This is a genomic window from Treponema sp. OMZ 838, from assembly GCF_000775995.1.
GTDB lineage: Bacteria > Spirochaetota > Spirochaetia > Treponematales > Treponemataceae > Treponema.
In genome coordinates this window covers 634388-865073 of record NZ_CP009227.1, presented here as the reverse complement: position 1 = coordinate 865073, position 230686 = coordinate 634388, and the positions used below count along the sequence as shown (strand labels likewise).

Below are 230686 nucleotides of genomic sequence, written 5' to 3'. Positions count from 1 at the left end.
CTTTGTTTCTTTTTTCACGCGCGGTTCCTCCGCCGGAGGATGTATAGCGCGGCGCCTGCACCGATAATCAGCATGGGTACCAGCACAAGGTTAAAGATACGGGCGGCGGCGATAATGCGGTTAAACGCCGCATCGCTTTCAAAGTAGCGGAAAGGCAAAACCGCAGGCTGTTTATTTTTCAGCTGCAAAAGCGCATCCTGCCGCGCAATCCAGTACACGGTATTCACCATAAAGTCCAAATTCGCATCGGAATTTGTGTATTCTACGGCGGAACTCACGCAATACTCATCCGCAACCACCAAGAGCCGCGCATTGTCTGCGCCGCTGATACCGCTCACCTCATTGACGCCCCGTTCGCTGAAGGCTGCCAGCGGATAGGCTGTGTGTTCGCCGTTCGCGGCTGCGGCAAGCTGAGTTCCGTGCGGGTCGGTGTTATACGGCGGCAATTGCAGCGCCGACCTGTTGCTTGAAACAAGCACCGGAAGCGGCGTCTTTCCCTGCGCGGCGGTACAAATAACCTCCGACGGCCAGAAAAACTGCACGGGCTTTGCTGCAGATAGCAGCGGAGGCATCGCTTCCGCCTCCTGCCGGAATACCTGAACCCAAAACGGATAGTTGATATGCTCGTACCGAGTACCGTCGGCGGCCGGTAATGTCATGCGGAAGTTTACGGGATCCATCACAAGATTAGCCTGCACCGCAAAACCTGAGCGGGCGAGCAGTTCAAGCAGCCCGTCATCCTTTTTGGGTGTTGCCTCCCAGCTGCCGCCGATATCCACGGTGTTTGCGGACACAAAAAAGACAGCGGAACCGTGCCTGTTAATGAAGGTATCAACAGCCGTCAGCATATCGGCATCAAAATAGGAAGAGCCGATTACCAATAGCGGAATTTCAGGGTGCAGCTCAGGGTAGGGTTTGGTCAACGTAATCGGTACAAAACCCGCATACTCAAGCCACGGCAACACATATTTATAATTACCCGTTACGCCGTTTTCTGCGCTGCCTTCAGGAAGCGCAACATAAACGGAGCGGTCGAGTTTTCTCCCCTGCGCATCCTGATTCATCTCGGAAATAAAACGCGCAATATCAGCTTCAAGGGTGTAGATATCGGAGAGGAACGGAATAACGCGGCTCTCCCCGCGGTATTCGCACAGTAATCCCGAATAGAGGTTTTGCAGTACCTGCATATTATTGCTGTTCCGCTCAATTTGCCGAGCGACAATACCGAGCTGATTCAGCTGTTGCGGGGAAAACTTCTCCGTATCCTTGTATAGCACGAGGCAGCGTCCGTCCGCAGTACGTTGATATTCTGCGAGGATATCTTCAACATATTGCAGCGACGGCAGGAACCCGTCAATATTATACGAGCGGAACCACGTGATTGTTACCGTCCCTTCAAGGCTGTTCAGTATCGATCGGGTATAGGCTGAAAGTGAATAGGTGTGCTGTTGCGTCATATCAAGCCGAGCATAGAGCCGCTGTGAGAGCAGCGCTGCCGTTACTACAATGGCACCCAACAGCAGGGCTTGAATACGGTACTCTTTTACGCTGCGCATTTTTATGTTTATCGGTTTTGTTTTCATCGGCTTTCCTCCTGAACGTACAGTAAAAAGACCGAAAGCCCCTGCGCCGCAACGATGAGCAATATATAGAAGAAGAAATCACGAGTGTCGAAAATCCCGCGCGCAGCCGATTCAAAATGAAGCGTAAAAGAGCAATAGCGCAGTATTTTTACAATGGCTGACGGGAGCGGGATTACTTGAGCAAGGACATGGCTTGCGGTAAAAAAGATACCGGTAAAAAAGCTGAGTAAAAAGCTGACGGCGGTGTGCGCAGAGATGTTTGAAAGTGCGAGCGACCATGCGGTAAAGGCTGCGCCGAAAAAGAGGACAGCGCAATACGAAAGAAAAAACGGAAAAAAGTCAAAATAGACAAGCGGAATAACCGAAAGCGGAATAACCATCGTAAGCGTGGCGGCTCCTGCAAAACAGACGAGCAGGGCTGCATATTTTGCCGCGGCAAGCAGGCGCTTATCCACCGGATAGGCGGCAAGGAGGCGGTCGGTGCCGTGCTTTTTTTCATCAGCCCAGCTGTTCATCGCAAGCAGAGGAATGACAATACAGAACAGGAACGGCAGATTGAGGAAAAAGGCGCGGAAGTCCGACAGCCCCGCCGAAAACCAGTAGCCTGAACCCACGAACGGGAGTGCCGCTCCGAGGTAAAGCACGAGCGCCGCCGCATAGAGCGCGGGGCTGTATATGAGGGTATGTAGTTCCTTGTTAAAAAGCGCCTTAAACGCCGGGAATCGATTCATCGCCGCCCCCGCTTACCGGATTCGGAAACGGCGGATTCACGGAACTCGCGGGTGGTAACTCCGGCGTACTGTTCAAAGGTCTTGAATAAAAGCGTATCGGAAGCAGCATCTTCTTCAATGCCGAAGTCCTCGTATAAACGATCGGCGAGTTCCGCCCGTGTTCCTCCGGCAATCTGCCGTCCCTTGTGGAGCAGAATATGCTGCGAGCATATCCGTCCGGCAAGTTCAAGCTGATGGGTGCACAGGATGACCGCGGCATACGTGGATAGCGCGAGTATCTTTTTTTCAAAGTCTTTCAGCTGGAACGGATCAAGGCCGGATGCGGGTTCGTCCAAGAGGACGAGGCGGGGATGATGGATAATCGCTTGCGCAAGCCCTACCCGCTGCCGGTACCCCTTCGACAGCTCTTTAATCCGTTTGGTGTATACCTCTTGCAGATCGGTAAACTCAACCGCCTCGTCAAGCAGGTCTTGCTGTACGCCGTTACCGAAACCGCGCATTTGCAGCGTAAAAAGCAAGAACTCCCGCACCGTCATCGAATCATAGAGCGGGTTTTGCTCATACAAAATCCCAATATTCCGTTTAGCCTCGATCGGTTCGTTCAAAATGGAGTATCCGCAAATCGATACGTCTCCGGAAGAGGGCAGGCGGTACCCGCTGATGCTGTTCAATACCGTACTTTTTCCCGCTCCGTTTAATCCGAGCAAGGAGTAGATACCTCCAGCCTCAGCGATAAAACTGATGTGTTCGCAGCCGGTTTGCCGCTTCTTTCCTGCGCCGTAATATTTACAGATGTCCTGTACTTCAAGGATAATCACTGTCACCTCTGCCATTAAGAACTGCTTGTAGCTTTAATACTTTTAGTGCCTTATTGGAAACCTCTAAAAATCTAACCGAGTTTTTAGAGATGCCCTATTCTTTGAAAACCGTAATATCGTCCACGGTTTTCCGTTTCGGCATCGGCGGCTCTTCGGCAGCATAACCTACGGCAATAACTGCAACGATGATTTGATTTTCATCAATATTAAAAAACTTTCTGATTGCCGCCTCATCGTAAATTCCCATAATAAGTGTTGCAAGCCCCAACTCATGCGCTTTAAGGCAGAGGTTCATCGCCTGCATTCCATGGTCGTAATATTGAAAGCCGTCTTTAAGGTGCGTTTCATATTCACCGTCCCGTGTAAAGCCCGAACGCTTATTGACCACTGTAGACACAAGCAAGACCGGCGCGTTTTTCACACTCTGCCGATTAAAATCCGCAAGACATTTTGCAAGCTCTTTTTCGGCATTACCTTCCGCTACATAATAGCGCGAAACTTGAGAATTTTTCCACGAAGGAGCCAGAATCGCCGCCTGAATAATTTCCCGTACCAGTTCACGCGGTACAGGCTGATTTGTATATTTGCGCACGCTCCGGCGCTGTTCCATACATGTTTGTAAATTCATACGAATACCTCCTGATGAAGATGTACTATATCACTTTTCGGATAATCAACAAACCCCGTCACAGAGCGAAAACGGCAGGTATTAAAGCCTTTGTATGAATAAATCACATAGCTTTTTTATCGAAATCGGATTATAGTATTCGCGTGAGTAAAAGACATAAACTTATTCTAACGATATTAATACATCTGCTAACCTTTATCGCAGGGTTTCTGAACGGCGTATTTTTTATTATAGCCGGTACGGCAGTCAGCCATCATACCGGTACTATTACTCGTGTAGCGCTGACCCTTTCCAAAGGAGCGATTGCGGAGGCAGCAGCATTTTTATTGCTTATTCTTTCTTTTTATATCGGCGCATGCATCTCCGGTATGCTTTTTCACAAGAGTGATTGTACATTTTCAAAACGCTACGGCATTCTTTTATTGGTTTTTTCAACAGTCTTTTTTGCAATAGCCGTTATAGGACCTCCACTACGTATTGTCCTTTCCATAACTTGTGTGATACTCGGTATACAAAACGGTATGTTCATTCCTTATGACGGAATTTTAATACGAACTTCGCATTTTAGCGGCTATTTAACGGATGCGGGACTCGCGATGGGGAAAGTTATCCGTGGAAAAAGGCAAGAACTGCGACGCAGTGTACACTATCTGTCCGGCATTATATGTTTCGCAGCCGGTGCTGCCGCCTCCGCATTTATGCCTTCTTCTTTATTTTTTTATATTATTGCAGTTTTCTATTTCTTTACTGCGATATTTTATTTTGCTTTTATTCGTGCGGTTTAATACCTGCCGTTTTTCGGTAACGCTCTGCGTCGGGGTTGTTGATTCTCATGATATGATATTCTTACATAAAGATATTCCGTCTTAATACGGCAACTGCACCGGAAATATCCGATACAGTTGCCATACATGACGTTAAATACCTACACCGCTTCGGATTTATAAATTTCCGGCTTATAGAGTTTAATTATTTTTGTAAACAAAATATGCAGCAGCAAAGCACAGCCGAACGGTACAACTAAGTATGCAATCAGCAATGCACCAATCCGCACAGCAGGTGATCCGCTTAATAGCTCGTATGCCTTAATCGGACCGACAAGCCCTGCAATACCAAAGCCGGCACTCACCTTATCGCCCATAATACCTAGGAAACGCCCTGCGATCCCTGATGCAGCGGCCGTTAATACAACCGGCAATGCCATAATAGGGTAACGCACAAGGTTTGGAATCATCAGCTTCATACCGCCGAGGGCAATAGCTGCGGTAATTCCAGCCTTATTTACACGCCACGATCCTACAATAAGTACGGCAGTACAAGCAGCAACCCCCAAGTTTGCAGCCCCGGATGCCAACCCTGCAAGTCCAATCGCAATACCGATTGCCACCGTCGAAATAGGTGAGATAATGACAATAGAGAAAGATGCGGCAATAAGAATACACATCAGTACCGGCTGCAGCACGGTAAACGAGTTAATACCGCGGCCGATTGCAGCGCTTACTTCTGCTACATACGGCAAGATAAAGAGTCCCAATGCCCCCAACCCGCCTGCGACAATAATCGGCTGCACAATAATCGTAAGCGAGCCGAGCTTGTTACCCAACCACAGCGTAACAAGGGCTGCCAGTGCAACAATAATCATCACATTGATTAAGTCGCCGATACCGGCAAGTTTAACAATACCGTCTACATGGCGTACTGCTCCAGACGCGATAAAACCGGCAAGCCCGATCATAGAAGCCTTAATCGGCACAAAACCGAGCTGTATACCGACAATAAAGCCGATCACCGCAGACACCAAATATTGCACATCTGCAACAGACTGGTACAGTATACCGAATATGGTACCGTATGGCGCCAGCGCCTTAAATATCTGTCCTAAAACAGCGTTAGCAATAAGGGCAACAACAATTCCTGCAGCCATGCCATTTAAAAGCGTATTAATAAAAAATTTAACCGTAATTTTCTTTGTTTGTTCAGCCATAATGTTCTCGATCTTATATCCTTATACTATCAAATACGGGAGTACCCCAAAATGATACTCCCATTGCCCTTTTATAACCCGAATAATTTCTCTTTGCCGTGTACAAAGGTGGTAATAAGATCACAATACGGTGTAGGGATATGCAGTTCTTTACCTTTACGGGAAATATAACCATTTAAGAAATCAATTTCGGTTAAACGGTGATTTTTGATCAGATCCTGGTGCATCGAAGGATAGTGCTTTGCCCCGACAAAGTCCGGCTGCGTAAACCCGTAAACGTAGTCAGTTACGGAGTCGATATCCAATGTAACCCCTTGTGTTTTTGCTATTGCGGCAAATTCAGAGATGATACAGCGCATCATATCTTTACAACCTACGATACTGCCAAGCTCCAGCATATTGCATTCCATAATTGTGCAGGTGCTGTTCATTGCTCCATTGAGTGCTGCCTTCCGCCAAATAGACCATAAAATATTATCGGAATAAACTGCAGGCATTGTTGCTTTATTGAGCGCTTCTACAATGACCTTCGCACCGGCTTTACCTTCCGGTACAATATTCTGAATTTCTGTTTTTCCATGACTTGACAACACTGCACTTCCCGGCCCCTTCATACCGGCAGTTACTACCGTAACACCCATAAAAATATTTTTAGGAGCGATAAACTTTTTCAGTGTTTCAGTATGACCGAGTCCATTCAAAAGACAGAGGATTTTTGTATCATCTCGCAGAACATGTTTAATACTACTCAGCATATGTTCCAACTGCATCGATTTTGTAAACACGATAACAAAATCGGCAGTGCCCTTAAACTCTTCCGGTTTATAAACATCGATCTTTGTCGATAGTTCCGCAGTACCGTCTTGCAAGTGCAAACCGTTTTTTCTAATTGCATCGATATTATCCTGCCAACCGTCCAGCAGTGTTACATCATTACCGCTTTTTTGCAGCATAAAACCGAAACTGCAGCCCATAGCACCTGAGCCGGCAATAACAACCTTCATAAAAACTCCTCTATTAGGATAGACCGGCATAATAGATAGTATATTATCTATAAAAATAGGATTATAAAACCCGTATATAACACCGCTATCCTAATAGCCGGTATTTTATCGCTTTTCATATACAATGTCTATAAATCAGACGCCGGTATCACGGAACTCACAGTGTTGGGCAAAACTGAGCTCCCTGATAATATTTATAAATTATTGCAGGCTTTCAGCTTATTTTCTTCCGTTTAAGAATAGAGACGGTTCATATAAAAAAGAAACAGTTTATATTTGCAAAGACGATAAACATCTTGAAATAGATAAAAAGGAGGGGAAGCTCATTTCGGTAACCCCAACAATCGATTTTCAAAATAGATTGAAAATCGATTGCCGGAGGCGTTCATCCTGCGGGGATAACTTCTATGGCTAATATGCCATCCCTTCTACCGCTAAAGAATCCATCCACAGCATCTTAACCACTGTAACAGTCAGTGTGCCATTTTCGGTTTGGGTACCCTTGCGTACATAGACGGTAATACCATCGGTGTTAAAGGTATCGTAGTTATCGAGCGAATCAGGCGAACCGGCAAACACGGCCGGTTGAGGTACGACGCCTCCTCACGTGCGGCATCCGCCTAAGTAGGTATACACGCTGGTTTCATTGTGTTTTGCAAGAAAGGCTCTTGCTTTTTCATCAACAGTAACTGTCATAGTTCCTCCTTTTTCTTTAATACATTAAAGAAATGCTTTATAGTTATAGGATTTATTCCTATTTTCTAGAGGTAATATAAAAAAATTTTGACTTTTCGTCAAATCTATTAAAAAAATGTCAGGGTAAACTTATTGGATGTTGTTTGATGTATTTACCAGTAATATGCGATGTGCAGATCACTTGACAAAGTCAAGAAATAGCACAACCATACATATTATGTTATATAATAAACATTCATTATGCTTTGCTCTTCTGTTCGTTTATATTGCAGTGGTATTTCTTCCTCTCTATAGTGCTGAATCAAAAATGTCTAGCAATTCAACAGAGGAAGCAGCAGAACATCAGAAAAAAAATTTATTTGGAGATGTTTCTCGAAGCTCGCCTTTTTCTGAGCAAGAATATGACCGACTTATTTTAAAAATGTATGTTAGTTCCGCCAATATCCCGTTGTATTGGTTTGAAAAAGGCGAATGGCAATTAAAAGAAGATAATTGTTGGGTGTCAGGGAGTGAGGATGAGGTTGTTTCTCCCTACCAATTTAATATGATAAAGCATGTTCGCTATTATAGATACAAAAATATGCATCCGCTTGACTCTGCATACTATGCGCAAGATGAAGGTACCGTAAATTTCCTAAAGAGGTTTTGTTTTTATCGTTTTACGGGGAAAACCTTGTTACCATGGCTTGATGTGTATCTTTTCGCGCTGGATATGCATACAGGTCTTCTCTTTTACTATGCACTTCCAAGTAGATTTGATAAAATTTTGGGAAACAGCGTCCCTCGGGATTGGGTTGCGCTTGAAAAGCACCCTTATGTAAAGGAAAAATTTCCTAATAAAAAATTTTATGAATTTGATCCGATTGGTATTATGCAAACAAATGGAAAGATTTTCTTATATGAGTGGTTTACTGAACAAAATAAACGAAAAGATTCCGATATCGGTGTTTATATTCCGCATTTTGACGACTACAAAGACATTGCTTCACAAGCATCTTCAGGCTATTCTCCATATCGGATAAAATGAGTTTTTAACGAATTGCCTTTTCGTATACGGAGGCAGCTTCTTTTGCGTGCCGGAATTTTTCCCAATCCGGTGTATGCGGTATAGAGAAGTTGTCGGCAGCAATGGGCTTGCTTGTATCGATGAGTTTCACTTTTTGCTTGGCAGTTAAAACGTGAAGCACTGCTTCGTCAAGCCGCTTTGCAAACGCAGTATCGGTGCGGGCTTTTTCGGCAATGGCTGTAATCAACGGATAGATTTTCGACAGCGAACACATAACCATATCACAGCCGGCAGCGATTGCACGTACAGCATTTTCTTCAGGCGATGCGCCGTTCCGGTTTAATGCCTGCATTGCAATGTCGTCTGTGATGATAAGGCCGGAAAAGCTCAATTTATTACGGAGCAGTGCAATTCCTTTTGCGGAAAAGCAGAACGGCACTGCTTCAATTGCCGGTACCATAATATGAGAAATGAGCACCGCTGCCGTACCGTCTGTAATTGAAGGCCGGAATACTGAGCAATAGCGGCTGAGGAAGGTGTCATAGTCAACGGTTAATTCAGCAGCGCCTTTGTGTAAATCTGCGGCGCCGTTGCCGGGAAAGTGTTTGACCGCCGCAAGAATGCCGGTGCCCTGCATACCCCGCACTGCGGCGGCGGCGTATTGCCCCGCTTGTTCGGGTTCCGGGCTGAATGTCCGCGTACCGAGCGCCGTTGCAACATCTTCCGTTCCTGCTTCCGCAACCGGCGCCAGATTAAGATGGAGACCTAGTTCCCGCATTTGTTGACCCAATAACCGATAGAGCTCCTCCGTTTCCTCGACGGAAAAACGCTTGCCGATTTCCTCTGCAGCGGGCAGCGGGGCGGTGATGCGGCGGGTTCGGTACACGGTACCGCCTTCGTTATCGAGCGCGAAAAGCGGCGGGATAAAAGTATGACCTGAACGGCGCGCTGTGTCTTGAAAGCCTTGTACGGCCGATTCCAAAAAGTCTGTAACCGCTTGGGGGGTGTCCGCGATATTATATCCGAACAAAAGCACGGCGCCCGGAACGGTTCCTTTAAACGATGTGATGCTTTTTGCATCCGCTGTTTTGCGCCCTGCGATATTGACCATCAGTACTTGCGCTGCTTTTTCTTCAAGCGAAAGCTGAGAAACAACGGCACGTAGGGCTTCCTCATTTTGAGATGATGCCGTATGTTCGGAAGCTACTGTTGATATGGCAAGATTGCAGAGCTGTGCGGCTCTCTTGCCGATATGTTCGGGAGAGCTGCCGTTCTGCGCTGATGTTGACGCTGCTTGTGCCAAGGCGGCAAAAGGCTGCACAAATAAAGCGGAGATGATAAAAAAGAAAACAGCTGCAGCCGTCAAACAACATCTGCAGCATATTTTTTTTAGTACTAGCATAGATACGCGATACCGGCGGAGCGGCTGTTAACGGATTTCTGCGAGTGAGTCGCCTTCTGCAATCTGTGCACCGGCTGTAGCCGTAAAGTGAATAACGCCCGCCTTATGCGCATTGATTTCCAACTCCATCTTCATCGATTCGAGCATGATAACCGTTTGCCCTTCGCTCACCTGTGCACCTTCCGCAACAGTGTAGCGGAGCAGGGTACCGGTTACCGGAGCGAGCAGCTTTGCACCACTGTCGCTTGCTGTTGATGAAGATGCCGCAGCAGGTTTAGAAGCAGTCTGAGCAGCGGAATGTTGTGCTGTCGACTTGGAGGCCGGTGCTGCTTGCGCTGCGGCAGGAGCTGCTGATGTGGTTGATGCCGAAGCTGCGGCAGCCGTTTTTTGCGTAGATGCGGCGGATGCATTCTCTTTTACACTCACCGCGTATGCAGTACCGTTTACGGTGAATGTGCCGTTAGATGAAGAAACCGCATAATCGGTTCCGTTTACCGTTACCGTATATGAGCCGCTGCCGTTTGCAGTACCCGCAGCTTTTTTCTCCGCCGCCGGCGCCGTAAACACAACAGGGCCTTTACTGCGCTCTTTAAAGAATTTGGGCGCAACCTTGGGGAACATCGCGTAAGTCAAAACATCTTCGATGGAATTGCCTGCTCCGTTTTCTTTTGCTTCGGCTTTTATTTTATCCAGCTCATTGGGAATGAGGTCGGCAGGACGCGCTGTTACAGGGGCTTCTACTTTTGCTTCTGCCAAAGCAATTTTTACCAGTTCTTCATTGCACGGAGCAGGGGTTTTACCATACCGGCCGATGAGCAGATCGCGGGTCTCTGCGGTCAGTTTTTTATACCGGCCGAACAAGACATTGAATACCGACTGAGTACCGACAATCTGGCTGGTCGGAGTAACAAGCGGAATATAGCCGCAGTCCTTTTGAACAATCGGGATCTCTTTTAATACCGCATCCATTTTGTCGGAAGCTTTAAGGTCGCGCAGCTGGTTTTCGAGGTTGGAAAGCATACCGCCCGGTACCTGCGACACGAGGATACGGGTATCTGCGCCGAGGAAGCTCGATTCAAACTGAGCGTAATGCTTGCGCACTTCACGGAAGTAAGCGGCAATTTCAAGGAGTAGGTTAATATCCAAACCGGTATCCATTTCGGTACCGCGGAAAATTTCTACCATAGTTTCGGTCGGACTGTGGGATGTCCCCATCGACATCGACGAAATCGCAGTGTCCAAAATATCAGCTCCCGCTTCTGCCGCTTTAAGCAGTGTCGCTACGGAGAGTCCTGTCGTTGAATGGGTATGAATATTAATCGGGATACTCGTCTTTTTTTTGATAGCCGTTACTAAATCGAATGCTTCCATCGGCTTTAAAAGCCCTGCCATATCTTTAATACAGATGGAATCGGCACCGAATTCCGTATACGTTTTTGCCAGTTCTGCATATTTTTCGATAGTATGATACGGAGTCGTCGCAAAGGAGATCGCCATTTGGACATGCTTGCCGGTTTTCTTTGCTGCATCCGCCGCACGTTTAAGATTGCGCGGGTCATTAAGCGCATCAAAGATACGGAATACACCGACGCCGTTATCGGCAGCAGCTTTTACAAACGCATCGACGACATCATCGGCATAGTGCCGGTAACCCAATAAGTTTTGTCCGCGCAGCAACATCATAATGGGAGTATTCGGCAAAGCCTTATGCAAAGAGCGCAGCCGCTCCCACGGATCTTCATTTAAAAAACGGATACATGAATCGAACGTCGCTCCGCCCCATGCTTCCAGGCTCCAATACCCGACGCTGTCAAGCTTGCTGCAAATAGGCAGCATATCTGCCGTTGTCATGCGCGTTGCGTGTAAAGACTGATGCGCATCTCTTAATACCAGATCGGAAATCCGAACTTTATGTGCCATACATTACTCCTATGCGGTTCATACATTGAACATTAAAGTATAATGATATTGCTTATTGCTGGTTTTTGCAAGGTATACACCTTTTGAAAATATACAGTGCATCTACTTCGTTGCTGCGCACAAATTAATCCTCAACGTATCAAAGATACGCCTGCGGTTAATTTGTGCTCGCGCCTCGTATCTACACTGTCTATTTTCAAAAGGCTTACGGAAAGACTGGTTTTAACAGATGGCATCTTCTAAAAGTCTAACTGAGTTTTTAGAGATGTCCAGTTACTACTTTCTGATATAATTATTGACGTCATACGGCTTACCCGCATTGTAATCGCGCAGGACAGCTGCGACGGTACCGCTTAGTAACAACAAGCTGATAAGATTCGGGATAACCATAATGCCGTTAAAGAAGTCTACCAGTTCCCATACCAAATCGATTTTCAGCAAGCTGCCTAAGAAGATAAATATTACAACCAGCAGCTTATAAGGCATTAATCCTTTTGAACCGAATAGATACCGGATATTGGTTTCACCGAAATAGTACCACCCGATAATCGTGGAGAATGCGAAAAAGAACAAACAGATTGCAATGAAGAGGTAGCCGAAGGTATGTCCGAAGAGATGCTGTGAGAAAGCCTCCTGAACCAACTGAATACCTTTCATTACCGGCTGTCCGTTTTCAAATTTGATAATTCCGGAGCTGAGCACCGTAAAAACAGTAATATTCAAAACAACAAAGGTATCGATAAATACCGCGATAATTCCCAATACACCTTGCTCAACCGGGTTATCGACATTAGCAACCGCGTGAGCATGCGGCGTCGAACCCATACCGGCTTCATTGGAAAAAAGACCGCGGGCAATACCGTAACGAGCGGCACGCCCTATACCGAATCCCAAAGCTCCTCCCCAAACTGAGCGCGGGTTAAAGGCGCCTTTAAAGATCATCGCGAACATTGCCGGAATATTGGGCGCATTCATTATAATAACGATAATCCCGACAATAATATAAACAATCGCCATTAACGGCACAACTTTTTCGGTAACGGAAGCAATACGCTTTACACCGCCCATGAAGATAATACCGGCAATAATCGCAAGGCCGATACCGGTTACCCACGTCGGCAGAGAAAAGGCGTTTAAGAACGCATCGGAAATTGAGTTCGCTTGAACCATATTTCCCATAAAACCGAGTGCAAGGATAATTGCAACGGAAAAGAACGCTGCAAGGAATTTTGAAAAGCCCGTATTCCCCAAACCGCGAGAAATATAATACGCAGGGCCGCCGACGGTTTGCCCCGAATTATCTTTTGTCTTGTATACTTGCGCGATACAGGCTTCGGCAAAGTTCGTCGCCATCCCCGCTAATGCGGCGAGCCACATCCAAAAGATTGCGCCCGGTCCGCCCATAATCAAAGCAGTCATTGCACCGACAAGATTTCCGGTACCGACTTGTGCTGCAATGGCCGTTGCTACGGCTTGGAAAGAACTCATACCGTGCTTTCCCGCTTTTTCTCCCTTTAAAGAGAAATTACTGAACAACCTGCTCCATCCGGCGCCGAACTTTGAAAATTGCACCCCTTTGAGTCGGAGTGTAAAAAACATCCCTGTTCCGCAGAGCAAGGGAATAAGGAAGTAGGGACCCCATACAAAACCGTTAATACTTCCAAACACATGAGTAAGATTTTGTAAAAATGCTTCCATACAACAAGCACCTCCAATTAACAATCTTAATATATCGTATCATATATTATCGGCGCCCGCAAGAATATAATTATTTTTTATCTATTTATAAATATTTTTAATAGAACTGAAAAACGGATAATAAGTAAGACGGAAGCGTAACGAGTTTGTCATAAAATTCCGGCTCTGTTGCCCACTCTGTGAACTTAGCGGTTAATTAACATAAAATGGCTGATACATAAAGAACGCAGGGAAGCATCGAGTAAGATTTACCCATTTCCGATGCTTTCCTGCGTAAACTATTGGGTTGTATTTCTTACCGCATGTTTTCCAGAAGTTTAACGATAAACTTCCACATCCGCTCGGCTGAGGAAATACTCAAATGCTCATTCGGGGTATGCACATCGTATAAATTCGGGCCGAAGCTGAGGGCATCGATATCGGGGATGGTCTTTTTGATGAGACCGCATTCGAGTCCTGCGTGAACGGCGGAAACAACCGGCTCTTTCCCGGTAAGGTCTTTGTATGTTTTTACGGCAACGTCCCGGGCATGAGACTGCGGCGAATACTCCCACGCGGGGTACTCCGATACCTTGTTAAAGATACCGCCGGTACGCTCGGCGCAGAGCCGCAGCACTTGTACAATTTCATCCAGTTCGCTCTTCACCGAGCTGCGCACCGAAATCGTAAACTTCAGAGTTTCTCCGTCAAGGGCAAGAATGCCGTTATTCAAGCTGGTTTGCACCAATCCGGGGATATCCATACTCATGTATTGTACCCCGTCAGGCACCACCGTCATAAAGTCTATGATACCGGAGCTGACGGTACCGTTATACATCATCTTAGGCAGCGCCGTCGCTGCTTCGGCTACAATGCGGATATCTTTGTCGGCAACACGGTATTCCGCTTTGATTGCTTCAGCAAGTTTTGCAATCGCTGTCTGTACGCGGGCTGCATCCTCGACGGTGATAATCGCCTGCGCTTCTTTTGCAATGGCGTTATGCTTCGAGCCGCCCGAAATCGACACGATATGCACGGACTGCTCCGCCTTTACTGCGGACAAAATCCGTCCCAGTAGTTTGATGGCGTTTGCACGTTGTTTAATAATCTCCATACCGGAATGCCCGCCGAGCAGTCCGTCAACTTTGATTGAGAGCGCCTGTCCCTTCAATGGTTCCGTTTCGATCTTAAAATCGACATGGGTATTCGCGCCGCCTGCGCAGCTGACTAAAAAGACCCCTTCCTCCTCGGAATCGATATTGAAAAGAATTCTCCCCTGTAAATGATCGGCTTTTAACGCTCGTGCCCCATCCATACCGACTTCTTCGGTTGTGGTAATTAAGACCTCAAGCGGCGGGTGTGCAATCGACTTGGAATCGAGAATTGCCAATGCATAAGCGATCGCGATGCCATCGTCGCCGCCGAGTGTTGTGCGGTCGGCATGGAGATTGTCACCGTCCACAATCAGCTTGATCGGATCTTTAAGAAAATCGTGATTTGAATCGGCTGTTTTTTCGCAGACCATATCCATGTGTCCCTGCAATATAACCGTAGGGGATTTTTCGTATCCGGCCGTCCCGGGCTTTTTGATAATGACGTTGAGCGCCTCATCTTGATACACTTCAAGAGAACGTTCTTTTGCAAAGCGTACTAAAAAATCGCTGATGGCTTTTTCATTGTGTGAACCGCGCGGTACAGCCGAAATCTCGGCAAACCAACGGAATACTTCTTTGGGTTGAATGTTTTCTATAGTCATAATTGTTCCTCCTGAGTGGAAAGAGTGGATTCCTCTAAACCATCGAAACATCGCTTAGAGTTCCTTTCAGTGTATCATAATTTTACGAATGTTACAGGGTGTCCGTCCGTATTGTCACATCGCATTTTAGATGATATTATCAGTCTCCGCATATTGTTAACTGTAATGTAGAAAGGAAATAGTATGAATACGATGCCGACAGTCAGGACACGGGAAGAAATTCTGTTTGATATAATGCAGACCACTTCCCGATTGTACAGTATTCGCGATAAAGATATTTTACTGGAAATGATATTAACTGAAGCGCGACAGGCGCTGAATGCCGATGCAGGTTCCATTTATCTGGTTGAGGGAAAGCAGCTGGTTATTCACTATGCGCAAAACGCAACGCTGCAAAAACGATTAAAACCCGGAGGGAAACTTCCGTTTCACATTTTTTCGTTCCCAATCAATGACACGACTATTGCGGGCTCCGCTGCGATTACCAAACAGCTGATCAATGAACCTGATGTTTATGCCATTTCTCCCGATAAGCATTATAAATTCGGTACTGTCAGTGATATAGCGACAGGCTATAAAACAGTATCGACGCTGACGATACCGTTAATTGCCGTTTCCGGCGATGTATTGGGTGTGTTACAGATGATTAATGCGCTTGATATACACGGCCGTATCCGCGCATTTACTTCCGATGATGAAATGTTCCTTTCTCATTTTGCGGCAAATGCTGCGGCAACGCTCATGCATGCATCGTTAACTCGTGAGATGATTCTCCGAATGGTGCAGATGGCAGAGCTGCATGATCCGCGGGAAACAGGACTCCATGTACATCGCGTTGCAAACTACGCAGTAGAAATTTATGACCGCTGGGCGTTTAACCATAATGTCCACCGGCATGAACGTGAAAAATTCCGCGATGCACTCAAAATTGCCGCTATGCTGCACGATGTCGGAAAGATCGGGATTTCGGATTCGATACTCAAAAAACCCGGCAAACTTACACCCGAAGAATACCAAATTATGCAGAGTCATACATGGCGCGGTTCAAAGCTGTTTTTGTCAGGCAATTCGGCGGTTGATACCATGTCGAGGGATATTGCATTGCGGCACCACGAAAACTGGGACGGAACCGGCTATCCCGGCCATATCTCGGAGGAGACAGGCGCGATAGTAAAATATAATCGCACGAATACCGCTGCACAGGGGCTTATCGGTGAAGAAATACCGCTTGGTGCACGCATTACCGCGCTTGCAGATGTCTACGATGCGCTTTCCTGTAAACGAGTGTATAAAGAAGAATGGACTGAAGATAAAGTTTTGGAAGAAATACGGCGGCTGCGCGGCGTAAAATTCGATCCCGAAATTACCGATGCTTTCTTAGAAATTGTACCGAGGATTAAGGCTATCAAGGAACGTTTTTCAGAAGACGCTGCGTCTCCCGGTCGAGCGATTGGGCAAATTCCATAATTTCTTTCTTACCGAATGCTTTTGTCCGTTCCGGAGCAAGCCCGTTTACCGATAATTCATACATAAAATTCCGGATAGATAAGCGTTCGCCGATATTTTCGATAGTATATACAATACCGCGGTCGTTAATAACTTTGATGTGTGCATCGACCAGCTGTTTCGCAAGCGGAATATCACGGGTAATAACCATGTCGCCCTGCACAGCATGAGCAAGAATATATATGTCTGCTGCTTGATCTTCGGCTTCGGTTATAACCGAGGTACAATAAGAATTTTTCGGAATAGGGATGGGACGATTAGCGGCAAACACTGCCGGAACTTGCAGCCGCTTTGCCGTTTTACAAATAATTTCGCGGATACGCACCGGACAGGAGTCCGCATCGACAAAGAGGGTCATGCTTGCACATCATTTGACGGAGTGAGCGAATAAATAATCGAATCGATATCTTCAATCATTTTTTTTGCTGACTGCTCGATTAATACCTCTGTTTCGTTTTGCGGAATCGTTCCCTGCTGATTGAGCCGTTCTTTGCTCAATTCATCCGAAAGCAAGATACCGGCGATAATTGCAACACGCAGTGAATCGTTAACGCCAGAGGTTTGCTGAACCTCCGACACGACTTTTTTGTAATGATTATAAATGGCTTGCAAATATTCAGCGGGCTGGTCTGCTGCAAGTGCAAATGACGTACCTAACAGATCGATTTGCAGCCGCCCTTTGCGTTCGGCCATTGTCAAAAAATATCCAGTTGATTGGAATGATTTACCGGTTCTTGCGGAGCCAGCTGTGGTGCCGTTTCGGCAGCAGCGGCCGGATATTGAGCTTCTGAAGCTTCTTGATGTACGGCGGACGGTTGTTCAGGGGCAGCGGTTTCAATAGAACTTGATGCTGTTGACTGCACGTCCTGATATTCGTTTGCTGCCGGAGCTGTTTCGTGTACGGCAGATGCAGCAGCGGAATTTGCCGCCTGATATACGGTGTCTTCAAATGCGCTCAAGTGATTGAGCGCATTGATGATGCCTTCCTCGATCTTTGCTTGGTCGTTTCTAAAGACAAGAACTATATTCTCCAACTCTTCGATTCGCTGTTGGCGGTCGTGCAGTTCAAGCTTTAATAAATCGTTCTCATCTTTAAGAGTCTGCATAAGCTCAATTGCTTTAGAGACTCTTGCTTCAAGCTGTTTAATTTGATCGAGGTTTAGCATACGTTAGGCTCCTAATGCTTTTTTTGACTGTTCGACAACGCTTTTAAAAGCGGCCGGATCTTCGATAGCCATATTGGATAAGGCTTTGCGGTTTAACGTGATGCCCGCTTTTGCCATTCCGTTGATAAAGCGTGAATAGCTCATTCCTTCCGCACGGACGGCGGCATTGATTCTGCTGATCCACAAGCGGCGCATATCGCCTTTGCGGTCGCGGCGTGCTTCAAAGCTATGAGTAAGCGCTTTTACAACAGCGTCTTTTGCCGCTTTATAGTTTGTACCTCTGCGTCCGCGGAATCCCTTTGCTAACTTTAAAATCTTCTTGCGTCTGTGGATGCGTTTATTTGAACATAACGATCTCGGCATTGTATTCTCCTAAATAATCAAAAATTAATTGGTGCCGTAAGGAAGCAGCTGCTTTCTTACTTTTTTACTGTCGGCTTCGGCTAAAATTCCGGCTTTGCGCAAATCGCGTTTGCGTTGCGGGGATTTCTTGGTCAAAATATGACGCAAATTCATTTGCTTGTACTTCACTTTACCACTGCCGGTAAACTTAAAACGTTTTGCTGCGGCACTCTTACTCTTCATCTTAGGCATAGTACACCTCGTAAATTATTTCTTTGATTTGGGCGCCAATGTCATCGACATGGTGCGTCCTTCCATTGCCGGAGGTTTTTCTACCGTTAAATCTCCGCCGAGTTTTGCCAGTACGTTATTTAATACGTCCAGCCCCAACTCGGTATGGGCTAACTCCCGCCCCCGAAAGCGGATTGTTACTTTTACTTTATCGCCGTCATCAAGAAAATCTTGTATATGCCGTGCTTTAAAGGATAAATCATGGTCATTTATCTTAGGCTGCATACGAATTTCTTTGAGAACTTGCAGCTTCTGTTTTTTCTTGGAATCACGGAGCTTTTTTTCCAATTCAAAACGATACTTTCCATAATCTAAGATCTTGCAAACGGGAGGATCCGCTTGCGGAGCCACTTCAACGAGGTCAAGATTAACGTCTTGAGCCATCCTAAGAGCTTCAAGGGTGGAAACAATGCCCTTTTGCTCCCCTGCATCATCAATTAAACGAACCTCGCGGACACGGATTTGTTCATTAATCCGCAAACCTTTATTCTCCGCCAACTATTCTCCTCCAGTACACTTTTCTCAATGCACATAAAATAAAGCTATAGATCGTAAGTATATCGAATTTTCTTTGAATATGTCAAGGTTATCATTCCACAGGGTAAACGCATCAGGTCGCTTTTTTAATATCCCCGCGGAAAAATTGAAACTATTCGACCAGAGTTGAACCTCTTCGCGGTTCAAATGGTCTCACAGTCTCAATTTTTCCGCGGTTTTTATCTACTCTACCTGATGCGTTTACCCATTTACTGGAAAAATGTGCGAAATTTTAAGCAAAATTTCGCACAGAAGGAAGGCAACCGCTAAAAATATTTTTAATGCGGTTGCCCTGTCATTATCTAATTGTTTCCAAATAAGCAAGCGTCTCTTCGGCTGTCTTTTTCCAGCTGTATTGCTTTACCCATTCTATTCCGGCATCGATTAGTTTTTGTCGCCGTTCTTTATTTGCACCAGCGGTATCGTTGATGAGGCTGCCGATGACAGAGGCAATCTCTTCCGGCTTATCGGGTTCAAAATAACGAGTGCAGTCGCCTGCAATTTCCGGCAATGCCCCTGCACGGACACAGGCTGTCGGAATACCGCATGCCATCGCTTCGATTACCGGCAAGCCGACGCCTTCGACGGGAGACGGAAACACACATAGGTCGGCAGCAGAATAGAGCAACGGAAGATTCTCATGCGGGAAATATCCGGTGAGTAAGATATCCGATGCAAAGGGAGAGCGAAGGACAGCCTGATGCACCTGTTCCGCTTGTTCGCCGTCCGCACCCGCAATCACCAGCCGATGCGGCGCCTTTGTTTTTTGCTTAAAGATGGAAAAAGCATTAATCAGCTCGATATGCCGTTTTTCCGGATGAATAATCCGTGACGCATAAATGATATACGGACGCCGAATGGCAAAGGGCTTAATCATCAGAGCTTCCTGTGCTTGCAGATTATGCGGGTGAAATAGATCGGTATCGATTCCGTTATGGATAACGCGTATTTTATCTTCCGCAATGCCGTTTTTAAGCAGATTGTTCTTGATATAGTTACTGGGGCTGATGATTCCCTTGACGGATTTAAGCGTTAATTTGGAAACAAAAGACGATAAGTTTTTTAAATATCCTTGAGCATTATCTGTAAGGATATTCTGCATAACAAGCACTGCCGGTACTTCAAAACGCATGGGGAGGAGTTTTGTTCCCGACGGAAATAAAACAATGTCGTATTTTTGCTTACGGGCAAAAGCATTAAAAGAAAGGCTGTGCCATGTCTGTTCCGCAAAAGCAGAATCTCCGACGGAAACGCAGGTGTACTTAACCCCTTCAACACCCGACGTATAGGTATATTTATCCAATTCGTGGCCGAAAAGCTGAATGCTGTGTTCGGTTTTGGGCAAATTATGGACTAATGAAAGAATGTAGGCTCCGATTCCCGATCTGCCGTGATCGCATCCGAGCGTATCAATTCCTATTTTCAAAGGAAACCTCTTTTTTAAGTATCTTAGAGCAGTCTCACCAGATAAATAAATCAAAATCGCAGAATAATCGAGGCTGTGAGACTATCTGAACCTCGAAGAGGTTCAGTTCTGGTTGAACAGCCTCGATTATTCTGCGGGGTTATATAAAATATCTTGTGAGACTGCTCTGCTGGATATTTTCACGATTATAGCATTTACCGTAACAATATGCTATCCTTGCCACATGACTGACTTTTTGGATTTGCCGCTGTACAAACCTTTTGTTGAAACGCTTGCCGCCGGCGGGATTATACAACCGACTCCTATTCAAGAAAAAGTGATACCGCTCGCCTTAGAAGGTAAAAGCGTCTTTTTTGAATCCGAAACCGGCACGGGTAAAACCTTTGCTTTTTTGCTGCCGCTTCTAACTCGGCTGATGCAGGATGAGAAAAAGACAACCGCTCCGCGTATTCTTATTTTAAGCCCTACGGTGGAGCTTGCCTCTCAAATTAAAGAAGCGGCAACTCAACTGCAAGGAACTGATACGAAATGTTTTAAGACACTGCTCTGTGTCGGCGGCAGTTCGCTAAAACGGCAAATAGACGGCTTAAAAGAAAAACCTGCCGTCATCATCGGAACACCGACGCGCATTTCCGATTTAATCGGACTAAAGAAACTCAAGCTGCAGGAAATAGAAGCTGTAGTAATTGATGAAGCAGATCGGCAGCTTGCGCGGGAAAGCAGAGATGCACTGCAGGTCGTTCTTAGTGCGCTGCCGCAGGATGTGCAGGCGCTTGCGTGTTCGGCAACATTTAATGGAAAAAATATTGAGCTACTTAACAGCTTTTTGCGGCGTTCGAAAACTGCTGCATTACCGGAACATATTTCGATTGCTCATACGGGAGTGCTGCAAAACTCCATCGAACATTGGGCGCTTTTGAGCGATCGTCGGAGCAAAGCCGATGCCTTGCGTGCGCTGATCCATGCGTTGGACAGTACAGTATTGGACGGCAGAAAAAAAATCCTTATTTTTACTGCGCCTGCACAGGAAGTTGAAACCCTCGCGCAAAAGCTGCGATATAAAAAAATCGATGCCGTGCCATTATATGGTAAACTTGAAGGTTCCGAACGAAAACAAATTATCGCACGGTTCAGGTCGGGTAAAACGCGGATATTGATTACCAGCGATTTGTCCGCCCGCGGACTCGATATTGCCGATATTGACTACATCGTGCAGATGCAGCTTTCAAAGGATGCCGATGTCTTTATACACCGCGCCGGACGTACCGGAAGGGCAGGAAGAAAAGGCATTAATATCATTATCGGAGATGAGTACGAGCTGCGTATTTTACAAGGCATCGAAAAAAAACTGGGAATAACGGTATATCCCAAAATCCTCACTAACGGAAAAATCGAGTCTGCTGCAGAAAATGCATAGGATAGCATACCGCCTCATCTGAGTCAGTCAAATGAGCGAAGTGGCTATGACTGTTAAGAATAACCTTTCCGCTGGCCTTTTGGCAATGCAGATGTGCCGTATATTTGCAAAAGGGGAAGGTTGACAGCGTGGAATTAAAAAATATACTAAGTATAGTATTATAGGTTGTATCGAACGGAACCGCCATTTCATACAATCCTAAATTCTCTTAGATTTATTACTGGAGATAAAATATGGCTATTGTTATTCAGGGATTGGGTAAAGCCCTTCCCTTAAAAGAGATGAAAAATACCGATTTTCCGCCGGAGCTCGACACATCGGATGAATGGATCAAGAGTCACACCGGAATCAGCTCACGCCGGATTGCCGGAGCAGATGAAACGAGCGCATCGCTGGCATATCGGGCATGTACGGAAGCGCTTAAAAAAAGTAAGACTTCCGAGCCTATAACGGCAGACAAAATCGACCTTATTATTTGCGGCACGGCAACACCCGATTTTCCGGGTTCCCCGTCAAATGCCTGCCTTATTCAAAATAAATTGCAAGCAGTACATTCGGTTTGCTTTGACCTAACGGCAGGGTGTTCCGGCTTTATCTACGCGCTGGACACGGCGGCAAGTATGATGGAACGGCACCATTGGCGGTTTGCACTTGTGTGCGGGGCGGAGGTGCTTAGCCGTATTATGGACTGGACAGATCGTTCTACGTGCGTCTTATTCGGTGACGGTGCAGGCGCAGCATTGCTTGAAAACACGTTTGAACCTTCCGGTCTGGGTATCGGCGCTACCATACTCGGCACTGACGGAACAGGAGCAGATAAGCTCTACATTTCGCCCGACCGCCGTGTACACATGAATGGTAGAGCCGTATACGATTTCGCTGTCAGCCATATTACTGAAACGGTGAAAACGCTCCTCACGAAAGAACACATGACGGCTGACGATCTTGATTTAATCGTATGCCATCAGGCGAACGAGCGGATACTGGAAGCCGCATCAAAACGGCTTAAAATCGACTTCGGTAAATTTGTCCGTAATCTTGAAAACTACGGAAATACCTCGGCAGCGTCCATCCCCATCACCCTTACCGAGCTGATGGAACAAGGAAAACTGCATGAAGGTATGACCATACTGATTACCGGTTTCGGCGCGGGTCTGACATGGGGCGGCGCTATTATCCGGTTCTAATGTCTAATATAATTTTAAGATTACTATAACCATAGTCATAGAAGGAAAATAATGGAATACATTTTTTTGTTTTCGGGACAGGGTTCTCAGTTTAAGGGAATGGCTGAAGATATCTGTAAGAAATACCCGTCAGCCCGCACCGTCATCGATGAGATGAGCACGGCTTCGGGAGAGGATATCGCTTCTTTCTTATGGAATACGGAACCGGAAGAACTTGCACGCAGCGATCGAAGTCAGATTGCAATCACCGCGATGCAGGCTGCAATTATTACAGTCTTGCAGGAACACGGTATTACGCCGGCCGCCGCCGCAGGGTTCAGCCTAGGTGAATTTTCAGCGTTGTATGCCGCAAAGGTCTTGGACCTTGTAACGATGACAAAACTGGTAACTTTGCGCGGAAAAATCATGCAGAAATACTGCGAAAAACTCGATGAGCAGAGTAAAGCGTCCGGCAGCGGGTGCGGTATGGCCGCGGTACTCAAACTTGATCCTGGGCGGATTGTCGAAATTTTGAAACCGTATTCCGATCCTGCGACGGGGATTGTCTTTGCGGCAAATTTGAATAGTCCGATGCAGACCGTTGTATCGGGAACAGCCGAAGGGCTTGATGTTGCAGAAAAACTCTGCAAGGAAGCGGGAGCAAAACGCTTTATCCGGCTTGCGGTTGCAGGGCCGTTCCATTCGCCGCTGATGCGCGGTGCAGCCGAAGAATTTTCCGCAGTGCTGCAGGATGTTGCGTTCAATGATCCCGTTATTCCGATTTTTTCAAATGTTACCGGAAAGCGGCTTTTAACCGGCGAAGAAGCGAAAAAAAACGCCGTACTGCACCTAACGCATCCTGTGCGCTGGCTTGAGGAAGAGCGGGAAATCGCTGCGCTGGCAAATGCGGCTACGCTGTTGGAAATAGGGCCGGGCATGACGCTCTGCAATCTGTGGCGGGACAGCGGCTGTGCAGGAAACTACCGCCCCACCGGTACCGCTGAACAATTATCGGCTGTGATAGAAACCAGCCGCTCATAAGAGGTTTTATATGTTATTACAAGGGAAAAAAGCATTGGTAACCGGTTCTTCACGCGGAATCGGGAAAGAAATAGTCCGTAGGTTTCTGGAAGAAGGAGCTGAGGTGTGGGGGCTCTGCACAAAGCCCTCTCAAGGAAAGGTGGAAATGGAAGCATTCGCCGCACAGCACAACAGCGTATTTCACGAGATATACGCCGACTGCGGAAATGCCGAAGAACTGACCGCTACGGTAAAAGAGGCTCTCAAGCAATCCGGTGGATTCCATATTTTAGTCAACAACGCGGGGATTACCCGGGACGGACTGTCGTTCCGTATGCCGCAGGAGGACTGGGACGCTGTATTGCGCGTCAATTTGACCGGGGCTTTTTTAACATCGCAAATCGTCTCTTCCGATATGTTGCGGAAGCGGGAAGGTTCCATTATCAATATGGCAAGTATCGTCGGTCTACACGGACAAGGCGGACAGGTTAACTATGCGGCAAGTAAGGCAGGCTTAATCGGTATGACCAAAAGCCTTGCAAAAGAGATCGGCAGCAGAGGGGTGCGTGTCAATGCGATTGCGCCCGGCTATATCGAAACGGATATGACTTCGTCATTACCGGAAGATATGCGGAAGAATTGGATAGAAACCGCTATTCCCTTAAAGCGCGGAGGAACGCCGCTTGATGTTGCAAATGCGGCTGTCTTTTTAGCATCCGATTTATCCGTGTATATTACCGCGCAGGTACTCGGCGTAGACGGCGGTATGGGCGCCTAATCATAAGGAGAAAAGAATGAGAAGAGTTGTAATTACCGGTCTTGGTGCCGTTTCCGCTTTGGGAAATACGGTTGCGGAAACATGGGAAGGAATAAAAGCAGGCCGCTGCGGAATCGAGAAGATTACCGTCAACTATGACCCAGGAGATGATAGGGTAAGAATTGCGGCTGAATGTAAAGCGTTTGATCCTACCGTATTTATGGATAAAAAGGATGCCCGTAAAATGGCGCGATTTTCGCAGCTTGCAGTGGCGGCAGCGGTACAGGCAGTAGCGGATGCAGGACTTTCAAAAGAAACGATAGAGGGCGACCGTACCGGCGTGATGATTGGAAACGGTATCGGCGGTTTTGAAATCCATGAAAGTTCGTTCAAAAAATACTTTGAAGCGGGGCACTCGCGGATACCGCCTCTCGCTATTCCGCTGCTCATTCCGAACGAGGCGGCAGGCAACGTTAGTATGCATTTCGGACTACACGGCGTTTCGTGGACAATTACGACCGCTTGTGCTTCCAGTACCGACGCTTTGGGCAATGCCCTCGATTTAATCCGCTCGGGTAGAATGGATATGTGCCTTGCAGGAGGAACCGAGGCCGCAATTACAGGGTTCGGTATCAATGCATTCAGCGTACTGCAAACGCTTGCGTCGGATTATAACGATGAACCGCACAAAGCCTGCTGTCCCTTTGATAAAAAGCGAACGGGGTTTGTGATGGGGGAAGGCGCAGGTATCCTCATTCTTGAAGAATACGAACACGCAAAGAAGCGCGGTGCAAAGATATATGCAGAACTTGCAGGCTACGGCGGCTCCTCCGACGCATATCACCTGACCAGCCCCGACCCTTCCGGTGTCAACGGAGCTTTGGCGATGACGAAGGCCTTGGAAGACGCAGGGGTAAAACCGGAAGATGTGCAGTACTATAACGCGCACGGAACATCAACCCCGATTAACGACCCCTCCGAAACCGCGATGATTAAAAAAGCGTTCGGGCAACATGCATATAACCTGAAAATCTCTTCAACAAAGTCGATGATTGGACACTGTTTGGGAGCTGCCGGCGCGTTGGAAGCAATTATCTGCGTAAAAGCAATTGAAGAAGGCTTCTGTCCCCCCACCGTGAACTTAACGGAACCTGATTTGGAAGCAGGGTGCGATCTGAATTACCTGCCGCAAAAAGGCGTTTCCTGCACGATCGATTGCGCCGCATCCGGTTCGCTCGGTTTCGGCGGCCACAACGGCGTGTTAGTGTTCAAAAAAGTAAAATAGGAAAAAATGGGCAACCGCATTAGGAATATTTCAAGCGGTTGCCTTCCTTTTGAGATGCGCGAAATTTTAGATAAAATTTCGCGCTATTTATTTAAAAGAAGGGTAAACGCATCAGACAAATAGGTAAGAATCGCAGAATAATGGAGATTGTGAGACCATTTGAACCGCGAAGTGGTTCAACTCTGGTTGAACAATCTCCGATTATTCTGCGGGATATCCATAAAAATGTCTGATGCGTTTACCCTAAAGGAGAAAACGATGACAAAAGATATTGAAGCCTTGCTTCCGCACCGGAAGCCATTTTTGTTTGTTGATGAAATTATCCGTGCCGACGATGAAGGCAGCGAAAGCCGGTATACCTTTAAGCCGGAGGAGTTCTTTTTTAAAGGACATTTCCCCGAATATCCGGTAGTGCCCGGTGTCGTGTTGGTAGAAACAATGGCTCAAGCGGGCGGCGCAGCACTGAGTTCTATGGGCAAGTTTGAAACAGGTGCGCTGTTCTTTTTGGCGACTATCGATAAGGTAAAGCTCCGTGCACAGGTACGCCCGGGAGATACGGTACGCATCGAGGTAAAAAACTTGCGCGTTTCTTCCCAAATGATTAAGCAATCCGGTAAAATCTATAACGGTGATGCTGTCGCTGCGGAAGCGGAGTGGATGTGTTTGGTGGGAAAGGCCTAGTTTCCTTTTGAAAATATACGGCACACCTACTCTGACAGGATGTCCGCGGGTATAAGCAGTAGCAGGAACTGTCCAAAAGCTGAAGTTTTTGGACAGTCCTATTCAATAAGCTATTTACAAACAGCTCACGGAAATAAGCAAAATACATTATCAGTTATCTGTTCAAAAAGTCGATAATACGCTGCGCTACCAGTTCACGCTCGACATCGTCGGTAACAATATGACTGCTTTCTTCCAAGATAACATACTCATTCGGTACCCTGAGCAGCCAGTCGATAAGTTCTTTTTCCTTAAACGGTACCGACTGATCCGATTTTGATAAAACCGTTATTACCTTTGACCGGATATTCGGAAGCTGCTGAATAGCCATCTTCTGCAGTTTGTACAAGTCCGCGGCCTTGCCGACGTAATCATAATTGCAATAGTCTTTGACGCAATCATAATATTCGGGTTCTTTATAAAATGTTTTCCCTTCCGTTGGAATGGTCTGTATAAAATATTTTAAGTACGGTGTCAGTTTGATCCGCGAATCGGCAGCCATAAATGCGGGCGCACAAAGGAAGATTTTTTCAGGCTGAAATTTTGCCGCAAGGAGCGCAGTCAGCACGCCGCCCATCGAAAGACCGCCGACATATACCGTCTGATATGCTTCTGATAAATCGAGGTATTCATCATACACGCGGCGCAGCCAATCCTTCCACGAACTCGCGATAAAGTCCTCTTTGTTTGTTCCATGCCCCGGCAGGCGCGGAATTGATACGGTGTATCCCGCCTTATGCAGCTGCGTGCCGAGCCACAGCATTTCCCGCGGAGAGCCTGTATACCCGTGTATCAACAAAATGGCTTTATCCCCGCCCTGAAAGAAATGAGGTTTGGTGAACCGATTTATTTTTGCCGGATTATTATCATAAAACATCTGAAGCTCCTATTATTTTGCATATAAACAATACCCCCTTATCTGCCTTTTGTAAATAGAAAATTGATGCGGTTATTGCCGTTTTATGCTATACTAGACCTGTTCCGAAACGGAAGTTTCCGAACAGGCTTACTGTACCGGAAGGAGTTTTTTATGAAAGTGAATATACACCGGCTTTTGAAGGAAGCGAAGGACGCTGTCCCGCAGGCCGAGTGGATCGGATTACGGCGGGTTACCAACTATTTGACAGGTTTTTCCGCTATCGACGGTAAATTTGACGAGGCGGCCGGCGGCTCCGACGAAGGAGTTATGCTGGAGGTGCTGTACAAGGGAACGTTTAGCTATGCGGCGACTGCCGATTTGAGCAGCCGCGGTATTAAACGTGCAGCGGAGCAGGCTTTTGCGGCGGCACAGGCAGCGCGGCCCTACGGCATCCACCGTTTTGACCAAACGATGCGCCCCGCCGCACAGGTACGCTATGCCACAAAGCGTGAAAAATTAAGCGGGATTCCCGCCGCCGAAACGGTTGAGCTTTTGTGCAGTATCTGCGATGCTGCAAAGGTTTCTTCAAAGATTATTCAGACCGCCGCTTCCTGCGAAACGGGTATCTGTGAAACCGAAATGGTTTCTACCAACGGCGCCGACATACGGCAAACCGTTCGGTTCGGCGGCATCAGCCTGAATGCCGTTGCACGGGAAGGAGATATTATCCAGCAGCGGAGCGCGCACGGACGTTCTGCGCTCACTTATCAGGGCGGACGGGAGCTGTTCAATCCTGTGACGCTGCTTGAAAAGGCTCGTAAGGCAGGCACGGAAGCAGTCGAGCTGTTGACTGCCGAGCCGTGCCCCAACGGCAAGCGGACGCTCGTACTAATGCCCGATCAGATGATGCTGCAAATCCATGAAAGCGTCGGGCACGCGCTGGAAATAGACCGCATCCTCGGCGACGAGCGCAACTATGCGGGCGGCAGTTTTATCACGCCGGAAGATATCGGCAGTTTCCGCTACGGTTCCCCGTTGATGAACGTCGCCTACGATCCGACCATCGCGCAGGAACTGGCAAGCTACGGAGCGGACGATATCGGCAACGCCGCGGTAAAAGAATACCTCATTAAAGACGGCATCTTGATACGGGCGCTCGGCAGCTTGGAAAGTCAAAAACGGTCGGGACTCCGGGGCGTTGCAAACCAACGTGCCTGTTCGTGGAACCGTCCGCCCATCGACCGGATGGCAAACCTCAATCTCGAAGCGGGGACGAGCAGCTTCGATTCCATCATCGCCTCAATCGAAAACGGCATTCTGATGTTCTCCAACCGTTCATGGTCGATCGACGACTATCGCAATAAATTCCAATTCGGCTGCGAGTACGCCAAGCTGATCGAAAACGGCAAACTGACAAAAACCGTGCGCGACCCGAACTACCGCGGCATTTCGCGGTACTTTTGGAACAGCCTCTGCGCAGTCGGCGATGAAAGCACCTTCGAGGTGTTCGGCACACCGAATTGCGGCAAGGGCGAACCGAATCAGGTGATACGGGTAGGACACGCAAGTCCCGTATGCGCATTCAGCGATGTTGAAGTATTTGGAGGCGGAAAATGAGTTGTGATCAAGAAATGATGTGTGAAATGGATTCCGATTTTAAATGGCATTTTGAGTCTCTTGCAGACTTTTTCTTTGATGAGCTGTTGCCCACGGAACAAGCGTCTCTAAGCTACGATGCGGAAGACACTTACTTCCTACGGATGAATCACGCCAAGGTGCGGCAAAACGGTTTTGTGAAGCAGGCGGCAATTTCGGTTACCCTCTATAAAAACAAGAAAACCTATCGCTTTGCTCAGGGGTTGAGCGGCCGGCTTGAACAAGATAAGGAAACACTTGCCGCAGCGTTGGAGAATGCACGCAGTATTATCGCGCAGCTTCCCGAAGATCCCTATCAGTCTATTCCTACTGCAAGCGACGATTCCGAAACAATCTATGACGGTGCGCTGCTTCCGCAAGAGATAATAGAAAAGACGCTGCTTGAGCCTGTGTCGGATTTGGATTTTGCCGGGCTTTTTTCGCAAGGGATGATATGCCGCGGAGCTGCCAATACGGCCGGCGCACGGCACTGGTTCCAAACAAAGACCTTTACGCTCGACTATTCGATTTGGCTGAAAAACGGACGCGCGGTAAAAGGCTTATACGCAGGGCGCGACTGGCAGCAGGCAGAATACGAAAAACGCATCGCCGATGCGCGGCAGAGTTTGCAGGTGCTTGCGCTTGAACCGAAAAAAATCGAGCCGGGTAAATACCGCGTTTTTATCGCTGCGGATGCGTTGGTGGATGTCGTAGAGTTTTTCTCGTGGAACGGCTTTGGAGAGCGGGGAATGCAGCAAGGCGAAAGCGCCTATCTTGCATTAAAAGAAGGGCGGGAACATTTTGCCGATTCCTTCAATTTGACGCAAGATTTTTCCATCGGTGTAGAACCGTCGTTTAATAGCGAAGGAGAATCCGCTCCCGAAAAATTGACCGTTATCGAAAAAGGAAAGCTCATTCATACCATTGTGAGTTCCCGCTCGGAAAAACAGTACGGTACAAAGGCAAACGGCGCCGATTCAAGTGAAGGATTCCGTTCCGCAGCTATCGGAGCAGGGACACTTGCCGAAGCGGATGCCCTCAAAGAACTGGGAACCGGTATCTATATTTCGAACTTCCACTACCTTAACTGGAGCGATCCGGCAACTGCCCGCGTAACGGGAATGACCCGCTTTGCCTGCCTCTGGGTGGAAAATGGAAAAGTTACAGCCCCCATTGCAGATATGCGCTGGGATGAATCGCTGTACAATATGTTCGGCGCGAATCTCCTTGCGCTCACCAAAGAACGGAAACTCTTTGTAGAAACAAGCACCTACGAAGAGCGCGCAGTAGGCGGCTGTCTCTTGCCCGGTATCTTGGTCAAGGATTTTAACTGCACGCTGTAGAAGTTGCCGTTTTTGTGAGCATTTTTTCGTGCATAAAGATCATCACAATTAAAATCACCGCCAAATAGAGCGGCATCAATGCGACACCGATATGATTTGCAACCAACCCGAAGATCGGCGGCATCAGACAGGTTCCGGCATACGCGGACGCCATCTGGACCCCGATCATCGCTTGAGACTTATCTTTTCCGAATTGTGCAGGTGTCGCATGGATAATCGAAGGATAAATCGGTGCACACCCCAAGCCGATAAGCCCTAAACCGAGCAGGGGCAGTACCGTTGTTTTTCCGAACGAAAGGAACAGCAGCACAACACCTGCCCCGATGCCGCTTTGTCCAAGCCGAATCATCTGCATATCGGTTAATTTGAAGGTTAAAAATCCACTCAAAAATCTCCCCGCAGTAATACCGATAAAAAAGAGGCTGGCGAGTCCTGCGGCTTCTTTTTCCGGAAGCCCTCGGTGTAAAACCAGATAGCTGCTTGTCCATAAATTTGCGGTTTGCTCTACAGCACAATAACAGAAAAAGGTAAGCATAATTTCTTTTGCACCGGAAATGGCAATCACCTGTTTGAGGGGGAGCGGCGGCGCTTTTACATCCTCATCCGTAGTACCGTCTGTTTTCGGTTGCTTATTCCAAAGCGGCAGACTCACCAGTAGTACGGCGGTTAAGCAGGTTTGCAGCACCGCAATATATCGATAGCCCATATTCCACGGCTGACCGCCGGTCAGAACACCGCCCATAATGTACGGACCTATTGAGGCGCCTATCCCCCACATACAGTGCAGCCAGCTCATGTGCCTGCTGGCATAATGCACTGCTACATAATTGTTGAGGGATGCATCAACACTTCCGGCACCGAGTCCGTATGGTATCGCCCACAGGCACAGTGCACTATAGGAATGGCTGACCGAAAAACCGAAGAGTGCCGCTGCTGTTATCAAAACACTGAATGCCGTTACTTTTCCGGCACCGAAAATCTTTGTCAACCGGTCGCTTTGGAGGCTGGAAACAATAGTTCCGCCTGCAATAATCATAAAAATAGCACCGGAATAGGACACAGGGACAGAAAGCTCCCGATACATCGCCGGCCATGCGGAACCTAACAGAGCATCCGGCAGTCCAAGACTGATAAACGCTGCGTAAATGATTGCGAGCAATATATGTATCATAATTTTTTCAGTATACTGCCTTGATTACTTCTTCCGCAATATCAGTATCGAACACGGAGGCATTTGCAGCCCTTTTAACGTATCGGAATGATAGACTCTTCCATCCGTCAGGCTCTCATACTCACCCGTCGGGATGGTATGCAGCGAAACAAAGCCCTGAGCAAAATCGGAATTGGCGATAATCAATAGTTGTTCTTCGTTGCACTCACGCCAAAAGCCGAATTGCCGGTTTGCAACAAACTCCTGCCGGTACGAACCGCGCTGTAAGGCGGGATGCTGTCCGCGTATCTTTGCAAATGTTGTAATCGAGGTGCGGACAAACCCTGCATCAAAACCGGGCGCAGTAAAATCAGGAAGCTCACCGAACGGCGGGAGCGGCGGACGCAGTTCATAATCGCAATTATGGCTCCGAACCCCTCTGATGCCGTATTCACTGCCGTAGTAAATGGATGGAATACCGGGAATGGTAAAAAGCAGTCCGTACAAAAGATGAATATGCTGCTCCGGCTTGTTGAGCGCACTGACCGCGCGGTTTACATCGTGGTTGTCCACAAAATTATACAATGCACTATTCCTATACATCCCTCGTTCGCTATTGTATTCCCTGTCCAAATTATACGAAAGCTCATACATATTCTGATCATTCAAACACGACCAGAGCGCTTTATACATTTGATAATTTGTTACCGAATCAAGCCTGCCGTTCCGCGTCCATTCGGCATAGTCGCCATGCACCACCTCACCCATCAGCCAAAAATCCGGCTTAATACTTTGGCAAAAATCCCCCAGTGCATCAAGAAAGTTTTTACTTAACACATCCGCTGCATCAAGCCTGAGTCCGTCGATACCGAATTCCTCAATCCACATTTTTACCGCACCGAAAAGATGCTCCCGCACTGCGCCGCTATCGCCATTCAGCTTGACCAAATCCTTACAGCCAGCCCAGCCTTCATACTCAAAGCAATCCCCCTGCGCACTCCGCCGAGAAAAATCAAGATTGACATACCAATCCTTATAAGCGCTGCCGTATCCATACCGCTGAATATCCTTAAACGCAAAAAAATCCCGCCCCGTATGATTAAACACCGCATCCAGTACCACCGCAAAGCCCTTCTCATGGCACAGCCGGCAAAACTCCTTAAACCGCTCATTATTCCCCAACCGGCGCTCCACATGATAATAATTCACCGTATCATACCCATGCGCCGTTGACTCAAACACCGGTCCAATCAGCAGCGCATTACACCCCAACGCCCGAATCTCATCCAACCGCCCCGCCAGTTTCTCAAAAAAATCCCCCGCCGGACACGCAAAGTCATTCCGCTTAGCACAATTCCCCATCCCCAGCGCATAAATATGATAAAAAACCTTATCTGAAAAAACTTGAGACATATACACCTCCGTCATTTGTTTTGTTTTTTTAGTTTTGGGCGGCTTTTTGCTTCCAGCAAAAACCAGGCTTTTCGGGGTTCCGCCTCTCGGCTCCATTCCTCCGGAACGGCTTCGCCGCCCCTACAATCCTTTCCGTAAGCCTTTTGAAAAGAGACGGTACAGATGCTAGGAGCCTAGCCGAAATAAAGCGGAGACGTACTTGTTGTACGTTGAGCATTTATTTCGGCGTAGCGACAACGCAGATGTGCCGTATATTTTCAAAAGGTTAAGCGACGCCGTAGGCAAAGGTATGCACAATCCGATAAATCGTTTGATCATCTCTAGGCAGTTTGTTCTGTACACACAGCAGAGCTACCGAAATGACATTATTGTGGAACAAGATTGAGTACAGCTCCTCTTTCCCGCGCATATTGCCGAACTCGTTTGCGGATTTTATAAAAAATTCTGCAAACACCGAATCAAAACGCTTTTTTAACGGCGCGTAGACAGCCTCGGTTTCCGCATTGCCGGGTGCATTTAAGAGTACGCTGTGCAGATTAAAAAAGTCCGGATTTTCAACTGCAAAATCGATTACTGCGGTCAGAATGCGTGTCAGACTTTTAAGAAAATCGTGCTCGTACACCGCCGCATCATTCAAACGCTGCAATAGCTCCGCGCCCTTGGAATCCGCTATTGCCTGCAAGAGCCCCTGTTTGCTTTTGAAAAAGTAGTACAGGGTCGGTTTTGTAATACCGGCGTTATCACAAATTTCCTGTACTCCAACTCCCTCATATCCTTTTTGCGAAAAAAGACGAATGGCTGTGTTGAGAATTTCATCTCTGCTGTTATCGTTTGTTGTACTATTCATATTATATACCGACTGGTACATAATATACCAAACGGTATATGGATTGTCAATACCTAACGGAAAGTCTATCCCCTATTCTGCAGGATTGTTAAAAAATGGTCTGATGCGTTTACCCTGTTGCGTTAACACGGTTTTTGTCTTAAAGTATTCTGCAGACAAGAAATTTATCATAATAGGATTTTTTTATGAATAAAATAAAAATCAGTATTGTATGCATTGCCCTTACCGCATTGCTTCTGTTTACCGCCAGCAGCTGCTTTATCGTAGTTAATGGTCGTGTCCGTGGAAATGGAACGTTGAAAACGGAAAGCTTTTCTCGAAGTAATTTTGATTCCGTTTCCATCAGTGGCGATTGGACGGTCGATATACGACAGAGTGAAACTTTTTCCGTTACCATTGATGCTGATGAAAATCTCTTCAACTATTTATATGTAGATGTTTCTAATAATATCTTGCATATCGGCTTTCAGCACGGATATGTTATCGGGTGCTCGAACTGCAAAGCTATTATTACCATGCCGGTCTTAATACAATTAACAGCCTCCGGTTCGCTTACCGGTACCGTTTCATCATTCAATATGCCTGGACGTACGATGTCGGTAGTTGTTTCCGGATCCGGTGATGTTGTTGCACGCGATATTACCGTAAAAAAATTAAAGCTGAACATATCCGGTTCGGGTTCTTTTGGAGCAACAGGGAAAGCTCAAAGTTTAGAGGGCAGTATTTCCGGTTCCGGCAATATAAAAACTACTCGTCTGGAAACCGAAGATGCCGATATTTCCATTTCCGGCTCCGGTTCTGCAAAAGTATGGGTTACGATGTTTTTACGAGCCGATATCAGCGGTTCAGGTTCGGTCGGTTATAAAGGCAATCCTCTTATGATTGACCGCCGAATATCCGGTTCGGGCAGCATATATCCTCTATAGGGTTCGCAGCAAAAGGGCGAAAAAGAGACTGAAATGAAAACAACTGAGACTCACACACGTTCTTTTTTATGAATGGACAGGGTGTAATCGGTACGGTATAATAAAAAAATGATTGTAAGCAAAATCCCCGGCATTGACGCTATTGCATTCGATATAGACGGCACGCTCTATCCCGCATGGAAGCTGACGTTACGTGCCGTTCCGTTTTTTATCCGTCATATCCGTTTTATGAAAGCTTTTGGAAAAGTCCGCCATATTTTACACGGATACAGTTCATCTGATCCGGATAAAGTGCTGCTGGATTTTTTCAATGTGCAAAATGAACTGTTGGCAACTCATCTTAATATCTCCCCGCAAGAAGTAGGCGATTTTTTAGACAGAGAAATATATAAGGGGTGGAAAAAGAAATTTGTGCGTATTCGTCCGTATCCTTTTGTAAAAGAAGCGATCATACGATTAAAAGAGGCGGGGTTTAAAATCGGTATTCTATCGGATTTTCCGCCCGAACAGAAAGGTTCCGTATGGGACATTCTTCCGCTCTGCGATGTTGCACTGGATTCCGAAGCGCTCGGCGCTCTTAAACCTTCCCGTATTCCTTTTCTTAAACTTGCCGAAGCCTTGAATACGCCGTGCGAACGGATACTGTATGTCGGGAACAGTAAAGCGTATGATGTCGCAGGCGCTTCTTCAGTCGGTATGAAGACCGCTTATATCCAAAATCCGCTTATTTCATTTTTGAGAAAAAAACCGCCGTATGCGGATATTTCCTTTTCAAACTATCGTCAATTCTTAAACTATATGCTATAATATAATAGGTAGGATAATTTTAAAAACCGCTGTTTTTAGATGTGTCCGATCTATTCATTAAAACAGAATTTATTTTAAGTAAGGGTGGAACTTAGAATGTCAATGCAACTTTTGGCCTCCGCGATAACGCTTATGCTTTCTCTGATGCTGATTCTTTTTTTTCGGCAAATGGATAAAAACAGCCGTTCGATAGAAAAAGCAAAAAAATACGGCGACCGTGTTAAAGATGAAATAGAAGGGTTTGTTAAGGAACGGACGCAGAATTTGCGTGATGCGGCGATCGAGCTTGACGCAAAACTTTCACAGGCGATTGCGGCTGTTAACCGGCTCGATTCCATATATAACGATTTTATGAAAAAATCCGATGTGTTGACTGCCCGTTCATCATCCATCGATGCAATAGAAAAAAATGTTGCGGGAGCAGAAGAGACTATTAAAACCGTTATGGATATGGCTGCCCTTGCAGAAAAAAATCTTGCGCGGGTTAGTCAGGAATCAGACTTTGTCGATTCACTTGCAAAAAAAATTACGGATGCACGGAGCGAATTGAGCCATATTTCAAAACTGATGCCCGAAATGCAGGACAGTTTTTATAAGCAGAATCGTGAACATCTACAGATGCTTGAAGAACAGCTTACTGCGGGTTTTAATAATACCATTAGCGCTTTTGAAAACAGGGTTTCTAGCGCAGAGAAAAAAAGTGCGGAATTGCTCGAGGTAACCTCAATCCAATTGAATGACCTGTATAAAAAGGCGTTTACGGAGGCGAGCAAAAAAGCGCAGAACCTGGGTGATGAATCTTTTGCTAAACTACAGAACCAGATGGAACTACAGATGCAGCAGTATAAGGCAGCGCTTGATGATCGTTCTGCAGCGCTTGAAGCGGAGATCACTGCCGGTATGACCGAAAATAAAGCGCTTGCCCAAAAGTTTAAACAGGATTGGCAAGAGGAAGCTGATAAGCTTGAAAGCGCATTGCACTCAAAGTTCAGCGCTACGGAAATTGCATTTACGCAACGTATCACAAATCTTGAAAAAGGATTGGAAAAAACCGAGGCGGATATGCAGAATACGAACCGGCAGCTTGATTCGCGCCTTACCGAGTTTGAAACGGGATTAAATGCCCGCCTCGAAAAGACCGCTGCAAAGGCTGCTCAAAGTATTACCGCGCTTTCTCAGTCGGCAGATACAAAGTTTGCCGAATATAAAAAACAAGCAACCTACTATTACGAAAAATTTGATAAGTCCATTGCCGGTATCGATAAGCTTTCTGCCGAAATGGAAAAGGCACAAGAATCGGTAAAAGACCGGCTTTTGCAGGACTTCGGAAAACATACCTATACCATGCAGGAAAAATACAACGGCTTCGAAAAACATTTTTCCGAACGGGCGAATGCGCTTGCCGGTAGACTTCAGGAGATAACCGAACAGCTGAACGTGCTGCGTGAAGAATCTCAAGCCGCGCTTTCTGAAAAACTGCGTCTCTTTGAAACCGATTTTTCAAGCGAATTGACCCGCCGCAGCGATGCGCTCAGCGGAGATATCCAAAAACTACGGAACGATGTTACCGAACGGCTTGCGCTGATGGGGTCGGAAAGCGAGTCCGCGCGTAAAGATTTGGAAGATGCGTATAAACAGGATTTAAAAGCACGGCTTGCGCAGACGGCAGAGGAATACAAGGGACACTTTGCCAAATTCAAAGAAGATATTGCCGCAATCGAAGAGGGAATTGCCAAGCGTATTACGGCAAGCGATGAAGCGCTGCTCGCCTATAACACTCAGTTTAAAAATATGATGGATCAGACAAAGGAAAAAGCTCAAACATATATGCGCAATGAGCTTTCCGGTCTCAAGCTTGAACTGCAGGAATCGATGCGGCAGCAGAGTGTTGAAGTTGAAAATGCTACAAAAGAGGTAAAGAATTGGCTTGATACGGTTAAGCAAGAATCAGGCGGACAGCTTGATGCGGCTAAAACCGATTTTGAAACATGGAAGGCTCGCATCGACCAACAGTTGGCAGAGATGCGGGCTACGGTAGACGAAAAGGTTGCGAATTTTACCGCATCGACGGAACGGGCTATCGAAGGCATCGGCTCAAAATACACCTCGTACTATAAAGATTTCAGCGTGAAAAGCGATGAAGCGCTTAAACTGATGCAGCAGAGAATCAATGATCTTAATGCAAAGGTGCAGAGTGCCGAAGAAGAATTTTCTGCACAGGTGCGCAGCGTTACCGAAGCCTTTACGCGTGATGCCGAACAGGTTACGAACGAGCTGGATAAACGGATCAACAACGCGACGGGGGAAGCAAATCATTCGCTTGACAACATACGGGAGCTGGTACACGGTCTTCGCAGCGAAGTGGAAGAAACGCAGCATGATTTATTCGAAAAGATACGGCGCGATTCCGATCAGCTGACCGAAACCGTTGAAGAAATCGATAAGCGGCAAAATGCCTTTATTACGCAGACACGCGTGTTTGACCGTGCGGACGAATTGAAGGCCGACTTGGAACAGAATATCGAAAAGCTGAAAGCGGAAGTTACCCGTTTTGAAATCTACCGCAATACAATGGATGACCTGAATTTGAAATACGAAAAGGTAACCCATCTCGAAGAGGAAGCGACACAAAAAATCGCCCGATTTATGGGTGAACGTAAAAACATTGAAATTTTGGAAAATGACTTTGCAAAACTGACGGTGCTTTCCGAATCGATGGATAAAAAACTTGTTGAGCTCGCTTCGGCTGATGATGAATTACAGCGCTATCAGGTGCAAATTCGGCGTATCGAAGAAAGCATTGCCGATGTGAATACCCGCTATGACCGGTTGGAGAAAAAAGGTACTGTGCTCGACCAAACAGTGCAGAGTATTGATGCCGCCTTTGAAGATTTAAAGACGGTTGAAAAAGATATTAAGTCGGTACAGAGTAAGCTCTACACCATTCCGCCGGAATTGCAAGATATTCAAGAAAAGATGGAATATCTTATTTCCAATCAGGAAAAAGCGGAGAAGGCGCGGGAGCAGCTTGATACCATCGATGAATTGCTTGGAGAGCTTGAGGGGCGTATTGAAAAACTGCACAATGCCCGCGAATGGCTTGCCGGCACCGAGACTCGCTTACAAGATATATCGAAAAATTCGGAAAACCAGCTGAAGCTGCTTGCGGATTTGGTTAAAACTGAAAAGCCGGTCAACAAGACGGAAGGCTCAACAGCAGTGGGTACTCGTGAGAATGTGTTGAAGCTCTTTAGAAGCGGATGGACGCAGGACGCTATTGCCAATGCCCTCAATCTATCGCAAGGAGAGGTACAGCTCATCCTAGAGCTTGCTGAGAAATAAGCTGACGCCTAAACGTGATGGTGCGAGAGCGTGTTTACCGCGAAAGAAGACAAGTGCACCACACGGCGGCGGCTGTACCGCTGCCGATAACGCCGACCCCCTCACCGGTTTTTGCTTTGACAAAGATCTGATCGATTTCTACCGATAGAATTTCCGCAATAGACCGGCGGATTGCCTCGCGGTACGGCAGAATTTTCGGCTTTTGGATCGCAATAACGCAATCGGCGTTTTCAAGCTGCCAGCCTGCTGCCCGTACCCGTTCCCACACTGTTTTTAGGAGCATCCGGGAGTCGGCATTCTTCCACTGCGGATCATTCGGCGGGAAAAGCTCGCCGATGTCGCCAAGACAAGCGGCTCCGAGTAGGGAATCCGCAAGAGCATGGAGTAGCACATCTCCGTCTGAATGCCCCGCTTCTCCTTTTTCAAAAGGAATATGAACCCCGCCTAAGATTAATGGCCTGCCTTCTACAAGGGTGTGGAGATCATAACCTAAGCCAATTCGTATCATAGTGTCTTCCTTAAAGGTCTTCTCGATAAGTGATTTTTTTGTTTTCCCGCGATCCGGGGCAGATGTAAACAGTTCCGCAATATCGTGCGTAGATTTCGCTGTCGTCCGTGTAGATGTTGCCGTCATTGCAGGCTTGGCGGTGGGCGTAGAGCAACGGTTCAAAGCGGAAACCTTGCGGTGTTTGTACGGCGGCAAGCCGGTCTCTTTTAAGGTGCCGGATAATCTTTCCTGTTTCGTCTACTTCTTTTTGCGTATCCGTTACGGATATGGCAGGAACTGCCGCTCCGTATTGTTCGGTTGCCGTTAATACCGAAGTAATCACTTCGCTGGAAACCCACGGCCGCGCTCCATCGTGTACCAGTATAAAGGTTATGTTTTTATCTGCAAGCGCTAACAGCCCCTTGTACACCGACTCCTGCCGGCTTGCTCCCCCTTCAACGATATGGAGACTATCTCGATGTGCATCAACAAAAGAGGAAAGCCGTGTATCGGCACTCAACAGCGAATAGGCTGCTTCAACTTTGCCCTGCGGCACGGTTATGACATAACGCCTAAAGCAGCCTGCCGATACAAAAGCGTAAAGACAGGCGGACAGTACCGATGTATGCGTATCGTGATGGAGAGGGAGAAACTCTTTTTTCTCTCCAAAGCGTTGGGAACTTCCGGCAGCTGTAATTAGAACGGCATTATTCGTCGTCATCGAAATCGTCTTCGTCGTCTATATCATTCATACCGTCGTCAAATATATCAGTATCAACTTGATCCTGTTTTTCGACTGGAGCGTTTTTACTTAAAACCTCCAGATATGAATGAATCATCGCTTCAATTTCCGATTTCGGTTTTTGCAGTGCATAGGAAAGTTCATCGTAAAAAATGCGATATGCAGAATCGTATAATTTACGCTCTTGGATAGGAAGTTCTTTTATTTTACTGCGGTGGTAAAGTGAGCGGACGATGGACGCATTGTCTAAAATGCTCCCCGTTTTGAATAAATCGAGGTTCATTTGATACCGCATCTTCCAATCACTGGGAATGGGGTCAAACTTTTCGGATAAAAATGCCAGTGCAGCCTGTGCTTCATCGGCAGAAACGATCGTTCTAATACCTAACTCAGTCGCTTTGAGCGCAGGCACAAGAACCGTCATGTCGGATTCATCAAAGTAAATGACGTAATACGTCAGCATTTCATCTTTGAATTTTTTTTCGCTGATTTCGACGATTTCTCCGACACCTTGACCGGGATATACAACCCGTTCTTTCACTGTAAATGAACATTCAGTCATATGCTGGTGTTATAGCACAAAAAAAGGCTTTGGTCAAAGGACTCTGTAGGGTAAACGCATCAGGCCAGTTTTTCATATCCGCCACGGACGGCGGCGGTGCTAATCAGCAACAAGTTTTTCGTTAGAAAAACTTGACACGAACAGTGTACAAGGAAGTACAATGTTCGTGTTACCCGCAGAAGAATAGAGGCTGTCCGCCCAGAGTTGAACCTCTTCGCGGTTCAAATGGTCGTCCAACCTCTATTCTTCTGCGATTCTTATTTATTTGTCTGATGCGTTTGCCCTTCTTCGCAAAGAAATTGTGCAAAATTTTATTTAAAATTTTGCACAGCAAGGAAGGTAAACGCATCAGATTGTATTTTAATCTATCGGTGATTATTGTCCGATACTTATACTGAGGCTTACTGCTATGAACATAAAACTGAAAATCGGGATATTATCGGGCATACTGGTGTTGCTATTGCTTATCGCAGCCGGAATTTTCCTGCAAATTTCAAAACCGGCTGATACGCTTGAACGTCAGATTGTACAACTGGCAGGTTACGAACGTAATATGCTTTATGTACGCGGTACTGTTTACCGTTACGGTGTTGCCGGTGTACATATCCCTTCTTCTGTCATTGGTGCTTTAAGTAAGTACGAGTCGACGTTAGTTGCCGTGGAGTATACCGCAGAGAAATACACGGAAAAGGATGCTGCATTGCGGAGCAGCCTTTCGAGGTATTTTACTTCTGCTTGCTCAATAAATGCGGAATTTACCACGCTGATTAATGATTATAACCAACTGGGTGCGGCAAAGCCGAAACCGTTTGATGAAAAGAAGTTAGAAACAATTGAAAAACTGATCAGTACTCATGTTAATGAATTTGATGCGGTATCCGGTGCATTAGAGAGCGCCGCCGGCCGGTATCGGAAACAGGCAGCAATTCTTTCGGGGATATTGATTTCGGTAACATGGCTGTTAGGTCTTTTTGTTACATGGGCATTGGTACAAACTATTTATACCATCCTGCTTGCCCGTAATGCAAAAAAGCGGATTGTGCTGAAAGCGGGGCCGAAAACCGGTATTTCCGAGCAAAGATTGCCGACCGATTCGACTGGGATACAAAATAAGGCGGATAGTAAGAGCTTATATACCCGTGAAACGGATGTGGAAATAATCGATGAGGGAGGTGCTTTGAAAACCTACGGATCGCCTGATACTGCATCGCAGCGGCGGCTTGCTTCCGGTGCAGCGTCTTTCCGCTCGCCTCAATCGGAAGGGGCAATGCAACCGGCACGTTTCACGTTCGGCAACCGCGAAGCAGGAGCTTTTGCAGAATCGGAGGGTGCGGCAGCATCGTGGGGAACAAAAAATCGCACTGATATGGAAAGCCGCTTTACTGGCAGTACGCAGTCCGATATAAAGAATAGCGCTTTTGCTGAAAAACAAGCAGCTCTTCTTGAGCGCAATACTCAGCTGGAACAAAATCTTACCGATCTTCAACGCAGCTATGATTCACTGGAAAAGAAGCATACCGATCTGCAAGCAACATATAAAACGATGCAAGTGACAGCAGAGAAAGCGCGCGATGGATATCATCATTCGGCAGCTCAGATGAAAGAAATTCTTTCTTCGGTACAGCAAACCGCTGAAAATCACCGTACTGATTCCGAAACGGCAAAAAAGTTGGTGGAAACATTTAAAACCGGCCATCAGCTGTTCAAAACAACCCATGAGCATCTGCAGTTTATCATCCAAAACGTTTCAAAAATTCAAGAAATGTCTGAAATTATCGAAAGTATTGCAGAACAAACAAAGATGCTCAGTATGAATGCAGCGATTGAAGCTGCGCATGCCGGTGATGCCGGTAAAGGCTTTGCCGTTGTTGCGGAAGAACTGAGCCGGCTTGCGGCTGCCGCATTGGAAAGCTCTCACGATATCGGCGGAACCATAAAACAAGTAGTAACCGTCATTACGGGCATTGGAGCCACCAGTGATGAACTTGACCAATCTTTTGAAAAAATCCACTTGCAAACGGACGCTATTTATACCTCGCTGGTTGACTTTTCATCAATGATTGAAAAAACCGGCGACGATGCAAAAACGGCTTTAATGCACTTTTCTACCTTAGAATAGATGTTTTTGAGATTGTTGAGTCGGGAGAACCTCTGAAAGCTCCGCTCGCTTTTGAGGTTCTTTATAGGGAAGATGTTACAGCTGCATACCGTTCAATAGCGTTTTAAGCACGGTCAGTTCTTCCGTAGTGAGCGTAACCCCTTTTCCCATTTTTTCGTGGTCGGGAGACCAACTGCGGAGGTCGTATTTGGGGCTGCGCCCGTTCCATGCCACCGAGTTTAATTCCATCGTCCATCCGCTTTTTGAAGTAGAAAGAATTCCATGTTTTTGTGTAATTTCATAGCTGAATTCATCTGCCATAATTCCCTCCATATATGTGTTATAGCATAATCTCATCGATAGGGCTAGCGAATTGAAATCGTTTTTGGAAAACTGAAATTATTTTACTTTTTTGTTATAACTGCTTGACATAAATGTAATCTTTTGCTAACATATAATCATACAAGAAGTTCCTTGTAAGGAGGTCGTTATAAGTCAAAGGCGTTCGTAAAAAGTATTGATAAGTGTGAATGATTTATACTCTATTTTTAAACCGCTCCATCTTGCATACTCCTGGAGCGGTTTTTTTATGCAATCAATAGTTTCGGTACAGGCGAGAGGCCGCACCCGGTTCAAACAAACCGTTGTTCAAATTACAGATAATACAGTATGTTTTCAGAAAGACAAATCTCAATTATAATAGTTACCAAAGGAACCTATTAGATGATACTTTATCACGGAAGTCGGGAAATTGTAAAAAGCCCGGAAATTCGCATTCTTCGGTATAGTAAAGACTTTTACTTTGGTTTTTATTGTATGCTTATAAGCGAGCAGGCGAAAAGATGGGCAGTGAGATTCTCCGGAAAAGGAATAGTGAACGAATATGAATATGTTCAGAATTTCTCTCTCAAAATGTTGAACTTTCCGGAGATGACAGAGGCATGGCTTGATTTTATCATTGATTGCCGGAGTGGGAAATCTCATGATTATGACATAGTGGAAGGCCCTATGGCGAACGATACTATCTTCAATTATATTCAGGATTTCATTGATGGTAAAATCTCCCGATCTGCATTTTGGGAACTTGCAAAGTTCAAAAAGCCTACCCATCAGATAAGTTTTCATACAGCGCGAGCATTGGAGACATTGACTTTCAAGACGGCTTACGAGGTGTATGATGAAAAATAATAGTTCGTTATTTTATGTGTGCAGTCTGTTGGAATATATCGGCCGCCTTTGCAAAATTGAGCGGTCAAAACTGGTAAATCAACTTGGGAAAAACAATATAAAAAGACTTTATAAAGATGCAGACACACTTCATTGCGAACCGATTGAAAAAATTGCCGATGAAGTTATATCCATTTATAATATAACATCCGGAGATTTTGATAATATTTTACGGTGCCGTTATGAAGTTCCGGATTATTGGACAATCGGCGCAGTATACGAACGCCTTATTGAAGATATTTGTGCAGAGAACGAATCTATTGATCTTATTGTGGATACATTGGTCTCTGTTTATTCGTCATGGATTGACGGGGCAATTTCAAATTATAACACGGATTTTTTCTATCAATCCCGTGAGTATATTTTTGAATCATGGAAAGAGGGTGCGCCGATGGAATAAGAAAGTTGATATTTTTAAAGTGTGATGATTCTGAATTTTTTTGCTTGACACCGCTTATTTCCCGTGTTACCCTATTAATTACCATGGTAAGGAATTCTGCTATCGTATCAGATATATTTTCTTCACAGCCGTACTTTAATAATTACTGGCTCAATATGTTTGCAGCAGGTGTGTTATCCGTAAAACCAAAGACGGCTCTAATGGGTAGAGTTTCTTCCATAACTACCCCCCCCCCCCCCTACGTCGTAATGGCACAAGTAATAAGCTAAGTCGAAATCTTTTATATTTTTATTCTATTCTCATTGATGATAAGCGCATAAGACAGCTGTTTTGTATTGTCTTGTGCGTTTTTTATATACTTACCCTTTTAACGGTAAATAGGATAAACCCTAAGGAGGTATGAAAAATGGGTGATCAATACTGTATTGTCATAACAAAAGTTTTATCCAATGGAGAATTGGGCATACATGGAGCAGGAGAATATCATTTTAAGGCAAATGTTCACTCCCGAACCCATAACTTTGGAGAACAGGATGTCTATATGATAAGAGATTTACCAACCATAAACAAAATGCATAAGTTTGGCTATAACTTTGAAAATCGAACCATGGATGTGCGTATGGAAAAATCTGATAACAGCGCTTTTACTATCACAGAGATTTTAAGTGTAGAGAAGAATCCCTCTGATAGGTAAAAGCAGCGTTCTTGTCGGTCGTAGGGTATCGACAAGAACCGTATAAAGAAAATCGGTGTTTCTATTTTAGTGGAGGCACCGTATATCAATGAAATAAGCGGTGATACAGGATGCCTGTATGGGTGAATTACTATGAGGAAACTGAATTTAATAGAATATCCAAAGGCAGAAAATAGGGTTACACTTCAAAAGCTCACGGGAAATTTGAATGATAGGGGCTCTATAAATTCTGAGTATTAAATTGAATATTGAAATAAACCTTAGTTTATAAATTATGAAGTCATCGAATCAAGGTTTAACTTCATTTTTTGACTTTTATGTTAGGAGACAAGCCCCTAGGCAGATATTCTGATTAGTATATATGAATTTTTGCTAAAGGTTATAAAACAATAGTATACAGGAGATGTTTAACTATGTCATATATAGAATCCTTAAAGGAAATTTATGAGTCAATCGCACCGGAAATGGAGTATTGCATATTTGCACCGGATTTAGATGAGGATAAATGGGAATCAGATTTAAACAATCTCGCGCCGCAAGAAGAGCCTATATCTGTCCTCTGTATAGGAAAGGCTACAGCAAAGGGTTTGCTTTCAATATTGTTAGCAAGCCGTTTTTTATTAACACATGAAAAGTTATATATGGAAAAAGTAAAAGAAGGAATAAAATTTTCAGAAATCTTATCCATCTCATATCATGAAGAAGATAAAAAATCTTTGTTTGGAAAGAACAAGGTTGAAGGTTTTATTATCATAAAAAGAGCGGGAGGAAAACAAGAAAATTTGAAAGGCAATTACGCTACAAAAAAAATTGCAACATTCCTAAATAAAGCTGTTTCCGAATCTAAAAAAAATATGCCTTCTTCAATCACTTGTAAAAACTATCAGAATGTAAGTAAAATTACGGATATAATCAAAACAAACACTAGTGATAATAAAGAATCTTGGAAGTTAGTGCCGGATAGAACCGATGAAGAAATTAATTCTTTTATTATTCATTTTGCAAAAGATGAGATGAAACCTAGTTTTGCTGCAATTTATAAGGACTATTCCGGTGAAAAACTTTATTTTACAAATGATGTTCTATATTGCAAAAAATCAGATACAGTAAATAAAGTTAAGTATGAAGATCTTTCAAATGCTTTATATTTTGAAAAGGAAAAAAAAGATGAGGAGGGGAAAAGAATTTTTTCTCGAAATATAATACTATATAATAAAAATAAAGAGGTCGTTTTTGAAACTTCAAATGCAGAGAAAAATCTCGCTGATATATTTAATAATATAATTTCTTTAGTAACCGGCAAAAATATAAAAACAGAAGTTTCTAAAGAAAAAGATATTCTCTTTAGCCTTTTAGAAAAATGGGATAAACTTTTTAAAACCGAAAATCTGATTATTGATCCGGAGAAATTTAAGAATAGCATAGATTATGTTTCAGAAGAATTAAGGCTTAATCGATACAAAACAGAGAATGTAAGACTGCAAAAAAAACTTCTTGCAAAAACAATGGAAATAATACAGTATACAACAGATAAAGTAGTGCTTGAAGTTGGAACAAAAGTAAATGAGATAAAATATACATACTATGACCAAGATTTCGATGCACGCTTATGTACAAGTGAGATGACAGATTATTTTGTTCGATATTATTCGGATAAAAATAATAAAGACGCATATTTACTTTTCTGTTTTGACGTAGAAGATTGGGATAGATTAAGTACACCTTGTGGCTTTTTAAGATTGGAATTTAAAAATGGTGAAATGGAATTAAAATGTGAAGAAGTACTGGCTCCTTCTGATGCAGGAAATGCAAATCTTTTGACATTTACGCTAGGTATAGCAGGAAGCACATCTTACAGCGAAAGAAATACTGGCCTTGAAAAATTATTATCACGACTTGGTAAAAAAGAAATTGCTAAGCATTTATTTTCTTTTATTGAGCGTCCTTATACACTTTCACCAGAGGAACAAAAAAAACAAGAAATAATTGAAGCAAAAAGATTAGAAAAAGAGGCTGAACAGGAACGGCTTCTGGAAGAGCATCGAAAAGCAGAAAAGGAAGCCCGCCAGAAAGAAGATGAGGCTCGCCGGAGAGAAGAAGAACTTAGGCGTGCGAAAGAAGAAACTGAAAAACGAAAAAAACAAGAAGAAATAAAAGCAAAGCAAAATGCTGCATTAAATGCTCTTAACGATTTTTAGTCCTAGATTGTATATAGGTATGACAGAATCGTATTTTGAGTACGATTCATAAAATTTGATTTTAATATTTGGGAAATATTTAGAACACAGACATGACTTAGAAATTAAAATACTGTTTTATAAAAGGAGCCCCGTATGCCCGAGGAAGAAAAAAGAGTAAGTGAAGAAGAGTTGGTAGACACGTATCAAAAGCACTTTGATAAGAACCTGGCGTTAAAATTACTGAAAAAACTACGTAAATCAACCCGCGATAAACCGAAAGTAATCGCAGGGACAGCCGGTGCTATTGTGAGTTCACTTGGTAAATTACTTTCGACACTGGATAATCCTGCAATGCCGATACATTTAAAAGCACTTGTATTCGGTGCAATCGGTTATATTCTTTTACCGCTCGATTTAATCCCTGATATAATGCCGGTAGTCGGTTACGGTGACGATCTTGCAAGTGTGGCAGGCGTAGTTACAGCTGTGGCAGCGTATAGTGATTTTTCGCTTGATGAGTTAGACAAAGAAATAGATGCGGAGAAAGCATTAAAAGTAATAGGAGAATAAATATATGGTATGCCGTTTTTGTGGACAAGAATGTACTGCAAACTCAAGTTTAAAACTTTGGACAAAGTACGGACCTGCATGTAAGAGCAGTCCATCGCAAAAGCATGTGCTTGTTTCTGACGGAGTACACTGCGTTTATTGCGGACATGAATGTAAGCCGGTTAGTACCGGAATACAGACTAAATTCGGTAAACAATGTACTCACTCGCCAACCGGTAAACACTCTTTGCAATAAAGGTTAGTAGAAGGCTACTAGGGACAGGGAAGCAACGATAATAATGTTTTGCGCTGACGCAAAACTTGCAAGTTCACGAGCACCATGGACGGTGCTCGTGAATGAGGGGGGGAGCGGAAAAACAAATGGCGTACGTAAAAAAGAAGTAGTTGCGGTTGAGGGAACCGAAAACGCAACTGGTAATAATTCAGAAGTACGCCGTTTTTTTGAAGTGCAGGGGGAGACTTCCCCCTCCAAATAACCACCTAAACAAGAACTAAAAGACCCACTTCTTCCATATCTTTTCCCCACGTTTTATGCTATACTCCCCAGTCTTATGAATACGGAAAATTTGAATCCTGAGCAGGCGAAGGCGGTCAACACGATTAACGGGCCGGTGCTGATTATTGCGGGGGCGGGGTCGGGGAAGACGCGCGTGATTACGTTTAGGATTGCGCACATGCTGGAAAGCGGGATTCCTCAGTCGCAGATTTTGGCGTTGACCTTTACAAACAAGGCGGCGCGGGAGATGGAGCAGCGGATTAAAGAGCTGACGGGTAAGAAGTTACAGAATTTAACGATTAGTACTTTTCACGCACTGGGGGTGAAAACCCTGCGGGAATATATTGACCGGCTGGGATGGCGGCAGAATTTTAGCATTTACGACGAGGTAGACCGCAATCAGCTGATTAAGGAGTCGGCAAAGGAACTGAAAATTGCAACGGAAACGCTCGATGTGTACGGAGTGGGGACGTTGTTTTCTCAGATAAAGACGGGGCAGAAAAACTTTACGGCACAGACGGCGGTGTATCGTCCGTTGTATAACGAATATCAGGCGGGACTCAAGCTATTCAATGCAGTGGATTTTGACGATTTGATTATGCTGCCGATTAAGCTTTTTACCGAACATCCCGATGTGCTTGCGGTGTACAAGAACCGCTACCGGTATGTGATGGTGGATGAGTTTCAGGACACGAGTATTCAGCAGTATCAGATGATGCATTTAATTGCGGATGATAATGTCTGCGTGGTAGGCGATGATGATCAGTCTATTTATTCGTGGCGGGGGGCGAATTATGAAAATATCCGCCTGTTTGAAAAGGATTTCCCGCATCTGGTGGAGATTAAGCTTGAGCAGAATTACCGTTCCACCGGTACGATTTTAGCGGCTGCGAACGGGGTGATTTCGCACAATACCAACCGGAAGGAAAAAGCGCTGTGGTCGGGGAACGGCTCCGGCAAGCCCATCGAAATTTTTATCCCGGAGAATGAGGCGGCAGAGGCTGATTTTATTGCGGACACTATCCTTACGGAGAAGATGCGCGAGAACCGGAGCTATGCGGACTTCGGCGTTTTGATCCGCACCAACGGCTTAGGGCGCGCGATTGAAGAAGCTTTCCTCGATGCCAATATTCCGTACCGGATGTCCGGCGGCACGAGCTTTTTTCAGCGCAAAGAAATTAAAGACATTATCAGCTATTTGCGGGTGATTGCGAATCCCGACGACGACATCAATCTCCTGCGGATTATCAACACACCGCGGCGCGGCATCGGAAAAAAAACACTGGAAGTGCTCTCCGCAATCGCAACGGAAAAGGACTGCTCCATCCGCATGGCGATTCATGCGCTGCTTGAGCGTCCGCCGGATGACTTCCGCGAAAAGAGCCTTGCCGATTTGGAGGAGTTTGTCGAGCTGATAAGTTCCGAGCGGAAACAGTTGCTGTCCGGCAAGGGCTTGGCAAATAAGGTGCGGAAACTCGTGGAGCGGATTCAGTATTTTGATTATTTGACGCAGGAATTTCAGAAAAACGAAAAAGCGGCACGTTTTAAGTTTTTGAATATCGAAAGCCTCTTGCAGTCTATCGACACGTGGGAGACAAACCCCGACAACTTTGACCCTTCGCTGTATACGTACCTCAATCGCATCACGCTGCTGAGCCGCGATGACCAAAATGAGGAAGATACCGGCGAGGTGAATATCATGACCATCCACGCCGCGAAGGGATTGGAGTTCCCGGTGGTGTTTATCGCTGGCGCTGAGGAAGGCATTATCCCCCATGCCCGTAGTATGGAAGAGAATGCAGGGGATGTGGAAGAAGAGCGCCGCCTGTTCTATGTCGCCATTACCCGCGCCCGCGACAAGCTCATTATTACAAGCTGCCGGACTCGGCGCAGGCAGGCAGGCTTGTTGGAGTGCAGCCCTTCGCCGTTCTTGGAAGAAATTCCTGCGGAGCTGGTGCAATACCACGAGCCGGAAACGGAACCGGAGGAAGAAGACATCGCCAAGATGTTTGCCCAGATGAAGAAGAAGTTCTCCATGTAAGATGTTTATACTTGTAAAAACCTGTGAACTGATATATAGTAAAGCCCATGTTAGTGGATGATAGAATTATCGCTGAAATAATCGTAAGAATTGGGCGGCATTACAATGAAAATATCGCAACGCGTTTCTTACGTCCTTTGTTTGCACAAATTCTTTCTAATATTGATTTATCGCGGCACATCGTTGATTTGACCGAGCATTCCGAGGATTTTGTCTTACAGGGGTTCCATCTTGATGACCTTTATTATGACATTATCGCGCTTGCTCGTTTTATTTATTTAGTCCGGCGCGATGTTCTTCCCAATATTAATTCGATTGCCGAGGCAAACACCAAAATGGCGACTGCAGATAAAGTGTACCGTAATATGGCATTCAGCAATCTGGCGCCGAACCTTAACCTATTGGCTTCGATGGTGCTTGAACTTTATCGTGCAACGCTCCAATACGATACAAAAATGGCAGGGAAAGGCAAAACCGTTGCAAGCCGTATTGCAGATTTAGCCGACATGGAACGCCTGTTGACAAATGTCGATGCAGATGTTTAAAGGAAATTATATGACTGCTGAAGAAAAATTGATACAATGTTTTAAAAATACCAAAGATCATATCCCGTACACCCCTAAAATCGCATTAGTGCTTGGCTCCGGACTGGGTGATCTGGCGAACGAATTGGAGGTTGATGCGACTATTCCGTATGCTTCCATTCGTAATTTTCCGCTTTCTACCGCACCGGGACACCGCGGCGCATTCGTATTTGCGAAAATAGAAGGGATTCCTGCCGTTATTATGCAGGGGAGAATCCACTATTACGAAGGATATCCGATGACCGATGTGGTGCTTCCTATCAGGATGATGAAAATGATGGGGGCGGAAATCCTCTTTTTAACCAATGCGGCAGGCGGGGCGAACAAAAACTTCAGCGCAGGCAATTTTATGCTGATTACCGATCACATTACCTGTCTTGTGCCTTCTCCGCTCATTGGGAAAAACTTTGAAACCCTCGGTGTGCGCTTCCCCGATATGACGCAAGTGTATGATAAAGATCTTCGGATGCATATCAAGGCAGCGGCAGAGTCCTTGCATATCCCGCTTCAAGAGGGAGTGTATTGTCAATTCACCGGCCCCGCTTATGAAACGCCGCAAGAGGTACGTCTGGCAGGGATACTCGGCGCCGATGCTGTCGGTATGAGTACTGCTGTAGAAGCGGTCGCTGCCCGCCATGCCGGTATGCATGTTTGCGGCATCTCGTTCATTTCGAATCTCGCCGCAGGTATGAGCAGCTCATTATTGAGCGAACAAGAAGTGCTGGATGCAGGGAAAAAAGCGGCTCCGCTGTTTAAACAACTGGTGTTAAACAGCATTGGCCGTATGGGAAAAGCGTAAAACGGAATTTATTCTTTCGGAAAACGATGCCGGCAGGCGGCTTGACCGTGTAATCAGAAAATTTCTGGCGGAGACTCCGCTTTCGGCGCTGTATGCTGCAATCCGTAAGGGCTTAATCCGTATCAATGGTAAGCGGATAGCGCTTAATTACCGGACGGCAGTAGGCGATATCTTATCAATTTCTGAAATACTCCTCTCTGCTGAAAAACAGCCGATACGGAAGCAATCTGTGTCCGGTGAACAAAACCAAAGCCATACCTCCGGTAAACGGAACTATACCTCCGGTAGGCAAGCTCGCATTCCTACCGATATCCCGATTTTGTTACAAACAACCGATTTGCTTATCATCAATAAGCCTGTGGGAATTCCCGTACATGGGGAGCACAGTATCGACGCGCTACTTTTCGGTGCTGCGCATCTTTGCGGTAATACCCTACAGTGCGACACTATGGTACAGTTATCCCCCGATATACCGCCTCCTGCCCGCTTCGCTCGTAATTCTCTGCAAAGCCTTTCTTTTAAACCGGGACCGTTGCACCGGCTGGATAAAGATACTACCGGTGTGCTCTGTTTTTCGCAGACACTTGCCGGAGCTCAATGGTTTTCTCAATGCTTGCGGGAAAAAACGGTCGGTAAATACTATTTAGGCATTGTGCGCGGCGTCATGCCGTCACAGCGTATTACCACCGAAGACGAAAGCGGTAAAACCATCACACAATGTTATTCGCTGAGTTACAATAGAGGGATTGATGCGTCGCTGATACTGTTTAAGCTGATCACCGGTAAAAAACATCAGATACGGAAGCATACTGCAAGCACAGGCCATCCGTTAGCCGGGGATCGTAAGTACTGCGGTGGAAATCCGCTGCCTGCCTGCAAGCACTACTTGCTCCATGCGTGGCGGTTGTATTTTCCCGCCTCAAGACCGGCTGATATGCCCCCTTTTATTGAAGCGCCGTTTTTTCCCGAGATGGAAACCTGTCTGAAGCAATATTTTTCCGGTTGGGAAAAAACAGCCTCCGGTCTTCTTATAAATCAAACTCAAGCAGCTGGCAATTCTTAATTTCCAACCGCAGCAGCTCTTCTGCCGAAAAAGGTTTAAAATACGTATAGATAGCCGCTGTCAGCACACCGTGGCAGACAAAGAGGATATTGCCGTCTCCCGTATGCTTATGCTTTACATCTTCTATAATACTGTATGCACGGTGTGCTACTTTCGCAAAGGATTCACCTGCAGGAAATGTTAAAAAAGGATTTTTATGAATATATAGAAATTCCGGATTGTTCCACGGTTTCCCTTCAAAATCACCGAAATCTATCTCTTGCAGGCGGACATCCGGAATAGCCGTAAGCTGTAATGCCTGTTCAATATATGCAGCCGTATCTCTCGCCCGTTTGAGCGGAGATACGTAAATCGTTGTGATATTGTTTCTTTCTTTATCTTCTTTTAATCGGCTTGCTAAGTTTTGGGCTTGCATCCGCCCTTTTTCCGTTAACTTTGCCTCCGAAACCCCGCAGGCGAGCTCGCTTACATTCAAATCCGTTTCACCGTGACGCACAACAAAAAGCTTCATGGCAAAAAGTATAAGCAAATAAAGTTTGCACTGCAAGAGGCCGCATTGCTTAAAGACTATAATTGAATGTTTCGGCGATTACTGTTTCCCCCAAATCGGTACGGGCGAGTGAAATTGCTTGAGCTTTTGTTTTAGCTTTTGCTGTATGGGTAAAGGTAAATCGGTTTATCTTCCGTGCTTGTTTAAAATCCCAAATCGAGATTTCAGCGCGTATAGTACAGATGAAGGTATTATCTTCCGCTGGTTTTACCGTAATATATGTTTTCCCAAAAATAAAACGGTCAACAGCTGCACCGATTTTCGCTTGTGCGGCACGGATAACGGAATTCTCGTCCGTATGAGCAAGTTCTCGATATTCATCAAGACCTATTCTCGTAAAGCCGCGTTTCATCAGCCCCATAAGCAGCCGTGTTGAAGTTATATTACTGGAGAAAATCGGAGTATTATTTTCATCATAATCAAGAATAGCAATAATGGAAGATATTCGTTTTTCCGTTGTTGCGACTTTATAGGGGAAAGAAACGGAGAGATTGTCGGTTGCATCATCAGTTAAAGCGGCATCCTTTTTTACCGGATAAAGACAAAAGAAAAGGGTACCGTCGCATGCTCGGTTGGGAGTTGGAGGGGTAAAGTATAAAAAACCATCTGAATCCGTCCGTACAAGCTCTCTTTTTAAGCTACTGCCGGTACCGGCGGACGGGTAGAGAACGGTAATAGGATAATTGTCGAGCGGGAACTGTTTTTCGGGTGCGGTAATGACGACACGAGCGGTAAACGGCTGTGTGAACGGGGAACCGGCATTCACGGGTGCGGGTTTGTTGACTGCCTCTATGGAAATCGCTTCTAATAACGGTTCTATCCGCTTGCGGGCATCGATGAGAACCGGATTATCTTCCTGTCCGCTGCACGATTCATAAATAGCATTGAACAATGCAAGTACCTTATGTATATCGTAGTTTTCAACAGCTCGTGTAAGTTCCGGAAGCAGCCGTGCAAGCGTTTGTTCCTCCGATGATATTTCGGTAATCTTATTACTTGATCCTGCTGCCTGAGGGGAGTGTTCCGAGTATTCTTGTTCTGTAACATCGCTCAGTTTTGAGACCGGTGATGCGGTAACACCTTGTGCTGTGCCGGATGCACAAGAAATAGATAACAATAAAAAAAAGCAGCAACAAAGTGCAGATCCTATACGGTACATACGCTAACGCCTCAACTTCGTAGAAAAAATCAACTCTTATATCGGATATTTTATAGAATACTTTAGGAATACTATAGATAACCGATATTCACAGTAATACGGTATACGGCATGTTACGTCGATAAGAAATTTTTTGGAGGAGGAAAGGTATGCTCGATACGTTAGAAGTCAGGTTCTTGCTTATTATTTTAGCAGTTACAGTGATTTTATTCATTATTGTGGCTTTCTTCCTTGGAACGAAGATCGGTAAGCTTATTGCGAGTAGGCACCTCGCTGCGGAAATAAAAATGGCACGTGAAGATGCCGTTAAACGGTCGCGAGCCGTACTGAACGGACAGCTCTCCGAACAATTCGCAGCGTTTTTTCCCGGTTTCCCTGCCGATCCGACGGAAATTCGGTTTGTAGGAAAACCGGTAGACTTTGTTGCGTTTCCGGGACTTTCTACAGGAACAGTTGATGAAGTGCTGTTTGTCGAAGTAAAAACCGGAAACGCTGCACTTTCGAAAGTTGAACGTTCGCTGCGCGATGCCGTCGAAAAGAAGAATGTCCGCTACACCGAATACCGTATACCCAGTGTAGCAGAATAACCTTCAAACTTTTGCGGTCTTATGCGACGAAGCTTTCAAGTTCGTGCTGATGACCTATCGACTGCAACCGTTCAAGCGCTTTCTTTTCGATTTGGCGGATGCGCTCTTTGGTTAAATTGAACCGCATTCCCACTTCCTTTAACGAAAGCTGCTCATATCCATTTAAACCGAAGCGGTAACGGAGAATTTCTGCTTCCCGGTCAGTCAAGGAAGCAAGCAGCGTATCGATATTTTCGCGTAAGTCAATATCGAGCGCATAGCTTTCAGGCTGCATATAGCGGGTATCTTCGACAAAATCACCGGTACTGGCAGCGCTATTATCATTAAATATCGGCGCATCCAGAGAAACGGGGTCGCGGGCAGCATTCATAATTGTCCTCACCATTTCAGGTTCAATACGGAGTTCTTGCGCGATAGTTGTAAGTTCTTTATCTTCCGGTTCGCTGCCGCTCTTACCCATAAGTTTACGAGCTTTTTCAATCTGTACCAGTTCGTTCGCTCTGTTCAACGGAAGCCGAATCATGCGGGATTTTTCGCAGATGGCTTTTAAAATTGCTTGGCGGATCCACCATACCGCATAAGAAATAAACTTGTATCCCTTGTCAGGGTCAAAGCGGTCGGCAGCATTCATCAATCCGATATTGCCTTCGCTGATTAAATCCATAATCGGGATATTCTTATTCTGATATTTTTTTGCGACATTTACTACAAAGCGCAAGTTCGATTCAATCAGTATCTTTTTTGCCTTTTCATCACCGGCGGCAGCGGCTTTTGCATATTTTACTTCGTCTTCTACGGACAGCAGCGGTATCCTGTTTATTTCTCTTAAATAGGTTGCAAAGACATTATTATCTGCACGTGTATTCTGTATTCTTTCCATAAGTCATCTCCTTGCACAAATGGTGTGTACGATATTCCGGTGCAATGCAGCAAGAACTCGCCGGTCAATGGGGCGTTCTGATGATCGTCTTGGTTGAACCGTATATACTAATTATTAAAGCAAACGTCATGCCAACTTCTTAGACATAAGATTCGGCATGATTTTGACAGAATGAAGAAGAAAGATGAGACAAAAACGCTGTATTACCGGTGTTTTTAGCGTAGAATCATAAAAAGAGGAAAAAAACTTGCCTTTTTATATCTTTATTTGTATATTTAACATAACCTTGTATGGTTGAAATGACACACTCAGTATAAATAAAATTAAAACTGGGTTAAATTGACACAGCTATATCCGGTTAAAATGCCCTTGATGTCATCGGGGCATATTTTTTTTACTACCGAGAAGTACACTATGATAGGAGGTTCTTACATGAAAGTACGGCCATTAGCAGACCGTGTTTTAGTAAAGGTCGATAAGGTAGAAACTAAAACCGCAAGCGGAATTATTATTCCCGATACCGCACAGGAAAAAACACAGACGGCAGTTGTCGTTGCCATCGGCGATGATAAAGAGAAGATTAAGGTGTCGGTCGGTCAAAAAGTGATGCACGATAAATATGCAGGAACGCAAATTAAGATCGACGGCGAAGAGTACTTAATTTTAAAGGCAGGCGATATCGTCGCGGTAATTGAATAACAGTTACGCTGATACTCATCTGATGAACCGGTATAGCCAATAGGCATACCGGTTATTTTTTATATGGTAAAACTTAACGGCCTTGTTCCAAATAGCGCGGAGTAAAAATCTTATCAGGAATATTCATATTATATTGCATCTTGATAATATTGATAGTTGTTGCCGTATTCGTTGAAAGGGTTGTCATTTTGGTAATTCGAGGAGTGTCCACACCTTGGGTTGCCTCGTAATTGCTCAGTTCCATGATTTTTACCAATACATTTTTCCGGTCATAAAAGGCAATCTTTACCAAATGCTTGGAATTTTTTTCTACCCACACATTGGTTTTGGAATACTCGGATTTGGCATCCTTAGGAACGCCCTCGATGACATAGCACAAAGCTCCGCCGTATTCTTCTTCGCGCAATATCTTGTATGTGTCCAAACTGCTGTCCCGCTGCAGATACGACATATCATTATACGAAAAATCAGTACCGAGAAAGCTTTCGGTGCCTTCCGATTCACCGGTAATACGGCGGACTTTGCCGAGTGACGGCAGATAAATCCGCTGATCGGTAACACCGTCTTTTGCAATCATCAAAAAACGCGTTCCTTTTACATTTGCAGGCGCTTTGATTTCCAAAAAGGTACGGTGATCGTTTTCTTTTTGCACGGAATATTGATCGACCAGCAGTTCCGCCATCGTCGTTCCATTTCGTTGGATTTCCATCTTTGCCCGCGTCCCGATTGTTTCAATTGTTATTTTTGACGGAGCGCCCTTCATAATGGATTCGGCGGTTTCTTCGGCAAAAAGCACTGCGATGCTGCAGAGCAATAAAAAACAAAGCATTAGTAATTTTTTCATTGTTACCTCCATAAAAATCTTTTAGAAAAATATCAAAGCCTACGGCTCTGTACTATCCCCCGGTAAGGCTTTAGTAATAAACCGCGGCTTTACAATCGAAAGGATGGTTGGTAATACCGTTAAGCTGGCAAAAGAGCTGGTACCCATCACCAACGCAATCAATAGACCGAGTTCGGATAGCATATTAAACTTTGAAAGTATTAAAACGGCAAAGCCCGCACCAACCGACACCGCATTAAACAGAATTGCCTTACCGGAACCGTAGAACGTGTGGATAAGGAAATTCCGGTCGTCGCGCCGTTTGGTATACTCATGGTGATAGGCCGCCAAATAGTGGATGGTATAATCGATACCGATACCGATTGCAAAACTTGCCACCATTGCCGTACCGATATTGAGCTTTATACCGACGATTCCCATAAAACCAAAATTCAGTGCAACGGAAATCATCAGCGGGATAATGCCGATAATACCTGCAATAATGGAGCGGTAATAGACTGCTAAAATTAAAAATACAATGCCGAACGACACCGCCACGGAAATCAGCTGGGACTGTACTACAAGGGTATTCAACGACTGCTCGATAAACATTGAACCGTTCGGTTCTACCGATATATCTTTGGGAAAATTATCCTTGACATACGCCATAATTGCTTGCAATGCCCGTTCGCTGTCTTGTTGACCGAGCGTCCTTAGCTGAATATTTACTTTAAGCGTGGTCGGAGTATATGTGTCGTCGATAAAGTCCTGCACATTCCCCGCCATCAGAAGAAGATAATTTTGAATAAGTGCAGTAAGTTCTTCCTGCGTCTCTTTTCCGTATTTTTGCGGCTCCGTAGGAATTTCGTAGTAGGCAGCGCCTTTATAATTGACATCTTTCTTTAACGCATCAATCACCTCGGTCGCAGAAACATATCTGCCGCGGCGGGCTGTTTGAGCAGCTGCAAGTTTTTCGATGAGTTCGGAAAAAGTATACACCGGTTCTTTTTGTGTTTTCACAGCGGTGTTCCCTGTTTTACCGGATGCTGCTGCCGATGGCTCCGAATTACTCCATGAGTCAGTATCATCAAAGCCCCATGAGCTGTCCGTATCTCCGAAGTCCCCGAAATCACCAAATGAATCTTCTTCTCCTTTTCCCGTGGAGTTTTTACCGGTAGGTACGAGTCCCGTTGCCGGAGCATCCGCGTTATACACTTGATTGAACCGTTTAATAACATCCGCCAGCGATGTTATTTTTCCTACTTCGGGGATATTTTCTTCCGCATACTCGGCAAGTGAATCGATTGCCTGCAATACGTCCGGCCGGATAACATCACCCTGTTTCGTACCCGTGATAATTAGGTTCAGTAACTTTGAACCGCCGAAGTTTTCGCGGATAAAGGTATCGGATCGGACAACCTGCACATCCGGTTCAAAATATTCCATTAATACGTTATCGATAACGAGTTTTGAAATTCCTAAACCCGCAAAAATGATACAGCCAACGCTGACCAAAAGTACACTGCGCTTGTGTGCATGAATAATCATCAGCGTATCTGCAATAATCCGATCGATAATGCCGCTATGGCTCGATTTTGCCCCAAAGCGCCCGCCGATAGTCGGATTCCGCGGTCCGCGCAAAATAAGAATTGCAGGGATAAGTGTTACCGCAACAATAAAGGCTGAAAGGACGCCGAAGCTCGAAAAGATACCGAACTCAAAAATCGGGACAACGCTCGTAAAACAGAATGATACAAAACCGGCAAAGGTTGTAAGCGCCGCTAAAAAAACCGGCGGAATAACCCGCGCCATAGCTTCGACAATCTGTGCCGAATGAGTTTCGGTAGAGATTTCCTTACTCTGCGTTACTTCATCAAAATAGTGATTGATAACATGAATACCGTATGCACTGCCGACGGCAATCAGGATGACGGGAAGCACCGTCGAAAGAATGGTCAATGGAATGTGCAGCAACGCCATTGCACCGATCGCCCAGATGCATGAAATAATTACGGTGAGCAGCGGTAAAAATACGCCGGTAAATCTTCTAAATGAAAAGAATAAAACCCCAGCAACTACGATGACGACGATAGGCACAAGGAACATTAAATCATGCCCGGTTGCTTCGTTGACAATTTCGCTGAATACCGGTGCGCCGGTTACGTAGGTAACGGAGTCGGGGAAGTCCCATTCCTCCGCGATGCGCATCACCTCACGGCATACGGCAACCGTTTCCGGCGAACCGCTTTCTTCCTGTTTGACGTTAAGGAAGATAATAGTTTGTGTCGCTTTTAAATCGTCGGAAACCAAGCTTCGGTTATAGGTTTCCATCGAACGGAGTCTTTCGGTAATTGTGTTCAATTCTTCCTGTGAACCGGTTAAATGTTCCGGCACAAGCTTTTCGTTCACAATTGAATCACCGACCGCTTCGATATGGGTTGTTCTCGTCAATGATACAACGTTTTTCACTAACGGTAATGCAAGCAATTGCTTATCCAGCTCCTGCATTTTTTCTAGAAATTCCCGATTAACGACTGTCGAATAATGCCGTTGGATTCCTATCAAGAGCGGCACCGAATCTCCGAATATCTTTGCCATTTCGGCGTCGGCTATCCGTGATGGATCGCTTTCCGGTATAAAGCGGAAATTATTATTATCAAATCGGACACGCGGAAGCTGTAGTGCAAAGAAGAGCGTGATGCCGAGGATAGTACCCAAAATAATACGCGGATGTTTGTATAGCCTTTTAACCAGTGCGTTTTTCAAATTCATAAGCACCTACTTTGACAAGCGGGATACTCTAAAGCTAGGGTATTTAAAGAATCCCGAAAATTAATTAAGAGTCCCTATACTATACTCCCATCCGAGTAAAGTCAAGGTTGCGCCTTGCCTTGCCGGATGGAGGAACCTGTTCCGGTTTTTATTACTTCAATTTTTTGTGGGATGCGGCTTTGCAGTTCGCCGACATGAGAGATGATGCCGACCATCCGGTTCCCACGTATTTCATCTAAGATGCTGACGGCGTTTTCCAGGGCTTTTTCGTCGAGCGACCCGAAGCCTTCGTCGATGAACATCGAATCTATTCTGATGCCGCCTGCCCGTGCCTGGATGGAATCGGCAAGGCCGAGTGCAAGGCTGATGGAGGCCATAAACGTTTCCCCGCCGGAGAGGGTTGCGGAGGGGCGGCACTTACCGGTGTAGGCGTCGGCGATTTCCAAGTCGAGGCCTCGGTATGCGTTCCCTGCGCCGTGCTCTTCGCTGACGGCAAGCCGGTACCGTCCTTCACTCATCCGCTCAAGTCGCTTATTTGCAAACACGGTTACTTCATGCAAAAAGGCGGAAAGGATCCACGTGTCGAACTGGAGCTTCCGCGGATTGCTGCCGCAGAGGTCTTTCGCAAGGGCTACCCAGTTTTGCGCCTCCGCTGTTTTAACTGCGAGGGCTTTTGTCAGTTCCGTGTGCTGGGCGTGCAGCTCCTCCAGCTTTGCTTTCTCCGTATTGAGAACTTCGAGCCGAGCCTGTATTTCATCATACCGTTGGCGCAGGGCTTCGACGGCGGCTTCCATCTCATCGAGATCGCGCGGCTCAGTCGCGGTAACGTCTTTTTCCAATCCGGCAGCCGCCTGTTTATACGCCGCGTACTGCTCATAAAAGGTGTCGATTTCGGTTTTCCACTGCGCAACTTCCGGTTCACTGCACACGGCTTGCTGTAAATCCTGCAAATCGGCAAAACCTTCCTTTATATACGCGGCTTCGAGTAATGCCGTTTTTTCGCTGCGCTGCTGCGAGCGTTCCTGTCCGTGCGTTTCCGCCGCGGAAAGTTCACCGCGGATTCGTTCAAGGTTTTGCGTTGCTTCTGAAACATCGGTATGATAAGCGTTGATAGTCAGTTTGAGTTCCTGCAGCAGCGCTTCGCATTGTTCCAACGCAGTTTCCGCATCGGGTACTTCGTATTGCTCCGGTGCAGTCTTGCCGGCAGGGGCATTGAGGGCTTTGGCTTTGCCTCCGGTTCCCTGTTTGTCAAAAATTTCCGTATCCGAACTCAACTGAACGCTGCGCCGGTTTTTGGGTAGCTGGGAAAAAGCTTGGTCAAACTGGCGGCGTTTTTCTTGCAGCGCGGCGGAAACTCCGCTTAAGCGTTGTTCCGCGCTATGGTGCTGCTGCGTACATTCCTGCCGCTCCCGCTGCAAACGACGGGCTTCTTCTTCCAGCGTTTTGTGTTCGGCAAAGGCTTTGCGGGATGCGTTGTACGCTTGCACCGCTTCGTTTATCTGCTGAGCGGTTTCCTTAATGCGGCTCTCCGCCGCATCCTTTCCTTCAGGAAAGGGCACCGCGCTGCATTCTTTATACCGCAGCTGTAAATCTTCCGCAGCGGCAGCCCGTTCATCTATTTGCTTTTGATAATTTGTATACGAAGCCTCCGCACCGGCGAGCGCCGTCTGGGCTTTTTCTTTTTCGTGCTGTAGTTTTGCTGCGCTCCGTTTTGCCGCTTCTATCCGCTCGTCAAAGCTGAACGCACTTTCTGACATACCTTGAGCCGGTGCGGGGTGATGTACCGAACCGCAGACGGGGCAGGGGCTTCCTTCTTCGAGGTGTTCCGCGAGTGCCGCCGCCGCACGCTGCCGTTCCGCTGCCTTTTTTTCTTCTTCTATTCTATTGATCTGTTCCGTTTGAATATCGTAATCACGGGCGATCTCCGCAAGCTGTGTCCGCGCATTATCCGCAGCCTGTGCATAGCTGTGCAAAAAGGTAGCAAGCTGCTCCTGCTTGCATAAGATCTCGTGCAGCTGTTTCTCCATGTCGAGCCGGGTTTGCAGGCTGCGGTAGGCGTGTTCCCGCTCGTCAAGCGCATCGACGGCGGGAGCAATGGCTGCGGTTTTTTCCGTAACGGCGGCGAGCTGCGCTTCGATGCGTTGCAGTTGCGCTTGGGCGGCAGCAGCGGTGCGTTTCAGCTTGCCTTCTTCGGCTTGCTCCGTTTCGATTTCCTGTTCCAACACGGCGGCTTTCCGCAGCGAGTCGATGACGGCATAGAGGCTGTCCCGCTGCTGCTCTTTTGCGGTGATCTCGTTGTGCCGTTCCTGCAAAGCGTTCATACGAGCGGTCAGTTCTTCCATGCGTTCCCGTTTTTCCCGTATCTGCCGCTCGTCCGCCGCACATGCCGCTTCCAACTCAAGGAGCTGATTTACGTGGACTGCGAGCGGAGCCGCCCGCTGCGCTTTTTCGATCTTCGCTTTTAAATTGCGGATATCCTCTTCGCGGATGCGGCATGCTTCCAGCTCTTCGGTAACCCGCTCCAGCTCTTTCCGCTTCTCTGCAAGTATTTTTTCCTGCTCAAGCTCGGTGTTCTTTGTCTGTAAGGTGGTCAAGACGCCGCCGTGTTCATCCCTGATACGGTCAATTTCGTTCAGCAGCTCTGCGCGGTCGCTTTCGTAACGGTGGTACACAAAGCGGGTATGCAGGGTTTCGAGGTTTGCTTCTATTGTATGCGCTTCCTGCTGCAGCGTGTCTGCGCGGAGCTTCGCTTCCTGCATCAAATCCGAATATCGCTTGATAGGAAACAGGTGCATCAGCGTCTCTTTTTTATCGCTCGACTGTGCCCGCAAAAACTGCGCAAATTCTCCCTGCGGCAAAAGGACGATGCGGCTGAACTCTTTGTCGGAAAGCTTAATCAGATTTTGGATTGAAGCATCGGTTTCCCGCTTGTTAGTCGATGAGCGGTTTTCCCAGCTGCCGTTTTCGTAGCATTCAAGGGAGACTTCTTCCGGTGTTTCCAGTTTCCGGCCTTCTTTGGTATACGGCAGCTGCCGTTTTATTCGGTACAGCTGCGCTCCGATAAAAAAGGTGAGTATAACATCGGAGACTGCATAGTCGTCCGCAAAGTGGCTCCGCAAGTTGCGCATAACGCCTGATCTACCGCCGAGCGGTTTTCCGTAGAAGGCGTAGGAAATGGCGTCGAAGAGCGTGGTCTTTCCGGCGCCGGTTTGTCCGTAAATTAAAAAGAGGGAGCCGAGGCTGTCAAAGTTGACGGTATGCTCGCCGGTAAAAGGGCCGATGTTGTGCAATATCAGTTCTTTAGGTCTCATCTATAGCCTCTTTGCAAAGCTGTTCAAAAAGCTCTTGCTTCATTTGGTTCGGCTCGCCGTTAATGACGATTTCAAACCGGCTAAAATTTTCGGCTAGCGTGAGCGGGTCTTCAGCCGTCCGTTCCCGGAGGGTCAGCTGTTCTTCTCCGTCCTGCTGTTCCCGATTCATAAAGCTCTTTTGCCGGATACTCAGCAAAAACGGAAATTTTTGCCGCAGCAACTGCATCGGGTGCGCAATAACCTCGGCATCGTTCAGGGTGATTTCCAGATAGCAGCCGCTCCATTCGTCGTAGCGGTTTCCGGTAAAGAACTCTTCAAAATTGCCTTCCAGCCGTTTAAGCGGACGTTCGGAAATAATGGGTATCCGCTCAATGTTGAGCGGAGCCTTTGCATTGTTCATATCGGACTGCTGATTTGCCGTATTAAACAGTTCCGTGCGGGATTTCGTTATTTCCGCATCGAAAAGCTCCGCATGAGCTTTAGTTGTCTCAGTATCGAAGAGTTCCGCACTAACTTTCTTCTTGTTGTTCTTTCCGGCGGTATTTTGTTTCGGCGTGCAGTCGATATCTATCGAAAGGACGCACTTGGCATCCTCCGATTCATCAAAGGAGTAGGGGAGGGGCGAACCGGAATAATACATTCTGTCGGTTATCCGTTGGCAGCGGTGCAGGTGCCCGAGCGCAACATAATCGAAAAAAGAAAAAAGGTCGGGATTGACATATTCAGCGGTACCGATAAAGGTGCGCTCGCTGGAGGAGCTCTGCCCGCCGACGGTAAAGAGGTGCGCCGCTAACAGCGCGGGTATGCCCGGCCGTACCGCTTGTTTCAGTATGTGCGACGCAACCGCCGCCATTTCCGCCTGTGAATCCCCTGCCGTATGATACGCTTCTTTTGTTTCTTCCGAAAAAGCGCCGAAGTTTAAAAAGGGGAGCAGGTATACCGCAAGTTTTTCCGCGCCCTTGGTAAGAATCACCGGATCGGTAAGCCTGCTTGTATCCTGCGCAATATAAATGCGCTGGTTTTGCAGTATTTCGCGGGCAAAGGCGAGCCGCTGCGCGGAGTCATGATTACCGGGAATGATAAGCACTGCCGTATCGGGACAATCCTCCCGTATCCGTGCAAGGAATCGGCTGAAAAGCGAAACCGCCTCCGCCGAAGGAATAGCGCGGTCATACACATCGCCTGCGATAATCAGTGCTGCATAGTCGTCTCGTGTAAGGATATCATGAATATCGTTCAGCATTTTTTCTTGTATGCCGAGCAGCGGCGTTTCATGCAGCGTCTTTCCCAAATGCAGGTCAGCGGTATGGAGCAGTTTCATCCTTGCTACTGTATGACTAATATCCGGTTCTGTAAAGGGGCGGAAAAGCACCTCAAGTAGAGAAAAGTGTGATATATAATTAATTTTTATTCTTATTTGCTACTTGCAAACTTTTTGCATTTGTGTATACTTGCAACCGATTTGCAACTAGCATTGCAAGAGGAGTTTTTTAATGAAGAAATTGTTTTTTACAGCAGTTTGTATGATGTTTTTCGGCATCGCTGCGGTAAATCTGTTTGCCGGCGGAAAAACCGAGAAAAACATGGAAGGAAAAGTTGCCGTTGCAGCAACCTTTGATGCGATGAAGGAACTCACGGAAATCGTGGGTAAAGATAAGGTGTATGTCCATACGATTATCCCGCCGGGAGTTGAAGCTCATGATTTTGAACCAAAGGCTGGGGATCTGAAGTTCTTAATGCAGGCAAAAGCCGTTGTTTACAACGGCTTGGGTATGGAACCGTGGCTTATGGATGCGCTCCATGCGGTGAAGCAGGATACGATAAAGACTATCTGCGCAAGTAACGGTATTAAACCGATCGAACTCGCAGAAGGACACCACCATCATCATCACCACCACCACGAAGATGAGCACGATCATGATCACGACGAACATGACCATGATCATGATGACGACCACGATGCAGTTGATCCTCATGCGTGGTTGAGCCTTGAATCCGCTAAAGTGATGGTTAAGAATATCGCCGACGGTTTAAGCGAGGTAGATCCTGCAAATGCCGCTTTCTATAAGGCGAATGCCGCAGTTTTTATTGCGAATGCTGATGCGCTTTTAGCAAAATACCGCGATAATTTTGCTAAAGTATCCCATCGCCGTTTTGTTACCGGACACGCAGCGTTCGGCTATCTTTGCCGTGACTTCGGGCTTGAACAGAATAGTGTCGAAGATGTATTTTCTGCCGGAGAACCGAGTGCACAACAATTAGCAAAATTAGCAGATTATTGTAACCAATATGGAATTAAAGTTGTTTTCTCCGAAAATGCGGCCAGCCCGCAAGTTTCGGCTACCTTAGCAAAAGAAGTTGGGGCTTCGGTGCAAACAATTTATACGATCGAGTCGGCTGAGGACGGTTTATCCTATATGGAACGGATGACCTCCAATATAGAAAAAATTTACAAAAGCCTGGCACGGTAAGCTTAAATCTTACGTGTCGGCTTAATACAAACAATAGCTAATCCCGGTGATAGTCATTGTACGGCCTTTACATCTCTCCTTTAGCCGTACCGTGATTATCACCTTTTTTTTGCCTCGATGCGGTTTTGCCGTCCTTTTGTGCAAAATTTTGGATAAAATTTTGCACATTTTATTTTTGAGAAAAAGGACAATTGCATCAGACAAATACATCAAAATTGCAGAATAATGGAGATTGGGTAAGCATTTGAACCGCGAAGAGGTTCAACTCTGCTTGGACGATCTCCATTATTCTGCGGGGTTGCCAAGAACCACCTGATGCAATTGCCTTGCGCCTTCCTCATTGACAGATAGGTAACTCTGCATAATAATGATGGAAAGGAACGTAGAGGGCTTATGCTTGAATTATGTATTCTGTTGCTGTTTTCCGTCAGTTTAATTATCTGCGTTATTCTTGACTATTCAATTCTATATGCGTTGATATTCGGCTATGCGCTTTTCTTCACGTTCGGCCTTATTAAAGGCAAAACGTGGAAAGATATGCTCTGCTATTCCTTCCGCGGTATTCTTACCGTAAAAAATATTCTGATAATTTTTATATTGATAGGCAGCATCACTGCAATATGGCGTGCGTGCGGAACCATTGCTTTTATCGTCTACTATGCATCCATGTTCGCGGTGCCGCAAGCAATGGTGCTGATCTGTTTTCTGCTATGCTGTTTTGTATCGTTTTTGATGGGTACTGCCTTCGGAAGCGCCGCTACCATCGGTGTTATCTGTATGACGCTGGCAAACAGTATGAACATTCCCGTTATATATGCAGGGGGCGCCGTTATTTCGGGGATATTTTTCGGAGACCGCTGCTCACCGATGTCGTCGGGAGCGCATCTCATCAGCGGATTAACGCATACTGATGTCTTCAATAATATCAAAACGATGGTGAAAACCGCATTTATCCCCTTTATTGTCACGGCGGTTCTGTATGGTAGTATCGGGCTTATTATCAATCCCGGTACGGGGAACGGTATGACCTTTCATATCTTTGCCGACTCCTACAACCTTTCGCTTTTTACGATTATTCCTGCCGGCATCATTATTCTTTTTTCCTTGCTGAAAATCGATGTAAAAATAACAATGACTGTCAGCTGTCTTGCGGGATTGTTCTGCGGCGGACTTTTTCAGCATATACATGCAGAAGAGCTGATAAAAATAGTCTTTTTCGGTTTTCACCCTCAGGATGCGGAACTGGCAAAACTTATGACCGGCGGCGGGATTGTTTCTATGATACGGGTATCGATAATTATCTGTATTTCATCCTGTTATTCGGGAATGTTTAAGGGAACTCATTTTTTTGCAGGGATACAGCGGTTCATGGAGCGGCTCAGCAAACGGATTACTGCATTCGGTAGTGTTCTTACTGCATCCGTATTTGCTTCGGCGATTGCCTGCAATCAAACATTGGCGATTATACTTACTCATCAAGTATGCGACGATCTTATAGAAGATAAAAACACCCTTGCATCTTACTTGGAGAATACCGCCGTTGTTGTTGCGCCTCTGATGCCGTGGTCGATAGCGGTAAGCGTTCCGTTGACTTCAATCGGTGCGCCGTCGGTAGTGCTTGTAGCAGCCTTTTTTCTGTACTTAATCCCGCTGTGGAATTTTTTTGTGAATATCGTACGACACCGCACTCGTAAATAAGCAATATTTCGGAAACGGGGCTTATCTTGACAGTTATCCAAATAGATAAGATAATACATACAGTATGTCTGTTGTAATTATCTCTATTTTCATCATTATCGCAGTTGTTGCCGTCGTAACAGTTGTTATGACGGGGCTTAAAGGCCGCGGAACATTATCGATCGGCAAAAAAAATAAGGCCGCAGTAATACGCGAAGCAACAAAGCGGCTTGCGCAAAATCCGAACGACAGCGCCGCACTTTTAATGGTCGGAGATATATACTTTCAGGATCAAGACTGGGAAAAGGCCTATGCTTCTTATGCGCCGCTGTTGGATCAGATGAGCGGGCGTATTCCATCGGAGCAATTTGAAATCAGCTTACGGTACGGCATCAGCGCAATGAAAACAGACCGGTTTGCAGAAGCGAAGAAAGGGCTTTTGCTGGCAAAAAATATTAATCCCAACCATTTTGAAATAAACTATAACCTCGGATATATTTACTATATTCAAAAAGAATATGAAAAAGCGGTTCCGTTTTTGCGGAAAGCATTGCTCACTCAACCTGATAACGTGATGGCGTTAAAATATCTTGGCTATACGCTCCAAAGTTTACGGAAATATCAAGAGGCGCTTCCCAGCTTGAAAAAAGTCTTAGATGTGCAGCCGGATAATAAGGAAGCACTCTTTGCAATGGGAGAATGTTTTTATGAAGTCGGCTCGAATGATCAAGCATTAAAAATCTTTACGCATTTGCGGGTATCTCCCGAAGTGGGGCCTCGTGCAGCGCTCTATGCAGGGTTAATACGGATGCGTGCGAGTCAATTGGATAAGGCAATTGAAGATTTTGAAATCGGTCTAAAACATGACAGCATTCCGTTGGATATCATGAACGAGCTGCGCTATAATTTAGCTGCTGCACGGATTAAAACGCAAGATTTACAAAAAGCACTGATCCAATTAAAAGAAATCCAGACCGTCAGTCCGGGCTATAAAGATGTTGCTTCCCTTATTATGCGGTATCAGGAATTAAATCAGAATAAAAACCTCCATACATATTTGATGGCAGGGCAGAGTGAATTTGTCGGATTGTGCCGCAAAATCGTTTCTCGTTTCTTTCCTAACGCTAAAGTGAAGATACTTGATATCAGTGTTCTTGCAACCTATACCGATATCGTTGCGGAAATCGATACGCCCAAATGGGCGGATCTCGTGATATACCGCTTCTTCCGCTCTCAAGGCTCGGTCGGTGAGTTGGTGTTGCGCGACTTTCACGGAAGAATTAAAGAGATGAAGGCCGGTAAGGGGATTTGTATGACTGCCGGTACCTTTACGGAAGAAGCACGCCGCTTTACGGAAGGCCGCCCGTTGGATCTTTTTGATAAGAACCGATTGAACAAAGTCTTAAACGCAATCGGGTAAGTTTTCAAGACAAAAACTGCCGCGACCACCGCAACTGCATCAGAAATATTTTAAGTGGGTGTTTTCCTTCTATGCGAAATTTCATAGGTATAAGGTGAGCGTCTACAATGACGCCGCTCACCTTAACCGTCAAGTTTTCTTTCGAAAACTTGCGCATTGATGTGTGCGCTTTTCGCGCACGAATGCAACAGTTTCCAAAATTCATATTTTGTTCAACCGTTGCATTTTACGGAAATAAAATTTTGCATATTTTTTCTAACAGGTGGTAAACGCATTAGGCCGAGTATATAAAAATCGCAGAAAAATTGAGGCTGATGGTTAAAAATAATTTTTGCGTTAGCCTTTTGAAAAGAGGTGAGGCAGATACGAGGCATGAACAAAAATTACCCACAGGCGTGCTTTTTGCACGTCGAGGATTAATTTTTGTGAAATAACGAAGTAGATGCCCGCATATTTTCAAAAGGAAAGGTTGAGCAGCCACAATCATTCTGCGGGGCTGTCAAGGGTAAGGCCTAATGCGTTTACCGCCGCCGTATTTTTTGTACGGCAGTTTTTAACAAAGAATCACCCGTTATCAAAAGCAGCGTTAAAATAATCAGTGCGAAAAGCGCGGCGCTGATAAAGAGCGGAAGTCCTTGTGCGATAATGCGGGGGTACGCCGCTAACGGATCGTAGAGCCGTGCACCGAAAAAATACAGCGGGGCGGCGGCAATCAGCGAAAAAAGCAGCATCTTAACGGTAAAACCTGTTGCCGATACAAGCAAGGTACGCACATCGATCGAATCGCTTTTGGTAAGAAAATACAGCAGAAGGCCGGTATTGACAGCACTCGCAACGGTCAGTGCCAACGCGATACCGCCGCCTTGCATAATACCCGCCAGAGCTGCCGCAAGCACAATATTGATTCCGAAACACGCAATACCTGCAATCGTGGGACGTTTGGTATCGCTTTGCGCATAAAAAGCCGAGGTTAAAATCCTGTTTAATGCAATAAAAAACAACCCTGCGATATGCCACTGAAAGGCCTGCAAAGTAAGCCGGACAGACTCGTCAGTGAAGCGGCGGCTCTTATACACCAAAATGATAATATGTTCGCCCGAACAGAGCAGGAAAATCGTTGCAGGAACGGTTACGAGCGCAATAATCTTTGCGGCATTCAAGAGCAGTTTTTGAAATACCTCCCATTGCTTATTAACCGCATGGGCGGACAGGTCGGGCAGGATAACCGTGCCGACAGAAACGGCGAAGATGCCGAGAATAAGTTCTTGTAAACGGATTGAATACTGCAAACTTGCCGCGACTCCGACTCCGGAGTATGTCGCAAGCGCCGTGGAAACGAGGTCGTTAATCTGATACACCGCCGTACCTATCAAGGTCGGCACAATCAGCCGTAGGATTTTCCGCGCTCCGGCGTTCCGGACACAGCGCCGGAACGATATCAGCTTAAACGAAAAGCCTGCGCGCAGTACAAAGGGGAGTTGAAACAGCATCTGGAAGGATCCGCCGATTACCACGCCGATTGCCATTGCAAGAGCCGGATTGCCGCAGGGCTTTGCGAGTACAAAGGTGCAGCCGATAACGGACAGGTTAAACAAAATCGGCGTAATCCCTGTCGGTAAAAAGCTGCGGACGCCGTTCAATATTCCTTGAAAGAATGCTGCCACGGAGATAAGTAGCAGGTACGGAAACATGATGCGCGTTAAGAGCACCGTTGCGGAAAAGTCGCCGATTTTCGGAAAGAACACCGCAACAATCAGACCGCTGCACAAAATCCCGATGATGACGGTGCCCGTTACGGCAAAAGACAGCATAGTGAATGTTGCGGAAAGGAACTCCTTCATCGTCGCCTTTGCATCCGGCGTATTGCGTTTTTCTTCCTCCAGATACGTTTGGAAAGTAGGTATAAACGCAACGGTCATGCTGTTTTCGGCAAAGATGCGCCTAAGCAGATTGGGAATCATAAACGCAACGGTAAAGGCGTCCGCAAGGGGGCCGGTGCCGAGGAAGGCTGATTTGGTCATTTCCCGTATCAGCCCCAAAATCCGCGAGATGAGGGTGAGTACGGACAGGCTAATACCGCTTTTGAGTAAAGAAGATTTCCGGTTCATAGATTATCGTTTTTGTGTTATGTACGCTTGGGAATGTCGAAAAAGCAACCGGCTTTTGAAGCATCCCCGCTTTGCGCTATCTGCGGAGCCGGACGCCTTCAATATCGGTGCTGAACAACTCGCGTAAATCGTTGAGCCCCAATGCCATCAGCGCCATACGGTCAATTCCGATACCCCATGCCAGAACGGGAACGTCGATGCCCATCGCCTTGGTAACTTCGGGGCGAAAGATGCCGGATCCGCCCAGTTCAAACCAGCCGAGTACCGGATGCTTGATATGCACCTCTATAGAAGGTTCCGTAAAGGGGAAGTACCCTCCGACATATTTCACTTCGGTGGCGCCGGCAATTTCGACGGCAAACATCTTGAGGATACCGAGCAGCGTTCGCAGGTTGACCTGTTCGCCGAGGACGATACCTTCCGTCTGGTAAAAGTCGGAAAGGTGCGTTGCGTCTACTTTATCGTAGCGGAAGCAGCGCGCAATACCGAAGTATTTACCCGGGATTTTTGCCTTTGCCAGCTGATGAGCGGACAATACCGTGCCTTGGCTGCGGAGCAAAAGCTGTCGAGTAAAATCGCGATCAAAGTGATAATTCCAGCCGCGGCTGCCGCTGTCCCCGCCCGTTTCATGAATTTCCGCAACGCGGGAAAGGAAGGGTTCCTCAATCGCTTTGGCGTGCGTGGGATTTTTTAGGTAATACACATCGTGAATGTCGCGGGCTGCGTGGAACTGCGGCATAAAGAGCGCATCAGAGTTCCAGAAATCCGTTTCGACCAGCGGCCCGTCAAATTCCTCGAAGCCGAGCGACGTGAGTTTATCTTTGACGCTCTCCAAAAAATCAACGTAGGGGTTTGTTCTGCCGGGGATAACGCGGGCTGGCGGCAGCTGGATATTGTAGCTGCGGAAGGTTTGCGTTTTCCATGCGCCTGTTTTAAGACTTTCGGATGTCAGTTGTCCCGTTTCATCGCCGGTAATGCCCGCCGCATTCAAGGCTTTCTGCACTGCGGCAACCATATCCGTAAAGGCGTAAACAATCTCGTCCCGTTCGATAATCTTGAATGCGGTATCCGCAGCGCCGCGCTTTTTCGCAATATCGGCAATGCAGGTCTTTTCGTCATCCGTTAAAGAGTCTTCAGGCAGACGGCACTCGGCAGCCTCCGCGGCACGTTTCAGCAGCGCTTTTTTCAGCAAGAAGTTTTTATCGTCAGGGTCTTTTATATATGCCGCTTTTTTTTCATCATTCATCGCGGCACAGCCCGCCTTGGAAAGTTCCCCGAAGGAAGAGCCGACATCCTTATTCTGTAAACCGAGTTTTTGCGCAATTTCGGGCAGCTTGAGTGGCCCTGCTTCCTTTAACAATAGGATAATCCGCTCGGTAGGCAATCCGTTTTGTGCATAATCCTTGCCAAGCTCCGTCAATTCATAGACAACGGTTGTCTTTCTCGTTTTTTCTTCTACCAATTCCTTGAGCTTGAGCCACGAAAAGGCCTGATTTGCATGACCTTCTTTATACTGCAAAACCTCTTGCAGTTTTTTCGCATATAATCCTTCGCCTATCTTAAAGTTCTTTAATACCTTGATCTCAAGCGGGTGCAGACTTTTTAATACCGATTGAATATCCATAACGGATTCCCCCTTTTTTTCATAAAACGGCTAAAATGATACCTCATTTAGCGATTTTAGTGAATAGGATGAGCGGGATTTGCTGGGAGGGGAGAAGCTCTCAGAGGTTTCTCAGCGATAAATTTTAATTTAAGAAATGATGAATTTTTGATGTAAATTATAGTGTTTTTTCCAGCCATTTTCCTCCAAAAGTCGCATAAGGACTGTAGGAGGTGTGAAAATGAGCAAATCCCATAACAGCTCAATGCATTTCACCGCTCGAAACGACTATGCATTCAAAAAGCTCTTTGGTACTGAAGAGAATAAGGATATCATGATCGAATTTCTCTCTTTGGTTACCCTGTTGAGCAAAGATGATTTTGACGATGTTCGTATCGAAAATAGCGAACAGATTCCCCGATTCTACAACGATAAAACCGGGCGGCTCGACATTAAAATCCGCTTACGCGACGGCCGTAAAATCGATGTAGAGATGCAGAATACCTATTTTGATTATTATCCTAAACGCAGTATCTTTTACTGTTCTAAACTGATCCATGAACATTTTATGAGCGGCTTCCAGTATGCGCAGTTGAAAAAGTGTATTGCAATCAATGTGCTGAATAGCCCGTTTAAGCTGAGCGAAAAGATATATTCAATCTATCAGATACGGGAAACGGAAGAACAAACACTCTTGGATGAGCTTTTGGAGATTCACTTTTTAGACTTAACAAAGCTGCAAAAAGAGAGTTTGACAAGCCTAGAAAAATGGCTTATGTTTATCAAAACAGACAGTAAGGAGGAGCGGTCTATGCTCGCACAAGGAAATCCGGTAATGGCGAAGGCAAATAAGGTGATGGACATCTTTTATCTGGATGAGCAAGAACGGAAGCGGTATGAGGCAGCATGGGAATATGAAAGCGACCGGCTCTCGATGATAAGCGAGTCTGAGCGTAAAGGCCTTGAGCGCGGCTCCCGCCAAAAAGCGCTTGAAACAGCAAAAAACATGCTTACAATGGGCTATCCCCTCGGCGATATTTGTAAAATTGTAGGACTCCCTCAAGCAGAAGTGGAAGCACTTAAATAAATTTTAATTTAAGAAATGATGAATTTTTCCAGCCATTTTCTTCCAAAAGTCACATAAGGACTGTAGGAGGTGTGAAAATGAGCAAATCCCATGGCAGCTCGATGCTGTCCATCGAAGCTCTTTTTCATCGGCACCTCCTCATTTCGCCTTACAGCTTTTCTACTTCCGCTTGGGATAGGCCGGTTGCTTGTGCGATCTTCTCAATCGATAGTCCTAAACCGAGTAAATTCTTTGCCGTTTCAAGCGCTTTTTGATATGCACCTTGGGCTATGCCTTCGCTTCTACCTTGGGCTATACCGGCTTGCATTCCTTGGGCTATACCGGCTCTGCGTGCGTCCATTTCAAATGATTTTAATAACATATACTCCCTCCGTTTCTCTTCGTCTTCTTTGGTTTCATTTACTTTCTCCTCCAGCTTTCTAGTGAATACCGTATTCGGACTTTGTCCGTTCATGTAAGATAAAAAGGCTTTTAGGTTTTCTTCCGCCTGTTCCGAAGCAGTACTGTTGATGATTATTTTTGTAGTTCCATCAGTAAATTCCTGTTCCGCTTCGCTACAGTAAGGTTTTATCGTGTAAACGGGTAAGCCTTTTTCCAAGTAATCAAAGGTACATAAAAAGATGATAAAAGTGTCAGGCAAATCATTGTAGTCACCGCCCTTGTTAATTGCGCTGTTGTCTATCGCACATTGGTAATAGCGCATTCTCTCTGGTAAGTTTCGTTCGTTCGTGGTTTGCATTTCTATATCATAGAGTTTTCCTGTCTCATCTTCTATCATTATATCAAGCCTCACGCCCTTGGAAGCTATTTGATTTTCGATAGGTTTTTGTCTAAAAAGCCGTACAATTTTACCGACCTTGTTTCTAAGAATCATTGACAATAGTTCTTTGCACAGTTCTTCATCCTGCATGACTGTACAGAACATATAATCATCCGCCATGGATGGCGGTGGTTAAAACCCTGTCGAGTTTTTTGCGTAGCAAAAACACTCGAGATAAAAAATGTACACGGACGTACATTTTTTATCGGTCGTCAAAGCTCTTTTTCATCGGTACCTCCTTGCTTTTATCTTTCGGTATGCGATGTTTACCACCGGTGAAACTCGAACACGGGTATCCGAGTTTTATACAGTATACCGCACTCACCGCATTTTTGTAAGCCGATAGGTTTTCAGTTTTTGGACGGCCCCATCGCTTCTGCTTGAAACCCCCGCCATCCATGGTGGAGCAAAGAAAAAAGTCTCTACCGGTAAAGAACAAAAACTGATAGACTGACTACGATTTATACGAACTAACTCTTTTGAAAAGAGGTGGAGCAGATACGAGGCGTGAACAAAAATTACCCGCAAGCACGGTAAAAAATGTACATCCCTGCACATTTTTTACCTACGTGTTTGCAAGACAAACACGTAGCAGACTAAAACCAGCGGCATCCGTGCCGCTTCTGATACGTTGAGGACTAATTTTTGTGAAATAACGAAGTAGGTGCCCACATATTTTCAAAAGATAGGAGGTAAGGTAAGTGCTCGCACAAGGAAATCCGGTAATGGCGAAGGCAAATAAGGTGATGGACATCTTTTATCTGGATGAGCAAGAACGGAAGCGGTATGAGGCAGCGTGGGAATATGAAAGCGACCGGCTCTCGATGATAAACGAGTCTGAACGGAAAGGCCTTGAACGCGGGAGAGCTGAAGGCAAATCGCTCGGTCTTGCCGAAGGTGAAGCAAGAGGCCTTGAGCGCGGCTCCCGCCAAAAAGCGCTCGAAACGGCAAAAACCATGCTTACAATGGGTTATCCCCTCGGCGATATTTGTAAAATTGTAGGACTCCCTCAAGCAGAAGTGGAAGCGCTTAAATAATTACGCATTATTTGTTATATCCCCTGCGATTTTACAAAAACAGGGTTGATTATTGCTTCTATATTATATGGAAGAGAGGTTGTCCGTAACAAAAAAAAGCAAAAAAGTTACAAAATAAGTGATTGACAAATAAAAAAAATCAGCTAGCATATTTTTAATTAAGTTTGGCCGCACAAAAGCGTGTTACGCTTTGGCCAAGAAAGTATTAAAGGAGGTATTTTTCATTATGAAAAAATATCTACTCGTAAGCTTGACTATTCTTTTTGCTGCTACTTTTGTGTGGGCGCAAAATGCTGCAACTGCAGAACCGAGCGTCGATATCGAAGCCGACGCAACCTTGAGCTGGGGTATTGACCTCGGTCCGGGCGGTGTAAAACACGGATTTAAAAACGAAGCTTCTTGGAGCGTAAAATTCCCGCTTCTCAAGAAGGCTGATAAAACATCCACAAAGAACGACGTCCCCGTATATGGAGAAGTTAGTTTAACAGATGTGGAGCTGAATATCCTCAGCGAAAAAGACAGTGGTGGACACTTTGCGCTGGACGGGAAAGTAGATGGTCTTGAAGCTACATTATTTATCTATGGCGCTTATTTGACCGTATTTGATACGCCCAGTTTTAAAGCCAATTATGCCGAAATATGGTTGCCGGTCGATAAAAATAAGAAATATCGTAAAGATGACTATAAATTTAAACCCGGATTTAGCGGTTATGGTACCAAGATCGGCTATGCAAACAAGGACTTTATGGATTTGGATGTTGGCTTAAAACTTGGTTCCAGCAGCAATTGGAAACCTGCTTCTAAGTCTCAAGCTCAAACCATGAAGTATTTTGATGGTAATACCATGTTAGATGAAGGTGAGTTCATATATAGCGAAGAGCTTGGCGGTTGGGTAGAAGGCGGTTCTCTGCACGGTACTCCTCCCGCACCGCTCTGGTTCCCTGAACCCGGCTATTACCCCTTCGTGACAAAGGCCGATGGAGATTCTAAAACAGATTTCTACTATGGTCTCGGTTTTGATCTTTCTATGAAGCCGCTTGATAAGATGCTTGCTTTTGCTCTTACCGTTAACACAACACTTAGCAACCAGTATGATACTAATCATAACCTCAGCATTGGTGCTGAAGTAACTTCTGAGCCGATGGATGGCTTAAAGTTAAGAGCTGCTTTTGATGGTGGACTTAAATATACATCTCGTGTATTTAATTGGGACACTGTATTTACTGCTGAGTATAAATGGATAGGTGCCGGTGTGTATGTCGGTTCAGCTGGTACACCTATTGGAAATGGTCGTACTGATATGGCTGTGTTTGCACAGTTTGTAACAAAGGGTGATAAGAAAGATGCAACCAATCTGGTTGAAGGTTTGGATGCAGGTGTCTATGTCGGTATGTATCAACTGCTTGGTGCTTCGAAATTCCCGCTCTTTGCAAAGGTTTGGGGTGCATACAAGATTAATATCAACGATTCTATGTGGTTAAAACCCTTTGCTGATGTCTGGCTTGAAACCAACCATGGATCTTCTGCAGTTGGTCTTGCCTATGACCTCGGTGTAAAATTCAGCCCGGTTGAAAAGGTTGAAGTACAAGCCAAGTGGAATCATGGTTCAATTACCAAGAATAAATACCTTGGTGTTATTAATAAGTCTGTTATCGATGGGCAACACTACGGTGCATTTGTTCTTTCTCTCAAAGTTGCTTACTAAGCCGTATTCGGCCTAGCAGCTACGCTTAAAAGCCTGTTCCGCACTGCGCGGGGCAGGCTTTTTTTGTTGGTAATGCGGTTGGTGGAAAGTTGAGGATAGGCTGAATCGGAAAACCCTGTTATACTATCGATATGAACATTCCGCGCAAACTACCGATCGGTGTACAGAGTTTTAAAGATTTACGGGAAAAAGGTTTTCTATATGTGGATAAAACCGAATATCTTTTTCAATTAATCAGTAACAGTAAGGTTTATTTTCTCAGCCGTCCGCGGCGGTTCGGCAAAAGCCTTTTTCTTTCAACCTTGGCTGCATATTTCCGCGGGCAAAAAGAGCTGTTTAAAGACCTCTATATCGAAAAAGCTGAAGAAGCGCAAGCGGGACAAGAAGCCAGAGCTGCGTGGCAAGAATATCCGGTGCTGTATTTTGACTTTAACATTGGGCAGTATCTGGAAAACGGAGTTTTGAACGAGCGGCTCGATTCTTTATTAAAAGAACCGGAAAGTCTATACGGTATACAAGTAACAAAAGAAGAAAAGTCTTTTTTTGCCTCACGTTTTGAACGGCTCATAAAGGCTGTATATCAAAAAACCGGCAAACAAGCTGTTATTCTCGTAGACGAATACGATAAGCCTTTGCTGCAAACGATGGGGGAAAATGCAGAACTCAATGAACAGTACCGTAATACGCTCAAAGCTTTTTACTCTGTGATTAAAACCTGTGATGAATATATCCGGTTTGCGTTTTTGACGGGGGTAACAAAGTTCAGTAAAATCAGTATTTTCAGCGATCTGAATAATCTAAACGATATAAGTCTACTACCCAAATATGCCGGTATCTGCGGTATCAGCCAAAGTGAATTGGAAAATACCTTTGCTCCGGAAATTGAAGCGCTTGCACAGGCAAATGAGCTTACCTACGATGAAACACTTAAACAGCTAAAGCAAAATTATGACGGTTACTGTTTTGCTCAAGCAGCTGAAAATATGTATAATCCGTTTAGCCTGTTACGGGTATTTGACGGGCAGATTTTTCAAAGTTACTGGTTTGCAACCGGGACGCCGACTTTTTTAGTTAATTACCTTAAAGACGCACACTATTATATTCCCGATCTGGACGGAAAGGTAGAACTTGATGAAGAAGGTTTACAAACATACCGAGCCGTTGCAAAGGAACCGTTTCCGATTCTTTTTCAATCAGGGTATTTGACGATAAAAGAGTATATAAAGGAAGCGCGGTTGTACCGGCTTGGCTTTCCAAATGATGAGGTACGGTACGGCTTTTTAAAGAATTTACTGCCTGCATATTCATCGGTACAACCTGCTGAAACAGGAAAGTCGATATGGCGATTTGTGGAAGATATCCGCAAGGGTGATGTAAACGGCTTTATGGAACGGATACAGTCGATCATCGCCGGTATTCCGTACGATAACTTCACCGAGAAAAATTTGAAGCTGCGAGAACAAAATTACCAGACCGCAGTGTATCTCGTCTTCACGCTGATGGGACAGTTCGTACAAACGGAAGTGCATTGCTCAACTGGGCGCAGTGATTGCGTCATACAAACCGTCGATAGCATCTATATCTTCGAGTTTAAGCTTTTTAGCAACGGTAGTGCGGAAGATGCAATTAATCAGATAAAGGAGAACCGCTATGCCACGCAGTACAAGGCAGACGGAAAGAAGATTGTATTGATCGGCAGCTCTTTTGATGAACAAGCGCGGACAATTAAAGACTGGAAGACAGAGCAACTATAGGGAATCTCAAAAACTCTCTGATTCGTGTGTTTTGTGGTAAAAGTTGCATTTATTTATAAAAAAGAGTATCATCCCGTTATGAATAAAGCTTTACAGACGTTAATAGACCGCGGATTTTTTCAGCAATGTACTAATGTGGAAGCACTGTCCGCGTTAATGGATACAGGTCCGGTTACGTTTTACATCGGTACCGATCCTACCGGCGGCAGTTTGCACATCGGGCACCTTGTGCCGCAGTTTGCACTCCGGCATTTACGCGATGCGGGGCATATCGGTATTGCGCTGCTTGGCGGAGGTACGGGGCGCATCGGCGACCCTTCCGGCAAGACCGAGATGCGCAAGATGCTGGATTATCAACAGCTTGATGAAAATGTTGAAAAGATAAAAGCGCAGCTCGACCGGTTTATCGGTTTTGACGGAAAAACCTCCTTTCCAGAAAACAATAAAAATTGGCTGGCGGATCTGAATTATATCGATTTTCTTCGGGACATCGGCTCCTGTTTTTCGGTTAATAAGATGCTTTCGTTTGAGGCATACAAAATCCGTATGGAAACGGGGCTATCCTTCCTCGAATTTAACTATCAGTTGCTGCAAAGTTACGACTTTTTAATGCTTCACCAAAAACATCACTGCTGCCTGCAAATAGGCGGAGACGACCAGTGGGGCAATATCGTCGCAGGGGTTGACCTCGTTCGGCGCAAGACCGGTGATGAAGTATTCGGGCTTACCTTCCCGCTCATTACCCGCAGCGACGGTAAAAAAATGGGAAAGAGCGAAAAAGGCGCACTCTTCTTAAACAAAGAGATGACCCCCGTATTCGACTTTTTCCAGTATTGGCGGAATGTTGATGACGCCGATGTGCGCCGCTTTATGCTGCTGTTTACCTTTTTGCCGATCGAAGAGATTGACCGTATCTGTGCAGGCAATATTAATGAGGCAAAAGAGCGGCTTGCATGGGAAGTTACCAAAGAAATACACGGTAAGGATGAAGCAGATACAGCGCTTGCCGGTGCTAAAGCCGCATTCGGCGGCGGCGGCGATAAAAGCGCTATGCCGACCGTAGAAATGAACCGTAGTGTTTTTGAGCAGGGGATTTCGATTGTCGATCTATTTGTACAAAGCGGTTTATGCGCCACTAAAAGTGATGCCCGCCGTTTAATAGAGCAGGGAGGGGCACTTGTTGCAGGCGAATCGGTTACCGATTTTAAAGCGGTCATTACCGCCGCCGCCTTGGACGAAACAGGAGAACTTATTCTCCGTGCCGGTAAAAAGCGGTTTAGCCGTATCGTTACCCGCTAAGTCCGGCTCTATGCAAAGGGCAGTTCTAAAAGTTTGCAGCTTTTAAGACTGCCCTTTGTTGTTTTATTTTTTGAGTGAAAAGTAATAGCGTGCCCACGCCTTATCGTCGATTAAGATATGATTAAACAGCCAGTCGCGCAAAAAGCGGACAAATGAGTTGGGAACGAATTGTTTGCCGTTTTTATAGGCATTAACTGATTTTAAAATTTCTTTAACAAACAGTTCATGTTTTTGTTTGTGTTCTTTTAACGCCGGATAGTTCATTTCTTCCATGATAACTTCTTCATCTTTAAAGTGAATCATTACATAGTCTACCAATTCTTTCATTACATCTCTAAAGGTCTCTTCAAGTTCTGCTTTTTCACCAAGACAAGCATTGTATAAGTTATTGATCAAATCAACGAGGTGGCGGTGCTGTTTATCGACACTCGGTACCCCCACATCATAGCTGACATCCCACGAAACAAATTTTTCCATCATTGACTCCTCGTATTCGCAACTATTACACATTTTACAGGTGATGTAAAGCCCGTATCAATATGGCTGCTTTTTATCTATATCAGCTTCGCGATCTTGCTGTAGAGGCTATTAACCGCAGTAGTTTGCGCTTCATCCAGTCCTGCCCCTGCACTGTCGATAAGCTGCTGCAAGGAAGCAAGGTTCTCATGCAGGGCGGTGTGGAACCCGCGCGAAGTTTTAAGCCAGAAAGTACCGTTGCCGTCGTTGAACAGGGTGATAAAGCCGAGCTGTTTGCTCTTCTGCTTTGCCGTTACCGTCCGGAAGATGAGCGGCAGCTGCTCCAGCAGGGTTGTAGTGTCATCCGGCAGCGTGAAATTCTTGGTGCGCGGGAATGGTGTATCGGATTCGAGCGGCTGCAGCGGAAAAGCTTCGGCGATGCTTAACACCAAGCCGAGTTTCTCTCCGGCAAGCAGTTCATAGCTGCCGAAGGTAATCTTTGCGCGCAGGTTTTTCAGCTGTTCAAGCTGGCCGTCATAGACGATACCACTGGCCTCTGCCCGCAGCTGCTCCACCGTATGGCTGAACTGTTCCCACGGCAGCAAGAGCTGCTTTTTCCCTTTCATCTTTTGTATAATGTACGGGGTGCCGCAGATGGATACCGTCTGCGCCTGTTTTTCAGCTGCGGTACCGGTGCTGCCGGAGCCTTTTCTGTCTGCGGTTTCCGATGCCGCTGCGGAACCGTGTGGTGCAGCCCTTCCTGCGCTGCCGGAGAGCTTTCCGGACGCACCGGCTCCCTGCGCGTTTTTACCTCCGGCTCTTCCGGTTCCGACGGCAGACCGATCAGCCCTGCCTTCAGCAGTGCCGGCCTTTGCCCGCGCTTCCTGCGCCGCTTTTTTGTCAAGGAGCGCAGGGGCGACCAGCGCTACAATGTCTTTGGAAAGGGGCGAGACTGACATGGCATACATCCGCGACGTATGCACAATCTCTCCTGCGACGATAAAGGCTTGATGCTCCTTATACATACAGGAACCCGGATGGATGGAAATCTTTTCGGTTGTCAGGCTGCGGTACACATCCCGCCCCTGCGCAGCGCACACAAACTGGATCATACCGCGGGCAACTGCCGTCAAATAATCCGCCGGTTTTCCGCCGGAGAGAATCGGCACGCCCATATCGGAGACAATCAGCTCCAGCTGCTCTTTGATGTTGGCAATTTCCGCCATAATCCGCTCGTCGAGGTAAAAGCGGTCGCAAAACTTCTTTTGGTTTTCCGCCTGCATGTACTGCCGGTACACTTTAAGGAAGGACACAAAGTCTCCGAGCGGATCGCGGAATGCTGCGTGGGCTTTTCTCGCTTCAAGCTCCTGCCCGTCGGGGAAGAGGAAGGGGCTGCGTGCCGATAAAAAGCCCGCGGCAATCAATACATCCTCAATCGATTCGGGATAATAGAGCACTGCCTCTACAATCATACGGGATTGGCGCGGGCTGAGCGGGAAAAGGCACATCATCTGCCCGATTTTACTCAGGCTGTTATCGCTCTCCAACGCGCCGAGCATATTGAGCGTATCCACCGCACCGATAATACCCTTCTTGCCGGGCGGGGAGATAAAATCGAAGTTCGCAAAGTCGTAGATACCGAGCTCCGCCATCCGCATTACCACCTCCGAGAGGTCGGTGCGGTAGATTTCTTCCGTGGTGTACATAACGCGGGTTTCAAAATCCTTGCGGGTGTAGAGGCGGTAGCATACCCCCTCCTGTGTCCGTCCGGCGCGTCCCCGCCGTTGATTACACGATGCCTTCGACACCGGCGCTTCATCCAAGCTGGATGTGTAGGTAAAGGGATTGTAAAAATTCAGCTTTGACAAGCCTGAGTCGATAACGGCAGCAATATCGTTGATGGTGATGGAGGTTTCGGCAATATTTGTTGCGATAACAATCTTCTTTTTCCCGAACGGCGGGGACTTAAACACCCGCTCCTGCTCTTCCTTGCTCAAGCGCCCGTACAGCGGCAGCGGATAGAGCTTGCGGAACCACGGCTCATGCGAGAGCCGCTCGATGCAGTTCTTAATCGCCCGTTCACCGGGGAGAAACACGAGAATGGCGCCGGGGCGGCCTTCGCTTAAAATTCGCCCGACAATCATCGCGATTTTATCGAGCAGCGCGGTTTCGGCAGCAAGCGTCTCTGTAGAGGCTGTCAGCGCGGGCGGATCAAAGATGAGGGTAACCGGATAGGTCATCGCATCGATTTTAATCACCGGACACTCGTTAAAATACATCGAAAACATATCGGTGTTTATCGTCGCCGACGAGATAATCACCTTAAAATCATGCCGCTCCTGCAAAATCCGCTTGAGCAGCCCGAGGATAAAATCGATATTCAAACTGCGCTCATGCGCCTCATCTACCATAATAACGGAATACTTGCTGAGCCATGGGTCAAGTTTAAGCTCCTGCAAGAGAATCCCGTCGGTCATAATTTTTATCTTGGTTTCCGGCGAGGTATGATCTTCAAACCGCATCTTGTAGCCGACTAAATCGCCGAGCGGAACTTTTAGTTGGTTTGCGATAAACTCGCTGACGGAAAGAGCGGCAATCCGCCGCGGCTGGGTAACGCCGATCATACCGGTTTGCGTATATCCCGCCTCATGTAAAATTACCGGCAGCTGGGTTGTTTTTCCCGATCCGGTAGGGCTTTCAACAACAATAACTTGATGGCGTTCCAAACTCTCTAAAATCCGTGCCTTTTGTTCATAAACAGGCAGCTGTGTATATTTCATAATCGGAAAAAGTATAGCGAAGTAAGCATTTGTATGCAATGTTATACGCAGATCGGCTTGCGTTCAATCTGTACGCCGAGTGCTTTAAACCGGTCGACGAGGTGTTCGTAGCCGCGTTCGATTTGGTATACATTACGGATGAGGCTTTCACCGCGGGCGCAGCAGGCTGCAATAACAAGCGCCATCCCCGCGCGCACATCGGGCGAAACCAATTCGGAACCGTGCAGGGTGCTGGGGCCGGTAACCACGGCACGGTGCGGGTCGCAAAGCGTAATACGCGCCCCCATACCGATCAGTTTATCGACAAAGAACATTCGGGATTCAAACATTTTTTCGTGGATAAGCACCGTGCCTTCCACCTGTGTCGCAATAACCGCCATAATGCTGGTAAGGTCTGCGGGGAATCCCGGCCACGGCGCATCATCGATTTTAGGGATCATGCCGCCAAGGTCGCAGTTTACTTTTAAACTCTGCTGTGCAGGTACGGTAAGGCTTGTCCCATCGATTTCCCAACGGATACCCAGCTTGTTAAACGCAAGTTTTATCGGACGCATATCGGGCGGGTTGATATCGGTAATGGTAAGCGAGCCGCGGGTAACTGCCGCAAGCCCGATAAACGAACCGACTTCCATGTAATCCGCACCGATACGGTACTCCGCGCCGTGCAGCTGGGGTACTCCGTGAATAGTCAGAATATTAGAGCCGATACCGCTTATCTTTGCCCCCATTGCATTTAACAGCTTGCAGAGGTCTTGAATGTGCGGTTCGCTTGCCGCATTGGTGATAACGGTTTCGCCCTCGGCGGTTACCGCGGCCATCACTGCATTCTCGGTAGCGGTTACGGATGCTTCATCCAAAAAAATATCCTGCCCGATGAGCTTATTTGCCGTAAATAAAAAATGACCGTTTATTTTTACCTGCGCACCGAGTTCTGTCAGTGCCAAAAAATGGGTATCTAACCGCCGCCGTCCGATAACGTCGCCGCCGGGAGGAGTCATCATAACTTTTCCGTGGCGTGCAAGCAGCGGACCTGCAAATAAAATAGAAGCCCGTATCTTTTGAGCCAGCGGCGCCGGTACTTCATAACCGGTTACGGTTTTTAATTGCAGCGTATATTCATTTGGTGCAACTTTAACAATTGTTCCGCCGAAGGATTCAAAGATTTTAAACATTACGAAAACATCTTCGATTTCGGGAAGATTCTTTAAGGTAACGGGCTGGTCGGTAAGGACGGCGGCGGCGATACAGGGCAATGCAGCATTTTTATTTCCGCTTGCCTTGATGGTACCCTTTACGGGGAAACCGCCTTCAATATGATATTCATACATGAGCTGCTCCAAACATGATAGGACGCATCGTGTCTATCCTAAAAAAAATCGCTTTTAGGATAACTTTACGTCCTTGATAAATTCCCTGCGCTCATCGCCTAACGGTAAACTACTTAAAAGGGGCAACACTATCTTAAAGATAGTCTGCATCTTCAGCATTTTTTTCCTACAGAGGGAGTGCGGCAGAGTCAATCAAATGCTGTATTTTTTCTTTTAATGCAAGACGAATAGGCAACACAGGGTAATCCGGCTTATCGATAAGCTGTACGAAGAGTTGTTTTTGACCGATAGGATTAACTTCGATTAAAAAGTCTATTTTTCCTTTTTGTTCTCTTTCCAGAATATTGTAAACGGCGGTAGCCTCAAATTCTTCTCGATAATAAATGAGAGAATTCTTTTTTTCAATATCGATAATATCCTCTACAAGCACTGCTTCCGTCTCCGTCTAATGTATAGCCGATGATACCCCATTTATCAAAGTTTTGACAAGGGGAGCCAATTCATATTCGGCTAAATCACCGACTTGAATAATATCTTTTTCTTCGATACTCGAAACAATATCACGCAATAATGCTGTTATTTCTTTCTGATACTCATGAACTGATTTTCCTTCAATTTGTATATCGATGGGGAGTTCCGTTATATCGGATAAGAGTAATGACCGGTACAGTTCATTCAGTTTTTCCGAAAATACTCCAAACAATTCGAGTGCCTGCATATCTTTTCCGGTTTGCATATATACCGGAACCTGCTCAAAGTCTTCCGCATAATCGGATAGTTCTTGCGTTAAACCCTTCATATAATTGCGGATTTCCGCTCCGGAGAATGTTGAAAGTTCAAGAGTAATATCAGTATCAACAGACTGTTTAAAAAGTTGGTCGAGTTCTTGGGAAGACAGGACTTTACCGTCAACCGCTACTTGCACGATTGTTTCGTGTTCGCGGCAGCATGCTTCTTCAATACTGCCCAATACCTCGCCGAGGGTCTTTTCATTTTCCAGTGTGTATGAAAGTTCTTCGCCGTTAATTTTTATTACCATTTATAGTCATACTCCTCAAGTTATTATCTTTTCCGGCGGCTATGCGAATAATGTATTGTGCATTAGTTGTCGGAACCGCCTCTATTTTGTCTGCTGAAATTATTGATCATATCCGACTGTTTTTGCAAATTCCGGAGAGCCCCGTCCATATTCCCGTATTTTTGCCGCAGCTCCAGCTCTTTTTTTTCAAGCGCTTTGTCGTACCGTGCGATTTTATCTTTGCTCGTTTTAATCTGAGCAGTCAAACCGTTTGTCCGGGTCGAAAAAATGCCTCCCCGCTGTACATAAGGATCTATCTGTTTGAACACCTGAAACGCAACACCGTCATCGATGAGTACATCGTTATCACTATCATAGCCGAACAGATAACGGACATCTTCAATGGAATTTTTTAACGCCTCATCGAGTTTCTTTTCATCAATTTCCAAATATCCACGCAGCCGAGCTTCGTTAAGTCCCGAACTTGTGTCCGACTTTGTCGATATACCGATTTGTGATAAGGTTCTTATCGGGGTATCGGTATTTTTGCGGTAAACATTCGCAACGATTTGGCGCAGATTATTCTTTAAGGAAGATAGTGTCGTATCGCCGAAAAGAGCTCCGAGGTTTTCTTCCGCCGTCTTACGTTCATCATCAGTAAAATATTCGATTTCATCGATAACCGCTTGCTGGTTGCTCGTTACAATATTGATTTCCGTCAAAAGCCGGTTGTATTTTGCTACAAATTCGATAATGGCATCTTTTGCCGGCTGCGGATCCGGTTTAATACTGATGCTCTCCTGTTTATCGGTTTTATCTTCAAGCTGGAGCGTTACTCCCGGAATAAGATCGTCAATCTTATTGGTACTCCGCTTTACGGGGATACCTTCAAAGATAAGAGCAGCCTCCTGCGCCTGTGAGACAGGATTAACCGGTATGTATTCGCCCGTGGCTTTTGGGTCATATACTTTGATCTGTTCTATCGATACGGTCTTATCGGTGTTGTTGTTATGCACGGTAATTCCGCTAATGTCGCCGTATTCGCTGAGCGGAATACTAAAGGTTTGAACTTCGGCCGTATCAGCCAGAGCCGGCAGCGGAATAAGCGTTCCGCGCGGAGAAACCAATGAAAGGACATTATAATCTTCCACAGGGGCAGCTGTCTGTTGATTTAACCCAAGGGTTTCTGGCAGGATGCTTGAATCGCTTGGTGCATTACTAACGGTTACACCCTTGTATGATGCGGAACCGACTTGTTCATAAATCGGTTCCCCGTTGGATGATGATGCCTCTCCTTGAGAAGAAGGTGTCCCGGAGGCTTCGGCATTGCTTTGTAAGGATACGGTATATTCCAGTACATATTGCTGTGAGCCGCGTACCGGTTTTGAAAACATGATGCGTTCGGTTTTCTGTGCCGGGATTGCAGCTTCCGTCTTTTCGGCATCTACTGCAGGCCGGTCATTCTTTTTTATCAGGCCGTTTTCGAGCGCAAAAGATAACGCATCATCGGAAAACTCCAGTTTATTCGCCTCTCCCGTCAACTGCGATTCAACAAGCAATGAAACCGCGTTGGGTGAAGTTTTTATTTCCGAAATTCTAACAATATCTTTTCCTTTTTTATTGACGGCATCGATAAAGTTCCGGTATTTTCCGCCTTGCCAATTTACCGAAAAATTTTTCTTGCCGACGGTAAAGGTGTATACGCCTTTGGGAACTTGAAAATCTTTGGATATCTCGTTCGATAAAAAAGAATCTGCTTGGGCAATTTGATTAATGGAAATTTTAAACGTCTGTTCGCGGGCATCCCGTGAAGCAGTTGCCGTTACGGCTCGTTCGTTGGAAGAGGTAACAGTCTTTTCTACAAAAGGATTGTTAAAGGAATAGAGATCCCGTGTTTTTTCGCGGATTTCGGTAGAGAACTGGTTTATCTTTCGCCAAATCGCATTTTGACGTTCGTATTTTTTTAAATCTTCAGCAGCTGAATCGCGCGGGGCACGCTCTTTTTTCATCAGCGTTTCAATGAGATTATCATATTTACCGGCTCCTATGCCGGGAATATTCATATCGGACACTCTAACCCCTTTACCGTCAAGCCGGATAAACCTTTGCTACTAGCATTGTCGGCTATAATATCAATAATCTTTATGAAACCGAATTAGTTACGTGTTTTGTGTATTAAATTTATGGATTCCAACCGTTTGGAGGTTCTTAGATAAAAAAAAGGAAGAAGAAGGGCGCGGCTTCTTCTTCCTCTTAAGTCGCGGGAAAAAGAGATAACATCCAGAAATCTCTTTTACTCAAACCCTCACTGTTGATTTAGGTTTGCGTTATTTTTCCCGATTCTTTTGAGCGCTATTGAAGGAGGCGGATAACCGACTGGGGTTGTGTGTTCGCCTGTGCAAGCATTGCGGTGCCGGACTGCATCAAGATTTGATTCTTGGTGTACTCAACGATCTGCTTTGCCATATCAGCATCGCGGATGCGTGATTCAGCAGCCTGCAGGTTTTCAGCAGCAATTGCAACACCATTGTATGCAAGTTCGAAACGGTTCTGGTATGCACCGAGGTCAGCTCTCTGCTTGTTGATCTGCTTCAACGCATTGTCGATAGTACCGATAGCCATATTAGCACCTTCCACAGAAGAAATGGTGATCATATCGCCTTCGCCGCCCTGCATACCGCCGGTAAGACCGAGAGCTACTGCAGTCATTGTACCGATAAAGAGCTTTTCGGACTGATCCATGTTCGCACCAACATGTAACTGCATCGGACCTGCTGCGGAATCCTTTGCAAAGCGTCCGGTAAGCAAGTTCATACCGTTGAATTGAGCATGGCTTGCAATGCGGTCTACTTCATCTACGAGCTGAGAAACTTCAACCTGAATTTGCATACGGTCTTCTGCGGAGTAAATACCGTTGGCAGCCTGAACTGCTAACTCGCGTAGGCGCTGCATAATATCAGTGGTTTCAGCTAAATACCCTTCTGTTGCTTGGATAAAGGAAACACCATTCTGTATGTTCTGGCCTGCTTGATTTAAACCGCGGATCTGGCTTCTCATTTTTTCGGAAACTGCAAGTCCGGAAGCATCATCGCCTGCGCGGTTAATGCGCATACCGCTGGAAAGCTTTTCTATGTCTTTTACGATGTTGGTCTCGACGATGCCTGTGTTGCGCTGTGAGTACATAGCGCTCATATTGTGGTTAATAATCATATAACCCTCCTTGAAGTCTGCTTCCGGCATCCATGCCGGAGATTATCACTGTATAAAAACGTTACGGAAATTGGTTGCGCCTTTTCCTTCGGTTTTTTACACAGTATTATTGGCTTTCGATGTACTAACCGAAGACCAATAATACTGTTATACAGGGCTTCTTAAGGGTGTTTTTCAAAGATCATGTGAGCGGGACACCGGAAGCATCCCGCCGGTTCTCGTTACTACGATGCCAAGTATACCCTCTTGCCGAAAAAAAGACAAGAGAGTTATACAAGAAATTACCGCAATAATGAGAGCACAAGCTGGGTATTTGAATTTGCCTGTGCCAACATTGCCGTACCGGACTGATTGAGTATCTGATTTCTCGTATACTCGACCATCTGCTTGGCCATATCGGCATCGCGGATGCGTGATTCGGATGCCTGCATGTTTTCTGCGGCAATATCGATTCCGACAACAGCCATTTCCAGTCTATTCTGGTATGCGCCGAGGTCTGCCCGCTGCTTGTTGATTTTCTTTAATGCCTCATCGATTGTACCGATGCTGTGGTTTGCTTCTTCTGCGGTTTCGATCGTCATTGTGCGGTTATCGCTCAGATCGCGCACGCCGAGGGCATGAGCAGTCATGGTTCCGATGTACACGCGGATGCGCTGATCCATGTTGGCGCCGATGTGGAACCACATTGATCCTGTTACGGCGTTCTCTCCGCCTTCACGTGCAAAACGTCCGGTCAGCATATTCATACCGTTAAACTGAGCGGAACTCGCAATGCGGTCAACTTCGGCAACAAGCTGGGAGACTTCGACCTGAATTTGCATCCGGTCTTCCGCGCTGTAAATACCGTTTGACGCTTGTACCGCCAGCTCGCGGATACGCTGCATAATATCAGTCGTTTCCTGCAAATATGCTTCGGCAACTTGAATAAAGCTGATTCCGTTCGATGCGTTTGCCGAAGCTTGGTTTAAGCCGCGGATTTGAGCACGCATTTTTTCGGAAACTGCGAGTCCGGAAGCATCGTCGCCTGCACGGTTGATACGCAGACCGCTGGACAGTTTTTCGATGTCCTTACCGATACGTACATCAGTAACACCCAATGTACGCTGTGCAAACATTGCACTCATGTTGTGGTTGATAACCATAGCATTTCCTCCATGAAATGTGGTACTGAAAAGCATCCGTGCTTTTCAGGAAAATAGAGAATCTCTAAAAGTTCGGTTCGATTTTTAGAGACTCAAGACAGAATATCTCCGTATCTTTTATCGGTGGTATAAGCTAAAAACTTTAGTCTTTATGCAAAATTTTTTAAAATTTTTTGTATTTTCAATAAAAGAGCAGAAGGCTCAGATGGGTATGGCTTTTCGCGGAACAAAGACTACCTTTTTGACGGTACGGATGTCCGGTATATTGTTAAAAGTCTTGTTTATCGCCCCATTAGCATATATACTTATAGTACATTATTAAGAAAGAAGTTTGCACTTTTTCTGCGTGAGGCTTCTATATTTTGGAGGTTTTATGATTCACAAACGTTTTATGCGCCTATCGATTGCATTATTGTTCAGCCTTTCCGTGCTGATGTCATGTGCTACTACGGACGGAAACCGTTCACAGGAGCCGGTATATGAGCCGCTGCAGGGAACCGTTTCGTCGGTTGATAAGTACGGCAATCTTACAACGGACATTACCGAAGCGGCGTTAAAAGAAAAAGGGTATGAGCTTGGCGATGTATTGCTCGCAAAGCTGGGAGACAAAACCGTAACGGCTCCCTTTGTTGCAACCTACAGCGATGTTAATAGAGGCGATTATCTGATTAGAATGTCACACGGATTTACCGCTATCGCGATGAGCTATGATAACTGTAGCGGCAAAACCGGCGCAGTCGAGGGAACTCCGGTAACGCTGTCGCTTTCCAAGAAAGGCGCCTATTTACAGGAATACGAAATGCGCCACTTGGTTAAATCCGAAAAACGTGAGGATTATGCTTCCGATGCAATATTCGCAAACTTCCGCACCGTTCAAGCGGGTTCCATTGCAGCTAATCGGCTATACAGAGGATGCAATCCGGTATTCGGAGATGCTCGCGCCCCGTATGCGGCAAAGCTCGTTGAAGCAGCAAAAATCGTAACTGTTATCAATCTTGCAGACAATGCCGAAAGCATGGCGCCGTATCTTGCCGCAGCGCCTTACTATGAACGGCTGGTAAAAGATGGACAGGTTATCACCCTTAATATGGGAATTGACTTTAACGACCCTGCATTTATCGCAAAACTGAAAGATGGACTGATCTTTATGGGGCAGCACAAAGGACCGTTCTATGTTCATTGTAATGAAGGCAAAGACCGTGCCGGTATGGTTGCCGCCGTACTGGAAGCCTTGATGGGCGCCACAGTGCAGCAGGTTGCCGACGACTATATGCTGTCATATATGAATTATTTTAACGTCAAGAAAACCGATGCGCGGTATCCGGTTATTGCGAAGATTATCACCGATATGTTTGTAAAAATGAACGGCGGCAAAGCTGTTACCGATGCCAATTTAAAAGCTGTTGCGGAAAACTATCTGACTAAAACTGTCGGACTGACCGCACCGCAAATTAATGCACTTAAACAAAAACTACAGTAATAATGAATTAAAGGAATACCTATGATGGATACCGGCGATTTAAACGAACACATTCACTCAACAGCAGGGCATGATATGCCGCCTATTGAAAACGCTGATACGGCAGAGCGGCAGACGGCGGCACCGGACACCGATACGGTACATGCCCCTCCACCTCCGCCCACGAAAAAAAAGCGGAAGAAGAGCGGATTTTTCAAAAAAGCCGGTATCTTTCTCCTCGTCCTTATTTTGATTATTCTCATTCCGCTTGTCGGGTTAATCGGATATTCATTGATAAACCGGACGAATCCTGCGCGGCATATTGCCGACGGATATTATGCTGCGGTTACTATTCGCTCTGCAAGCGATACACTGCAAAAAGGGCTGTACCTCAGCGCCGTCGATTCGATTCTTTCTTCGCCCGAAACGGCCGCTTTACAGGGGAATCTCCGCGCATTGCGGTCTAACACAACACTCCAATCCGACTGGTTTAAGCGACTGCTGAATGTTCCTATTAATATCGCTGTTTATGAGGGCAATAACGCAGCGCTTGTTGCGGATATCGGTGTCCGCTCCGCTGCCGTTCAGTTGCTTCCCCTTATTACTGCCGTTAAGCCGGAACTGCTTGATTCGATACCGAACCTTTCACAAACCGAATTTGATATAAACGGTAATGCAAAAGGAGGATTCCTGTTTAAGCTGACCCAAGACCAGCGGCTTTATATCTGTTTTTATAAAAATCTTATTATCGCCGCGACCTCGGAAGATTTGCTCTATTCCTGTTTAGCCGAAAACTCCGAAGAGAGCGGTAAACGGCTAACGGCTCTACTGCGTGCTTCTAACCGGGGAGCGGTCAGCGTATATGCGGAACCGTCGTATTTTCTTTCCGGTATCGTGGCAAAACAGGATATCGTCGGCAACATGGTGCGGGAGCTTGCATTCCCCGAACCGGCGGCGCTCAACGTCAACTTTGATGAAAACACGGTTTCTTTTCATAGCATCATCAATTGGATTTCGGAACGCTCCGAAGTAAATACTATCCTGCAGCGGCGCTCAACACTGCCGTCTATTTTATCCCGTCTGCCGGAAGGAACTGCCTATTTAACGCTGCTCAACCTCGGCGATCCTCAATTCCTCTACGAAAACACTAAAGCTTTTTTTCCTCCGGAACTGACAAAGACGTTTAATTCAACGAATAGAAACAGCTCATTCTTTTTTAACAAAGATTTGAATCAGCTTATCTTTGAATGGATGGGGAGTGAAATCGGTGTATTCGGTCATCGGGATTCTCAAACACCTGTTTTCTTTATTTCATTAAAAAATGAGGCAAAGTGTCGTTATCTATTGGAAGATTTGTTTAATACGATATTCATTGATCGCAGCACCGCTGCAGTGGTTGATGACAACCGTATCCCGCGTATTGTATTCCCCTCATGGTTGTCAGGACTGTTACGAGCCTTTCGAATCGATTTGCCGGAACCGTTTTATATGATACAAGACGGCTATTTGTATCTTTCTAATAGTGCAGAAGCGCTCGGTATGTGCAAAAAAGAGACTGATACGGGTAAACTCTTGGTAAAAACCGATGAATGGAAGAAGATTGCAAAGGCCGTTTCCGCCGAAACGTCTTTCTTAGTATACTACTCGCTGGATCGGAGTATCCCGTTCTTTTTGGAACAAAATGCACTGCTTAAAACCGCCTTTAAGAATTACGGTAAAGGAGTACTGTCGCTTCGTTTTGCGGCCGGACGCCAAGTTCATTTGGATTTCTATACGCAAAAAACCGATGCGCGTAAACTGGAAGAAATCCCCGCCTTTCCGCGTTCCCTTTCTCAGCTGCCCGAATCCGATATTATCTGCGCAAAGACTGTGGACAATGTTCCCTATGTCTTTTGGACAAACGGTTCAAATGTGCAGAGTATGAATCTTTTAAACGGCAGCGAATCAACACTTTCACTTGATGGAAAGGCGGGTATTGCCGCCGAAATAAAACACTCAAAGCTCCAATCGCTGTGGGCGGTTTCGGCTCGCGGTTCTATCTATCGGGCAAACGCAAACTTGGAACCCTTTGCAGGCTATCCCGTATTGACGGCAGAAAAACTCCTTCCCAAACCGGTTGCTTTTAACGGCGGTATAGCGGTGCCGCTTTCTGCCGACTCCGCACTGCTCTTTGCCGGCACAACCGATAATTGGTCTACTTCCGACACAATGAATGCTAAACTGCGTGCTGCTCCCGTTATATTTAAAGACGGTATTGCAGCGCTTCCGCGCTCGTTTGAAAGCTGTTTATACCTATTTAATAAAGAAGGAAAAATCGTTGAAGGGTATCCCATTGAGCTTGAAGGAATCTTTGCCGCAGCGCCGGTATTCTTTGAAGAAACAAAGGGAAACTATGCCGCTGCTTTTGTAAGTGAAGACGGCAGGTTTTCTATCCGCAGTTTATCGAAGGATTATGCGGAGATCGCCTCGTGTGATCTTAATACCGTGTGTAAGGCGGATTTGGCGTATTCTGCATCGTTGCGGGCGTTCTTTGTCGTTTCGCAAGACGGACATCTGTTTAAATTCAACACTGCGGGAGCGATAACCGACTCGTTACCGTTAAAGACAGGTGCTGCGGATGATTACTGCATCACGTTGCTCGATGTAACCGGTGACGGGAAAGACGAAATATTTATTTCGGGAGGAGGAAACGCCCTTTACGGGTATACCTCCGGTTTTGCCCCTCTGGACGGTTTCCCGCTTGCCGGCACGGGAACGCCGTACTTACTCGACATTGATGGAGATTCGATTCCTGAACTGATTACGCATGGTATCGATTCAAAAGTCCATGCATATCGGGGCGCGGCACTCAGGTAAAGCCGATTTGCATATAGCAAGGTATTCCTAAAATTCAGCGGACAGCTCTAAAAACTCGGTTAGATTTTTAGAACTGTCCGTTTATTTTATAACTGGTTTCTTGAATCACTTGCCGGTTTACCTTTTTTTTGTATTTTACTATCATATCTTTTTGAACGTTTACGAGATTTTTAACCCGGTAAACGTTGAATCGTTAAAAACTACAGTACGTAGCATAATTTCAGTTACAATGATGAAGGAGTTCATAAGATGGCAAAACAACTGCTGTTTAATGAAGAAGCACGGAAGAAGCTGCTTTCCGGTGTTGAACAAATTTCAAGTGCGGTAAAAGTTACATTAGGCCCCAAAGGGCGCAATGTCTTACTCGATAAGAGTTTCGGCGCGCCGACCGTTACCAAAGACGGTGTTTCGGTTGCCCGTGAAGTTGAATTGGAAGATCCGTTTGAGAATATGGGAGCTCAGCTCTTAAAAGAAGTTGCCACAAAAACCAACGATGTTGCCGGTGACGGAACCACAACCGCAACCGTTTTGGCTTATTCTATGGTGCGCGAAGGCTTAAAGGCCGTTGCCGCCGGTATGACTCCGCTTGAATTAAAGCGCGGTATGGATAAGGCTGTTGCAATTGCTGTAGACGACATTCAGAAAAACGCAAAAGAAATTAAGGGGTCCGAAGAAGTTGCTCATGTTGCTTCCGTTTCCGCAAACAACGATCAGGAAATCGGTAAAATTCTTGCCGATGCGATTGCCCGCGTAGGAAAAGACGGCGTTATCGATGTCGGCGAAGCACAGACGATGGAGACCGTTACCGAATATGTTGAAGGTATGCAGTTTGACCGCGGTTATATTTCTTCCTATTTTGTAACCGACCGCGACCGCATGGAAACCGTATACGACAATCCGTATATCTTAATTCACGACAAGACCATTTCTACGATGAAAGATCTGTTGCCTCTTTTGGAAAAAGTCGCACAGTCAGGCCGCCCGCTTTTGATCATCGCAGAAGATGTTGAAGGCGAAGCGTTGGCAACCTTAGTGGTAAACAGCCTCCGCGGCGCCTTAAAGACCTGTGCGGTAAAGGCTCCCGGTTTCGGCGACCGCCGCAAGGAAATGCTCGAAGATATCGCTATTTTGACCGGCGGACAGGTTATCTCCGAAGAATTGGGCTTAAAGCTGGAAACAGCTGATCTTAGCCAGCTCGGTCAGGCCAAGAGTATTAAAATCGATAAAGAGAATACGACGATTATCGACGGCGCAGGCGATAAAAAGCACATCAACGACCGCGTTGCCCAAATCAAGAAGCAGATTGAAAATTCTTCTTCCGAATACGACACCGAAAAACTCAAGGAACGCCTTGCAAAACTCGCAGGCGGTGTTGCGGTTATTAAGATCGGCGCCGTTACCGAAGTCGAGATGAAGGAAAAGAAGCACCGCGTAGAGGATGCCTTGAATGCAACCCGTGCCGCTATCGAAGAAGGTATTGTACCGGGCGGCGGTCTTGCGTTGATTCAAGCTGCGGAAGCGCTCAACAAGGCTGATCTTTCCAAACTGACCGAAGATGAAAAAATCGGCTTTAAGATTGTCAAGCGCGCGCTTGAAGAACCGATCCGCCAGATTGCGGAAAATGCCGGTGTTGACGGTGCTGTCGTTGCAGAAAAAGCAAAAGAGAAGCGCGGTATCGGCTTTGACGCTGCAAAAATGGAATGGGTAGATATGATGAAGGTCGGAATTATCGACCCCGCAAAGGTTACCCGCTCCGCATTGCAGAATGCAGCCTCCATTGCGAGCCTCCTGCTGACCACCGAGTGCGCTATCACCAACCTTCCTGAAAAGCACGCTCCGGCGGCTCCCGCCCCCGACATGGGCGGTATGGGCGGAATGTATTAATCCACAACCCCGGCGCAGCGCGTAGACGAAGAGCGCCGGAGGATTAAAATCTCCGCACGCATCAATCCCGTGCATAACACAAAGGCTTACACACAAAAGTGCGTAAGCCTTTTTTTATCCCTATAAACCAAAATATCGGTCATACCGTAACCCATGTTACCGACCGGCATACCGCCCTACGATACAATAGCTACAGAGTATGGGATTAAAATCGAGATTATTGTAGACGGTCTGTAAAAAGCCGAAGTTACAGAAGCTCGCCTTTAATCCGTATCATTCAGAATTTCACACAAGGAGTTATGTATGGATTCGATGTTTTGTTTTCAATGTCAAGAGACATTTAAGAATACCGGCTGTATAAAGGTCGGCGTTTGCGGAAAGAATCCTGTTGTCGCAGGACTACAGGATTTCCTTATCTGGGCAACAAAGAAGCTCTCTGTTGTTACCTCCTATATGCGCGAGCATGGGATGAAGGTAACAAAAGAGGTGAACCACCTCGTAACTACCAACCTCTTTGTTACAATTACCAATGCCAACTTTGATCCCGATGCGATTGAGAAAAAAAATACGCTTACCCTTGAAACAATTGCCGCTTTGCGAAAAGAGGCAAAACTTGAAGCGGACGCCGAAATCGATACTCTTATCGGTGCCGATACCTCTGCACGGCTGGCAAAGGCACTGACCATCGGTATTTTACAAACCAAGGATGAAGATAAGCGGGCTCTTAAAGAGTTGATTATCTACGGGCTGAAAGGGCTTTGTGCATATATGAAGCATGCCAATATCCTAAAGCATGAGAATGAAGAAGTAGATGCGTTTATCCAAAAAACGCTCTCCGTATTAATCGACGAAGCGCTTTCCGTTGATGAGTTGGTTGCGCTCACACTTAAAACGGGAGAATTCGGCGTAAAAGGGATGGCTTTACTGGACGGCGCCAATAGCGGAACCTACGGCAACCCCGAAATGACGGAGGTTTCTATCGGGGTACGGAAAAATCCCGGTATATTGGTTTCCGGTCATGATTTGCGCGATATTGAAATGCTCCTTGAGCAAACCGAAGGCCAGGGCGTAGACGTTTATACACATTCCGAAATGCTTCCCGCACATTATTATCCCAAGCTTAAGAAATACAAGCATCTGGCAGGAAACTACGGCGGTTCATGGGCGCGCCAAACTTCCGACTTTGCGAATTTTAACGGTCCCATCCTGATGACAACCAACTGTATCATTCCGACAAAAGCCTCCTATGTAACAAGAATGTACACGACAAATGCGGCAGGACATCCCGGCTGTGCACATATCGAAGCTGATAAAGACGGACACAAGGACTTTTCCGCCATTATTGCGCAGGCAAAAACCTGTCCGCCGCCTCAAGAAATAGAAACGGGGAAAATCATCGGCGGTTTTGCCCACGCACAAGTGTTTGCCCTTGCGGATAAAGTGGTCGAAGCGGTAAAGAGCGGCGCTATTAAAAAGTTTGTCGTTATGGGCGGCTGTGACGGACGGCAGGGGGCGCGGTCATACTATACCGACTTTGCGCAAGCCCTTCCGAAAGATACGGTGATTTTAACGGCAGGTTGCGCCAAGTACCGCTATAACAAGCTGAATCTCGGCGATATAAACGGTATCCCGCGTGTATTGGATGCAGGGCAGTGTAACGACAGTTATTCGCTTGCGCTGATTGCCTTAAAGCTGAAAGAAATCTTCGAATTGAGCGATATCAATGATTTGCCGATTGTCTTCAATATCGCGTGGTATGAACAAAAGGCTGTTATTGTTCTTTTAGCGCTCCTATCGCTTGGGGTAAAAAATATCCATCTCGGCCCGACGCTTCCGGGCTTCCTGTCAAAAAATGTAACGGAAGTCTTGGTGAGCAAATTCGGGCTTGCGGGAATTACCTCTGTGGACGAAGACCTTAAACGCTTTTTTGCATAACATCTACAAGCAGGTGATTATACAAAGCTCTGAGCTCATACTTTGTTCGGCTATTGTATTTTAATGAAGGCTTACACACAAAAGTGCGTAAGCCTTTTTTTATACGTGTATTGGTCGGTTGACCGCTTAGCGAAACTATGTTACAGTAGCTTATCTACGTGATCGTTGTTTCCATTAATGATAGAGCCGAAAGTTCAGCTTACATAATCAAATAAAGGTCTCATAGAACTTGTTTCCGTATGGATTCATTATTTAGTACCGTAAAAGGTAAAAAGGATTTGAGTATGGCTCAGAAAATCTATGTAGGAAATTTAAACTACGCAACCACGGAAGAAGGTTTGTCAAACTTGTTTGGAGCTTATGGCGAAGTCGTCTCGGCAGCTGTAATTAAAGACAAGTTCAGCAACCGTTCAAAGGGTTTCGGATTTGTTGAAATGGCCGATGAAAGCGCTGCACAAAATGCTATTGCAGAATTAAATGAAAAGGAATTTGAAGGACGCCGTCTCCGCGTTAATGTCGCTCAGGAGAAACCCCGTCGCACTTATCCCTAATTAATTTATACAAAGGATCGGGACATCCCTAAAAAACGACATTTTTAGGGATGCCTGATATAAGTTTCTTAATTTTTAACCTGCCGCCCATGCTGCGGCCGCAGCGTAAAACGGCATCATGAAACCTCTAAAAACTTCCGTATTCGTATGTGTAACGTATACCTTCCTGTTAAACAAAATTACATCATTGAAAAAAAATTCGTTCCTCTATAAGATAGAAGTCAATGAAAAATTGCGGCAAAGTCTGCTATTATAACATCTGCTATTATATGGAAAGGAGCCGAGCTATGCTTAACCATAACGCTCAATTTTTTGGGTACCCGATTGTCAAGAATACTGCTATAACAAAGCCTCGAATACGGTTAACGCCGATTATGGCCGCGATGATCCTTTTCTGTACTTTGTGCGGTATCTCTTGTGCTTCCATGCAAACGGATATCCGCTATTCAGGCGGTGTGGGAGCTGCTCGTGAAAAAACACTTGCAACGCTTGAATCGGCTATCGTTTCGCAGCGGATACGGTACAACTCGGAACAGCTCAAGCGGATACAGACGGATATCGATGCTTTTTTGCGGGAGCCGTCTACCGATTCTTCGTATTTGGCACGGCTGTATGCACTTTCTGCAGACGTATACCTATTGCAGCAACAACCGAATGAAGCACGGAAGCGGTTAGCTGCGGCCAAGCAGCAAAATGAATATGATGAATACGTCCAATTGGTTTCGGCGCGGCTTATTTCCGATCAGGAAAAGCGGAGAGCCTATTTGGAAGAGCGGCTTGTACAAAATCCAGCCTATTATCGGCTGAAAGCGGAACTCGGTGGGCTCTATTTTGCCGTAAAAGACTACCGGAAGGCGCTCGCAGCTTTTGACGCTTCACTTTCATTTTTGCCTGAAGAATATCAGCAGCTCTACGGTGAACAGCGCGAGCAGAGTTTACAACTTTACACACTAGACGGCGCTTCTATCCGGAAATCTTCCGAAAAAATATTACAAGCATCCCCTCTTTCATTGGTAGAAATGGCGATACTGACACAAGATTCTACAAACGCACTCGATTTTATAACCGGTACTGCAGAGTGGAAACCGCCGATGCTTGCCGATTATCTGCAAAAAAACGGGTGGTATCATCCGGAGCGGGATGTCCTCAAAGACTTTGCATCAAAAAAGGATGCGGCACTGTTTTTATGGCACTTAATTGTAGGTAATGATGAAGTCCGTTTAAAGAAATACACACGCTATTATACCAGCAAACGGCGGCTGCCGATTCCCGATGTGATGATGGACGGTGTTTACTTTGATGCTATTGTCGGTACGGTAGAAGAAGACGTTGTACCGCTTACAGACGGTAAAAACTTTGAACCCGACAAACCGGTTAGCGGCATGGAGTTTTACCGCTGGCTTTTAAAAGCCGATGCCCTCCGGTGAGTATCAGGGAGACTGAACCGGACTCATTTTTGTATTGCTCCGCGTAGAACAACCGCCCTTTACGGCGGCTGCGGTGCGGCTGCCGGTCTTTTCTAAAAGCATAAAATGTAAAAAAAATTTGTGCACAAAAAGAAGATAGGCTGGTTTTTTATTGCTCTTTCGGTTATACTAAAAATTATGGAAGCCATAGATATTTTAAAGCCGCTTTTGGAAAAAGGACTGTTAAAGGAAAGCCTTACTTTGGCAGAAAGCGAAGGTAAGGAACTAAGCAAAATCAGCCAGGAAGGGCTTAATTTTGTAACAGCTTCTATCTTAGCTGATGTTCCATCTGTTGAAAAAACCGAACTGATTAGAAAAACAGGCGCCTTTTTCTCTGCCGAGGATTATTGTAATCTATTAAATGAAAAGGTGTTTACTATTCACCCCGTAACCCGCGATCGGTTAAAAGATCAGGGGGTGTTGTTGACCGATGAAAATATGAAGCAATACTATGCATGGTATAATATTTTTGATATTGCCTTCCCGTGGCTTCCTTTATCGGTATTTGAAGATTTGGTCGTTTATTTACGGGATGAAAAGAAGCTGGTTTTAGATAAAGAAACACGAGAACTGGTAAAAGAAAATTTTTTAAATTCCAAACGGTATTCTGAACGGGAATTAGACCGTTTATTCGAATCGCCTATTTTTGATAACGAATTTTAATCTATACAACAGCATGAACGCATCAAACATTACGCTGCGGTATTGATGTGGCCGTCTGGTGTCCTTCTGCTGAAATCAACCTACCCCGGCGCACAGCGTGTCGGGGTAGTGAGTTCTCCGCACGAATAAACGGCTCACGTTTATTTTTTACCTGCCTGTACGAGTGTTACAACTGCCGTTACGACAATATCTTCGGTTGAACAGCCGCGGGACAAGTCCGATAACGGTTTTGCAAAGCCCTGCATAAAGGGACCGTAAGCATCTGCTTTTGCAAAGCGCTGCACCAACTTATACCCGATATTTCCCGAATTAAGATCGGGGAATATCAACGTGTTTACCTTATCGCGGATAGGACTGCCGGGCGCTTTTCTATCGGTTACTTCCGGTATGAGCGCGGCATCAAGCTGCAGCTCACCGTCATAGCAGAAATTTACTTTCCGCTCATCCAGCAACTTAACGGCTTCGCGTACTTTGATGAGGCTTTCATCTTTATCGCCACCGGAACCTTTTGTCGAGTATGAAAGGAGTGCAACGACAGGTTCATGGCCAACAAAGGCACGATAACTTTCTGCTGCCGCAGTTGCGATATCCGCTAACTGTTCGGCGGTAGGATTAGGAATAACCGCAGAATCGGAGAAAATCAATACGCCGTTCGTTCCCCATTCGGTACTCTTGGTATCCACGATAAAGCAGGAAGATGCCGTTTTAACACCTTTCTTTACGCCGACGATAGTGAGCCCTGCACGCAATACGTTTGCAGTTGTGTTTTCCGCACCGGCGACCATCGCATCGGCCTTGTCCTGTGCGAGCATCATTGCGCCAAACCGTAAAGGATCGTGCATCTCTTTTTTTGCTTCCTCAGGCGTCATTCCCTTAGCCTTCCGTTTTTCGTATAATGCTACAGCAAAATCTTCCGTCCATTCGGAATGTTCAGGATCGATAATAGTAAACCCATCGGTCAATACGCCTAACTTTTTGCAGGCTCCTTCAACCTCAGCTTTCTTTCCGACTAAAAATAATTCCGCGGGAATTTGCATATCAACAAGCGCACGAGCCGCACGTAAGGTACGAGCCTCTGTCGCTTCAGGCAAAACCAAGCGATTGTGATATTCTTTCGCTTTGTCTTTCATTATTTGAACAAAACGCATAATAAAACCTCCGAATCATAAATGTAGGCATGAGTGTACTATTTTGCTCTCTTTTCTGCAAGGCGCGCGTTCAATTGACCAAGACTTTCTTTTTTCGTACATTATAATAATGAATACAAATTATGATATTATCGTTATCGGTGCCGGCGCGGCAGGTATGGCTGCGGCGCAATATGCGTGCCGATCAAGCTTAAAAGTATTAGTGCTGGAAGAAAAAGCACCGGGCGGACAGGCTATTTTAATCGATTCACTTGAAAATTATCCCGGATATGCCGAACCGATTAATGGCTTTGAATTTTCCGAAAATATGCGTAAACAGGCGGCAGGCTTCGGTGCGGAGTTTGCTTCCGACAAGGTAGAAGCCGTTACAAAAAACGGAGATAAAACCTTTACCGTGCAAACCGCCGGAGCAACTTACACGGCGCTTGCCGTCATCCTTGCGACGGGGGCGGAGCACCGCAGCCTCGGTGTAAAGGGCGAAAAAGAGCTACAGGGGAAAGGTGTTTCATACTGCGCTACCTGCGACGGCCCCTTCTTTAGAAATAAGCATATCGTTGTGGTCGGCGGAGGGGATGCCGCTTGCGATGAAGCGCTCTTCCTTGCCAATCTGACGGATACCGTTACGATGGTACACCGCCGCGACACCTTCCGTGCGCAAAAGGCGCTCGTTACCCGGACATTGAATAATCCTCATATAACGGCGGTATTCGATACGACCGTCACGGAGATTAAAGGAGCCGATAAGGTAACGGCCGTTGTACTGCGGAATGTAAAGACGCAGGAAGAACGGGAACTTGCCTGTGATGCAGTCTTCTTTTTTGTCGGTATGAATCCTAAAACGGAATTATTCCCCGACGCAACAAAGGATGCAACGGGATATATCGTTACCGATGAGGATATGCGAACCTCTATCGAAGGGCTTTACGCGGCAGGCGATGTGCGCGCTAAGTCTTTCCGGCAGGTGGTTACTGCAGTTGCAGACGGCGCGATTGCCGCTCATACGGCAGCAGCTTATATCGATAGCCTGCACAGTTAACCGCTTTGCACCGTAAACACCTTTTCGCCGCCGTCCTATTCGGCGTCGCACTGCCGGTTTTACTGCAGGTCAATACTCAACTGAATGCTCAAGCTCAAGCCGCCGGCCTTAAAACGCTGCCCGATTTTTACGACCCCGTCCCCGCCGCGGAACTTGCCGGCCGGATCACGGAGGCGATGACCGACGAAGAGCTGCTGTCTCAAACGTTTATGTTCGGATGGGCGGGGCAGGCGCCGACCGATCTTTTAATGAGCTGGATTACCGAACGGAGTCTCGGCAGTATCAAAATATTCGGCTGGAATACTGAGGATAGCGTTGAACTGGCAAAGGCTATCAGCCTTTTACAAAAAAAGGCCAACAGTACCCGCTTCCGTATCCCGCTTTTTGTTGCAACCGATCAGGAAGGAGGCTGGATACGCCACGTTAAAGGACGTACGTCGGAAACGCCCGGTAACCTCGCCATCGGCGCCTCCGGTTATCCGATAGACGCCTACTACGAAGGCTTTTATATTGCCCGGGAGCTTTCGGCTCTTGGAATCAATCTCAATTTTGCACCGACGGTAGACCTCTATACTAACCATGAATCTTCTATTATTGGGCCGCGTTCTTTCGGGCAATCGCCGGAGGCAGCGGGAATTTTAGCCCGCGCCTTTATGCAGGGGAGTAAAAAGGCAGGCGTACTCACAACCGCCAAGCATTTCCCCGGACATGGAGACACCGCGCTTGACAGCCACGGAAAGCTACCGAGTATTGCCATCTCCAAAGAGACCTTTTACAATCGCGAACTGGTGCCGTTTCAATACCTCATCGAAGCGGATGTACCGGCAATTATGACCGGACATTTACACTTTCCCGCCGTATCCGAACACGGAGAGCCTGCCTCGTTTTCTCAGTATTTACTGCAAACCGTGCTGCGCGGCCAGCTCGGGTTTAAAGGCTTGGTTATTACTGACGATATGATGATGCACGGAGCAATCCGCTATGCTGGTACGATTGCTAAAGCGGTACAGCTCGCACTTGAGGCGGGAAACGATATTATCGAATCCTCTACCACGCCGCGCCTCTACGATGCATTTTGGACTGAAAATTTACAGCGGATGCAAACCAACGAAGCATTCAGGCTGCGGGTTAAGGATGCGGCATACAGAATTATCGAAGCAAAACTCCGGTATTTTAAAAGCGGCAATGCAGTACCGCTCTATCCCGATATATACACTATTCCCGAAAAGCTGCCCGATGCCGAAGGACAGGCTTTCTTTCTTTCCCTTGCCGCACGGGCGGTTACCGTTGTCCGCGGCAAATACATTCCGTATACGACAAAAACCGGAGAAAAGATATTGCTTGCCGGTTCATATTCCGCTTTTTTACAGGCGGGCTTAAAACGCTTTCCGGCCGCTCAAACCAGTAATCTGTCGGACGGTATTTTTACCAAGACCGCTGCAAGCGATGCCGTTATCTTCTGTCTTTCAAACGATTCATCGCTCAAAGTCTTACAGCAGCTTTATAAAGCCTATCCCAAAAAGCGGTATATTATTTTCTCCTGTCTTTCACCGGTATTCTTGTCGGGTATTCCGGAAATACCAACGGCGATTGCACTGTACAGCTACGCGCCGGTTTCGTTTACCGCAGGCTTCGGTGCATTGCTCGGCGATTTTAAGCCGCAGGGGCATCTCCCGCTTGACGGTATTAATTAATTACATAGCAGAAAAATACCGATATACACAGTATGGCTCATTGTATTGTTCCCACGGCGGAAGAAATTCTGGATAAAGAATATAAGGTGCTGGACAAGGGATTTGTCCGGTTGGTTGATTATCTCGGCGGAGATGCACGTATTGTACAAGCGGCACGGGTGTCGTATGGGGATGGCACAAAAAGCGTCCGCGAAGATGCGGGGCTGATCGATTACCTGTTGCGGCATCAGCATACGTCCCCGTTTGAGCAGGTTGTGCTGACCTTCCATATAAAAATGCCGATTTTTGTTGCGCGACAATGGGTGCGGCACCGGACGGCACGGCTTAACGAAATTTCCGGACGGTATTCGATTATGCGGGATGAATGTTACCTGCCTGCGTCCGAGGATATCGCGTTCCAAAGTACGGATAACCGGCAGGGACGTATGAGCGAACCGGCGCCGCTTGAGGTGCGGACACAGATACGGGATGCCTTACAGGCACAGCAGGAGACTGCCTACCGTGAATATAGTGCGCTTATCGATACAAAACTGGCGCGGGAACTTGCCCGTATCAATCTACCTCTTTCAGCGTACACGGAAATGTATTGGCAAATCGATTTACACAACCTCTTTCACTTTTTAAAGCTCCGTTGCGATAGCCATGCTCAAAAGGAAATTCGGGACTACGCCTTTGTGCTGCTGGAGATTTGCCGAAACGTGGCACCGCTTGCAACAAAATCGTTTGAAAAGCATAGCTTAACCGGTGTGCATCTTTCCGGCGCCGAATTGGAAGCCGTGCGCAATCTGCTGCAAGGCAAAGAAAGCGGACTTAAAGGTAAAGAGCTGGAACGCTTTGAAGAAAAAATCCGCTCCGGCGAACAACTATAGCAGGGAAAGTTTATTTCGGCAGTGGGAGACCGTCGGGGCGGATGTCGGCGTAACGGCCGGAATTATTCCAGTAGGCATAGCCTTCATCAATGGAATCCTTGATGCCGATAATCTGCCGCTGTACATAATCTTCATTATAATACTTTTTATCGTAGGATACGGGAATGTAAAACGCCTGTGTCCACGGCCGGATAATCACCTTATTGTGCGCAATAATTTTATTCCGGTAGGAGCCTTGCTGATAAATGCGGTAAGGGCGTTCCTCAGCCGGCTGTTGCGCAAGGAAGCTTTGCCGGAAATGGCTGGGATAAAACATCGGGCATATTACATCCACGTAGTCGGCAAGCACTTCTACTTCTTGCCCCGTGCGCGCTCCGGTGCGGTACCATCCGTTCGCCCCGTAAATATCGATTGAAATCGGCGCGTGGATTTTTTCCCGGGCGTAGGCAAGAAAAGACATGATGGCGCTTTCCTTATCCATACCCTGCTCCTGGGCAGGGTATCGCGCCGCATAGAGATTTTCCCCATCGGTGGGAAAGCGGATATAGTCGAACTGAACTTCATCAAAACCTCTCCGGATCAGTTCTTCCGCAATTGCCGTATTGTACTTCCATACGTTTTCGTTGTAGGGGTCTACCCAATATTCTTCAATCGGCTCTGCCGTTTCGTCAACGGTTTTATAGCCCTGCCACGGGTTGCCGCTTTTGTCTTTTACTGCATACAAGTTTTTTCGGTATCGATAGAGCTGCTTATCCTTGAACACAACGATGCGGGCGACGAGGTAGACCTTGCGTTCTTTCGCTTTTGCAGTAAAATCTTCCAGCTGAATAAAGGGACGCACCGCTCCCACTGCCTGTATTTCTTCATCCTGTGAGTCGTAGCGGACAAAGCCGAAATCATCTTTCATATCGATAACGAGCGTATCGAGCTTATTTTGTTCAAGTAGGTCAAAATAACGCTGCAAACCGGCGGCTGTCCTTGCCTGATGTGCCGGTAGATACACACCTTTCCGTCCCGTAGCGCGGCGGAGATAGTCCGTTTTTCGTGTTTTTTTACCCTCGCCGAACAGCCACAATTCTGAAAGGCTCACCGCTTTGCCGAGCCGCGTCATCCGCTGCGGTATCCACGCCGAAAGCGGATTTGCAGCGATGCGTTTAAGGCTCAGCTCTATTCCTTTTAGCCGGTTGGGAGCAGGAGCTGGCAGCATCAGCGGTATCTCAAACAAACCGCCGTTTTTACAGCCGATAATGGATACGGCAGCAGGGCTGAGCCCGTCGATGCAGCGCGCACCTGCAATGCTGTCCGTCCACTCCGAAACGGCATGGAAGCTCTTTGTCGGCCAATCAAGTTGGTACAATTTGCCGGTAAATGTTTGCGCGGCATACACTTCCTGTTTTTGCTGGTGGGTATATACGACAATATCGGAAATTTCTTCGTCACTTTCCGGCCCGGGGATAAGCCCTTCGCTTAAAGGCTGCCATTTGTCTGAAATGGACGGCTGTTTCCATGCTACGCCGTAGATGGAGTGGGAGGCAAGGACGGTCAGCTGCAGATTTCCCTGTGCATCCGGCAGATCGAGTACACAGACGGCCTTTAACCCATTGACCGGAGTATGGCAGCCGAGATTGCGCCAATGCCGTCCGCCGTCTTCACTTAAAAACACAGCACTGTTTGTAGCAGTAATAAGGGTATCGGGGCGGGACGGATGCGCTTCCAAATCTTTCAACATCTGAGGCTTTTTAATAAAGGACTTTTCGCCGCCGGTTATCTTTTTTATCACTTTTATCGGAAGGCCGTCGTTGATATACTCAAACTGCGTTACATTATCCGATCGCGCAATGCCGTTATCGGTGAGAAAAAACCATGTATTGCCGCTTCTGATAATTTTGCGCACCGCGGCCGTATCCCAAATCTTTTGTGCGGACACCGAGGTAAGCTTATATAATCCGTCCTGCGTACCTGCCAACAGGAAATCCTGCGCATGAACCGACATCACAGTAACAAATGCAAAAACAATCAACAGCCGTTTCATAGAGGGCAATTATAACCTATATAATAACCGGGGTCTATGGAAATCTTGCTTATTTATTGCAAATTGAATACAGTATAATATATGGAAAAGAGACTATTTGTTTTACTGACAGCATTTGTGCTGTTTTTGTTTTCTTGTACTACCGGCAATAATATGATGGTGCCGGATACGCCGTTAAGTGACACGAGATACCTTGCGGAAGAAGTCGTAAAGGAACTGAATTTTGTAAGAACAAATCCTAAGCGGTATGCGGCCGAAGTATTGGAACCGCGGCTTAGATATTTCGATGGGAATATGTATGCCGAACCGGGAAAAGTCCGGCTGTTAACTCAAGAAGGCATCGCACCGTTGCAGGAATGTATACGGGTACTAAAGACTACAGCTGCGGTGGATCCGCTAACTTTGGAAACAGGGTTGTGCCGTTCGGCGCAATGGCTTGCGGATGATCAGGCACGTACCGGAGGAATGGGGCATACGGGGAGCGACGGTTCCGACCTTGTTACCCGTATCAGCCGCTACGGAACGTGGGGTATTCTTTGCGGCGAAAATTGCGCGTATGGCAGTGTGACGGCACGGGAAATCGTTGTTCAGCTTTTGATCGATGACGGAGTGCAGAGTCGTGGACACCGGATTAATATTCTACAACAAGCGTTTAAGAAGGTCGGTATCGGCTTTAACAAGACCGGAAATGCACCTTACGGCGCCGTTACCGTAATGGATTTTGCGGGCAGCTATATTTCACAATAAATTTTAAATATAGGGCATCTCTGAAAACTTGGTGATGTTTTTAGAGGTTTCCTATATTAAAAGGTTTGTTTTGTTACAATTTTGCTTCTTTTTTTATAGATACCCTCTTTTGTTTGTGGCGTATTTGCTGTATAATATTTTTTATTCAATCAAGAATAACGAAAACAATGAAGCAGTTTACCGGGAGCGAGCATGGAAGCAAGCAAAAAGGCCCTTGATAACATAAAAAAATACAAACCAACGGTAAGTTTATGGAGTAGTGTCCGTATAAAATTTATCGTTATCATCGTTACTATTCTGCTTGTTGTTATTGCCAGTGTTGCTATGGCTCTCGCTATTGCTATTATCCGTCCATATAAAGATTTACTTTCAAACAGTCTTTTGCTGCAAACAAAAATATTGCTTGATAACCTTGAATTGCGAGTTCAGACACATTTTTCAAATCCCAATCAGGAAGATTTGGACATTTTATTATTGAATCGTGTTACCTTCCCCGAAGCAAAATATGTCGTTGTTACGGGAAAAAGCAGCCTTCCCGGGCAGACGGGGCTTCACTATGTTCTCGCAACTGACTATCAAGATATCACTAAAGTGATTAATACTCATCGGTATATCCCTGGAGAATCTCAGTTTTATCCTGAAGGAATCGAAGAAATCCTGCAAAAGTTGACGTATATCAATAGCGAAGCCACGCTAATCGTCCATCAGCACATCGATTCGATTCAACTGCTTATGGATGAAATGGAAGCGCTCGATACACATCGAGATCCGTATATACTCAAGCGCCAAACTGAAATTCAGGCAAGTATCAGACATCTGGAAGCAAAACTGCAATCCAATCTTTCGGCATTGGCCGATCAAGGTTTCGGTTCATATCCGGATTATTCAATACAGAGTCTTTCAAAAAAAAGGACGGAATATTTATTCTACGAACCGATTATCTATTATAATCCTGATAATCCGCAGGAATGTGTGCAGGGAATCGTATTTGTTAATATTTCGGTAGAAGGTCTTTTGGAAAAAATAAACGACCAGCAAAACCGATTGATTCGTATTATTGCGAAGATCTCATTAATCGTGTTGATTGCAGGTATCTCTACCGCATGGTTCCTCAGCTCATTATTTGTACGGCCGCTCGGTCTTTTGGCGGCGCACGTTGCGTTAATCCGTGATACGGAAGATAAAGAGAAGCTGGCCGGTAGGTCGGTTCAAGTTACCTCGCGGGACGAATTCGGGATGCTTGGTACGACGATTAACGATATGACGGAAAGATTGGCTGCTGCCGCTGCTATTTCTAAAGATTTAAAGGTTGGCAAAGAGATACAAAAAATGTTTATCCCGCTGGATCTTAGTTCTTCCGGCAGGAAGCTGACAACGGGCAGTCATCGTGACGTTTATTCCGAATTTTTCGGTTATTATGAAGGTGCGCACGGTGTTTCGGGTGATTATTTTGATTATAGAAAATTGGATGCCTTCCATTATGCCGTTATAAAGTGCGATGTTGCAGGGAAGGGGGTTCCCGCCGCCCTTATTATGGTAGAAGTAGCGACGTTGTTCCAAAGCTATTTTCAAAACTGGAACTATAAACGAGACGGTTATAACCTCAGCACTATCGTTATGCGGATTAATGACGTTATCGAATCGCACGGATTTGTGGGGCGTTTTGCTGCATTTAGCCTTTGTATTATCAATATGCGTGTCGGTGATGCGTATTTCTGTAATGCAGGCGATAATATCGTTCATATCTACGACAAACAGGCACGACGTTTGAAAAGCTATACCTTACGTTCAGGGTCGGCTGCAGGGGTGTTCTCTTCAGAGATGATAAGTCTTAACGGTGGGTATCCGATTGAAAAAATACACCTGAATTGCGGAGATATACTGTTTCTTTATACTGACGGTATCGAAGAGTCAAAACGGAAGCTGCGTGTGCCGATTTCGAAACCGAAGAATGATTCAGCTGCTGTATTGCCGGAGGATAAAGACGACAACAGCCATCTGATCGGTACCGACAGCGAAACATTGGGAAAAGACAGGGTTGAAGAGATTATTGAGGCGGTCTTTGCCCGGAAAAAATTTACGCTCAAAAAACGTCAAAGCGATCTTATGTATGAGCAGATGGATTTTGATTTCTCTTCGTGTAACGGAACGATTGAAGATGCCGTTCTGGCACTTATTTCTGTTGAGAAAGCCTTTAGAATGTATAAGGATAGTTCCGCACAGTCTTTTGATTGTGTGCAGGTCGATAAAAAAATTGATGCATTCTTGAGTAAGTGCTTCCTACAATATGATATTTACTGTTGTGATAAGGCACCGCATCCTATTTATGATGAATATTTTTACTACAAACAAATAAAAGAAGATATTCAATACGATGATTTGACTATCCTCGGTATCGCGCGTCGAGTACCCGTTTAAATTGGATGTACAATAATACTTGACATTTTTCCGATTGTGGTTTATCTTACACCCCGTACATCGCAGGGTAGAGCAGTTGGCAGCTCGTCGGGCTCATAACCCGGAAGTCGTAGGTTCAAGTCCTACCCCTGCTAAGTTTGAAAAGGCATCCTTAATTTAAGGATGCCTTTTTTTTGATCCGCGAAATTTTACTCAAGGTTTTGCTCTGAAAATCATTTCTCGTTGATTGACTTTTTTATGGTGGTATAGTATAGTCGTCTGTCTAGTATTTTGAGGAAGGTTTATTTTCAGCCGCTAAAGGAAATTTTGCTTTCCTCGTTATCCCGAGATCTTTTAGGCGGTTAATACGCCTGATAACTATATATAGAAGGAGTCTAGTTTTATGAAACGGACATTTCAACCGAGCAGAACAAAACGTTTGCGCCGTCATGGATTTCGTGCGCGTATGGCAACACGCGGAGGACGCGCGGTTTTAAAGAGCCGCCGTGCAAAAGGACGCTATAAGCTTTCCGTGTCCGACGAAAAAAAGAGTTACTAAGAGTTTTAACACATGGAACGCTCTTGTTTGCCTAAAGAAGAGCGTCTTTGCGGCGCCGTGCGGATACGAAGTATGTTTAAAATAGGACACCGCTATAGCTGCGACGGCGCAAAGTTGTTCGTTTTACCGAATAAGTTACCATATAATCGTTTTGTTTGTACATTTAAACGACATTACGGTTCTGCCGTACAAAGGAATAAGGCGCGCCGTTTATCTAAAGAGGTGTACCGGCAGATGAAATCCCGGCTCATAATAGGAAAGGATATTCTTCTGCTTGTATTCCCTGGGCATGATACTTTTTCTTTGCGTACGGCTCAGCTGGATTGTTTGTTTAAAAAAGCGGATATGTTCTCTGTTCGATCTCAACAATATGAAACACCATTATCTGAAAACAATTGAGCGTATTTTTACGTTTTTATTATGTGCGGGGGTAAAGGTATACCAAAAGTGTATTTCTCCCTTGTTTCCGCCTTGTTGCAGATATTATCCTACCTGTTCTCATTACGCCCTTGAAAGCCTAACTAAATATGGGCCGGTTAAGGGAGGGTATTTAGCGGTAAGACGAATCCTTAGATGTCATCCTTTTCACAAGGGAGGGTATGATCCCGTCCCCTAGGAGATTCGTTTATGAATAAGAATACCGTTATTGCAATGGTGCTTTCCGGTCTCGTCATTGCAGCTTCGATGTTTGTGCAATACAAATTTTTTCCGCCTGCGCCGGTACAGCAACAGCCGTCTACTGCCGTTTCTACCACGGAGCAGCAGGCAGAAGTCCCGCAAAATACCTTTGTAGGGGAAACTGCTCCTGCCGATTTCGGAGTGCTGGAAACCCCTGATGAAACCGTTATCGGTGAACAGACCGTTACCGTTAAAACCGATATTGCGGAGATTACACTTACAAATCGAGGCGGCGATATCATTTCGTATAAGCTGTTGGAACGCAATAATTCCAAGGGCGATTCTTATGTAGAAATGGTAAAAAACCTAACCGATCGGAATAGAGCGTTTTCTATTGCGCTTGGCGGTGCTCAGGCGCCCGCTTTAAATCAATTCTTTAATGTCAAAGAAGAAACAGTAAATGGAAAGCAGATTGTCGGCTTTTTTAAGACAATTTCGATAAAAAACCAAGACGGTTCCATATCTTCGTTTACACTTGCAAAACGATACACCTTTCTGCCTGATGACTATATGTTTGAACTGGCTGTTACGGTCAGCGGCGATGCCGATATGAAAGGGCTGAATTTTGATAATGCAGGCTATACGCTGAGAACAATGCCTCAAATCGGTCCGGATTGGGATGCCAAAGCAGACCGCTACGAATACCGGAACTTTTTCTCCTATATAGGCGGAAAGAAAAAAGATACTGCGTTAAAAGCAAATCAGACCAAGTTGATTACGGATTCTGTTCCGTGGGCCGGTATTTCGGGAAAATATTTCAGTCTTATTGTTATTCCTTCGGTTCCCGCACAACAGATATTGTATTCTGCCGCACAGCCTAATGCGGATACCGTTCAAGACGGACAGTTGTTTTTTTCGCGGCCTGTGATTACCGGCAATAAGGTAACCGACGTATACCGTATTTATCTCGGCCCCTGTTCTGAAAATATTTTAAGTGCCTATAATATTCCGTCAAAAAACAACTACAACTATGATAATCTGCGGATTGATACCGTAGCCGTTTCCAGCGGTATTTGGCGCCCGTTAGAGATATTGCTGAAATGGCTGCTGCAATTCTTCTATAAACTTATTCCGAACTGGGGTGTTTCGATTATCCTTGTAACAATCTTGATAAAGGCTGTATTTTTCCCGCTTACCAAGAAAAGCTCTGAATCAACGCAGCAGATGCAAAAAATGCAGCCTAAGATTCAAGAATTGCAGGCAAAATATAAAGGAAAACCGCAGAAGCTGAATGAGGAGATGGCAAAGCTCTACAAAGAAGCCGGTTATAACCCGCTTTCCGGTTGTCTGCCTTTATTGATCCAATTACCGATCTTGTTTGCAATGTATCGGCTGTTTAATAACTATTTTGAATTCCGCGGTGCAATGTTTATTCCTCATTGGATACCGGACTTATCGGTCGGTGACAGTATTTTGCAGTTCCCCAGTCCTATTCCTTTCCTCGGATGGACGGATCTGCGTATTTTACCGATTGTCTATGTGATTTCGCAGATGGTATTCGGAAAGATAACGCAAACTCCAACAAGCGATCAGCAGCAAAACAGCACAATGAAAATTATGCTTTACGGGATGCCGTTATTCTTCTTCTTTATGTTCTATAATGCGCCGTCAGGGTTGCTGCTCTACTGGACATGCACGAACTTCTTAATGCTCGTTCAGCAGATGATCATTAAGGCAATGATGAAGCAGAAAAAGGAGGTTCGGAAATGATCTATGAATTTGAAGGAAAAACCGAACGTGATGCTATAGATAAAGCAATCGCCGAGCTTGGGGTAGAGTCCGATCAGTTTGATGTGGAAATTGTTGAAATTCAAAAAAACTCGCTTTTTAAGAAAGGGTATGCCAAAATTCGTGTGCATATTGACGATAAAGCCGCAGCAGGGAAGCCTACTGCCGATACGCCCCGTCAACCGGCTCTTTCACGCGAAGCTGCTACAGATAAAGAAGCTGATTTGGTGAAATTTATCGGTGAGCTTATTCATGCGATGGGCTATACCGCAAATATCGAAATCCTTTCACACGAAGAACATAAGCTGCTTATACGGCTTTCCTCCGAGGATTCTGCGATTTTAATCGGAAAGAAGGGGAAAAATCTGGATGCACTCCAGCTGATTGCCAATGTGTATGCCGGTAAAATCGGTATTTCCGAACGGATTATGCTCGATTGTGAAAATTATCGGCTTCGCCGTGAAGAATCGCTGGTGCGGCTTGCCTATACCACCGCTGATCAAGTTGTAACGACAAAGGCTTCAGTCTTGCTTGAGCCGATGAATCCCTATGAACGTAGACTGATCCACAGTACGCTTGCAGATATTCGGGATGTTGACACAAAGAGTGAAGGTGACGGCTTATACAAACAAGTGCGTGTGCTGTATAAGGGGCTGTAGCGGATGAGGCATTGTCTTATTCTTCTTACCCTTTTAACAGCCGGTTCTCTTTTTGCACAGGATGTCGGCAATGTACCCGATTCGGTGATTTCCGTACTTGATTCGTTTTTATCCGCTGAGCAGCGGATAGAATTGCTTAAGCAAGGACATCTTTTCCGGTCGGTGTATAATAAAGAAAACGCTGCGCCTCGGCTTGCGCCGCTTTTTGCCGTGCCGCAAACATTTGCGGAAAACTGGAACAAGGGCAATCCTACTTTTTTGATAGAAGCGTTGTATGTGCATAAAAAAATGCAAGGCAATACAAAAGACATAGAGAAAATCTCCCGCATTCTCCGCTCTGTTTCAAAGCTGGAAGGACTGCAATATTATTCGAGCAGCCGCAAGAAGATGCGGACCCTCTACGAGACGTCGTATGTTATTGACGATCCTAAAACGCAAGGCAGGATTGCCGATCCTGTTGACAATCCGGAACCGGATTTTTCGGTCTATGTACTGCAAAAGGATTTAACCTTCGATAAAAATATTTATCGTTACCGTTTCTGTTCTGATACCGATTCTGCCGGTTTCATATCTACAAATGTCAATGTATTAAAATACTCGATATTTAAAGCAATGGAACCTGAAAATTTAGAGGCTTCGATTGCAGTAACCGATCTCGGAGAGTATCTGCTGATACACATGCTGACACGTGCCGATTTTAGCGCTCCTTCCGTTTTTAGGGAGCGGGTACAAAATTCGTTTAGGACACGGGGAGAAGCGGTGTACGGATGGTTCATTGCGCAATACGAGAATAGTGTAATACCTTGATGGAGGAGCTATGCGGTTGAATAAGATTGCGGTATTGGTTTTACCGATTACTTTTTTGATTATCGCGACAGCGACTGCTGCTGCAATTATTTTAACGGGAGATTCTGAAAAAGGAAAAAAAATGAATGCGATAAGTGCTGAATTACAGAAGGGCGGCGTCTATGCCGTTATCGATACGAACAAGGGCGATATCATTTTGGAATTGTTCTATAAAGAAACACCCATGACGGTATGTAACTTTGTCGGGTTGGCAGAAGGAACATTGGATGCAGCGAAAGGAAAGCCTTTTTATGACGGGCTGACCTTCCACCGTGTCATTGCAAACTTTATGATTCAAGGCGGCGATCCTGACGGTAAGGGTACCGGCGGACCGGGCTACCGCTTCCCCGATGAGTTTGTCGATAACCTCAAGCATAATACCGCCGGTATCCTTTCCATGGCAAATGCCGGGCCGGGGACAAACGGGTCGCAGTTCTTTATTACCCATGTGCCTACGCCGTGGCTTGATGGAAAACATACGGTGTTTGGTCGGGTCGTAAAAGGCCAAGATGTTGTCAATAAAATCGTACAGGGTGATCGTATGAATTCCATATCGATTATCCGCAAGGGAGCCGAAGCCCAGAAGTTTACGGCAACCCAGAAAGATTTTAATGCCTATCTTGCAGGAGCTACGGAACGGGCAAAGCAGCGTGCTGCTCAGAAGCGGGAAAAATATGAGGCTTTGATAAAACAAAAATTCCCCAATGCCGTTAAGAATGAAAACGGTGTCTTCTATACAATTGTAAAAGAAGGTAAGGGCGTTAAAGCTCAAACAGGCAAAACTCTGACTATGAAATATAAGGGATCTTTGCTTGACGGTACGGTGTTTGATGATTCCGATATGCACGAACCGCTCAAATTTGTCGCCGGTGCAGGGCAGCTTATTGCCGGATTTGACCAGCAGGCCGTGCAAATGGCTGCCGGTGAAAAACGGACGATTGTTATTCCGCCGGAGCTTGGATACGGTTCACGCGGGGCAGGCGGGGTTATTCCTCCTGATGCTTATTTGGTTTTTGAACTTGAATTACTGTCGGTAAAATAACCGGCAGAATAACCTGTGAATTGACTACGCATTTTTTTTGTGCTAGTATTTTAAGGATATTTATCATAAATAAGGATGTAAATAATGAATGCGATTCCATTATTGCAGCAAGCCGCATCGGGAGGTAGTTTTATTCCGCTGCTCGCTCTTGGTCTTATCTTTGTAATTTTCTACGTTTTTATTATCGGCCCTCAAAAGAAAGAGCAGAAGAAAACGCAAGAAATGATTGCCTCCGTTCAGAAGGGTGATAAAATTATCACAATCGGCGGTATTCACGGTGTCGTGTCTTCTGTAAAAGAAACAACGATCATTCTTAAAGTTGACGATAATTGTAAGCTCGAAATGAATCGTTCCGCAATCGGCAGTGTTATTTTGGATGAAAAAACAAAAGCAAGCCGTCTGGCAAATATGCCGGAAAAGACTTCTCTGTTTTCTGCGCTCTTTAAAAAGAAAGAAAAGAAAGCTGAAGATTCCAGCTCCGAAAAACCGCAGCCGCCCAATTTTTCCGGCGATGCGGAATAAACGTCCCGTATAAGAGCGTATCGGCTTATAAATCGTTCGTGCTGTGCCTAACCCCAGTATGAACGTTTATTTCCGTTAGACGAGGAGATAGACATGAGAAAGCGAACTCGATTCGTGATTGTTCTGGCTGTGTTAGGCCTTTGCTTTGCATTTTTATATCCTACCCTTAAATGGTATTTTTGGACAGGTAAAGACGATAAGGCGCTGGCTCTCGGTTCCAGAGAAAAAATTAAAGATTATGTCATAAATATGACAAAAACCGACATTGACGCATTGATTGCATCTGCAAAACAGGGGAGTTCCGAGCCGGTTCCGGCGAAATATGATCCGCTCATTAAGGCTGCAAAGAAGAACTTAAAAAGTCTCGGCAAAGAGCAGCCTTCGGTGTGGACGGCGACTGCATTGCTGGCAGCATTCCCTGAAAATTCTGAGGATAAAGCACGGGCGACAATGAGTCCCATTATGGAAGATTCATACCGGAGTAAGATACTGAGCATTAAAAATGCACAGGCAAATGCGGTCAAGCTCGGTCTCGACCTTTCCGGCGGTATGAGCATCATCATCAAAGCCGATTTAAGCGCGGTAACCGGCGACAGCGGTGATAGCAGTACTTCGGCAAAAAAAGAAGCGATGAATTTAGCCATCGATACCATTTCCAACCGCATCGATAAGTTCGGTCTGACCGAGCCCGTTATTAGACAGCAGGGGGAAGATCGTATCTATGTTGAAATCCCCGGTGCAGCGGATGCCGATAAAATCAACTCGATTATTATGGGGCGCGGGTTGCTGGCATTCCATATTGTAGACGATGATGCAACGCAGGCTTTTTATTCTTACTATACAGCTAATCCTACACGGACATTTGATGCCGATTATAATCTCATCGATCCTTCAATTATCCCTGCAGACACCAAGGTGCTCGGCGTATACAGCAAAGATGCGTACGGTTTGGATGAGCGGCAGGGATTCCTCGTTATCAAGAAAGAGGCTGCCCTTGAAGGCAAGCATCTGCAGCGGGTAAGTACGACAACCAGTCAAACCAACGAGCCGCTGGTTGTATTCGAACTCGATAAGGAAGGCGCAGAAATCTTTGCAACGGTTACCACTGTAAATAAAGATAAACGGCTGGCTATTGTGTCCGATGATAAGATAAAGTCGGCGCCGAATATCAAAGAACCGATTACCGGCGGTACGGGAACTATCAGCGGATTCAGTGCGGAGGAGGCGGAAAACCTTAAAACGATTTTACGTACCGCATGGCTTAATGTGCCGCTCGAACTGGAAAACCAGCAGGTAATAGGCGCCAGCATGGGCGAGCAAGCGATCAATCAGGGATTAATGGCGCTGCGATGGGGATTAATCGCTGTTTTGGCGTTCATGCTGATTTGGTACCGCTCTGCCGGTATTAATGCTTGTATCGCGCAGATATTGAACCTTTATATCGTATTCAGCGTGCTTTCAGCCTTCAATCTTACGCTTACGCTTCCGAGTATTGCCGGTATGATTTTAACAATCGGTATGGCGGTTGACGCAAACGTTGTTATCTTTGAAAGAATTAAAGAAGAGCTTGCTTTGCACAAAAGTAGAGAAGCTGCCATTCAAACCGGTTTTGCCCACGCTTTCTGGGCGATTATGGACTCCAATATCACTACCTTTATTGCAGCTCTGTTCTTATCAATATTGGGAACCGGACCGATCAAGGGATTTGCTTACAGCTTGACAATCGGTGTTGTTTCTTCCGTATTTACTGCCCTTTTTGTTTCACGGCTTATCTTTGATTTCGGCACGGAAACATTGCACCAGAAGAAGCTGCATATTACTTGGAGGTCGCTCGTATGAAAAAAACGATAAAATTCAGTAAGCTTTTCGGTGTTATGGTTCTCGTGAGCTCCGCTCTTATTATTTCCGGTCTTGTAGGTCTTTTTACGAAAGGCATTAACTTCGGTATTGACTTTCAGGCAGGATTTATCGAGAAAGTGCGGTTTGCGCCTTCTGCCTTTATTTTAACGTATGATGGTGAGAAAAACATACAGGTAGCACAAAATTCCCAAGGAATTGATGTTACCATTATTTCGGTGGACACTGAAAATAAAGTTCTGTCTTTTAAGTATAGTGAATACCCCACCGTTGGACAGTTTGTCGAGGCTGTGCAGCAGCAAATTGAGGGGGTAAAGGCAAAAATACTTGCAAAAGCCGATACCGCATTGCAAAGTGTGTTTATCACCTCGGAAACTTCCCGCCTTACAACGGAGCCGTTCCGCGCACATTATATTCCCGGTCAAATACAGCCGATCGATGCCGACGAAGTGCGTCATGCCCTTGCTTCCGTTCCTTCGGTTTCAGTGCAGCAAGTCGGTGAAGCGCGCGACCGTATGTTCCAAATTCGGTTACCCGATAACGGTACGTACACCAATGCAAATACCGAACTGCGGGCATTGATTAACACCGCATTGGTAGCTGCTTATGAAGCGGATAATTTTGCCGTATTAAGTACCGACTTTGTCGGATCTCGCTTCTCCGGTTCACTTGCTCTCCAAGCGGTGGTTCTGGTAATTATGGCGTTATTCTTAATCTTTATTTACGCTCTCATACGGTTCCGCTGGACATTTGCTTTAGGCGCCGTGCTTGCGTTGGTTCACGACGTTTTGATTATGATTACCTTTATTGTGTGGACGCAGATGGAATTCAATTCCACCACCATTGCGGCAATTTTGACGATCGTCGGGTATTCAATCAACGACACGGTTGTTGTGTTTGACCGTATCCGCGAAAACATCCGGCTTAATCCGAAGCTTTCTTTGGTTGACGTTTTGGATCTTGCCCAAACCGAAGTGCTGAGCCGAACCATTATCACCACCGTTACGACAATGCTTGCGGCTGTGTCGCTCTATGTCTTTACCTCCGGCAATATGAAAGACTTTGCGCTTGCTTTATTGGTGGGTATGACAAGTGGTGTCTATTCTACAATCTACATTGCCGGTGCTTGTATTACCTTCTTTTCCGGGAAAAAACGTGCCGGTGATTTATTGCTCAATAATGCCCCAAAAGCTACTCCTGAAGTAACAGTATAGGCGTAACGGCGTAATTAAAAGATACGTCTTTGAAGTTGAAAGCCTCTAAAAACCTTGAGTTTTTAGAGGCTTTTCTTTTAGCTCCTTTTTAGTCAAAAAAGAGGCAGAGACCGTAAACTTCTGTGCAGCCTGCTGCCTTTAATGTACGTGCGCAAGCTTCGAGTGTTGCACCGGTGGTCATTACATCGTCGAGCAGAATGAGCCTATCTGGGACGGTATTTTCCGAGAGTTCGATTTTTCCCTGTAAATTCACTGCACGGGCTGTCTTGGACAGCTTCTTTTGCGGAATGCCGTTCTGCCGCTTTAAACATCGATGTATCGTCAGTTCCGGATAAACCGATAAATCTTTTACAAGATCTTCAATTTGATCCCAGCCTTTCTCTTGCAATTTTTGAGGGCGCGGCGGTACCGGCACAAGCGGAATATTCATCAATTCCAGATATCCTGTGAGAAAACGGTGGATAAGCGGTGCAAATACCGTGGAAAAAGTGCGGATATTATTGTTCTTCCACACAGGCAGCAATTTTTGCCCAAGCCCAATGTATGGGAAAAGCGTAAAAATACGATCGCAGGCTGGTTTTTGCCTTTCCGTATCATCCTCTGCCGGCCTGCAATGGGTACAATATTCATGTTCGGAAATAAGTATCTTTCCGCACTGTCTACAGCGGGCTTCGGTTTGTTGTGAGTGTTCTGCATCAGCAGCGATATACGGTAGGAATTCGGTTTGAATACAATGATTACAGAGTGGCAATCCTGCTTCACTTACGTTTCCGCACAGATGGCACGGTTGCGGAAACAAGAGATCGCTGTAAATTTTACGTACGATATTTTTTGCCTGATGTAAGAATAGTATACGCTTCATATAACCTCCTTATGCAAGGTCAAGATTTTGTAGAGAACTGCTAAAAACATCAGTTCGTAGCAGTTCTCAGAGCCTTGATAAGAAAGTTATATAGCACGCGAAAGAAAATGGCTGGTTTTTACTGGGCTTCGGTAGAAGATTTTTCAGAATTTACGATAACGTCCGTGTTTCCCGGTTCTGTTTGTGCCGCTTGTCTTTCTTTTTCAGCTTGCGCTGCTGCAAGGGCTATTTGCAACTGCTTTTGCCGTGTTGCTTCGAGTCCTTCCGCATCATTAAAGAAGTCATATACTTTTTTTATATCGCCGTAATGAAATGGAATACTATCGATAAAGTCGTCAACTGCTAATTTTCCATCGAGGGTTTGTACCTGAAAACCATCGAGCACCAGATATTTTTTTCCGTCTTTCAGTAAAAAGCTAAACCGTACATGATTTGCAATTTTTCCTTTGGCAATAAGTCTGCTTATCGTCTCTTCTGATAATGCATAAGCATAGAGGGTCATTTCACCAAGGTAACGCTGACCGTTTTGCCTCTGCTGGGAATCAGCTATATTGCTTATGGTGAAAAAGCGGTCAAGTATAGTTTTCATTCCGTTATTGACGGAAAAATCAAACCGGTAGGTATACAGCATCGTATCGACTTTGAAACTAATAAAATCGTCTTTTGCTTTGGGCATTACACAAGAGTCAATAGCGTATACAACGTCAAACTGATTATTTGTTGTATTAACCGTAACCCCTGCAACTGCCGGTTCCGTGTACAATGCCTTAGACGGCAATGTCGTACAGGCTGTGAGGCAGACTACACAGAGAATAGCCGGAATCAAAACTCTTTTTAATACACTGTCCATAGAGGTCTCCTTTAAAAAAATTTTATGGAAGCAGATTTTTACCCCATCAGTCCCATAAGCCGCGCTTGAAGCCCCTTGCTCTTTGCGACCTTCCGCATTGTTTGACGGGTCTTTTCAAACTGCTTTAACAGCTTGTTTACTTCGGCAACGGAGGTACCGGAACCTTTCGCAATACGCTTGCGGCGGGGCGGTCCGATGATGTGGTGATTTTCACGCTCTTTGAGCGTCATTGATTGGATAATCGCCTTTTGTCGCTTAAAGCCTGCTTTGTCGATATCCTCGGCGGAAATTTGACCGGCAAGACCCGGCATCATATCGAGCATGGATTCAATCGAGCCCATCTTTTCGACATTTTCAAGCTGATCGAGCATGTCGGAAAGGGTAAAGGTTTCCGTCGCCATCTTTTTTTGCAAACGGGCAGCCTCTTCCGCATCGATGTTTTCCTGCGCCTTTTCGACAAGCGAAACAATATCACCCATACCGAGAATTCTTCCGGCAATACGGTCGGGATAGAACGGTTCAAAGTCTTCGATTTTTTCACCGACACCGACATACAGGATGGGCTTACCGGTTACGGTTTTTAACGACAGTGCCGCACCGCCGCGCGCATCGGAGTCGAACTTGGTTAAAATAACACCGGTCAGCCCCGCCTGTTCATCAAAGGCTTTTGCAACCTCGGCAGCATTTTGTCCCGTCATCGCATCGGCGACGAGGAGGGTTTCTACCGGATTTACTGCTTTTTTTACCGCAGCAATCTCCTGCATCATCGCTTCGTCGATTTGCAACCGTCCCGCCGTATCGACGATAACGGTATCAAAGCCGTCTTTCCGTGCATAGATAACCGCGTTTTGTGCAACCCGTACCGCATCCTTGGTGTCTTCTTTATACACCGGCACGTCGATACGCTCCCCTAAAGAGGAGAGCTGTTCCACAGCTGCGGGACGGACGAGGTCGCAGGCAACGAGCAGGGGCTTACGGCCTTCTTTCTTTAACCGGGCGGCCAGTTTCGCGGCGGATGTCGTTTTACCGGAACCCTGCAAACCAAGGAAGAGAATAACCGACTGGGTGTCGGGGCCTTTCAGTTGCAGGCTTTTCTTTTCATCGCCTAAAAACGACAGGATTTTATCGTGGACAATCTTGATAAACTGCTGACCGGGATTAACCGATTTTAATACGGTTTCTCCCTTTGCTTCTTCTATTGTTGCATTGATAAAGCGGCGCACCACGCGGAGGTTGACATCCGCTTCGAGTAGCGCAATTTTTATTTCCTCTACCGCTTCTTCAATATTCTTTTCGGTAATGGTTGCCTTGCCGCTTATCTTGCGGACAATGCCGCTAAACGTATTGGTAATTTTTTCAAGCATTTTTAATCCTTATTCATGCGGGGGTACGCTGATTGAGTGTTAAAAGGTGATCAATGTTTATCAGTTAAAGCAAACGAACTGAACCCCCGCTTTTGCTAAAACCAATCTTTATTGCCGTCTTCCCAGTTGAAAAATTCTTCCGGCTGAAAAAACAGGCCAAGCTCCCGCGCGGCGCTTTCGGCAGAGTCCGACGAATGGACAACATTGATATTGGTATGCAAGGCATAATCGCCCCGGATGGTTCCCGGCTCCGCATTCAAAACCTTTGTTGCTCCGCAGAGTTTCCGCACAATGGCAACGGCTTCATCGCCTTCAAAAGCCATCGCAACCACGGGGCCGGAGGTGATATATTGCACCAGTTCGCCGAAGAACGGCTTATCGGCGTGTTCGGCATAATGCTTCTTTGCAAGTTCGGGACTGATACGCATCAGTTTCAAGGCAACCAGTTTAAGCCCTTTCTTTTCAAAGCGGCTTAGCACTTCTCCTGCAATCCGCCGCTGAACTACACCGGGCTTCATCATTACAAATGTTCTTTCCATAATCTATTTTCTCCCATTTTTGGCGATGTCTTAAAAGTGTTTTCTTTTTCGACATTCCCCTTAATTGACACTCACTTTTTCCAGCTTCCAGATATCCCGCACATAGTCTTCGATGGTACGGTCTGAACTGAACTTACCCGATCGGGCGATGTTCAGAAGACACATCTTAGCCCATTTCATCGGGTCGCGGTAGTATTCGACAATCCGCTCCTGCGCCGCCGCATAAGCATCGAAGTCCGCCAGCACGTAATAAACATCAGGACGCTGACCTTCCACGCCGTATACCAGCGAATCATACAATTCTCTAAAACTGTTGTCAAAGGGCGGCGTATACGTCCCGTCGATAAGCTGGGTCAATGCCCTCGCCAATGCAGGATTACGGTTAAGGTATTCTTGCGGATTATAGCTGTGCTCGTGCTCAATCGTGTGAATCTCATCGGCGGTGATGCCGAAAATAACGGCGTTTTCAGCGCCTACTTCTTCCACAATTTCGATGTTGGCGCCGTCCAGTGTTCCGAGCGTGATTGCGCCGTTCAGCATAAACTTCATATTACCGGTTCCCGACGCTTCCTTACCCGCGGTAGAAATCTGTTCGGAAATATCCGAAGCGGGGAAAATCTTTTCGGCAGTCGAGACGCAATAGTTTGCCGCAAATACCACCTTTAATTTTCCCCGTACACGGTGATCGTTGTTGATGCGGTCAGCGACGGTATTAATCAGCTTAATGATGAGCTTTGCCCGCCGATAGCCCGACGCCGCTTTTGCGCCGAAGATAAAGGTATGCGGAATAGGATCATACGTCGGGTCTTCGATAATTCTGTTATAGAGCGTCATCACATGCAGGATGTTTAAAAGCTGGCGTTTGTATTCGTGGAGCCGTTTTATCTGTACGTCAAAAATCGAGTTGGGATCGATCACAACTCCCTGCGTCCGCTTGAGGAATTCCGCAAGCCGCTCTTTATTGTGTTTTTTTATCGTGATTAATTCTTGTAATGCTTCCTGATTATCCGCCAGTTTTTCAAGCTGCCGCAGCTGCGTAAGGTCTTTAATCCAACCGTCGCCGATATGCTTTGTAATAAAGGCCGAAAGCGCGGGGTTTGCAGTTAAAAGCCAGCGGCGCTGTGTAACGCCGTTTGTCTTGTTGTTAAACTTTTGCGGATACAGATTATACCAATCGGCAAGCTCTTTGGTTTTAAGAATTTCGGTGTGCAGCGCCGCGACACCGTTGACCGAAAACGAACCGGCAATCGCGAGCCATGCCATACGGATTTTCCCTTCGCCGATAATGGACATCTTGTTGTGTTTTTTCCAATCGTTCGGATATTTTTCCCGCAGCTCTAGTAGGAAGCGGCGGTTTATCTCTTCTACAATTTGATACACGCGCGGCAGCAACCCTTGGAATATCTCTATCGGCCATTTTTCCAACGCTTCCGCTAAAATCGTATGGTTTGTGTATGCAAATGTTTGAGTAACAATCGTCCATGCCGCATCCCAGCCGAGGTGGTGTTCGTCCATCAAAAGGCGCATCAGTTCGGGGATTGCTACGACGGGGTGCGTGTCGTTCAGCTGGATAACATTATAGCGCGGGAAGTCGGCGAAATTCGTACCGTGTTTATGGATAAATGAACGCACTAAATCCTGTAAACTTGCAGAAGTGAAAAAATACTGCTGCTTTAAGCGGAGCGCTTTTCCCGACGGGCCGCTGTCGTTGGGGTATAATACGCGCGAAATATTTTCTGCGGAGTTCTGCTTTGCAACTGCAGCGGTATATTCCATATTGTTAAAGAGCTGGAGATCGAAGCCGTCGGGAGAGGATGCTTCCCAAAGGCGCAGGCGGTTGACGGTTTTGGTACCGTAGCCGATGATCGCCATATCATAGGGGGTTGCGATAACCTCCTCGGCATTTTCTAAGCGGTAGAGCAGGGTGCCGTCTGCTTGCTGGGTGCATATCGGGGTGCCGCCGAAGTGCACCGTTACCGCCAAATCGTCGCGGCGTACTTCCCACGGATCGCGGTAGCGCCGCCAGTTGTCGGGGTATTCTACTTGATACCCGTTTTCAATCCGCTGTTCAAACATACCGTACTGGTAGCGGATACCGTAGCCGTGTCCGGGGTAGTCGAGCGTTGCAAGCGAGTCCAAAAAACAGGCGGCGAGCCTACCGAGACCGCCGTTTCCAAGCCCTGCATCGGGTTCTTCATCCTCGATGTCCCGATACGAGGCGGAAAGCTCCGTTAAAAGTTCTTCCATCACAGCACGCATACCGGTGTTGTTCAAGTTATTGGAAAGTGCCCGCCCCATCAAAAATTCGGCGGAGAAATAATACATCTGCCGTACATCGGGCTGCTCCTGCGCGGTTCTGGTTGCGGATATGTTGGGCTGAATGCTATCCATAACGCTGCTTGCCGCGGCATCATAGAGTTCACGTATTGTTGCCTCGGATATGTCCTTGCTGAAATTCCGTTTCAGCTTGCCTAAAATGCTTGCCCGTAAGGTTTCTTTTAATTGAGACATAATCTACCTCGCTATTTCAGAATTAACACGACGGCTGTCGCGGCTAATACAACATATTTTTGCTGATTTTCCAAAAGCGGCGCCTGTTCGGGGGCGGTAAAATCTTCCCCTGCCGGATAGGATGTATCGATTAGTCGATACCAATGCTTTCCCTGCGGAGGAGGACAGAGTGTCGCGGTAACGTCTAAATTGCCGCCGTTCAATATGATGTAAAAGCTGTTATCATCGCGTTCGGCTCTCGTTTCCGCCGTGGAACCGTCAAGAAAATATGCTAAAAAAGACGAAGGCTGGTTCCAATCGGGGGTATTGCCCTGTGCATCATACCAGCTGATATCCTGCTTACGCCGCCCGTCTGATTGTGTACCCGTTAAAAATTCCGAACGCAAAAATACCGGATGCTGTTTGCGCAGGCGAATCAATTTTTTTACAAATACCAATATATCGGCATTGTTTTGTGTGAGCGACCAATCGAACCAGCTTATCTCGTTGTCTTGGCAGTAAGGATTGTTGTTTCCCTTCTGAGTTCGTAGTACCTCATCTCCGGCAGTCAACATCGGGGTTCCCAGCGATAAAATGAGCGTTAGCAGGATATTTTTTGCTTTTTGCTTCCGTAAGGTTTCGATGCGGGTGTTCTCGGTTTTTCCTTCAAAGCCGTTGTTATAGCTGCAATTGGAATCACTGCCGTCCCGATTGTCTTCGCCGTTCTCTTCATTGTGTTTTCTATCGTAGCTTAATAAATCGTAAAGGGTAAAGCCGTCATGGCTGGTAACAAAGTTGATGGAATGGAAGGGCTTGCGTCCGTTGCCGGAGTACAAATCGGCGGAACCGGTTACGCGCGTCGCAAGTTCCTTGGCATGGAAAGAATCACCGCGCCAAAAGAACCGCACATCATCACGGAAACGGTCATTCCATTCAGCCCACCTGCCGCCGGGGAAATTTCCAACCTGATAGGCGCCGCCCGCATCCCATGCCTCTGCGATAATCTTTGTCTTTCTTAATATAGGATCTTCAGCAATATGCTCGATGGTCGGCGGATTATCCATAAGCTTTCCTTTTTGATCTCTGCCTAAAATGGAGCCGAGGTCGAATCGGAAGCCGTCGACGTGCATTTCAATAACCCAGTACCGCAGGCAGTCTAAGATAAAGGTCTGCACAATCGGGTGATTACAGTTGAAGGTGTTGCCGCAGCCTGAGTAGTTGCGGTAATAACGTGCATTATCTTCCAGTATATAATAGATGGTATTGTCCAAGCCGCGAAACGAAAGGGTCGGGCCGAATTCGCTCCCCTCCGCTGTGTGATTAAATACGATGTCCAGAATCACTTCGATGCCGTTTTTATGCAGTTCGCGTACCATCCGTTTAAACTCGAATACCGCCCCAACACCTTCACGGTCGGAAGCATAAGACGATTTAGGTGCAAAGAAGGCGATGGTGCTGTATCCCCAATAATTTTTTAACACGGTGCCTGTCCGCGGGTTTATTCTGGTGAGTTCATGCTCGTTAAATTCCTGAATGGGCAGCAATTCAATACTGGTAATACCGAGTTCTTTCAAATAAGGGATGGTATCGATGATACCCTGATAGGTTCCCTTGTGCTGCTGCGGTGCGTTGGGATGGCACGAAAGCCCTTTTACATGCGCTTCGTATATGATGCAGTCTTTCAGCGGATAATTGAGCGGATGGTCGCCCTGCCAGTCAAAATCATCGTGAGCTACCGCGATGCATTTAGGAAAATGAGCAGCTGACTGTTCGGTTAAGAAAGCCAAGTCGCCGTCTATATGGGCAGGCGGTGTTTGCGTGGAAAAATTTCCGTTAAAGGATTCCGTGTTGGCAAGCCCCCGCGAGTATGGGTCGAGCAGATAGTTATCGGCGTTAAAGCGCATTCCTTCATAAGGAGCAAAGGGACCGTCAACGCGGTAAAGATATAAGGCATTTTTCGGCAGTCCTTTTACAAAGACATGCCAGATGTCGCCTGTTTTATTCGTCTGAGGGTCAAAAGTGTATGAACAACAAGGCGCGGAATCTTCGGGTTTTGCAAAGATATCCAACGTGACCGAAAAGGCATTACGGGAAAAGATACTGAAATTCACACCGTCGCTATAGACGGCAGCACCGGCAGGAAGCGGACTACCCGGCAAAAATGATAGGTTTTCCATGAACGAAACGAAATGTAGCACGAAAAATAAAATTATGCTATACTCTCTTCAAGCTGGGACAAACACATCAGACTCCTTTTTGAATCTCCCCGCAAAATCAGGAGACTGTTCAAGCAGAGTTGAATCTCTTCGCGATTCAAATGCTTGCCCAATCTCCTGATTTTGCGATTCATATTTATTTGTCTGATGTGTTTGCTCCGCTTATCAAATAAAATGTGCAAAATTTTTAGCAAAATTTTGCATGAAAGGCAGCGCTTAAACTATTTCTGATGCGTTTGCCCGTCTTTCTACAAAAGTTGTGCGAAATTTTAGCTAAAATTTCGCATAAAAAGGTAAAAGTTATGAAGAAGATTCCGATTGTCAGTACCATTGTAAGCACCGTAGAGGCGATGCAGCAGGCATGTAAGCAGTCAAACTTTAGTATTATTTCGCAGCAATTACAAAGTTATACCGAAGCGCTTGCTGCTTTTCGATATGAGATGCCGGAAATCAAGATTATCGATTTTGGCGACTCGTCTGTTCATGCAGAGAAGTGCCTTAAAATCGTAAAAGATGATCCGTGGCTGCTGTTCGGAGGCGTTATTGCAATTACCGATTCACAGGAGCAAAAAGCAACACTGACACAGCGGAAAGAGCCTAACTTTTTATTCGTTTTAACGCGCAAGGAATTTGAACAGTATGTTGCGCAAATTATTAAAATTTTAAATCATCACGAACACTTTTTAGTTAACCGCGGTATGAGTCATCCGGCGAACGATCTTGAACACGGCAGTTTTACCAGCGATACAGACCCGTTTGAAGTTATGTTCTATGCGAATCTTATTTCCACTTATCTTTATAATACCGACCGCGTTAACGAGGCTGAACGGAGTGCGTTTCAGGGTGCGATGATGGAGCTGCTCTTGAACGCTGTAGAACACGGGAATTGCAATATCAGTTATGATGAAAAAACCGAATGGCTCAAACAGGGAAAGGATGTACTTGAGTTGATTAAAATCAAGCGGATGGATCCTGTTGTCGGAACGAAAAAAGTGCTCATTACGTATGATATTTCTCCTGAACGCACACGGATTACCATCAAAGACGATGGACCGGGATTTGACTGGCGTTCTGCGCTTGATGCTCCTTTTGAGGCAGGTTTGCACGGGATGGGTATTAAGATGAGTCAGAGTTTTGTAAAAGAGCTGTATTATAATGATGCGGGAAACGAGGTCTCATTCGAGGTACCGAACCAGAAAAACAGTGCAAATCTCACACCGGCGATTTTGCGGGATCAGGAAACCTTTCATTTTAATCACTTGCAGGTGGTATGCCGTCAAAACGACGAATCGAATAACCTCTTTTATATCCGGTCAGGCCGCTATGCCGTTTATGTCAATAATACGCTGTTAACGGTGCTGACGCCGGCGGATATCTTTATCGGAGAGATGGCATTTCTTACTAATGATACGCGGTCGGCAACGATTGTCTCAATCGGAAAGGGAACGTTGGTGAAAGTGCCTAAGATGAAATTTATGAAGCTGATAGAATCTTATCCCCATTACGGTATCTTTTTGTCGCGCCTTCTTGCCGACCGCCTTGCGCGTCAATCACGCGAAAGCGCATCGCTCAAAGCCGAACTCAAAGCCTTGAAAGATTGAGTTTAGGGTAATCGGCGCGTTTACAAAGGCTTATACATGCTTTCTAAGAGTTTAACGGTACTTGAATTACTCGATCTCGACTTAACGGAGCACGATGCTCTTCACCTGCATTGCGTGTGCGGACAAAACGGGTTGACGCGCAGTATTACCGTTGCGGATTTAAACCGTCCCGGCCTTGCGCTTTCAGGTTTCTTTGATTCTTTTGCTTATCAGCGTGTTCAGTTGTTCGGTAGGGGGGAGTGCGCCTATTTACAAACACTTATCGAAAGCAATACCGTAGAAAATATAAAAAAAATGATGACCTACGATATTCCCTGCTGTATCTTTTCTCACAATATTCCTCCTCCTCCCGTGTTCTTAGAGCTGGCACAGGAAACGGGGTGCCCCGTGCTGCAAACGGATCTTTCCTCCAGTGCGCTTTCCGTGCGGCTGATGCGTGTTCTTTCCAATGTATTCGCTCCGACTGTAGCGATACATGGCGTTCTGGTAGAAGTGTATGGCCTCGGTATCCTCATTTTAGGTGATTCGGGGGTGGGTAAGAGCGAAACGGCACTTGAACTTGTAGAGCGGGGACACCGATTAGTGGTTGACGATGTTGTCGAAATTACCTGTATCAACGGGAACAGCTTGATCGGGCGGGGCGCTCATAAGACAATCGGGCATCACATGGAAATACGCGGACTCGGCATTATCAATATCATGCAGCTTTACGGAGTCCGCTCCGTGCGGGAACAAAAGCAGATACAGCTGGTGGCTAAGTTGGAAGAATGGGATTCACATAAAGTATATGACCGCATCGGTACCGAAGAACTTACCACCGAGATATTGGATGTAAAGCTGCCTCTCTTGGAAATACCGGTAAAATCAGGACGAAATATTCCGATTATTTTAGAAACAGCCGCAATGAACGAGCGGCTTAAAAGTATGGGCGTTTATTCTGCGAAAGAATTTAATCAAAATATTCTGCGCTGGATGGAAAGCGATACAAGCCGGGTACCTTATTATTCGGCGGATGATACCTATTAAGGAAAATATCTATGGTAACAAAGAAGATTGTTGTGCAAAATCGCGCCGGCATCCATGCGCGTCCCTCATCGTTGATTGTACAAACGGCAAACAAGTTCCAGTCGAATATTATGTTTGAAAGAGGAAGCCTTACCGTCAATGCAAAATCCATTATGGGTGTAATGACAATGGCAGCGGGGTATAAAACCGAACTGACCGTTTCTGCCGACGGCGCCGACGAAGCCGAAGCAGTTGCCGCGCTTGAACAGCTTTTTGCCGCGAAATTTGAAGAGGAATAACGCGAAACGATGAGTGTTCCTTTATGGCTTTTTACCGGTCCCGAATTGGGGGAACGGAACGATGCGCTTGAAGCGCTCCGGAAAAGTGCGGAAAAAAAATACGGACAGCTCGACAATCATCTCTTTTATGCAGCGGATACTTCAATAGCGGTTGTTCTGGATGCCGTTCAAAACGGTTCTTTGTTCGCGGAAGCTCGGTTTGCCGTTGTCAGAAACGCGGAAGCAATCAAGAAAAAGGAAGATATACAGGCGCTTACGCAGTGGGCTGAACAGACGCCTACGGAAGCCGGCGCTTTTTTGGTGCTGATCTCCGATGAAATCGGTATCGATAAAAAGATTGAAGCGCTTGTTCCCAAAGATCATAAAAAAATATTCTGGGAACTGTTTGAAAATAAAAAACAGGAGTGGATTCGCCGTTTTTTTGCGCAGTCGAAGATCGGTATTGAGCAGGATGCGATCGAGGTTCTGCTGGAACTGGTAGAAAATAACACCGAGGCGTTAAAAACGACTTGTGCACATATCAGTCTCTTTTTTGAACCGGGAACAACGCTGACGGCGGAGACTGTTGAACGTCTGCTTGCTCATAACAAAGAAGAAACGCCGTTTACGCTTTTTGATGCGCTGAGTAATGCCAATCTGGAATATGCGTTGAATATCCGTCAAAAGCTGACCCTTTCCAAAGAATCTTCGCCGGTACAGCTGATTGCGGGACTTACTTACTGCTTTCGGCGGCTGCGTGACTGGCACAATCTTGCGCAAACCGGCGGGCTTGACGATTTCAGCTTAAAAAAAGCAGGCTTTACCTCGAAAAAAGCAATCGACCAATATCGCCGGGCGAGTAAACAGTGGAGTGAGCAAACCGTGTACCGTATTATATCGCTCTTAAATAAAACCGATATGCAAATCCGCACGATGGGGCAAGAACTGTCGGGAGTGTTGCTCGACGCCTGCCTCTACAGCATTATTTATAATCAAGGGCGTGAATTGGCGGCGTACAGCAGCGCTGCACAGCTATGCTAACTATTTGACGGTAGAGCATTTTCAATTGACATAATCAACTGCGCAGTATACAATTCCGCAATATTTTTCACAAGCTAAATCTAAGGATGATATGAGTAAAGAACAAAACAATCAGAAATTAGTACATTGGGCGGATCAAACCGCAGAGAAGATTATACGCGAACGCGGTGATTTGGAATCATATACGTGCGCTTCGGGAATTACGCCGTCGGGAACCGTTCACATCGGCAACTTCCGGGAAATTATCTCGGTTGATTTAGTTGTACGCGCGTTACGCGACCGCGGTAAAAAGGTACGCTTTATTTATTCATGGGACGATTACGATGTGTTCCGCAAAGTGCCTGAAAATATGCCCGGAAAAGAAACGCTGCAAAACTATCTGCGGTATCCCATCACAATGGTACCCGACACAACCGGCCGAGACACGTCTTACGCGCGTCATCACGAAGTGGATGTGGAGCAGGTGTTGCCGAAAGTCGGTATTCATCCCGAATTTTTATATCAGGCTGAACGGTACCGCAGCGGTATGTATGCCGAGGGGATGAAAAAAGCGCTGCAAAACCGTGACAAAATAAAGGACTGTTTGAACCGCTACCGCGACGATGAGCATAAAATTCCCGCAACGGAAGAATATTGGCCTGTCGCGGCTTTTTGCTGCAATTGCAGTAAAGATACTACCGAGATTGTTTCGTATGACGGCGAATACGGATTGGAATACCGCTGCACAAGCTGCGGCCATCAGGAAAAGGCCGACTTACGCACCTCAAAGGAATTAAAACTCGGTTGGAGAGTTGACTGGCCGATGCGCTGGCAGTTTGAAAAGACGGTTTTTGAACCTGCCGGAAAAGACCACCACAGCCAAGGCGGTTCTTTCGACACGGCGCGGCTTGTCGCGGATGAAGTATATGATTGGCCTGCTCCGGTCAGCTTCCGCTACGATTTTATCGGCATCAAGGGCTTGCCGGGTAAAATGTCCTCGTCAAAGGGAAAGGTCATCAGTCTTTCCGATGTCTTGAACGTTTATCAGCCCGAAATTGCACGGTACTTGTTTGCAGGAACGAGGCCGAACACGGAGTTTTCCATCAGCTTCGATTTGGACGTTATCAAAACCTATGAGGATTACGATAAAACCGAGCGTATCGCATGGGGTGTCGATAAGGCTAAAAACGATGAGGTGTATGCGAAGGAACGCCGCATCTATGAACTTTCGCAGGTTGAAGGGATGCCGTCCTGTATATCGTATCAAATTCCGTTCAGACACCTTTGTAACCTTTTACAAATCAATGCCGGAGACATCGCCGCGGTCATGAAGCTTTTGCCGGATATGAAGGAAGAACAGCGGGAGCGTTTTGAAGCACGGGCGAAGTGCGCATGGTATTGGATTACCGAATGTGCGCCGGAAGACTTCCGGTTTGCACTGCGTACCGACGGCGGCAAGGCGGAACTTTCTACATCCGAAACCGCTGCACTCTGCAAAATCCGCGATGAGCTGTTACCCCAGATGGATGCGCTTGATGAAAAGGCTTTTTCAACTGCGTTGTATGATGTAGCTCATGCGTGCGAAATCGAACCGAAAGCGCTGTTTACCGCCGTCTATCAGGCGTTGATTGGGAAAGACCAGGGCCCGCGCCTTGCCGGTTTTATGAAGATAATCGGAAAGGAACGGCTTGCACAATTGCTTTCATTCTATTAAAATATCGCGCAAATGACAAAACATGGTTGCACTTCGGCATTGGATGTAAATTCTGTACTCGAAAAAATGGGGAAGGTATTCCGCTGTTGTTGCCTTTCCCTTTGCAGCCATTGTTTCATTTTAATGAATCTTTTTAAACGCTCTTTTTTAAGGGCGTTTTTTTTTGTGAACACGGATGGGCATCTCTAAAAACTCGGTTAGATTTTTAGAGATGCCCGACGAGTATTTTTATAAATTGTTATACTGTAATAATTTATAAAAATACATCGCAAAAAGTTTAAGGAAAACCTCTAAAAAACTGAAGTTTTTAGAGGTTCTCGGATGCTTTAAAAAGCTGACCGCGTTTATGTATGTAATTTAATAGAGGAGTTTGATATGAAACAAGTTATTATGGAAGCGGAATCGCTACAAGGGTATTTAACATCGAAGGATAATGCATACCTTAAAAAATTGGATGAATTGTATAATCAGACAATGCAGCAATTTACGTTGCTTGATGCTGCCGCAGATAAAAAAGAAAAAGATGCAGCTGAAACTGAGATTATCGCATTGTATGATAAAATGGGAAAGATTTTGCAGGAAATCTGCAAAGAAGTACCCCAGCTCAAGGTCTATTCATTCAATACCGATTTTGCAAGCCATGCGGAAGCCTCCCGCGTTATGGCAAAACTGCGCAGCAGTGAAACCGGTCATAACGAATTCATCTATTATACTCAACGCGCCTTTGAAATGCTCTTCAAACTTGCGTATAGCGGGAGCCACGAGGATAGCAAAAACTATCTTATTTCCAAAACGCCGGTTACCGTTCCCGTACAGAACTACGCCGTGCATAAGATCAGCGACATCGATCATAAAATAGAAAACACCGTCATGTGTGTGATGTTGCGCGGTGCGCTCCTTCCGTCGATGATTATGTCCAAGGAGATTGAAGAATATTCTTCACACGGCTATGTAACCCCGTTCGCATTGTTTAAGATCAAACGGGATGATACAAAAAAAGTCGATGATATGCAGTATGTCCTTAATTTGGATATGTCGTATTTCAATTTGGAAGACTTGAACGGAAAAGACCTGATCTTTGCAGATCCGATGAATGCAACCGGCGGCAGTTTGATTACCGTTGTCAAATACCTTGAACGGCAAGGAGTGAAACCGAAATCGATCAGTTGTTTCCATGTCATTTCGTCACTCAAAGGCGCTTTGTGTGCAGCCCGGGCCTTAAAGAATTGTACGGTATACACGTTGTGGATGGATCCCGCACTGAATTCTGCGGCCTATATTCTTCCCGGGCTGGGAGACGCGGGCGATAGAATCAACGGTGTCGATGAAGCAGAGCATCCGCGGAATATGATTCAGCTTATTGCGGATTACGGCGCGACTATCGCGGGGCTTTACCGGCATCAGTTGAGAGCGATTGAGAATGTGGTGCTTCAAAATAAATAAGCGTATCGATGAGACAGCGGTTCAATCGACAGCAGTAGCGACGGTTCAACAGATTCCAGCTGTTAATTCTGCCGAGGGTATTCGCAATATTGCTGATCGGGTGCCTAAAAACAGCATACTGTTTTTACTGGTTTTTTTTATAACCGCTGCCGGTTTGTTTGCAAAGGGTAATGTCGATTCCGAAACGGCGAAAGCCTATTTTGAGATTGCTCAAGCCTATACCGAGGTGACTAAGTACGACAAAGCGGCGGAGTTTTATCTAAAGGCGGCAAAGGATCCTGCGCATAAAAATGCGGCGGAGTATAATTTGGCACGAGTGTACGGGCTGCAAGGCGATTGGGGAAAGGCGAAGAACATTCTTGAACGGCAATATAAAGATGCGCCCGGCAATGTGCTGATTGCAAAAGCGTATGCCTACAGCCTTGCGGCAACCGGCGATGAAGCACGCGCCTGTGAAATGTACAAAAAACTGTACGATGAGGATTCGGAAAACCCCGAAGCGGCACTCAATTATGTTCGTATACTGATTCTTTCCAAACGGTATGACCAAGCGCTTTCTTTTATTGAAGAGATGAAAACCCGTTTTACCGAAAGCACTGAAAACAAAGCTTTCGCCGAACTTGAAGAAAAAATCAAGAAAGCGCAGGAAGAGCCGAATAAAGACGGTAAAGTGCAGAACAAGACTGATACGGCAGACAGTACCGAAAGCCGGATGGAAAAAGGCGCGTCCGATTCTAGAACCGAACCGGCTGCTGCGAAAACAGCGGCTGACGCCGAAGCCGCGGAGGTAAAGGTAAAAGATGGAAAGAAAAAATAATCGGTTTGTCAGCAACATAGGGTTTATTCTTGCCTGCGTCGGTTCGGCTGTCGGTATGGCAAATGTGTGGGGTTTTCCCTACAAGCTTGGGAGCAACGGCGGCGGTGCCTTTTTGCTCATCTATATCTTATTTGTTATCCTTTTCGGATATGTCGGACTTTCCGCAGAATACGCAATCGGCCGTCGCAGCGGTACGGGGACGCTCGGCTCCTATGCCTATGCATGGAAGCACGGCCGCAAAGACCTTGAGGGCATCGGTAAGATAATCGGATGGCTGCCCTTGGCGGGTTCAATCACAATCGCTATCGGGTATGCTGTTATCATCGCGTATGTACTCAAGGCTTTTATGCAGTCCGTACTGGGCAGTATTATGACGGTAGAACCCGGACAGTGGTTTGAATCCTTTGCCTTTCAGCAGTTCAGCGTTGTACCCTATCACGCGGTTATTATTATTGTAACGCTGCTGACCATTGTGCTCGGCGCACATACGATAGAAAAAACAAATAAAATAATGATGCCGCTTTTTTTCATCTTGTTTGCGGCATTGGCTGTTCGTATGGCATTTTTGCCCGGCGCTTTTGCAGGGTATACGTTTTTATTTACCCCCGATTGGAATCATTTAAAAAATCCGTCCGTGTGGATAACTGCGATGGGGCAGGCCTTTTTCTCATTATCTATTACCGGATCGGGGATGATTGTATACGGCGCTTATTTAAGTAAAGATCATGACTGCGTAGCGGGAGCAAAAAATACCGCATTGTTCGATACCATCGCGGCGGTTGTTGCAGCCCTTGTGATGATCCCCGCGTGTTTCGCTTATCGGATGGATCCTGCAGGCGGTCCCGGTTTGCTGTTCGTTGTCCTCCCTTCCATTCTTCAAAAAATGCCCGGCGGCAGAATATTCGGTATCATCCTCTACCTCGTCGTCGTGTTCGGAGGAGTTTCATCTTTGCAGAATATGCTTGAAGTGGTCGCCGAATCGCTGATGCATACGTTTAAAGGCTTAAAGCGAACTGCAGTGATTATCGTTCTCGGCGTCATCACCTTCGGCATCGGTGTATTTATGGAACCCATCGCAGAAACCAAGGGCGCAATTCTCGGCGGCTGGGGCGCATGGATGGATTTGGTCTCCACATATATTATCCCGATCGGTGCAGTGCTCGGCGCTGTTTCGTGGTTCTGGGTAATGAAAAAAGATGAGCTATTGGACGAAATCAACACCGGAGCAAAGAAACGCTACGGCAACGGCTGGTACTACCTCGGTAAATACGTGTACACGCTTTTCGCACTGTTTCTGTGCGTTGTCGCATTGGTGCGCGGCGAGGGATTCTAGAGCATAGGCCTAATCCGGCTGTTGATGATGTGTTCCGGCGGGTGTTATGGTAGAAGGATATAGCTGCTTGGAGAGGTGTCAGTTTAGATTGAAGGCGTGTAGTTTCTATGATATTATGGAAAAGGGCTAAAGGGTGTTATGGCGACAGGCTACTGGCCTGCTTTTTAGGAAGAAAGAATGAAAAAAGTTTTTTGTCATAATTTATTTGTAAGAATTTTTAATATATTTTTTGTCTTATTTGGATTTTGGACTTTATATTTAAACCTATGTGATAAAGATATGGAGCTTGAATGGATAAAAAGAATAGTGTTTTTAAAATTCTGAAAAAAGATTTGACATTATTTTTTATATGTCTTTTTTTGGGGCTTATTAGTATTTTTGTTTCAATTGCTCATCGGCTCCAAATAGATTCAATTTCATATACTGATCAGAAATGGATTGGAATCGTTTTTTCTGTTTTTTTGATTTATATATTATCTATATTAATATTTCTTCTTGTAGGCATTATTTTTCGAGCGAAAGATAAAGAATACAAAATATTTTTAGTAGATATAGTGTTATTAGCTTTTTTATGCTTGATATTCATTTTAATTATCTATATTGATTATCCTACATTAGTTTATATGACTTAAAATTTGAGAAAGATAGAGAAATTTTACAATGAAAATATGCCTAACACCCACACTGGAGCACTTGGAATAAAAAATGGAAAGGAAAGTTTTTATAATATTTCTAGTTATAATTGTAGCATCATGCTATTCACAATCAGTACAGCAAAATCAAATAACTGTTGAAAAGACCATTGAAGTATACGAGTCCGGCAATGAAGAGCAGGCTCTGCAAATGTTTTTGACACTTTCAAAAAAGGGGAATTTTAATGCTGACTTTGAATTATTTTACCGCTATATAAATACTCCGGAAGCTTCCTATAAATATTTACGGAATGCAGCTGTTAATGGACACGAGAAAGCAATGGACTATTTCCTTGATAGAACTGTTTACCGTGCAGAAACTTTTAAAAGAGCTAACCCCAAAGAAGCGTTAAACGTTTATAAAAAATATTTGAAAAAAACAGGCTTGGAAAACAATAAGCATGCTATTGATACACTTGATTTTCTTGCTAAATGCGCAGAGCTTCCGGCATTAGATTCAAAAAAATTCTGTAAAAAATATGATTTGTTTTATAACGATGAAGATATAGAAAAAAATCCTTATTATATTTGGCAGCTTGCAGAAGAAGCATCTAGAGAAAACAGCCGTTTTGAAGAGTCTAATCCTCAGCTGATTTTACAGTTGATAATTTGTGGAGGAATTGTTCCTGCAGAATTTACACTTGCAGTAGAAGATTTCTATGGTTATTATAAAAAAAATGAGATACATGAATTTAGAATAGATAACTATGTTACAAGCGGATACGGACTTAATTTCTGTGCTATAAGAGAAGAAAATAAAAATAATGAATATTTAAAGAAAAGAGTAAGTTCATTTCAGGAAAAAATAAAAAATGAAAATCGGGGAAAATTTCATGAAGCAGTAACTTCATATTTTAATTTTGTTGATCAAAAAATCTGGACAGAAGAAGGTCATGATGGTTCAGGCTATATCGCATGGGCAATAGAATCATCAAACAAACAGAAAGAAGAATTTTTGGATATCATTGAACAAATGCAGGATACCATAAGTCGTAACTCTACTGAAGATATTAATGATTTAATTTCTAGGTATACTGAAATAAAAGAAAAAATAGATGCATTGATAGGTGATGGTCAAATTGAAGGTCCGAAGTTTACAATTACTTTAGCAGATATTAAGAAAACAGAATTTTTGTGGCAGTCTTACAAAAATAACATGATTGAATTTGTTAAAAATCAGTTTGGCGTAGAAGCAAGCCGGAATATAAGTAAATGGATTTATCAAAAAAGGATAGAGAATTTAATGAATATTGTTGAATTATATTATGATTATAATTGATTTGATACATAACACCCGCTTCAACCTACCATTACCTTTGCGGCAATGCAGGTTAAGCGGTAGTTATACCGGCGGCTTATTGAGCCGCTACTAAGGAAAAAAAATGAAAAAAAGAATATTAATACTTTCCGTATGTTTTTTCCCACTTATTATCATTTGTTTTATTTGTTTGTTTCTGTATTTTGCAAAGCTTGAGTCTGAATGTGAAGTTTATAAATTTGATGAAAATGGAAATATGATTTATATGTGTGCAGGAAAAGAAAAAGGCGGCACAAAACAATATTGGGAATATAATTCTAATAATCAAATTCTTGCGACAAAAGTTGTTTTGGATACTACGGTAAGTCATCGATTAATAACAGGGAAATATGTTTATGATCAAGATGGATTGCTGATAAAGGATGTTTATACAACTACCGTAAATAATAAAGTTATCAAAATTGATGAAACAGAATACTTTTATAATGAAAGAAAGCAGCTTGTAAAAGAGGTTGCATCAGATGGAACTGAGTGGATTTATGCATATGATGATAAAGGACATAAGAAATCTGTAAGTTCAAGTAGTGGTGGCTTTTATAAATATGAATATAATGATATTAAGAAAGAAGCTCTTATGGTTGAATATTCTTTTGGTTCAACTATCGTAAGACGGAATTATGATGATTCCGGTAGATTGGTGAAGGAATGTGAGGACAATAAAACCCATGAATGGTTTTATGATGAAGCAAATCCTGAAAAACTATCTAGAGAAATAATTTTTGATGGACAAAAAACAATAGAGATAATTTATAAAGGAAGTTTGATTTATACAAAATGTTATAAAAATTATCAGGCTGAAACTGAAGAACTTATAGAGCAATCCATTCAAAAAGTAAAGTATACATATTGGCCTAATAAAAAGATTAAAGCGATATATACTATAAGCGGATAGAGAGATGAATAATGAATAAAAAAATACTTACTTTGTTATATGGATACTCGACTGGGGTATTTAGGAATAATAGAATAAATGAATTTTATCAAAATTTTTTCCAGCAGATTATACAACAGCAAGGAAATCTATAATTATTTTTCTGAGGATGAAATTCTCAATATACCGTTTGATTTATATAATTTAATCGATATAGATCAAAAAAATGAAAATGAATTTATTTTCCCAAATATTATAGAATTTCTAACTGATTTATATGTAACTCTGAATGTTAAGGACAAAGATTATAAATATATAGACTTAAAATTGGAGGAAATAAATTTTTGGGAAAAATTTTCAGAATATTTATACTCTGATTTTCTATATAAAAAAGAAGTTGCAATTTTAACATTTGCAAAAAAACGAAGCACAAGTAATTGCAAATATTTGGAGGCAGCTTTTATTAGTGAATATTACAAAAAGAATCCTATACTAACTGCTAGATGTCTAACAGAATTATTTTATTTAAAAAGTAAAAAAGCAAAGGAATTCAAGAAATTACTTGTTGCAGATTTTGATTTAATAAATTTCATTTCTATACTTCTGTTTGATGATGAAGAACTTACTAAGAAAGTATTAGGCTTAAATAAAAATCAAAAATACTTACAAAAAATAAGAGCTGACAGTATTCAAAATTTTACTATGAATTTTGAAATATTTATAACAAATGTTCAAGGTGCAAACAAGATTAAAGATTTCACAAGAGATGAATATATTAAAAGTATTAATTACTTTGAAAAAATATATGGTTCCTATAAAATAGATGATTTTTATTCTTTTTATAAAAAAGCTTTACAGGAGATGGAAATATCACATAACACAGGACTATAGTCGAGGCGCAGTCAATCTGAGTGTGCAGTCAAACCAGTTGTTAGTATGGATAAAAATAGGGTAAAATATTGGAAAAAGATGAATTAATGCAAAAGGTGAAAGAATATACCTATTATCTTACAGATGAGTATTTGGAAGAAGTATGCAAAGACTTATTGCAAATTAAAGATACAAATCTTTTCTTCGAAAAATGTTATGAAAATGATGCTGTTTATACATCGGAAAGTCCTTGTTCATTTATTTGTGATTCAGTAACTCATTCGCATAAATATCGAGAATTAATATTAAAAAAATATGAAAATGATTGTATTTATAAATTTTGTGAAAAAATGCTATTTGATTCTTCATATATCAGACGACGAGAAGCCTTAATTATAATCTGTGATACCTTAAATATTCATAGAATAAAATGTAAAAAAATACTGGAAGATTATTTTATTTTTGTAATAGAAAATGATCCACTACTTTTATATGATTATATAATGGAATTTACATGGTTGTATGCTTATGAAATTAGAATTAAGAGAAATCTCTATTCAAAAATCTTGAAACTAAATAACGAATATGCTAATCTTATATTATTAGAAACTTTAGATGATTTATCCACACCTCTTTTTAGTAGCGGTGGATTATTAAAATACAAAATTTTATTAAAACTAGCAAGAAGTCAAAATAGATGTGTAAAATTATTCGCTAAAAAAATGAAAAAAAATATGATTATTAGAAATTATAAGAAACAAATAGATACAAAAAAATATATTCTAGGAAATGGTAGGTTAGAATTTAGTAATATAATGTTTATGAATAAAACTGAAAATTATAATAAAGATGATTTTATAAATTTTTATTTGAATTATGTAAAGAAAAACTTCTAACACTCACGTTAAGTTGACATTGCCTTTGCATCAATTCTGGTTAAACGTAAATTATACGGGCGGCTTAATTGAAAAAAGAAAGGGGAAAAAGAAATATATGATATGGTTGAAATACGATTGTACAAAGGTTTTCTCGGTGTTCCATGGTTCGTGGTAGTAGCGGCTTTCTAATTAATCAAATTAAACAAAAGTTCCCGCAAATAGAATACATTGTTGAAAAATCGGTATAGAATCCGATTCAACCTAACATTGCTGTGCTATAGAAAATATCGGTAGAAGAGCTAATTGCGCTTGCTAATATATCTTTTTCCGCTATTTATACGGCTTCGTTTTTTTCGAAATATTTTTTAACGAGGTTCTTTGTAATAAAAGCTCCGCCTATTCCACCGATAACAGCGCAGCATAAAATGGCATACCATATTTTCCCATTGAATGCTAATTTTGCGATCAACTGTGCATAGGCAAAGCCTCTGTGTTTTTCTGCAAGATTCATAAACCGTCCGTAGTTAAAGAGCAATAATATGGTCGGCGCAGACATATTCAGATTAAAAAATACAAAGGACAGCAGATACATCTTCTGCGATTTATAGTTACCCAAGAAAAGAATCAATTCTGCCGTAAGTGCTGCTGCTAATGAAAAAAATATCGCATATAAACTTTGATAACAGGCCGTAACCGTAAAAAGCACGCCGAATATCAATGCCGTACCGAACTTATGTACTTTCAGCATACAGTACATATACACCGTGCTGCACACCAATCCAACGATCAGCGGGGCTATAAAATAGAGGATAGGTGAGATTGCGGCAGATCCCATCATAATAATCATCATCAGCACAATGTATATTGCACCGAATACCCCCGCATAGATAAAATCCTTAATGCCCATTTTTTTATCTGATAAGGATGTCGTTGCAGTCATCGTTTTGTAACTCCTTATATTTGAATGTGTAATGGCAGTATATAACAAACCTTTCTATCGGAGTTCCACATCCGTTGCTTTGCCGTTCCTTTCAGCAAGGTTCTCTCCGTTTGCGTTCGGTTCCTTAAATACTTTGAAGCGCACCGGCATTCCTTCCGTAATCTTTTTGCGGCGGGATGATTTGGTGAGGTTTGTAAGGCCGAAATAGAAATCGCCGTGGTCGGCAGTTTCGATAAAGCCCCAGTTGCCCTTAAAGCGCTTAATGGTGCCACTCAACGTATCGCTCTTTTGTCGCTCCGTTGCTTTAATCCAATGATTGGGGGGAACCAGTTTGTCGGTTGTCATTTCATATTGATCGGGAAAAGCTTCAAGAATTTCCCGTAAGGTATTATGGTTATATGATCGGGGGTCAAATTCCGGCATACTCCGCCTAATGGATTTTCCTAAATCGGAAAGACTGACCCATCCGTCTTCCGTCATCCGTGAGTTTTTATAGGCATGGTTGAGCAATTTTTCCAGAGAATCAAAGGGGGAACCTTGACTCTCTTCTTCCGGAGTTGTTGTACTATCGAGGTTTTCCAGATACTTAAATTCATTGCAGGCATTTACCCAAAGTGCCTTAGCATTTTGCTTTCCGATACCAAGTACATAGAGGCCGTATTCCCGCAATTTAAGGGCAAGACTGTAGTAGTCTGAATCTGTCGAAACGATGCAAACAGCGTTAATGCTTTTATTGGTATTGGCCAACTCGATAGCATCCATGATAATGGTATTATCGGTTGCATTGGGGCCGTTGCGGAATTGCTGTACCGGACGAATGGGGATTTTTTCAAGCCAATTTTTCCACCCATTCATATTTGGTGTTGTCCAGTCGCCGTATAAACGCTTTATCAGTAATTCACCTTCTTTAGAGACTTCGGTGATGATAGCTTCCAAAAAACTCGGCGGGATGTTATCACCGTCGATCAGCAATACATATTTCTTATCCATAATAGATATTGTATCCTTATTTGCATCTTTTGCAAGTAAAAAAAACGGGCACGCATACCTCGTATGAATGCCCGTTATATTTTTAATTGTGGGATAGCTTAATGGAGAACAATTCTCAAGATGAAGATAATAAACAATACCCATGTAACAATTGGGATTTGCTTAAACTTGCCGGTTGCTGCCTTCAAAATAACGTAGGAAAGGATACCGTAAACGATACCTTCGGCGATGCTGTATGCAAACGGCATCATAACGATTGTTAAGAACGCCGGAATACCTTCCGTAGGATCTGTGAAATCGATTTCGGCTGCCGCACTCAACATAAGGAATCCGACGATAATCAAAGCCGGAGCTGTTGCCGCTGACGGAATAAGCAGGAAGAGCGGTGAAAATACCAGTGCAATTAAGAAGAATACACCGGTTGTCAGCGCTGTTAAACCGGTGCGTCCGCCGGCTGCTACACCGGAAGTACTTTCGACAAAGCTGGTAACCGTAGAAGTACCCAGCATAGCGCCGAAGACGGTTCCGACAGCATCGGAAAGCAATGCCTGTTTTACACGCGGAATGTTGCCATTCTTGTCGGTGAGTCCTGCCCGGTTGCTGACACCGACTAACGTGCCGACCGTATCAAAAATATCAACAAACAAGAATGAGAAGAATACCGTAAAGAACTGGAAGCTGAGAATATTGCTGAAATCAAAATTCCAGAAAATAGGAGCTGCAGGAGCACTTACGATTGACCAATTTTCCCAACCGCCGAACGGTACGGTAACGCCCATCGGAATACCGATTACGGTAGTAATCAAAATTCCAAGAAGAATTGAGCCGGGGATGTGCAGAACATACAATACTGCAGTAATCACCAAGCCGATAATTCCTAATAGGGCGGGACCCGACGTAACGTTGCCGAGACCGACTAATGTTGCGGGGTTATCAACGATAATTTCCGCATTTTTCATACCGATTAAGGTGATGAAAAGACCGATACCTGCTGCAACTGCTTTTTTCAGATTGATCGGGATCGATTCGACGATCGCTTCCCGTACATTGAAAAAAGAAAGCAGAATAAACAGCAAACCTTCGAGGAATACTGCTGTCAATGCCATTGCGGGCGAATACTTCATTCCGATAACAACGGTATACGTGAAGAAAGCATTTAACCCCATACCAGGGGCGAGAGCAACAGGCAGATTGGCAAGTACTGCCATCATCAAGGTTGCGACTGCCGCAGATAATGCGGTAGCCGTAAATACGCTGCCGGGATTTAAGCCTGCATCACTTAAAATGAGCGGGTTAACGGCAAGGATATACGCCATTGCAAGGAATGTGGTTAAACCTGCAATGATTTCAGTACGCACATTTGTTTTGTGCGCTTGAAGCTGAAAGAGTTTTTCCATAAAGTAGCCTCCTTTTTGAATAAATGAGTACCAATCAGCGATATTACCAGTGTACCACGAAACATTTGTTTCCGCAATAAAATTTTTTTGCTCGTTGACTTTTTTTTAGGAATCTTATCATTAGGAGAAGGCTGAACGCATATTTGACAGAGAAGCGGTTTTCCAACTATACTAACTTCTATGACAATAGCCGGACGTAATAGAATCTTAATTTTCGGTATTTGTATTGCTGCGCTCATGGTAGTCGGAAGCATAAGCTGCTGTATTGTTATTGCCGCGCACAATTTACTCGCAGAACTGCCGACAGCTTCGGAAAGTACTTTTCGATTATTAAGGCTTCCGTTTTTTGCCTATAATAATTATGCAGTTATGATCGGTATCACTGCGTTTCCGCTGATAGCGTTAGTACTGCTTATTTGTGTTTTCTTTCTTTTTGAAAAAACCCATGCGCTGGAGATTTCGTTTTTCAGTTTGTTTATTTTCGCGTTATCCGTTGAAGCGTTACAGCTTCTTTTTCCGTTGCAAGTGCGGTATCCGCTCTTAGCTGTTTTTACGGCTTCCGTTGCGCGAATTATTTTCTTTTTCCGGTTTGGGGCATGTTTGGCACTTTTAACCTCAAGTCTCTTTGCCCATAAGACTTTTACGCGGGAAACGGGATCTATTATTTTCTTGCTGAGTTTTATCGCGTTTGCATTGTCCCATGTTATCCCGATCGATACCATTCATACGGTCTCGTTTTTTTCGTTTTCCCGCTCCTATCGCTATCTTCTTTATTCCTTTAGCGGGATTGTCTGCGCATTGGCGGTCGTATCGTTTTTGCTGGTCGGTATCTACCGCAGCATTACCGAGTACCGGAAGGCGGCAATTCGGCTATTGATAATGCTAATTGCGTATACGCTCTTGCTGTATACCGGCTCATGGTTTTTCACCGTGCTTGGTATCGGGGCGCTGCTGGCAGCAGGCTTCTTTTTTCTGAAAGCAATTCATCAATTTTATTTGTGGCAATAGCTTACGCATGGAGAAGTAAGGCAAGAAAACCGATAGCAACCGGTATCAAAAGGTTGTCATAATCTTTAAGCGGCAGCATTTCGATACCGGCTCCGGCAATACCGAGTATAAGGCTTTTCCAAAAATTCCCGCTGACGGCAAAGGATGAAAGGAACACGGCTACAAAACAAGTTAAACTTCCGGCAACGGTTTTGTCTTTAAAAAAAGTTAATCGGATTCTACCGAAACGCTTTCCGACAAGGCTCGCAAGCCCATCCCCAAAAGCAAGTGCAAATATGGCAATCTTTGCCGTATGCATGGGAAAGAGCAGCAGTGCAAGGAGTATCCCGCCGGCAAGTGTCAGCGGCCCTAAGACGAACCGCCCTTTATCACGTTTCCGTGATGCGTAACGGGTGATATGCGCAATGATACCAAGCTCATAGCCGCGTATACGGAGAAATTCGGAAATACAGTAGAGCGTACTCATAGCGGCAATACCGGCAATCGTAAGTGTATACCAGCGTTCAGCAAAAACAACGGTTAACGCAGAAGACAGATGAATGGTTTTTCTAAAAACTTCAACCAACAGTTCCTCTACGGATGCAGTCTGAGAAAATGTACGGTATCGGAAGCGTTCAAACCATTTCATACAATCCCGATCATATTACCTTTTAAAATAATAGGAAACCTGCGATCTTAAAATAGACGATAAGGCTGACCGCATCTACAATTGTGGTGATGAGCGGGCCTGCCATAATAGCGGGATCCATATGGAGCTTTTTTGCAAGAATCGGCAAAAGACCGCCGGTAAGTTTTGCAATCGTAACGGTTACCACAAGCGTTAAACCGACGCTGGCAGAGACAAGAATCGGTTTACCGTCTAAAAAATAAGATTTTATAAAAATGGTCAGTCCGAGCAGCGCTCCCACCATAATCGCAATACGGAGTTCCTTCCACAAAACTTTTGCCCAGTCACGCAGCTGAATTTCACCGGTAGCAAGACCGCGGATAATCAACGTCGATGACTGACTGCCCGAATTTCCGCCCGTATCCATCAGCATAGGAATAAAAGAAGTGAGTATGGTAAGCGTTGCCAGCAGTTCAGTGTAGTGTTCGATAATCTTGCCGGTAAAGGTTTCCGACACCATTAGGAGCATCAGCCAGCCGATGCGGTGCTTGGCAAGTTTAAAAACACCGGTGTTCAGGTAAGCGTCTTCGGACGGCTGCATAGCGGCCATGATCTGGAAGTCTTCTGTAGCTTCCTGTTCCATAGCATCCATGACGTCGTCAACGGTGATAATACCGATCAGCCGTTTTTCCGCATCGACAACAGGCAGGGCGAGGAATGCATACTTCTTAAAAACCGCAATAACGCTTTCTTGGTCATCGTGGGTGTTTACATAGATACATTCGCTTTCAAAAATATTTTCGATTAGCTCATCTTCAGGCGCCAACACAAGCTCTTTTAATGAAACGATGCCCTCAAGCACTCTGTTGGCATCGGTCACATAACAGGTATAAATCGTTTCTTTTTTTAGCCCCGTCTCTCTGATGTAATCCAGCGCCTGTTTTACCGTCATTGTCTTTTTAAGGCTGACGTACTCAATAGTCATCAGGCTTCCGGCAGAGTCGGGAGGATATTTGAGGAATTGATTGATGAGCTTACGTTCTTCTTCCCCGGAGTTTGCTAAAATCTTTCTGACGGCATTCGCAGGCATCTCTTCCACAAGGTCTACGACATCGTCAAACGCAAGTTCGTCCAGGATAGGGCCGAGTTCTTTATCTGTAATCGATGAAATAAATGCGCTTTGCTGCTCGCTCGAAAGGAGTGCGAATACCTCGGCGGCAAGGTCTTTCGGAAGCATTCTGAAAAGAAACACCGCATTTGCCGCATTTTCTTTATCCAATATTTCCGCTACATCGACCGCATTCATCTCAGCGAGTTCTGCAATTAAAGCTACGTAGTGCCTATTGTCGAGCAGTTCTTGAATCCGCTCCATTTCCTGCATTTTATCTTCCATAGTTAAGCGCTAGTATACTTAAAACGGATGGTTTCTGCTATAGCTTTTGCCCGCGAATAACACGGGCAAAAGTATTTTTTGATTCGTGCAGAGGTTTTAATACCCCGATGTTCTGCGTCGGGGGTATGATTATTTTCTTAAATATCGAAAAGTTTTACCTTATTCGGCGGCAAACTTATCCTCCGTAACGCCCATAACGTCTGCATTAGTTTTGTACGTTTCCAGCTGTCCTGCAGGAACCTTAATACCGCCTGCCGTTAAAGCCGTGCAGCCATCAAAGGTATCTTCGAAATAGGGCTTATTCGAGCTATCTCTTGCGGGATTATAATTGCATTTAAGAACAACATTTTGAAGGTTTTCGCAATCCAAAAAGCACTTATACATATCCGTAACATTTGCCGGAATAACCGGAGCCTGCTTGAGATTTGTACAGTGGGAAAAGCAAAAATATATGGCCTCAACACTTTCAGGGATTACCGGAGCCTGTCTGAGGTTTGTACAGCCATAAAAGCAACTTCCCATGTTCGTAACCCCTTCAGGTATTCCGGAAACTTGTACAAGGGTCTCGCAGTCGTCAAAACAAGAACCCATACTTGTAAGACCTTCTATTTTACCGCCGAATTTAAGTGCAACTTTTTTGGAAGGATGTGCTTTCAGAATTTCACCGAGCGGACTTGCCGTGGTAATAGTTCCCCTTACGGCATCTTTTGTAAGCCCTGTTACTTCGATGTAGTTTACCGTGCTGTCAGAAGCTGTTGTGTTAAGGTAGTTGTCTAACTGTGCAAAGGGTACCTGTGTGTAGCTTGGCGTGTTGTTGCCGGGTGCCCCCCCCCCATTTTGAGGACACGCAGTACATAGTAACGATACGATAACGGCTAACACCGCTACCGTAATCCGGTTAAAGAACTTTCGCGTTCTTGTGGTATCAGTATTCATTTTTTCCTCCTGATATATGTTTCACCCGTATTTGGGTGCTTTAGCACTAAGCATACTGCATCACATTGAAAATTTCCATACCGGTTTAACAAAGCGTGAAGGTATTCTATAATACTCCCAATGAGAAATATATTTGGGTTGTATCCCCTTATGAAAACGTCTGTATGCCATTTACACCAACTGAAGACGGCGGCGGTATTCTTCTTTTTATTTTGTATTGTATGCCAAGAAGCTACGGCAGAGAATCGGCTGAAATTGGGGATTGAGCGGCTGCCGGAGTACCGCGCCGTTTTTGCAGGGAAGCGGGTAGGGTTAATTACCAACCAAACCGGTATCGATTCCGAGGGAACGCCCTCAGCCGTGCTGTTAAGCCGGTCGGCGCAGCTTACGGCGCTTTTTTCACCTGAACACGGTATACAGGGCAACGAACGGGAGGGGGCGTCCATCGGGCACAGCGCCGACCCGCGAACGGGACTTCCGGTATACAGCCTTTACGGAAACACCAAACGGCCGACGCCGGAGATGTTAAAAGATATCGACGTACTTTGCTTTGATATTCAAGATGCCGGCGCTCGTTTCTACACCTATATTTCCACCATGGCGTATGCGATGGAAGAATGTGCGCGGCATAAAAAACAATTTGTCGTATTCGACCGCCCGAACCCAATCGGCGATACTGTCGAAGGAAATATGCTGGAACTTGAATACCGTTCCTTTACGGGATATTTCCCCATCGTACAGCGGCACGGTATGACGGTCGGGGAGCTTGCCCGGCTCTTCAACACCGAATACGGTATTCGCTGTGATTTAACGGTAATCCCGATGGAAGGTTGGAACAGAACAACCTACTTTGACGAGCTGCCGCTAATATGGGTACCGCCGTCTCCCAATATTCCATCGCCGCAGACAGCACTCGTGTATGCGGGCGTCTGTTTATTTGAAGGAACCAACCTTTCGGTGGGGCGGGGAACGACAATGCCGTTTCAGTACCTCGGGGCGCCCTACATCGATGCGTACCGTTTAGCCGATTCACTGAACCGATTAGGCTTGGAAGGAGTGCGCTTTTTGCCCGCATTTTTTACCCCCTCGCTTTCGCTCTATACGGGGCAGCTCTGCGGAGGAGTACAGATCGCCGTTACCGACCGCCGCAGTTTTGCCCCTGTTAAAACGGCAATCGCCATGTTCTACGAAATCAAGCGCCTCTATCCCGACAAGTTTACGATAAACAATGCAGGTAAAAAATACTGCGGTTTGCATTTATTAACAGGTTGTACACAGCTCACCAATCCTTCGCAAACCGCACAGGATTATTTTACACGTATCGAAAAAGAGACAAAGCAGTTCAGCGACATACGCAAGAAATATCTTTTATATTAAAGAAGAATCCGGTGCGGCTGTCCTGAATTATACGATATTGACAACCGTACTCTTTTTATTTACAGTTAAAAAAAGATTTATAGAACACAAAGCGCAGCCGCAGCATTGTCTAATAGGTCGTGCTCAGTGTGTTCGAAATTCTTGCTAAGGAGATAAATATGAAAGTAGCTATTAACGGATTCGGCAGAATCGGTCGGCTCGTGTTCCAGGCATTGGTTGAACAGAATTTGCTTGGAAAGGATAAATTTGATGTCGTTGCGGTTGTCGATCTTTCAACCGATGCAAAGTATTTTGCCTATCAGCTTAAATATGATTCCGTACAGGGCAAGATGAATGCCGAAATCGGTACGAAAGGCGATGATGTACTGGTGATTAACGGTCACGAAATTAAATGTGTTTCCGGCAAGGGATTAACTCCCGCTCAACTTCCGTGGAAAGAATTAGGCATCGATCTCGTTATCGAAAGCACCGGCTTGTACACAAACGAAAAAGCCTACGGCCATTTGGAAGCAGGTGCAAAGAAGGTTATTATTTCCGCACCCGGCAAGAGTGCCGATGCCGCAAAGCCCATTAAGACAATCGTTATGGGTGTCAACGAAAACGAATACGACCCCGCAAAGCATCACGTTGTTTCCAATGCGAGCTGCACCACCAACTGTTTGGCTCCCATCGTCCATGTCATCTTAAAAGAAGGTTTCGGAATTGAAACAGGATTGATGACAACGATCCACTCTTATACCGCAACACAGAAGACCGTTGACGGTGTCTCGATGAAAGATTGGCGCGGCGGACGGGCTGCTGCTATCAATATTATTCCGTCTACGACCGGCGCTGCTAAAGCTGTCGGCGAAGTATTGCCTTCAACAAAGGGCAAGCTGACCGGTATGTCATTCCGCGTACCGACCCCCACCGGTTCGGTTGTCGATTTAACCTTCCGTGCAACAAAAGATACTTCGATCGAAGAACTCGATGCAGCATTCAAGAAAGCTTCCGAAACCTATATGAAGGGGATTTTAGGCTATTGCAACGAAGAAATCGTTTCCACCGATATTATTCACGACAAACGCTCTTCCATCTATGACAGCAAGGCAACGCTCCAGAATAACCTCCCGGGCGAAAAGCGCTTCTTTAAAGTAGTATCATGGTATGATAACGAATGGGGATATTCCAACCGCGTTATCGACCTGCTTAAATTTATGAATAAATAGTTTTTCTGCGGCGCGGTAGAAATGAATGCGTGTTTCTGCAGCGCCGGTCTATCCTTCCTCATTATTGCTGGGCATCTCTCAAAACTCGATGAGCTTTGAGAGATGTTCGTCCAAAACCTACTCTTATGAACTCAGCGATAAAACAGGCGCCAATGATTTTAAATTATGAAACGCCGTAAATCAACAACCCCGACGCAGAGCGTTGCCGAGAAAAGGTGGGTATTAAATCCTCCGCACGAATAAAATACTGTCCGATAATTCGATACTTTGTAAAAAAAACATTTGACAGATGGAATTTTGGGGTGTATCCTGTATGTAAAGTTATGAAAATGTTTTCTAAAAATGTTTTCATAAAGTTGGATTCGATGCGAGGATGATATGAAAGCGTGGGAATATATTTATGATTTAACAAAAAATGCCGTTCCGGTGGTGCTATCGGAAGACGAGCAAACATGGGAGGCGTCGAATGCCGCTGAAAAGCAGGTGGACAATATGCTTCGTGTGTACTGGGCAAGTCATGTGCCCGGCTCTCATGCCCCTGAAAGTGTGGTGATCGCCGCGGTTCAGTCCATAGAAGCGCTGGGGTGCGATGTGAGTGCCGCAGAGGAGTTGATTCCTGAAGGGCTTGATGCGCTAAAACGGAATGATATGAAGGCGCTGCAAAGGATCACTGCCCGCATATTTAATATCCTTTTTATGTGCCCGAGCGATACCTCAAGTGACTATTGGAAAAGTAAGCTGTATCAAAGCTTCAGTGAATATGAAAAAGCAATCGAGTTTCCCGAATCAACCGTGGAAACACTGCCGAATGCCGTGTTGTACGATAAAACAAAGGCCGCGTGGCTTGGCCGTTTATGCGGCGGAGGCTTGGGAACGGCGCTTGAAGGGTATACAACGGCACAGCTGAAGAAAAAATTCGGTGAAATCCGTACTTATGTGCGTAACCCGAATACTTACAATGATGATATAACATACGAAATTGCATTTCTCGAGGCGTGCTGCAAAGCACAGGGGATGCCGACAAGTGCCGATATTGCCGACCAATGGCTGGAGTTAATACCCTGCGGTTGGTCTGCCGAACAGGTTGCATTGGATAATTTACGTAGAGGGATGTATCCTCCGGAAAGCGGTCTGTTTAGGAATCCCTACCGTGAATGGATCGGTGCACAAATGCGGGGTGCCGTGTGCGGTCAGGTAGCTCCGTTAAATCCGCGTAAGGCTGCACTGCTTGCATGGCGCGATGCGAAAATTTCGCACCACGGGAATGGAATTCTCGGAGAGGTGTTTAACGCCGTTTTGGTCAGCCTTGCATACGGGGAAGATCCTATGCGGAGATGTTTGGAAAAAGCCGTTTCCTATATTCCTAAGGATTCTGAATATGCCTCCGTGCTTCACTTTGCATTAGCGCAGTGTATGAAGAAGCAGGATTTTTATGAGGCATGGGCGGCATGCGAAGAAAAATACAAGCGGTATAACTGGATCCATGCGTATCCGAATGCCGCGGCAGAAGTAGTTGCGTTGTATTTCGGCAAAGATAATTTTAACGATGTCATGCACTATATCGCGATGTGCGGTCAAGATGTCGATTGTAATGCCGCACAGCTGGGCGCTGCGCTCGGTGCAAAGTTAGGTACAAAGGGAATCGAAGATCACTGGACGGATCCTTTTGGCGATGAAATTATAACCTATTTACGAGGAAATAAAACGGTAAGTTTGCAAGAACTTATTAACAAGACCGTATCGGTCGTAAAACAATTGGAGGATGTATGAAAAAGATTCTTTCTGTCGGTCTGTTTGTACTGTTAGGCATGTCTATGTTTGCTTTCGGTGCAAAAGAGAACAGCGGTTCAAAGGAACCGAGTGTCGCGCTGATCATCAATGGAAACCTTGGAGATAAGTCTTTCCATGATTCCGCAAACAACGGTATGAAGATGATCGCAAATGAACTGCATTGCAAAACCAAGGTAGTTGAAGTCGGGTATGATGACTCAAAATGGGAACCTGCATTGCGTGATCTTTGTGATGAAAAGCACGATATTATTTTTTGCGGAACATGGCAAATGCAGGCGCTTGTATCAAAGATAACAAAAGATTATCCGAATCAAAAAATCATCGTCTACGATACCGCAATGGATTATGCTTCCGATTCTGCAGGGCTGTTTAAAAATACCTATTCGATAGAATACAAGCAGAATGAAGGCTCATTCCTTGCAGGCGTACTTGCCGCGGAAATGACAAAGGGGAAGAAAATCGGGTTTATCGGCGGTATGGATAATACCGTTATCCTCGATTTCTTAGTCGGTTTTATACAAGGTGCAAAAACCGTTTCTCCCGATATTAAAATCATTTCTTCTTTTGTCGGAAATTTCAGCGATTCTGCAAAAGCAAAAGAACTTGCGTTGACACAGTATCAGATGGGTGCCGACATTATCTTTGTGTGCGCATCGAATGCCGGAGAAGGTGCGCTGCAGGCTGCAAAGGAAAAGAATAAATTCATTATCGGTGTGGATAGTGATCAGGCTATGCTGTATAAGCAGACCGATCCTGTTTTATCAAACCTCATTATCTCTTCCATGCTGAAACGCGTTGATAAGTCCATGTATCTTGCAATGAAAGAAATACAAAGCAATACACTGGTATGGGGGAAACGTGTAGCATTGGGAATAAATGAAGGTTGCGTCGGTCTTGCAGATAATGAAGTGTATCAGGCGAAAGTTCCTGCCGAAGTTCGCAAGCATATTTCCGAGTATGAAACCCAAATCAGAAATGGAAAGATTGCAGTTAAGACAGCATTCGGTATGAAGCAAGCCGATATAACAGCATATATTGATTCCGCTCGCCCATAATTAAAAAAGCATTGCACGGAAGCTGGGGATGTCTCGAACATAACTAACTTTTTGGGAATCCCCGGCCTCACTTTCCGTGCTTATGCGGAGACTATCCGAATGAATGTTGAAAGTACGGCAGATGATATTTTAGTAATGAAGGATATTTCAAAAATATATCCTAACGGTGTTACGGCTAATAGGCGTGTCAATTTTTCGGTTCGTGCCGGAGAAATTCATGCCCTTGTCGGTGAGAACGGCGCCGGTAAAAGTACCTTGATGAAAATATTATTCGGTATTGAGCAACCGACTGAAGGTACGATTTTATATAATGGAAACGAATTGCATATCAAATCCCCGCTTGACGCTATTCGTCACGGATTCGGTATGGTACATCAGCATTTTATGCTTGTCGAATCGATGAGTGTTGCAGAAAATATCTGCCTTGGAATGGAACCCGGAAAAGGCCCGTTGATTCATAAAAAACTCATGAACGAACAGGCTCAAAAAATTATCAATCAATATCATTTTGTTATTGACCCGAAAGAAAAGATTAAAAATTTGCCCATAGGGACGCGCCAGAAAGTAGAAATTCTGAAGGCGTTATATAAAGGTGCGCGCATTTTAATTTTGGATGAACCGACCGCTGTATTAACTCCGCAAGAAACGGAAGAATTATTTGTTGAATTAAAAGAGCTGCGGAATTCGGGATGTACGATTATATTTATCAGTCATAAATTAAATGAAGTTAAAGAAATATGCGAAAGGATAACCGTATTGCGTAACGGTACTTCCGTCGGCGTGTATTCCGCCGGAGAAATTTCTGAAAAAGAAATATCGAACCTTATGGTCGGTAAAAATATACATTGGGAAATAGAAAAACAACCGAGCGTTCCCGGACAGACCGTCTTAAAATTGCGGGATGTATGTATGCACGATGATACCGGACGTCCCATACTCAAGCATGTGAGTTTTGATTTACCTGCGGGGAAAATTCTCGGTATTGTCGGTGTTGAAGGAAACGGGCAAAAAGAGTTGATCGATACCATAACCGGATTGCAGCACTGTACTGAAGGAAGCGTAATGTTAAACGGTAAAGATATAACATCGCGCAGTATTGCTGCAATCAGAAAAGAAGGTATCTCCTATATACCGCAGGATAGAATAAAAGTAGGAACGGCGGTAACTGCTTCCATTCAAGAAAATTTATTTGCCGTCTTTACGGAAGATGAGCGCTTTGTACATAAGGGCATTCTAAAGAAGAATGAAATAAAACAATGGGCTGATACGCTTATCAACCAATTTATGATTAAAACAAAAAGTGCCGATGTGCCGGTAAAAATGCTGAGCGGTGGAAATATGCAAAAGGTTATTATTGCACGCGAATTTTCAACCTCGGCAGGATGTATTATCGCAGATCAGCCGACAAGAGGTGTTGATATCGGCGCTGCAAAGTTTATTCATCAAAAGATTATTGAAATGCGCGATAACGGTGCTGCTATTTTGGTGAATTCGGCAGATTTGGCGGAGATTCTGGAAATCAGCGACAGTTTGGTTGTAATGTACGGCGGTGAAATTACCGCATATTTTCCGGATGCCGGTATGGTGAGTGAAACTGAGTTGGGAGAGTATATGCTCGGCTTAAAAAAGCAAGGTGCACATGAACTTGCAGGATGTTTACGATGAAATTAATAGGACGCCTTTCATTTGAAAAAAGATTTGAATTGATACGGTTTGCTGCAGCGATCGGCATTGCGGTGCTCTTATCGTTTCTTATTATTTTATGTGTCAGTAAAGAACCGCTGCTCGCTTTTTCGAAGCTCTTTTTAGGGCCGCTTGAATCGGCACGCCGTTTCGGTAACGTACTTGAGCTATGTATTCCGCTCAGTTTTACCGGTCTTGCAGTTGCCGTTATGTTCAGCGCAGATATGTTTAATATGGGTGCGGAAGGGGCGTTTTATGTGAGCGGCGCCGTTGGGGTATTTACCGCATTGCTTATACCGCTGCCTCCTGTTATTGCGCCGCTTGTATCGATTATTATCGGCGGGTTATGCGGTGCTGTCGTTTGCTGGGTTCCGGCTTTTTTAAAGCAGCGATGGAATGCAAATGAGTTGGTTTCGTCTTTAATGTTGAATTATGTATTCTTTTACATAACCAAATATTTTGCCAATACGACCTTTAAAGATCCGTCGGCAGGATTTATGGCAACGTACCTGATTCCTGCCAATGCAAAATTGGCACGTCTTATTCCCGGAATGCGGTTGCACTTCGGACTGTTGATATTGTGCGCCGTAGTAGTGCTGACCGTATTGTTTATCCGCCGTACGGCATGGGGATATCGTCTGATACAAACCGGAAGGAATATCCGCTTTGCCCGTTATGCCGGCTTAAACACGACGGCAATTATCGCGTACTCACAGCTTATCGGCGGTTTTATTGCGGGTGTCGGCGGTTCGGTTGAAGTATTGGGAATGTATGACCGGTTCCAATGGCAAAGCTTGCCGGGGTACGGGTTTGACGGTATCGTTGTCGCTATTCTTGCAAAAAATAAACCGCACTATATTCCGATTGCCGCTTTCTTTTTGGCGTATTTAAAAATCGGTGCCGATAAGATGGCGACATCTACGGACGTTACTGCAGAAATGGTTTCAATCATTCAAGGTATTATTATAATGCTTGCCGCAGCTCAGGCCTTTTTAAGTAAATGGCGGCAAAAAGCACTCATTAAAATGCAACAGGAGAGCGGCTTAGATGGATAACTTTTTGAGTTATATTTTAACTGCGGAGTTTGCTTATTCCGTTTTGCGTGTTACGACTCCGCTATTGTTTGCTGCACAAGCTTCGGTTGTTGCGGAAAATTCAGGTGCATCAAATATAGCATTGGAAGGCATTATGCTTTTTGCCGCGGCATTCGGCGCGTTGGGTACCGGCTTAACCGGCAGTTTGTTTATAGGCTTTTTAATTGCGTTAGGCGGCGGTTTATTAATTGCTGTCTTACTGGCTTACTTTGCGCTGTATCTAAAAACAGACATCATTTTATCCGGTATTGCGTTAAACACATTGGCCGCAGGCGGAACGGTATTTATTATGTATGTACTGATTCACGATAAAGGCAGTACATCCTCCTTAGTTTCATTGGTGTTTCCTAAAGTGGTTATACCGGGTATCGCCGCTATTCCCGTGTTAGGCAGCATTCTGTCGGGGCAAAACGTGTTGACATACATTGCGTTCTTTACGGTATTTGCCGTCTGGTTTTTGCTGTATAAAACAAAGCTTGGTATGCACATTCGCTGCGTAGGCGAAAATCCCGATGCAGCGGAATCCGTCGGGATACCCATTCGTAAGACCAGAGTTATCGCATTGCTTATCAGCGGATTTTTGGCATCGTTAGGCGGTGTATTCCTTTCGATGGCATACATGAGTACCTTTACAAAAGGCATGGTAGCGGGGCGCGGTTTTATCGCGTTGGCTGCTGCGGCAATGGGACGGTTGGCTCCGGTGCCGACGATGTTTGCAGCCTTGTTTTTCGGCTTTGCCGATGCCTTGTCGAATGTATTAGCGGCGATGAGCATCCCAGATGAATTCATAAAAACCGTTCCCTATATTTCAACCGTTATCGGACTGATTGTATTTTCAGCATGGCGGAAGCGCGGTAGGAAAGCGCAAATCGCTTGAAGGAGAAAACTATGGACAATAAAATACCGATTATAATTGACTGTGATCCCGGTCATGATGATGCAATAGCATTGATCATGGCGTTTGCATCCGAAAAGCTTAAAGTGTTGGGGGTCAGTGTCAGCGCCGGTAATCAAACCATTGAAAAAACATATACTAATGCACGCAAGATTATTTCGTTTTTAGGGAAAGCTCCGCCGCTTGCAAAAGGGGCATCGTATCCGCTCGTCAGAAGATTGGAAGTAGCACCGAGTGTGCACGGTGAATCAGGGTTGGATGGGCCGGTTCTGCCGGAGACGGATTATACCGGTGTGCCTGAATCCGCATGGGAACTGCACCGCCGGCTTATCTCTGAAAGTCCCGAACCGGTAACGTTTGTCGTAACAGGCCCCTTAACGAATCTTGCAATTTTGCTGTTAGCATATCCCGATGTGAAAAAAAATCTCAAGCAGATATGTTTAATGGGCGGCGGTATCGATCACGGTAATTGGTCATCTGCAGCGGAATTTAATATTCTTGTCGATCCCGAAGCGGCACACATTGTATTTTCGTGCGGTATTCCCATTGTGATGTGCGGACTGGATGTAACCGAAAAAGCGATGATCTTTTCGGAAGAAATAGAAAGGCTGCGTAAATCCGAAAAACGGGTTGCCGTGCTGGTTGCAGAGTTGCTCGATTTCTTCGGCCGCTTTCACTCTGATTTGGGATTCCAAGGCGCCCCTATCCACGATGCGTGTACTATTGCGTATTTGATCAAACCTGAGTTGTTTAAAGTATGTGATTACCATGTCGTTATCGAAACGCAAGGAAAGTATACCGCCGGTATGACGCTTGCAGATAAGCGGGTAAATAATAACAGACCAAAACCGAATGTTACAGCTTGTATGGATATCGATCGAGAAGGCTTTGTCCGGCTGCTTGAGCAATGCTGTATGGCGTATACATAAAATAACAGGAAGCATGAAGATGAAAAAGATATTGGTTATCGGCAGTTTAAATGCCGATATGGTAGTTCGTGTTCCGCATATACCGGTAGCAGGCGAAACGATTTTAGCGGAAACTGCCGATATGATACCGGGTGGAAAAGGAGCAAACCAAGCATACGCGGCTGGTTCATTAGGTGCGGAAACGGTTATGTTCGGAGCGGTCGGCGCAGACCGCTATGCTGAAATCGAAAAGAAGAGCTTACAGTCTGTAGGCGTGGATGTTTCCCGTCTTTTAGTACGCACCGATTGCGCAACAGGGCTTGCATGGATAACGGTAAACGATGCGGGCAATAACAGTATTGTTGTTGTTCCCGGTGCTAATAAAACACTGTCAGAAAAAGATATCGCCGATAACGACGATTTGCTGCACAGCTGTGATATCATATTGTGTCAGCTGGAAATACCGATACAAACGGTACTGTACGCCGCCCGCAGGGCAAAAGAATTAGGCAAGACATTTATTCTTGATCCCGCTCCTGCACCGAGGGTATTTCCTTCCGAACTTTATGCATACATTGATATTATCAAACCGAACGAAACGGAACTTTCATTACTGACGGGCAAAGATGTTTCGGACTATCAAAGCGCTTCCGATATGCTGCGTACAAAAGGTGTAAAGAATGTCATTGTTACACTCGGCGAAAAAGGTGCTTTTGTAAATTCCGAATCGGAGGGGAAGCATCTTGTACCTGCTCGTTCCGTTCCCGTTGTCGATACGACAGCCGCCGGTGATTCTTTTACGGCTGCGCTTGCGGTTCGGCTTGCGTCCGGTTCTTCGCTACTGCAGGCTGTCCGTTATGCAACTGAGGTCGCGGCAATTGTTGTTACCCGTAAGGGAGCGCAAACCTCAATCCCCTCGGCGGCAGAGGTACCCTTTGACGATAAATGATATAGCCGAGCTTGCCGGTGTTTCCGTTTCGACGGTTTCAAAAATTATCAACGGAAAGGATAAGGGGATAAAGTTTGAAACGCGCGAACGAGTGCTTAAAATCGTTAAGGAATACCGGTACGCTCCCTATGATTTTATTAAAAATAATACGAATTCAAAAAGCTTTTTATTGGGGCTTGTACTGTCGGGTATAAAAAAACGGCAATCGATCTCAAACGGTTTTTTGCATGAAGCTGAACGGCAAGGGTACCAAGTACAGGTATGTCTTTCTACTTCTGCGGAAAGCGAATCAAAACACATTGCCGCCTTATGTAAGAATAGGGCAGAAGCGGTTTTATGGGAACCCGTCGAAGTTGCTGCAGAAAATGATAGTGCCGGTATTGTTGCAGAATGCGATAGTTCCGGAACGGCAGCGGTGCTGCATAAAAGCGGTATTCCGTTTGCAGCACTGAATACTGATGCCGCCGGTTTCAACGGTGTGCTCTATGACTACCAAAAAGCGGGATATACCGCAGCAGATATATTGCTACGGTTGGGACATACGAAAATACGCTGTGTGTATGACGGAACCGATATGCAAGAATATGCCATACGGCAAGGCGTTGAACGGTGTCTATTCGATCACCATTGTTTATATGTTGAATGTAAAAATGTTCAGGAAGCGCTTTCGGTACATAATTGTTCTGCGCTTATTTGCTGTGATTGGGATACGGCGGTAACGGCGTATGAGTATGCAACGGTACATAAATTCCGGATACCGCAGGATCTTTCTATCATCTGTATCGACGATGCGGAGTATATCAAACCCTTTCCGCCCATATCGGCGATTCCGCTTTCCTTATTTCATTTCGGAGTCTTTGTATGCCGGTATTTAATAGATAAAATCGAAAAGAAAGCAACGGATATACCGGCATATACCGAAGCATTTACTTGTAATCATTACAAAAGCATTGATCTGCCTGCACCCTTGCGCAAAAAACGAATCATCGTTGTAGGCAGTATCAATATGGATATCTTACTTACCGTAAACAATTATCCTCAGACAGGAGAAAGCATTTCTGCTGAAAGTGTTTCGATAATACCGGGCGGCAAGGGGATAAATCAAGCGGTCGGTGCGGCGAAGCTCGGTGCCAAGGTGTCGCTGGTGGGCAATGTCGGAAGGGACTTTGATGGTGATATGATTTTGAACCTCTTACATGATAACAGCGTTGATGCAACGGCTGTGCATGTGGACGAAGAGCATTCTACCGGTAAAGCCTATATTCATATCCAAGGTGATGGAGAAAGCGGTATCGTGTTATACGGCGGTGCTAATGAAACGATTTCTGCAGATTCAATATACCGCAGTGAACAGCTCTTTACCGATGCAGTTTTTTGTTTGTTGCAAACCGAAATACCTATGGAAGCAGTTAAAAAGACGATTGAAACCGCACGAAAATATAACGTTGCAATTATGCTGAAACCTTCCGCCGTAAAAGAAATAGCGGAAGAACTTTTACCGGAACTGGATTATTTTATTCCGAACCGTAAAGAATTATACAGACTGTGTCCCATTGCCGGAACATTGGAAGAAAAAGCCGCATGGTTTTTGGAAAAAGGCGTCAAGACGGTTATCGTAACGCTTGACAGCGATGGCTGTTATGTACGAACTTCCGAATACGAGCGATGGTTCCCAGCTGTCGATATATTCAAACCCATCGATACAACCGGAGCTGCCGATGCCTTTATTGCGGCACTGGCCGTCTTTTTATCCGAACAAAAAAGCTTGTCTGACGCATTGCCGTATGCACTTTATGCCGCCGGATTTTCGACAACGCGAGTAGGGGTTGTTCCTTCTTTAATCGACAGAGCGACACTGGAACAATGCTGCATATAGTCCGGCGGATTATGGTGGAAGTTGTGTAGGAATTAAGGTGGATGAAAACGGATCGGTGTGGGATTTATATTTGGCTATCCGCGCCGATTTTTTAATATCTTTGCGCGTGCAATAAAATTCCGTTTTTTTATTTACAAGCGGGAAAAACAGATTTATACTTTATATGTAATGACTCAATGGTAATGCAAGCTCAAGGGTCATTCATAAATCCAATTCACAGGAGGATACTCTTTATGGTAACGTTTTTGCTGTGTATTGCAGCACTCATTGTCGGTTACTTGGTGTACGGAACGTTTGTAGAAAAAGTGTTTAGTCCGAATGAAGCCAATCGGACTCCGGCTATGGCTAATCCTGACGGGATAGACTATGTGCCGATTTCAAAGCCGAAAGCTTTTTTAATCCAGCTTTTGAATATTGCCGGTTTAGGGCCGATCTTCGGCGCAATTTCCGGCGCTTTGTGGGGGCCGAGCGTTTACCTTTGGATCGTTGCCGGTACGCTGCTTGCCGGAGGTGTACACGATTATCTTTCCGGTATGCTTTCGGTGCGGAACGATGGCGCCAGTATTACCGAAATCACCGGTAAATACTTAGGTCATACGATGCAGAACATCATGCGTGTATTCGGTTTGGTGTTGCTCGTTATGGTCGGTGTCGTATTTATGGTAGGACCGGCGGGGCTTCTTGCGCTGTTAACTCCGGAGTGGCTCAATGTAAAAGTATGGACAATTATCATTCTTGTATACTATTTCCTTGCGACCCTTCTTCCGGTTGATAAGGTTATTGCACGCCTTTATCCGATTTTCGGTATTTTCCTGATTTTAATGGCTGTCGGTGTTTCGGTTGCAACAATACTGAACAGCGGTACCCGTCCTATGATGGAGCTGACATTCGAAAACCTGTATCCAAGCGCGACTCAGCGCCCCATTTGGCCGTTGATGTTTATTACGGTAGCGTGCGGCGCTATTTCCGGTTTCCACGCAACGCAGTCCCCGATTGTTTCACGTACGTTAAAAAATGAGAAAGAAGGCCGTTGGGTTTTCTACGGCGCAATGGTTGCCGAAGGTATCATCGCAATGGTATGGGCGTCGGCAGCAATCGCTTTCTTTTGGAACAAAGACGGATCGGGTACCGGTCTTAAAGCCCTCCTCGAGATCGGCGGCGGAAATTCAAAGTCGGTATACACCATCTGTACCGGTCTTCTCGGAACAGTCGGTGGTGCAATCGCAATGGTCGGCGTTATCGCGTGTCCGATCACGTCGGGCGATACCGCGTTCCGCAGTGCTCGTATGATTATCTTCGACTGGTTTAAACTCGACGAAAAGAATCTGAAAACACGGCTTTCAATCGCGGTGCCGCTGCTGCTGGTCGGATACTGTATTTCGCTCATCAACTACAATGTTGTATGGCGCTATTTCTCGTGGTCGAACCAAACACTTGCGATGATTGTCTTATGGACGGGCGGCGCTTATCTTGCGACAAACTATCCTAACCGGAACCGCTGCTGGATCGCGGTTATTCCCGCAACCTTTATGTCGGCTGTTTCCGTTACCTATCTGATGTATGCACCGGAGTGTTTCAATCTGGTTCGGCTTGGTATGCAGGGAATTACGATTTCGTATGCGGTCGGTATTGTTGTTGCGGCGCTGTTCTTTGTCATCTTTATGACAAGAATTTACCTGCGGCCTCAACAGAGTCTTGAAAGTCAAAAGAAGATTATTATCGGACGCGTTCATAGTAAATAGACCTGTCCAATAACTGCGTTTCCGAACAGGTTTAATCAACAACCCCGACGCTTGCGTCGGGGTATTAAACTCTCCGCACGAATAAACAATTTTACTTAGAAGAAGCCGCCCATTGTTTTCGTGCGGCTTCTCTACAGGGCAGTAACCTTTCACACGCTTTTTTCCAGCGAGTACACGTCCGCTTTTACTTCCAATCCGTTCTAATTTGCCGCGAAGAATTAAACCGCTCTATCGCAAGATCGAACAAATGCATGATCAGTTCCCGGTACGGCATCCCCGACGCTTCGCACATCTTGGGAAACATCGAAATAGCGGTAAAGCCCGGAATAGTGTTTACTTCGTTCAAATAGATTTTCTTTGTTTTTTTATCTATAAAGAAGTCAACCCGTGATAAGCCGCTTAAATCCAGCGCTCGGTAGGCTTTGCCTGCAATGCTACGGATTTCTCGGCGCTGTTCGTCGTCGATATCGGCAGGAATTTTCAGCTGCGCGCCGTTAGGATCAGTATATTTTGCATCATAATCGTAAAATTCGTGAGAGGGGATAATTTCTCCCGGCGTATAGACCACGCATTCGTCATTGCCGGTTACGGAGCATTCGATTTCGCGCGCGGCAATACACGCTTCGATCAGTACTTTGCTATCCCAGAGAAAGGCTTCCTGCATCTTTTGCAACAGCTCGGTGCGATTTGCCGCTTTACCGGCGCCGACGGAACTGCCGACCCTACAAGGTTTTATAAACAGCGGGTATTCCAATTCTTTTTCCGCCTGAGTGATGAAACGTTCGTGTTCTTTCGGGTTATCCCATTGGAATTTTCTTACACAGAGAAACGGCACAATCGGTAACTGCTCATGCTGCCAGATTATCTTTGTTTTTTCTTTATCCATCGCTGCGCTGCTTGCAAGCACACCGCCGCCGACATACGGAAGGTCAGCCATTTCAAATAAACCTTGGATGGTGCCGTCTTCTCCGAAGCTGCCGTGCAGCACCGGGAAAACAACATCCGCTGTAATCGGTTTGCCATTTACGGATAAACCGGATGCAGTGCCTCCGCCCGGAATGACAGCAACCCGGGCGGTTTTATTGCGTTCTATTGTTAGTACCGCGTCCGTATCCTTGCGGATATGTTCCAAAAGGGACTCCGGCTGCAAATACCATTCGCCGTTTTTGGTAATGCCGATTAAATGTACGGTATGTTCGCTGCCGATAGCACGGACAACAAAAGAAGCGGAGACTAGCGATATCTCATGCTCACCCGATCTTCCGCCATAAATAATAGCTATATTCATAGTATACTCCGTATCGTATTCTTTATTGATTTTCCAGTCTTTTTAAAATTTCAACGGCGAGTGTATCTTCGGGATAAATATCAAGAACCGTTCTAAAAAAGGCTTTGGCTTCTTCCGTCTTTCCTTCTTTTAACGAAATAGTTCCTAAATTGGAAATAATCTTGATATTTTCGGGTTCTTGTTCAAGCGCACTCATCAACCAACGGCGGCTTTCGTCAAACCGGTCAAGCTCCATTAAACAGATGGCAAGCTCATTACAAATATCGCAATAGGCAATAGCCAGTTCTTTCGGAGTCTTTTTTCCAAGCTCCAGACAATGAAGGAATGCTTCCGAAGCATCCTTCCATCGTGCCTGTCGGCGCAGCGCCCAGCCGAGCAAGAACCACCCGTTCCATACCTTAGGGTGCAGTTCCAAAAATTCCCGTATTTTTTCAAGCGCTTTTTCTTCTTCGCCCATCTGGATAAAATCAAAAGCACCTTTGAAAAGCTCGTCGTCAAGTGCCTGAGTTTCTATCCACGCAATGAGTTTGGAAGCCTTTTGCTTACGGTGTGCCGTTAATTCATCTTGTGCCGTTTCAATATGTAAATATGTTTCAAATACGCTCTTTGCTTTGGGAAAGTTTTTTTGACGGATAAAGAAAAAACCGGCATTAAAGAAGGCTTCGGGTAGCGGCGGTTCAGCTGCGAGTGTTTCTTTATAGGCCTGAAATGCTTTATCGGTATAATATTCTGCATAATCCTCTGCTCCCGCTTGTTCGTAGAATCGAGAGCGTTCATCCATCAGTAATGCAACATTCAGTTTTGTTTGGATGTGTTCGGGGAATAGACCTTCAAGTGCAAACAGCAACTGTTCGGCTAAGTCAAAATCAGCATTTTTTATTTTTAAAATTGCAGCATTGGTCATTTCTTCAAGGATATTCGGACGTAATTCCTTAAAAATATCCCGATAGTATGCAATGTGCTGATTATCTCTTTCGTAGGCGAATACATTCAGCATACCGGCTAAAATCATCTCTTCGGAAATACTGTCCGCCGTAAAATTTTTCCCTTCGTCCGTTAGAAGAAGCGGGAGAGGTATGGATGAATCAAATCCGGGAATTTTTGCCGCTAACGTATATTCATCGGGTACTTTGATATAAACAAGCTGCTTATCGGAGTTTTCCATTTGTATGTCCTATTGCCTTACGGAAGTGTGCGCGTGTTAATAAACCTCACTAGGGGTAGATTTTACGCTGCTGATTAAAGTATTGAGTTAAGCGTATTTTATAAGCAAGCGGTACAGATGATGGGTTATATGCCATCGCAACGGCAATCAGATCTTTCCGTTTTTCTACCAGCTCTGCTCTGATAATCTTTCCGCGCAAGCCGACAATAACAGTGGGGTCATCGAAGTCGAACTTCAACACGCAGTCTTTATTGAGTAAAAACGGAGCAATCCCTGCCATAATAAACTTTGCGCCGGAAAACGAAATATCCCGCACGATACAACGGCGGGGAATATTTTCGATATAGACAATCGTTTCTTTTTTGCTGAGTGAGAGTTTGCGCATTGCTTCCGCATTCAGTTCAATACGTTCGTCACCGCGCTTGGTGGTATTCGCTTTTGCATCCACAAGAAGCCCCAGCTTTTCAATTAAGTCATCGGGAGCACGTTGTGTGTATTCAATATTAAGCAGGAGTAAATCGGGCGTCACCGTATATGGTGTGCAGCTTACCACTTTTCCGGAGACGAAAAAAGAGAGGTCGCTTTTTCCATTCGTTTGTGAAAATGAGAACCACAAAGAAATCGCTGTGGAGCCTGCACATATCTTTTCGTATATTCCGCAATGCTGCGGTACGATGACCTTTGCGCCTATCATCGAAGAAGAGTTAATGACACACGGCCAAGGTCCTCCTTCGGAGCCGACGCAGCGTATTGATGATTGCTGTGCATTAAGACTCATTGCTTGAATGACTTCTTTTGTAAAAGTTATTTCTGCTTTTTGGAAAAAATCGTAATACCTATTAAGCTGTTGACTTGTCAGGAAACCCATATTAATGATAATAAATTTATTTTATTAAAAGGTCAAGCGAAAATCGACAGAGTAAACGCATCAGACAGTTTAGTGTATTACCCCGCAAAATAAGCGGCTGTATCAGCAGAATTTCACCGCTGCGCGGTTCAAATGCTGCTCCAGCCGGTTATTTTGCGATATGTTTTTAGCTGTCTGATGCGTTTACCCGGCTGGTTCGGAGAAAAAAGCTCCCCGTAAGCCTTTGCAAAGAGACGGTGCAGATACAAGGCGCACGAAAAAATTAACCGCAGGCGTATCTTTGATACGTTGAGGATTAATTTTTTCGCAGCGACGCAGTAGATGCGCCGTATATTTGTAAAGGAAGTCTGATGCGTTTACCCGATTCTTTTTATATATAGTTCGCTGCGGTTAAAATCTTACGCGCTTTTTCAGCGTCTTCACCGGCAAGCAGGATGACTGGGCCGGTACAGCCCATGCCCGCTTCCGCATAGATGTTCTCTTTCCAGAGCGTCTTGCAGGCATTTTCTATGTCGATAACATCGATACCGTGGATTTCTTCCGTAACAACCTTTTTAGGCGGTACCGCGACTGTCTCCGCGCTTGCTTCTTTTGCGGCGCCGAACGAGTCGAGTATGGCTTGCAGCCCCGCTTTTTCAGCGGCTTGTATTTCGGCACGGCACAGCGCTTGCAAGTTTGCCTGCGCGCTGCGCGCAGAATACGCCAAGGCTGCGGCGATAACCGGAGCGCCCGATGCACGGGAAACAATCGCGACAACATCGGTCATATCCTTACCGGCGCAGGGACCGTAACCGGAACCGGAGGCTTCGTAACTGCCGCCCGTTAAGAAGGAGCTGAAAAGCTTCATCAACACATTGCCGGTTAAGGTATCGCAGACCATCACATCGGGGGTGCCCTGCAGCAAATCGTTTCCGCGCATGCGTACCCCGCCGTCGGCGCGGTGCGATTCGGTAAAGCGTATCGGATAGCCCGCTTTTTGCAGCTTTAACAGCGCTTTTTCAATCGTCGCAACGCCGTCAATGTTTAAAAGCCCGACCGTCGGGTTTTCAACGCCGTTTGCCTTTGCAACGGCAATTCCGGCAAAGGTGTTTAACAGCATTGCCTTATACCGATCGGCATCGGAAGCGCCGGTAGTGGACGCAATAAACATCTCTTTGCCGAAGCCGGGCGTTACTACCTTTCCGATTGTCGTAACGCCGAGCGGAAAAGTATAGTGCATTGTTACCGCGGCTTTTATTTCGCCCGTTTTAAACAATTCTTCCATTTTATGATGCGCGTCTTCCAGCGTCGGCGCTTCATACCAGCGGAACCCCTCGGTTTTCGGGCCGCCGATCAGCACAATATCCAATCCGGGATTGGCGTGCGCTGCCAGCTTTGCCGCGCGGATAAGCTCCGCTTCTCCGTGCTCGCTGCCGGGAATGGTTAAGCCGACCGGAAAGGCTTCCGCAAAGGCGCCGGTTTCCAGTCCCTTCGCCATCAGGCTAAAGGCATCGGCCAGTTGTTGTTTTGTACTGCTCATTTTGCTCCGCCCTCCGCTAAGATACGGGCAGCGACATCGCGCATAGCATCGGCTACAATCTTCTTAATTTCCGCTTCACCGGCGCCGCCCGCAGCACCGGAACTTCCTTTGCCGTTGTTCGCCTCAATTAAAAAGCTTAAACCGTCAAAGAGATTGGTCAACCGGCCGAGGAACAAGCTGCCTTTTCCGATAATCATCGCGCGGTGCAGCTTTCCTGCAAGCATATCCCGCCGCGCATGGCCGATAAAGGGAACGCCGGAGGGAATGTGTCCCTGCGTAGGTGCAAACCCTTCCACACCGTATTGCTTTACAAATTCCGCGATTTGGCTGCGTTCAAGCTGGCCTTTCATAACAGCAAGCGCGGCAATCATCTTTGTGTTTGCTTCCGGCACATTACCGGCGCCCGCAGGAGCGGTAATTTCGTGGTTCTGCAATTCTGCTGCGAACTTTTCGACATCGGTAATCTTCATCCCTGCGGCGTTGAGCGGATCGTAGATAAGCGCTGTCATAACCGCCTGCGGAGAAGAACCGGAAGAAATCGTATGTTTACCGATTACGTCGGTATTGATAACGGGGTTTATACCGTCGTCTTCCGTAATTAAAACGGCGAAACCGCCCACCATATCCTCAAGGAGCGGCATCTCTTTTTTAACATGATCTTTACCGTTCATACCGAGCTTAGGCACGGAACCGCCGGCGACAACCATCACGTTCTTAAAGATACCCGACCGCACGAGTGCCGCGGCATTTGCCAATGCGTGTACCGGCGCCGCACAGAAACCGCGAATATCGCAGCCGGTTGCATGAACGCATCCCGCTTTTTCGCCGACGGATTTTGCGATATTTCCGCCTCCGCGCTGGTTCACATCGCCCGCAGCTTCCTCGGAACACTCGATAATATAATCGATGTCCGCCGCATTGATGCCTTCAAGCTCTGCGAGGTGCCACGCGGTTAAAATACCGCTTCCCTTGGTAACAAGGTTTTCGAGCATCGTATGGGCGCTCAAGTTCGGGTCGGTGTCATGCGCTTGTTTGACACAGCCGACCAACACGTCATTGTCGTATAAACCTTCTGCCGTGTGCGATTGCACCAACTTTTCGATATCGGCCTTGGAATGAGCTTCTCCCAACGTAATCGCCTTATCCTTCATTAACGGATGATTTTGAATAATCGTTGCCGCTTCGGCAGTAAATTCTTCGGTTAAGTATACCAGTTCAAAGACGTCGGCATACTTCATCAAAATGTAGAGTTCTTTTTGCGTCGCAATTTCACCGAACGGCCCGAAGCGGTCGGCTTTTTCAGTGCACTTAAACCACGGTTCGGGGATACCGGGCAAATCTTCAGGTCTTTTGTTTCCGATATATACCTGATTGGGCGGATATTGCACAGCCTGCTCAAAGGTTCTTAAATGAGACGGAATTGCGGCAATGTAGGGATCAGCAGGATCTTTCGCAATCGCTGCGGTCTGAGTTGAACCGTTCCGTTTTAACAGATCGGGGCTGTATGCCAATGTGTAACTTGCCCCTTTAATTACTGCGTTTTTCATAATACATCCTTATTGATAAAAATCGAGGAAAGAACCGCTTATATCAAACGGTATCTTTCCATAGAGTGGTAGTATTAACCGAGCCATTTCTAAAAAGTAAGATCTTTAGATTACGCCGATACTTCCATAGCCTACACTTTGAAAATGCTCTTGTCAAGCAAGCACTTTTTAGAGGATGTGCAAAAAGCATGAGAAAATGATATACTGAAAATATGACGCTTATAGATTGTCCCGATGGGGCTGATTTTGAATTTGGTATTTTGATACAAAAGAAAAATATTTTTATTTTAGAAAACGGCCGGTTGCCGAACGGTAGCGAAGTATCTAAAGTTCTTAAAAAATATAATGATAGTGATATTCTCGGTTCTTACGGTGAACAGGCATACCGTACGTTTGCGGCAGCCTTATCGCCCGAAGCGGCGGAACCTGACGGGCTTAAACGGATACCGTATCGAAGCCTATTCATAACGGAACCTGCCGAGTATGCGGCGGTTGTTGCCCGTGCAGCACTTTTGCTCGATTGGCTGCATCATACAAAGTATTGTTCTTCTTGCGGCAGCCGTTTGCATTTAAGCGTAAGCGAAACAGCGCTGGAATGTCCGCAATGCCGCAGAATATGGTATCCGGTTCTTGCACCGTGTATTATTGTGCTTATCAGTAATGGTGAGCAAATCCTGCTGGCACGGCATGTACAGCATACCTCCGACATTTATACCTGCATTGCGGGCTTTATCGAAGCGGGCGAATCCGTAGAAGAAGCCGTTGCTCGCGAAATACGCGAAGAAGTGGGCTTAACCGTCAAAGATATCCGGTATCGCGGAAGCCAAGGCTGGCCGTATCCCAACCAGCTGATGCTTGCCTTCCGTGCCGAATACGTTTCGGGCGATATTACCGTACAAAAGGAAGAGCTATCGGAGGCCGCATGGTTTACACGCGATGCATTACCGCCGATACCGCTCCCCGGTTCCGCCGCGCATCGGCTTATCTGCGGCGACTGGTATTAAGGTTGTTCTGCTTGCGGCTCAAAACCTGTGCAAAATTTTAGGTAAAACTTTGCACGGGGGTTAAAATCAGCACATCGTCCTTTTCCTGTTAACTCTCTTTTTCAACTGTAAACCGGACATCGAACACCAGTTTTTCAGCCGGATTCCCTTTTCGATACAGTGTAAAGGATTGTAAGGGGCTTTCTGTGTCTACGAGTAAGTTGACCGTAGGCGTAGGCAGCTTGGGATTGCCTCCTTGTTTATTGCTTACAAAAACGTGTTCTTCACCGTTTATAGTTCCCTTTATATCGAAGGAAAGCTGAATAACGGAAGATTCGTCCGGAAGCATAATACTGTTCGGCTGCGGTTGAGGTTTTGCATTATCATTGCGCTTAACCGTTAATTTTGGCAGTGGCTTGGTATTACTGTAGGTAAAGATTGGCTTCTGAAGCTTATCTTTATCACGCGGCTGCATATCAATGGTACCCGTAATATCCGCGGAGTCGAATCCGACGCCTTTGATATTTTCTATCACTGCGGTTACCTTGTATCCTTTTGCCGGTACCTCAACACGTTCTACCGTCTTGTATTTTTCGCCGTATTTGATATATGCAGTGGCATTGTCATCCAAGAATCGTAATTGATACTTAATAATCTGCCCAGGGTTCTTTGCGGAAAATCCTTCTTTTACAATATACTTTTGAAACTGTTTAAGATCGGTAACCGCCTCGCTGCCCCCTCCGATAATATTGATTGTAATCGTTGTTCCCTTTTCCAATTTTTTGATAGCCAGATCGATGTCTGCTTCGGCATGGTTTGTTGTCGTAACTTTAAATATCGTGTCGAGATTGGCTTTAAGCTCGGACTTTTCCTGCTCTGATTCAATGGTAAGGTAGGCAATGCGTCCGTAAGAAACCGATGATACATACACTGGCATTGTATCTCCCACCTTCTCGCGCGGTATATTAATCATAAGCGGAGCTGCTTCTTGATTCACATCCACGGTGTAAAACGTTTCGACAAATTTGATAAGCCGCCGTTCCTTATGTTTTCCATCTTTAAATTTAAAGCCCGCTGCGATTTTGCTTTTAATCCCAGCTGCACCGAAACCCACTCCTATTTTAAGCTGAGCTTCGAGGCTTTTTTCGTTCGTAATTTCCAGTTCTTCATAGCTTAAATTGGCAGAGGCATGGTAGGTAATACTTTGACTGAGTATTTTATTACGCAGCTCTCTATATGAAGCTAAATTCGGGAAGATTTCGCCGGACGTAATACCTGCTTTTCCGTCTTTTCCTTCTTTATCTTTTACTCCCTGTAAATCGAAAGAAATGACCGCTTTTCGTTTATTGCCTTCAATGATTTCCTGATAGCTGTCTTTATCAAGACTATCGCCTCGCAGAACAGAGCCGGGATAAATTGAGTTCTGGGAAGGGTCAAGCAAAAGCGTATCGTCAAAAGCAGCCGAAACATCATACTCGACTTCTTTTTCGATGTACTTTACCACCATCCCTTGAGTATTGAGCTGCGGACCCGTTTCACTGAGCTGTTGTCCTTGGAAAATTAACTCACGCAATCGCTGCGGCGACCGTGCAAGGGTTTTAGGAATATCAAGTCCTTTATAGGTAAGTTCCTCTTGCTCATTACTTTGACCGTTGCCGGAATGGGCACCGGTTCCATTATTTGTATTTTCACCGTTTCCGTTATTCGGTTTATCGGGTTTGGACGGCCTTTGTACCGACTTGTCCGTTTTGATCTCTTTTACTAACGGTTTTGTCGGCTGCTGGCATCCCGTTATACCGAGCAGTACAAGACAGATCAACAGCGATCCCCATTTCATACGTGTTGTGGGCTTTGCCCGTTTTTGTTGTTGCATAAAAACCTCCTTGCGGTTGATGCTGTCTGTCTTATAAAGCACGCGCCTCAAAATGGCTTGAAATTTTGGGAAAAAAATAAAAATTTTTAAAAAAATGTGATACCGAGAGAATTTGCTAAAACTATGAATTATTTAGATGAGTTATGCCGGTTTTTCCAGCCATTTTCCTCCAAAAGTCGCATAAGGACTGTAGGAGGAGTGAAAATGAGCAAATCCCACAGCAGTCCAATGCTGTTCACCGCTCGAAACGACTACGCATTCAAAAAGCTTTTTGGTACCGAGGAAAACAAAGACATCATGATTGAATTCCTCTCTTTGGTTACCCTTTTGAGCACAGATGATTTTGACGATGTTCGTATCGAAAACAGTGAACAGATTCCCCGATTCTACAACGATAAAACCGGGCGGCTCGACATTAAAATCCGCTTACGCGACGGCCGTAAAATCGATGTAGAGATGCAGAATACCTATTTTGATTATTATCCTAAACGCAGTATCTTTTACTGTTCTAAACTGATCCATGAACATTTTATGAGCGGTTTCCAGTATGCGCAGTTGAAAAAGTGTATTGCAATCAATGTGCTGAATAGTCCGTTTAAGCTGAGCGAAAAGATACATTCAATCTATCAGATACGTGAAACGGAAGAACAAACACTTTTGGATGAGCTTTTGGAGATTCACTTTTTAGACTTAACAAAGCTGCAAAAAGATAATTTGACAAGCCTAGAAAAATGGCTTATGTTTATCAAAACAGACAGTAAGGAGGAGCGGTCTATGCTCGCACAAGGGAATCCTGTAATGGCGAAGGCAAATAAGGTGATGGACATCTTTTATCTGGATGAGCAAGAACGGAAGCGGTATGAGGCAGCATGGGAATATGAAAGCGACCGGCTCTCGATGATAAGCGAGTCTGAGCGTAAAGGCCTTGAGCGCGGAAGAGCTGAAGGTAAATCGCTCGGTCTTGCCGAAGGGGAAGCAAGAGGCCTTGAACGCGGCTCCCGTCAAAAAGCGCTTGAAACGGCACGGATACTAAAACAATTCGGTGACTCCATACAGAAGATCGTACAAGTTACCGGTCTAACCGTGCAGGAAGTAGAAGCACTTAACTAATGGATAAGGTGATAAAAGCGTCTTTCTTCCGCTTCGTCCCTTTCTATCTTCAAAATAGCTGCTTCCCGTTATGAGGTAAAACACTGGCAGAAAAAATTGTACCGGAAATTTGGCAGCGCTGAATGAACAGACCACTGGAAATGTTGAAAAAGTAACAAACTTTTGAAACATCCCCATTGGTCATGTTGCATCGGAGATGATTTAATAAATAGCGGCGGTTCCTTTTATCACGACGCCGGTTTTTCCGTTCAGCGTGATAATATCGCCTGTTTTTAATACGGCCGTTGCTTCGGCGGCTCCGACGATTGTAGGTTTCGACAGGTTCATTCCCATCAAGGCAGCGTGTCCGCTTAAATTTCCGTTTTCGGTAATGACGGCGCCTGCCCGCTCGATAAAGGAATTCATTAAATCGTTGGTTGCTTGGGTTACGATAATGTCTCCGTCCGCAAAGTCGGTCAGCAAGTCTTGCTCGGTGCGGATAACCTTTACTCGGCCGGTTACAACCGATTCAACGCCGGTGCCCTTACCCTTCAGCAGTATCTTTCCGACGGTTTCAACCTTCAACAAGTTTGTCGAACCGACCAGTCCGATCGGAACTCCGGCGGTCAGTACGGCAAGTTCGCCCTCTTGTACAAACCCATGCTCTTTTGCGACGTTAATGCACTGTTCGAACATCTCGTCCGTCGATTTAAAATAGGATGTTACAATCGGGTACACGCCCCAGTTAAGCGATAACCGGCGTGCAGTTGCTTCAAAGGGGGTTACCGCAACAATCGGCGCCTTGGGCTTGTATTTTGAAAGCGCCCGCGGCGTTTCTCCCGAAGAGGTCGCGGTAACGATAACCTGCGCATTCATTTCCAACGCCATAGAACAGGTTGCGTGTGCGATGGCATTCGTAATGGTCAAAGAATGCTCCCGTGCAACCGCCCCCATAATCTTGTCGTAGTTCAACGAGTTTTCGGTTGTAACGGCAATGCGGTGCATCATCTTAACGGTTTCTACCGGATATTTTCCCGCAGCCGTTTCTCCTGAAAGCATAATGGCGCTCGTTCCGTCAAAGATGGCGTTTGCAACATCGGTAACCTCCGCCCGCGTCGGGCGAGGATTATGCGTCATCGACTCAAGCATTTGGGTTGCCGTAATTGCCGGTTTACTTGCCCGCAACGTTTTACGGATAATCATCTTTTGCACAAGCGGAATTTCTTCCGGCGGAATTTCGATACCTAAATCGCCGCGAGCAACCATGATGCCGTCGGAAACTTCAATAATTTTGTCGATGGAGTCGACGCCTTCTTGGTTTTCGATTTTCGCAATAATATGGATATTGTTCCCATTCGCTTCCTCCAAGACCTTGCGGATGCTTAAGATATCCGCAGGACCGCGGGTAAACGAGGCTGCTACAAAATCAACCTCATTTTGAGCGCCGAACTTTAAGTCGGAAATATCCTGTTCGCTCAGGAAGGGGAGGTTGATTTTTGCTCCGGGAATATTGATGCCCTTATGATTCGATACGGGGCCGTCGCTCATGACGGTACAGATAATATCGGTGCCGTTATCGATCCGCTCGACCTTCAGTTCGATTAAGCCGTCATCTATAAGGATGCGATTATTAGGCTGTACTTCCTGCGCAAGGTTCTTATAGGTTACGCTGCATATTTTTTCATCGCCGACAACATCGCGTACGGTAAGCGTAAATTGCTGTCCCTTGCTCAGCTGTACGGAATTAACGCCGAAGTTTTTCAGCCGTATTTCCGGCCCCTTGGTGTCCAGCATAATCGCAATCGGCAAGTTGAGTTCCTGCCGAATCTTCTTGATACGGTCGATACGGATCTGGTGCTCTTCATGCGTACCGTGCGAAAAATTAAGGCGGCATACGTTGAGCCCTGCCTTAAATAATTCGCGCAGTATTTCTTCCGAGTCGGAAGCGGGACCGATAGTACAGACAATCTTTGTCTTTTTCATCTTTTCTCCTATCGAATAAAAGTATGTCTTTACGCTTTCTTCTTATCCTTCGAGATGGCATCCACTAGAATGGCAATTGCGCCGTCTCCGGTTACGTTACATGCAGTTCCGAAGCTGTCCTGCGCAATATAGAGCGCGATAATCAATGAACACATCGTGTCGTTAAAGCCGAGGATAGACTGCACAAAGCCGAGCGCTGCCATAACTGCGCCGCCGGGGATGCCGGGCGCGGCAACCATTGCGACACCCAAGATCGCGATAAACGGAAGCATAACGCCGGCGTTTGCCGTTTGTCCGTGCAGGATGAGGATAGCCATCGAACAACTGGTAAGGGTAATGGTGCTTCCGGCAAGGTGAATGGTTGCACAAAGCGGGATAACAAAGTCTGCAATTTTTTCCTGAATACCGATTTTCTTTGCGGAAGCAAGCGTTACGGGTATGGTTGCTGCGGATGACTGAGTACCCAATGCGGTAACATACGCCGGCAGCATTGTCTTAATCGACGTAAAGGGATTCCGTTTTGCAATGGCACAGGCAATGATGTACTGAATAAGTATCATGATGACGTGCAGTGCAATAACGATTGCAAATACTTTAACGAATATTCTGAGGATCAGTCCTACCTGTCCGGCATGGGTCATGTTGGTAAATACACCTAAAATATGGATCGGCAACAGGGGGATGATGATAACTTCGATTACTTTCGTAACGATATTCTGGAATTCGCGAGTTGCATTTTTTAAGGTTTCCGAGCGGGTTACCGCGATACCGATACCGAGTACAAAGCTTAAAATTAAAGCGGTCATAACACCCATCAGCGGCGGCATATCGATACCGAATAAACCGGGCAACAGCGCGTCTTCGGGGTTCGCATGAGAGAAGATATCCGCATGAGACGTTAAAAAGAGCGGGAAGAACACCGAGTCGGTTACAAAGGCTAAGGTACCGGCAAGCAGCGTTGAACCGTAGGCAATACCGGCAGTGATGGCAAGCAGCTTTCCTGCATCGGATCCCAGATCCGCGATACCCGGAATAACAAATCCGAGAATGATCAGCGGGATGATAAAGCTGAGAAAGTTGCCGAATACTCCGTTAAAGGTTGCTAAAATCTGAACAGGCAACGGCAAATGGATGGAGCGCGTCAAGTTACCGATTAAAATACCGGCAACGATTGCAATAATAAGACGCGGCAATAGACCTAATTTTTTTGTACTCACAATTAACTCCTTTTAGAAAGTATCCGGGCATCTCCAAAAGCTGACCGGTTTTTTAGAGATGCCCATCTATCTTTTTATAGTGTAACTGACTTTCCGGCGGTTGTCCAGTTTGTTTTAATATTCCGAAACCGAGTGCGCCTCTTTTACAATCTTCTTCAATAGTATATACTGCCCCATCCGATGAAAATTCAATAAGAGGTACACTATGGAACTCACGTATAAAGCCAAAACAGCATGGGAGAATCTCACCGAAAGTGAACTTGCCGAAATGCAAACACTTTCTCAACACTACATTTCGTTTTTAAACATTGGAAAGACCGAACGCGAATGTGCCGCTCATATCATACGGCAGGCAAAAGAAGCCGGTTTTAAACCGCTTGAAGAAGTGATAAAGAGCGGAAAAGCGCCGGCGGGTACAAAGGTATATCTCAACAATAAGGATAAGTCCGTTGTGATGATGGTGCTCGGCGAGGATATCATGCAGGGAATGAATATCGTCGGTGCTCATATCGACAGCCCGCGCCTCGACGTCAAGCAGATGCCGCTCTATGAAGATTCAAACCTCGTGTTTTTAAAGACCCATTATTACGGCGGTATTAAAAAGTATCAGTGGACTGCAATTCCGCTCGCTATTCACGGGGTCATTTTTACAAAAGAGGGCAAGAAGGTTGAAATATGCATCGGTGAAGATGAAAACGATCCGGTGCTCTTTATCAATGACCTGCTCATCCACCTTTCAAAAAAGCAGCTGCAGGAAACCTTAGCGGAAGGCATTACCGCCGAACAGCTTAACGTGCTGGTCGGAAATATGAAACCGGCAACGCCGGATGAATCGGATGATAAGAAAAAAGACAAATCTAAAGAGGATAAAAAAGGAGATAAAGCATCTCCGGTTAAAGAAAATATCTTAAAAATCTTGAATCAAAAATACGGCATTACGGAAGAAGATTTCCGCGTTGCGGAGCTTGAAATTGTCCCCGCAGGAAAGGCGCGGAATGTCGGGCTTGATAACTCGATGATTGCAGGGCACGGCCATGATGACCGCGTATGCGCATATACCACACTGAAAGCGATGCTCGAAGTTTCGGGTACTCCTGCAAAGACCGCCGTCGCCCTCTTTGCCGATAAAGAAGAGATCGGTTCGGTCGGTAATACCGGCATGACAGCGCTCTACTTTGAAAACATGGTCGCGGAGATTGCCGCCCTGCAAAAAGCTCCCTGCGATTTAGGTGTGCGCCGCGCATTTGCCAATTCCTGTATGCTGTCTGCCGATGTATCCGCCGGTTATGACCCCGCGTTTACGTCCGTATTTGAAAAGCTCAATTCGGCGTTTATCGGCAACGGTATCTGCATCAACAAATACACCGGCTCCGGCGGCAAGGGCGGCTCAAATGACGCAAACGCCGAATATCTCCAAAAGATCAGGCATTTATTCGATACCAACAATGTTGTCTGGCAGACGGCGGAACTCGGTATGACCGACGCCGGCGGGGGAGGCACGATAGCCTACATCCTCGCAAAGTACGGAACGGAAGTCGTAGACTGCGGAGTGCCGGTATTGTCGATGCATGCCCCCATCGAATTGATCAGCAAAGCCGACCTTTTAATGGCCTACCGTGCCTACAAGGCGTTTTTAAAAGCACATTAAAGCTAAGCGGAACCTCTAAAAGCTGTAGTTTTTAGAGGTTCCCGGTTAATCGATTTCGATACGAGAGAATATCAATGAATACAGCATACCCTGAATTACAGCATGCATTTGAAAAGATGATTCTATCGGCGTCGGGCTGGCGCAAAGTGTTTGCTCAATCCGGAAGCGAAAACGACGGAGCGCCGGAAATTTCCGCCGCCGACCGCGATATTGTTTTCTTTGCCGCTCAATCATTTGCGGAATTCTTACAAGCGGAGTTTCCGGCAATCCGCACGGTAATTATCGCCCGCGACAGCCGCCCCACCGGAGCAGCGCTTTTAAAAGAGGCGGTAACTGCGTTTGCAGCGGCTTCCGCGGCAACAGCTACTACAGTCGCCTCCGCGATAACAAGTTCAGATGTGTCCGTGGTAACAGCCGCTGGGAATAGTTCCGCAGTAACAGGTTCGGCGGCTTTAGCGGTACAATCGGTTGGGATAGCCGCGGCGCCGGAGATTATGGCGTATGCACGTTCCGCGGGGGCGGCTTTTATGTATATTTCCGCAAGCCATAACCCTATCGGGCATAACGGCTTTAAGTTCGGGTTGGATACCGGGGGCGTACTGGACGGAACTCAATCCGCGCGGCTGATAGCTTTATTCACACAAAAATGCGCCGCGGTCCGCCAAGATACCGCAGCTGCCCTGCGCAAACAGGCCGCCCCGGCACCGGTGCAGGCAGTATTTGAGGCAGAAGCGGCGCACAAACAAGCGGCGCTTACCGCCTATCAAAACTTCTTACAGGAAGTGATTGCCGATTCAAAAGACAGCGCGGAACAAGCGCGGTTCTTTGACGGCATCCGCGCTCAATGCACCGAGCTTGCAGCAGCAGGGAAGCCCTTTACGCTGGTTGCAGATTTTAACGGCAGTGCCCGCGCCGCTTCGGTAGACCGAGCTTTCTTTGAAAAGCTCGGTATGCAGCTTGTCGGCATTGCGGAACAGGCCGGAAATATCGTCCACGGTATTATTCCCGAAGGGGGAAACCTTGCAACCTGTGCAGCCAAGATCGAAGAATTGCACCGGAGCAATCCCGCACAGGCAGAGAACACATTGTTCGGCTATATGCCCGACTGCGACGGAGACCGCGGAAATATCATCTACTGGGATGAGGGACAGCAAAAAGCGCTGATTCTTGAAGCGCAGGAAGTCTTCGCGCTTTCGGTTATCGCGGAACTGAGTTATCTGCACTACAGCGGTAACATCAGCGCGCCGCTCGCGGTTACCGTCAACGGGCCGACATCGCTCCGCATTAACGAAATCGCAAAAGCCTTGGATGCGGAAGTGTTTTATGCGGAGGTAGGCGAAGCCAATGTAGTAAATCGAGCGGAAGATGCGCGCCGGTACGGTTATAAAGTGCGGATACTCGGCGAAGGTTCCAACGGGGGGAATATTACGTACCCTGCCGCCGTGCGTGATCCGCTGAATACGCTCTTTGCAATCAGCAAGCTCCTGCTCATAAAGGATATGCCTGACCGCTCCTGCCCGTTCCGTATCTGGTGCGAGCGGTCGGGGCAAACGGCAAAATACCGGAAAGACTTTACCTTTGCGGATATTATTGCAACACTCCCCTGCTATTGGACTACCCCGACGCAGGAAGCCCGGGCGCTGATGCATATTCACACAACCGACCATACCGCACTGAAATCGGCGTATCAGAAGATTTTTATGCAGGAATGGGCGGATAAAAAACAGCTGCTGAAAGACCGGTTCGGTATAGCAGCCTGTAAAGTATTTGCGTATAATGGGACGGTTTGTACAGAAAACCTCAGGGATTTTGGGGTTTCCGCAAAGGGCGGCCTCAAGGTGCAGTTCTATAATGCAAGCCATACGCCGATTGCCTTTATCTGGATGCGCGGTTCCGGTACCGAACCGGTATTCCGCATTATGGCGGACATCAAAGGCTATGATCAGGCAGTGGAAGAATATCTGGTTCAGTGGCAGGGCGATATGGTACGCAAAGCCGATGCGGCGGTATCGGCAAAAAATTAAGGGAAGGTTAAGGGAAGGTTTATTTTCAGCGGTACAGATAGGTACCGCTGAAAAACACTGCGAGTTTGCTTACGCAAACGTCGCTTATTAAACATGTGCGCTTTTCGCGCACGAATTCGTCTGCCTCCAAAATTGATATTTTGTTCGGCTGTCGAATTTATGGGAAGGATAACAGAATGGGAATTCGAGGAGAATTATTTACCACTCAAATTCCGGTAGAGAACCGGACATATTTTTTTAATGTGAAAGAAAATCGGCTGGGCGATGTTTTCTTGCAGATTGTTGAAAGCAAAAACACCGACGGCGCCGGTTTTGACCGTCATGCAATTGTCGTATTTCAGGATGAAATGCAAACCTTTTTGCAGGGGCTTAACGAAAGCCTTGAATTTATCGAAAAGAAGCGGAAAGAACAGCTCAAAGCAAAACGGGAGAAAAAACAGCGGACTATTTCCGCAGAGACTGCTGACATAGAAAAAAAGAAAATCATCAATAAACGCAGCCCAAACACAAAACCGAAATCCGCGCGAAAGGTGCGCATTGTCAAGAAAGACGATGCAGAATAGGAAAGTTCTAAAAATCTCAGTTTTTAGCAAAAATCTTTCGGTGTTCTTTCCTGTTATTTCACAAGCGGTATGTTTAACAGAAAAGGGTAGGGAAGCCCTAAAAACTATAGCTTGCATTTAGCCTAGACTTGGTGTATATTTTTATCGTTTGCTTATCAGCCTTATGCGGAATGGAGCCTGTTTCGGCGGCACAGAAAGCAGCGGCGGTCATTTAATATAGTGCGGCATACTACCTGTTGAAAAGACATGGCTGTTGTGTTAACGGGTGAGGTGTGCTCTCATTGTCTTTCAGAGGTTGTAATAATGATACTGAAGAAATGTATTGCTTGCGGTATGCGCTGTATGTCGATTTGTATCGCTGTTGTTATCTTTCTCCTTTCTGCGCAGTCAAAGCTGCCTATTCCGGAGACTGTTTCTTTTCCCGGATTGGATAAGTTCTTACATGCATGTGCTTTCGAGAGCTTCGCTTTTACGCTTTCTTATTGGTTTTCTACCGATAAGTGGCTTGGGAAACCGCTCAAATACTGTACGATTGTCTGCTGTATTGTTGCTTGCTATGGTATTTCCGACGAAATACACCAAATCTTTGTTCCCGGGCGTGATGCTTCTCTTTACGACTGGTTTGCCGACTGTACCGGTGCGGTTTTAGCGGTATTTGTACGTCTGGGGATAGTAAAATTCTGCGCAAAGACTTGATTTTTAGGAAAAAAAAGAGCGTGAATGAATACCGCAATTATAGAAAAGCTTACTGCCTTTTTTGACGCTAAGCCCGAAATTATCCTTGCAATGCTGTACGGTTCATGCGCTCGCGGAACTGAAACTGATAAAAGTGATGTAGATATTGCTGTTGCGATGCCTGGAGCTTTGCATCTCGATGATCGGTTATCGTTACAGTTGGAGCTTTCCTTGCTTTTGCAGCGAGAGGTTGATCTGGTCGATATACGGAAGATAGCGGGATTGCTGCATTATAAGGTGTTTACCGAAGGGGTATGTGTAAAAAAGAAGCAAGGTGAAGCAAGCACTTTGCTGCATAGGCATACTATGACTGCTCTTTATTGGTATGAAGATTATTATCCCATCTATAAGCGCGGGCAAACGTATATTCTTGAGCATGCTTTTAAACGAAATCTTGTCGGTAATGTACAATGAGTATTGATAAATGAGAGGTGTGTAAAATGAAATATAAGATTGGGTTAATCGGCTGCGGTCGAATAAGTTTTAAGCATATTGAGGCCTTCGCTGCGATGCAGGATAAGGTTGATTTAGTGGCTGTGTGCGATCCTTTATTGGAACGTGCGGAAGAAAAGAAAGCCGAATACGGTAAAACAGTACCGAATGCTTCAGTGCAAGTTTTTGCCGACTATAAAGAAATGCTTTCGGTTTGTAAGCCCGATATAGTAACGATTGCAACCGAGTCCGGCAAGCATAAAGATATTGCCGTGTATTGTTTGCAGCATGGTGCCCATGTCATCTGCGAAAAACCGATGGCGCTTTCCACCGCCGATGCACAAGCTATGATCGACACTGCAAAGCAGTACGGTAAAACATTGGCAGTCTGCTTTCAAAACCGCTTTAATGCACCGGTGGTACGGGCACGCGAAGCGTATCAAAAAGGGCGTTTCGGTAAGATGCTGCACGGTATGATTCAGGTGCGGTGGAATCGGAATAAGAGCTACTACGATCAGGCAAAGTGGCGAGGTACATGGGAACAAGACGGCGGTACCTTGATGAATCAGTGTACGCACGGGATTGACCTTTTGCAGTGGATGATGGGCGAAGACGCCGTCCGCGTGCAGGCTCAGACCCGGCGATTTATTCGCCCGATCGATGCCGAAGACTTCGGCTGTGCTATCGTAGAATTTGCCTCCAGAGCTGTCGGTATAATAGAAGGAACTGCCGATGTGTATCCGAAAAATCTGAACGAGACGCTAAGTTTATTCGGTACGGACGGTTCGGTTGTTATCGGCGGGCTTGCTGTTAATAAGATGGAAACTTGGCGTTTTGCGGATGCCGACCAAGTCGGCGATACGGAAGAAAAAGTATTGAATCCTAATGAAAAAGACCCGCCGACGGTATACGGCTTTGGACATACGGCTTTGTTTAAAAATGTCGTCGATGCGATCGAGCATAATCGGGAGCCGCTTGTTTCGGGTGAAAAAGGGAAAAAAGCGTTAGAGATTATTTTGGCTATTTATAAATCCCAAAAAACCGGACTGCCGGTAACGTTGCCGTGTGATTTTTCAACAATGGAAATGAAGGGTATTTTTAAATAGGACAAGAAGATAAAAGCTAAGAGGAGAACGATAATGAAAGTACCTTTTTATACGGCAACACGCGAATATAAAAATTGGAAAAACGAATTCGATACGGCTTTGTCATCCGTGCTTGAAACGGGCGACTTTATATTGGGAAAAGCTGTGGCAGATTTAGAGGCAGGAATAAAGCAATACACCAGCGCAAAATACGCAGTTGGTGTAGCGAACGGCAGCGATGCACTGGTGATTGCCTCCGATATTCTCGGCTTTAAAGACGGAGCAGAGGTGGTAACGCCCGCTTTTACGTTTTTTGCATCAACTTCCTGCATTGCCCGCTTAGGCGGTAAACCTGTTTTTTGCGATATTGACGAAGATACCTTCTGTATGGATATGAAAGATGCCGAGAATCGTATAACAAACAAAACGGTTGGAATATTGCCGGTACATTTGTTCTTGCAAACGGCGGATATGACCGCCTGTATGGCGCTTGCAAAAAAACATAATCTTCGCGTTTTGGAGGATGCTGCGGAAGCGTTCGGTATGCAGGATATGTATAACGGCGCGTTGCATCAGTCCGGGACTATCGGCGATATGGGAATTTATTCATTTTTCCCGACTAAAACGCTCGGTGGTTACGGCGATGGCGGTATGATCGTTACGAACACCGAAGAATATTACCTAAAAGCTAAGAGCTTGCGTGTTCATGGGGCAACAAAAAAATATCATCATGATTACATCGGCTATAACTCCCGGCTTGACAGCTTGCAGGCTGCCGTTTTGAACGTTAAGCTAAAGCATATTGATAATGCGATTGCAAAACGGGCTGAACACGCCGCTCAGTATCGGGCTTTGTTAAAAGATATAGGACAGGTAAAACTTCCTGTCGTAAAAACGAAAGGGAAAGAAGTATACTACGTGTTTAATATCCTTGCCGAAAAACGAGACGAGCTGCAGGCATATCTTACCGAAAAGGGAATAGGTACGACGGTGTATTATCCTAAATGCTTGCATGAACAGGAGTGCTTTAAGTACCTCGGTTACAAAAAAGGCGATTTCCCTGTTGCAGAAAAACTCTGCGCTTCCGTTCTCGCTTTGCCGATGTATCCTGAACTGACTCAAGACGAAATTACATACACCTGTGATGCAATAAAGGAATTTTATAAACGGTAGAACGGTTCTTTAAAAGAAGATTCGATACTGCATGATGAAGTTTTAAAGATGTATCTATAAAAACTTTATATATTTGTTGACTTTTTATGGCTATTCCCATAAAATAATCCTGATATTAGGTTTATTTATGAGTGTAAGTATAAAAAATACGGTTAGAAGATTTGATTATCTGCAAGAGGTGTTCCCTTTTATTGGTAAACCTTTTATAAAGGTATTATCGGGGGTTCGCCGATGCGGGAAGTCAAGCATTTTATCTTTGTTGCGTGATGAGCTTATTGCGCAAGGCGTCGAAGAGACATGTATTATTTTTATCAATTTTGAAAGTTTTGCCTTTTTCGCGCTTAAAACCGCCGAGAATTTATATCGATATATTGCCGAACGAGTTCAACCGAAACAACGTGTCTATTTGCTGTTTGATGAAATTCAAGAAGTTGCGGATTGGGAAAAGTGTATCAATTCTTGCCTTGTTGACTTTAATGCGGATATTTATATTACCGGTTCCAATGCGCGGCTTTTATCCTCGGAATTGGCGACCTATCTTGCCGGTCGCTATATTGAAATTCCGATATATACACTGTCATTTGCAGAATATTTGCAGTTTCAAAATCGGTATTTTCCACAGCGGGATATGACTCAGCGGGAATCTTTTACCGCGTACTTGCGGAAAGGCGGCTTCCCTGTTATCCATACAGCGGATTACGGAGAACAGGAGGCTTATAAAATTGTAGCAGACATTTACGCTTCGGTACTGCTCCGCGATACTATTCAACGCTTTAATATTCGTGATATTGAACTTCTTGAACGGGTAGTAAAATATACTTTTGACAATATCGGTAATAGCTTTTCCGGCAAAAATGTTGCCGACTATTTTAAAAATCAAAAACGTAAATTGGATGTAAATACAATATACAATTATTTGAATGCACTTGAAGCGGCGTTTGTTTTGTATCGTACGCATCGTTATGATATAAAAGGGAAGGAGCTGCTTAAAACACAAGAAAAGTTTTATTTAAGCGATGTCTCGCTTTTATATGCCGCTTTAGGATATACCGATCAGAAAATTTCCGGCATATTGGAAAATATTGTTTTTTTGGAATTAAAACGTAGGCGATATAATGTGTACATCGGTAAGTTCGGTGCAAAAGAGATTGATTTTATTGCAGAAAAACACGGAGCTAAGATTTATATTCAAGTTGCCTATAAATTGGAAAGTCAAGAGACCGTTAGTCGTGAGTTTTCCCCACTTTTGGAAATCCGCGATCAATATCCTAAATTTGTTGTAACAATGGATGAATTTTGGCAGGAAAATGTAGAGGGCGTGAAGCATTTTTACATCGCCGACTTTTTATTGAGCAAGGAATATTAATGGAAAAAAATTATTTTGTACACGAATCAAGTTACGTGGATGAAGGTGCTGAAATAGGCGAAGGAACAAAGGTTTGGCATTTTACCCATATTATGAGCGGTGCTAAAGTTGGTAAAAAATGCTCTATAGGGCAGAACGTCAACATCGGCGGTAAGGCGGTTATCGGCAACGGTGTGAAAATTCAAAACAATGTTTCGTTATACGATGATGTTATAATAGAAGATAATGTGTTTTGCGGACCATCCTGCGTATTTACCAACGTGATAAACCCTCGCGCCTTTATTGAACGCAAACATGAATACAAACAAACGATGATTAAAAAAGGTGCATCCATCGGTGCAAATGCAACAATCGTATGTGGTGTAACCGTCGGCGAATATGCTTTAATCGGCGCCGGGAGCGTGGTAACAAAGGATGTGCCGGCGTATGCGCTCGTTTACGGCAACCCTGCACGGGTGCACGGCAAGGTGAATGAGGCGGGAGAGAAGGCGTAGGGGGGATGAAAGGGGGCGTTTGATGTATGGGGAACGATGTTTGAAGAACATAAAACGGATGTAGTAACAATTAGAATCGAATTTGGTAAGCATAAGGATATAGTCGCTCTCCGCCTTAAAAACGGAGTCCATGTTATCTGCAAAAATTTATAGCTTTTTCTACTTCCGATGTTCAAAAGAATGATTTATGTTGCAAAGCGAAACAATAAAAGATTATATTATATGAATGTTCTGTTATTTACCCCCTTAAAAGGAGCGGTTATGATTTTAAAATTAAAATACTACATAAAGCAATTGTATTACTTAGTATGTAAAATAATTTTGTTATGGCTTCCATGTTGGAATAGTTTTTTATTTGTAATTCCTGAAGATTCTTCATTGCGTGAAAAGTTTAGTATAAAAAATTATACAGGTGATAACGTTTTATTTTTTTTGCAATATCTCTTGAAGTATCATGATACTGTTGATAGCTCGTTTAAAAAAATATATGTTAGTATATTGAATGATGTTACTTATAGAGATTGTTGTGAACTTCAAAAACAATTAAAATATATAGAATTGGTGCCGGTTATTTCACCTAAAATGCATAGATGTATTTTAAACTATATAAAATATTATTTTGCTTTTTTTAAATGTAGAATAATTATTACTCCTGATGTGATGTCTCCTCTTTTAATAAAAAAGAAATTTCAAATTGATATATGTTTGAATTATTATGCTGGGCCATTTAAATCTGATGTTGCTAAGCATAATGAAAAAACAAGAGTACAAACAAAAAAATATGTAGTTGCTTCTTCCGATTTTGCAGCTCGTATGGATATGTGTGCATCAAATGTGCCATATTTTGACTATAAAATATTAGGGTTTATCCGTCATGATAATATTGTAAATCCACGTTTTGATAAACCAACAATAAAAAAAATGATAGGAGTTGATGAGAAAATTAAAAATATTATTCTATATACTCCTACACATAGAGACGGTAAAATGGCAAAGCAACATCAGGCTATTATCGGTTGTGATAATTATACTAAATTAAATAATTTATTGAATGATAACTCGACTGTTTTGCTTGTTAAATCTCATGTTGGTATGTTGGATGATGTTTTAAATGGTGTGGATAGTTGTCCCAATATTATTATTTATCAATCATCTTCTGAATATACTTTATATGATATTTTACCCCACGCAGATTTGTTGATAACTGATTATACATCTACCTATTTTGATTTTTTGGTTACAGGTAAGCCTGTTATTTTTAATTTTTCCGACCGTGAAGAATATGAGAAAAATAGAGGATTGTCTTATAAACCGGCAGAGCTGTTTTGTGCAGGGAAAATTACTTATACCGAAGAAGAATTGTATGCCGCTATTGAGGATGAATTAAGCGGAGAAACGCATAAGAATGACAAGCATTATAATGATGTTAAAAATCTTTTTATTAAGTATACCGACGGAAAAACGTGTAAAAGAGTGTACGATTTTATTTGCAAAAAAATAGCAGAATGACTGATATATGTTAAAAAAATTATTACAATTTTCTGTCGGCTCTTTTGCTGCTGCTGCCGTATCATTCTTTACAACACCCATTGTTACGTATTTTATCATACCAGAGTATTTTGGTGTTGCAACTCTCTTTTCGACCGTCGCAGTTTTTCTTTTCCCTATAGTTAATTTCGGAACTGATCAGGCGTTTATGCGTTTTTTTTATGAGAAAAAAGGTGCCGATCGGTACGCATTGCTGTGGAGTTGTCTGTTTCCGTGTTTTTGTATTTTTATTTTTTTATGTGCAGGATTATTGATTTTTTCACATCGGGTATCTTTGTATTTTTTTGATAAAGATATTCCATATTTAGTGGTTTTGTTATGTGTCGATTTATTCTTTAGATTAATTCAGCGCTATTCAATTTTATCGATACGAATGCAGCAAAAAGCATTGTTGTTTTCTCTGCTGAATTTTTTTCTTTCCATAACCAATACCGCGACGATAATTGTTTATTCGTTGTTTTTTGAAAAATCATATCTTGCAATAATATACGGAGGAATAGTTTCCAACCTGGTAGTATCGGTTATTGCGATTCTTATTGAGCGTAAATTCTGGTTTTCAAAATTTAAAATTACAGGTGTCAATATAAAAGAAGTTTTACTTTATTCGGTGCCGCTTGTCGCAGCGCATTTCTTGTCCACCTTGTTTGACGGAATTGATAAATATTGTTTAAAGCAGTTTTCTACTTTCTATGAACTCGGCTTGTATAGTGTCAGTTTTAAAATTATAGCAGCTTTACGTCTTATACAGTCAGGGTTTTCTATGTATTGGACCCCAGCTGCTTTTGAACATTATGAAAAACATAAAGATGACACCTTTTTATATGAGACTGTTTTTGAAAATTTATTATTTTTTCTGGTAATTGCTGCGTTATTACTGATTATGTTTAAAGATATTATTGTACTTATTCTTAGCCGGCAGTATTCGGCTTCTGCACATATTATGCCTTTTTTAGTATTTTTACCTGTCATGTATACGATAACCGAAGTTTCTAATCTTGGAATATATTTTAAGAAAAAAATGATGTATGAAACATATACGTTTATTATTTTGGATTTGATTGCGGTCGGTTTAAATTTTGTTTTTCTTTCGAAATTCGGTGCAAAAGGCGCTGCCATGGTCATCTCTATTGTATATCTTTGCTATTTTTATGTCCGTACATTTTTTTCAATAAGATTGTATCCGATGAAATTTAAACTTGTAAAAGCAACTGTTTATTTTTTTATTTTATGGCTTGTTGCCTTTGTTAATACCTTTGTCGATTTTAAAGTTTTTGAAATTTTATCTGCAAGTGCTGCTTTAGTAATGATTTTGATTGTCGATAGAAGATTGTTAAAAATGTGGATTGAGAAATGTCTAACGTATATACATTCCGGATAGAGGGCTTATGAGTCGATAGATAAATTATCGGTGGATGAGATTACTTACTTATTATGAAGGAAGAGGATAAATATATGATTAAATTCCAACGCTGTAATAGATGTATTATGGATAATGTATCGGATGATAATATACGGTTTGATCAAGACGGTAATTGCAATTATTGTACTGCTGCGCTTGCAGTAAAACCGTATCGATATTTTCCCAATAAAGAAGGGAAAATGAAGCTTCAACAATTATTAACTGTCTTAAAAAATGAAGGTAAAGATAAAGAATTCGACTGCATTATGGGTATATCCGGTGGTCTTGATTCTGCATATCTTGCTTATTTAGGGGCAGCTAAGTGGGGCTTGCGTATTCTTGCTGTGCATATTGATGATGGGTTTGATACTGAGCTAGCAAAAAAAAACGTTAAAGATCTTGTAGAAAAAGCAAATATCACTCTTGTTACTATTAAGCCTGATGAAGAACAATTTTTAGATTTAAATCGAGCTTTTTTCTATGCAGAAGTTCCTAATTTGGCAATTCCGCAAGATAATGTGTTATTCGCTGCTCTTTATGATTTTGCGCGGAAAAAGAAAATAAAATATTTTTTATCGGGGCAAAATTTTTCGCTGGAATCCATTTTACAGTCGGGGAATACTCATTCGGCGTATGATTTTGTTCATATTAAGGCTATCCACAAATTATTTGGAACCAAACCGATGAATAAATTACCGTTAATTTCTTGGCAGCGCCGTATGATCGATAACCGGATATTGCATTTAAAGACAATTACTCCCCTTGATTATATAGATTATAATAAAGCGCGAGCTATTAAAGAATTGCATGATTTTTCCGGTTTCACGTATTATGAAGCAAAACATCTTGAGAACATATTGACAAAAGTTATTCAGCTGGTTTGGTTTAAAGAAAAATTTAAAGTAGATAAGCGCACATCTCATTTATCAAGCCTAATTATTTCCGAACAATTGACTCGTGATGAAGCCTTACGATTATATGAGCAACCTGCTTATGATAAAGATAAGATGGAAAAAGATATTGCGTTTGTATTGGATAAATTACAGATTTCGCGAGAAGAGTTCGATAGGATTTTGAAAAATCCACCTAAACAGCATGCAGATTATAAGACCTCTTATTTCTTAGATGTTTGGACAAACCCTAGTAAATTGATTTTATTAAAGAAGTTGAAACGTTTTTTACGAAAATTTTTTTCCTCAAAGTAGAAAAATTTTATGCATATTCTTACAATTATCGGTGCCCGTCCGCAATTTGTCAAAGCGGCAGTATTAAGTCGTTATATTAAAAGCAATCCTAATCTTGGTGTAACGGAAACAATTGCTCATACCGGTCAGCACTATGATCAAAATATGAGCGATATATTTTTTACCGAGATGGATATTCCGCAACCTGATTATAATTTGCATATCGGTTCCGGTTCTCACGGTAAAATGACCGGTCTTATGCTTGAGAAGCTTGAAGAATTGCTGTTAGAGTTAAAGCCTGATTCTGTGCTTGTATACGGCGATACGAATTCTACGTTGGCTGGAGCCCTAGCTGCAAGCAAGCTTCGTATTCCGGTAGCTCATGTTGAAGCTGGATTGCGTTCCTATATGATGGCAATGCCGGAAGAACAAAATCGTCGTCTTACTGACCATCTTTCAACATGGCTTTTTTGCCCGACGGAGACGGCTATAGGAAACCTCAAGAAAGAGGGAATTATGTCTAAGGATGGTGCACCTTCGCCAGATAATAAGCTTGTTTGTAAAACCGGTGATATTATGTATGACGCTTCACTTTATTACCGTCAGAAAAAGATTTCATTACAAACGCCTGACAATTTTATTCTGCTAACTATTCATAGGGCAGAAAATACCGATGATCCGGTACGGTTAAAAAACATTGTAGATGCCGTCAATTCGCTTTCGGAACGGCTCTTTATTTTTCCTGTGCATCCTCGTACAAAGAAAATACTAGCGGAGCATGGATTGCAATTTGGCAAGCATGTTATACTGATAGAACCTGTTGGTTATTTAGAAATGCTTAAATACGAAGAAGCTTGTTCTGCAGTACTGACAGATTCAGGAGGGGTTCAAAAAGAAGCTTTTTTCTTTCAAAAGCCGTGTATCACCATGCGTGATACTACCGAGTGGGTCGAGCTTGTTTCTTCCGGCTGGAATACGCTGACCGGTGCCGATGCGGGAAAAATCGTAGCGGCGATTCGGAATGTTCACACTCCAAAGGACTATCCACAACTTTATGGTGACGGACATACTGCAGAACAAATTGTAGAAGCTTTACGCTGATAATATGGGTAGATAGTATAAGAATACAGAGTTTATAGGAGATATATTATGTCAAACTTTGAAACAATCATAAAAAAAATTGAAAATAATACTGAAGTTGTCGGAATTATAGGACTTGGGTATGTTGGTTTGCCGCTTGCTGTGTCTTTTGCAAAAAAAGATGTACTGGTTTTAGGTTTTGAAAAAAGTCCTAAAAAAGTAGAAGCAGTGAATGCCGGAAAAAATTACATCGGTGATATAAAAGATGAAGATTTAAGCCGCGTAGTAAAAGACACAAAAAAACTTTCTGCAACAACCGATTTTTCCCGCATTAAAGAATGTGATGCGGTTATTATCTGTGTGCCAACACCGCTCGACCATTTTAAAAAGCCCGATATGAAGTTTATTGAACAATCTTGTATCGATATCGGTAAAAATATGAAAGCAGGTACTTTTATTTCGCTTGAAAGCACTACCTATCCGACGACAACTGAAGATTTTATGAAGCCAATTATAGAAAGGGAATCGGGATTGAAAGAAGGAAAAGATTTTTGGCTTTGTTTTAGCCCCGAACGGGTTGATCCGGGCAATAAAGATTATAAGACCGATAATACTCCGAAAGTAGTCGGTGCTTTAGGTGAAGATGCGCAGAAAATAGCTATTGCGCTCTACAGCAAAGCAATTCAACATCTCTATCCTGTATCAAGCCCCCGTGTAGCCGAAATGGTAAAAATATTGGAAAATACCTATCGGCTTATCAATATTTCGCTCATCAATGAACTGGCTCTTTTGGCTGGTAAAATGGATATCAATATTTGGGAAGTCATCGATGCCGCAAAGTCCAAGCCCTATGGTTTCCAAGCCTTTTATCCCGGTCCTGGAATCGGCGGTCACTGTATTCCGCTTGATCCGTTCTACCTTGAACATATAGCAAAAGGGTTTAACTTCGATCTAACGATGATAAATACTGCCGGTAATATTAATAATCAAATGCCGCATAAAATGATGAATAAGATTATGTATGCTCTTAATCGTAAACAAAAAGCAATGAACGGGGCAACGATTTTATTTCTTGGTGTTGCCTATAAGCCGGATATCGATGATCCGCGCGAAAGTCCTGCCTTGCTTGTTATGGAAGAATGTGCTAAAAAGCGGGCGAATGTTCTGTATCATGATCCGTATATTCCCGAATGCATTGACGATCATGGGAAACAATGGGTTGGTACCGATCTAACTGATGAATTATTGTCTAAGGTAGACTGTGTTGTATTTACAACGAATCATTCATGTTTTGATATTGAACACATTGTAGAGAAATCAAGTTTGATAGTCGATTTACGCAATGCGGTAAAAACTGTCCACATTGAAGATGGAAAGGTATTTAAACTGTAATGAAAGAAAAAATTTTAGTTATGTTGAGTACTCATGTGTTGGGAGATAATCGAATAACAAAATACCAGGATTTTTTTCTAGAACATGGTGTATGTAAAGTATTAAATATACATTTTTTAAATAAAACCTACAAAAATACAGATAAAGAGATAGTATTTTCAATTAGTGGAAATAAATTAAGAAAACGGATGGATATTTTATGTCGGCGAGGTAAGATAATTAATGATCTTGGAAAGTTGATACCAGAAGACATTGAGCCTATCTTTATGATTCATGATCCAATTTTATTGATTCTTGTCGCAAAACTTAAATTGAAATGGGGAAAAGCGATAAAAGTTATTTATGATCGTCATGAATATTATGAAACACTAAAAACACTCCGAATTTTTCCTGAATTTTTTTTATATGAAAAACTTTTTATCAATTCTATTGATTTTTTAATATGCGTGAATAAAGAACATAGATTGAAAACTTGTTCTATATTTAGAAAAATTGATATAAACAATTCCTGTATAGTTCATAATTATCCTACTTCAGGAGCCTATATTTCTGCATCTGATTTGCTGGAGCTAAAAGGCCAGATTCCTTTCATTTCTTATGTTGGATCTTTGAATTGGCATGCTGACAGAGATGTTGAACTCATGATTGATTGTGTCAAAGCGCTTGAAGCCGCAAATATAAAATATGCTTGTGTATTTGCGGGGACTACATCCGATGACAGACTTATAAAAATACTACGTACTTTGCAGGAGTCGACTAACAATCGATTCCAATATTTAGGAACTGTTTCACGTGATGTTGCAGTCAAAGTGACTGCTAAGTCCCATATTGGCTTTTATTTTTTTAATAATTCATGTATCCTCCCTTGTTCTCCAAATAAAATTTTTGAATATATTTATTATGGAGTCATACCGTTTGCCCGATATACTCCTTCAGATGATTTAACGATGTATAATGGAAATATCTATGATTTCACTATTGATAGGAATCAAATTATTCAAGATTTTGTTAGCTTAGTGTCAGATAGAGAACTGGTAAATAAAAAAGTTAATCATATAATAAAACAAGGCTGTCCATTTTTATGGGAAAATGATATGGAAATTTTACAAGCATTTTTAGCTAAATAGTTTGAATAATTAGATTGATATATTAATAATGAATTGACGGGTTTAAATAGATAGTATGCTATTCTATGGTTTTTTCTTAATAGGATTACTTTTTTTCTTTTTATTTTCACGAGTTGATAAGAAAATATTAAAATTATCTGTCTTATGTTTAGGTGTACTATTAGTTGTGATTGCAGGCTTCCGATATGGAATAGGAACCGATTATTATACGTATGAATATATATATAATAATATAGAGAACACCTCGTATATAGAACCTGGTTATAGATATGTAAATATTGTATTGAAATATCTTGGCTGTTCGTATGAACTAAGTGTTTTATTCTTTGCGCTGATCACTAATTTACTGTTACTATATTTTATAAAACAATATTCAATCGATTTTGTGTTTTCAGTTGTTTTATATGTTGCTTTTAACTACTATTTTATATCGTTTAATGCTGTTCGGCAAATGCTTGGTATTGCTATTTTTTTTATAGGTATTCAATTTGCGCTGAGAAAAAAATATGTACGCTTTTTTTTTATAACTGCTTTTGCGGCACTGTTTCATTATAGTGTATTTATTGGCGTATTATATCCAATATTTCAAATCAATAAAAAAAGAATGTATATAATGATATGGCTTGCTTCTATTCCCTTTATTATTTTACCAATTCAAGGTGTTGTCACAAAATTAATACCAGCATCATTTCATTACGCTAGCTATTTTACTTCTTCTTTTTTTACCGAAACATCTAGCGCTGCTGTTTTTAAACTTATTGTTCCTAATGTATTCGTTGTATTAGCCTTTTATTATATCTCGGCTTTTAATAACGCGACAGAAAAATTTTGGCTGCACTTATTTGTTTTTTCGACCGCATTTGCAAATATTGCACACGGTGTTAATGTTTTGATAAGATTGAATTATGTTTTTCAGATTACTGAAATAATATTTTATCCTCTGTTTATTTATAAAGTTCAAAAAATTGAAAAGCCGGTTGTAACATGGTTATTCTTTGGATATTTTGTTTTATTTTATGTTTTTACTGTTGTGATACAAGGAGCTCAAGGCGTAGTTCCTTATCGATCAATTTTTTTTGTCTGAGGTCGTTGTGAATATGCATAATGTTTTATTGTCAATTGTGATACCTGCATTTAATGCTGCAAAGTTTCTTGACGCAACTTTGACTATGCTAGTTGAACAGAATCTTGAGGACTGTGAAGTTATTATTATAAATGATGGCTCTACTGATAATACTGAATTTATTTGTAAAGAATTTGTGAGCAAATATACAGGAATCTCATATATTACTCAAAATAACGAAGGCGTTTCTGTTGCCAGAAATAGGGGGATGGGATTAGCTAAAGGTCAATATATCTATTTTCTAGATTCTGATGATATCCTTACAGAAGGAACCCTTTCTTTTTTTAAACATATTATTTTACAACATCCGACTACAAAAATGTTCTCATTTGGGTATATAATGAAAAGAGGAGATGTTCTTGTTAAAAAATATATTTCTAATGAGTTTGATGATGTTCTGCTTACACCTGTGATATTACAGGAAAGTTTTTTTTCGAAAAAACTTTCCTGTAATATATGCAGTTGTATATATGACAGGTTTTTTTTGGAAAGCCATGCGATCTCATTTACTAAAGGTGTCAAAATCGGTGAGGATGTGGAATTTATTATAAAAACTATAAATAAGACAGATTCATTTTATTATTCGAAAAGAATCTGTTTTATATATCAATTACGCGATAATTCTGCTATGCAGGGATATAAAATATATACGCCGGATCGTATGAAATCTTTTGAAATTATTCGGAATGCTGTTCTTTCTACTAGTATTGCTGATAATAAGCTTACCCCTCTGTTAAATTTTTTTATTGCAAATCTGTATGTTTCTAATCTTGTTGCATATTTGTTTAGTTCCGGAGATAAAAATAGTGAGATTGAAACATTTTTTCTTTTAAATAAAAAATATATATATTATCCTGTGCAAGGGAGAATTTTAAATTTAATTGCTATTTATCTTGTGCGGTGTGTTCCATTAAAACTTTTGTTTAAAGTTTTTAAATATTCTTAGTATTTTTGATAGGATTATTAGTTATGTTCTTATCTGTTTTAATGTCCGTTTATTATAAAGAAAAAACGCAGTATCTTGATGAATGTATGAAAAGTTTATCTATGCAGACTCGTCCAGCAGAAGAGATTGTATGTGTGAAAGACGGGAGTCTTACGCCTGAGTTGGATGCCATTTTAGAAAAATGGAAAGAAAGATTGCCACTTAAAATTATCGGATATGAGCAAAATAAAGGACTTGCATATGCTTTAAACTTTGGACTGCAACACTGTGCCGGTGAGTTGATTGCTAGAATGGACTCAGATGATATAGCTTGCACTGATAGGTTTTATCGACAGATGATTTTCATGGGAAAAAATCCGAATGTTGTGCTGTCTTCAGGGTATGTTAAAGAATTTTATGATGATCCTAATGAGAATGGCCGCATTAAAAAGTACCTACCGGTTATACAAATATAAGGCGCTATGCTCATTTCCGTAATCCATTTAATCATATGGCTGTTTGTTTCAGAAAGAAAATAGTCATTGGTCTGCAAGGATATGCAGATATTCATTTTTTTGAAGATTATGATTTATGGATTCGTATTCTGCAACATGGATATGCTGTAGATAATATTCCGGAAGTACTTGTATATGCAAGGATTGGTAATGATATGATAGGGCGGCGGCATGGATTGTACTATGCAAGGGATGAGCTGCTTTTTCTAAAAAAACATTTAAATAGTGGTTTCTTTTCAAAATGTGAGTATTTGAAATTACTTGTTGTTAGAGTTTTCCCTAGAGTGTTGCCGAAAAAAATCTTTACATATATTTATAAAATATTACGTAAATAAAATATGAGCAATGTTTTATTTATGGGAGAGGTTAATAATGATTATAGCAATAATAGGCGGTTCCGGCTTTATCGGAACAAGATTGGCTCGGCGGCTCTTAGCTGGCGGACATACAATTAAAATACTTGATAAGCAGGATAGCAAGTATTATCCTGAATTGCAGACTTTTGCAGATGTTAGAGATATTGATTCCCTAAAGCAAGGGTTAAACTCCAATATCGAGTGTGTCATCAATTTGGCGGCTGAACATCGCGATGATGTTCAGCCTAAAAGTTTATATGATGAAGTCAATGTTGATGGTGCCGAAAATGTATGTAAAGTGTGTTCGGAACATGGTATCAAAAAAATTATCTTTACAAGTTCTGTTGCCGTATATGGTTTTGCGCCTTTAAATACAAATGAGACGGGGGAGATAAATTATTTTAATGATTACGGAAGAACAAAATGGTTGGCGGAGGGAAAGTATCGTGCATGGTTGAATTCCGATACGAATAATTCGCTTACGATTATTCGCCCTACTGTTGTTTTTGGTGAACAGAACAGAGGCAATGTATATAATCTTCTACGGCAAATTAGTTCCGGTTTTTTTCCCTTTATCGGTGATGGAAATAACAGAAAATCTATGGCGTATGTTGAAAATATTGCTGCTTTTATTGAATTTTCTCTTGCTAATGCTTCCGGGGAACACTTATTTAACTATATAGATAAGCCGGATTTTAATATGAATACTCTTACCAAAGAGGTGTATAGTATACTGGGGAAGTCGCATCATAAAATTTTTCATTGGCCGTATTGGTTAGGGTATTTTGGGGGACTTTGTTTTGATCTTCTTGCCAAAATAACCGGAAAGAAATTAGCAATTAGTTCTATCCGGGTAAAAAAATTTTGTGCAAATACGCTTTTTGATTCAATTAGTATTCAAAAGACTGGTTTTAAACCTCCGGTTTCATTGAAAGATGGTTTATATAATACGGTTAAATACGAATTTATTGATAAGGTTCAAGGACATTATTTTTATAGTGAATAACTTCAATACCCCCGTAACTAACGTCATTCAAAAAAGGACTAAGGAGATCGTAGTGGAACATGATATAAATAACGATAGTGATGAAATATCTTTGCTGGATTTAGCCGTTGTATTGTGGCGATGGAAATGGCTGATTATTGGTTTAACCTGCATGATTTCGGTGGCTGTTTTTACCTATGTTCTTATTGGTAAAAAAATGGAGCCGGAAAAATCCTTTATGCCGGATGTATATACAAGCATAGCCTTTATGCGAATAGAAAACAACAGTAGTGCTTCCGGTGGTGCTTTAGCTTCTTTCTTACAACAAAGTAATTTAGGCAATTTAGCGGGGTTGGGGGGCAGCAGTGGAAATACTACACAGCAGTTGGCGCTCTATATTGCCGGCAGTAATGCGTTCCTCGATACTATTGCCCAAGAATTGCATATTGCCGAAAAATATAAAGTTAACAAGTTCATCAAAACCGAAACTCGGAAGATCGTAAAAGGTTTACTCAAGGCAAAACTGGACGATAAAAGCAGAATATTCTCATTAGCTGCTACCCACATCGATCCTGAGTTTGCACAACAAGCGGTCTTGGCTGCTGTTGACTATTATGAAAAACGCTTCACAGAGCTGGGACTTGATACAAAAGTGCGCACGAAAGAGAATTTAGAGAAAAGTTTGAAGCAATCATTTGATGAAATAAAACGTTTAGAGCAGAAAGCCGGCGATTTGGAAAATAAAATAGCTCAATCGGGTGGTATGCGAGGTTCGGCTCTTGCAATAGAACAAATTAAGCGTGAAATTTCTGTTCAAGAAAGAGTATACGGGCAGTTAAAAGCTCAATATGAACTTTTGAAAATAGAAATTGAGGCTGAAACTCCGGTTTTTCAAATATTGGATATGCCTGAAGTACCTGAAAAAAAATCTGGTCCGTCGCGAGCAAAAATATGCATCATTGCCTTTGCCGCAGGCCTCTTCTTATCAATCTTTCTTGCTTTCCTTTTGAATGCTGTGCAGGAGATATATCGCGACCCTAAAGTGCAGACAAAGTTCTTACGGAAAAAGGACAAGCATCATGAAGCATAAGCTATTTCTAACGATAATTCTATTCTTTACAGCTACCGTATCCTTATTGTGCGCAGCTTCAAATTCTGATGCAGAAGTAGAGGCAAAACGACTTGCTCAACAAGCAATGGCGAATCCCGATTATCGGGTTTTGCCGGGGGATATATATCAACTTGGATATACGATTGGGCAAACGCCTGTGAGTTATCAGATTGTTGTGGATTCAAGCGGCATTATCCGTGTTTCTAATTTAGGTTCGGTAAATACAAACGGCAAGACCTTTATAACTGTTAAAAAGCAGGTTGAAACACTTGTTTCACAAAACTATCCGCTCAGTGTTGTTCAGTTTGTACTTACTGCTCCCAGTACTTTTACTGTAACGGTGAGGGGAGAAGTGAGTAAAACAACAGAAGTAAAAGCATGGGGGCTGATGCGGGCATCTCAAGCTATTACCGGCTTATTAACGGATTTTGCTTCAAGTCGTTATCTCTCTATTACGGGACGTTCAGGAAAAACAATTGAGTATGATCTTTTCCAGGCAATACGATTTGGCGATCTTTCCCAAGACCCATATTTATCACCCGGTGATGTTATTACGATTCCGCGTATAAAGCGGCGTGTTACTCTTTCCGGAGCTGTCGAGCGTCCCGGAACGTATGAATTGGCTGAAACAGAAACAATTACCGATCTTATTACCGTTTACGGCAGTGGATATACCGCCGGAGCCAATAGAACACAGGTTAAAATAACCCGTACAACAAACACAGAAGACGGAAGTACAAAGTTTGATTCTTTTTTTGTTGCGCTCAGTGAGCAATCAGGTGGAAGTGAACCTCTACGGCATTTAGACAAAGTATATATTGATACTCAAAAAACGCTTCGTCCGTTTGTGTATCTTGACATTCCGCTCGATGTTGAAACTCGACGTACAATTTTAGCAGATGGTCAAAAAAGTAATACAATTGGTATTCCTTCAAGCCAAACTGATGCAAGTACAATAAATAAAGATGGTGATCTTAAAATTGTTGCTACGACTATTCCTATTCCTTTTAATGAAGGTGACGATCTTATTTCAATCGTTCGCGAGCGGTTGCCGATATTCACTAAACCGTGGGTTGATGTTACAGGAGCATATATCTTTCGGCAAGGAAAACAGATACCGATAAATTTAAGTCCGCTGTTATTCGATCAATCCTATCATGCAGTTATTCCAATTGAGGCAGAAGACCGGCTGATTGTTCCGGAGATTAAACAAACCGTAACAGTGAACGGTGCTGTAACAAGTCCTGGCGCATATCCGTATACCCCCGGCCGTAAAGTTGACTTTTATATTGCGTTAGCGGGAGGTTTTGACTATCAGCGGAATTCCGGCGGAGCTGTCGTGATTAGAGATGTGTATGGTAAAAAACTTGACAAGGATGCGATTATCGGGCCGAATACGATTATTACGGCAAAAAGCAATGCCTTTATGTATAATTTCAATATCTATGTACCGCTGATTACGGTAACAGCAACGATTTTAACGATAATTACTTCTATCATTACCCTAACGAGGCGATAAATTTTTTATTATTTCTTTAGAGTGTTTCATCTTTTTTGAGGCAGCCGCATTAAACATATCCCGTGCGGTTGCCCGGATTTCTATTATCCCTCCTCTTTAAAAATCCCACAAAATAGTATATGCTTTCTTCATGAACAATGCAAAAACCGACGGAGATTTTCTCTTTGCGCTTGATTATATATTGAATAAAGCGAATCTACGCGAGATTGACGCATTTGCCGCAGCGGTTGAACGCCGGCAAGGTCAGCTTCAGGGAGCGATAAACGGCAGCATCCCATTTACTCCGGAAGAAGCAGCCAAGAAAATGTCGGAATCGATCTACGCTTCTATTGATGCGAGTATGGATGGTGTCCGGCATACTTTTCGGGATTATGCCGCCGATATCTTGCAAAAAGAAGCACCGGAACTTTCTAAGGAACAGATTGCCGGTCTGGTCGATTCATGGATTCCGCAATCGAGCGGGACAGGCGGTAAAAACCGCCGTGCTTCCTTGGTAAAGAACGGTTCGGTGCAGGGTATTCCTGCCGATCTTTTGTACGAAATGGTTATACAGTTTGTTTCCTATAGTTTGGGAGAAATGCCGGTTGAAACACAGCGCAACCTTACTGCTGCAATGCATGATTGGACGGGCTCTTATTGGCGGCGCTTCCCGACCGGAATAAAACAAGAAATAAAAGCTTTTTTGAACGGAGAGACAACATCCGGTGAGTTTCAAGGTCATCTACGTGATATGTTAAGGTTAGCATAAGGAGATTTACATGCAGGAAAACGAGCAGCCGTTCGAGGCGTGGACCGGATATTATAAAATAGAATATCTTGATGAAGAACCAAAAGTGACGGAAAAAGAGCTCTTTGATACGGTATTTGCCAAGTTGGAAAAAATACAAAAGCAAGCGATACTGGAAAAAATTAAAAGATCAGAAGCTCTGCTTATAAGTATGGAAGAGGAATTGGATATATTTTTAGCACAAAGGTAATAAGCGTCTGTGTTTTAAGTTTTTTTCTCATAGGGTAAGCAATAGCGTATAGCAGATGTCCAGATTTCAATTCGAAGGAAGATATATGACTTTTATCTATTATCCTAAATGCACGACATGCATGAAAGCAAAAAAAATGGCTTGATGATCATCATATTGATTATATTGAACGACACATCAAAGAAGAAAATCCGTCTGCAATTGAATTACAGACCTGGCATCGGCAGAGTGGAGTACCGCTGAAAAAATTTTTTAACACAAGCGGATTACTGTATAAAAGTTTACAACTTAAAGATAAACTTCCCAGTATGACCGATGATGAAATGTATAGTATCTTGGCATCGGACGGTATGCTTGTAAAAAGACCGCTTATTATTACGCAAAATAAAATTCTTATCGGCTTTAAAGAAAAAGAATGGGAAGAAAGTTTGTTATAAGAAGATGTGTTATTAATTTTTGTGACAAAGCAAATGTATGGAGAAATATTGTCTTTTAGGAATTTAATTATCTCAATTTATTCCATTTTTATCTCACCTCATTTCGCTGGCTTGATTTGCTGAAAATATTCCAATTTAGTCAAATATACAATCTTTATTCTTTTCGACATATTCTTGTAAATATTCACACAAAGATAGATAAAAAGCTCCATATTTCATGTCTGTTTCTACAAAATCATCTTTTCCCCCTTCTTCAAGAGCCTTTATATAATTATTGGCAATTTCTTCGTTACTGATTTCAATTAATGCTTCTTTTAATTCTGTCGGATTTATAAGTGGATAGTGATCTTTGTATAAACTAAATCCCCCATTATTCATTGATGCATCATAGTTAAAACAAATTACTGCTTTTCGTTGTATTGCGGATAATGTTGATAAATTTCTAGAACATACATTGTCAATAAAATTATTCCAACGTTGATCTTTTTCAGTTAATATATAAGAGCTCTTCTCTTTGTTAAATAAATTTAATAATTTCATCTTTTGGAATAGATTGATTTTCGTATTTTGAGGGCACTAGAACTTAGCATTTGACAAGTAAAAGGTACTTCATGTATAAATGAGTGAGATATTTCTTTATTTTTCATTTTTTCCTCTCTGCCGGAAGGTGCATTCTAACATTGTTTTAAACCGCAAACGGGTTTAGTCCCGTTTGTCGGCTTTGAAAACGGTGTTAGGCGAATTCTATAAAGAACCTAACTTTTTTAATATTTCCTCTTTTTCCTTTTCAAGAGCTTTATCTGTGATATCTATGGCTGGTTGAAAAATATTCATGTCCATTTCAAAATGATTAAATTCATTTAATAGAGTTTTCTTTGATAAGAAGAAAATTCTATTCTTTGTATTTTCCAGGTCTTTTTTGCTACTTGGGAAAGCTTTATTTATTATTTGATTTAGCATACAATTATTTTTTGTATCTACCCCATATTTATCAACAAGTTTTTTTTCGACAGTCATTCGCAGATAAAGGTAGGTAAAGCTGTGCATTAGCGTTTTTGCCAACAATGGGAATTTATCCTTTTTTAAAATATTTAAATCATCAATATCATAAGATAAAATATCATGTACTGATATAACGTGTTCATTTTCTATAATATTTGTTTGGAATAATTCATTATATAATAAAGATAAATTTACGCTTTCTGTCTCATATCCATGCATTATTTTTGTCAATTTGTCTTTTTTTTCATTATTTTGGATTAAATAGCAATAACCTCGAAGAAAGGGGACGATTGATATAAGAAATGCCTTTTCATTCAATATTTCAGGTGCAATGTCTGAACAAAAAAGTTTAATCAATGATGGAATATATAATAATATACGTTTTTCATGATCATTTATTTTTAAGAAACCGTTATTTTCACCTTCAGTATTGTTCATATAGTATAAGATAAAAGAATTATTTAATTGATGCTCTAACAATTTTATTAAGTCAGTATTATGTGTAAGAATTAAAGAATATTTATCACTTAAAAATTTGATTATGGCATATGCAATTTTATTTTTATAAATAGAATCAAAGCTTGAAATAGGGTCATCTAAAACGACTAATTGTTCGTTGACTTTTTTTGCTTTCAGTAGTTCAAATGATAATGACAAAAAATTCTGTTCGCCATTACTAAGCTTCAAGCTTGTTCTTTCCTGGTTTAAGAATTCTTTATTATCTAATAATAAACGTATATTCTTGTTTTCATCACGAGACAATGTTATCTTTTTTTCTAAGCAACTGTTTAAGAAGCTTTCTATAAAAATAACATCTTCATCCTCGAATTCAGGTTTTTCAGATACTATTTTCTTGTATTCATTATAAATATTTAATAGATTTGCGTCTTTTATAGCATTGATAAATTCATTCGTCAAAAGATTTTTGTATAAAACTTCATACGTTTCAATTTCTGCTAACAACTTATCTAAAATATCCAAATTACCTGTAAAAAAAATTTCTTCCAAAGCTTTTTTTATTTCAAATTTGTCATCTGCAGGGACTTTCATAATAATCCCATCTATTATTTTTTTGAATTATCTGATAGCGTATTATAAGCATTTTTATTTTCGTTTGATTTTTTTTGCTAATAGAGCTTCTTGATTTATATCGTTATCGCATACGATGCAATTATGTATATTTTGATATTTTTTTAATATTGATATAGCATCGTTCGTCTGTTCAATTTTTATATATTGCTCTTCTTTACAGAATGTATCTTTTTTAAGTTGTCGTAAAGCATTTAAGTATGAGGTTTTGTCTTTTTTATTATCAACAAAAAAATAAAATTTCTCATCATCATAAGATGATACGTCAAGAGCATTTTTTTCGTTAAAATAATTTAAAAAATCTTCCTTATCGATATTATTTCCTTTTTGCTTATTATTCGCTAAATCAGAAATATAGTCTTTTAACTTATCATCATCCAACAAAGATAAAAATACAGAGTTCTTTGTTGTAATACCAAATCTAACTTTTAATACATTTATTAATGAGTCATATAAATTTCGAAATCCTTTATCTAATTGTTCTTTCAGTTGATATTCTTTTTTTATGTTATCTCCAAGTATAAAATCTTCAGTTGAGCCTTCTATTATATTTCTTCCGTTTTGGTCATGAATTATATGAGCGAAAGGTTCTCCATTATTTGTATATCTTATGTTGTTAAATTCAATATCAAACTCAGAATTTGCAGCTTTTTCTAAAATTGAAGATAAACTTGTTTTTCCAGTTCCATTTGGACCATATATTACAGCAATTTTATTAGTGCTGAATTCTATTTCATTATTTTGGGTAAGTTTTTCATATTCTGCACAAAATATACGTTCCCTTTTTAATTTGAATATTTTCATCATGATATTATATTCCTCCATAATAATAGCGCAGCGAACCGTCCGCCTAACGGGGCGGCGGATAAGCTGCAAGAAGCGAGAAAGCCGAAAGGCTTTTGAGCTTTGCCGTCAGCTTAATTCGCGTGTTGGACGGCGCTGTGCGCCGGACGACAGGCGGAGGTTCCGCCGCTCCGTTGAACGGGCGCGCAGCGGCCGTTCAACTAACGCTTAACCTGCATTTGCGGCTGTCCGCAATGTCAGGTTGAAGCGGGTGTTAGGCAAAAAATATTATCGGTCATTAGCTTTAATGCTTTTGTTTTGCACTTTTTTCTGTTTATTTCTTTTGCACTTTTTGAATGGTTGATAATATCTCCATACTTCATTGTGGATGAGAAATATTTATTTCCTAAGGTATCATCTATTTCAATTCTTACCTTATCATTTGCCTCTAGTTTATTGCCAATACTATCAAGTAAGCTATCTGTACCCATGTCATCCTTAAATATCTCGTTTTTTCGTAATATGTGAGGTAATTTTGTTTTTCCTGACATATCAATACAAGCAACTGAATCTGCTTGAACTCCCATTAGTTCTATCTTTTTTCCACAAAAATTAAGAGCAATTGTTTTAATATGAATTTCTTCTTTGCCAAAGTTTGTAACTTCTGTTGATAATACAGCAACAACTGGTGAGAAGTTTCCAAAAACATCTTTTGTGAATACTATGTTAAATTTTGTTTTAATTTTTATTTTTCTCCTATTGTTATTAACAGAAGAAATAATATTCCAACTTAGCGAAACTGTTGATACAACAGCAGCATAAATTGCCACCATAACTTTTGGATCCACCCAATCATTTGTAGTCATTCTTGAACTCCTTTTAATAGTAATAATTTATATTCCTAATATCATTCTCAGAATACCCCGTCGTATTTTTCTTTTCAATAATCAATGCAGAAATATTTCCCTCCGCCGGAGGCGTGTGCCTAACTTCTTTTCGCCCCTTCCTCATAATATCATACGAACGCCCCATTTGCAATCTAAACTATCGCGGATTAAACCAATAACATCTTTCTTCTATAATATTCCCAAGAACATATCATCAACAGCTAGATTAGGCCTATCTTCACTAAATAGGATACATTTTCGGTTGATAGGGCATGAAAATCGACTGCAACCACTTTGTAAGAACAACACTCCAACATGCGGATAAAAAGACCTCAGTCATTCCTGAGCAAAAGAGAAAATATCTTTACGGTTTCCTCACGACTCAGTATACCAAGCAGTTGCTCAGACTTTTTTGGCATGGATGCCATTGTTCGGCGAATGTGCATCCATGCACATTCCTGACGGCGAGTTTTTGTTCCACAAAAACATCACTTCTGCTTGGAACCATCGGCATTCTTGTTGGAAATGATACGTTTAATATTTATTTTTGTGCAGCACGAAGTAGATGCACCCCTTCCGTAAGCTTTTTGAAATAGACGCCACAGATGCTAGGAGCCTAGCCGAAATAAAGCGGAGACGTATCGGGTATACGTTGAGCATTTATTTCGGCGTAGCGACAACGCAGATGTGCCGTATATTTCAAAAGGTATGAGGGAAGGCCTTCTGAATAACCTCCTCCATCCTTGTAACAGGATGGAACTGAATGCCTTTCTTGATGTGCTCGGGGATTTTTTCGAGGTCGCGGATATTTGCGGCGGGGATGATAATCTCCTTGATACCGTTGCGGCGGGCGGCGATGGTTTTTTCTTTTAAGCCGCCGATCGGGAGTACCTGACCGGTCAGCGAAAGCTCTCCCGTCATAGCGAGCTTCGGTTTAATCACCTTACCGGACAACAGCGAAAGCAGTGCAACAGTCATCGTGATGCCGGCGGAAGGGCCGTCTTTGGGTGTTGCGCCTTCCGGAATGTGCAGGTGGATAACGTGGCTTTCAAACCACTTAACGCTTGCAATACCATGTGCGTCGGCAAAGTGGCGCACCCATGTCCATGCAATCGAGGCAGACTCCTTCATCACATTGCCCATCTGACCGGTCAGGCGGAATTGCCCCTTGCCCTTATTCGGCAAGGCTTCTATCAGCAGGGTATCGCCGCCCATGCTTGTCCATGCAAGCCCGATCGCCGTGCCGGGAACCTTTGCGTATTTGATGTCATCGTCGCGGAAAATGGGTTTGCCGAGCATCTTTTCGATTTCGGCGGTATCCGGCGCAAACACATCTTTTTCGTCGCGCTCGCCGGTAACCAGCTCAACGGCGATTTTCCGGTGGAGCTTATCGAGGTTCTTTTCAAAGTTGCGTACCCCCGCCTCCCGTGCATAGCCGTTCGCAATATGCAGCAGTATCTGCTTGGAATATTTTACCTGCGCTTTCTTTAAGCCGTTTTTCTCAAGGCTTTTCGGCAACAGGTAGTTCTTTGCGATTTCTACCTTTTCCGAATCGATATAACCCGCGAGTTGAATAACTTCAGCGCGGTCGAGCAGCGGACGCGGAATACCGTCAAGCGTGTTCGCCGTCAGAATAAATACGATATGCGATAGGTCAAACGGCAGATCGAGGTAGTGGTCGCGGAACGAGACATTCTGTTCGGGGTCGAGCACTTCAAGCAAAGCGCTGGAAGGGTCACCCTGATAGCTTTGCCCCATCTTATCGATCTCGTCAATCATAAAGACCGGCGCCTTTGTTTTCACGATTTTTAATCCCTGCAAAATCTTGCCGGGCATCGCGCCGATGTACGTTCTGCGGTGACCTTTAATTTCAGCCTCATCCCGCATACCGCCCACCGAGAACCGGAAAAACGGTTTATTCATCGCACGGGCAATCGACTTGCCGACACTCGTTTTACCGACACCGGGCGGTCCCACCAGCAAAACAATCGAGCCCTTCGTATCGTTTTTTAGCTTCCGTACCGCAAGGTATTCGATAATCCGCTTCTTTACATCCTCCAGCCCGTAATGATCCGCGTCCAAAACTTTTTTCGCTTCTTCTATATTATACGCTTCCGGTTCGGGAGGATTCCACGGGAGCGTTAGCGCGGTTTCAAGATAATTCCGTCCGACAATGTACTCAGGCGAATTCGGTTCAAGGAACTTGAATTTTTCAAACTCAGCTTCTATCGTCTCTTTTACTTCACCTTCAAAATGGAATGAGTCGATCAGCTTGCGGAATTTCTCTTCATCGGCATCCTTCGGATCGGAGCTCAAGCCCAGTTCTTTTTTGATGCTTTTGAGCTCTTCATGCAGAAAGTATTCGCGCTGATTTTTTTCAATCCGCGTATTCAGATCGGCCTGAATCTTCCGCTGGACATCGAGCAACTCTTTTTCTTTTTTGATATGAACAAAAACTTTTTCCATCCGTTCACGGACGTTGATCGTTTCCAGTATTTTTTGCTGATCCTCTTTCGGGATGTTTAAAATGCTGGCAGTAAAGTCCGCAATCTTTCCCGGATGGTCGATATTGACAATGTTGAGCCGCATCTCTTCCGTAAAGAGCGGGTTGTTTTCGGAAAGTTCTTTCATCTCTCCGATAAGCCCGCGCAGCATCGCCTTTACCTCAACCGTATTTTCTTCTTCATCTTCGAGATACTGAACCGCTACGACAATCGGTTTTTTCTCGTTGACAACTTTGCGGATTTTGAACCGCTTTAAGGTTGAAATAAGAATATTGATACCGCCGTCAGGCAGGTTGATTTTTTTGATAATTCGCGCAGCAGCTCCGATTTGATATACATCAGAGGCTCCCGGATCTTCCGTCTCGTTTTTTAACAGCGAAAGACCGATAAAACCGGTGCTGCCGTACGCTTCTTCGACAGAGCGGATATCATCGGCGTCGTTTATCAAAAGCGGGGTAAAAATCCCCGGATAAATAGGCCGGCCGTTCAGCGGAATAAGATTGATTTTTTTAGGCAAAAGTTCTTCGATTGGAATAACCGCCTTTGCGTCTTGTTGAGTTGACGTATCTGCCGCGTTCGGCGTATCTAAAGTCTTTGAAGTATCTGAATCCATAGCTCTAAATATCGTCATTATTCAACGAAAAGTCAATAAATGGCCTTTTATCTATTGGAAAAATGCGGTATACTGCCCCGTATGGGGACAAGTATTGTTTTTGTTAATCAAAAAGGCGGGGTAGGGAAGACCACTTCAGCCGTCAATATCGGCGCATACTTTGCACAGGCAGGGAAAAAAACGCTGCTTGTAGATTTTGATCCGCAAGGAAATATGTCGTCGGGTGTCGGGATTTCCAAAAAGCAGCCGAGTATTTATGATGCAATTGCCGGAAAAATTCCTATCCAAAAAACGGTCAGACCGACGGCGGTTAAGGATTTGTATGCAATCCCCGCCGATATCAATTTATCGGGTGCGACCATCGAACTGGTTGATCAGCAATCCCGAGAATTTTTTCTCCGCGACAATCTTGCGCTCCTTAAAGAAGAATACGAATATATTTTAATTGATTGCCCTCCGTCATTGGGGATTTTAACGCTGAACGGACTCGCCGCTGCGGATGAGGTATTTATTCCGTTGCAGTGTGAGTATTTTGCGCTTGAGGGCTTAACGCTCCTTTTGCAAACCGTTAAAAGAGTACAGGAAAAAATCAATCCCCGCCTTAAAATCGGCGGTATCTTTTTCACGATGTACGATTCCCGCACAAAGCTCGCGCAGGAAGTCGTGCAGCAGGTTACGGCTTATTTTAAAGACCGCGTATGCAGTACGATTATCCCGCGTAATGTCCGCCTCTCCGAAGCGCCCTCCCACGGGCTTCCCATCTGCAAGTATGACGATTCTTGTATCGGCGCCCGCAGCTATGCAAAACTCGCTCAGGAGGTGCTTGACCGTGCCTAAATCTGCACTGGGTAAAGGGCTCGATTCCTTGCTTTCTCCCGACATCACGGATTTGTACTCAAATGATGCTACTGCACAATCCTCGGATGTACAGCCAAATCACGGGCAATCTGCCATCGGGCAAACGGCGGGTGGCCAATCGGATAGCGGTTTGTCTGTAATGCAGCAGCAGGGTATGACGCAAGGGGCTGCTGTACAACAAGCCGGTACTCAAAATCGCGCCGATACGGTCGGTTCTGCTCCGGTTGAGCTTGACCCTGCGCTGTTAAAGCCTAATCCGTTTCAACCCCGCCGTACCTTTAACGAAGAGAGTTTGCAGGAGCTTGCCGCTTCCATCAAAGAACACGGGATTATTCAGCCGATTATCGCGGAAAAAAACGGCGATGAATACTATATTATTGCAGGAGAGCGGAGAACGAGGGCGGCGCTTTTAGCGGGGCTTACACGGGTTCCGGTTATCTTCCGTGAATTTGAAAACAGCAAAAAGCTTGAAATTGCACTTATCGAAAATATCCAGCGGGAAAACCTCAATCCGATTGAAGAGGCGAAGGCATATCAGGAGATTATGCAGCTGTCCAACCTCAGTCAGGAGGAAACCGCCAAGCGGGTAGGGAAGAGCAGGCCGGCGGTTGCCAATGCGATGCGGCTGTTACAGCTGCCCGACGAAATGCAGACGGCGCTGGAAAAAGGCTCCATCACCGCAGGTCATGCGCGGGCAATCCTCTCGCTTATTAATCCGGCGGATCAAACGCTGCTGTTTACCCGCATTACGGAGCAGTCGCTTTCGGTGCGTGAAGCGGAAATGCAGGCAGCTCAGTTGAAAAACGGTAGCCGCGCCGGACAGAAAAATACGGCACCGCAGCCGGTAAGCCGGCCGGAAGCGGATGATGCACAGCTTGCGGTCAAAGATATTGAGCAGCAATTTATCAATGCGCTGGGTACAAAAGTGGAAATTAAAGGCAACCTTGAAAAAGGCATCGTGCATATTTCGTACTTTTCGCAGGCGGATCTTGATGCGCTATATAATAAAATTGCCGCAAAATAGCATTGCAGGAACATAACCTTCGATGGCAAACCTTTCCGATTATGTAGTTTGGCGCGGCGATCTTCCCTTTGAGGTGCGTCCGTTCAATGCGGTAGACGCGCTGGTGCTGTGTCAACTTTCTTACCTTAACTTTTTCGATATTGTTCCAGCCCAATTTGGCGGCGGTATTACGCTGCGGGAAGCTGCCCGTATCTATGCCGCCGATTCTACGCGCGGAACCCCCGAAGAGTTCGGTGTGTTAATCAACCCGCTCACCGCTGATTTGCTCAAAACTGCTGGGGAAACGGAGCGCTTCGGTTCCATTCTTTTAAAAGGCTTTGTGAATGAGATTGACCGCAGTGCGGATAAGCAGTTTGCCGCAATTACAGCCCTGCTTCCAACGGGGGCTGCCTGTGTTGTCTATCGAGGTACGGATGACTCGATTATCGGATGGAAAGAAGACTGCCTTTTGAGCCTTTCCGCCCCCATCCCCTCTCATGCTGCAGCGGCGGATTATCTTTCGGCGGCTGCGGAAGCTGCCGTTGTGTGCAGCACCGAAAAGCTCTATATTGCGGGGCATTCTAAGGGCGGAAACCTTGCGCTCTATGCGGCTGGGACTGCCGCCGCTTCGATACAGGAGCGGATTGAGCGGGTGTTCTGCTTTGACGGTCCGGGCTTTGCCTTTGATATTGAACAGCGGAGCGGATTTCAAGCGATTATCCCTAAAATCTCTTCCTTTATTCCGCAGTCGTCTGTTGTCGGTGTGCTTTTATCCTATCTGCCGCATTATACCGTTATTGAAAGCGCCGAAACCAACACCTTCTGGCAGCATGATGTATTTTCTTGGCAAATTAAACGGGATGAGTTTGTAACCTATCAGCAAGGGCGGACAAAGGAAAGCTATTTTGCGGAAAAAACCATGCAAGAATGGCTTTCTCATCTTACCGATACCGAGCGGAAAGAATTTATCGAAACGTTGTTTGCCGTTCTGTTCGGCACCGGTGCGGAAACACTCAGTGAATTAACGGCTAACGGACTTGCTCATTCACTGCATATTTTAAAAGAGCTGCATACGGTAGATTCTGACCGGCGGCGAGAGCTGTTTGCCGTTATCAAGGCCTTTTTCGGAGCCGTTTACACGCATTTCCCCTATCCGTAATGCCTTAATTCGTGCGAGGGGGTAATACCCCGATGCTTTGCGTCGGGGTTGTTGATTGTAAAAGTTAGGAACAGCGCTCGCAGTCCGGATTTTTACCTCAAACTGCGAGGAGTTGCATTACCCTAGTCGTTTTCTTCCGCTAATTCAAGGCTTTCAATATTCGGTTTGAATGCCTTACTACAGATAATAAAGCAAGCAAAGCTAACCGCCAATCCCGGAAGAATGGGGTCAAGACCGAAAAGCGAAGTCTTTGTTTGTTCAAGAATGATAACGACAATGCTGCCGGCAATGAGTGACGCTATAGCACCGATATTTGAAGCCTGCTTCCAATAGTGCCCCATAACATACGGGAAGAAAGCTCCTGCTGCCCGTAGTGTAAACGAGAACATCAGCAGCTTAATAATACTGCCTGTGTTAAACAGTGCGATGATCATACCGAATACACCGACTATCAACATGGTGATTTGTGTAACCCGCATAACTTCCTGGTTCGTTGCATTGGGTTTGATATAAATTTTGTAAATATCGTTCCCGAATATGGAGCCTGCGCCCAGTAAGTCAGAGTCGGCGCTCGACATCGTTGCAGAAATAATACCGGAAAAGAGAAGTCCGACAATCAATGCAGGCATTGTTGCCATCGCTAAATGCGGCAGCGCATATTTCGGACCTTGGCTCAGTATGATATCTCCATCTATTTTTTTCATATTGATAAGTGCCAACGTAATGATACCGAGAAGCGTTGGAATAAAGGCATACGCAAAGTTCAGTATTGCAGAAATGATTGACCCCTGTACGGCAGCTTTTTCATCACGAGCGGCATAGTAGCGCGAAACTGCCTCTTGCCCTACCGAAAAAGATGCAACATACATAATCGTCATCGAAATAATCGCGCCGACGCCAATGCCCTTAAACGGACTGAATGTGTCGGGCGGAACATTTGCTACGACGGCTTGCATACCGCCTGCAAGATTGAGAGAGAACGGCAACGCAAGTGCCATACCGATGATAATCAAGAATACCTGTACAAAGTCTGTAATGGTAACGCTCCATAAACCGCCCATAATCGAATATACGGTAACAACAATCGCAACGATGATAACCGCTACGGAGTAATTTATGTTCAGCATAAAAGATACGATTGTCGCGGAAGCGATAAACTGAGAGGCTGTCAAACCGATCAGCGGTAAAATCATAATAATTGCGGTAATCAACCCTGCCGAGCCGCTGTATCGGCGTCTAAAGTATTCGGGTACGGTTTTAACCATTGTCCGGCGTAGACGGGGGGCAAATACGGCAAGTACGATATAGGCAATACCCATCGTTGCAACATACCAAAATGCGCTCAATCCCCAATTCGTAAAGGATTTTTCTGCGACACCGAGCGAGCTTCCTCCTCCGATTTCCGTAGCAGTCAATGTTCCTGCCATTAAAATCGGTCCCAGCCGCCTTCCGGCTACCATAAAATCTTCGTTCGTTTTAATCTTTTTTGAAGATGCCCAGCCGATGAAAAGCATCAATAAAAGATATGCGACAACAATGACCAATACTATCGTATTCATAGCTCCTCCTGTTTATGGGCATCTCTACAGGTGATTAAAATTTTAGAAATGCCATAACTATATTACTATAGTTTCTTATAATTTGCTACTTCCGGTTTTTTACATATTAAACCTGTTCGGAAAATTGAAAATTATTGACATTTTGAGGTATTCAGTATAAAGTTTAAGATGACAGTTATCTACTGTTATAAGGAGCAAACATGACTGGAATCATGATGGTGATCGTTTGTATTGCTCTCGTAATTATCGGTTTAATTCTTGGATGGACGATTCGCTGGCTGTATGCCAGATTTCAACTATCTGCTTCTGAACAGCGTGCAGAGCGGGTTTTACAGGAGGCTATAAAAGAGGCTGAAGCTCAAAAGAAGGATATTCTTCTTGAGGCAAAAGAACAACTTATTCGGGAAAGAAATCAACAAGAACGAGAGAACCGCGAACGGAGAAGCGACCTTCAACGGATGGAACGCCGCTTAACCCAAAAAGAAGAACAGCTGGATAAACGGCTGGAATTGGCAGAAAAAAATGAAAAGCAACTCGTTGAGCGGAAGGATGCGCTTGACGAACGTGAAAAAGTCTTGGATGGGGAGGAAGAACGGTATAAGGAAGAACTGGAGCGGATTTCCGGTTTAACACAGGCGCAGGCCAAGGATTTAATTATCCAGAGCCTTGCAAATGAGGCGAAGAAGGATGCGCAGGTTCTTATCAATAGAATAGAAGAAGAAGCCAACCTTACCGCTGAAAAAAAAGCGCGTGATATCTTGGTTACGACCATTCAGCGGCTTACTACGGAGACAACAAGCGATATAACCGTTTCTACGGTGAGCTTACCGAGTGATGAAATGAAGGGGCGGATTATCGGGCGTGAGGGGCGCAATATACGTGCGCTGGAAACCTTGACCGGCGTCGATATTATTATTGATGATACGCCCGAGGCTGTCGTTATTTCCTGTTTCGATCCGGTGCGGAAAGAAATTGCCCGTATCGCATTGGAACGGCTTATTCTGGATGGCCGAATCCACCCTGCGCGGATTGAAGAAATTGTGCAGAAGGTTACGCGCGAAATTTCGCAAACCGTGTATGAAGAAGGGGAAAAAGTGCTCTTTGACCTCGGTATTCACGATATGGGACAGGAAATGGTGCGTGCACTCGGACGCTTGCATTTTAGGACAAGCTACGGGCAGAACGTATTGCAGCATTCCAAAGAAGTCGCTATTTTGGCAGGTACGCTTGCCGCAGAAATCGGCGCGAATGTGGAAATCGCAAAACGCGGCGGTTTACTGCATGATATCGGTAAAGGTGCCGAAGCGGATTCCGACAAGAACCACGCCGAAGTTGGTATGGAGATGACGCGGAAGATGAGCCTCGATCCGCGTATCGTCAATGCGGTTGGTTCGCACCATAATGATATTGAGCCATCCTGTGTGGAATCCATACTGGTGCAGATTGCCGATGCTATTTCTGCCGCACGGCCGGGTGCCCGCCGCGAAACGATGGACAATTACGTCAGACGGCTCGAAAACCTTGAAGCAATTGCAGAAGGGTTCCAAGGCGTTGAAAAAGCGTATGCAATCCAAGCAGGCCGCGAGTTACGGGTATTGGTAAACAATGAAAAGATACCCGACCAAGAAGTGAAGGCCTTGGGCAGGGATATTGCGAAAAAGATTGAAAATGATCTGAAATATCCCGGCCGTATCCGCGTAACGCTCATCCGCGAAACACGTATTATCGAATACGCACGATAACGGAAATGTTCGGTAAAGCAATTCTATTTATCGATAATCGGTAATGAGTAGTAAAAGGCCGTCCTTAATAGGGCGGCTTTTTTATTATTTACTACATAAGTTCTATATAAATTTTAATCATAAAACCCGTAATAACTATATGACCAATAATAGCAATAATAAAATTAATTATTTTGTAGTTTAAGCTTGAATAGTCATTTTTTTTACCGATTCTGATTACAAAAATCTCATTCACCATTTCTAATGTCTGATAATATCTGGTACAAATCAGTATTAACTGGCTAAGAAATATCATTATGCAAAACGGCAGAAGTGAAATCACTAAATATTCAGTATTGAAACTTTTTTCTACTATTGTTCTATTAATTGAGAGTATGATGAAAGGTATATTTATTATCAAAGAATAAATTATAGAAAATGTAAATAAATGTATATATTTCAATTGGAAGTATTTTTCAACGAAATATAAAAAGGAACCTTTTTTATATTTATTTTCTTTTAAACTTTCTTTTTTATCTAAAACAATATCACCTGATAATTTCTTTCCGATTTTATTTATTTCAATCAAGACTTCATCGTAAATATTTTCATTTACAAATAATTCGTACTTTCCTGAAGCATTTCGGATTTCACTTTCATAATATTTATCATTTAAATGATTTTTTAAGAAGCTACTTTCTCTTTTATCATTCGTTTCAAATACTTTTTTCATATACTTACCTATTATAAGTCACAAAGTCACTTACACCTTAAATATAAATACTTCCGATAGGAACTTTATGCTCGGGGCTGTTCATTTGTCTGAGATTTAAGTCTGATGATAGTGATGTCAGAGTTGTTCGGACCATATACCCAGCAAATTATGCTTGAGCACTCATTTTTTGCTTCAAATAATTACAAATCCTTAGCGTCATGGAAATTTTCTACATAAATTTGAAGATGTATCTCTTTGCCTTCTAATGTTTTCACAAAGATATCATATACCTGCAAATTTCTAAGTTTAGTAAAAGTATTCGTATCCGGTTCTTCTGCAGTTCCTGCCATTTCTGAATCTAAATCCTTTTCGCCAAGTGTATTAAGCAAGGTGGAGAACTTTACTTGATTCTTCTTAACTTGTTTATTCAGTTTTTTGAGTGAAGATTCTTTTACGGTAAATAATGTAACCATATAAGCTACTTCATTATTACTTGCATCCAAGGCCTGTACCATAGAGGTGCATTTCATTCCTGTTATTTCAAATTTTTTTTCTGTCGCAGATGTTATTACAATATCAGCTTTTCCTTGAGGTACGATATTGGTCTGCAATGCTGTTACCCCTGTTCCTTTTGCAACCACGCCTCCCAAATACATTGCAACATCATCATTCACTTCCGTAAACATTTTTTTAGGTTCATACTCATTGGGGAAACCATGGCTTCCAATAACTACCAATACTAATAATAAAAAGAGTTTTCTCATTTTTTCTCCTTCGCGCCGTAGGTGTCAACCTAACATTATTTTAAACCGTATTACATGAAAGTACAATATCGGCTTCAAAAACGGCGTTAGCCGTTTTGTTCTTTAGTAATAATCCATTTATTTTTTGTTTTTGAAGCAACATATCCTTTTGGCAATATATACATTGCTTCATACAATGGATATTTAATAATTATTTCTTCTAATGCCACAACTCTAGCATCTTCAGTATTCAATTGTCTGCCAGATAAAAATTGCCAAGATTCATCTTCATTAGAATATACTACTAATTTTATTTTTTCATTATTTTCGAGAACATATTTATCTGTAAAAGTTATCGAACTTTTTGTTTGTAAAAATTTCCATTCTTTTTTATCGATAACGAAATTATATGTATTAATTAGTAGAATCAGCAAAACCATCCAATAAAGATTATATAAGATGCAAATTGCTTTGTTGCTAAATAATTGACCCTTTAAAATAAAAGAAATTATATTAAGAATAACATAAATTACAATTAAATATATAGAGACTTTATAACTAAAATATTCTCTTTTCTTATTTTTCCATAAATTATTTAAAAGCATTTCATAAATTTCAATATTTTCGCGCACGAATTCATCAGTCTTTTGAATATTAGATTTTTTTCTTGCATCTAATTTTTTTTTACTCACTTTATTGCACAATATTGTCACACATAATCCAACACATATTAAAGCAAACGAAATCAATAGGTAATTTATTGAGGATAACAAATTATGATCTTTAATAAAATAATACATTTTTACCCCTTAACTTCCAGCGCGGCGCACTGTGCGTATAACATTCGCTTAATCTGCACTTGCGGTCTGTCTGCAATGTCAGGTTGAAGCGGTGCAAAGATGCGGAAAGCAACTTTTGTGACAAAGGTTTTATCGGCTTTGAAAACCTTGTTATGCTTTTTTTATTTTTACCTTGCCAGTTGATTTTAATAACTGAATCATATTTAGTAAAATACAAATACCACACAAAAACAACGATAAATATATATTTGTAAGTAATTCTCTTTTGACTTCAGGTTCTCTTACTGATTCAAAAGAAAGCTTTACAATTTCAAATATTGGATACCCTTTTATTTCTGGAAGCTTTAATACTTCTTTTATAATAACAGCAATATAACTTAAATATACTCCAACAGCCGTATATACCAAACTTATTAAAGAAATTATAAGTACACCTATCTTGTTCATTTTGCCTTTTGCCCAAACATAGCCTTTTTGTGAAAGATAAAAATATATTAAACCTGACGCACCTGCGATTCTACCTAATAAAAATAAAATGAATGTTACTAATATTCCAGGAATAGAAAAAACTATTGCTGCTATTGAACCTTGAAGATAATTATTTGGTTGGAGCCTAAAATCTTCATACGCATTGTTAATTTTAGTTTCTAATCTTTTTGCACAAGAAGAACACATTGGAACCGGAATACCATCAACATCAAATAGATTAAGTCCATCTGTTGCTGTACAGTTATCTCCACTGCATTTTGATTTTTCTTGTGGGTATTTTTGTTTAATATACTCAGTTATGTCTTCAATTACTTCTTTTATTTTTGAAATTTTGAAAGGTAAAAAATATTCTGCAAATATAATACAAACATTAGAAGACTGATCGTGAAAAAAATCTATAGTTTTTGCATATCCTTTCCTTTTCCAAGATAAAATTTTCTTTTTATCATCTTCATTTAATTCAATTGGAAATATGAAATTCACATTTTTCTGATTCGCCCCATCTGCAAACATAACATATGTATTATTTATAAATCCATAAAAATATGTTCCGTTATTTTTGAACCCAAATTCTTTGCCCAATTTTTTTAAACCTGGAAAAACCATCCTATTCCCCCTTTTTCTAAAAACCACGCCTATAGCGTGTGAGCATAACATTGTTTTAAACTGCAACGCAGCTTGTCTGCGTTGTCAGCTTTGAAAACGGTGTTAGGTTCTATCTCTCTACGAATTTGAAACCTTACTATTTGCAAGATTTCCTTTTTGTAAATTGCTCTTTTTCAGAATCTGTTAACGAAGAAATAGGAACCCCCTTTCTCTTTTGCATAGTTACGCAACGCTTTCATATTGACTCGCCTTAAAGTTCTATTCCATTTTTTAATCGAGATTGAGTCGATTAAAAAATATTCTTTATTTAAATTCTATATCACAGTTTATATAACTGCTGTATACAATTTCTAGGGTGGATAAATCTAAAACATTTAGCATAAAAGATTCTATTGTTGAAACTCGTTGTTCTCTGGAATTTCCCATTCCTATATATACCAGATAAAATTTATTACCTTTTTCAACTAGATTGAATCCCCATTGTCCTTCATTGATTTTTAAAATTTCTCTTTCGTCTTCAAATGCTTTTCCTTCGTTTTTAAGGACTTCACCCCTTCGCTTATAAATAATTATCTCAAAATTAGAAGCCATGTAACCAACCGAAGTATAATAAGGTTTCGCGATGATTTTTTTATCTAAAACTTCACGCTCAATTATTTCAGGATGGTCGCCTTTGAGTCCCATGAATGAATAATCAAACGTAGCCATTTTTTCAATTATGCCAGAAGAAATCCATTTCTTTTCATCATTTGTAAGATTATAAACATAACAGGCTCTTGCCGTTGATTCTTTTTTCCATTTTTTATTTTTAAATGAAAGAAGATTATATGCTACAAGACGTCTATTATCAAAATTACGTTCCTCTTCAAAAAATAAAGTTTTTCCTGTAATGGGATTTTGAACAGGATAGACTAACCCGCAATTTCCAGCTGAGCCGTCACCGTAATAATATATAATCCATTTTTGTTTTTTACTGTCAAAGCGAAAAATCGTAAGATAGGGGAATCTGCCGCTTCCTTCAATCTGCATCATCGCAATTAATCTGTCTTTTACATCATCAAGATATATTTCTGTGCAGTAAAGATTAGCATTCTTAGTATAAGATATTTCATTTGGAAGGAAACCACACTTTTCACGATCAGAAACTTCTATTGTGGTATAGTTTAATTTATTTTCATAATTCTCATAAGTTGTATATTCATGATTTTTTATCCAATTTGCGTAATATAAAATATTATCAATTTCAGATTTCCGAGAATTTGATGCAAATAGATTTAATGAGGCTATTAATATAAAAAGTAATACTAGAAATATATCCTTTAATTTCATTTCTTTCCCTCATACCAAGCACCCCACGGGGGCAGTCTAACGTTCACTTAACCTGCATTTGTGCCTTTGTCGACGCAAAGCGTAAGGCAAAGTTGGCGCGAAAGTTGCATTAAAAAGGGAGCTGCACTAGCAGCGACCGATTCCAGCAACTTTCGTGACAAAACAAATGTCAGGTTGAAGCGGGTGTTATGTGTTAATTTTCAATTTCCCTTTTAAATAAAATTATAAGCAAAACTTTTATATCTTAATAGTTCGATTAAATTCTTGCCCCCACTCTTTTAGCTAAATATCAAAAACCTGATTATCATCATACATATTAAAAAAAATATTTTACATTTTTTTCTACTTACTCAGCAAATTGAGTAACTGTATAGTAAAGACAATAGTAATGTAATCAATATGCGAACTATAATATGAGACCATTCTAAATTCCCAACCACATAACCGGTAAAAATTACTAATGGAATCATTAACACTAAAGAAAGATATACAAGCCATGGTAGATTCGTAACCGCAGCCGAAATCAACAAAATAGATCCGACAAAATACAGCAAGTGAACAGTTTTAAAACCTATCCCCTTAATTTCTGCAATCACTGCAATAAGAGTCAGAATTGCATAAAATCCGATAAATCCTCTAGAAAAAATATTAAGTATAGTTTTCAATTTTCTCCCTCTTTAAATAAAATTATAAGCAAAATTTTTATATCTTAATAGTTCGATTGTAATTAAACTAAGTTATTTGAGATGATGCACATATAGGTAACATTATCATCATATATGAAATCGTATTATACCCTATATGAGCAAGGATACAAGAAAATATAGAATCAGTATAAAAATAAAGCAAACCTAAAATTATGCCGCATATAAATGAAGGTACCATTTGAACGATATTAAAATGGAGTATTGAAAAAAGTGTAGCAGATATGAGCAAGGCAACAATTTTCCCGTAGTTTGTGCAAAAACCGTTAAGCAAAAATCCTCTCATTAAAACTTCCTCAAGAATAGGCGCAAGGATACAAAAATCAAAAAAAGTGGCAATCGGCGATATCTTTATTAAGCGGATAGTTTGTTGATAGTTTTCTTTACTTGATGGAAATAAATTTTCAAATATGGGATCTAATCCCTTATCTAAAAGAAAATAAAATAATATGGAACACCCTAATGCTAATATTATTCCTTGAAAAGAAATATTTGAAAACAAATGTAGTTTGAAATTTGTTTTTGTCATTAGTAGATTAAGAAATATTATTATACATAAAGCAACAGTAATTAAGTTTAAAACCCTACTTTGTTCAGGGGCAATCTTTCTCCATATTGAAATATCAAGAATCGTATACAGAATCATAAAGCCAAACCAAACAAGCATCCATAGAATTCCTTTTCCAATAGATATTCCATTACTCATATAATCGTTTCTCCTCAATAATCTCTAACTTAAATTTTCTCTTTTTTATTTTAGCATAAATTGATAATCCTTTCAATTTTCGAAAAGATATGCAAATCCTTTTTTTGACTTAGTCTTTGTATCTAAATTATATTTAAAAAAACAAAGTGCTTGCTGACTATAAAAAAATAAATAAACATCATAAAAAATAACTTTTTTTATGCAGAATGGCTGCTCTATTAAAATCTATATAATCTTCCAAACTTGATTTACCTTTTAAAACATATTCCATTTTTTTCTACCCCGCGCCCTACTAGGTGTCCACATAACATTGTTTTAAACCGCAAACGGGCACAGTCCCGTTTGTCGGCTTTGAAAACTGTGTTATGTGTTATTTTCTTTAAGTTTATAAGCTATAATATTAACAGTTCCTTTTCCTTTATATTTAGTCATTTCATATAAATCAGATTTTCGTTCAATATATTCAGGCAATTTTTTAACACCATATTTTGATATGTCAAAATCAGGTTTTACCCTTTTTATATATGTTCCTGCGGAACTTACATTTGTATATCCAGTTTCGTCATCTTGATAAGAATTTGCAGCAATTTGTAACAATCTATCTAATTCGTCTATTTCTGTTTCTTTGTTATTTACATTATTTTCAACTTCCTCAATAACTTCATCAGAATCCATGTTAAGTTTTTCTAAACAAAGATATAGATCACAAGATTGTTTAAAAGCTTCTGAGGCAGACTCTTTACCTACACCTATCACGAATTTGCCTGATTCACGCAGTTTAATAGCTAAAGGAGTAAAATCGCTATCACTTGAAACAATTGCATATGTATCATAATTGGAAGTATATAGAAAATCTAAGGCATCTATTACTAATGCCATGTCAGTTGCATTTTTACCTTTTACATAATCAATCTGTTGGATTGGTTTAATAGCGAGATTTCTAAAATCATCTTCCCATTTCTTTAACACTTCTTTTGTCCAATTACCATAGGCTCTTTTTACAACAATTCTACCGTATGCTGAAATTTCCATTATTACAGATTTCATTTTTTTTCTTGCGTATTATCAGCATCGATTAATAAAGCAATTATTTGTTCACTATTTATCATTCTTCGGTTCCTCCTCATCTGCTCTAGTAGAGCAGTCCACATAACATTGTTCCGACCCTTCCTCATAATATCATAAAAACTACTCGTTCGCAATCTAAACTGTTACAAGATAAGAAATTAAATCTTTCTTCCATAGTATCCACCGGAACACACCATCAACAGCCAGATTAGGCCTATCTTCGCTAAATAGGATAAAGACAAATCGCATTCAATCTATAGGGCTTTGAACACCAAGCTCACCGCGGTTGAGAACGCGGGTACCATAGCTGCCTTAATATCGTTAGGATCGAAAAACTCTTGGATGGTGCGGATATCGTAATCTGATTCCAGTAGATGTGTTGCTCATAGCGATGTTATCTTGCACTCCAACTATCCAATAAATAATAAAATGGGAATGTTACAAAATGGATAAATGCAATTTTTAATTTTATTCTATTTTCTTGTTTTATTGGAAATGGCGATTTCAATATTACTACAGAATCCAGCTCTTCATCTGATAATTCTCTATTCAGTCCCCAAGCAATAGGATACACAATTAATAATACGCTCGGTACCAAAAGTACAAACAATCGATTTGCCCGATAAAAACCATAACCGAGCAAGAGGCTGAAAATGAGGTTGTCAATAAGTGAAAGAAATCGATGTACTATTTTGAATCTCTGTGTAAATCTATATAAAATAAATAAAATGAAATTTACTAATGCATATAAAAATATTAGTGAAGTAAACTTTTCTTCGGTCATTTAGTTCTTTGCTTTTGCAGGCTATTATAACCTCAAGGATAATATCACAGTATCAATAACATACCCCGACGCAGAGCGCCGGGGTGTAAGGGGTAATTTTTTAATACGGTTCTCCGTTTGCTTTGGGAGCGGCGGAGTTTTTACTGAACAGCACGAGGGCTATCAGCGTAACAAGATAGGGGAATATCTTGAGCCATACCGGCGGTATGCCGCTTAAAGCGGGGATAACCTGCGAGACGTTCGCAACGGTACGGGCAAACCCGAAGAAGAAGGTTGCGCCGAGGATGCCGAACGGTTTCCATTGGCCGAAGATCAAAGCGGCGATAGCCAAGAACCCGAGGCCGTCTACGCTGCCGTTAAATTCTCCCGAATAGGTTACGAGGATAATGGCACCACCTAATGCGGAAAGTGCACCGCTCGCACATACTGCAAAGTACCGCATCCGGTGTACATTGATACCGGCGCTCGCAACAGCGGATGGATGCTCGCCGCAGGCACGCAGCCGTAATCCGAATGACGTCTTATACAGCAGTATCCATGATAAAATCAGTATCGCCAATACTAGCCACGTACTCCAGTATGCCTGCGAAAAGAAAAGTGGTCCTAATACGGGAATTTTTGAAAGCCCGGGGATGTCCTGTCGGATAATGCTTGCAACACGCACGTTGCCTGACCCCGTTACGGTACGGGCAATATAAATCGTCAATGCGGCGGCAAGCATATTGATAGCGGTACCGCTGATAACCTGATCCGCTTTTAGTGTAATCGATGCAAAAGCGTGTAGCAACGAAAAAAGGATACCGGCTATAGCCGCTGCGAGCAATCCTATCGGAATCACAATCCCTGCCGGAACGGAGTGCTGCAATAAATTAATTACAACTGCTGCGGAAAAACTGCCGATCAGCATAAGTCCTTCAAGGCCGAGGTTCGTAACACCGCTCCGTTCGCTGTATAATCCTCCGAGGGAAGTAATCAAAAGAGGAATTGTGTATGCAATCACATAGGGAAAAATTAAGGTTAAAATATGCCACATACGTTATACCTCCTCTGCAGAAAGCCCTGCTGTTTGGCGTGTGCGTATCTTTTTAGAAATCATTCCCCAGAAGCGTTTAAAGAGCAAACTGGTTGCAGTAAAATAGATAATAACCGCAATGATAGTGTCTGCAATTTCCGGTGGAACAATAGTGTTCGCGCTCATAAAGCCTTTGCCGACGTGCAGCACACCGAAGAAAATTGAACTGAGTGCTACTCCGATCGGTGTCCCTGCTCCGAGTAAAGAAACCGCGATACCGTCAAACCCTTGCGAAGGCATTACGCCGATCTGCATATTCAGCGCATAGCCGGTGTAGTAGGTGAGCCCGGCCAAGCCCGACAGACCTCCCGCAATCATCATCGAAATAACGATATTCCGGTTTACTTTAATCCCTGCATATTCCGCACAGTTGCGGTTATATCCGACTGCTTTTAATTCAAAGCCGAGGGTTGTCTTATCCAAGATGATTTTAAGGAGAATCATTGCAAGAATGCCGAGAAAGATACCGTAGTTTACGTATTCGCTGCTGAACAAGTTGGTAAGCCATGGGGTACGAAGCGAGCGGGTAACGGCAATGGATTTACTTTCCGTTTCAAGATATTCCGCTTTTAAGTAACCCGGTACGATATAAAATACCAGCCAATAGGCAATCCAGTTCATCATAATAGTTGAAACAACTTCGTGTACGTTGAACAGCGCTTTTAATAAGCCGGGAACGACACCCCAAAGAGCACCGCTCACAACACCGATAAGAATCAGTAAAATAAAAAAGAGCGGCCGAGGCATAGCGGTTGCAGATAAGGCAAACATACTGCCGAGCAATCCGCCGATCAGCATCTGCCCCGAACCTCCGATATTAAAGAGACCGGTTTTAAATGCAAATGAGACGGAAAGACCTACTAATAAAAGTGTCGTTGCAGTTGCAAGCGTATTTCCGATACGTTCGATGTTCATCAAACCGCCGCGGAAAAGGTAGGTAAAGGCAATAACAGGATTTTCTCCGATAAAAAGGATGAGAATTGCTCCTGCAATTAAACCGAGCAATACGGCAGAAAGGCTGATTACAAGGGTATTATCCGCAAGAGCCGTGTGTTTTTTTATCATCACTGTTGGCCTCCATGTTTGTGCTTATCTCCGGCCATCATCAAGCCTACTTCTTCAACGGTCGTTTCTTCAGGGCGGACGATACCGGTTAAAGCGCCGCGGTGCATGACCGCAATTCGATCCGACAAGTTGAAGATTTCGTCCAATTCAAAAGAAATGAGTAAAACAGCCCGTCCTCTGTCGCGGTGCTTTACCAATTCTTTATGGATTGCTTCGATAGCGCCGACGTCCAAACCGCGGGTAGGCTGCACGGCGATCAGTAATTCGGGATCGAGGGCTATTTCGCGTCCGAGGATAGCCTTTTGCTGATTACCGCCGCTCAAGTTCCGTGCTGCGGAATAAACGCCTTCGCCCGAACGGACGTCGAATTGTTTGGTGATATCGCCTGCAAATGAGAACATCTTGTTTTTATGCAGGAAGCCGTGCTTTTGGAAAGGTTCTTTGTAGTACGATTTAATGATGGTGTTTTCCGCAATGGAATACTGCATAACCAAACCGTGCTTTTGACGGTCTTCGGGAACCAAGCCCATACCCGATTCGTTGCGTTCGCGGATTGATGTTTTTGTGATATCCTTACCGCAAAGCAGAACAGATCCTTCCGCAACCGGCATTAAGCCCGAAAGTGCATGAACAAGCTCGCTTTGCCCGTTTCCGTCTACACCTGCGATACCGACGATTTCACCCTTGCGTACTTGCAGCGAAAAGTCATTGACGGCAGGTACTTTTTTTGCACCGATAACTTTGAGATTTTGTATATCGAGTACGACTTTGCCGGGTTGTGCCGGCGCTTTTTGCACCTTAAATTCAACCGGACGTCCGACCATCTTTGCTGCCATCTCATTTTTTGAAGTGGTTGCAACGTCTATCACATCGATAAACTTTCCTCTCCGTATAATGGTGCAGCGGTCTGCAACGTCCTTAATTTCCTGTAATTTATGGGTAATGAGGATAATGGATTTTCCTTCTTTTACCAGATTCCTCATTATTTGGATAAGTTCTTCGATTTCCTGCGGCGTTAAAACGGCGGTCGGTTCGTCAAAGATGAGCACTTCCGCATCGCGGTACAGCATTTTTAAAATTTCTACACGCTGTTGCATACCAACCGTTATATCCATAATGCGTGCATTAGGATCGATTTGTAATCCGTATCGGGTGCTTAAATCTTTTATTTTTGTCTCGGCCTTATGCAGGTCAAGAAAAAAACCGCCTTCTTTTCCGAGTATAATATTTTCGGTAACGGTAAAGTTATGTACAAGCTGAAAATGCTGGTGTACCATACCGATACCGAGTTCATTGGCATCATTCGGATTATTGATAACCGCGTGTTTACCGTTGACGAGGATTTCTCCCGCATCGGGGTGATATAAACCGAATAAGATACTCATAAGAGTGGATTTACCTGCGCCGTTTTCCCCGAGAATTGCGTGGATTTCCCCTTTTTTTACCTGCAATGTTATATCATCATTTGCAACAATACCGGGGAATTCCTTGCGGATGTGGCGCATTTCGATAGCATATTGTTCAGACAGATCAGGCCTTCCTTTATTTACACTGTAAACTTTTATCTAATTATTGGTGTTAAAAACCTCTGTTTTCAGAGGTTCCTTATAAACAATTAAAGAAAAATCCGAGGTGTATACATTCATACAGCCTCGGATTCGCAAAAAGAAATGCTTATCGATTAACGGAATAAATCGCCTTGCTTGTCGGCAACAACGATAGCATTAGATTTGATCTGCTGATAAATTTCATCTACTTTCTTTTGTACATCATCGGAAAGGTTGGGATTTTCAGCAGGAATACCGACCGCATCTTCTTTTGCAGTTAAAACAAGTGTCGTTCCTCCCTGGAATTTGCCGTTGAGTTCATCTTTGATCATATCATAGGATGCACGGTCTACATACTTCATTGCAGAGGTTAGAATAATCGACTTTCCATCGGGGAGTAAGCCTTCGTTATACTGATTAACGTCAACGCCGACAACCCATACGTCTTTTCCGACCTGACGGCGTGCTTTCGCTTCGTTGATAACACCAACGCCGACACCGCCTGCTGCTGCGTGGATACAGGTAACACCGCGGTCAAACATAGAAGCTGCGATCTGCTGGCCTGCCGCAATGTCGCTGAATGTTCCCTGATATACGAAATCTTCCGGATGCATTTCGATGTTTGTTCCGAGATTTTCATTGGCGTATTTGATACCCTGCTGCCATCCCCAGTTAAACTTCTGGACAGCCGGAATTTCCATACCGCCGATAAATCCGAAGCGGCCTTCTTTTAACTGAAGTGCTGCGGCAAGACCTGCTGTGAAACCTGCTTCCTGTTCGGCAAAAAGAATACCGATGGTATTCGGACCGTTTTGAGCGTCATACGAATCGGCGGGGTGAGCGTTACCGTCGATGATAACGAGCTTTGCATCAGGATATTTTGTCTGAGCCTTGAAAATTGCAGTTTCAAACTTGAATCCGGGGCAAACGATGAATTTATACCCTGAATCATAAAGGTTGGAAATTTCTTTTACATAGTCCGCTTCAGTTGTTCCGACCGGCTTTAAGTATTTAATTTCAACGCCGAGTTCTTCTTTTGCACGGATAATGCCTTCCCATGTCCCCTGATTGAATGATTTATCATCAATCGTTCCCGCATCGGTAACCATACCGACTTTCATAGCTTTCTTTGCCGGTTCTTCGCTCTTTGTACATGAGCAAATGACAAAGGCACTGAATACCAGCATGGCTGTTCCCATTACTGTTTTAAAGCTTATTTTTCGCATATTTGCGCCTCCTCAAATAAGTTTATTAAGTATACCCCAATAAAAATACCGTGTCAAATCGTTAATATATTCTTTTATAGGATAACCGCATCAGAGTTTTTTGAATATCTCAGACCGTATGTCGCTGCTGGGAACTACCGCCATCTCGTAGTCAAAACTATACACGGATGTATAGTTTTGACGGTAGATGTGCCGTATATTTGCAAAAGATGATAACCCTGCTATACTATTGCTATGAACATTACCCGCAAACTGCCGCTCGGCGTGCAGAGCTTTAAAGATTTACGGGAAAAGGGTTTCCTTTATGTGGATAAAACGGAATACCTTTTTCGGTTAGCAAACAGCAGTAAGGTGTATTTCCTCAGCCGTCCGCGGCGATTTGGTAAGAGCCTCTTTCTTTCAACCTTAGCGGCATATTTCCGCGGGCAAAAAGAGCTGTTTAAAGGTTTGTATCTTGAAAAAGCAGAAGAGGAGCAGGCTGCACAAGAAAACCGAACCCCGTGGCAAGCATATTCGGTGCTGTATTTTGACTTTAATATTGGACAGTATCTTGAAAGCGAAGCTTTGAGCGAACGGCTCGATTCTTTATTAAAGGAGCAGGAAAGCCTATACGGTATACTCGTTGCAAAAGAGGAAAAGCCGTTTTTTGCCTCACGTTTTGAACGGCTGATAAAGGCTGCCTATCAACAAACCGGCAAGCAGGTAGTTATTCTTGTAGACGAATACGATAAACCGCTTTTACAAACGATGGGAATAAATGAAGAGCTGAATGAACACTACCGTAATACGCTCAAAGCATTTTACTCGGTGATTAAAACCTGTGATGAATATATCCGCTTTGCCTTTCTCACTGGTGTTACCAAGTTTAGCAAGATCAGTATTTTTAGCGATTTGAATAATCTCAAAGATATCAGCCTCAATGAAACCTATGCTGGCATTTGCGGTATGAGTCAAACAGAGCTTGAAACAAATTTTCAACCGGAGATACAAGCACTTGCAGAAAAACAAAAGCTCGACTATCCGCAGGCACTTGCAGCCCTAAAGCAATGGTATGACGGCTATCTGTTCCATCCGGCAGGGGAAGGAATGTATAATCCCTATAGCATTCTCAATGCTTTTGATGATAAAGAGCTAAAAAGTTACTGGTTCGGTACGGGAACGCCGACTTTCTTAGTCAACTTTTTAAAAGAAGCGCATTATTATATCCCCGATCTGGACGGAAAAGTTGAACTTGATGAGGATGGCTTGCAAACCTACCGGGCAGTAGCACAAG

Annotated in this window: 197 protein-coding genes, 1 tRNA gene and 2 pseudogenes (2 of these 200 cut by a window edge); 114 read left to right on the top strand and 86 right to left on the bottom strand. The window is 44.0% G+C overall.

From position 1 onward, the window contains the following. The 5 genes from QI63_RS03815 to QI63_RS03795 form a co-directional block, all read right to left on the bottom strand. Positions 1-18, bottom strand: partial view of a DUF4340 domain-containing protein gene (locus QI63_RS03815; protein ID WP_044014036.1) — the 5' end (the start) only. 873 nt of this gene lie to the left of the window's left edge; 18 of the gene's 891 nt are visible here — the first part of the coding sequence; its start codon is at positions 16-18; its stop codon lies off the left edge, out of view. After that, positions 15-1583, bottom strand: coding sequence for a Gldg family protein (locus QI63_RS03810; RefSeq protein WP_044014033.1), 1569 nt, complete (start codon positions 1581-1583; stop codon positions 15-17). Before QI63_RS03810 ends, QI63_RS03815 begins: the two co-directional genes overlap by 4 nt. Then, on the bottom strand, positions 1580-2314 hold the full coding sequence (locus tag QI63_RS03805) for an ABC transporter permease (protein WP_044014031.1): 735 nt from the start codon (positions 2312-2314) through the stop codon (positions 1580-1582). The genes QI63_RS03810 and QI63_RS03805 overlap by 4 nt, the downstream gene beginning before the upstream one ends. Beyond that, positions 2311-3147 (bottom strand): ABC transporter ATP-binding protein, encoded by an 837-nt coding sequence (locus tag QI63_RS03800; protein ID WP_235619770.1) that lies wholly within the window; start codon positions 3145-3147, stop codon positions 2311-2313. The genes QI63_RS03805 and QI63_RS03800 overlap by 4 nt, the downstream gene beginning before the upstream one ends. Before the next feature lie 79 nt (positions 3148-3226). Continuing rightward, on the bottom strand, positions 3227-3760 hold the full coding sequence (locus QI63_RS03795; protein ID WP_044014029.1) for a nitroreductase family protein: 534 nt from the start codon (positions 3758-3760) through the stop codon (positions 3227-3229). A gap of 143 nt (positions 3761-3903) precedes the next feature. Between QI63_RS03795 and QI63_RS03790 the strand changes: the two genes are divergently transcribed. After that, a complete protein-coding gene (locus tag QI63_RS03790) occupies positions 3904-4545 on the top strand; it encodes a YoaK family protein (RefSeq protein ID WP_052185471.1) in 642 nt (213 codons plus the stop codon). 140 nt (positions 4546-4685) lie between these two features. Here QI63_RS03790 and QI63_RS03785 read toward each other — a convergent pair whose 3' ends face one another. The 3 genes from QI63_RS03785 to QI63_RS13465 form a co-directional block, all read right to left on the bottom strand. Next, positions 4686-5744: a PTS sugar transporter subunit IIC gene (locus QI63_RS03785; RefSeq protein ID WP_044014027.1), complete on the bottom strand. Its 1059-nt coding sequence runs from the start codon at positions 5742-5744 to the stop codon at positions 4686-4688. A gap of 71 nt (positions 5745-5815) precedes the next feature. Further along, on the bottom strand, positions 5816-6748 hold the full coding sequence (locus tag QI63_RS03780; RefSeq protein WP_044014025.1) for a 2-dehydropantoate 2-reductase: 933 nt from the start codon (positions 6746-6748) through the stop codon (positions 5816-5818). Positions 6749-7159: 411 nt separating this feature from the next. After that, the gene (locus QI63_RS13465) at positions 7160-7444 is read right to left on the bottom strand and encodes a CC/Se motif family (seleno)protein (protein WP_304413155.1); all 285 of its coding nucleotides are present in this window, start codon (positions 7442-7444) and stop codon (positions 7160-7162) included. A 217-nt stretch (positions 7445-7661) separates the two neighbouring features. Between QI63_RS13465 and QI63_RS03775 the strand changes: the two genes are divergently transcribed. Then, positions 7662-8471: a hypothetical protein gene (locus QI63_RS03775; RefSeq protein ID WP_044017008.1), complete on the top strand. Its 810-nt coding sequence runs from the start codon at positions 7662-7664 to the stop codon at positions 8469-8471. Between the two features lie 4 nt (positions 8472-8475). On the opposite strand, the gene QI63_RS03770 is transcribed toward QI63_RS03775, so the two are convergent. The 4 genes from QI63_RS03770 to QI63_RS03755 form a co-directional block, all read right to left on the bottom strand. Continuing rightward, positions 8476-9816, bottom strand: a complete 1341-nt coding sequence (locus QI63_RS03770; RefSeq protein WP_235619769.1) for a glycoside hydrolase family 3 N-terminal domain-containing protein — start codon at positions 9814-9816, stop codon at positions 8476-8478. Between the two features lie 63 nt (positions 9817-9879). Further along, complete coding sequence (oadA, locus tag QI63_RS03765) at positions 9880-11772, bottom strand: sodium-extruding oxaloacetate decarboxylase subunit alpha (RefSeq protein ID WP_044014021.1); 1893 nt, start codon at positions 11770-11772, stop codon at positions 9880-9882. Positions 11773-12048: 276 nt separating this feature from the next. Further along, on the bottom strand, positions 12049-13470 hold the full coding sequence (locus QI63_RS03760; RefSeq protein ID WP_044014020.1) for an alanine/glycine:cation symporter family protein: 1422 nt from the start codon (positions 13468-13470) through the stop codon (positions 12049-12051). Between the two features lie 295 nt (positions 13471-13765). Next, a complete protein-coding gene (locus QI63_RS03755; protein ID WP_044014019.1) occupies positions 13766-15205 on the bottom strand; it encodes an aminoacyl-histidine dipeptidase in 1440 nt (479 codons plus the stop codon). A gap of 183 nt (positions 15206-15388) precedes the next feature. Here QI63_RS03755 and QI63_RS03750 point away from each other — a divergent pair, with 183 nt between their 5' ends. Beyond that, entirely contained in the window at positions 15389-16672 is a 1284-nt protein-coding gene (locus tag QI63_RS03750) for a GAF and HD-GYP domain-containing protein (RefSeq protein ID WP_044014017.1), read from the top strand. Here QI63_RS03750 and QI63_RS03745 read toward each other — a convergent pair. The 7 genes from QI63_RS03745 to QI63_RS03715 form a co-directional block, all read right to left on the bottom strand. Beyond that, on the bottom strand, positions 16611-17069 hold the full coding sequence (locus tag QI63_RS03745) for a YaiI/YqxD family protein (protein WP_044014015.1): 459 nt from the start codon (positions 17067-17069) through the stop codon (positions 16611-16613). The genes QI63_RS03750 and QI63_RS03745 overlap by 62 nt on opposite strands. Further along, positions 17066-17404, bottom strand: a complete 339-nt coding sequence (locus tag QI63_RS03740) for a cell division protein ZapA (RefSeq protein ID WP_044014013.1) — start codon at positions 17402-17404, stop codon at positions 17066-17068. Before QI63_RS03740 ends, QI63_RS03745 begins: the two co-directional genes overlap by 4 nt. 2 nt (positions 17405-17406) lie before the next feature. Next, the gene (locus tag QI63_RS03735) at positions 17407-17877 is read right to left on the bottom strand and encodes a cell division protein ZapB (RefSeq protein ID WP_044014011.1); all 471 of its coding nucleotides are present in this window, start codon (positions 17875-17877) and stop codon (positions 17407-17409) included. A 3-nt stretch (positions 17878-17880) separates the two neighbouring features. After that, the gene (gene rplT / locus QI63_RS03730) at positions 17881-18240 is read right to left on the bottom strand and encodes a 50S ribosomal protein L20 (RefSeq protein ID WP_044014010.1); all 360 of its coding nucleotides are present in this window, start codon (positions 18238-18240) and stop codon (positions 17881-17883) included. 24 nt (positions 18241-18264) lie between these two features. Next, positions 18265-18471, bottom strand: coding sequence for a 50S ribosomal protein L35 (gene rpmI, locus QI63_RS03725; RefSeq protein ID WP_016522922.1), 207 nt, complete (start codon positions 18469-18471; stop codon positions 18265-18267). 15 nt (positions 18472-18486) lie between these two features. Next, complete coding sequence (gene infC, locus QI63_RS03720) at positions 18487-19008, bottom strand: translation initiation factor IF-3 (protein WP_016522923.1); 522 nt, start codon at positions 19006-19008, stop codon at positions 18487-18489. Positions 19009-19345: 337 nt separating this feature from the next. Next, positions 19346-20473: a glycosyltransferase family 4 protein gene (locus QI63_RS03715; protein ID WP_044014007.1), complete on the bottom strand. Its 1128-nt coding sequence runs from the start codon at positions 20471-20473 to the stop codon at positions 19346-19348. A gap of 223 nt (positions 20474-20696) precedes the next feature. Here QI63_RS03715 and QI63_RS03710 point away from each other — a divergent pair, with 223 nt between their 5' ends. The 6 genes from QI63_RS03710 (at position 20697) to fabZ (ending at position 26799) form a co-directional block, all read left to right on the top strand. Then, positions 20697-21890: a DEAD/DEAH box helicase gene (locus QI63_RS03710; protein ID WP_044017006.1), complete on the top strand. Its 1194-nt coding sequence runs from the start codon at positions 20697-20699 to the stop codon at positions 21888-21890. Positions 21891-22123: 233 nt separating this feature from the next. Continuing rightward, the gene (locus tag QI63_RS03705) at positions 22124-23077 is read left to right on the top strand and encodes a beta-ketoacyl-ACP synthase III (protein ID WP_044014005.1); all 954 of its coding nucleotides are present in this window, start codon (positions 22124-22126) and stop codon (positions 23075-23077) included. A gap of 51 nt (positions 23078-23128) precedes the next feature. Continuing rightward, entirely contained in the window at positions 23129-24097 is a 969-nt protein-coding gene (locus QI63_RS03700) for an ACP S-malonyltransferase (RefSeq protein ID WP_044014003.1), read from the top strand. A 10-nt stretch (positions 24098-24107) separates the two neighbouring features. Further along, positions 24108-24854 (top strand): 3-oxoacyl-ACP reductase FabG, encoded by a 747-nt coding sequence (fabG, locus tag QI63_RS03695; protein WP_044014002.1) that lies wholly within the window; start codon positions 24108-24110, stop codon positions 24852-24854. Between the two features lie 16 nt (positions 24855-24870). After that, complete coding sequence (gene fabF, locus QI63_RS03690; RefSeq protein ID WP_044014000.1) at positions 24871-26118, top strand: beta-ketoacyl-ACP synthase II; 1248 nt, start codon at positions 24871-24873, stop codon at positions 26116-26118. 258 nt (positions 26119-26376) lie between these two features. Continuing rightward, positions 26377-26799: a 3-hydroxyacyl-ACP dehydratase FabZ gene (gene fabZ / locus QI63_RS03685; protein WP_016522437.1), complete on the top strand. Its 423-nt coding sequence runs from the start codon at positions 26377-26379 to the stop codon at positions 26797-26799. A gap of 154 nt (positions 26800-26953) precedes the next feature. Here the strand turns inward: fabZ and QI63_RS03680 are convergent, their stop codons facing one another. After that, positions 26954-27715, bottom strand: a complete 762-nt coding sequence (locus tag QI63_RS03680) for an alpha/beta hydrolase (RefSeq protein ID WP_044013998.1) — start codon at positions 27713-27715, stop codon at positions 26954-26956. Between the two features lie 153 nt (positions 27716-27868). Here QI63_RS03680 and QI63_RS03675 point away from each other — a divergent pair, with 153 nt between their 5' ends. Together QI63_RS03675 and QI63_RS03670 are read left to right on the top strand one after the other, a co-directional pair. Next, positions 27869-29314 (top strand): TldD/PmbA family protein, encoded by a 1446-nt coding sequence (locus QI63_RS03675; protein ID WP_044013996.1) that lies wholly within the window; start codon positions 27869-27871, stop codon positions 29312-29314. Beyond that, the gene (locus QI63_RS03670; RefSeq protein ID WP_044013994.1) at positions 29311-30675 is read left to right on the top strand and encodes a TldD/PmbA family protein; all 1365 of its coding nucleotides are present in this window, start codon (positions 29311-29313) and stop codon (positions 30673-30675) included. The genes QI63_RS03675 and QI63_RS03670 overlap by 4 nt, the downstream gene beginning before the upstream one ends. Here QI63_RS03670 and QI63_RS03665 read toward each other — a convergent pair. From QI63_RS03665 to QI63_RS03655, 3 genes are all read right to left on the bottom strand, one after another. After that, a complete protein-coding gene (locus QI63_RS03665; protein WP_044013992.1) occupies positions 30659-31846 on the bottom strand; it encodes an MFS transporter in 1188 nt (395 codons plus the stop codon). The two genes, QI63_RS03670 and QI63_RS03665, sit on opposite strands and share 17 nt — an antisense overlap. A gap of 24 nt (positions 31847-31870) precedes the next feature. After that, positions 31871-33238, bottom strand: a complete 1368-nt coding sequence (locus QI63_RS03660) for an alpha-amylase family glycosyl hydrolase (protein WP_044017004.1) — start codon at positions 33236-33238, stop codon at positions 31871-31873. A gap of 265 nt (positions 33239-33503) precedes the next feature. Beyond that, positions 33504-34085 (bottom strand): TetR/AcrR family transcriptional regulator, encoded by a 582-nt coding sequence (locus tag QI63_RS03655; RefSeq protein WP_044013990.1) that lies wholly within the window; start codon positions 34083-34085, stop codon positions 33504-33506. A gap of 185 nt (positions 34086-34270) precedes the next feature. Between QI63_RS03655 and QI63_RS03650 the strand changes: the two genes are divergently transcribed. The 3 genes from QI63_RS03650 (at position 34271) to QI63_RS03640 (ending at position 39160) form a co-directional block, all read left to right on the top strand. Continuing rightward, entirely contained in the window at positions 34271-35011 is a 741-nt protein-coding gene (locus tag QI63_RS03650; protein ID WP_044013987.1) for a head GIN domain-containing protein, read from the top strand. A gap of 108 nt (positions 35012-35119) precedes the next feature. After that, positions 35120-35818 (top strand): HAD family hydrolase, encoded by a 699-nt coding sequence (locus QI63_RS03645; protein WP_044013985.1) that lies wholly within the window; start codon positions 35120-35122, stop codon positions 35816-35818. A 144-nt stretch (positions 35819-35962) separates the two neighbouring features. Beyond that, positions 35963-39160 carry a SpiroCoCo family coiled-coil protein gene (locus QI63_RS03640; RefSeq protein WP_235619768.1) on the top strand — a complete coding sequence of 1066 codons (3198 nt, stop codon included), beginning with the start codon at positions 35963-35965 and terminating at the stop codon, positions 39158-39160. A 34-nt stretch (positions 39161-39194) separates the two neighbouring features. On the opposite strand, the gene ispF is transcribed toward QI63_RS03640, so the two are convergent. From ispF to QI63_RS03625, 3 genes are read right to left on the bottom strand one after another with little or no spacing between them, the layout of a single operon-like run. After that, a complete protein-coding gene (gene ispF, locus QI63_RS03635) occupies positions 39195-39668 on the bottom strand; it encodes a 2-C-methyl-D-erythritol 2,4-cyclodiphosphate synthase (protein WP_044013981.1) in 474 nt (157 codons plus the stop codon). Positions 39669-39678: 10 nt separating this feature from the next. Then, a complete protein-coding gene (locus tag QI63_RS03630) occupies positions 39679-40368 on the bottom strand; it encodes an IspD/TarI family cytidylyltransferase (protein WP_044013979.1) in 690 nt (229 codons plus the stop codon). After that, complete coding sequence (locus tag QI63_RS03625; RefSeq protein WP_044013976.1) at positions 40355-40951, bottom strand: CarD family transcriptional regulator; 597 nt, start codon at positions 40949-40951, stop codon at positions 40355-40357. Before QI63_RS03625 ends, QI63_RS03630 begins: the two co-directional genes overlap by 14 nt. A 409-nt stretch (positions 40952-41360) precedes the next feature. On the opposite strand from QI63_RS03625, the gene QI63_RS03620 reads away from it, so the two are divergent. Beyond that, the gene (locus QI63_RS03620; RefSeq protein WP_044013974.1) at positions 41361-43070 is read left to right on the top strand and encodes a methyl-accepting chemotaxis protein; all 1710 of its coding nucleotides are present in this window, start codon (positions 41361-41363) and stop codon (positions 43068-43070) included. Positions 43071-43145: 75 nt separating this feature from the next. Here the strand turns inward: QI63_RS03620 and QI63_RS03615 are convergent, their stop codons facing one another. Further along, positions 43146-43370, bottom strand: a complete 225-nt coding sequence (locus QI63_RS03615) for a YdbC family protein (RefSeq protein WP_044013972.1) — start codon at positions 43368-43370, stop codon at positions 43146-43148. A gap of 402 nt (positions 43371-43772) precedes the next feature. On the opposite strand from QI63_RS03615, the gene QI63_RS03605 reads away from it, so the two are divergent. The 9 genes from QI63_RS03605 (at position 43773) to QI63_RS03560 (ending at position 53103) form a co-directional block, all read left to right on the top strand. Next, complete coding sequence (locus QI63_RS03605) at positions 43773-44237, top strand: DUF3990 domain-containing protein (RefSeq protein WP_044013968.1); 465 nt, start codon at positions 43773-43775, stop codon at positions 44235-44237. Further along, positions 44224-44676 carry a hypothetical protein gene (locus QI63_RS03600; RefSeq protein WP_235619767.1) on the top strand — a complete coding sequence of 151 codons (453 nt, stop codon included), beginning with the start codon at positions 44224-44226 and terminating at the stop codon, positions 44674-44676. Before QI63_RS03605 ends, QI63_RS03600 begins: the two co-directional genes overlap by 14 nt. Before the next feature lie 406 nt (positions 44677-45082). Continuing rightward, complete coding sequence (locus QI63_RS03595; protein WP_044013963.1) at positions 45083-45370, top strand: hypothetical protein; 288 nt, start codon at positions 45083-45085, stop codon at positions 45368-45370. A gap of 413 nt (positions 45371-45783) precedes the next feature. Then, on the top strand, positions 45784-47568 hold the full coding sequence (locus QI63_RS03590) for a hypothetical protein (protein WP_044013961.1): 1785 nt from the start codon (positions 45784-45786) through the stop codon (positions 47566-47568). A 135-nt stretch (positions 47569-47703) separates the two neighbouring features. Next, positions 47704-48120, top strand: a complete 417-nt coding sequence (locus QI63_RS03585) for a YkvA family protein (RefSeq protein ID WP_044013959.1) — start codon at positions 47704-47706, stop codon at positions 48118-48120. A 551-nt stretch (positions 48121-48671) separates the two neighbouring features. After that, on the top strand, positions 48672-50657 hold the full coding sequence (locus QI63_RS03575; protein WP_044013955.1) for an ATP-dependent helicase: 1986 nt from the start codon (positions 48672-48674) through the stop codon (positions 50655-50657). 47 nt (positions 50658-50704) lie between these two features. Next, positions 50705-51202 (top strand): hypothetical protein, encoded by a 498-nt coding sequence (locus QI63_RS03570; protein ID WP_044013953.1) that lies wholly within the window; start codon positions 50705-50707, stop codon positions 51200-51202. A 10-nt stretch (positions 51203-51212) separates the two neighbouring features. After that, positions 51213-52040, top strand: coding sequence for a purine-nucleoside phosphorylase (locus QI63_RS03565; RefSeq protein WP_044017002.1), 828 nt, complete (start codon positions 51213-51215; stop codon positions 52038-52040). Beyond that, positions 52018-53103, top strand: a complete 1086-nt coding sequence (locus tag QI63_RS03560) for a pseudouridine synthase (RefSeq protein WP_235619766.1) — start codon at positions 52018-52020, stop codon at positions 53101-53103. The genes QI63_RS03565 and QI63_RS03560 overlap by 23 nt, the downstream gene beginning before the upstream one ends. Here QI63_RS03560 and QI63_RS03555 read toward each other — a convergent pair. Both QI63_RS03555 and QI63_RS03550 read right to left on the bottom strand, forming a co-directional pair. Next, positions 53069-53614 carry a histidine phosphatase family protein gene (locus QI63_RS03555; RefSeq protein ID WP_044016998.1) on the bottom strand — a complete coding sequence of 182 codons (546 nt, stop codon included), beginning with the start codon at positions 53612-53614 and terminating at the stop codon, positions 53069-53071. The two genes, QI63_RS03560 and QI63_RS03555, sit on opposite strands and share 35 nt — an antisense overlap. Before the next feature lie 49 nt (positions 53615-53663). Next, the gene (locus tag QI63_RS03550; RefSeq protein WP_044013951.1) at positions 53664-54812 is read right to left on the bottom strand and encodes a hypothetical protein; all 1149 of its coding nucleotides are present in this window, start codon (positions 54810-54812) and stop codon (positions 53664-53666) included. 149 nt (positions 54813-54961) lie between these two features. Here QI63_RS03550 and QI63_RS03545 point away from each other — a divergent pair, with 149 nt between their 5' ends. Next, positions 54962-55399, top strand: coding sequence for a Holliday junction resolvase-like protein (locus QI63_RS03545; RefSeq protein ID WP_044013949.1), 438 nt, complete (start codon positions 54962-54964; stop codon positions 55397-55399). Positions 55400-55418: 19 nt separating this feature from the next. Here QI63_RS03545 and QI63_RS03540 read toward each other — a convergent pair whose 3' ends face one another. Then, positions 55419-56279 carry a sigma-70 family RNA polymerase sigma factor gene (locus tag QI63_RS03540; protein ID WP_044013947.1) on the bottom strand — a complete coding sequence of 287 codons (861 nt, stop codon included), beginning with the start codon at positions 56277-56279 and terminating at the stop codon, positions 55419-55421. A 432-nt stretch (positions 56280-56711) separates the two neighbouring features. On the opposite strand from QI63_RS03540, the gene QI63_RS03535 reads away from it, so the two are divergent. Next, positions 56712-56978, top strand: coding sequence for a co-chaperone GroES (locus QI63_RS03535; RefSeq protein WP_016522397.1), 267 nt, complete (start codon positions 56712-56714; stop codon positions 56976-56978). A gap of 73 nt (positions 56979-57051) precedes the next feature. Here QI63_RS03535 and QI63_RS03530 read toward each other — a convergent pair whose 3' ends face one another. From QI63_RS03530 to QI63_RS12385, 4 genes are all read right to left on the bottom strand, one after another. Further along, a complete protein-coding gene (locus QI63_RS03530; protein WP_044013943.1) occupies positions 57052-57822 on the bottom strand; it encodes an outer membrane lipoprotein-sorting protein in 771 nt (256 codons plus the stop codon). Between the two features lie 39 nt (positions 57823-57861). After that, positions 57862-60573 carry an efflux RND transporter permease subunit gene (locus QI63_RS03525; protein WP_044013941.1) on the bottom strand — a complete coding sequence of 904 codons (2712 nt, stop codon included), beginning with the start codon at positions 60571-60573 and terminating at the stop codon, positions 57862-57864. Positions 60574-60674: 101 nt separating this feature from the next. Further along, positions 60675-63884 (bottom strand): AAA family ATPase, encoded by a 3210-nt coding sequence (locus tag QI63_RS03520; protein ID WP_052185469.1) that lies wholly within the window; start codon positions 63882-63884, stop codon positions 60675-60677. After that, the gene (locus tag QI63_RS12385) at positions 63874-65205 is read right to left on the bottom strand and encodes an exonuclease SbcCD subunit D (protein WP_052185468.1); all 1332 of its coding nucleotides are present in this window, start codon (positions 65203-65205) and stop codon (positions 63874-63876) included. The genes QI63_RS03520 and QI63_RS12385 overlap by 11 nt, the downstream gene beginning before the upstream one ends. A 172-nt stretch (positions 65206-65377) precedes the next feature. On the opposite strand from QI63_RS12385, the gene QI63_RS03510 reads away from it, so the two are divergent. The 3 genes from QI63_RS03510 (at position 65378) to QI63_RS03500 (ending at position 69452) form a co-directional block, all read left to right on the top strand. Continuing rightward, positions 65378-66355, top strand: coding sequence for a metal ABC transporter solute-binding protein, Zn/Mn family (locus tag QI63_RS03510; protein WP_044013940.1), 978 nt, complete (start codon positions 65378-65380; stop codon positions 66353-66355). 393 nt (positions 66356-66748) lie between these two features. Continuing rightward, positions 66749-68053: a Na+/H+ antiporter NhaC family protein gene (locus QI63_RS03505; RefSeq protein ID WP_044013938.1), complete on the top strand. Its 1305-nt coding sequence runs from the start codon at positions 66749-66751 to the stop codon at positions 68051-68053. Between the two features lie 64 nt (positions 68054-68117). After that, complete coding sequence (locus tag QI63_RS03500) at positions 68118-69452, top strand: tetratricopeptide repeat protein (RefSeq protein WP_044013936.1); 1335 nt, start codon at positions 68118-68120, stop codon at positions 69450-69452. Positions 69453-69973: 521 nt separating this feature from the next. Here the strand turns inward: QI63_RS03500 and murJ are convergent. Both murJ and QI63_RS03490 read right to left on the bottom strand, forming a co-directional pair. Then, on the bottom strand, positions 69974-71560 hold the full coding sequence (gene murJ / locus QI63_RS03495; protein ID WP_044013934.1) for a murein biosynthesis integral membrane protein MurJ: 1587 nt from the start codon (positions 71558-71560) through the stop codon (positions 69974-69976). A 76-nt stretch (positions 71561-71636) separates the two neighbouring features. Then, positions 71637-73184 carry a phenylalanine--tRNA ligase subunit alpha gene (locus QI63_RS03490; RefSeq protein ID WP_044013932.1) on the bottom strand — a complete coding sequence of 516 codons (1548 nt, stop codon included), beginning with the start codon at positions 73182-73184 and terminating at the stop codon, positions 71637-71639. Between the two features lie 220 nt (positions 73185-73404). Between QI63_RS03490 and QI63_RS03485 the strand changes: the two genes are divergently transcribed. Continuing rightward, positions 73405-74250, top strand: a complete 846-nt coding sequence (locus tag QI63_RS03485) for an Rpn family recombination-promoting nuclease/putative transposase (RefSeq protein WP_044013930.1) — start codon at positions 73405-73407, stop codon at positions 74248-74250. A gap of 148 nt (positions 74251-74398) precedes the next feature. Here the strand turns inward: QI63_RS03485 and QI63_RS03480 are convergent, their stop codons facing one another. After that, the gene (locus QI63_RS03480) at positions 74399-75175 is read right to left on the bottom strand and encodes an Rpn family recombination-promoting nuclease/putative transposase (RefSeq protein ID WP_235619765.1); all 777 of its coding nucleotides are present in this window, start codon (positions 75173-75175) and stop codon (positions 74399-74401) included. A gap of 596 nt (positions 75176-75771) precedes the next feature. Between QI63_RS03480 and QI63_RS03470 the strand changes: the two genes are divergently transcribed. The 4 genes from QI63_RS03470 (at position 75772) to tyrS (ending at position 80865) form a co-directional block, all read left to right on the top strand. Continuing rightward, complete coding sequence (locus tag QI63_RS03470; protein ID WP_052185467.1) at positions 75772-76107, top strand: hypothetical protein; 336 nt, start codon at positions 75772-75774, stop codon at positions 76105-76107. Positions 76108-76333: 226 nt separating this feature from the next. Further along, complete coding sequence (locus QI63_RS03465; RefSeq protein WP_044013922.1) at positions 76334-77812, top strand: major outer sheath protein Msp; 1479 nt, start codon at positions 76334-76336, stop codon at positions 77810-77812. A gap of 131 nt (positions 77813-77943) precedes the next feature. Then, complete coding sequence (locus tag QI63_RS03460) at positions 77944-79566, top strand: ATP-binding protein (RefSeq protein ID WP_081984388.1); 1623 nt, start codon at positions 77944-77946, stop codon at positions 79564-79566. A 78-nt stretch (positions 79567-79644) separates the two neighbouring features. Next, on the top strand, positions 79645-80865 hold the full coding sequence (gene tyrS / locus QI63_RS03455; RefSeq protein ID WP_044016993.1) for a tyrosine--tRNA ligase: 1221 nt from the start codon (positions 79645-79647) through the stop codon (positions 80863-80865). 63 nt (positions 80866-80928) lie between these two features. On the opposite strand, the gene QI63_RS03450 is transcribed toward tyrS, so the two are convergent. From QI63_RS03450 to QI63_RS03415, 8 genes are all read right to left on the bottom strand, one after another. Further along, a complete protein-coding gene (locus QI63_RS03450) occupies positions 80929-81342 on the bottom strand; it encodes a bacteriohemerythrin (RefSeq protein ID WP_044013918.1) in 414 nt (137 codons plus the stop codon). A 77-nt stretch (positions 81343-81419) separates the two neighbouring features. Further along, a complete protein-coding gene (locus QI63_RS03445; protein WP_044016991.1) occupies positions 81420-84101 on the bottom strand; it encodes a helicase-related protein in 2682 nt (893 codons plus the stop codon). Between the two features lie 41 nt (positions 84102-84142). Further along, on the bottom strand, positions 84143-85429 hold the full coding sequence (gene murA / locus QI63_RS03440; protein ID WP_044013916.1) for a UDP-N-acetylglucosamine 1-carboxyvinyltransferase: 1287 nt from the start codon (positions 85427-85429) through the stop codon (positions 84143-84145). A gap of 166 nt (positions 85430-85595) precedes the next feature. Then, positions 85596-85859, bottom strand: a complete 264-nt coding sequence (locus tag QI63_RS03435) for a hypothetical protein (RefSeq protein WP_044013914.1) — start codon at positions 85857-85859, stop codon at positions 85596-85598. Positions 85860-85874: 15 nt separating this feature from the next. After that, positions 85875-86468 (bottom strand): hypothetical protein, encoded by a 594-nt coding sequence (locus QI63_RS03430; protein ID WP_044013912.1) that lies wholly within the window; start codon positions 86466-86468, stop codon positions 85875-85877. A gap of 62 nt (positions 86469-86530) precedes the next feature. Continuing rightward, entirely contained in the window at positions 86531-88510 is a 1980-nt protein-coding gene (fliD, locus tag QI63_RS03425; RefSeq protein ID WP_044016989.1) for a flagellar filament capping protein FliD, read from the bottom strand. Between the two features lie 289 nt (positions 88511-88799). Further along, entirely contained in the window at positions 88800-89657 is an 858-nt protein-coding gene (locus tag QI63_RS03420) for a flagellin N-terminal helical domain-containing protein (protein WP_044013910.1), read from the bottom strand. A gap of 281 nt (positions 89658-89938) precedes the next feature. Continuing rightward, the gene (locus QI63_RS03415; RefSeq protein WP_044013907.1) at positions 89939-90799 is read right to left on the bottom strand and encodes a flagellin N-terminal helical domain-containing protein; all 861 of its coding nucleotides are present in this window, start codon (positions 90797-90799) and stop codon (positions 89939-89941) included. A gap of 373 nt (positions 90800-91172) precedes the next feature. Between QI63_RS03415 and QI63_RS03410 the strand changes: the two genes are divergently transcribed. The 7 genes from QI63_RS03410 (at position 91173) to QI63_RS03380 (ending at position 101613) form a co-directional block, all read left to right on the top strand. Continuing rightward, positions 91173-92279: a tyrosine-protein phosphatase gene (locus QI63_RS03410; protein WP_044013906.1), complete on the top strand. Its 1107-nt coding sequence runs from the start codon at positions 91173-91175 to the stop codon at positions 92277-92279. A 21-nt stretch (positions 92280-92300) separates the two neighbouring features. Beyond that, complete coding sequence (locus QI63_RS03405) at positions 92301-95114, top strand: VCBS repeat-containing protein (protein ID WP_235619763.1); 2814 nt, start codon at positions 92301-92303, stop codon at positions 95112-95114. A 249-nt stretch (positions 95115-95363) separates the two neighbouring features. Further along, positions 95364-96998, top strand: a complete 1635-nt coding sequence (gene groL, locus QI63_RS03400; RefSeq protein WP_044013904.1) for a chaperonin GroEL — start codon at positions 95364-95366, stop codon at positions 96996-96998. Between the two features lie 303 nt (positions 96999-97301). Next, entirely contained in the window at positions 97302-98933 is a 1632-nt protein-coding gene (gene hcp / locus QI63_RS03395) for a hydroxylamine reductase (protein ID WP_044013902.1), read from the top strand. 284 nt (positions 98934-99217) lie between these two features. Beyond that, positions 99218-99484 carry an RNA-binding regulator gene (locus tag QI63_RS03390; RefSeq protein ID WP_044013900.1) on the top strand — a complete coding sequence of 89 codons (267 nt, stop codon included), beginning with the start codon at positions 99218-99220 and terminating at the stop codon, positions 99482-99484. Between the two features lie 287 nt (positions 99485-99771). After that, a complete protein-coding gene (locus tag QI63_RS03385) occupies positions 99772-100911 on the top strand; it encodes a tetratricopeptide repeat protein (RefSeq protein WP_044013899.1) in 1140 nt (379 codons plus the stop codon). 177 nt (positions 100912-101088) lie between these two features. Continuing rightward, the gene (locus QI63_RS03380; RefSeq protein WP_044016983.1) at positions 101089-101613 is read left to right on the top strand and encodes a hypothetical protein; all 525 of its coding nucleotides are present in this window, start codon (positions 101089-101091) and stop codon (positions 101611-101613) included. A 140-nt stretch (positions 101614-101753) separates the two neighbouring features. Here the strand turns inward: QI63_RS03380 and pta are convergent, their stop codons facing one another. Continuing rightward, complete coding sequence (gene pta / locus QI63_RS03375; RefSeq protein WP_044013897.1) at positions 101754-102761, bottom strand: phosphate acetyltransferase; 1008 nt, start codon at positions 102759-102761, stop codon at positions 101754-101756. 109 nt (positions 102762-102870) lie between these two features. Between pta and trxB the strand changes: the two genes are divergently transcribed. From trxB to thyX, 3 genes are read left to right on the top strand one after another with little or no spacing between them, the layout of a single operon-like run. Beyond that, positions 102871-103797: a thioredoxin-disulfide reductase gene (trxB, locus tag QI63_RS03370; RefSeq protein ID WP_044016981.1), complete on the top strand. Its 927-nt coding sequence runs from the start codon at positions 102871-102873 to the stop codon at positions 103795-103797. A 5-nt stretch (positions 103798-103802) separates the two neighbouring features. Then, positions 103803-105491: a glycoside hydrolase family 3 protein gene (locus QI63_RS03365; protein ID WP_044013895.1), complete on the top strand. Its 1689-nt coding sequence runs from the start codon at positions 103803-103805 to the stop codon at positions 105489-105491. A gap of 32 nt (positions 105492-105523) precedes the next feature. Next, the gene (gene thyX / locus QI63_RS03360; protein WP_044013893.1) at positions 105524-106360 is read left to right on the top strand and encodes an FAD-dependent thymidylate synthase; all 837 of its coding nucleotides are present in this window, start codon (positions 105524-105526) and stop codon (positions 106358-106360) included. Between the two features lie 10 nt (positions 106361-106370). On the opposite strand, the gene QI63_RS03355 is transcribed toward thyX, so the two are convergent. After that, positions 106371-108392, bottom strand: coding sequence for a putative glycoside hydrolase (locus QI63_RS03355; RefSeq protein ID WP_052185466.1), 2022 nt, complete (start codon positions 108390-108392; stop codon positions 106371-106373). Between the two features lie 81 nt (positions 108393-108473). On the opposite strand from QI63_RS03355, the gene QI63_RS03350 reads away from it, so the two are divergent. The 13 genes from QI63_RS03350 to secF all read left to right on the top strand — a co-directional run bounded on the left by QI63_RS03350 (position 108474) and on the right by secF (position 120641). Further along, the gene (locus QI63_RS03350) at positions 108474-109139 is read left to right on the top strand and encodes a CAP domain-containing protein (protein WP_044013891.1); all 666 of its coding nucleotides are present in this window, start codon (positions 108474-108476) and stop codon (positions 109137-109139) included. 192 nt (positions 109140-109331) lie between these two features. Beyond that, a complete protein-coding gene (locus tag QI63_RS03345) occupies positions 109332-111557 on the top strand; it encodes a SpoIIE family protein phosphatase (protein ID WP_044013889.1) in 2226 nt (741 codons plus the stop codon). Between the two features lie 61 nt (positions 111558-111618). Next, a tRNA-Met gene (locus QI63_RS03340) sits at positions 111619-111691 on the top strand. Positions 111692-111939: 248 nt separating this feature from the next. Beyond that, positions 111940-112095, top strand: coding sequence for a 50S ribosomal protein L34 (rpmH, locus tag QI63_RS03335; RefSeq protein WP_006188846.1), 156 nt, complete (start codon positions 111940-111942; stop codon positions 112093-112095). A gap of 12 nt (positions 112096-112107) precedes the next feature. Further along, positions 112108-112494, top strand: coding sequence for a ribonuclease P protein component (locus QI63_RS03330; protein ID WP_044013887.1), 387 nt, complete (start codon positions 112108-112110; stop codon positions 112492-112494). Beyond that, positions 112385-112711, top strand: coding sequence for a membrane protein insertion efficiency factor YidD (gene yidD, locus QI63_RS12560; RefSeq protein ID WP_369792406.1), 327 nt, complete (start codon positions 112385-112387; stop codon positions 112709-112711). The genes QI63_RS03330 and yidD overlap by 110 nt, the downstream gene beginning before the upstream one ends. Positions 112712-112722: 11 nt before the next feature. Next, entirely contained in the window at positions 112723-114483 is a 1761-nt protein-coding gene (yidC, locus tag QI63_RS03325) for a membrane protein insertase YidC (RefSeq protein WP_044013885.1), read from the top strand. Continuing rightward, a complete protein-coding gene (gene jag, locus QI63_RS03320; protein WP_044013884.1) occupies positions 114480-115160 on the top strand; it encodes an RNA-binding cell elongation regulator Jag/EloR in 681 nt (226 codons plus the stop codon). Before yidC ends, jag begins: the two co-directional genes overlap by 4 nt. Positions 115161-115163: 3 nt before the next feature. Further along, on the top strand, positions 115164-115967 hold the full coding sequence (locus QI63_RS03315) for a DUF6675 family protein (protein ID WP_044013880.1): 804 nt from the start codon (positions 115164-115166) through the stop codon (positions 115965-115967). 10 nt (positions 115968-115977) lie between these two features. Next, on the top strand, positions 115978-117048 hold the full coding sequence (locus QI63_RS03310) for a peptidylprolyl isomerase (RefSeq protein WP_044013878.1): 1071 nt from the start codon (positions 115978-115980) through the stop codon (positions 117046-117048). Between the two features lie 84 nt (positions 117049-117132). Further along, positions 117133-117570 carry a preprotein translocase subunit YajC gene (gene yajC, locus QI63_RS03305; RefSeq protein ID WP_044013876.1) on the top strand — a complete coding sequence of 146 codons (438 nt, stop codon included), beginning with the start codon at positions 117133-117135 and terminating at the stop codon, positions 117568-117570. Between the two features lie 93 nt (positions 117571-117663). Next, positions 117664-119409 carry a protein translocase subunit SecD gene (gene secD, locus QI63_RS03300; RefSeq protein WP_044013873.1) on the top strand — a complete coding sequence of 582 codons (1746 nt, stop codon included), beginning with the start codon at positions 117664-117666 and terminating at the stop codon, positions 119407-119409. Beyond that, positions 119406-120641 carry a protein translocase subunit SecF gene (gene secF, locus QI63_RS03295; RefSeq protein WP_044013872.1) on the top strand — a complete coding sequence of 412 codons (1236 nt, stop codon included), beginning with the start codon at positions 119406-119408 and terminating at the stop codon, positions 120639-120641. Before secD ends, secF begins: the two co-directional genes overlap by 4 nt. An 88-nt stretch (positions 120642-120729) precedes the next feature. On the opposite strand, the gene QI63_RS03290 is transcribed toward secF, so the two are convergent. The 6 genes from QI63_RS03290 to glgX form a co-directional block, all read right to left on the bottom strand. Then, positions 120730-121503 (bottom strand): ComF family protein, encoded by a 774-nt coding sequence (locus QI63_RS03290; protein WP_044013870.1) that lies wholly within the window; start codon positions 121501-121503, stop codon positions 120730-120732. Between the two features lie 118 nt (positions 121504-121621). After that, the gene (locus tag QI63_RS03285; protein WP_044013868.1) at positions 121622-122353 is read right to left on the bottom strand and encodes a hypothetical protein; all 732 of its coding nucleotides are present in this window, start codon (positions 122351-122353) and stop codon (positions 121622-121624) included. A 38-nt stretch (positions 122354-122391) separates the two neighbouring features. Then, positions 122392-123717 (bottom strand): signal recognition particle protein, encoded by a 1326-nt coding sequence (gene ffh, locus QI63_RS03280; RefSeq protein ID WP_044013866.1) that lies wholly within the window; start codon positions 123715-123717, stop codon positions 122392-122394. 95 nt (positions 123718-123812) lie between these two features. After that, positions 123813-124256: a nucleoside-diphosphate kinase gene (gene ndk / locus QI63_RS03275; RefSeq protein ID WP_044013863.1), complete on the bottom strand. Its 444-nt coding sequence runs from the start codon at positions 124254-124256 to the stop codon at positions 123813-123815. Between the two features lie 60 nt (positions 124257-124316). Further along, on the bottom strand, positions 124317-126767 hold the full coding sequence (locus tag QI63_RS03270) for a glycogen/starch/alpha-glucan phosphorylase (protein ID WP_044013861.1): 2451 nt from the start codon (positions 126765-126767) through the stop codon (positions 124317-124319). A gap of 11 nt (positions 126768-126778) precedes the next feature. Beyond that, positions 126779-128923, bottom strand: coding sequence for a glycogen debranching protein GlgX (gene glgX, locus QI63_RS03265; RefSeq protein ID WP_044013859.1), 2145 nt, complete (start codon positions 128921-128923; stop codon positions 126779-126781). A 341-nt stretch (positions 128924-129264) separates the two neighbouring features. On the opposite strand from glgX, the gene QI63_RS03260 reads away from it, so the two are divergent. From QI63_RS03260 to QI63_RS03200, 13 genes are all read left to right on the top strand, one after another. Beyond that, positions 129265-130563, top strand: a complete 1299-nt coding sequence (locus QI63_RS03260; protein WP_044016977.1) for a cyclic nucleotide-binding domain-containing protein — start codon at positions 129265-129267, stop codon at positions 130561-130563. A gap of 36 nt (positions 130564-130599) precedes the next feature. After that, the gene (gene hprK / locus QI63_RS03255; protein ID WP_044013857.1) at positions 130600-131589 is read left to right on the top strand and encodes an HPr(Ser) kinase/phosphatase; all 990 of its coding nucleotides are present in this window, start codon (positions 130600-130602) and stop codon (positions 131587-131589) included. 11 nt (positions 131590-131600) lie between these two features. Continuing rightward, a complete protein-coding gene (locus QI63_RS03250) occupies positions 131601-131867 on the top strand; it encodes an HPr family phosphocarrier protein (protein WP_044013855.1) in 267 nt (88 codons plus the stop codon). A 9-nt stretch (positions 131868-131876) separates the two neighbouring features. Next, positions 131877-132887 carry a DNA polymerase III subunit delta gene (holA, locus tag QI63_RS03245; RefSeq protein WP_044013853.1) on the top strand — a complete coding sequence of 337 codons (1011 nt, stop codon included), beginning with the start codon at positions 131877-131879 and terminating at the stop codon, positions 132885-132887. A gap of 91 nt (positions 132888-132978) precedes the next feature. Next, positions 132979-134580 carry a lysine--tRNA ligase gene (lysS, locus tag QI63_RS03240; protein ID WP_044013851.1) on the top strand — a complete coding sequence of 534 codons (1602 nt, stop codon included), beginning with the start codon at positions 132979-132981 and terminating at the stop codon, positions 134578-134580. Positions 134581-134940: 360 nt separating this feature from the next. Continuing rightward, positions 134941-136023, top strand: coding sequence for a uracil phosphoribosyltransferase (locus QI63_RS03235; protein WP_369792420.1), 1083 nt, complete (start codon positions 134941-134943; stop codon positions 136021-136023). Beyond that, positions 136001-136840 carry a tetratricopeptide repeat protein gene (locus QI63_RS03230; RefSeq protein ID WP_081984387.1) on the top strand — a complete coding sequence of 280 codons (840 nt, stop codon included), beginning with the start codon at positions 136001-136003 and terminating at the stop codon, positions 136838-136840. The genes QI63_RS03235 and QI63_RS03230 overlap by 23 nt, the downstream gene beginning before the upstream one ends. Continuing rightward, positions 136824-138173 carry a sodium-dependent transporter gene (locus QI63_RS03225; RefSeq protein ID WP_044013846.1) on the top strand — a complete coding sequence of 450 codons (1350 nt, stop codon included), beginning with the start codon at positions 136824-136826 and terminating at the stop codon, positions 138171-138173. Before QI63_RS03230 ends, QI63_RS03225 begins: the two co-directional genes overlap by 17 nt. Before the next feature lie 290 nt (positions 138174-138463). After that, positions 138464-138805, top strand: coding sequence for a hypothetical protein (locus tag QI63_RS03220; protein ID WP_044013844.1), 342 nt, complete (start codon positions 138464-138466; stop codon positions 138803-138805). Between the two features lie 73 nt (positions 138806-138878). Beyond that, positions 138879-140144 carry a hypothetical protein gene (locus QI63_RS03215; protein WP_044013842.1) on the top strand — a complete coding sequence of 422 codons (1266 nt, stop codon included), beginning with the start codon at positions 138879-138881 and terminating at the stop codon, positions 140142-140144. A gap of 103 nt (positions 140145-140247) precedes the next feature. Beyond that, positions 140248-141075: a hypothetical protein gene (locus QI63_RS03210; RefSeq protein ID WP_044013839.1), complete on the top strand. Its 828-nt coding sequence runs from the start codon at positions 140248-140250 to the stop codon at positions 141073-141075. Positions 141076-141153: 78 nt separating this feature from the next. Beyond that, positions 141154-141945 carry a hypothetical protein gene (locus QI63_RS03205; RefSeq protein WP_044013837.1) on the top strand — a complete coding sequence of 264 codons (792 nt, stop codon included), beginning with the start codon at positions 141154-141156 and terminating at the stop codon, positions 141943-141945. 68 nt (positions 141946-142013) lie between these two features. Further along, on the top strand, positions 142014-142820 hold the full coding sequence (locus tag QI63_RS03200) for a hypothetical protein (protein ID WP_044013834.1): 807 nt from the start codon (positions 142014-142016) through the stop codon (positions 142818-142820). A 316-nt stretch (positions 142821-143136) separates the two neighbouring features. Here QI63_RS03200 and QI63_RS03195 read toward each other — a convergent pair whose 3' ends face one another. The 3 genes from QI63_RS03195 to QI63_RS03185 all read right to left on the bottom strand — a co-directional run bounded on the left by QI63_RS03195 (position 143137) and on the right by QI63_RS03185 (position 146129). Beyond that, entirely contained in the window at positions 143137-143742 is a 606-nt protein-coding gene (locus QI63_RS03195; RefSeq protein ID WP_044013832.1) for an MptD family putative ECF transporter S component, read from the bottom strand. Between the two features lie 54 nt (positions 143743-143796). Continuing rightward, positions 143797-144732, bottom strand: coding sequence for an NYN domain-containing protein (locus tag QI63_RS03190; protein ID WP_044016973.1), 936 nt, complete (start codon positions 144730-144732; stop codon positions 143797-143799). A gap of 98 nt (positions 144733-144830) precedes the next feature. Continuing rightward, positions 144831-146129: an NCS2 family permease gene (locus QI63_RS03185; protein ID WP_044013830.1), complete on the bottom strand. Its 1299-nt coding sequence runs from the start codon at positions 146127-146129 to the stop codon at positions 144831-144833. Positions 146130-146309: 180 nt separating this feature from the next. Here QI63_RS03185 and QI63_RS03180 point away from each other — a divergent pair, with 180 nt between their 5' ends. After that, positions 146310-147137 (top strand): hypothetical protein, encoded by an 828-nt coding sequence (locus QI63_RS03180; RefSeq protein ID WP_044013827.1) that lies wholly within the window; start codon positions 146310-146312, stop codon positions 147135-147137. A 1-nt stretch (position 147138) separates the two neighbouring features. Here the strand turns inward: QI63_RS03180 and QI63_RS03175 are convergent, their stop codons facing one another. The 3 genes from QI63_RS03175 to QI63_RS03165 form a co-directional block, all read right to left on the bottom strand. Then, positions 147139-147765 (bottom strand): diacylglycerol/polyprenol kinase family protein, encoded by a 627-nt coding sequence (locus QI63_RS03175; RefSeq protein ID WP_044013825.1) that lies wholly within the window; start codon positions 147763-147765, stop codon positions 147139-147141. 22 nt (positions 147766-147787) lie between these two features. Continuing rightward, positions 147788-149137, bottom strand: coding sequence for a magnesium transporter (gene mgtE / locus QI63_RS03170; protein WP_044013823.1), 1350 nt, complete (start codon positions 149135-149137; stop codon positions 147788-147790). Positions 149138-149296: 159 nt separating this feature from the next. Next, positions 149297-150073 carry a leucine-rich repeat protein gene (locus QI63_RS03165; RefSeq protein WP_052185465.1) on the bottom strand — a complete coding sequence of 259 codons (777 nt, stop codon included), beginning with the start codon at positions 150071-150073 and terminating at the stop codon, positions 149297-149299. Between the two features lie 150 nt (positions 150074-150223). Between QI63_RS03165 and QI63_RS03160 the strand changes: the two genes are divergently transcribed. The 11 genes from QI63_RS03160 (at position 150224) to QI63_RS03110 (ending at position 164651) form a co-directional block, all read left to right on the top strand. After that, positions 150224-151450, top strand: a complete 1227-nt coding sequence (locus tag QI63_RS03160) for an exo-beta-N-acetylmuramidase NamZ family protein (protein WP_052185464.1) — start codon at positions 150224-150226, stop codon at positions 151448-151450. Between the two features lie 158 nt (positions 151451-151608). Beyond that, on the top strand, positions 151609-152658 hold the full coding sequence (gene gap, locus QI63_RS03155) for a type I glyceraldehyde-3-phosphate dehydrogenase (RefSeq protein ID WP_044013819.1): 1050 nt from the start codon (positions 151609-151611) through the stop codon (positions 152656-152658). A gap of 378 nt (positions 152659-153036) precedes the next feature. Continuing rightward, positions 153037-154428 carry an ADP-ribosylglycohydrolase family protein gene (locus QI63_RS03150; protein WP_044013818.1) on the top strand — a complete coding sequence of 464 codons (1392 nt, stop codon included), beginning with the start codon at positions 153037-153039 and terminating at the stop codon, positions 154426-154428. Continuing rightward, positions 154425-155504, top strand: coding sequence for a BMP family ABC transporter substrate-binding protein (locus tag QI63_RS03145; RefSeq protein ID WP_044013816.1), 1080 nt, complete (start codon positions 154425-154427; stop codon positions 155502-155504). The genes QI63_RS03150 and QI63_RS03145 overlap by 4 nt, the downstream gene beginning before the upstream one ends. A gap of 99 nt (positions 155505-155603) precedes the next feature. Then, complete coding sequence (locus QI63_RS03140) at positions 155604-157169, top strand: ABC transporter ATP-binding protein (protein WP_044013814.1); 1566 nt, start codon at positions 155604-155606, stop codon at positions 157167-157169. Continuing rightward, positions 157166-158242: an ABC transporter permease gene (locus tag QI63_RS03135; RefSeq protein WP_044013811.1), complete on the top strand. Its 1077-nt coding sequence runs from the start codon at positions 157166-157168 to the stop codon at positions 158240-158242. The genes QI63_RS03140 and QI63_RS03135 overlap by 4 nt, the downstream gene beginning before the upstream one ends. Beyond that, positions 158235-159158: an ABC transporter permease gene (locus tag QI63_RS03130; protein WP_016523145.1), complete on the top strand. Its 924-nt coding sequence runs from the start codon at positions 158235-158237 to the stop codon at positions 159156-159158. The genes QI63_RS03135 and QI63_RS03130 overlap by 8 nt, the downstream gene beginning before the upstream one ends. Positions 159159-159169: 11 nt before the next feature. Continuing rightward, positions 159170-160105 carry a nucleoside hydrolase gene (locus tag QI63_RS03125; RefSeq protein ID WP_044013808.1) on the top strand — a complete coding sequence of 312 codons (936 nt, stop codon included), beginning with the start codon at positions 159170-159172 and terminating at the stop codon, positions 160103-160105. Between the two features lie 19 nt (positions 160106-160124). Then, the gene (rbsK, locus tag QI63_RS03120) at positions 160125-161033 is read left to right on the top strand and encodes a ribokinase (RefSeq protein ID WP_044013806.1); all 909 of its coding nucleotides are present in this window, start codon (positions 160125-160127) and stop codon (positions 161031-161033) included. After that, positions 161020-162909: a PfkB family carbohydrate kinase gene (locus QI63_RS03115; RefSeq protein ID WP_044013804.1), complete on the top strand. Its 1890-nt coding sequence runs from the start codon at positions 161020-161022 to the stop codon at positions 162907-162909. Before rbsK ends, QI63_RS03115 begins: the two co-directional genes overlap by 14 nt. 233 nt (positions 162910-163142) lie before the next feature. Next, positions 163143-164651 carry a carbon starvation CstA family protein gene (locus QI63_RS03110; protein ID WP_044013802.1) on the top strand — a complete coding sequence of 503 codons (1509 nt, stop codon included), beginning with the start codon at positions 163143-163145 and terminating at the stop codon, positions 164649-164651. A gap of 184 nt (positions 164652-164835) precedes the next feature. Here the strand turns inward: QI63_RS03110 and QI63_RS03105 are convergent, their stop codons facing one another. From QI63_RS03105 to grdC, 5 genes are all read right to left on the bottom strand, one after another. Beyond that, a complete protein-coding gene (locus QI63_RS03105) occupies positions 164836-165939 on the bottom strand; it encodes a D-alanine--D-alanine ligase family protein (RefSeq protein WP_044013801.1) in 1104 nt (367 codons plus the stop codon). A 22-nt stretch (positions 165940-165961) separates the two neighbouring features. Further along, entirely contained in the window at positions 165962-167104 is a 1143-nt protein-coding gene (locus QI63_RS03100; protein WP_044013798.1) for a tetratricopeptide repeat protein, read from the bottom strand. A 49-nt stretch (positions 167105-167153) separates the two neighbouring features. Continuing rightward, the gene (locus QI63_RS03095; protein ID WP_044013796.1) at positions 167154-167972 is read right to left on the bottom strand and encodes a PilZ domain-containing protein; all 819 of its coding nucleotides are present in this window, start codon (positions 167970-167972) and stop codon (positions 167154-167156) included. Between the two features lie 370 nt (positions 167973-168342). Then, a complete protein-coding gene (gene grdD, locus QI63_RS03090) occupies positions 168343-169491 on the bottom strand; it encodes a glycine/sarcosine/betaine reductase complex component C subunit alpha (protein WP_044013794.1) in 1149 nt (382 codons plus the stop codon). Then, positions 169488-171038: a glycine/sarcosine/betaine reductase complex component C subunit beta gene (gene grdC / locus QI63_RS03085; RefSeq protein WP_044013791.1), complete on the bottom strand. Its 1551-nt coding sequence runs from the start codon at positions 171036-171038 to the stop codon at positions 169488-169490. The genes grdD and grdC overlap by 4 nt, the downstream gene beginning before the upstream one ends. Positions 171039-171250: 212 nt before the next feature. Here grdC and nudC point away from each other — a divergent pair, with 212 nt between their 5' ends. After that, the gene (gene nudC / locus QI63_RS03080; RefSeq protein WP_052185463.1) at positions 171251-172042 is read left to right on the top strand and encodes an NAD(+) diphosphatase; all 792 of its coding nucleotides are present in this window, start codon (positions 171251-171253) and stop codon (positions 172040-172042) included. An 88-nt stretch (positions 172043-172130) separates the two neighbouring features. On the opposite strand, the gene QI63_RS03075 is transcribed toward nudC, so the two are convergent. Next, on the bottom strand, positions 172131-173894 hold the full coding sequence (locus tag QI63_RS03075; protein WP_044013789.1) for a thiol-activated cytolysin family protein: 1764 nt from the start codon (positions 173892-173894) through the stop codon (positions 172131-172133). A 204-nt stretch (positions 173895-174098) separates the two neighbouring features. On the opposite strand from QI63_RS03075, the gene QI63_RS03070 reads away from it, so the two are divergent. Beyond that, positions 174099-175004 carry an Rpn family recombination-promoting nuclease/putative transposase gene (locus QI63_RS03070; protein WP_044013787.1) on the top strand — a complete coding sequence of 302 codons (906 nt, stop codon included), beginning with the start codon at positions 174099-174101 and terminating at the stop codon, positions 175002-175004. Positions 175005-175205: 201 nt separating this feature from the next. Here the strand turns inward: QI63_RS03070 and pyk are convergent, their stop codons facing one another. Continuing rightward, positions 175206-176966: a pyruvate kinase gene (pyk, locus tag QI63_RS03065; protein ID WP_044013785.1), complete on the bottom strand. Its 1761-nt coding sequence runs from the start codon at positions 176964-176966 to the stop codon at positions 175206-175208. A gap of 29 nt (positions 176967-176995) precedes the next feature. After that, on the bottom strand, positions 176996-178183 hold the full coding sequence (locus QI63_RS03060; RefSeq protein WP_044013782.1) for a dicarboxylate/amino acid:cation symporter: 1188 nt from the start codon (positions 178181-178183) through the stop codon (positions 176996-176998). Positions 178184-178388: 205 nt separating this feature from the next. Between QI63_RS03060 and QI63_RS03055 the strand changes: the two genes are divergently transcribed. From QI63_RS03055 to QI63_RS02940, 25 genes and pseudogenes are all read left to right on the top strand, one after another. After that, complete coding sequence (locus QI63_RS03055) at positions 178389-179831, top strand: aminopeptidase (RefSeq protein ID WP_044013780.1); 1443 nt, start codon at positions 178389-178391, stop codon at positions 179829-179831. A gap of 74 nt (positions 179832-179905) precedes the next feature. Beyond that, positions 179906-181855: a phosphoglucomutase gene (locus QI63_RS03050; RefSeq protein WP_044013779.1), complete on the top strand. Its 1950-nt coding sequence runs from the start codon at positions 179906-179908 to the stop codon at positions 181853-181855. A gap of 176 nt (positions 181856-182031) precedes the next feature. After that, on the top strand, positions 182032-182418 hold the full coding sequence (locus QI63_RS03045; RefSeq protein WP_044013776.1) for a PUR family DNA/RNA-binding protein: 387 nt from the start codon (positions 182032-182034) through the stop codon (positions 182416-182418). A 303-nt stretch (positions 182419-182721) separates the two neighbouring features. Next, complete coding sequence (locus QI63_RS03040; protein ID WP_044013773.1) at positions 182722-183114, top strand: VanZ family protein; 393 nt, start codon at positions 182722-182724, stop codon at positions 183112-183114. A 24-nt stretch (positions 183115-183138) separates the two neighbouring features. Next, on the top strand, positions 183139-183567 hold the full coding sequence (locus tag QI63_RS12380; RefSeq protein ID WP_052185462.1) for a type VII toxin-antitoxin system MntA family adenylyltransferase antitoxin: 429 nt from the start codon (positions 183139-183141) through the stop codon (positions 183565-183567). A gap of 26 nt (positions 183568-183593) precedes the next feature. Further along, positions 183594-184691, top strand: coding sequence for a Gfo/Idh/MocA family protein (locus QI63_RS03030; RefSeq protein WP_044013771.1), 1098 nt, complete (start codon positions 183594-183596; stop codon positions 184689-184691). Between the two features lie 33 nt (positions 184692-184724). Continuing rightward, on the top strand, positions 184725-185843 hold the full coding sequence (locus QI63_RS03025) for a DegT/DnrJ/EryC1/StrS family aminotransferase (RefSeq protein WP_044013768.1): 1119 nt from the start codon (positions 184725-184727) through the stop codon (positions 185841-185843). A gap of 127 nt (positions 185844-185970) precedes the next feature. After that, positions 185971-187209, top strand: a complete 1239-nt coding sequence (locus QI63_RS03020) for an ATP-binding protein (RefSeq protein ID WP_044013767.1) — start codon at positions 185971-185973, stop codon at positions 187207-187209. Then, entirely contained in the window at positions 187209-187703 is a 495-nt protein-coding gene (locus QI63_RS03015; protein ID WP_044013764.1) for an acyltransferase, read from the top strand. The genes QI63_RS03020 and QI63_RS03015 overlap by 1 nt, the downstream gene beginning before the upstream one ends. Before the next feature lie 261 nt (positions 187704-187964). Further along, positions 187965-189212, top strand: coding sequence for a CDP-glycerol glycerophosphotransferase family protein (locus QI63_RS03010; RefSeq protein WP_044013762.1), 1248 nt, complete (start codon positions 187965-187967; stop codon positions 189210-189212). A gap of 7 nt (positions 189213-189219) precedes the next feature. After that, complete coding sequence (locus QI63_RS03005) at positions 189220-190629, top strand: lipopolysaccharide biosynthesis protein (protein WP_044013760.1); 1410 nt, start codon at positions 189220-189222, stop codon at positions 190627-190629. A gap of 53 nt (positions 190630-190682) precedes the next feature. Beyond that, on the top strand, positions 190683-191855 hold the full coding sequence (locus tag QI63_RS03000; RefSeq protein ID WP_052185461.1) for an N-acetyl sugar amidotransferase: 1173 nt from the start codon (positions 190683-190685) through the stop codon (positions 191853-191855). Between the two features lie 9 nt (positions 191856-191864). After that, positions 191865-192935 carry a non-hydrolyzing UDP-N-acetylglucosamine 2-epimerase gene (gene wecB, locus QI63_RS02995; RefSeq protein WP_044013758.1) on the top strand — a complete coding sequence of 357 codons (1071 nt, stop codon included), beginning with the start codon at positions 191865-191867 and terminating at the stop codon, positions 192933-192935. Between the two features lie 48 nt (positions 192936-192983). Next, positions 192984-194306: a nucleotide sugar dehydrogenase gene (locus tag QI63_RS02990; protein WP_044013756.1), complete on the top strand. Its 1323-nt coding sequence runs from the start codon at positions 192984-192986 to the stop codon at positions 194304-194306. Continuing rightward, positions 194306-195433 (top strand): glycosyltransferase family protein, encoded by a 1128-nt coding sequence (locus QI63_RS02985; RefSeq protein ID WP_044013754.1) that lies wholly within the window; start codon positions 194306-194308, stop codon positions 195431-195433. The genes QI63_RS02990 and QI63_RS02985 overlap by 1 nt, the downstream gene beginning before the upstream one ends. A gap of 55 nt (positions 195434-195488) precedes the next feature. Further along, a complete protein-coding gene (locus QI63_RS02980; RefSeq protein WP_081984385.1) occupies positions 195489-196517 on the top strand; it encodes an EpsG family protein in 1029 nt (342 codons plus the stop codon). Positions 196518-196530: 13 nt separating this feature from the next. Further along, positions 196531-197502 carry a glycosyltransferase family 2 protein gene (locus QI63_RS02975; RefSeq protein WP_044016963.1) on the top strand — a complete coding sequence of 324 codons (972 nt, stop codon included), beginning with the start codon at positions 196531-196533 and terminating at the stop codon, positions 197500-197502. A 5-nt stretch (positions 197503-197507) separates the two neighbouring features. After that, on the top strand, positions 197508-197957 hold the full coding sequence (locus tag QI63_RS12555) for a glycosyltransferase (protein WP_215904701.1): 450 nt from the start codon (positions 197508-197510) through the stop codon (positions 197955-197957). Between the two features lie 35 nt (positions 197958-197992). Then, the gene (locus tag QI63_RS12550) at positions 197993-198331 is read left to right on the top strand and encodes a glycosyltransferase family 2 protein (RefSeq protein ID WP_081984383.1); all 339 of its coding nucleotides are present in this window, start codon (positions 197993-197995) and stop codon (positions 198329-198331) included. A gap of 37 nt (positions 198332-198368) precedes the next feature. Next, positions 198369-199358, top strand: coding sequence for an NAD-dependent epimerase/dehydratase family protein (locus QI63_RS02965; protein WP_044013750.1), 990 nt, complete (start codon positions 198369-198371; stop codon positions 199356-199358). A 52-nt stretch (positions 199359-199410) separates the two neighbouring features. Next, on the top strand, positions 199411-200427 hold the full coding sequence (locus QI63_RS02960; RefSeq protein ID WP_044013747.1) for a GNVR domain-containing protein: 1017 nt from the start codon (positions 199411-199413) through the stop codon (positions 200425-200427). Continuing rightward, complete coding sequence (locus QI63_RS02955; protein ID WP_044013745.1) at positions 200417-201967, top strand: SLBB domain-containing protein; 1551 nt, start codon at positions 200417-200419, stop codon at positions 201965-201967. Before QI63_RS02960 ends, QI63_RS02955 begins: the two co-directional genes overlap by 11 nt. A 130-nt stretch (positions 201968-202097) precedes the next feature. Continuing rightward, the gene (locus QI63_RS02950; protein ID WP_044013743.1) at positions 202098-202715 is read left to right on the top strand and encodes a hypothetical protein; all 618 of its coding nucleotides are present in this window, start codon (positions 202098-202100) and stop codon (positions 202713-202715) included. Between the two features lie 10 nt (positions 202716-202725). Next, on the top strand, positions 202726-202944 hold the full coding sequence (locus QI63_RS02945) for a hypothetical protein (protein ID WP_044013740.1): 219 nt from the start codon (positions 202726-202728) through the stop codon (positions 202942-202944). An 85-nt stretch (positions 202945-203029) separates the two neighbouring features. After that, positions 203030-203381: pseudogene (locus QI63_RS02940) on the top strand (arsenate reductase family protein). 135 nt (positions 203382-203516) lie between these two features. Here the strand turns inward: QI63_RS02940 and QI63_RS02935 are convergent. The 5 genes from QI63_RS02935 to lon all read right to left on the bottom strand — a co-directional run bounded on the left by QI63_RS02935 (position 203517) and on the right by lon (position 210277). Continuing rightward, complete coding sequence (locus QI63_RS02935) at positions 203517-203921, bottom strand: DMP19 family protein (RefSeq protein WP_044013739.1); 405 nt, start codon at positions 203919-203921, stop codon at positions 203517-203519. A 204-nt stretch (positions 203922-204125) separates the two neighbouring features. Further along, the gene (locus QI63_RS13215) at positions 204126-205433 is read right to left on the bottom strand and encodes a hypothetical protein (RefSeq protein ID WP_235619762.1); all 1308 of its coding nucleotides are present in this window, start codon (positions 205431-205433) and stop codon (positions 204126-204128) included. A 54-nt stretch (positions 205434-205487) separates the two neighbouring features. Next, entirely contained in the window at positions 205488-206297 is an 810-nt protein-coding gene (locus QI63_RS13210) for a hypothetical protein (RefSeq protein WP_235619761.1), read from the bottom strand. 215 nt (positions 206298-206512) lie between these two features. Further along, positions 206513-207121, bottom strand: a complete 609-nt coding sequence (locus QI63_RS02925) for a hypothetical protein (protein ID WP_044013736.1) — start codon at positions 207119-207121, stop codon at positions 206513-206515. A gap of 720 nt (positions 207122-207841) precedes the next feature. After that, the gene (gene lon, locus QI63_RS02920; protein ID WP_235619760.1) at positions 207842-210277 is read right to left on the bottom strand and encodes an endopeptidase La; all 2436 of its coding nucleotides are present in this window, start codon (positions 210275-210277) and stop codon (positions 207842-207844) included. Positions 210278-210340: 63 nt separating this feature from the next. On the opposite strand from lon, the gene QI63_RS02915 reads away from it, so the two are divergent. From QI63_RS02915 to QI63_RS02905, 3 genes are read left to right on the top strand one after another with little or no spacing between them, the layout of a single operon-like run. Next, a complete protein-coding gene (locus QI63_RS02915; RefSeq protein WP_044016959.1) occupies positions 210341-211096 on the top strand; it encodes a ParA family protein in 756 nt (251 codons plus the stop codon). Beyond that, positions 211089-212141 carry a ParB/RepB/Spo0J family partition protein gene (locus tag QI63_RS02910; protein WP_081984381.1) on the top strand — a complete coding sequence of 351 codons (1053 nt, stop codon included), beginning with the start codon at positions 211089-211091 and terminating at the stop codon, positions 212139-212141. Before QI63_RS02915 ends, QI63_RS02910 begins: the two co-directional genes overlap by 8 nt. A 22-nt stretch (positions 212142-212163) precedes the next feature. Next, a complete protein-coding gene (locus QI63_RS02905) occupies positions 212164-213279 on the top strand; it encodes an Mbeg1-like protein (RefSeq protein WP_044013735.1) in 1116 nt (371 codons plus the stop codon). Positions 213280-213401: 122 nt separating this feature from the next. Here QI63_RS02905 and QI63_RS02900 read toward each other — a convergent pair whose 3' ends face one another. Beyond that, positions 213402-214838, bottom strand: a complete 1437-nt coding sequence (locus tag QI63_RS02900) for a sodium:solute symporter family protein (RefSeq protein ID WP_044013733.1) — start codon at positions 214836-214838, stop codon at positions 213402-213404. Between the two features lie 200 nt (positions 214839-215038). Between QI63_RS02900 and rny the strand changes: the two genes are divergently transcribed. Further along, positions 215039-216580, top strand: a complete 1542-nt coding sequence (gene rny, locus QI63_RS02895; protein WP_044013731.1) for a ribonuclease Y — start codon at positions 215039-215041, stop codon at positions 216578-216580. A gap of 91 nt (positions 216581-216671) precedes the next feature. On the opposite strand, the gene QI63_RS02890 is transcribed toward rny, so the two are convergent. From QI63_RS02890 to QI63_RS02835, 13 genes and pseudogenes are all read right to left on the bottom strand, one after another. Further along, entirely contained in the window at positions 216672-217292 is a 621-nt protein-coding gene (locus QI63_RS02890) for a hypothetical protein (RefSeq protein ID WP_044013729.1), read from the bottom strand. A gap of 182 nt (positions 217293-217474) precedes the next feature. Continuing rightward, positions 217475-218038 (bottom strand): hypothetical protein, encoded by a 564-nt coding sequence (locus QI63_RS02885; protein ID WP_044013727.1) that lies wholly within the window; start codon positions 218036-218038, stop codon positions 217475-217477. Between the two features lie 86 nt (positions 218039-218124). Continuing rightward, positions 218125-218709, bottom strand: a complete 585-nt coding sequence (locus QI63_RS02880; RefSeq protein ID WP_215904700.1) for a hypothetical protein — start codon at positions 218707-218709, stop codon at positions 218125-218127. 258 nt (positions 218710-218967) lie between these two features. Then, positions 218968-219912: an SNARE-associated domain-containing protein gene (locus QI63_RS02875; RefSeq protein ID WP_044013723.1), complete on the bottom strand. Its 945-nt coding sequence runs from the start codon at positions 219910-219912 to the stop codon at positions 218968-218970. 303 nt (positions 219913-220215) lie between these two features. Next, positions 220216-221241, bottom strand: coding sequence for a hypothetical protein (locus tag QI63_RS02870; RefSeq protein ID WP_044013721.1), 1026 nt, complete (start codon positions 221239-221241; stop codon positions 220216-220218). Between the two features lie 732 nt (positions 221242-221973). Further along, on the bottom strand, positions 221974-222651 hold the full coding sequence (locus QI63_RS02865) for a CPBP family intramembrane glutamic endopeptidase (RefSeq protein WP_044013719.1): 678 nt from the start codon (positions 222649-222651) through the stop codon (positions 221974-221976). 363 nt (positions 222652-223014) lie between these two features. Continuing rightward, entirely contained in the window at positions 223015-223698 is a 684-nt protein-coding gene (locus QI63_RS02860) for an NYN domain-containing protein (protein ID WP_255347325.1), read from the bottom strand. Positions 223699-223968: 270 nt separating this feature from the next. Then, positions 223969-224102 (bottom strand): annotated as a pseudogene (locus QI63_RS13205) (integron integrase); the annotation flags it as partial. A gap of 11 nt (positions 224103-224113) precedes the next feature. After that, positions 224114-224503 (bottom strand): hypothetical protein, encoded by a 390-nt coding sequence (locus QI63_RS02855; protein WP_044013717.1) that lies wholly within the window; start codon positions 224501-224503, stop codon positions 224114-224116. 100 nt (positions 224504-224603) lie between these two features. Then, entirely contained in the window at positions 224604-225536 is a 933-nt protein-coding gene (locus QI63_RS02850; protein WP_044013714.1) for an ABC transporter permease, read from the bottom strand. A gap of 3 nt (positions 225537-225539) precedes the next feature. Beyond that, complete coding sequence (locus QI63_RS02845; protein ID WP_044013712.1) at positions 225540-226640, bottom strand: ABC transporter permease; 1101 nt, start codon at positions 226638-226640, stop codon at positions 225540-225542. Beyond that, the gene (locus tag QI63_RS02840) at positions 226640-228145 is read right to left on the bottom strand and encodes an ABC transporter ATP-binding protein (protein ID WP_044013710.1); all 1506 of its coding nucleotides are present in this window, start codon (positions 228143-228145) and stop codon (positions 226640-226642) included. Before QI63_RS02840 ends, QI63_RS02845 begins: the two co-directional genes overlap by 1 nt. Before the next feature lie 176 nt (positions 228146-228321). Beyond that, the gene (locus QI63_RS02835; RefSeq protein WP_044013708.1) at positions 228322-229413 is read right to left on the bottom strand and encodes a BMP family lipoprotein; all 1092 of its coding nucleotides are present in this window, start codon (positions 229411-229413) and stop codon (positions 228322-228324) included. Between the two features lie 234 nt (positions 229414-229647). Here QI63_RS02835 and QI63_RS02830 point away from each other — a divergent pair, with 234 nt between their 5' ends. Next, positions 229648-230686, top strand: partial view of an ATP-binding protein gene (locus tag QI63_RS02830; RefSeq protein ID WP_044013706.1) — the 5' portion only. 584 nt of this gene lie beyond the right edge of the window; only the first 1039 of its 1623 coding nucleotides appear in the window; the start codon lies at positions 229648-229650; its stop codon lies beyond the right edge, outside the window.

Coding starts and splice junctions, on each gene's coding strand:
- QI63_RS03810 (WP_044014033.1), bottom strand. CDS start 1,583: ATGAAAACAAAACCGATAAACATAAAAATGCGCAGCGTAAAAGAGTAC.
- QI63_RS03805 (WP_044014031.1), bottom strand. CDS start 2,314: ATGAATCGATTCCCGGCGTTTAAGGCGCTTTTTAACAAGGAACTACAT.
- QI63_RS03800 (WP_235619770.1), bottom strand. CDS start 3,147: ATGGCAGAGGTGACAGTGATTATCCTTGAAGTACAGGACATCTGTAAA.
- QI63_RS03795 (WP_044014029.1), bottom strand. CDS start 3,760: ATGAATTTACAAACATGTATGGAACAGCGCCGGAGCGTGCGCAAATAT.
- QI63_RS03785 (WP_044014027.1), bottom strand. CDS start 5,744: ATGGCTGAACAAACAAAGAAAATTACGGTTAAATTTTTTATTAATACG.
- QI63_RS03780 (WP_044014025.1), bottom strand. CDS start 6,748: ATGAAGGTTGTTATTGCCGGCTCAGGTGCTATGGGCTGCAGTTTCGGT.
- QI63_RS03775 (WP_044017008.1), top strand. CDS start 7,662: ATGTTATATAATAAACATTCATTATGCTTTGCTCTTCTGTTCGTTTAT.
- oadA (WP_044014021.1), bottom strand. CDS start 11,772: ATGGCACATAAAGTTCGGATTTCCGATCTGGTATTAAGAGATGCGCAT.
- QI63_RS03760 (WP_044014020.1), bottom strand. CDS start 13,470: ATGGAAGCATTTTTACAAAATCTTACTCATGTGTTTGGAAGTATTAAC.
- QI63_RS03755 (WP_044014019.1), bottom strand. CDS start 15,205: ATGACTATAGAAAACATTCAACCCAAAGAAGTATTCCGTTGGTTTGCC.
- QI63_RS03750 (WP_044014017.1), top strand. CDS start 15,389: ATGAATACGATGCCGACAGTCAGGACACGGGAAGAAATTCTGTTTGAT.
- QI63_RS03745 (WP_044014015.1), bottom strand. CDS start 17,069: ATGACCCTCTTTGTCGATGCGGACTCCTGTCCGGTGCGTATCCGCGAA.
- QI63_RS03740 (WP_044014013.1), bottom strand. CDS start 17,404: ATGGCCGAACGCAAAGGGCGGCTGCAAATCGATCTGTTAGGTACGTCA.
- QI63_RS03735 (WP_044014011.1), bottom strand. CDS start 17,877: ATGCTAAACCTCGATCAAATTAAACAGCTTGAAGCAAGAGTCTCTAAA.
- rplT (WP_044014010.1), bottom strand. CDS start 18,240: ATGCCGAGATCGTTATGTTCAAATAAACGCATCCACAGACGCAAGAAG.
- rpmI (WP_016522922.1), bottom strand. CDS start 18,471: ATGCCTAAGATGAAGAGTAAGAGTGCCGCAGCAAAACGTTTTAAGTTT.
- QI63_RS03710 (WP_044017006.1), top strand. CDS start 20,697: ATGACTGACTTTTTGGATTTGCCGCTGTACAAACCTTTTGTTGAAACG.
- QI63_RS03705 (WP_044014005.1), top strand. CDS start 22,124: ATGGCTATTGTTATTCAGGGATTGGGTAAAGCCCTTCCCTTAAAAGAG.
- QI63_RS03700 (WP_044014003.1), top strand. CDS start 23,129: ATGGAATACATTTTTTTGTTTTCGGGACAGGGTTCTCAGTTTAAGGGA.
- fabG (WP_044014002.1), top strand. CDS start 24,108: ATGTTATTACAAGGGAAAAAAGCATTGGTAACCGGTTCTTCACGCGGA.
- fabF (WP_044014000.1), top strand. CDS start 24,871: ATGAGAAGAGTTGTAATTACCGGTCTTGGTGCCGTTTCCGCTTTGGGA.
- fabZ (WP_016522437.1), top strand. CDS start 26,377: ATGACAAAAGATATTGAAGCCTTGCTTCCGCACCGGAAGCCATTTTTG.
- QI63_RS03680 (WP_044013998.1), bottom strand. CDS start 27,715: ATGTTTTATGATAATAATCCGGCAAAAATAAATCGGTTCACCAAACCT.
- QI63_RS03675 (WP_044013996.1), top strand. CDS start 27,869: ATGAAAGTGAATATACACCGGCTTTTGAAGGAAGCGAAGGACGCTGTC.
- QI63_RS03670 (WP_044013994.1), top strand. CDS start 29,311: ATGAGTTGTGATCAAGAAATGATGTGTGAAATGGATTCCGATTTTAAA.
- QI63_RS03665 (WP_044013992.1), bottom strand. CDS start 31,846: ATGATACATATATTGCTCGCAATCATTTACGCAGCGTTTATCAGTCTT.
- QI63_RS03660 (WP_044017004.1), bottom strand. CDS start 33,238: ATGTCTCAAGTTTTTTCAGATAAGGTTTTTTATCATATTTATGCGCTG.
- QI63_RS03655 (WP_044013990.1), bottom strand. CDS start 34,085: ATGAATAGTACAACAAACGATAACAGCAGAGATGAAATTCTCAACACA.
- QI63_RS03650 (WP_044013987.1), top strand. CDS start 34,271: ATGAATAAAATAAAAATCAGTATTGTATGCATTGCCCTTACCGCATTG.
- QI63_RS03645 (WP_044013985.1), top strand. CDS start 35,120: ATGATTGTAAGCAAAATCCCCGGCATTGACGCTATTGCATTCGATATA.
- QI63_RS03640 (WP_235619768.1), top strand. CDS start 35,963: ATGCTGATTCTTTTTTTTCGGCAAATGGATAAAAACAGCCGTTCGATA.
- ispF (WP_044013981.1), bottom strand. CDS start 39,668: ATGATACGAATTGGCTTAGGTTATGATCTCCACACCCTTGTAGAAGGC.
- QI63_RS03630 (WP_044013979.1), bottom strand. CDS start 40,368: ATGACGACGAATAATGCCGTTCTAATTACAGCTGCCGGAAGTTCCCAA.
- QI63_RS03625 (WP_044013976.1), bottom strand. CDS start 40,951: ATGACTGAATGTTCATTTACAGTGAAAGAACGGGTTGTATATCCCGGT.
- QI63_RS03620 (WP_044013974.1), top strand. CDS start 41,361: ATGAACATAAAACTGAAAATCGGGATATTATCGGGCATACTGGTGTTG.
- QI63_RS03615 (WP_044013972.1), bottom strand. CDS start 43,370: ATGGCAGATGAATTCAGCTATGAAATTACACAAAAACATGGAATTCTT.
- QI63_RS03605 (WP_044013968.1), top strand. CDS start 43,773: ATGATACTTTATCACGGAAGTCGGGAAATTGTAAAAAGCCCGGAAATT.
- QI63_RS03600 (WP_235619767.1), top strand. CDS start 44,224: ATGATGAAAAATAATAGTTCGTTATTTTATGTGTGCAGTCTGTTGGAA.
- QI63_RS03595 (WP_044013963.1), top strand. CDS start 45,083: ATGGGTGATCAATACTGTATTGTCATAACAAAAGTTTTATCCAATGGA.
- QI63_RS03590 (WP_044013961.1), top strand. CDS start 45,784: ATGTCATATATAGAATCCTTAAAGGAAATTTATGAGTCAATCGCACCG.
- QI63_RS03585 (WP_044013959.1), top strand. CDS start 47,704: ATGCCCGAGGAAGAAAAAAGAGTAAGTGAAGAAGAGTTGGTAGACACG.
- QI63_RS03575 (WP_044013955.1), top strand. CDS start 48,672: ATGAATACGGAAAATTTGAATCCTGAGCAGGCGAAGGCGGTCAACACG.
- QI63_RS03570 (WP_044013953.1), top strand. CDS start 50,705: ATGTTAGTGGATGATAGAATTATCGCTGAAATAATCGTAAGAATTGGG.
- QI63_RS03565 (WP_044017002.1), top strand. CDS start 51,213: ATGACTGCTGAAGAAAAATTGATACAATGTTTTAAAAATACCAAAGAT.
- QI63_RS03555 (WP_044016998.1), bottom strand. CDS start 53,614: ATGAAGCTTTTTGTTGTGCGTCACGGTGAAACGGATTTGAATGTAAGC.
- QI63_RS03550 (WP_044013951.1), bottom strand. CDS start 54,812: ATGTACCGTATAGGATCTGCACTTTGTTGCTGCTTTTTTTTATTGTTA.
- QI63_RS03545 (WP_044013949.1), top strand. CDS start 54,962: ATGCTCGATACGTTAGAAGTCAGGTTCTTGCTTATTATTTTAGCAGTT.
- QI63_RS03540 (WP_044013947.1), bottom strand. CDS start 56,279: ATGGAAAGAATACAGAATACACGTGCAGATAATAATGTCTTTGCAACC.
- QI63_RS03535 (WP_016522397.1), top strand. CDS start 56,712: ATGAAAGTACGGCCATTAGCAGACCGTGTTTTAGTAAAGGTCGATAAG.
- QI63_RS03530 (WP_044013943.1), bottom strand. CDS start 57,822: ATGAAAAAATTACTAATGCTTTGTTTTTTATTGCTCTGCAGCATCGCA.
- QI63_RS03525 (WP_044013941.1), bottom strand. CDS start 60,573: ATGAATTTGAAAAACGCACTGGTTAAAAGGCTATACAAACATCCGCGT.
- QI63_RS03520 (WP_052185469.1), bottom strand. CDS start 63,884: ATGAGACCTAAAGAACTGATATTGCACAACATCGGCCCTTTTACCGGC.
- QI63_RS12385 (WP_052185468.1), bottom strand. CDS start 65,205: ATGAAACTGCTCCATACCGCTGACCTGCATTTGGGAAAGACGCTGCAT.
- QI63_RS03510 (WP_044013940.1), top strand. CDS start 65,378: ATGAAGAAATTGTTTTTTACAGCAGTTTGTATGATGTTTTTCGGCATC.
- QI63_RS03505 (WP_044013938.1), top strand. CDS start 66,749: ATGCTTGAATTATGTATTCTGTTGCTGTTTTCCGTCAGTTTAATTATC.
- QI63_RS03500 (WP_044013936.1), top strand. CDS start 68,118: ATGTCTGTTGTAATTATCTCTATTTTCATCATTATCGCAGTTGTTGCC.
- murJ (WP_044013934.1), bottom strand. CDS start 71,560: ATGAACCGGAAATCTTCTTTACTCAAAAGCGGTATTAGCCTGTCCGTA.
- QI63_RS03490 (WP_044013932.1), bottom strand. CDS start 73,184: ATGGATATTCAATCGGTATTAAAAAGTCTGCACCCGCTTGAGATCAAG.
- QI63_RS03485 (WP_044013930.1), top strand. CDS start 73,405: ATGAGCAAATCCCATAACAGCTCAATGCATTTCACCGCTCGAAACGAC.
- QI63_RS03480 (WP_235619765.1), bottom strand. CDS start 75,175: ATGTTCTGTACAGTCATGCAGGATGAAGAACTGTGCAAAGAACTATTG.
- QI63_RS03465 (WP_044013922.1), top strand. CDS start 76,334: ATGAAAAAATATCTACTCGTAAGCTTGACTATTCTTTTTGCTGCTACT.
- QI63_RS03460 (WP_081984388.1), top strand. CDS start 77,944: ATGAACATTCCGCGCAAACTACCGATCGGTGTACAGAGTTTTAAAGAT.
- tyrS (WP_044016993.1), top strand. CDS start 79,645: ATGAATAAAGCTTTACAGACGTTAATAGACCGCGGATTTTTTCAGCAA.
- QI63_RS03450 (WP_044013918.1), bottom strand. CDS start 81,342: ATGGAAAAATTTGTTTCGTGGGATGTCAGCTATGATGTGGGGGTACCG.
- QI63_RS03445 (WP_044016991.1), bottom strand. CDS start 84,101: ATGAAATATACACAGCTGCCTGTTTATGAACAAAAGGCACGGATTTTA.
- murA (WP_044013916.1), bottom strand. CDS start 85,429: ATGTATGAATATCATATTGAAGGCGGTTTCCCCGTAAAGGGTACCATC.
- QI63_RS03430 (WP_044013912.1), bottom strand. CDS start 86,468: ATGGTAATAAAAATTAACGGCGAAGAACTTTCATACACACTGGAAAAT.
- fliD (WP_044016989.1), bottom strand. CDS start 88,510: ATGAATATTCCCGGCATAGGAGCCGGTAAATATGATAATCTCATTGAA.
- QI63_RS03420 (WP_044013910.1), bottom strand. CDS start 89,657: ATGATTATTAACCACAATATGAGCGCTATGTACTCACAGCGCAACACA.
- QI63_RS03415 (WP_044013907.1), bottom strand. CDS start 90,799: ATGGTTATCAACCACAACATGAGTGCAATGTTTGCACAGCGTACATTG.
- QI63_RS03410 (WP_044013906.1), top strand. CDS start 91,173: ATGATTCACAAACGTTTTATGCGCCTATCGATTGCATTATTGTTCAGC.
- QI63_RS03405 (WP_235619763.1), top strand. CDS start 92,301: ATGATGGATACCGGCGATTTAAACGAACACATTCACTCAACAGCAGGG.
- groL (WP_044013904.1), top strand. CDS start 95,364: ATGGCAAAACAACTGCTGTTTAATGAAGAAGCACGGAAGAAGCTGCTT.
- hcp (WP_044013902.1), top strand. CDS start 97,302: ATGGATTCGATGTTTTGTTTTCAATGTCAAGAGACATTTAAGAATACC.
- QI63_RS03390 (WP_044013900.1), top strand. CDS start 99,218: ATGGCTCAGAAAATCTATGTAGGAAATTTAAACTACGCAACCACGGAA.
- QI63_RS03385 (WP_044013899.1), top strand. CDS start 99,772: ATGCTTAACCATAACGCTCAATTTTTTGGGTACCCGATTGTCAAGAAT.
- QI63_RS03380 (WP_044016983.1), top strand. CDS start 101,089: ATGGAAGCCATAGATATTTTAAAGCCGCTTTTGGAAAAAGGACTGTTA.
- pta (WP_044013897.1), bottom strand. CDS start 102,761: ATGCGTTTTGTTCAAATAATGAAAGACAAAGCGAAAGAATATCACAAT.
- trxB (WP_044016981.1), top strand. CDS start 102,871: ATGAATACAAATTATGATATTATCGTTATCGGTGCCGGCGCGGCAGGT.
- thyX (WP_044013893.1), top strand. CDS start 105,524: ATGGCTCATTGTATTGTTCCCACGGCGGAAGAAATTCTGGATAAAGAA.
- QI63_RS03355 (WP_052185466.1), bottom strand. CDS start 108,392: ATGAAACGGCTGTTGATTGTTTTTGCATTTGTTACTGTGATGTCGGTT.
- QI63_RS03350 (WP_044013891.1), top strand. CDS start 108,474: ATGGAAAAGAGACTATTTGTTTTACTGACAGCATTTGTGCTGTTTTTG.
- QI63_RS03345 (WP_044013889.1), top strand. CDS start 109,332: ATGGAAGCAAGCAAAAAGGCCCTTGATAACATAAAAAAATACAAACCA.
- rpmH (WP_006188846.1), top strand. CDS start 111,940: ATGAAACGGACATTTCAACCGAGCAGAACAAAACGTTTGCGCCGTCAT.
- QI63_RS03330 (WP_044013887.1), top strand. CDS start 112,108: ATGGAACGCTCTTGTTTGCCTAAAGAAGAGCGTCTTTGCGGCGCCGTG.
- yidD (WP_369792406.1), top strand. CDS start 112,385: ATGATACTTTTTCTTTGCGTACGGCTCAGCTGGATTGTTTGTTTAAAA.
- yidC (WP_044013885.1), top strand. CDS start 112,723: ATGAATAAGAATACCGTTATTGCAATGGTGCTTTCCGGTCTCGTCATT.
- jag (WP_044013884.1), top strand. CDS start 114,480: ATGATCTATGAATTTGAAGGAAAAACCGAACGTGATGCTATAGATAAA.
- QI63_RS03315 (WP_044013880.1), top strand. CDS start 115,164: ATGAGGCATTGTCTTATTCTTCTTACCCTTTTAACAGCCGGTTCTCTT.
- QI63_RS03310 (WP_044013878.1), top strand. CDS start 115,978: ATGCGGTTGAATAAGATTGCGGTATTGGTTTTACCGATTACTTTTTTG.
- yajC (WP_044013876.1), top strand. CDS start 117,133: ATGAATGCGATTCCATTATTGCAGCAAGCCGCATCGGGAGGTAGTTTT.
- secD (WP_044013873.1), top strand. CDS start 117,664: ATGAGAAAGCGAACTCGATTCGTGATTGTTCTGGCTGTGTTAGGCCTT.
- secF (WP_044013872.1), top strand. CDS start 119,406: ATGAAAAAAACGATAAAATTCAGTAAGCTTTTCGGTGTTATGGTTCTC.
- QI63_RS03290 (WP_044013870.1), bottom strand. CDS start 121,503: ATGAAGCGTATACTATTCTTACATCAGGCAAAAAATATCGTACGTAAA.
- QI63_RS03285 (WP_044013868.1), bottom strand. CDS start 122,353: ATGGACAGTGTATTAAAAAGAGTTTTGATTCCGGCTATTCTCTGTGTA.
- ffh (WP_044013866.1), bottom strand. CDS start 123,717: ATGCTTGAAAAAATTACCAATACGTTTAGCGGCATTGTCCGCAAGATA.
- ndk (WP_044013863.1), bottom strand. CDS start 124,256: ATGGAAAGAACATTTGTAATGATGAAGCCCGGTGTAGTTCAGCGGCGG.
- QI63_RS03270 (WP_044013861.1), bottom strand. CDS start 126,767: ATGTCTCAATTAAAAGAAACCTTACGGGCAAGCATTTTAGGCAAGCTG.
- glgX (WP_044013859.1), bottom strand. CDS start 128,923: ATGGAAAACCTATCATTTTTGCCGGGTAGTCCGCTTCCTGCCGGTGCT.
- QI63_RS03260 (WP_044016977.1), top strand. CDS start 129,265: ATGAAGAAGATTCCGATTGTCAGTACCATTGTAAGCACCGTAGAGGCG.
- hprK (WP_044013857.1), top strand. CDS start 130,600: ATGCTTTCTAAGAGTTTAACGGTACTTGAATTACTCGATCTCGACTTA.
- QI63_RS03250 (WP_044013855.1), top strand. CDS start 131,601: ATGGTAACAAAGAAGATTGTTGTGCAAAATCGCGCCGGCATCCATGCG.
- holA (WP_044013853.1), top strand. CDS start 131,877: ATGAGTGTTCCTTTATGGCTTTTTACCGGTCCCGAATTGGGGGAACGG.
- lysS (WP_044013851.1), top strand. CDS start 132,979: ATGAGTAAAGAACAAAACAATCAGAAATTAGTACATTGGGCGGATCAA.
- QI63_RS03230 (WP_081984387.1), top strand. CDS start 136,001: ATGTGGTGCTTCAAAATAAATAAGCGTATCGATGAGACAGCGGTTCAA.
- QI63_RS03225 (WP_044013846.1), top strand. CDS start 136,824: ATGGAAAGAAAAAATAATCGGTTTGTCAGCAACATAGGGTTTATTCTT.
- QI63_RS03220 (WP_044013844.1), top strand. CDS start 138,464: ATGGATAAAAAGAATAGTGTTTTTAAAATTCTGAAAAAAGATTTGACA.
- QI63_RS03215 (WP_044013842.1), top strand. CDS start 138,879: ATGGAAAGGAAAGTTTTTATAATATTTCTAGTTATAATTGTAGCATCA.
- QI63_RS03210 (WP_044013839.1), top strand. CDS start 140,248: ATGAAAAAAAGAATATTAATACTTTCCGTATGTTTTTTCCCACTTATT.
- QI63_RS03205 (WP_044013837.1), top strand. CDS start 141,154: ATGAATTTTATCAAAATTTTTTCCAGCAGATTATACAACAGCAAGGAA.
- QI63_RS03195 (WP_044013832.1), bottom strand. CDS start 143,742: ATGACTGCAACGACATCCTTATCAGATAAAAAAATGGGCATTAAGGAT.
- QI63_RS03190 (WP_044016973.1), bottom strand. CDS start 144,732: ATGGATAAGAAATATGTATTGCTGATCGACGGTGATAACATCCCGCCG.
- QI63_RS03185 (WP_044013830.1), bottom strand. CDS start 146,129: ATGGAAAAACTCTTTCAGCTTCAAGCGCACAAAACAAATGTGCGTACT.
- QI63_RS03180 (WP_044013827.1), top strand. CDS start 146,310: ATGACAATAGCCGGACGTAATAGAATCTTAATTTTCGGTATTTGTATT.
- QI63_RS03175 (WP_044013825.1), bottom strand. CDS start 147,765: ATGAAATGGTTTGAACGCTTCCGATACCGTACATTTTCTCAGACTGCA.
- mgtE (WP_044013823.1), bottom strand. CDS start 149,137: ATGGAAGATAAAATGCAGGAAATGGAGCGGATTCAAGAACTGCTCGAC.
- QI63_RS03165 (WP_052185465.1), bottom strand. CDS start 150,073: ATGAATACTGATACCACAAGAACGCGAAAGTTCTTTAACCGGATTACG.
- QI63_RS03160 (WP_052185464.1), top strand. CDS start 150,224: ATGAAAACGTCTGTATGCCATTTACACCAACTGAAGACGGCGGCGGTA.
- gap (WP_044013819.1), top strand. CDS start 151,609: ATGAAAGTAGCTATTAACGGATTCGGCAGAATCGGTCGGCTCGTGTTC.
- QI63_RS03150 (WP_044013818.1), top strand. CDS start 153,037: ATGAAAGCGTGGGAATATATTTATGATTTAACAAAAAATGCCGTTCCG.
- QI63_RS03145 (WP_044013816.1), top strand. CDS start 154,425: ATGAAAAAGATTCTTTCTGTCGGTCTGTTTGTACTGTTAGGCATGTCT.
- QI63_RS03140 (WP_044013814.1), top strand. CDS start 155,604: ATGAATGTTGAAAGTACGGCAGATGATATTTTAGTAATGAAGGATATT.
- QI63_RS03135 (WP_044013811.1), top strand. CDS start 157,166: ATGAAATTAATAGGACGCCTTTCATTTGAAAAAAGATTTGAATTGATA.
- QI63_RS03130 (WP_016523145.1), top strand. CDS start 158,235: ATGGATAACTTTTTGAGTTATATTTTAACTGCGGAGTTTGCTTATTCC.
- QI63_RS03125 (WP_044013808.1), top strand. CDS start 159,170: ATGGACAATAAAATACCGATTATAATTGACTGTGATCCCGGTCATGAT.
- rbsK (WP_044013806.1), top strand. CDS start 160,125: ATGAAAAAGATATTGGTTATCGGCAGTTTAAATGCCGATATGGTAGTT.
- QI63_RS03110 (WP_044013802.1), top strand. CDS start 163,143: ATGGTAACGTTTTTGCTGTGTATTGCAGCACTCATTGTCGGTTACTTG.
- QI63_RS03105 (WP_044013801.1), bottom strand. CDS start 165,939: ATGAATATAGCTATTATTTATGGCGGAAGATCGGGTGAGCATGAGATA.
- QI63_RS03100 (WP_044013798.1), bottom strand. CDS start 167,104: ATGGAAAACTCCGATAAGCAGCTTGTTTATATCAAAGTACCCGATGAA.
- QI63_RS03095 (WP_044013796.1), bottom strand. CDS start 167,972: ATGGGTTTCCTGACAAGTCAACAGCTTAATAGGTATTACGATTTTTTC.
- grdD (WP_044013794.1), bottom strand. CDS start 169,491: ATGAGCAGTACAAAACAACAACTGGCCGATGCCTTTAGCCTGATGGCG.
- grdC (WP_044013791.1), bottom strand. CDS start 171,038: ATGAAAAACGCAGTAATTAAAGGGGCAAGTTACACATTGGCATACAGC.
- nudC (WP_052185463.1), top strand. CDS start 171,251: ATGACGCTTATAGATTGTCCCGATGGGGCTGATTTTGAATTTGGTATT.
- QI63_RS03075 (WP_044013789.1), bottom strand. CDS start 173,894: ATGCAACAACAAAAACGGGCAAAGCCCACAACACGTATGAAATGGGGA.
- QI63_RS03070 (WP_044013787.1), top strand. CDS start 174,099: ATGAGCAAATCCCACAGCAGTCCAATGCTGTTCACCGCTCGAAACGAC.
- pyk (WP_044013785.1), bottom strand. CDS start 176,966: ATGAAAAAGACAAAGATTGTCTGTACTATCGGTCCCGCTTCCGACTCG.
- QI63_RS03055 (WP_044013780.1), top strand. CDS start 178,389: ATGGAACTCACGTATAAAGCCAAAACAGCATGGGAGAATCTCACCGAA.
- QI63_RS03050 (WP_044013779.1), top strand. CDS start 179,906: ATGAATACAGCATACCCTGAATTACAGCATGCATTTGAAAAGATGATT.
- QI63_RS03045 (WP_044013776.1), top strand. CDS start 182,032: ATGGGAATTCGAGGAGAATTATTTACCACTCAAATTCCGGTAGAGAAC.
- QI63_RS03040 (WP_044013773.1), top strand. CDS start 182,722: ATGATACTGAAGAAATGTATTGCTTGCGGTATGCGCTGTATGTCGATT.
- QI63_RS12380 (WP_052185462.1), top strand. CDS start 183,139: ATGAATACCGCAATTATAGAAAAGCTTACTGCCTTTTTTGACGCTAAG.
- QI63_RS03030 (WP_044013771.1), top strand. CDS start 183,594: ATGAAATATAAGATTGGGTTAATCGGCTGCGGTCGAATAAGTTTTAAG.
- QI63_RS03025 (WP_044013768.1), top strand. CDS start 184,725: ATGAAAGTACCTTTTTATACGGCAACACGCGAATATAAAAATTGGAAA.
- QI63_RS03020 (WP_044013767.1), top strand. CDS start 185,971: ATGAGTGTAAGTATAAAAAATACGGTTAGAAGATTTGATTATCTGCAA.
- QI63_RS03015 (WP_044013764.1), top strand. CDS start 187,209: ATGGAAAAAAATTATTTTGTACACGAATCAAGTTACGTGGATGAAGGT.
- QI63_RS03010 (WP_044013762.1), top strand. CDS start 187,965: ATGATTTTAAAATTAAAATACTACATAAAGCAATTGTATTACTTAGTA.
- QI63_RS03005 (WP_044013760.1), top strand. CDS start 189,220: ATGTTAAAAAAATTATTACAATTTTCTGTCGGCTCTTTTGCTGCTGCT.
- QI63_RS03000 (WP_052185461.1), top strand. CDS start 190,683: ATGAAGGAAGAGGATAAATATATGATTAAATTCCAACGCTGTAATAGA.
- wecB (WP_044013758.1), top strand. CDS start 191,865: ATGCATATTCTTACAATTATCGGTGCCCGTCCGCAATTTGTCAAAGCG.
- QI63_RS02990 (WP_044013756.1), top strand. CDS start 192,984: ATGTCAAACTTTGAAACAATCATAAAAAAAATTGAAAATAATACTGAA.
- QI63_RS02985 (WP_044013754.1), top strand. CDS start 194,306: ATGAAAGAAAAAATTTTAGTTATGTTGAGTACTCATGTGTTGGGAGAT.
- QI63_RS02980 (WP_081984385.1), top strand. CDS start 195,489: ATGCTATTCTATGGTTTTTTCTTAATAGGATTACTTTTTTTCTTTTTA.
- QI63_RS02975 (WP_044016963.1), top strand. CDS start 196,531: ATGCATAATGTTTTATTGTCAATTGTGATACCTGCATTTAATGCTGCA.
- QI63_RS12550 (WP_081984383.1), top strand. CDS start 197,993: ATGGCTGTTTGTTTCAGAAAGAAAATAGTCATTGGTCTGCAAGGATAT.
- QI63_RS02965 (WP_044013750.1), top strand. CDS start 198,369: ATGATTATAGCAATAATAGGCGGTTCCGGCTTTATCGGAACAAGATTG.
- QI63_RS02955 (WP_044013745.1), top strand. CDS start 200,417: ATGAAGCATAAGCTATTTCTAACGATAATTCTATTCTTTACAGCTACC.
- QI63_RS02950 (WP_044013743.1), top strand. CDS start 202,098: ATGAACAATGCAAAAACCGACGGAGATTTTCTCTTTGCGCTTGATTAT.
- QI63_RS02945 (WP_044013740.1), top strand. CDS start 202,726: ATGCAGGAAAACGAGCAGCCGTTCGAGGCGTGGACCGGATATTATAAA.
- QI63_RS02935 (WP_044013739.1), bottom strand. CDS start 203,921: ATGAAATTATTAAATTTATTTAACAAAGAGAAGAGCTCTTATATATTA.
- QI63_RS13215 (WP_235619762.1), bottom strand. CDS start 205,433: ATGAAAGTCCCTGCAGATGACAAATTTGAAATAAAAAAAGCTTTGGAA.
- QI63_RS13210 (WP_235619761.1), bottom strand. CDS start 206,297: ATGGAGGAATATAATATCATGATGAAAATATTCAAATTAAAAAGGGAA.
- QI63_RS02925 (WP_044013736.1), bottom strand. CDS start 207,121: ATGACTACAAATGATTGGGTGGATCCAAAAGTTATGGTGGCAATTTAT.
- lon (WP_235619760.1), bottom strand. CDS start 210,277: ATGACGATATTTAGAGCTATGGATTCAGATACTTCAAAGACTTTAGAT.
- QI63_RS02915 (WP_044016959.1), top strand. CDS start 210,341: ATGGGGACAAGTATTGTTTTTGTTAATCAAAAAGGCGGGGTAGGGAAG.
- QI63_RS02905 (WP_044013735.1), top strand. CDS start 212,164: ATGGCAAACCTTTCCGATTATGTAGTTTGGCGCGGCGATCTTCCCTTT.
- QI63_RS02900 (WP_044013733.1), bottom strand. CDS start 214,838: ATGAATACGATAGTATTGGTCATTGTTGTCGCATATCTTTTATTGATG.
- rny (WP_044013731.1), top strand. CDS start 215,039: ATGACTGGAATCATGATGGTGATCGTTTGTATTGCTCTCGTAATTATC.
- QI63_RS02890 (WP_044013729.1), bottom strand. CDS start 217,292: ATGAAAAAAGTATTTGAAACGAATGATAAAAGAGAAAGTAGCTTCTTA.
- QI63_RS02885 (WP_044013727.1), bottom strand. CDS start 218,038: ATGAGAAAACTCTTTTTATTATTAGTATTGGTAGTTATTGGAAGCCAT.
- QI63_RS02875 (WP_044013723.1), bottom strand. CDS start 219,912: ATGGTTTTTCCAGGTTTAAAAAAATTGGGCAAAGAATTTGGGTTCAAA.
- QI63_RS02870 (WP_044013721.1), bottom strand. CDS start 221,241: ATGAAATTAAAGGATATATTTCTAGTATTACTTTTTATATTAATAGCC.
- QI63_RS02865 (WP_044013719.1), bottom strand. CDS start 222,651: ATGAGTAATGGAATATCTATTGGAAAAGGAATTCTATGGATGCTTGTT.
- QI63_RS02860 (WP_255347325.1), bottom strand. CDS start 223,698: ATGAAATCTGTAATAATGGAAATTTCAGCATACGGTAGAATTGTTGTA.
- QI63_RS02855 (WP_044013717.1), bottom strand. CDS start 224,503: ATGACCGAAGAAAAGTTTACTTCACTAATATTTTTATATGCATTAGTA.
- QI63_RS02850 (WP_044013714.1), bottom strand. CDS start 225,536: ATGTGGCATATTTTAACCTTAATTTTTCCCTATGTGATTGCATACACA.
- QI63_RS02845 (WP_044013712.1), bottom strand. CDS start 226,640: ATGATAAAAAAACACACGGCTCTTGCGGATAATACCCTTGTAATCAGC.
- QI63_RS02840 (WP_044013710.1), bottom strand. CDS start 228,145: ATGCGCCACATCCGCAAGGAATTCCCCGGTATTGTTGCAAATGATGAT.
- QI63_RS02835 (WP_044013708.1), bottom strand. CDS start 229,413: ATGCGAAAAATAAGCTTTAAAACAGTAATGGGAACAGCCATGCTGGTA.